At 72.7% G+C, this 219,686-nt stretch carries 190 protein-coding genes, 1 tRNA gene and 7 pseudogenes (1 of these 198 cut by a window edge); 96 read left to right on the top strand and 102 right to left on the bottom strand.

Annotated features, from left to right (window positions below; translation table 11 throughout):
- A protein-coding gene (locus ACZ6B1_RS27835) for a phosphatase PAP2 family protein (protein WP_468783103.1) crosses the window boundary here: on the bottom strand, positions 1 to 1,021 show its 5' portion. 263 nt of this gene lie to the left of the window's left edge; only the first 1,021 of its 1,284 coding nucleotides appear in the window; the start codon lies at positions 1,019 to 1,021; its stop codon lies beyond the left edge, outside the window.
- A gap of 679 nt (positions 1,022 to 1,700) precedes the next feature.
- On the opposite strand from ACZ6B1_RS27835, the gene ACZ6B1_RS27840 reads away from it, so the two are divergent.
- The 5 genes and pseudogenes from ACZ6B1_RS27840 to ACZ6B1_RS27860 all read left to right on the top strand — a co-directional run bounded on the left by ACZ6B1_RS27840 (position 1,701) and on the right by ACZ6B1_RS27860 (position 6,589).
- Positions 1,701 to 2,261, top strand: a complete 561-nt coding sequence (locus tag ACZ6B1_RS27840) for a toxin (protein WP_468782771.1) — start codon at positions 1,701 to 1,703, stop codon at positions 2,259 to 2,261.
- Positions 2,258 to 3,433, top strand: a complete 1,176-nt coding sequence (locus ACZ6B1_RS27845) for an MAB_1171c family putative transporter (protein WP_468782773.1) — start codon at positions 2,258 to 2,260, stop codon at positions 3,431 to 3,433. Before ACZ6B1_RS27840 ends, ACZ6B1_RS27845 begins: the two co-directional genes overlap by 4 nt.
- Before the next feature lie 76 nt (positions 3,434 to 3,509).
- The gene (locus ACZ6B1_RS27850) at positions 3,510 to 4,664 is read left to right on the top strand and encodes an MAB_1171c family putative transporter (RefSeq protein WP_468782775.1); all 1,155 of its coding nucleotides are present in this window, start codon (positions 3,510 to 3,512) and stop codon (positions 4,662 to 4,664) included.
- A 32-nt stretch (positions 4,665 to 4,696) separates the two neighbouring features.
- The gene (locus ACZ6B1_RS27855; RefSeq protein WP_468782777.1) at positions 4,697 to 6,151 is read left to right on the top strand and encodes an NAD(P)/FAD-dependent oxidoreductase; all 1,455 of its coding nucleotides are present in this window, start codon (positions 4,697 to 4,699) and stop codon (positions 6,149 to 6,151) included.
- A 43-nt stretch (positions 6,152 to 6,194) separates the two neighbouring features.
- Positions 6,195 to 6,589: pseudogene (locus ACZ6B1_RS27860) on the top strand (GNAT family N-acetyltransferase).
- Between the two features lie 54 nt (positions 6,590 to 6,643).
- Here the strand turns inward: ACZ6B1_RS27860 and ACZ6B1_RS27865 are convergent.
- Together ACZ6B1_RS27865 and ctaD are read right to left on the bottom strand one after the other, a co-directional pair.
- Positions 6,644 to 7,021, bottom strand: coding sequence for a hypothetical protein (locus ACZ6B1_RS27865; RefSeq protein WP_468782779.1), 378 nt, complete (start codon positions 7,019 to 7,021; stop codon positions 6,644 to 6,646).
- Positions 7,018 to 8,748, bottom strand: coding sequence for an aa3-type cytochrome oxidase subunit I (gene ctaD / locus ACZ6B1_RS27870; protein ID WP_468782781.1), 1,731 nt, complete (start codon positions 8,746 to 8,748; stop codon positions 7,018 to 7,020). Before ctaD ends, ACZ6B1_RS27865 begins: the two co-directional genes overlap by 4 nt.
- Before the next feature lie 335 nt (positions 8,749 to 9,083).
- On the opposite strand from ctaD, the gene ACZ6B1_RS27875 reads away from it, so the two are divergent.
- The gene (locus ACZ6B1_RS27875) at positions 9,084 to 10,007 is read left to right on the top strand and encodes a YihY/virulence factor BrkB family protein (protein ID WP_468782782.1); all 924 of its coding nucleotides are present in this window, start codon (positions 9,084 to 9,086) and stop codon (positions 10,005 to 10,007) included.
- Positions 10,008 to 10,181: 174 nt separating this feature from the next.
- Here ACZ6B1_RS27875 and ACZ6B1_RS27880 read toward each other — a convergent pair whose 3' ends face one another.
- Positions 10,182 to 10,709: a GNAT family N-acetyltransferase gene (locus ACZ6B1_RS27880; protein ID WP_468782784.1), complete on the bottom strand. Its 528-nt coding sequence runs from the start codon at positions 10,707 to 10,709 to the stop codon at positions 10,182 to 10,184.
- 251 nt (positions 10,710 to 10,960) lie between these two features.
- Positions 10,961 to 12,388, bottom strand: a complete 1,428-nt coding sequence (rox, locus tag ACZ6B1_RS27885; protein ID WP_468782786.1) for a rifampin monooxygenase — start codon at positions 12,386 to 12,388, stop codon at positions 10,961 to 10,963.
- A 295-nt stretch (positions 12,389 to 12,683) separates the two neighbouring features.
- On the opposite strand from rox, the gene ACZ6B1_RS27890 reads away from it, so the two are divergent.
- On the top strand, positions 12,684 to 15,032 hold the full coding sequence (locus ACZ6B1_RS27890) for a GH92 family glycosyl hydrolase (RefSeq protein ID WP_468782788.1): 2,349 nt from the start codon (positions 12,684 to 12,686) through the stop codon (positions 15,030 to 15,032).
- 86 nt (positions 15,033 to 15,118) lie between these two features.
- Here ACZ6B1_RS27890 and lpdA read toward each other — a convergent pair whose 3' ends face one another.
- Together lpdA and ACZ6B1_RS27900 are read right to left on the bottom strand one after the other, a co-directional pair.
- Positions 15,119 to 16,531 carry a dihydrolipoyl dehydrogenase gene (lpdA, locus tag ACZ6B1_RS27895; RefSeq protein WP_468782789.1) on the bottom strand — a complete coding sequence of 471 codons (1,413 nt, stop codon included), beginning with the start codon at positions 16,529 to 16,531 and terminating at the stop codon, positions 15,119 to 15,121.
- A 143-nt stretch (positions 16,532 to 16,674) separates the two neighbouring features.
- Positions 16,675 to 18,885 (bottom strand): FUSC family protein, encoded by a 2,211-nt coding sequence (locus ACZ6B1_RS27900; protein WP_468782790.1) that lies wholly within the window; start codon positions 18,883 to 18,885, stop codon positions 16,675 to 16,677.
- 347 nt (positions 18,886 to 19,232) lie between these two features.
- Here ACZ6B1_RS27900 and helR point away from each other — a divergent pair, with 347 nt between their 5' ends.
- Complete coding sequence (gene helR, locus ACZ6B1_RS27905; RefSeq protein ID WP_468783104.1) at positions 19,233 to 21,380, top strand: RNA polymerase recycling motor ATPase HelR; 2,148 nt, start codon at positions 19,233 to 19,235, stop codon at positions 21,378 to 21,380.
- A gap of 563 nt (positions 21,381 to 21,943) precedes the next feature.
- Positions 21,944 to 22,159, top strand: a complete 216-nt coding sequence (locus tag ACZ6B1_RS27910; RefSeq protein ID WP_468782791.1) for a hypothetical protein — start codon at positions 21,944 to 21,946, stop codon at positions 22,157 to 22,159.
- Between the two features lie 39 nt (positions 22,160 to 22,198).
- Here ACZ6B1_RS27910 and ACZ6B1_RS27915 read toward each other — a convergent pair whose 3' ends face one another.
- Positions 22,199 to 23,086 carry a restriction endonuclease gene (locus tag ACZ6B1_RS27915; RefSeq protein ID WP_468782792.1) on the bottom strand — a complete coding sequence of 296 codons (888 nt, stop codon included), beginning with the start codon at positions 23,084 to 23,086 and terminating at the stop codon, positions 22,199 to 22,201.
- A gap of 173 nt (positions 23,087 to 23,259) precedes the next feature.
- Entirely contained in the window at positions 23,260 to 23,991 is a 732-nt protein-coding gene (locus tag ACZ6B1_RS27920; RefSeq protein ID WP_468782793.1) for a DUF4352 domain-containing protein, read from the bottom strand.
- 321 nt (positions 23,992 to 24,312) lie between these two features.
- On the opposite strand from ACZ6B1_RS27920, the gene ACZ6B1_RS27925 reads away from it, so the two are divergent.
- Positions 24,313 to 25,467, top strand: coding sequence for a glutathione-independent formaldehyde dehydrogenase (locus ACZ6B1_RS27925; RefSeq protein ID WP_468782794.1), 1,155 nt, complete (start codon positions 24,313 to 24,315; stop codon positions 25,465 to 25,467).
- Between the two features lie 536 nt (positions 25,468 to 26,003).
- Here ACZ6B1_RS27925 and ACZ6B1_RS27930 read toward each other — a convergent pair.
- The 3 genes from ACZ6B1_RS27930 to ACZ6B1_RS27940 form a co-directional block, all read right to left on the bottom strand.
- Positions 26,004 to 26,606, bottom strand: coding sequence for a lamin tail domain-containing protein (locus ACZ6B1_RS27930; protein ID WP_468782795.1), 603 nt, complete (start codon positions 26,604 to 26,606; stop codon positions 26,004 to 26,006).
- Positions 26,607 to 26,901: 295 nt separating this feature from the next.
- Positions 26,902 to 28,032 (bottom strand): S8 family peptidase, encoded by a 1,131-nt coding sequence (locus tag ACZ6B1_RS27935; protein WP_468783105.1) that lies wholly within the window; start codon positions 28,030 to 28,032, stop codon positions 26,902 to 26,904.
- Between the two features lie 342 nt (positions 28,033 to 28,374).
- Positions 28,375 to 30,189: an arabinofuranosidase catalytic domain-containing protein gene (locus ACZ6B1_RS27940; RefSeq protein WP_468782796.1), complete on the bottom strand. Its 1,815-nt coding sequence runs from the start codon at positions 30,187 to 30,189 to the stop codon at positions 28,375 to 28,377.
- 348 nt (positions 30,190 to 30,537) lie between these two features.
- Between ACZ6B1_RS27940 and ACZ6B1_RS27945 the strand changes: the two genes are divergently transcribed.
- The 3 genes from ACZ6B1_RS27945 to gap all read left to right on the top strand — a co-directional run bounded on the left by ACZ6B1_RS27945 (position 30,538) and on the right by gap (position 32,847).
- Positions 30,538 to 30,693 (top strand): DUF6131 family protein, encoded by a 156-nt coding sequence (locus ACZ6B1_RS27945; RefSeq protein ID WP_250402800.1) that lies wholly within the window; start codon positions 30,538 to 30,540, stop codon positions 30,691 to 30,693.
- Between the two features lie 89 nt (positions 30,694 to 30,782).
- Positions 30,783 to 31,745: a GlxA family transcriptional regulator gene (locus ACZ6B1_RS27950; protein ID WP_468782798.1), complete on the top strand. Its 963-nt coding sequence runs from the start codon at positions 30,783 to 30,785 to the stop codon at positions 31,743 to 31,745.
- A 103-nt stretch (positions 31,746 to 31,848) separates the two neighbouring features.
- Positions 31,849 to 32,847: a type I glyceraldehyde-3-phosphate dehydrogenase gene (gap, locus tag ACZ6B1_RS27955; RefSeq protein ID WP_468782800.1), complete on the top strand. Its 999-nt coding sequence runs from the start codon at positions 31,849 to 31,851 to the stop codon at positions 32,845 to 32,847.
- A gap of 28 nt (positions 32,848 to 32,875) precedes the next feature.
- Here gap and ACZ6B1_RS27960 read toward each other — a convergent pair whose 3' ends face one another.
- Positions 32,876 to 33,859 carry an ArsR/SmtB family transcription factor gene (locus ACZ6B1_RS27960; protein ID WP_468782802.1) on the bottom strand — a complete coding sequence of 328 codons (984 nt, stop codon included), beginning with the start codon at positions 33,857 to 33,859 and terminating at the stop codon, positions 32,876 to 32,878.
- Positions 33,860 to 33,916: 57 nt separating this feature from the next.
- Between ACZ6B1_RS27960 and ACZ6B1_RS27965 the strand changes: the two genes are divergently transcribed.
- The 4 genes from ACZ6B1_RS27965 to ACZ6B1_RS27980 all read left to right on the top strand — a co-directional run bounded on the left by ACZ6B1_RS27965 (position 33,917) and on the right by ACZ6B1_RS27980 (position 37,736).
- Complete coding sequence (locus ACZ6B1_RS27965; RefSeq protein ID WP_468782804.1) at positions 33,917 to 35,221, top strand: MFS transporter; 1,305 nt, start codon at positions 33,917 to 33,919, stop codon at positions 35,219 to 35,221.
- A gap of 86 nt (positions 35,222 to 35,307) precedes the next feature.
- Positions 35,308 to 35,595 carry a DUF1905 domain-containing protein gene (locus ACZ6B1_RS27970; protein WP_468782806.1) on the top strand — a complete coding sequence of 96 codons (288 nt, stop codon included), beginning with the start codon at positions 35,308 to 35,310 and terminating at the stop codon, positions 35,593 to 35,595.
- Positions 35,596 to 36,060: 465 nt separating this feature from the next.
- Positions 36,061 to 36,963 (top strand): CAP domain-containing protein, encoded by a 903-nt coding sequence (locus tag ACZ6B1_RS27975; RefSeq protein ID WP_468782807.1) that lies wholly within the window; start codon positions 36,061 to 36,063, stop codon positions 36,961 to 36,963.
- A gap of 125 nt (positions 36,964 to 37,088) precedes the next feature.
- Positions 37,089 to 37,736 (top strand): ATP-binding protein, encoded by a 648-nt coding sequence (locus tag ACZ6B1_RS27980; RefSeq protein ID WP_468782809.1) that lies wholly within the window; start codon positions 37,089 to 37,091, stop codon positions 37,734 to 37,736.
- Here ACZ6B1_RS27980 and ACZ6B1_RS27985 read toward each other — a convergent pair.
- Together ACZ6B1_RS27985 and ACZ6B1_RS27990 are read right to left on the bottom strand one after the other, a co-directional pair.
- On the bottom strand, positions 37,681 to 38,373 hold the full coding sequence (locus ACZ6B1_RS27985; RefSeq protein ID WP_468782811.1) for a GAF and ANTAR domain-containing protein: 693 nt from the start codon (positions 38,371 to 38,373) through the stop codon (positions 37,681 to 37,683). The two genes, ACZ6B1_RS27980 and ACZ6B1_RS27985, sit on opposite strands and share 56 nt — an antisense overlap.
- A 103-nt stretch (positions 38,374 to 38,476) precedes the next feature.
- Positions 38,477 to 40,198, bottom strand: coding sequence for an LCP family protein (locus ACZ6B1_RS27990; RefSeq protein ID WP_468782813.1), 1,722 nt, complete (start codon positions 40,196 to 40,198; stop codon positions 38,477 to 38,479).
- 256 nt (positions 40,199 to 40,454) lie between these two features.
- Here ACZ6B1_RS27990 and ACZ6B1_RS27995 point away from each other — a divergent pair.
- From ACZ6B1_RS27995 to ACZ6B1_RS28005, 3 genes and pseudogenes are all read left to right on the top strand, one after another.
- A pseudogene (locus ACZ6B1_RS27995) lies at positions 40,455 to 40,868 on the top strand (SRPBCC family protein).
- A 226-nt stretch (positions 40,869 to 41,094) separates the two neighbouring features.
- Positions 41,095 to 42,231 (top strand): phospholipase D-like domain-containing protein, encoded by a 1,137-nt coding sequence (locus ACZ6B1_RS28000; protein WP_468783106.1) that lies wholly within the window; start codon positions 41,095 to 41,097, stop codon positions 42,229 to 42,231.
- 112 nt (positions 42,232 to 42,343) lie between these two features.
- On the top strand, positions 42,344 to 43,189 hold the full coding sequence (locus ACZ6B1_RS28005) for a DUF1206 domain-containing protein (protein WP_468782814.1): 846 nt from the start codon (positions 42,344 to 42,346) through the stop codon (positions 43,187 to 43,189).
- Between the two features lie 19 nt (positions 43,190 to 43,208).
- Here ACZ6B1_RS28005 and ACZ6B1_RS28010 read toward each other — a convergent pair whose 3' ends face one another.
- The 12 genes from ACZ6B1_RS28010 to ACZ6B1_RS28065 all read right to left on the bottom strand — a co-directional run bounded on the left by ACZ6B1_RS28010 (position 43,209) and on the right by ACZ6B1_RS28065 (position 53,207).
- On the bottom strand, positions 43,209 to 43,694 hold the full coding sequence (locus tag ACZ6B1_RS28010) for an ATP-binding protein (RefSeq protein ID WP_468782816.1): 486 nt from the start codon (positions 43,692 to 43,694) through the stop codon (positions 43,209 to 43,211).
- A gap of 58 nt (positions 43,695 to 43,752) precedes the next feature.
- Positions 43,753 to 44,112 carry an STAS domain-containing protein gene (locus tag ACZ6B1_RS28015; protein ID WP_468782818.1) on the bottom strand — a complete coding sequence of 120 codons (360 nt, stop codon included), beginning with the start codon at positions 44,110 to 44,112 and terminating at the stop codon, positions 43,753 to 43,755.
- A 44-nt stretch (positions 44,113 to 44,156) separates the two neighbouring features.
- On the bottom strand, positions 44,157 to 44,549 hold the full coding sequence (locus ACZ6B1_RS28020) for an STAS domain-containing protein (protein ID WP_468782820.1): 393 nt from the start codon (positions 44,547 to 44,549) through the stop codon (positions 44,157 to 44,159).
- Entirely contained in the window at positions 44,546 to 45,640 is a 1,095-nt protein-coding gene (locus tag ACZ6B1_RS28025; RefSeq protein ID WP_468782822.1) for a cobalamin B12-binding domain-containing protein, read from the bottom strand. Before ACZ6B1_RS28025 ends, ACZ6B1_RS28020 begins: the two co-directional genes overlap by 4 nt.
- On the bottom strand, positions 45,637 to 47,331 hold the full coding sequence (locus ACZ6B1_RS28030; protein WP_468782824.1) for a PP2C family protein-serine/threonine phosphatase: 1,695 nt from the start codon (positions 47,329 to 47,331) through the stop codon (positions 45,637 to 45,639). Before ACZ6B1_RS28030 ends, ACZ6B1_RS28025 begins: the two co-directional genes overlap by 4 nt.
- A gap of 107 nt (positions 47,332 to 47,438) precedes the next feature.
- Entirely contained in the window at positions 47,439 to 48,260 is an 822-nt protein-coding gene (locus tag ACZ6B1_RS28035) for an oxygenase MpaB family protein (RefSeq protein WP_468783107.1), read from the bottom strand.
- A gap of 64 nt (positions 48,261 to 48,324) precedes the next feature.
- Positions 48,325 to 48,813: an MSMEG_6728 family protein gene (locus tag ACZ6B1_RS28040; RefSeq protein WP_468782826.1), complete on the bottom strand. Its 489-nt coding sequence runs from the start codon at positions 48,811 to 48,813 to the stop codon at positions 48,325 to 48,327.
- Positions 48,814 to 48,847: 34 nt separating this feature from the next.
- Positions 48,848 to 49,081 (bottom strand): hypervirulence associated TUDOR domain-containing protein, encoded by a 234-nt coding sequence (locus tag ACZ6B1_RS28045; protein WP_468783108.1) that lies wholly within the window; start codon positions 49,079 to 49,081, stop codon positions 48,848 to 48,850.
- Positions 49,082 to 49,697: 616 nt separating this feature from the next.
- Positions 49,698 to 50,600: an SDR family oxidoreductase gene (locus ACZ6B1_RS28050; RefSeq protein WP_468782828.1), complete on the bottom strand. Its 903-nt coding sequence runs from the start codon at positions 50,598 to 50,600 to the stop codon at positions 49,698 to 49,700.
- Positions 50,597 to 51,049 (bottom strand): hypothetical protein, encoded by a 453-nt coding sequence (locus ACZ6B1_RS28055; protein ID WP_468782830.1) that lies wholly within the window; start codon positions 51,047 to 51,049, stop codon positions 50,597 to 50,599. The genes ACZ6B1_RS28050 and ACZ6B1_RS28055 overlap by 4 nt, the downstream gene beginning before the upstream one ends.
- A 36-nt stretch (positions 51,050 to 51,085) precedes the next feature.
- Entirely contained in the window at positions 51,086 to 52,705 is a 1,620-nt protein-coding gene (locus ACZ6B1_RS28060) for a phytoene desaturase family protein (RefSeq protein WP_468782831.1), read from the bottom strand.
- On the bottom strand, positions 52,698 to 53,207 hold the full coding sequence (locus ACZ6B1_RS28065; RefSeq protein WP_468782833.1) for an SRPBCC family protein: 510 nt from the start codon (positions 53,205 to 53,207) through the stop codon (positions 52,698 to 52,700). The genes ACZ6B1_RS28060 and ACZ6B1_RS28065 overlap by 8 nt, the downstream gene beginning before the upstream one ends.
- Positions 53,208 to 53,325: 118 nt before the next feature.
- Between ACZ6B1_RS28065 and ACZ6B1_RS28070 the strand changes: the two genes are divergently transcribed.
- Both ACZ6B1_RS28070 and ACZ6B1_RS28075 read left to right on the top strand, forming a co-directional pair.
- On the top strand, positions 53,326 to 53,550 hold the full coding sequence (locus ACZ6B1_RS28070) for a hypothetical protein (protein ID WP_468782835.1): 225 nt from the start codon (positions 53,326 to 53,328) through the stop codon (positions 53,548 to 53,550).
- Between the two features lie 137 nt (positions 53,551 to 53,687).
- On the top strand, positions 53,688 to 54,098 hold the full coding sequence (locus tag ACZ6B1_RS28075) for an ATP-binding protein (protein ID WP_468782837.1): 411 nt from the start codon (positions 53,688 to 53,690) through the stop codon (positions 54,096 to 54,098).
- A 40-nt stretch (positions 54,099 to 54,138) separates the two neighbouring features.
- On the opposite strand, the gene ACZ6B1_RS28080 is transcribed toward ACZ6B1_RS28075, so the two are convergent.
- Both ACZ6B1_RS28080 and ACZ6B1_RS28085 read right to left on the bottom strand, forming a co-directional pair.
- Positions 54,139 to 55,041: a YegS/Rv2252/BmrU family lipid kinase gene (locus ACZ6B1_RS28080; protein ID WP_468782838.1), complete on the bottom strand. Its 903-nt coding sequence runs from the start codon at positions 55,039 to 55,041 to the stop codon at positions 54,139 to 54,141.
- Between the two features lie 50 nt (positions 55,042 to 55,091).
- On the bottom strand, positions 55,092 to 56,684 hold the full coding sequence (locus tag ACZ6B1_RS28085) for an FAD-binding oxidoreductase (RefSeq protein WP_468782840.1): 1,593 nt from the start codon (positions 56,682 to 56,684) through the stop codon (positions 55,092 to 55,094).
- A gap of 83 nt (positions 56,685 to 56,767) precedes the next feature.
- Here ACZ6B1_RS28085 and ACZ6B1_RS28090 point away from each other — a divergent pair, with 83 nt between their 5' ends.
- Positions 56,768 to 57,367, top strand: a complete 600-nt coding sequence (locus ACZ6B1_RS28090; protein WP_468782842.1) for a TetR/AcrR family transcriptional regulator — start codon at positions 56,768 to 56,770, stop codon at positions 57,365 to 57,367.
- Positions 57,364 to 58,947 carry a glycerol-3-phosphate dehydrogenase/oxidase gene (locus tag ACZ6B1_RS28095; protein WP_468782843.1) on the top strand — a complete coding sequence of 528 codons (1,584 nt, stop codon included), beginning with the start codon at positions 57,364 to 57,366 and terminating at the stop codon, positions 58,945 to 58,947. Before ACZ6B1_RS28090 ends, ACZ6B1_RS28095 begins: the two co-directional genes overlap by 4 nt.
- A gap of 42 nt (positions 58,948 to 58,989) precedes the next feature.
- Here ACZ6B1_RS28095 and ACZ6B1_RS28100 read toward each other — a convergent pair whose 3' ends face one another.
- Entirely contained in the window at positions 58,990 to 60,363 is a 1,374-nt protein-coding gene (locus ACZ6B1_RS28100) for a tannase/feruloyl esterase family alpha/beta hydrolase (RefSeq protein ID WP_468782845.1), read from the bottom strand.
- Positions 60,364 to 60,871: 508 nt separating this feature from the next.
- Here ACZ6B1_RS28100 and ACZ6B1_RS28105 point away from each other — a divergent pair.
- Positions 60,872 to 62,098, top strand: a complete 1,227-nt coding sequence (locus tag ACZ6B1_RS28105; RefSeq protein WP_468782847.1) for a cytochrome P450 — start codon at positions 60,872 to 60,874, stop codon at positions 62,096 to 62,098.
- An 11-nt stretch (positions 62,099 to 62,109) separates the two neighbouring features.
- On the opposite strand, the gene ACZ6B1_RS28110 is transcribed toward ACZ6B1_RS28105, so the two are convergent.
- The 7 genes from ACZ6B1_RS28110 to ACZ6B1_RS28140 form a co-directional block, all read right to left on the bottom strand.
- Positions 62,110 to 62,904 (bottom strand): SDR family NAD(P)-dependent oxidoreductase, encoded by a 795-nt coding sequence (locus ACZ6B1_RS28110; RefSeq protein WP_468782849.1) that lies wholly within the window; start codon positions 62,902 to 62,904, stop codon positions 62,110 to 62,112.
- Positions 62,905 to 62,959: 55 nt separating this feature from the next.
- Positions 62,960 to 64,024, bottom strand: a complete 1,065-nt coding sequence (locus tag ACZ6B1_RS28115) for a YihY/virulence factor BrkB family protein (protein ID WP_468782851.1) — start codon at positions 64,022 to 64,024, stop codon at positions 62,960 to 62,962.
- 64 nt (positions 64,025 to 64,088) lie between these two features.
- Positions 64,089 to 64,676 (bottom strand): sigma-70 family RNA polymerase sigma factor, encoded by a 588-nt coding sequence (locus ACZ6B1_RS28120; RefSeq protein WP_468782853.1) that lies wholly within the window; start codon positions 64,674 to 64,676, stop codon positions 64,089 to 64,091.
- Between the two features lie 164 nt (positions 64,677 to 64,840).
- A complete protein-coding gene (locus ACZ6B1_RS28125) occupies positions 64,841 to 65,554 on the bottom strand; it encodes a hypothetical protein (RefSeq protein ID WP_468782855.1) in 714 nt (237 codons plus the stop codon).
- Positions 65,555 to 65,642: 88 nt separating this feature from the next.
- The gene (locus ACZ6B1_RS28130) at positions 65,643 to 66,299 is read right to left on the bottom strand and encodes a ScbR family autoregulator-binding transcription factor (protein ID WP_468782857.1); all 657 of its coding nucleotides are present in this window, start codon (positions 66,297 to 66,299) and stop codon (positions 65,643 to 65,645) included.
- Positions 66,300 to 66,581: 282 nt separating this feature from the next.
- On the bottom strand, positions 66,582 to 67,820 hold the full coding sequence (locus ACZ6B1_RS28135; protein WP_468782859.1) for a cytochrome P450 family protein: 1,239 nt from the start codon (positions 67,818 to 67,820) through the stop codon (positions 66,582 to 66,584).
- Positions 67,821 to 67,941: 121 nt separating this feature from the next.
- Positions 67,942 to 68,625, bottom strand: a complete 684-nt coding sequence (locus ACZ6B1_RS28140; RefSeq protein ID WP_359551275.1) for a ScbR family autoregulator-binding transcription factor — start codon at positions 68,623 to 68,625, stop codon at positions 67,942 to 67,944.
- A 385-nt stretch (positions 68,626 to 69,010) separates the two neighbouring features.
- Here ACZ6B1_RS28140 and ACZ6B1_RS28145 point away from each other — a divergent pair, with 385 nt between their 5' ends.
- From ACZ6B1_RS28145 to ACZ6B1_RS28155, 3 genes are all read left to right on the top strand, one after another.
- Positions 69,011 to 70,888 (top strand): acyl-CoA dehydrogenase family protein, encoded by a 1,878-nt coding sequence (locus ACZ6B1_RS28145; protein WP_468782861.1) that lies wholly within the window; start codon positions 69,011 to 69,013, stop codon positions 70,886 to 70,888.
- Positions 70,889 to 71,542: 654 nt separating this feature from the next.
- Positions 71,543 to 73,606 carry a SpoIIE family protein phosphatase gene (locus ACZ6B1_RS28150; protein WP_468782863.1) on the top strand — a complete coding sequence of 688 codons (2,064 nt, stop codon included), beginning with the start codon at positions 71,543 to 71,545 and terminating at the stop codon, positions 73,604 to 73,606.
- Positions 73,607 to 73,734: 128 nt separating this feature from the next.
- Complete coding sequence (locus tag ACZ6B1_RS28155) at positions 73,735 to 75,213, top strand: glutamate-cysteine ligase family protein (RefSeq protein WP_468782865.1); 1,479 nt, start codon at positions 73,735 to 73,737, stop codon at positions 75,211 to 75,213.
- Positions 75,214 to 75,304: 91 nt separating this feature from the next.
- Here the strand turns inward: ACZ6B1_RS28155 and ACZ6B1_RS28160 are convergent, their stop codons facing one another.
- The 3 genes from ACZ6B1_RS28160 to ACZ6B1_RS28170 form a co-directional block, all read right to left on the bottom strand.
- Complete coding sequence (locus ACZ6B1_RS28160; protein ID WP_468782867.1) at positions 75,305 to 76,066, bottom strand: beta-glucanase; 762 nt, start codon at positions 76,064 to 76,066, stop codon at positions 75,305 to 75,307.
- Between the two features lie 106 nt (positions 76,067 to 76,172).
- Positions 76,173 to 76,955: a PDC sensor domain-containing protein gene (locus ACZ6B1_RS28165; RefSeq protein ID WP_468782869.1), complete on the bottom strand. Its 783-nt coding sequence runs from the start codon at positions 76,953 to 76,955 to the stop codon at positions 76,173 to 76,175.
- 37 nt (positions 76,956 to 76,992) lie between these two features.
- Complete coding sequence (locus ACZ6B1_RS28170; RefSeq protein ID WP_468782871.1) at positions 76,993 to 77,733, bottom strand: FadR/GntR family transcriptional regulator; 741 nt, start codon at positions 77,731 to 77,733, stop codon at positions 76,993 to 76,995.
- A gap of 110 nt (positions 77,734 to 77,843) precedes the next feature.
- Here ACZ6B1_RS28170 and ACZ6B1_RS28175 point away from each other — a divergent pair, with 110 nt between their 5' ends.
- The 13 genes from ACZ6B1_RS28175 to ACZ6B1_RS28235 all read left to right on the top strand — a co-directional run bounded on the left by ACZ6B1_RS28175 (position 77,844) and on the right by ACZ6B1_RS28235 (position 89,874).
- Positions 77,844 to 78,875 (top strand): ABC transporter ATP-binding protein, encoded by a 1,032-nt coding sequence (locus tag ACZ6B1_RS28175; protein ID WP_468782873.1) that lies wholly within the window; start codon positions 77,844 to 77,846, stop codon positions 78,873 to 78,875.
- Between the two features lie 100 nt (positions 78,876 to 78,975).
- On the top strand, positions 78,976 to 80,172 hold the full coding sequence (locus tag ACZ6B1_RS28180; RefSeq protein WP_468782875.1) for an ABC transporter substrate-binding protein: 1,197 nt from the start codon (positions 78,976 to 78,978) through the stop codon (positions 80,170 to 80,172).
- 3 nt (positions 80,173 to 80,175) lie between these two features.
- On the top strand, positions 80,176 to 81,069 hold the full coding sequence (locus ACZ6B1_RS28185; protein WP_468782877.1) for an ABC transporter permease: 894 nt from the start codon (positions 80,176 to 80,178) through the stop codon (positions 81,067 to 81,069).
- A gap of 12 nt (positions 81,070 to 81,081) precedes the next feature.
- Positions 81,082 to 81,897, top strand: coding sequence for an ABC transporter permease (locus ACZ6B1_RS28190; RefSeq protein ID WP_468782879.1), 816 nt, complete (start codon positions 81,082 to 81,084; stop codon positions 81,895 to 81,897).
- A gap of 135 nt (positions 81,898 to 82,032) precedes the next feature.
- Positions 82,033 to 82,290 (top strand): hypothetical protein, encoded by a 258-nt coding sequence (locus ACZ6B1_RS28195; protein ID WP_468782881.1) that lies wholly within the window; start codon positions 82,033 to 82,035, stop codon positions 82,288 to 82,290.
- A 15-nt stretch (positions 82,291 to 82,305) separates the two neighbouring features.
- Entirely contained in the window at positions 82,306 to 82,857 is a 552-nt protein-coding gene (locus ACZ6B1_RS28200; RefSeq protein WP_468782883.1) for a hypothetical protein, read from the top strand.
- Between the two features lie 537 nt (positions 82,858 to 83,394).
- Positions 83,395 to 84,576: an ATP-binding protein gene (locus ACZ6B1_RS28205; RefSeq protein WP_468782885.1), complete on the top strand. Its 1,182-nt coding sequence runs from the start codon at positions 83,395 to 83,397 to the stop codon at positions 84,574 to 84,576.
- Positions 84,573 to 85,412 carry a roadblock/LC7 domain-containing protein gene (locus ACZ6B1_RS28210; RefSeq protein ID WP_468782887.1) on the top strand — a complete coding sequence of 280 codons (840 nt, stop codon included), beginning with the start codon at positions 84,573 to 84,575 and terminating at the stop codon, positions 85,410 to 85,412. The genes ACZ6B1_RS28205 and ACZ6B1_RS28210 overlap by 4 nt, the downstream gene beginning before the upstream one ends.
- Positions 85,409 to 85,792: a DUF742 domain-containing protein gene (locus ACZ6B1_RS28215; RefSeq protein WP_199209304.1), complete on the top strand. Its 384-nt coding sequence runs from the start codon at positions 85,409 to 85,411 to the stop codon at positions 85,790 to 85,792. The genes ACZ6B1_RS28210 and ACZ6B1_RS28215 overlap by 4 nt, the downstream gene beginning before the upstream one ends.
- Positions 85,793 to 85,795: 3 nt before the next feature.
- Entirely contained in the window at positions 85,796 to 86,356 is a 561-nt protein-coding gene (locus tag ACZ6B1_RS28220; RefSeq protein ID WP_468782888.1) for a GTP-binding protein, read from the top strand.
- Between the two features lie 13 nt (positions 86,357 to 86,369).
- Positions 86,370 to 87,728 (top strand): cytochrome P450 family protein, encoded by a 1,359-nt coding sequence (locus tag ACZ6B1_RS28225; RefSeq protein WP_468782890.1) that lies wholly within the window; start codon positions 86,370 to 86,372, stop codon positions 87,726 to 87,728.
- A gap of 98 nt (positions 87,729 to 87,826) precedes the next feature.
- Entirely contained in the window at positions 87,827 to 89,074 is a 1,248-nt protein-coding gene (locus ACZ6B1_RS28230) for a cytochrome P450 (protein WP_468782892.1), read from the top strand.
- On the top strand, positions 89,071 to 89,874 hold the full coding sequence (locus ACZ6B1_RS28235) for an enoyl-CoA hydratase/isomerase family protein (RefSeq protein ID WP_468782894.1): 804 nt from the start codon (positions 89,071 to 89,073) through the stop codon (positions 89,872 to 89,874). Before ACZ6B1_RS28230 ends, ACZ6B1_RS28235 begins: the two co-directional genes overlap by 4 nt.
- Positions 89,875 to 89,978: 104 nt before the next feature.
- On the opposite strand, the gene snpA is transcribed toward ACZ6B1_RS28235, so the two are convergent.
- The gene (snpA, locus tag ACZ6B1_RS28240; protein WP_468782896.1) at positions 89,979 to 90,662 is read right to left on the bottom strand and encodes a snapalysin; all 684 of its coding nucleotides are present in this window, start codon (positions 90,660 to 90,662) and stop codon (positions 89,979 to 89,981) included.
- 185 nt (positions 90,663 to 90,847) lie between these two features.
- On the opposite strand from snpA, the gene ACZ6B1_RS28245 reads away from it, so the two are divergent.
- The 3 genes from ACZ6B1_RS28245 to ACZ6B1_RS28255 all read left to right on the top strand — a co-directional run bounded on the left by ACZ6B1_RS28245 (position 90,848) and on the right by ACZ6B1_RS28255 (position 94,134).
- Positions 90,848 to 91,819 carry a LysR family transcriptional regulator gene (locus ACZ6B1_RS28245; protein ID WP_468782898.1) on the top strand — a complete coding sequence of 324 codons (972 nt, stop codon included), beginning with the start codon at positions 90,848 to 90,850 and terminating at the stop codon, positions 91,817 to 91,819.
- Positions 91,820 to 91,896: 77 nt separating this feature from the next.
- Positions 91,897 to 92,745, top strand: a complete 849-nt coding sequence (locus tag ACZ6B1_RS28250) for an alpha/beta fold hydrolase (protein WP_468782900.1) — start codon at positions 91,897 to 91,899, stop codon at positions 92,743 to 92,745.
- Between the two features lie 132 nt (positions 92,746 to 92,877).
- Positions 92,878 to 94,134 carry a hypothetical protein gene (locus ACZ6B1_RS28255; protein ID WP_468782902.1) on the top strand — a complete coding sequence of 419 codons (1,257 nt, stop codon included), beginning with the start codon at positions 92,878 to 92,880 and terminating at the stop codon, positions 94,132 to 94,134.
- Positions 94,135 to 94,178: 44 nt separating this feature from the next.
- On the opposite strand, the gene ACZ6B1_RS28260 is transcribed toward ACZ6B1_RS28255, so the two are convergent.
- From ACZ6B1_RS28260 to ACZ6B1_RS28340, 17 genes are all read right to left on the bottom strand, one after another.
- A complete protein-coding gene (locus tag ACZ6B1_RS28260) occupies positions 94,179 to 95,696 on the bottom strand; it encodes a hypothetical protein (RefSeq protein WP_468782904.1) in 1,518 nt (505 codons plus the stop codon).
- A gap of 203 nt (positions 95,697 to 95,899) precedes the next feature.
- Complete coding sequence (locus tag ACZ6B1_RS28265) at positions 95,900 to 97,039, bottom strand: sugar phosphate isomerase/epimerase family protein (protein WP_468782906.1); 1,140 nt, start codon at positions 97,037 to 97,039, stop codon at positions 95,900 to 95,902.
- A gap of 11 nt (positions 97,040 to 97,050) precedes the next feature.
- Positions 97,051 to 98,454, bottom strand: a complete 1,404-nt coding sequence (locus tag ACZ6B1_RS28270) for a nucleotide pyrophosphatase/phosphodiesterase family protein (protein WP_468782908.1) — start codon at positions 98,452 to 98,454, stop codon at positions 97,051 to 97,053.
- Entirely contained in the window at positions 98,451 to 99,620 is a 1,170-nt protein-coding gene (gene eboE, locus ACZ6B1_RS28275; RefSeq protein WP_468782910.1) for a metabolite traffic protein EboE, read from the bottom strand. Before eboE ends, ACZ6B1_RS28270 begins: the two co-directional genes overlap by 4 nt.
- 6 nt (positions 99,621 to 99,626) lie before the next feature.
- The gene (locus ACZ6B1_RS28280; RefSeq protein ID WP_468782912.1) at positions 99,627 to 100,475 is read right to left on the bottom strand and encodes a TatD family hydrolase; all 849 of its coding nucleotides are present in this window, start codon (positions 100,473 to 100,475) and stop codon (positions 99,627 to 99,629) included.
- On the bottom strand, positions 100,475 to 101,110 hold the full coding sequence (locus ACZ6B1_RS28285; RefSeq protein WP_468782914.1) for an EboA domain-containing protein: 636 nt from the start codon (positions 101,108 to 101,110) through the stop codon (positions 100,475 to 100,477). The genes ACZ6B1_RS28280 and ACZ6B1_RS28285 overlap by 1 nt, the downstream gene beginning before the upstream one ends.
- Positions 101,107 to 102,003, bottom strand: a complete 897-nt coding sequence (locus ACZ6B1_RS28290) for a sugar phosphate isomerase/epimerase family protein (RefSeq protein ID WP_468782916.1) — start codon at positions 102,001 to 102,003, stop codon at positions 101,107 to 101,109. The genes ACZ6B1_RS28285 and ACZ6B1_RS28290 overlap by 4 nt, the downstream gene beginning before the upstream one ends.
- A gap of 67 nt (positions 102,004 to 102,070) precedes the next feature.
- A complete protein-coding gene (locus ACZ6B1_RS28295) occupies positions 102,071 to 103,060 on the bottom strand; it encodes an SCO3242 family prenyltransferase (RefSeq protein ID WP_468782918.1) in 990 nt (329 codons plus the stop codon).
- Complete coding sequence (locus ACZ6B1_RS28300; RefSeq protein ID WP_468782920.1) at positions 103,057 to 104,181, bottom strand: inositol-3-phosphate synthase; 1,125 nt, start codon at positions 104,179 to 104,181, stop codon at positions 103,057 to 103,059. Before ACZ6B1_RS28300 ends, ACZ6B1_RS28295 begins: the two co-directional genes overlap by 4 nt.
- A 90-nt stretch (positions 104,182 to 104,271) precedes the next feature.
- Positions 104,272 to 105,606 (bottom strand): ThuA domain-containing protein, encoded by a 1,335-nt coding sequence (locus ACZ6B1_RS28305; RefSeq protein WP_468782922.1) that lies wholly within the window; start codon positions 105,604 to 105,606, stop codon positions 104,272 to 104,274.
- Positions 105,607 to 105,620: 14 nt separating this feature from the next.
- Complete coding sequence (locus tag ACZ6B1_RS28310) at positions 105,621 to 108,107, bottom strand: PQQ-dependent sugar dehydrogenase (protein ID WP_468782924.1); 2,487 nt, start codon at positions 108,105 to 108,107, stop codon at positions 105,621 to 105,623.
- Between the two features lie 93 nt (positions 108,108 to 108,200).
- On the bottom strand, positions 108,201 to 109,199 hold the full coding sequence (locus ACZ6B1_RS28315) for a sugar phosphate isomerase/epimerase family protein (protein ID WP_468782926.1): 999 nt from the start codon (positions 109,197 to 109,199) through the stop codon (positions 108,201 to 108,203).
- 12 nt (positions 109,200 to 109,211) lie between these two features.
- Positions 109,212 to 110,441: a Gfo/Idh/MocA family protein gene (locus ACZ6B1_RS28320; protein ID WP_468782928.1), complete on the bottom strand. Its 1,230-nt coding sequence runs from the start codon at positions 110,439 to 110,441 to the stop codon at positions 109,212 to 109,214.
- Positions 110,442 to 110,506: 65 nt separating this feature from the next.
- Positions 110,507 to 111,571: a substrate-binding domain-containing protein gene (locus ACZ6B1_RS28325; protein WP_468782930.1), complete on the bottom strand. Its 1,065-nt coding sequence runs from the start codon at positions 111,569 to 111,571 to the stop codon at positions 110,507 to 110,509.
- A gap of 16 nt (positions 111,572 to 111,587) precedes the next feature.
- Positions 111,588 to 112,607 (bottom strand): ABC transporter permease, encoded by a 1,020-nt coding sequence (locus ACZ6B1_RS28330; protein WP_468782932.1) that lies wholly within the window; start codon positions 112,605 to 112,607, stop codon positions 111,588 to 111,590.
- Positions 112,604 to 114,121 (bottom strand): sugar ABC transporter ATP-binding protein, encoded by a 1,518-nt coding sequence (locus ACZ6B1_RS28335; protein WP_468782934.1) that lies wholly within the window; start codon positions 114,119 to 114,121, stop codon positions 112,604 to 112,606. Before ACZ6B1_RS28335 ends, ACZ6B1_RS28330 begins: the two co-directional genes overlap by 4 nt.
- Before the next feature lie 304 nt (positions 114,122 to 114,425).
- Positions 114,426 to 115,607, bottom strand: a complete 1,182-nt coding sequence (locus tag ACZ6B1_RS28340; RefSeq protein WP_468782936.1) for an ROK family transcriptional regulator — start codon at positions 115,605 to 115,607, stop codon at positions 114,426 to 114,428.
- A gap of 253 nt (positions 115,608 to 115,860) precedes the next feature.
- Between ACZ6B1_RS28340 and ACZ6B1_RS28345 the strand changes: the two genes are divergently transcribed.
- Positions 115,861 to 116,511 (top strand): DedA family protein, encoded by a 651-nt coding sequence (locus ACZ6B1_RS28345; protein ID WP_468783109.1) that lies wholly within the window; start codon positions 115,861 to 115,863, stop codon positions 116,509 to 116,511.
- A gap of 106 nt (positions 116,512 to 116,617) precedes the next feature.
- On the opposite strand, the pseudogene ACZ6B1_RS28350 reads toward ACZ6B1_RS28345, so the two are convergent.
- Both ACZ6B1_RS28350 and ACZ6B1_RS28355 read right to left on the bottom strand, forming a co-directional pair.
- A pseudogene (locus ACZ6B1_RS28350) lies at positions 116,618 to 117,328 on the bottom strand (polysaccharide deacetylase family protein); the annotation flags it as partial.
- A 42-nt stretch (positions 117,329 to 117,370) separates the two neighbouring features.
- Positions 117,371 to 118,366 carry a glycoside hydrolase family 11 protein gene (locus ACZ6B1_RS28355; RefSeq protein WP_468782938.1) on the bottom strand — a complete coding sequence of 332 codons (996 nt, stop codon included), beginning with the start codon at positions 118,364 to 118,366 and terminating at the stop codon, positions 117,371 to 117,373.
- A 353-nt stretch (positions 118,367 to 118,719) separates the two neighbouring features.
- On the opposite strand from ACZ6B1_RS28355, the gene ACZ6B1_RS28360 reads away from it, so the two are divergent.
- The 8 genes from ACZ6B1_RS28360 to hypA all read left to right on the top strand — a co-directional run bounded on the left by ACZ6B1_RS28360 (position 118,720) and on the right by hypA (position 125,219).
- The gene (locus ACZ6B1_RS28360; RefSeq protein ID WP_468782940.1) at positions 118,720 to 120,327 is read left to right on the top strand and encodes a hypothetical protein; all 1,608 of its coding nucleotides are present in this window, start codon (positions 118,720 to 118,722) and stop codon (positions 120,325 to 120,327) included.
- On the top strand, positions 120,324 to 121,412 hold the full coding sequence (locus tag ACZ6B1_RS28365) for an NADH-quinone oxidoreductase subunit B family protein (protein WP_468782942.1): 1,089 nt from the start codon (positions 120,324 to 120,326) through the stop codon (positions 121,410 to 121,412). Before ACZ6B1_RS28360 ends, ACZ6B1_RS28365 begins: the two co-directional genes overlap by 4 nt.
- A 64-nt stretch (positions 121,413 to 121,476) precedes the next feature.
- Positions 121,477 to 123,270: a nickel-dependent hydrogenase large subunit gene (locus ACZ6B1_RS28370; protein ID WP_468782944.1), complete on the top strand. Its 1,794-nt coding sequence runs from the start codon at positions 121,477 to 121,479 to the stop codon at positions 123,268 to 123,270.
- Positions 123,263 to 123,829 carry a NifU family protein gene (locus ACZ6B1_RS28375; RefSeq protein ID WP_468782946.1) on the top strand — a complete coding sequence of 189 codons (567 nt, stop codon included), beginning with the start codon at positions 123,263 to 123,265 and terminating at the stop codon, positions 123,827 to 123,829. Before ACZ6B1_RS28370 ends, ACZ6B1_RS28375 begins: the two co-directional genes overlap by 8 nt.
- Positions 123,826 to 124,419 (top strand): DUF5947 family protein, encoded by a 594-nt coding sequence (locus ACZ6B1_RS28380; protein WP_468782948.1) that lies wholly within the window; start codon positions 123,826 to 123,828, stop codon positions 124,417 to 124,419. Before ACZ6B1_RS28375 ends, ACZ6B1_RS28380 begins: the two co-directional genes overlap by 4 nt.
- 21 nt (positions 124,420 to 124,440) lie before the next feature.
- Positions 124,441 to 124,647 (top strand): hypothetical protein, encoded by a 207-nt coding sequence (locus ACZ6B1_RS28385; RefSeq protein WP_468782950.1) that lies wholly within the window; start codon positions 124,441 to 124,443, stop codon positions 124,645 to 124,647.
- A 53-nt stretch (positions 124,648 to 124,700) separates the two neighbouring features.
- A complete protein-coding gene (locus ACZ6B1_RS28390) occupies positions 124,701 to 124,853 on the top strand; it encodes a hypothetical protein (RefSeq protein WP_468782951.1) in 153 nt (50 codons plus the stop codon).
- A 9-nt stretch (positions 124,854 to 124,862) separates the two neighbouring features.
- Complete coding sequence (gene hypA / locus ACZ6B1_RS28395) at positions 124,863 to 125,219, top strand: hydrogenase maturation nickel metallochaperone HypA (protein WP_468782953.1); 357 nt, start codon at positions 124,863 to 124,865, stop codon at positions 125,217 to 125,219.
- Between the two features lie 30 nt (positions 125,220 to 125,249).
- On the opposite strand, the gene hypE is transcribed toward hypA, so the two are convergent.
- The 8 genes from hypE to ACZ6B1_RS28435 all read right to left on the bottom strand — a co-directional run bounded on the left by hypE (position 125,250) and on the right by ACZ6B1_RS28435 (position 133,922).
- Entirely contained in the window at positions 125,250 to 126,365 is a 1,116-nt protein-coding gene (gene hypE / locus ACZ6B1_RS28400) for a hydrogenase expression/formation protein HypE (protein ID WP_468782955.1), read from the bottom strand.
- Positions 126,358 to 127,503 carry a hydrogenase formation protein HypD gene (gene hypD / locus ACZ6B1_RS28405; protein ID WP_468782957.1) on the bottom strand — a complete coding sequence of 382 codons (1,146 nt, stop codon included), beginning with the start codon at positions 127,501 to 127,503 and terminating at the stop codon, positions 126,358 to 126,360. The genes hypE and hypD overlap by 8 nt, the downstream gene beginning before the upstream one ends.
- Entirely contained in the window at positions 127,500 to 127,790 is a 291-nt protein-coding gene (locus ACZ6B1_RS28410; RefSeq protein WP_359555742.1) for a HypC/HybG/HupF family hydrogenase formation chaperone, read from the bottom strand. Before ACZ6B1_RS28410 ends, hypD begins: the two co-directional genes overlap by 4 nt.
- Positions 127,791 to 127,793: 3 nt before the next feature.
- Positions 127,794 to 130,142, bottom strand: a complete 2,349-nt coding sequence (gene hypF, locus ACZ6B1_RS28415) for a carbamoyltransferase HypF (protein WP_468782959.1) — start codon at positions 130,140 to 130,142, stop codon at positions 127,794 to 127,796.
- Positions 130,139 to 130,864: a hydrogenase nickel incorporation protein HypB gene (gene hypB, locus ACZ6B1_RS28420; protein ID WP_468782961.1), complete on the bottom strand. Its 726-nt coding sequence runs from the start codon at positions 130,862 to 130,864 to the stop codon at positions 130,139 to 130,141. The genes hypF and hypB overlap by 4 nt, the downstream gene beginning before the upstream one ends.
- A 64-nt stretch (positions 130,865 to 130,928) precedes the next feature.
- On the bottom strand, positions 130,929 to 131,519 hold the full coding sequence (locus ACZ6B1_RS28425) for a hydrogenase maturation protease (RefSeq protein ID WP_468782963.1): 591 nt from the start codon (positions 131,517 to 131,519) through the stop codon (positions 130,929 to 130,931).
- Positions 131,516 to 133,234, bottom strand: coding sequence for an enoyl-CoA hydratase-related protein (locus ACZ6B1_RS28430; RefSeq protein ID WP_468782965.1), 1,719 nt, complete (start codon positions 133,232 to 133,234; stop codon positions 131,516 to 131,518). Before ACZ6B1_RS28430 ends, ACZ6B1_RS28425 begins: the two co-directional genes overlap by 4 nt.
- A 160-nt stretch (positions 133,235 to 133,394) precedes the next feature.
- On the bottom strand, positions 133,395 to 133,922 hold the full coding sequence (locus ACZ6B1_RS28435) for a hypothetical protein (protein WP_468782967.1): 528 nt from the start codon (positions 133,920 to 133,922) through the stop codon (positions 133,395 to 133,397).
- Between the two features lie 197 nt (positions 133,923 to 134,119).
- Here ACZ6B1_RS28435 and ACZ6B1_RS28440 point away from each other — a divergent pair, with 197 nt between their 5' ends.
- A complete protein-coding gene (locus ACZ6B1_RS28440) occupies positions 134,120 to 134,611 on the top strand; it encodes a DUF1360 domain-containing protein (RefSeq protein WP_468782969.1) in 492 nt (163 codons plus the stop codon).
- A gap of 55 nt (positions 134,612 to 134,666) precedes the next feature.
- The gene (locus tag ACZ6B1_RS28445; RefSeq protein ID WP_468782971.1) at positions 134,667 to 135,104 is read left to right on the top strand and encodes a DUF2267 domain-containing protein; all 438 of its coding nucleotides are present in this window, start codon (positions 134,667 to 134,669) and stop codon (positions 135,102 to 135,104) included.
- A gap of 20 nt (positions 135,105 to 135,124) precedes the next feature.
- On the opposite strand, the gene ACZ6B1_RS28450 is transcribed toward ACZ6B1_RS28445, so the two are convergent.
- A complete protein-coding gene (locus ACZ6B1_RS28450) occupies positions 135,125 to 135,286 on the bottom strand; it encodes a hypothetical protein (RefSeq protein ID WP_468782973.1) in 162 nt (53 codons plus the stop codon).
- Between the two features lie 210 nt (positions 135,287 to 135,496).
- Here ACZ6B1_RS28450 and ACZ6B1_RS28455 point away from each other — a divergent pair, with 210 nt between their 5' ends.
- A complete protein-coding gene (locus ACZ6B1_RS28455; protein WP_468782974.1) occupies positions 135,497 to 136,672 on the top strand; it encodes an AI-2E family transporter in 1,176 nt (391 codons plus the stop codon).
- Positions 136,673 to 136,764: 92 nt separating this feature from the next.
- Positions 136,765 to 137,865, top strand: coding sequence for an FUSC family protein (locus ACZ6B1_RS28460; RefSeq protein WP_468782976.1), 1,101 nt, complete (start codon positions 136,765 to 136,767; stop codon positions 137,863 to 137,865).
- Between the two features lie 37 nt (positions 137,866 to 137,902).
- Here the strand turns inward: ACZ6B1_RS28460 and ACZ6B1_RS28465 are convergent, their stop codons facing one another.
- A complete protein-coding gene (locus ACZ6B1_RS28465) occupies positions 137,903 to 138,754 on the bottom strand; it encodes a lysozyme (RefSeq protein ID WP_468782978.1) in 852 nt (283 codons plus the stop codon).
- A gap of 86 nt (positions 138,755 to 138,840) precedes the next feature.
- Positions 138,841 to 139,494 carry a maltokinase N-terminal cap-like domain-containing protein gene (locus tag ACZ6B1_RS28470; protein WP_468782979.1) on the bottom strand — a complete coding sequence of 218 codons (654 nt, stop codon included), beginning with the start codon at positions 139,492 to 139,494 and terminating at the stop codon, positions 138,841 to 138,843.
- 179 nt (positions 139,495 to 139,673) lie between these two features.
- Here ACZ6B1_RS28470 and ACZ6B1_RS28475 point away from each other — a divergent pair, with 179 nt between their 5' ends.
- Together ACZ6B1_RS28475 and ACZ6B1_RS28480 are read left to right on the top strand one after the other, a co-directional pair.
- Positions 139,674 to 140,003 carry a DUF5133 domain-containing protein gene (locus ACZ6B1_RS28475; protein WP_468782981.1) on the top strand — a complete coding sequence of 110 codons (330 nt, stop codon included), beginning with the start codon at positions 139,674 to 139,676 and terminating at the stop codon, positions 140,001 to 140,003.
- 173 nt (positions 140,004 to 140,176) lie between these two features.
- Positions 140,177 to 141,094 carry an SGNH/GDSL hydrolase family protein gene (locus ACZ6B1_RS28480; protein WP_468782983.1) on the top strand — a complete coding sequence of 306 codons (918 nt, stop codon included), beginning with the start codon at positions 140,177 to 140,179 and terminating at the stop codon, positions 141,092 to 141,094.
- Positions 141,095 to 141,154: 60 nt separating this feature from the next.
- On the opposite strand, the gene pgm is transcribed toward ACZ6B1_RS28480, so the two are convergent.
- Positions 141,155 to 142,795, bottom strand: coding sequence for a phosphoglucomutase (alpha-D-glucose-1,6-bisphosphate-dependent) (pgm, locus tag ACZ6B1_RS28485; RefSeq protein ID WP_468782985.1), 1,641 nt, complete (start codon positions 142,793 to 142,795; stop codon positions 141,155 to 141,157).
- A 187-nt stretch (positions 142,796 to 142,982) separates the two neighbouring features.
- Here pgm and ACZ6B1_RS28490 point away from each other — a divergent pair, with 187 nt between their 5' ends.
- Positions 142,983 to 143,600, top strand: coding sequence for a DUF4328 domain-containing protein (locus tag ACZ6B1_RS28490; protein WP_468782987.1), 618 nt, complete (start codon positions 142,983 to 142,985; stop codon positions 143,598 to 143,600).
- A gap of 18 nt (positions 143,601 to 143,618) precedes the next feature.
- Here the strand turns inward: ACZ6B1_RS28490 and ACZ6B1_RS28495 are convergent, their stop codons facing one another.
- Together ACZ6B1_RS28495 and ACZ6B1_RS28500 are read right to left on the bottom strand one after the other, a co-directional pair.
- Positions 143,619 to 144,455 (bottom strand): chitosanase, encoded by an 837-nt coding sequence (locus ACZ6B1_RS28495; RefSeq protein WP_468782989.1) that lies wholly within the window; start codon positions 144,453 to 144,455, stop codon positions 143,619 to 143,621.
- Between the two features lie 150 nt (positions 144,456 to 144,605).
- Positions 144,606 to 146,150, bottom strand: coding sequence for an MFS transporter (locus tag ACZ6B1_RS28500; RefSeq protein WP_468782991.1), 1,545 nt, complete (start codon positions 146,148 to 146,150; stop codon positions 144,606 to 144,608).
- Positions 146,151 to 146,424: 274 nt separating this feature from the next.
- Between ACZ6B1_RS28500 and mgrA the strand changes: the two genes are divergently transcribed.
- From mgrA to ACZ6B1_RS28530, 6 genes and pseudogenes are all read left to right on the top strand, one after another.
- Positions 146,425 to 147,468, top strand: coding sequence for an L-glyceraldehyde 3-phosphate reductase (mgrA, locus tag ACZ6B1_RS28505; RefSeq protein WP_468782993.1), 1,044 nt, complete (start codon positions 146,425 to 146,427; stop codon positions 147,466 to 147,468).
- A 100-nt stretch (positions 147,469 to 147,568) separates the two neighbouring features.
- Positions 147,569 to 147,751, top strand: coding sequence for a hypothetical protein (locus ACZ6B1_RS28510; protein ID WP_468782995.1), 183 nt, complete (start codon positions 147,569 to 147,571; stop codon positions 147,749 to 147,751).
- A gap of 110 nt (positions 147,752 to 147,861) precedes the next feature.
- Entirely contained in the window at positions 147,862 to 148,347 is a 486-nt protein-coding gene (locus ACZ6B1_RS28515) for a cation:proton antiporter regulatory subunit (protein ID WP_468782996.1), read from the top strand.
- 5 nt (positions 148,348 to 148,352) lie between these two features.
- Positions 148,353 to 149,644, top strand: a pseudogene (locus ACZ6B1_RS28520) (cation:proton antiporter).
- 261 nt (positions 149,645 to 149,905) lie between these two features.
- Positions 149,906 to 150,079: a CsbD family protein gene (locus ACZ6B1_RS28525; protein WP_468782998.1), complete on the top strand. Its 174-nt coding sequence runs from the start codon at positions 149,906 to 149,908 to the stop codon at positions 150,077 to 150,079.
- Between the two features lie 182 nt (positions 150,080 to 150,261).
- Positions 150,262 to 150,711 carry an ATP-binding protein gene (locus ACZ6B1_RS28530; RefSeq protein ID WP_468783000.1) on the top strand — a complete coding sequence of 150 codons (450 nt, stop codon included), beginning with the start codon at positions 150,262 to 150,264 and terminating at the stop codon, positions 150,709 to 150,711.
- Positions 150,712 to 150,732: 21 nt separating this feature from the next.
- On the opposite strand, the gene ACZ6B1_RS28535 is transcribed toward ACZ6B1_RS28530, so the two are convergent.
- Positions 150,733 to 153,066 carry a PP2C family protein-serine/threonine phosphatase gene (locus ACZ6B1_RS28535; protein ID WP_468783110.1) on the bottom strand — a complete coding sequence of 778 codons (2,334 nt, stop codon included), beginning with the start codon at positions 153,064 to 153,066 and terminating at the stop codon, positions 150,733 to 150,735.
- A gap of 298 nt (positions 153,067 to 153,364) precedes the next feature.
- Complete coding sequence (locus ACZ6B1_RS28540; RefSeq protein WP_468783002.1) at positions 153,365 to 157,615, bottom strand: HAMP domain-containing protein; 4,251 nt, start codon at positions 157,613 to 157,615, stop codon at positions 153,365 to 153,367.
- A 441-nt stretch (positions 157,616 to 158,056) separates the two neighbouring features.
- On the opposite strand from ACZ6B1_RS28540, the gene ACZ6B1_RS28545 reads away from it, so the two are divergent.
- The 3 genes from ACZ6B1_RS28545 (at position 158,057) to fdh (ending at position 163,534) form a co-directional block, all read left to right on the top strand.
- Positions 158,057 to 159,094, top strand: coding sequence for a 4Fe-4S dicluster domain-containing protein (locus tag ACZ6B1_RS28545; protein WP_468783004.1), 1,038 nt, complete (start codon positions 158,057 to 158,059; stop codon positions 159,092 to 159,094).
- Positions 159,091 to 160,110 (top strand): NrfD/PsrC family molybdoenzyme membrane anchor subunit, encoded by a 1,020-nt coding sequence (nrfD, locus tag ACZ6B1_RS28550; RefSeq protein ID WP_468783006.1) that lies wholly within the window; start codon positions 159,091 to 159,093, stop codon positions 160,108 to 160,110. Before ACZ6B1_RS28545 ends, nrfD begins: the two co-directional genes overlap by 4 nt.
- Positions 160,111 to 160,252: 142 nt before the next feature.
- Positions 160,253 to 163,534, top strand: a complete 3,282-nt coding sequence (fdh, locus tag ACZ6B1_RS28555) for a formate dehydrogenase (RefSeq protein ID WP_468783008.1) — start codon at positions 160,253 to 160,255, stop codon at positions 163,532 to 163,534.
- A 54-nt stretch (positions 163,535 to 163,588) separates the two neighbouring features.
- Here the strand turns inward: fdh and selD are convergent, their stop codons facing one another.
- On the bottom strand, positions 163,589 to 164,599 hold the full coding sequence (gene selD, locus ACZ6B1_RS28560) for a selenide, water dikinase SelD (RefSeq protein ID WP_468783010.1): 1,011 nt from the start codon (positions 164,597 to 164,599) through the stop codon (positions 163,589 to 163,591).
- A 34-nt stretch (positions 164,600 to 164,633) separates the two neighbouring features.
- Here selD and ACZ6B1_RS28565 point away from each other — a divergent pair.
- Positions 164,634 to 164,726, top strand: a tRNA-Sec gene (locus tag ACZ6B1_RS28565).
- Between the two features lie 35 nt (positions 164,727 to 164,761).
- Here ACZ6B1_RS28565 and ACZ6B1_RS28570 read toward each other — a convergent pair.
- From ACZ6B1_RS28570 to ACZ6B1_RS28600, 7 genes and pseudogenes are all read right to left on the bottom strand, one after another.
- A pseudogene (locus tag ACZ6B1_RS28570) lies at positions 164,762 to 166,501 on the bottom strand (SelB domain-containing protein); the annotation flags it as partial.
- Positions 166,502 to 166,506: 5 nt separating this feature from the next.
- Entirely contained in the window at positions 166,507 to 167,847 is a 1,341-nt protein-coding gene (gene selA / locus ACZ6B1_RS28575) for an L-seryl-tRNA(Sec) selenium transferase (protein WP_468783111.1), read from the bottom strand.
- 556 nt (positions 167,848 to 168,403) lie between these two features.
- Positions 168,404 to 169,420 carry an MASE1 domain-containing protein gene (locus ACZ6B1_RS28580; protein WP_468783112.1) on the bottom strand — a complete coding sequence of 339 codons (1,017 nt, stop codon included), beginning with the start codon at positions 169,418 to 169,420 and terminating at the stop codon, positions 168,404 to 168,406.
- 50 nt (positions 169,421 to 169,470) lie between these two features.
- Positions 169,471 to 170,349 carry a PP2C family protein-serine/threonine phosphatase gene (locus tag ACZ6B1_RS28585; protein ID WP_468783012.1) on the bottom strand — a complete coding sequence of 293 codons (879 nt, stop codon included), beginning with the start codon at positions 170,347 to 170,349 and terminating at the stop codon, positions 169,471 to 169,473.
- 120 nt (positions 170,350 to 170,469) lie between these two features.
- Positions 170,470 to 170,790, bottom strand: coding sequence for a hypothetical protein (locus tag ACZ6B1_RS28590; RefSeq protein ID WP_468783014.1), 321 nt, complete (start codon positions 170,788 to 170,790; stop codon positions 170,470 to 170,472).
- 76 nt (positions 170,791 to 170,866) lie between these two features.
- A complete protein-coding gene (locus tag ACZ6B1_RS28595; protein ID WP_468783016.1) occupies positions 170,867 to 171,559 on the bottom strand; it encodes an alpha/beta fold hydrolase in 693 nt (230 codons plus the stop codon).
- A 140-nt stretch (positions 171,560 to 171,699) separates the two neighbouring features.
- Positions 171,700 to 172,908, bottom strand: a complete 1,209-nt coding sequence (locus ACZ6B1_RS28600; RefSeq protein ID WP_468783018.1) for a hypothetical protein — start codon at positions 172,906 to 172,908, stop codon at positions 171,700 to 171,702.
- Positions 172,909 to 173,076: 168 nt separating this feature from the next.
- Between ACZ6B1_RS28600 and ACZ6B1_RS28605 the strand changes: the two genes are divergently transcribed.
- On the top strand, positions 173,077 to 174,525 hold the full coding sequence (locus ACZ6B1_RS28605) for a glyceraldehyde-3-phosphate dehydrogenase (protein WP_468783020.1): 1,449 nt from the start codon (positions 173,077 to 173,079) through the stop codon (positions 174,523 to 174,525).
- 75 nt (positions 174,526 to 174,600) lie between these two features.
- Here ACZ6B1_RS28605 and ACZ6B1_RS28610 read toward each other — a convergent pair whose 3' ends face one another.
- Positions 174,601 to 176,538, bottom strand: coding sequence for a collagenase (locus ACZ6B1_RS28610; RefSeq protein ID WP_468783022.1), 1,938 nt, complete (start codon positions 176,536 to 176,538; stop codon positions 174,601 to 174,603).
- Between the two features lie 161 nt (positions 176,539 to 176,699).
- The gene (locus tag ACZ6B1_RS28615) at positions 176,700 to 177,653 is read right to left on the bottom strand and encodes a LysR family transcriptional regulator (protein WP_468783024.1); all 954 of its coding nucleotides are present in this window, start codon (positions 177,651 to 177,653) and stop codon (positions 176,700 to 176,702) included.
- Positions 177,654 to 177,809: 156 nt separating this feature from the next.
- On the opposite strand from ACZ6B1_RS28615, the gene ACZ6B1_RS28620 reads away from it, so the two are divergent.
- Both ACZ6B1_RS28620 and ACZ6B1_RS28625 read left to right on the top strand, forming a co-directional pair.
- Entirely contained in the window at positions 177,810 to 178,379 is a 570-nt protein-coding gene (locus ACZ6B1_RS28620) for a TetR/AcrR family transcriptional regulator (RefSeq protein WP_468783026.1), read from the top strand.
- 34 nt (positions 178,380 to 178,413) lie between these two features.
- A complete protein-coding gene (locus tag ACZ6B1_RS28625) occupies positions 178,414 to 179,601 on the top strand; it encodes a GDSL-type esterase/lipase family protein (RefSeq protein WP_468783028.1) in 1,188 nt (395 codons plus the stop codon).
- A 22-nt stretch (positions 179,602 to 179,623) separates the two neighbouring features.
- On the opposite strand, the gene ACZ6B1_RS28630 is transcribed toward ACZ6B1_RS28625, so the two are convergent.
- Together ACZ6B1_RS28630 and ACZ6B1_RS28635 are read right to left on the bottom strand one after the other, a co-directional pair.
- Positions 179,624 to 180,337, bottom strand: a complete 714-nt coding sequence (locus tag ACZ6B1_RS28630) for a class F sortase (protein ID WP_468783030.1) — start codon at positions 180,335 to 180,337, stop codon at positions 179,624 to 179,626.
- A gap of 113 nt (positions 180,338 to 180,450) precedes the next feature.
- Positions 180,451 to 181,101, bottom strand: a complete 651-nt coding sequence (locus tag ACZ6B1_RS28635) for a hypothetical protein (RefSeq protein ID WP_468783032.1) — start codon at positions 181,099 to 181,101, stop codon at positions 180,451 to 180,453.
- A 342-nt stretch (positions 181,102 to 181,443) separates the two neighbouring features.
- Between ACZ6B1_RS28635 and ACZ6B1_RS28640 the strand changes: the two genes are divergently transcribed.
- The 7 genes from ACZ6B1_RS28640 (at position 181,444) to ACZ6B1_RS28670 (ending at position 188,013) form a co-directional block, all read left to right on the top strand.
- Positions 181,444 to 182,445 (top strand): Vgb family protein, encoded by a 1,002-nt coding sequence (locus tag ACZ6B1_RS28640; protein ID WP_468783034.1) that lies wholly within the window; start codon positions 181,444 to 181,446, stop codon positions 182,443 to 182,445.
- A 142-nt stretch (positions 182,446 to 182,587) separates the two neighbouring features.
- Positions 182,588 to 183,460: an SCO6745 family protein gene (locus ACZ6B1_RS28645; RefSeq protein WP_468783036.1), complete on the top strand. Its 873-nt coding sequence runs from the start codon at positions 182,588 to 182,590 to the stop codon at positions 183,458 to 183,460.
- Positions 183,461 to 183,615: 155 nt separating this feature from the next.
- On the top strand, positions 183,616 to 184,422 hold the full coding sequence (locus ACZ6B1_RS28650) for a fructosamine kinase family protein (RefSeq protein ID WP_468783113.1): 807 nt from the start codon (positions 183,616 to 183,618) through the stop codon (positions 184,420 to 184,422).
- Positions 184,423 to 184,579: 157 nt separating this feature from the next.
- Positions 184,580 to 184,771 carry a putative ATP-grasp-modified RiPP gene (gene tgmA, locus ACZ6B1_RS28655; RefSeq protein ID WP_146468184.1) on the top strand — a complete coding sequence of 64 codons (192 nt, stop codon included), beginning with the start codon at positions 184,580 to 184,582 and terminating at the stop codon, positions 184,769 to 184,771.
- Between the two features lie 17 nt (positions 184,772 to 184,788).
- Positions 184,789 to 185,772, top strand: a complete 984-nt coding sequence (gene tgmB / locus ACZ6B1_RS28660; protein ID WP_468783037.1) for an ATP-grasp ribosomal peptide maturase — start codon at positions 184,789 to 184,791, stop codon at positions 185,770 to 185,772.
- Between the two features lie 35 nt (positions 185,773 to 185,807).
- Positions 185,808 to 186,698, top strand: a complete 891-nt coding sequence (locus ACZ6B1_RS28665; protein ID WP_468783039.1) for a Gfo/Idh/MocA family protein — start codon at positions 185,808 to 185,810, stop codon at positions 186,696 to 186,698.
- Between the two features lie 244 nt (positions 186,699 to 186,942).
- Complete coding sequence (locus ACZ6B1_RS28670) at positions 186,943 to 188,013, top strand: PP2C family protein-serine/threonine phosphatase (protein WP_468783040.1); 1,071 nt, start codon at positions 186,943 to 186,945, stop codon at positions 188,011 to 188,013.
- Between the two features lie 35 nt (positions 188,014 to 188,048).
- Here the strand turns inward: ACZ6B1_RS28670 and ACZ6B1_RS28675 are convergent, their stop codons facing one another.
- A complete protein-coding gene (locus tag ACZ6B1_RS28675) occupies positions 188,049 to 188,489 on the bottom strand; it encodes an Lrp/AsnC family transcriptional regulator (protein WP_468783042.1) in 441 nt (146 codons plus the stop codon).
- Between the two features lie 345 nt (positions 188,490 to 188,834).
- Here ACZ6B1_RS28675 and ACZ6B1_RS28680 point away from each other — a divergent pair, with 345 nt between their 5' ends.
- Together ACZ6B1_RS28680 and ACZ6B1_RS28685 are read left to right on the top strand one after the other, a co-directional pair.
- Positions 188,835 to 189,302, top strand: a complete 468-nt coding sequence (locus tag ACZ6B1_RS28680; protein WP_468783044.1) for a hypothetical protein — start codon at positions 188,835 to 188,837, stop codon at positions 189,300 to 189,302.
- Between the two features lie 167 nt (positions 189,303 to 189,469).
- A complete protein-coding gene (locus tag ACZ6B1_RS28685; protein WP_468783046.1) occupies positions 189,470 to 190,723 on the top strand; it encodes a serine hydrolase domain-containing protein in 1,254 nt (417 codons plus the stop codon).
- 141 nt (positions 190,724 to 190,864) lie between these two features.
- Here the strand turns inward: ACZ6B1_RS28685 and ACZ6B1_RS28690 are convergent, their stop codons facing one another.
- Positions 190,865 to 192,394, bottom strand: a complete 1,530-nt coding sequence (locus ACZ6B1_RS28690; RefSeq protein WP_468783048.1) for a helix-turn-helix domain-containing protein — start codon at positions 192,392 to 192,394, stop codon at positions 190,865 to 190,867.
- Between the two features lie 514 nt (positions 192,395 to 192,908).
- On the opposite strand from ACZ6B1_RS28690, the gene ACZ6B1_RS28695 reads away from it, so the two are divergent.
- From ACZ6B1_RS28695 to ACZ6B1_RS28705, 3 genes are all read left to right on the top strand, one after another.
- Positions 192,909 to 193,529 carry an L-threonylcarbamoyladenylate synthase gene (locus ACZ6B1_RS28695; protein WP_390060673.1) on the top strand — a complete coding sequence of 207 codons (621 nt, stop codon included), beginning with the start codon at positions 192,909 to 192,911 and terminating at the stop codon, positions 193,527 to 193,529.
- Positions 193,530 to 193,640: 111 nt separating this feature from the next.
- A complete protein-coding gene (locus tag ACZ6B1_RS28700; RefSeq protein ID WP_468783050.1) occupies positions 193,641 to 194,396 on the top strand; it encodes a dienelactone hydrolase family protein in 756 nt (251 codons plus the stop codon).
- Positions 194,397 to 194,546: 150 nt separating this feature from the next.
- A complete protein-coding gene (locus tag ACZ6B1_RS28705; RefSeq protein ID WP_468783051.1) occupies positions 194,547 to 195,746 on the top strand; it encodes a glycoside hydrolase family 64 protein in 1,200 nt (399 codons plus the stop codon).
- 69 nt (positions 195,747 to 195,815) lie between these two features.
- Here ACZ6B1_RS28705 and ACZ6B1_RS28710 read toward each other — a convergent pair whose 3' ends face one another.
- The gene (locus tag ACZ6B1_RS28710) at positions 195,816 to 198,209 is read right to left on the bottom strand and encodes a M4 family metallopeptidase (protein WP_468783053.1); all 2,394 of its coding nucleotides are present in this window, start codon (positions 198,207 to 198,209) and stop codon (positions 195,816 to 195,818) included.
- A 381-nt stretch (positions 198,210 to 198,590) separates the two neighbouring features.
- On the opposite strand from ACZ6B1_RS28710, the gene ACZ6B1_RS28715 reads away from it, so the two are divergent.
- Positions 198,591 to 200,093, top strand: coding sequence for a metallophosphoesterase family protein (locus tag ACZ6B1_RS28715; protein WP_468783054.1), 1,503 nt, complete (start codon positions 198,591 to 198,593; stop codon positions 200,091 to 200,093).
- 37 nt (positions 200,094 to 200,130) lie between these two features.
- Here the strand turns inward: ACZ6B1_RS28715 and ACZ6B1_RS28720 are convergent, their stop codons facing one another.
- A complete protein-coding gene (locus tag ACZ6B1_RS28720; RefSeq protein ID WP_468783056.1) occupies positions 200,131 to 201,114 on the bottom strand; it encodes a TauD/TfdA dioxygenase family protein in 984 nt (327 codons plus the stop codon).
- A 138-nt stretch (positions 201,115 to 201,252) separates the two neighbouring features.
- Positions 201,253 to 202,125 (bottom strand): helix-turn-helix domain-containing protein, encoded by an 873-nt coding sequence (locus ACZ6B1_RS28725; RefSeq protein ID WP_468783058.1) that lies wholly within the window; start codon positions 202,123 to 202,125, stop codon positions 201,253 to 201,255.
- Between the two features lie 146 nt (positions 202,126 to 202,271).
- Between ACZ6B1_RS28725 and ACZ6B1_RS28730 the strand changes: the two genes are divergently transcribed.
- The 3 genes from ACZ6B1_RS28730 (at position 202,272) to ACZ6B1_RS28740 (ending at position 204,458) form a co-directional block, all read left to right on the top strand.
- Entirely contained in the window at positions 202,272 to 203,135 is an 864-nt protein-coding gene (locus tag ACZ6B1_RS28730; RefSeq protein WP_468783060.1) for an oxidoreductase, read from the top strand.
- A 60-nt stretch (positions 203,136 to 203,195) separates the two neighbouring features.
- Positions 203,196 to 203,804 (top strand): DNA polymerase ligase N-terminal domain-containing protein, encoded by a 609-nt coding sequence (locus ACZ6B1_RS28735; protein WP_468783062.1) that lies wholly within the window; start codon positions 203,196 to 203,198, stop codon positions 203,802 to 203,804.
- 219 nt (positions 203,805 to 204,023) lie between these two features.
- Complete coding sequence (locus ACZ6B1_RS28740; RefSeq protein ID WP_468783063.1) at positions 204,024 to 204,458, top strand: cupin domain-containing protein; 435 nt, start codon at positions 204,024 to 204,026, stop codon at positions 204,456 to 204,458.
- Here the strand turns inward: ACZ6B1_RS28740 and ACZ6B1_RS28745 are convergent, their stop codons facing one another.
- From ACZ6B1_RS28745 to ACZ6B1_RS28765, 5 genes and pseudogenes are all read right to left on the bottom strand, one after another.
- On the bottom strand, positions 204,459 to 206,789 hold the full coding sequence (locus tag ACZ6B1_RS28745; RefSeq protein WP_468783064.1) for a SpoIIE family protein phosphatase: 2,331 nt from the start codon (positions 206,787 to 206,789) through the stop codon (positions 204,459 to 204,461).
- 54 nt (positions 206,790 to 206,843) lie between these two features.
- A complete protein-coding gene (locus ACZ6B1_RS28750) occupies positions 206,844 to 207,311 on the bottom strand; it encodes a peroxiredoxin (RefSeq protein WP_468783066.1) in 468 nt (155 codons plus the stop codon).
- Entirely contained in the window at positions 207,308 to 207,688 is a 381-nt protein-coding gene (locus ACZ6B1_RS28755) for a DoxX family protein (RefSeq protein ID WP_468783068.1), read from the bottom strand. Before ACZ6B1_RS28755 ends, ACZ6B1_RS28750 begins: the two co-directional genes overlap by 4 nt.
- A 112-nt stretch (positions 207,689 to 207,800) precedes the next feature.
- Positions 207,801 to 208,453 (bottom strand): annotated as a pseudogene (locus ACZ6B1_RS28760) (TetR/AcrR family transcriptional regulator).
- Between the two features lie 235 nt (positions 208,454 to 208,688).
- Positions 208,689 to 210,242 (bottom strand): alpha/beta hydrolase, encoded by a 1,554-nt coding sequence (locus ACZ6B1_RS28765; protein ID WP_468783070.1) that lies wholly within the window; start codon positions 210,240 to 210,242, stop codon positions 208,689 to 208,691.
- A 197-nt stretch (positions 210,243 to 210,439) separates the two neighbouring features.
- Between ACZ6B1_RS28765 and ACZ6B1_RS28770 the strand changes: the two genes are divergently transcribed.
- The 5 genes and pseudogenes from ACZ6B1_RS28770 (at position 210,440) to hemC (ending at position 214,652) form a co-directional block, all read left to right on the top strand.
- Positions 210,440 to 211,291, top strand: coding sequence for an SCO6745 family protein (locus ACZ6B1_RS28770; protein WP_468783072.1), 852 nt, complete (start codon positions 210,440 to 210,442; stop codon positions 211,289 to 211,291).
- Between the two features lies 1 nt (position 211,292).
- A pseudogene (locus tag ACZ6B1_RS28775) lies at positions 211,293 to 211,661 on the top strand (MFS transporter); the annotation flags it as partial.
- 110 nt (positions 211,662 to 211,771) lie between these two features.
- Positions 211,772 to 212,749, top strand: coding sequence for an ATP-dependent DNA ligase (locus tag ACZ6B1_RS28780; protein ID WP_468783114.1), 978 nt, complete (start codon positions 211,772 to 211,774; stop codon positions 212,747 to 212,749).
- 112 nt (positions 212,750 to 212,861) lie between these two features.
- A complete protein-coding gene (locus ACZ6B1_RS28785) occupies positions 212,862 to 213,632 on the top strand; it encodes an NPP1 family protein (RefSeq protein ID WP_468783074.1) in 771 nt (256 codons plus the stop codon).
- Between the two features lie 84 nt (positions 213,633 to 213,716).
- The gene (hemC, locus tag ACZ6B1_RS28790) at positions 213,717 to 214,652 is read left to right on the top strand and encodes a hydroxymethylbilane synthase (RefSeq protein ID WP_468783076.1); all 936 of its coding nucleotides are present in this window, start codon (positions 213,717 to 213,719) and stop codon (positions 214,650 to 214,652) included.
- Between the two features lie 6 nt (positions 214,653 to 214,658).
- On the opposite strand, the gene ACZ6B1_RS28795 is transcribed toward hemC, so the two are convergent.
- The 4 genes from ACZ6B1_RS28795 to ACZ6B1_RS28810 form a co-directional block, all read right to left on the bottom strand.
- Positions 214,659 to 215,183, bottom strand: coding sequence for a hypothetical protein (locus ACZ6B1_RS28795; protein WP_468783078.1), 525 nt, complete (start codon positions 215,181 to 215,183; stop codon positions 214,659 to 214,661).
- A gap of 225 nt (positions 215,184 to 215,408) precedes the next feature.
- Entirely contained in the window at positions 215,409 to 216,254 is an 846-nt protein-coding gene (locus tag ACZ6B1_RS28800; protein ID WP_468783080.1) for an ABC transporter permease, read from the bottom strand.
- A complete protein-coding gene (locus tag ACZ6B1_RS28805) occupies positions 216,214 to 217,059 on the bottom strand; it encodes an ABC transporter ATP-binding protein (protein WP_468783082.1) in 846 nt (281 codons plus the stop codon). The genes ACZ6B1_RS28800 and ACZ6B1_RS28805 overlap by 41 nt, the downstream gene beginning before the upstream one ends.
- Positions 217,056 to 217,508, bottom strand: a complete 453-nt coding sequence (locus ACZ6B1_RS28810) for a MarR family winged helix-turn-helix transcriptional regulator (RefSeq protein WP_468783084.1) — start codon at positions 217,506 to 217,508, stop codon at positions 217,056 to 217,058. The genes ACZ6B1_RS28805 and ACZ6B1_RS28810 overlap by 4 nt, the downstream gene beginning before the upstream one ends.
- 249 nt (positions 217,509 to 217,757) lie before the next feature.
- On the opposite strand from ACZ6B1_RS28810, the gene ACZ6B1_RS28815 reads away from it, so the two are divergent.
- A complete protein-coding gene (locus ACZ6B1_RS28815) occupies positions 217,758 to 218,549 on the top strand; it encodes an RNA polymerase sigma factor SigF (protein WP_468783086.1) in 792 nt (263 codons plus the stop codon).
- A gap of 208 nt (positions 218,550 to 218,757) precedes the next feature.
- Positions 218,758 to 219,570 carry a VOC family protein gene (locus tag ACZ6B1_RS28820; protein WP_468783088.1) on the top strand — a complete coding sequence of 271 codons (813 nt, stop codon included), beginning with the start codon at positions 218,758 to 218,760 and terminating at the stop codon, positions 219,568 to 219,570.
- Positions 219,571 to 219,686 lie beyond the last annotated feature (116 nt).

A 219,686-nucleotide genomic window follows, 5' to 3' on the forward strand; every position in this document is an offset into this window, starting at 1 on the left:
TGGTGAGAGTGAAGACGACGCCGGCGACGAGATCCGCGCCGTAGTGGTAGCCGAATCCCAGGGTCGCGGTCAGCGTGGCGATCAGCCAGAAGGTGCCCGCGAAGCGCAGCACGCGGGGGCCCTTGCGGGAGTGCAGGAAAATGGCGGTGGCCCAGGCGGTGTGCAGGCTGGGCATGCAGTTGCGGGGGGTGATCCCGTCGAACGTCATGTGGCGCGGGCCGGTGATCGGCGTCGCGGTGTCCGGCCACAGGTCGGCCACCGCCCAGTGCCCGCCGTCGGCGCCGTAGGCGAAGACCGGTCCGACCACCGGGAAGATCATGTAGATGGCGGGACCGAGGAGGCCGATGACCAGGAAGGTGCGCACCAGATGGTGGCGCGGGAAGCGGCGCTCGGCGGCCACGTTGCGGAGCTGGTACATCGTGACGACGACGGCGGCGACCGCGAGCTGTGCGTAGACGTAGTCGAGCGCGTGGGCGCCGATCGGTCCCGTGGCCCGGACGAGCCGGCCCACCAGCCAGGACGGGTCGCCCAGCGCGTGGTCGGCGGTGGCCACGTACTGGTCGAGCACCGTGGGACGGGTCTTCGACGTGATGACCAGCCAGGTGTCGCCCGTCTTGCGGCCGGCCACGAGCAGCAGGCCCAGCCCGACGCCCTTCAGCAGCAGGACGCGTTCCGGGCCGGTGCGGCGCGTGACGGCGAGGACCGCACAGCCGAGAAGTACCCACAGCGCGCCGTTGCCGAAGGGGTGCCCTTCGGTCAGGTCGGCGCCCGCCGCCCACCGCACCAGCAGGATGACGGCGTCGATGCCGATCGCGGTGCACAGGGCGATGATCCGTTGCCGCCAGGTGAGCACGACCATCATCAGCGCCATGCTGGCGTACAGCAGGAAGCCTGATTTGGGCGGGAACATCACCTCTCGCGCTTGATTGGTGATCGGTCCCGCCAGCCCGTAGTGGCGCGCGGCGATCTCGAGCGCGACGAGGAATCCGAGGGTCACCACAACCGCCGCGACCCACAGGATCGTCCGCGGTTCGCGCCACGGGACGGATCTGACTCTGCTGTTTATTCGCGAAAACACCCGCGATGATATAGGTATCAACTTTTCGGCCGATTTGTTGGATTTCAGGTAAATGAGTCGCTATTCGTGCCGGATGGCATGTTCTTCCGCTGCGGAACGGGCGTTGAGGGCGCTCGTCTTGGGCCGGATCATGCTATCGGAGCGGTGCGGGTGGATTTGAGCGATAAGTGGCCGAGCTGGGGCCGGGCTGCGACGTGGCCCGGCGGGTCACTGCGCGTGGCGCTCTAGGCGGCCGACGTCACGGAGTGTCAACCGCGCTTGTGGAAATGGGCAGTCGGGCCGGCGGATGACGCGGGAGATGCTGACACTGGCGAGCAGCGGAGGGACCTTATGGATACCCTCACGTCAGGCACGTTCCCTGATCCAAAGCTACGCGCCCGGGAGAAGACTCGGTGGCAGCAGACGATGCCGGCGCCCGACTGGCCGGAGCCCCGGAGTTCCTCCAGCATGCCCGTGGGCGTCGCGAGTTGGGCGGCATGCGCGCCGCACCCCTGATCCCCGCCGCGCCGTACGGCCCCGCCGCGGCCCGGGGCCCGGCATCGTCGCCGACCGCCGTGGACCGCCCATGAGTCCTCCGGACCGGCTTCGCCGGTGGCACAGGCTGCGCAGACGTGACAGGGAGATGCGTCAGCTCGCCGCGGCACTCATCGACCCCATCCGGGAGAGGCTGAGGGCCGCCACCGGAGCGGGCGAGGGCACGCCCGGTGACGGGGCGATCCTGAATGCCGAGGACCTGTTCGAGGCCCTGGTCGAGTCCGCCAGGCAGTGGCGCGGCGACCGCAGGCTGGAGGTGCACCGTGTCCCCATCCCCCGCGAGTTCAAGGCGACGGGGATGTGGCTGGAGCGTACGGACAGGGACGACGTCATCATCGAGCAGGGCGCCGAGATCTGGCACCAGGCGCAGATACTCGGTCACGAGTTGTGGCACATGCGGCAGCGGGAGGGCTTCGCCGCGGAGCAGCCGGCCGCCGGGGGCTGCGGCCCCCTGGAAGCGGGGCATGAGCACGGTGCCCAGCCGGCTGCCGCGCGTACTCGTTTCGACGACGATCCCGAGAAAGAGGCCGAGTTGTTCGGGATCCGGGTCGGCCAGCAGATGCGGGCGCTGATGGAGCGGGACGTGATCACCGGTGAGACGGCCCGCCGTATCGCCGACGCTCTCAACTATCGGGGAAACCGGAAATGAGCGGGGCGATAAACTACATCAGCTGCGGTCTGCTGTGGGTCGGGCTCCTGGCCAAACTGCCGGATCTGATCCGGCATCGCAGCGAACTCTCCCAGCGTGCGATCAACGGGGTGCTGGCGTTCGCGTCGCTGTGCTTCCTCTTCGGGGCGCCTCCTTCGGTCGGGGTGATCAACCGGGTCAGCGGCGTGCCCAACCTGGCCGCCCCGCTCACCTACGTCTCGATCACCGCGTACAGCGCGTCGCTGCTGATCCTGATCGCCTGCTGGCGCGGCGGCCCGACGGTGCGGCGGACGACGCGGCGCTGGATGTGCGGCTACGCGGCCGTCCTCGCCGGTATCGCGGCCCTGTTCGCGCTGGGGTCGACGCCGCGGGAACGGCGAACCGACTTCGACACGTACTACGCGACGACGCCGTGGATCGCCGAGATGGTCGTCCTGTACCTGGTGGCGCACCTGACCGCCGTGACGGTCAGTGCCCTGTGGTCGCTGCGCTGGGGCTTCGAGGCGGAGGTGCGCAAGCGCCCCTGGCTGCGGGCCAGTCTGCTGACGATCGGCACCGGCACGGTGATCACCGCCGGGTACAGCGTCTCGAAGCTGATCGCCGTCGTCGCGCGCTGGTCGGGCCGGGACTGGTCGGTGCTCGCGACGTCCGTGCCGTCCGTCTGCGCCGGTCTCGGGGCGCTGCTCACGGTGGCCGGGGTTCTGCTGCCGATGGCGGGCTACCACCTGTCGGCGTGGCGCGACTTCTTCCGGCTGGCGTCCCTGGACGCCGCGCTGGATCCGGTCCTGCGCGACCGTGCCCTGCGGGTGGAGCGGCCGTACTCCCCCTTCCTGTGGGGCACCTGGCGTCGGAGCACCATCCTCAACGGCCTCCACGCGCTCGAGACGCTCTTCGACACACGGCTCTTCGACGAGGTCCACGACGCGGAGCTCACCAGGACGGGCGACCGGGAGAGGGCCGTCTCCGCGGCGTGGGCCGCCACCATAGCGGCGGCCGCGCAGCGAAGTACCCAGCCCGTGCTCGAACCCGTCGGCGCGCCCACCCGGCTGTCGCACCCCCGCGACTCGGAGGCCCTGGTCCTGATCGCCGACGCTCTGAAGAGATCCGCGCGTGTGACGCGGGCGACCGCCCAGGTCGCCCCCGGGGCCGGCGCGGCCCGGCCAGGCGTATGACGACGCCCCCGCCCTTCCCCCCACCGTCACCCATCCCCCCACACAGCAAGAGGACCTGAACGGAGTCCCCCACGATATGAGTCTTGTCGTGTATACGGCGGCTTTCCTTCTGGCCCTGGCCGCCATGCTGCTTCGCCGACCACGCACGACTCCCCGCTCACCCCTGACCGTCGCCACCCGGGCCACGACGTTCCTCGCCGCCGTCTGTTTCGTCTGGTCGGCGCCGGTGACCCTCGCGGCCGTCAACCACGCAACCGGCATCCCCAACGTCGGCGCCCCGCTCACCTACGGCTCGATCTCCGCCTTCAGCTGCTCGCTGATCATCCTGCTGATCCACTGGAGGGGCGGGCCGCAGGAGCGGATACGGCGCATGGTCCGGATGGCGGTCGCGGTCTACGGGACGCTCGTCGTCGCCATCGTGGTGCTGTTCGCCCTCGCGGACGCGCGCACCGAGCGGCTCACCGACCTCGACACCTATTACGCGAACACCCCGTACATGAGGGAGATGATCACTCTCTACCTCGTGGGGCACCTGACGAGCACCATCGTGCTGAGTGCCGTGTGCCTGAAGTGGGCGCGCGACGAGGTCACCGGCCTGCTCCGGATCGGTCTCAGGCTGATCCTCGCGGGTCTCCTGGTCGACACCCTGGGTTTCACCCTCACCAAGGTCACCGCCGTGGCCGCGCGCTGGCTCGGGTACGACCTGGACGTCCTGTCGACCACGGTGGCGCCCCCCGCCGCCGCCCTGGGTGCCCTGATCTACTCGGCCGGCTTCGTCCTGCCGCGCCTCGCGTCCGCCGCCGCGGTGGAGCGGCAGAGCCTGGCCACCTACCGCGCGCTGAAGCCCCTGTGGCCGGCGGTGAAGGACGTGGCGACGGCGCCGAGGACGGAGCCGACCTGGTGGCAGTTGTGGTGGCAACTGCCGAGCAACCGCCTCTACTTGCTCGAGGCGAACATCCGCGACGCCCTGCTGCAGCTCACGGCGCACTTCGACCAGCGGGTCGGCCACACCGCGTACGCGGCGGCCGTCCAGCGCGGCGAGCGGCAGGACCGGGCACGTGCCGCATCGGAGGAGGCGATGATCATGGACGGGTTACGCCGCGCGTCGGGCAAGGGCGCCGGCCCCGCCGATCCGCCGGAGAAATTCCGTATCACCATCGATCTGGTCGAGCTGGCGAACACCGTGCACCGCCTCCACAAGGCGGCGCCGGAGCGAATAGGCACCCAGTGACACCGTCCCACGACCATTACGAGGAGAGCCCGTTGCCGCACAAAGCTGTCGTGATCGGAGCCGGCACGGCCGGACTGGTGGCCGCAGCAGCCCTGTCCCTGGCGGAGCCCACGCTGCGGGTCCACGTGCTCGACCGGGACGAGTTGCCCCAAGGGCCCGAGAACCGGCGTGGTGTGCCCCAGGGACGGCACGCCCATCTGCTCATGGCCGGCGGCCTGTCCGCGATGGAGGCGCTGTTCCCCGTCGGCGTGCGCGACCGCCTGCTGAAGGCGGGGGCGCACGAGATCGCGCTCGGCAACGGGATGCTGGCCCTCACTCCGGACGGCGGCTGGTTCCACCGCTGGAAGCGCAGCGGCCCGCACATGATCACCTGTACCCGCGCGCTGACCGACTGGGTCCTGCGGCAGATCCTCCTCGAGACCCGGGCCAACGTGTCCGTCCATCAGGCGACCGTCGAGGGGTTCCTCGGCGACGCCCGGCAGGTCCGCGGGGTCCGTCTCGGCCGGGAGCCGGACCACGGGCTGGGCCGCGAGCTGGCAGCGGACATCGTCGTCGACGCGAGCGGCCGCGGCTCGGGCAGCCTCGCCTGGCTGGCCGGCATCGGCATCACCGGTGTCGAGGAGAGGAAGATCGACTCCGGTCTCACCAACGCCACCCGGATCTACCGGACCCCGCCGGGTGCCGAATCGTTCCCGCTGACCCTGGTGCAGGCGAACCCGTACTCGGGCCGGCCCGGCCGCAGCGCCATGGTCCTGCCCGTGGAAGGCGACCGGTGGATGGTCAGCGCGGCCGGCACCCGCGGCGGTGAACCGCCTCGCGACCCCGAGGGCTTCCTGCGCTACGCCCTCGACCTGCCGCATCCCATCATCGGCCACCTCATCTCCGGTGCCGAGCCCCTCACCGACGTGGCGGTCAGCCGGGGCCACAGCACCGACAACAACCGCCGGTACTTCGAGAAGGCCGGCCAGTGGCCCGAGCGGCTGATCGTCCTCGGTGACGCGCTGGCGACCTTCAACCCGGCCTACGGACAGGGCATGTCGGTGGCGGCGCTCGGCGCCGAGGTCCTGGCCCGGGAACTCCAGCGGCACGGCGTCACCGGTACCGGCCTGTCCCGGCGCGTCCTGCGCGGTGCGGCCCGCCATGTCGACACGGCCTGGTCGACCGCCGTCGGGGTGGACGTCCTCTACCCGGGCGTCGTCGGCGCGCAGCCGGGAGCCGCCGACCGGGTCGCCGCCTGGTACACGAACCGGCTGACCCGGGCCGCGACCGGGACCTACGAGGCGGCCTCGGCACTGTGGGACGTCACCAGCCTCACCGCACCGGCCACCCGCGCGCTGCGGCCCAGGGCCCTGCTCGCGGCCCTGACCGGGCCGGCCCTCCCCCGGACGCCCGAGCCCCCGCTTCAGCCCTCGGAGCAGCGGATACTCGACCAGCTCACCAGCGCCGCACACCGGTCGCCCGCACCCCGGCCCAGTCACACCTCATGACGCGACGCCACCTCGAGTGCCCGCCCGGCCATGCGATCGGGGCATGGCGGTCTTGTACGAGTGGCGCGGCGACCTGGACAGCGATGCCCTCGACGCACTGCACGCCGACGGCTTCGGCCACCCGGTGGCCCGCACCGGCTGGGAGGCCAGGCTCGAGCGTCACGGTCTCGGCTGGGTCTGCGCGCGGGAGGACGGCGGACTGATCGGATTCGTCAACGTCGTCTGGGACGGAGGCGCCCACGCCTTCTCCTCGACACCGTGGTGGCTCGGCGCTGCCGGGGCAGAGGGGTCGGCACCGAGCTCGTCGCGATCGCGGCCCAGGAGGCCCGGGCCGCGAAGTGCGCGTGGCTTCACGTCGACTTCGAGGACCGGCTGCGCCCGTCCTACCTCAGCGCCTGTGGCTTCAGGGAGACGGCGGCGGACCTGATCGCCCTGTAGCCCGGTGGACGGCGAGGCCTGCCCGCGACGATCCGTTGACCTCGGTGCGGGCGGTCAGCGGGTCGCGTACCAGGCCAGGGTGTTCGCCGTGCCGGTGCAGGTGAGAATGAAGCAGGCGGTCATGGCGTGGCGTCGGATCAGGGTTCGGCGCAGTTCGCGGTAGCGGGCCTCGTATTCGCCGCGCAGGCGTTTGGCGCGGTCGGCCGTGGCCTGGAGTGCCTGGCGTGTCAGGGTGAGGCGTTGCTCGGTGTAGTGCTGGGTGAGGTCCTCGGCCTGGCCGGTGGTGAGCCAGGGCAGCCGGGCGCAGAGCGCCTCGGCCTCACGCTGGGCCTGCTCGAGTTCCGCGTGCAGGAGCAGGTAGCCCTCGACCTCGTTGGCGAGCGAGCCGTCCTGGCCGCCCCGGGGGGCGCCAGGACGGTTCGGCGATGTCACCTCTGGCCGCCCTCTGGCTCGACCGCGTCACGCCGGCCGACGTTGGCCTCGTGTTCGAGCTGGGCCACCTCGGGGTGGTGCAGGTCGAACGCCGGGGACTCGCTGCGGATCCGCGGCAGGGTGTAGAAGTTGTGCCGCGGCGGCGGGCACGACGTCGCCCACTCCAGCGAGCGGCCGTAGCCCCACGGGTCGTCCACGCCTACCGGCTTGCCGTACCTGGCCGTCTTCCAGACGTTGTAGAGGAACGGCAGCATCGACAGGCCCAACAGGAACGAGCCGATGGTCGAGATCGTGTTCAGGGCGGTGAAACCGTCGGCCGCCAGGTAGTCGGCGTAACGACGCGGCATGCCCTCGGCACCCAGCCAGTGCTGGACCAGGAAGGTGCCGTGGAAGCCGACGAACAGCGTCCAGAAGGTGATCTTCCCCAGGCGCTCGTCCAGCATCTTGCCCGTGAACTTCGGCCACCAGAAATGGAATCCCGCGAACATCGCGAAGACGACCGTTCCGAAGACCACGTAGTGGAAGTGGGCCACCACGAAATAGGAGTCGGAGACGTGGAAGTCCATCGGCGGCGAGGCCAGGATGACACCGGTCAGACCACCGAAGAGGAAGGTGACGAGAAAGCCCACCGCCCACAGCATCGGCGTCTCGAAGGACAATGAGCCCTGCCACATGGTGCCGATCCAGTTGAAGAACTTCACTCCGGTCGGCACGGCGATCAGGAACGTCATGAAGGAGAAGAACGGGAGCAGCACCGCCCCCGTGACGTACATGTGGTGCGCCCACACCGTCACCGACAGACCGGCGATCGCGATGGTCGCGGCCACCAGACCCATGTAGCCGAAGACCGGCTTGCGGGAGAACACCGGGAGGATCTCGGTGACGATGCCGAAGAACGGCAGGGCGATGATGTACACCTCCGGATGGCCGAAGAACCAGAAGAGGTGCTGCCACAGGATCGGACCGCCGTTGGCCGAGTCGTACACATGGGCGCCGAAAATGCGGTCCGCGGCCAGGGCGAACAGCGCGGCCGCCAGCACCGGGAAGGCGAACAGGACCAGGACGGCGGTCAGCAGCACGTTCCACGTGAAGATCGGCATGCGGAACATGGTCATGCCCGGAGCGCGCATGCAGATGATCGTGGTGATGAAGTTGACCGCGCCGAGGATGGTGCCGAAGCCGGAGAAGGCCAGCCCCAGAATCCACAGGTTCGAACCGAGGCCCGGGCTGCGGACCGCGTCCGACAGCGGGCTGTAGGCGAACCAGCCGAAGTCGGCCGCGCCCTGCGGGGTGAGGAATCCGCCCACCGCGATGAGCGAGCCGAACAGGTACAGCCAGTAGGCGAACATGTTCAGCCGCGGGAACGCCACATCCGGGGCGCCGATCTGCAGCGGCATGATCCAGTTGGTGAACCCGGCGAACAGCGGCGTGGCGAACATCAGCAGCATCACGGTGCCGTGCATCGTGAAGAGCTGGTTGTACTGCTCGTTGGAGACGATCTGCAGGCCGGGCCGGGCCAGCTCGGCCCGGATGACCAGCGCCATCACCCCGCCGAACAGGAAGAACAGGAACGACGTCGTCAGATACAGCGTGCCGATCGTCTTGTGGTCGGTGGTCGTCAGCCATCTGACCACCACGTTGCCGGGCTGCTTGCGCCTGACCGGCAGCTCGTTCTCGTACGAGTCCTCGGCTGCCGCTGCTCCGGGAGGTTCGTTGAGGATGCTCACAGGTTGGATGTCTCCCGATGTCGCGGTTCGCGTTGCCAGTCGGCCACCATCCTCGCCGCGACAAAGGGGGGAATTCGCCTCGACCGGCCGAATACACGGCCAATGGAATGACATTCGCCCTCTAAGGGAGTATGTCCCCCGTACGCGCGTTGCCGTGCGAACGCGGTGGCCGCCCGGATGTCCGGGCATCGGACCAGGTCACCGCGGGCCTGCTGATAGCCTTCGGCGACCGTGACCGAACAGGACAGGTCAGCGCACCCGAACCCTGGAAGAGATGTTGACCCCGCGCACAGCAGTCATCCTGCGCCTCGGCCGCCGTGTCCACCGGATGCCGCATGTCGGCTGACCTGCGCCCGGCCCGGCGACCACGCGGCTTCCGCGGCGGACTGAGCAGGCCGGCCCGCGACTGGTGGCCGGCCCTGCGCCGGACACCGGTGACGATGTGGAACGACGACCTCACCGACTACGCCGCCGCGCTCACCTACTACGCGATCCTGGCGGTGCTGCCGTCCCTGCTGGTCACCGTCCTCGCCTTCGGCCTGGTCAGTCCCAGCACCGCCGCGGAGTTCATCGCCCACGTCACGCACTACGCGCCCGGCCAGTCGGGCGACGAGCTGCACGGCGTGCTCGCCGGTGTGCTCAGGCGGCACTCGGCGACCTGGACGCTGATGGCGGCGGGCGCCGTCAGCGCACTGTGGTCGGCGTGCAGTTATCTGGCCGTCTTCCGCCGTGCTCTGCACGGCATGTACCGCATCCCCGACCGCCGCTCCCCCTGGCGCAAGGCCCACCGCATCGTGGCGACCGCCCTGGTCCTGCTGGCTCTGCTCGTCGTCACTGCCCTGGTGCTGATGCTGTCCGGACCCGTCGCCGACCTCCTCGGCCGCCTGCTGCGCCTGGGCGGCACCGCGCAGCTCATCTGGGGCGTCACACGCTGGCCACTGCTGCTGTGCCTGGTGGCGGTGCTGGTCGTCGTGGTCTTCCACACCGGGCCCGCACCGGCACGCCGAAGCCGCCACAGCCTGCCCGGCGGAGCACTGGCCGCCGCGCTGTGGCTGACCGCCTCGGCCGGCTTCGCCCTGTACGCCGATGTGCTGGGCACCTACAGCCGGCTGTACGGGTCCCTCGCCGGCATCGTCGTGTTCCTCATCTGGCTCTGGCTGTCCAACCTCGCGCTGCTCGCCGGCGCGCAGTTCACCGCCGAACTCCACAAGGCGCAGGCCACCGGCCCGGTCCCGGGCGGCGACGCCTCCCACGCCTGAACGCCGCACCGGTGCGGGCACTCGCGGGCGCGGTCCTCGGAGTGGTCCGGGTGGTGCTGCGCGACCAGGCGCAGTCAAAGGAGGCGGCGCAGGAAGTCCTGGTGGAGGGGTGACGCACCGCACGGGCGATCACGGGCGGAGCCAGATGAGGGGCGATGCGGCTCATGCACCTGGTCATACCCCGGACCGCTCCGCGCGGAGCATGGAGAAGATCACCTGGTCGTGCCACCGACCGCCGCGCCACTGAGCGGAGCGCAGCACGCCCTCCCTGACGAAGCCCGCCTTCTCCAGCGCACGCTGCTCGGCGAGATTGGCGCAGTCCGTCCAGGCCTGGAGCCGTTCGGCCCTGGTGTGGTCGAAGAGGTACTCGGCCAGCAGTCGCTGGGCCCGGGTGCCTATGCCGCGGCCGTGCGCGGCGGGTACCAGGCCGGTCGCCAGGGACCAGCAGGTGGAGGTGGCGGGCCGTCCCCATGTGCTGGGGAACCACTCGACCCGGCCCACCGTCCGGCCCGCCTCCGCGACGGAGAGCACACCGCCGTCGGGACTGAGCAGGCCGGTCTCCGCGAACCGCCGGCGCAGGCCGGCCGGTGAACCGAAGCCGAACCACTGGTACTGGCCGGTCCCCTCGGGCCCGCTGAACTCGCGCTCGAACAGGTCGAGATCGTCGGCGGTCACCGGGCGCAGCGTGATCTCATCGGACATGGAACGGCTCCTGATCCTCTCGACCACCCGGTCCGACCTCGAATGGCCGGTGTGGGCAACGGTGTTCGACTCTTCCACACGTCGAGCCGCGCCCCAGCAGGAGCCCGCCGGTCAGGCCCTCGGGCCGGCTGCCCGTCTCCGTGTCCTGTCGGGCGGAGACCGCCCTCGGGCAGCGAAACGGCCCGCCGGTCCCCTCCCGGGGCCGGCGGGAGGGGCGGGCCCCAGCTCTCGGGCGGGAGAATCTCCCACCGTCAGTTGACGGCGGCGCCGAACCACTCGGGCAGTCGGGCGGCCAGATCCCGCTGGTCCTCGCCCACCCAGGCCACGTGACCATCCGGCCGCAGCAGCACGGCGGGTACGTCCAGCTCCTCGCTGACGTCGACGACATGGTCGACCCGGTCCGCCCACCCGGCGACCGACAGCCGGCCGGTCTGGTCGAGCAGCAGCCCGCGCCCCGCGTGCATCAGCGCGTACAGACGCCCCCGCTTCAGCCGCACGTCCCGCAGTCGCCGGCCGAGCAGCGGATGTCCCTCGCCGAAGTCGTAGCGGATCCCGATCGCGGTGATCTTCTCGATCAGGTGGCGGTTGACCTCCTCGAAGTCCATCAGTTCCGACATCAGCCGGCGCACCGCCCGGGCACCGGGTTCGGTGGACATCAGCTCCATCTGCGCGCGGGTGTTGTCCAGCACCGCGGCCGCCACCGGGTGCCGTTCGGCGTGGTAGCTGTCCAGAAGCCCTTCCGGTGCCCAGCCGTTCACCTCGGCGGCGAGTTTCCAGCCGAGGTTGAAGGCGTCCTGGATGCCGAGGTTGAGGCCCTGTCCGCCGGTCGGCGGGTGGATGTGCGCCGCGTCGCCCGCCAGCAGCACGCGGCCGGTGCGGTACCGCTCGGCAAGCCGGGTGGCATCGCCGAAGCGGGAAAGCCGGCGCGGTGAGTGCACGCCGAAGTCGGTGCCGGCGAACACGCGCAGCTGCCGTCTGAAGTCCTCCAGGGTCGGCGGGACCGAGCGGTCCTCGGCCACCCCGTCGGCGGGTACGACGACGCGGTACGCCCCGTCCCCGAGGGGCATCGCACCGAACCGCGTCTGTGTCCTGCGGACCTCGGCCACCACGGCGGCAAGCGTCTTCGGAGGTACCGCTACCTCCATCTCGCCCAACAGGGTCTCGACCCTGGCGGGCTCGCCCGGGAAGCCGACGCCGAGCAGCTTGCGCACCGTACTGCGGCCGCCGTCGCAGCCGACCAGATAGCGCGAGCGCAGCCTTGTGCCGTCGGCCAGTTCGGCGGTCACCCCGTCGTCGTCCTGGGTCAGCCCGACCAGTTCGCAGGCGCGCCGGATCTCGGCGCCCACCTCGACGGCGCGCGCGCTCAGCAGGCGCTCGGTGACGGTCTGCGGGATGCCCAGGACGTAGGAGTGGGCGGTGTCCAGCCGGTCGGGCCAGGACGTGCCCAGGCCGGCGAAGAAGCCGCCGGTTACGAACTTCTGGCCGAGCGCGAGGAATTGCTCCAGCAGGCCGCGCTGGTCCATCACCTCGATGCTGCGCACGTGCAGACCGAGCGCGCGGACGAACGCGGCCGGCTCCGGTTCCTTCTCCAGCACGAGCACCCGCACGCCGTGCAGGCGTAGTTCGGCGGCCAGCATCAGGCCGGTCGGGCCGCCACCGGCGACGATCACGTCGGTCATCGAATCCCCCATGTCCTGGCGGCTTTCGCCTTCGGCCGCGAATTCTGCGGCACGGCAGGGGTCTTGCCGCAAGGCCCCCTGTGCGCTATACGTTGAGAGTGGCAAGGAGCGGCATTCATGACCTCCTTGCCTTTCCTTTTGCCGGCCGCTGTGGACCGGCGGGCCGTCCCCGTCGCGGGGTACGGGCCGGCATCCGGCCTTCGTCGACACTCTTGACGCGTACACGTACAACACAAAGAATGGGCGCGCTGTGTGATCTGACAACGTTGTCTAGCCTCGGGAGGCGTACGCGCCCATGAGTGGGACTCATCCGCGCACGAGTTGGAGCCGGCGCCTACGCGTCGCGGGCACGGTGGTCGCGACGGCGGCGCTGATCGGCGCCGCCGTCGCCGCGCCCACGGCCCAGGCGGCCGCCGCACCGGACGGCCGGCTGACCGCCCTCGTTAATCCGTTCATCGGCACCCAGAACGAGGGCAACACCTACCCGGGTGCGGCCGTGCCCTTCGGGATGGTGCAACTGTCGCCGGACACCGGGCACAACACCGGTTACGACTACGCCCAGAACCACATCCGGGGCTTCTCGCTCGTCCATCTCTCGGGCGTGGGCTGCGGGCTGGGCGGTGACCTGCCCGTCCTGCCGACCACAGGCGACATCACATCGACCGACTACGCCAAGTACCAGGCCGAGTTCAGCCACGACACGGAGCAGGCGAGCCCCGGCTACTACAAGGTGGGGCTGAAGACCGGCATCGACGCCGAGCTGACAGCGACCGCGCGCACCGGTGTACAGCGCTACACCTTCCCCGCCACCGACAAGGCCAACGTGCTGCTCAACGCCGGTCAGTCGCTGCACCGGACGCAGTCCACCAGGGTCGAGGTCCTGGACGACCACACCGTGCGCACCGCGATCACCGGCAGCGGGTTCTGCCAGGACACCAAGCCGTACACGGTGTACACGATCACCCGGTTCGACCGCCCGTTCACCGCGTTCGGCACCTGGAACGGCTCCATCGTCAGCGACGGTTCGAAGAGCGGCCGGGACGGCGCGTACGTCCGCTTCGACACGAGCAAGGACCGGACCGTCGAGGCCACGACCGCCCTGTCGTACGTGGACGCCCACGGCGCCGCGCTCAACCTCCGCGCCGAGGGCGGCCGTTCGTTCCAGCAGGTGCACGCCGTCGCACAGCGCGCCTGGGAGGACCGGCTCGACGACGTACGCGTGCGGGGCGGGAGCGAGACGCTGCGGCGCACGTTCTACTCGTCACTGTACCGGTCCTTCCTCGCCCCCAACATCGGCAGCGACACCGACGGCCGGTACACCGGCTGGGACCAGAGGATCCACCGCGCCCGGGACTTCACGTACTACCAGAACTGGTCGCTGTGGGACACCTACCGCACCCAGTCACAGCTGCTGTCCCTGCTCGCCCCGCGTGAGGCACGGGACATGGCGATATCGGTGATCCGGATCGACGAGGAGAGCGGCTGGCTGCCCAAGTGGGGCTACGGCACGGTCGAGACGAACATCATGACCGGCGACCCGGTCACCCCGTTCCTCACCAACGCCTACCAGCAGGGCCTGCTCAAGGGCTACGAGGACCGGGCCTACCGCGCCCTCAGGAAGAACGCCGACGGGGTACCGCCGGCCGACTCACCGGCGGTGGGCCGCGAGGCCAACAAGGAGTACGTCGCGGACGGTTTCGCGCCCTACGTCAAGGGCCGCCCGCACGTGAAGCCGGGCGACTCGGACTACGACCACGGTGCCTCGGCGACGCTGGAGTACGCCCTGTCGGACGCGATGCTCGCCGAGATGGCCCGCGACCTCGGTCATGACGCGGACGCCGCGCGCTACGCGGCCCGGGCCCAGAACTACCGCCGGATCTTCGACTCCTCGACCGGCTTCTTCCGTGCGCGCGACGCCTCCGGCGCCTTCACCGGTCCGGCCGATCCGGCGCAGAGCGAGGGGTTCCACGAGGGCACTTCCTGGCAGTACCAGTGGCTCGTGCCGCAGGATCTGCCGGGCATGGTCGGCCTGATCGGCGGCAAGCAGGCGGCCAACGAGCGGCTGGACTCCTTCTTCGCCTACGACAAACTGGTCAAGGACCCCGCGGAGACCGCCCGCGAGGTGTGGGTGAACGGCCCGTACGACTACTACAACGCGGACAAGTACAACCCGCAGAACGAGCCTGACCTCATCGCCCCGTACACCTACCTCTCGACCGGCCAGCCCTGGAAGACCACCGATGTGGTGCATGCCGCGCTGACCCTCTTCACGGACACCCCGACCGGCATGACCGGCAACGACGACCTCGGCACCATGTCCGCGTGGAACGTGCTGTCGTCGATCGGTGTCTTCCCCGTACAGCCCGGCTACGACACCTGGGGCCTGTCCACGCCCGTCTTCGAACGGGTCGACCTCACGCTGGACCGCCGCTACTACCCGCACGGGTCGCTCACCGTGACAGCGCCCGGTACCTCCGACGGCAGCCGCTACATCCAGTCGGCGCGCGTCGACGGCGCCCCGTACGGCCGCACCTACGTGACGACGAGTGAGCTGCGTGGCATGCGGTCGCTGGCGTTCACGGTCGGCGCCGAGCCGTCAGAGTGGGGGACCAACGCCCAGGAACGACCGCCGGCGCTCAACTGACCCGACGGGAACCGGGCGTTCAACCGACCCATGAGGGACGGGCCGGGCCGCGGTCACGATCTCCGGATCGTGGCCGCGGCCCGCTCTCACATGTTGATCATGTGGCCGGCCAGGCCGTGCACGGCCTCCTTGACGGCCTCGCCCAGGGTCGGATGGGCGTGCACATTGCGCGCCACCTCATGGACCGTCAGATCCCACTGCTGGGCCAGGGTCAGCTCGGGCAGCAGCTCGGTGACGTCCGGGCCGATCAGGTGGCCGCCGAGGAGCTCGCCGTACTTGGCGTCGCTGATCAGTTTCACGAAGCCCGTGGCGTCGCCGAGACCGTGCGACTTGCCGTTCGCGGTGAAGGGGAACTTGGCGACCTTGACGTCGTGCCCGAGCTCGCGGGCCTGGGCCTCGGTGTAGCCGAAGCTGGCGACCTGGGGCTGGCAGTAGGTCGCGCGCGGGATCATCGCGTAGTCGAGCTCCATGGTCTCCGCGTCGGCGAGGGTCTCGGCGGCGACGATGCCCATCGCCTCGGCGGCGTGCGCGAGCATCAGCTTGGCGGTGACGTCACCGATGGCGAAGATGTGCGGCACTGAGGTGCGGCAGCGGCCGTCGACGTCGATCGCGCCGCGCTCGGTGACCCGTACGCCGGCCTTGTCCAGGCCGTAGCCCTCGACGTTCGGGGCGAATCCGATCGCCTGCAGGACCTTGTCGGCCTCCAGGACCTGCTGTGATCCGTCCTTGGCGGTGACGGTGACCCGCACCTGCGGACCCGACTCGTCGATGGCGTCGACCCGGGCGGAGGTCAGCACGTCGATGCCCAGCCTGCGGTACTGGCGGGCGAGCTCCGCGGACACCTCGGCGTCCTCGAGCGGGGTCATGCGGTCCAGGAACTCGACGATGGTGACCTTGACGCCGTAGTTGTGCAGGACGTACGCGAACTCCACGCCGATGGCCCCGGCGCCCGCGATGACGATGGACTGCGGCAGTTCCTCGGCGAGGATCTGCTCCTCGTAGGTCACCACCCGGGAGGTGCGGCGGGTGCCGGGGAGCAGCTTGGGGGTGGCGCCGGTGGCGATGACGCAGTGGTCGAAGCCGATGGTGCTCGTCGAGCCGTCGTAACCCGCGACCTCCAGTGTGTGCGGGTCGAGGAAGGTGCCGCGGCCGTCGAACTCCGTGATCCCGTTCTTCTTCATCAGGTAGTGGACGCCCTTGACGCGGCCGTCGGCGACCTTGCGGCTGCGGCGGAAGGCCTCGCCGAAGTCGAAGGAGACCTTTCCGTCGACCTTGATGCCGAAGGTCTTCGCCTCGCGCGTGAAGATGTGCGCCAGCTCGGCGTTGCGCAGCAGCGCCTTGCTCGGGATGCATCCCACGTTCAGGCAGACACCGCCCCAGTACTTCTCCTCGACGACGGCGACGCGCTTGCCCAGCTGCGCGGCGCGGACGGCGGCGACATAGCCGCCGGGTCCCGCTCCGAGGACCACGACGTCGAAGCGTTCGTCCAGCTCGGGCATGGGGGTTTCCCTTCCTGTGGAACGGTTCTGGCGACCGGATGTGGGTGACCGGCCTCGAATGGATCATCCACGCGCCCGGACGGCTCACGCAACCGCTTCTTTCCTGACCGGCCGCCGCCGTGGCGCAAGGCGGGCGGATTTCGCTAGTCGCGGGCCCGTGCCGCGGTCTTCGTCGCGGGCTCGGGTGCGGGGCCGGTGCGTGGGATGCGGGCCAGGTCGGTCATCAGCGCGCTCAGCCACGAGAGGGTCGCGTAGTACAGCCGGGGGGCGCCGGGCGGCTCCGCGGTGAGTCCCGCGAGGGCGGGGTCGAGACGGGGCACCGGGGCGGCCGGGGTGTCGCACCCGGGGTCGAGCGCCGCCGAGACGAGCAGCATCCGCCCGGCCACCCGGTCCCCGAGTCCGGCGGCCGACTCGGCGGCGGCCGGGCCCAGCGCGGCGGCCGGCGGCTCCAGCAGCCGTTCGGACCCCCACAGGGTGTGGTGCCCGGCGATGAGTGCGGCCTGCCAGTCCACCGTCGGCAGCGCCGCCCCTCTCCCCCGCCCCCCGAAGAGCGTCGGCTCACTCTGGAACTGGGCGTAGGCGGACTCGGCGAGGATGACCGCCCGGTGCAGCGAGCGGTGGCCGGACACCGCGAGCGGCGCGGCGGCCACCGGGCCCCCGGCCGCCACGTCGGCGCTTGTCGCCACCACGATCTCGGCCGCCCTGCGCAGGAGTTCCGCCGCCGCGTGGCGCAGCTCGTCGTGAGCGCCGCGGGGCCACGCGAGCAGGCCGAACACCGCCCCGATCGCGCTGCCGACCAGCACGTCCAGCAGGCGGACCTCGGCCAGCCGCCAGGTCGGCGGCGCGAGCTGGGCGAAGACCAGGGCCACGAGCACCGTGAACAGGCCCTGGGCCCAGCCGACGCCCTTGACCGGGCCGAGGGTGAAGGCGAGGAGCATCCACAGCGGGAGTACGGCGGCGTAGATCTCGGTGTGGGCACCCACCAGGGTCAGCAGTCCGGCGGTCAGCAACGCTCCGGCCAGGGTGCCCCCGAGCGCCCGGCGGATGGTGCTCCAGGTCTCGTCCATGGTGGTCCGGGTGAGGGTGAGCGTGGCCAGCATCGCCCAGAATCCATGGGGCAGCGTGTCCACACCGGCGATGAGCCGGGCGGCGGTCAGGGCCAGGGCGATGCGCACCGCGTTCTGGAAGAACACCGACCGGCGCCCCGCATGGCCGCGCACCCGGTGCCACCACAGCGTCGGAGCCCGGCTCGTGGCGTACCAGAAGCGGGCCGGTGGCACCGGCACCGACGCCCGCCGGCCCCGTACCGCGAGGTCGGCCGCCGTGGCCATGGCCAGCGCGGCGTCGGCGATCTCCAGTACGGCCGCGTGCCGGCGCAGTACGGCGGGCGGGAAGACCGGCGGGTGCGCGCCGCCCGTGGCAGCGGCCTCGGCGGGCGCGGGGCCGGCGGACGTGGCCGCCAGGTGGGCACGGGCCGCGGCCAGTTCCTCGTAGGCGGCAACGGGCGCCGGCCCCGATCCGAGGCTGTTCGCGGTCCCGGTGGACAGGCCCGCCACCGCGCGCAGGACGGCGGTCACCCGGGGGCCCTGGTCGTCGCCGGGCAGGGTGGTCAGTTGTGCCAGCCGGCTGAGCAGGGTCCGGGTGGCCAGGCCGGTGTGGGCGAGGGCGCGGTCGCGCAGCCCCGGTCCGGCGGGGCGTTCCGCCTCCGGCACGGTCAGGGGCCGCAGCGCCGCACCGGCCTCCCGGGCGGCCCCGCAGTCCGCTCCGGTCAGGGCGTACGGGGGCGCGGCCAGCAGGGTCGCGCAGTGGGCCGCGGTCCGTGCGGCGTGGGCGGCCCGCTCCCGGTACGACGGCGGTGAGGGCTCGGGGAGGAGCAGCGCCTCGGCGGCGATGAGCAGGGCCAGCCCCGTCGTCGTACCGAGCAGACGTTCGCCGAGCGAGCCGGGATCGTACGGCGGGAAGGAGGGCAGGATGTACAGCAGTTGCAGGCCTGGAGCCGCGCCGGCCGGGCGGGGACCGCCCACGGCCGTGAAGGCGAGGACGAAGCCCACGATCAGCATGCCGGCGACGGCGCTCCAGGTCCGCACCGACAGACAGGTGCCGACGATCACCAGCAGCCAGCACACCGGCAGCGCGCGCAGTCCGGTCGCGGCCCGCTGCCGTCCGGTGCCGGGGATCCTGGACAACCCGCCCAGCGCCACGGCGGAGAACAGGGCGTACGTCGCCGCGACGGGGAGGCCCAGGCCGTAGCGGTAGACGAAGAATCCTGCCGCGGCGACCAGCGTCACCCGTACCGCTCGGCGGCCCGAGGCGGCGTAGGCCGCGGGGATGCGGCCGGCTGGGGCACCACACACGCTTACAGAATCCCGCACCGTCCGGTGCCCGGCACGCGCAGCGGTCAGGGTGCCCGCGAGGAGGCGGACCGAGGAGGCGGACCGCGCGCCGACCGGGAAAAGGAAGCGGGCAAAAAGAAAGGGAAAGGAGGTTTCCCAGTCCTTTCCACTCTCAACTTATAGCGCACCAGGGGGCTTGCGGCAAGGCCCCCGCCGTACCGCACAATTGCCGGCCGAAGCCACAACCTGCGGAAACACAGGAATCGCGAAGCCCGGCCGGTGTGGCCGGCATCGGTGCGTGTGAGCACGCCCAACCGGTGCCGGCGCGCTCGGTGCGGCCGCGGTCCGGAAATGCGGAGCTGATCATCCTGAACCCCCTGACCACCAGTGCGTTCGACCTCCCCGACCGCCTTTCCGCGAAGGCCGATCCGCGGCTGATCGCCGACGACGAGCGGCATTTCTCGGCCGTCTCCGAGGCGCTCGCGCAGTCGATCGCCGAGGTCTCCGAACGCCTCGACGCCGAGCGCAGGGCGCCCGGTGGCGCGGGCCGGCAGGCGATGGACCGGGACGCGGAGATCCACCGGCTGACCGCTCGGCTGCGCGCGCTGCGGCGCTTCGGACTCGACCTCTGCCTCGGCCGCATGGTCGGTACGGACAGCCCCGAGCCGGTGTACGTCGGCCGGCTGGGCCTGACGGACAGCGAGGGGCGCCGGCTGCTGGTGGACTGGCGCTCCCCCGCGGCCGAGCCGTTCTTCGGAGCCACCCACGCCAACCCGATGGGGCTGGCGAGCCGCCGCAGGTACCGCTGGTCCCGCGGCCGGATCGGCGACTACTGGGACGAGGTGTTCGCGGCGGACGGTTTCGCCGGGCACGCCGCGCTCGACGACCAGTCCGCCTTCGTCGCGAGCCTCGGCGGCAACCGGTCGGCGCGGATGCGGGACGTGCTCGGCACCATCCAGGCCGACCAGGACGCCGTCATCCGTGCGGGATCGCGGGGTGCTCTCGTGGTCGACGGTGGTCCGGGAACGGGGAAGACGGTCGTCGCCCTGCACCGGTCCGCCTATCTGCTGTACTCCGACCCCCGCCTGGGGCACCGCCGGGGAGGCGTGCTGTTCGTCGGCCCGCACCGGCCCTACCTCGCCTACGTCTCGGACGTCCTGCCCAGCCTCGGTGAGGAGGGGGTGCAGACCTGCACCCTGCGGGACCTCGTCGCCGAGGGGGCGGAGGCGGGGACCGAGGCCGATCCGGACGTGGCCCGCCTGAAGTCGTCGGCGGACATGGTGAGGGCGATCGAGACGGCCGTCAGGTTCTACGAGGAGCCGCCGGCCGAGGAGATGACGATCACGACCCCCTGGTCCGACGTCCGGGTGGGCGCCGGCGACTGGGCCGTGGCGTTCGAGTCGGCGGATCCCGGCACCCCGCACAACGAGGCCCGCGACCAGGTCTGGGCGGAGCTGCTCACGATCCTGGTGGACAAGCACGGCGGCGGCGCCCCGGCCGAGGCGCTGCGCACCGCACTGGGCCGCGACAGGGACCTGCTCACCGCCTTCGGCCGCGCGTGGCCGCTGCTCGAGGCGGCCGACCTCGTCGCGGACCTGTGGTCGGTCCCCGCCTACCTGCGACTGTGCGCGCCCTGGCTGAGCCGCGAGGAGGTCCGCAGGCTGCAGCGCGCGGACGCACGGGCCTGGACGGTGTCCGACCTGCCGCTCCTGGACGCGGCTCGGCAGCGGCTCGGCGATCCGGAGGCCTCGCGGCGCAGGCGCAGGCAGGAGGCCGCTCTGGCCGCCCAGAGCGCACGCATGGCGCAGGTCGTCGACAGCCTGGTCGAGGCCGATGACGACGGCGAGGGCCTGGTGACACAGCTGCGCCGGGCGGACCTGCGGCGGAACCTGGTCGACGAGTCCGAGCTGCCCGCCACCGAACCCGACCTGCTCGCGGGCCCGTTCGCGCACATCGTGGTGGACGAGGCCCAGGAACTGACCGACGCGCAGTGGCAGATGCTGCTGCTGCGCTGCCCTTCCCGGAGTTTCACCATCGTCGGGGACCGCGCCCAGGCCCGGCAGGGGTTCAGCGAGTCGTGGCGGGAACGGCTCGAGCGGATCGGGTTCGACCGGATCGAGCAGGCCTCGTTGAGCATCAACTACCGCACCCCGCGGGAAATCATGGCCGTGGCCGAGCCGGTCATCCGGGCCGTGCTGCCGGACGCCAACGTGCCGGTCTCCGTCCGCGGCACCGGGGTCCCGGTCATGCACGGGCCGAGGGCGGACCTGGGCGCGGTCCTGGACGCCTGGCTCGCCGCCCACGCCGACGGCATCGCCTGTGTCATCGGGGATCCCGCCTTCCGGGCGACGTCCCGTGTGCGGTCACTGACCCCGGAGCTGGCGAAGGGGCTCGAGTTCGACCTGGTCGTCCTGGTCGATCCGGCGGAGTTCGGCGACGGGGTCGAGGGTGCGGTGGACCGCTATGTCGCCATGACCCGGGCGACCGGGCAGCTCGTGGTCCTCACGGGCCCCTGAGCCGGGCTGCCGCCGGGGGGGCTCCGTGCGGGGCCCGCTAGTGAGGGCGGCTCGGTGCGGGGCGGGCGAGTGCGGCGGCCTGGTGGGGCGGCTCCATGCGGGGCGGGCTGGTGCGGCGGCCTGGCGGAGCGGTCTGGTGGGGCGGCTCCATGCGGGGCGGGCTGGTGCGGCGGCCTGGCGGAGCGGCTCCATGCGGAGCGGGCCGGTGGGCACGCATCCGCGGCGAGGACGGCCGGCGGCGACATGGGCCGGCGGCGGGGGCCGGCGGCCACCGGTCGGGGCGAGCCGGGTGGCCCTGTCGGGCTGGTGGGCGCGGTCGGTGCGGGTGGTCCGGTGGATTCGGGTGGCTCGGGCGATGAGCCCCCGGGTGCCGCGGCAGCGGATCCAGCCGGGCGCCGGTGAGCTGCGGCGGGTGCCGGAGGAGCGGCGGCGGGGCTCCGTGCCAGGGCGGGACGGCGGCGGGGCCATCAGGGTGGTCGCAGGCCGTGTCGGGCGGCCGGCGTGGGACCCGTTGGCCATGCTGGAGCGCGAGCTGCCCCTTCCCGGCGAACAAGGAGCACGGTATGCCGACGGACCCGGTGGGACGTTTCCTCGTGGCCCTGGACCCGGAGCACCGGGAGGCCGTGGCCGCCAGGCCCCGCGAGGAGCAGGAGCGGCTCGCGGCGGCCTGGGAACGGGAGCTGGAGGCGGACACCGAACTCGACACCCTCGACGAGCTGTCCCCGCCGGCCGCGGAGGCCGAGGCTGCCCGTCGCGTCCTGGAGTCCGAAAGCGACTAGCGGAGGCGTCCTCGGCACCGCGGCGTGCTCCACCGCCCGTCAGACGCCGGGTTCCGCGAGCTCCCAGGGGCAGGGTCCGGTGCCGTCGGTCCAGGCACTCAGCTCCGCGCCGTTGACGCACAGGATCCCGCACTGCTGGGCGTACTCGAGGGCCGGTGCCGTGAAGTCGCTCGTCGTGACCACCACCGCTATGTCGGCCTCGTGGACGGTGAAGCAGGTACCGCCGAAGCGCTGCATGTCCTGCGAGCCGACCTTGTTGGTGTCGCAGTAGCGCTTGCACTGGATGACCACCCGCCGGCCGTCCGGGGTGACCGCTGTGACGTCCGCGCCCAAGTCGCCCGCGCCGCCGACCACTTCCACCTGCCGGCAGTCGTCACGGGCGCACAGATCGGCTATGGCCTGTTCGAAGGCGTCGGGGTCGAGCTCGGCGTGATCGACCACGTCGTCGAGGGGGACGGTCGCCTCCTCGCCACCGGGCCCGAGCGGCCCGGTGCCGGGGTACATGACCTCCGCACCCGGGCTGTCGGCCTCGCTCGGTACGCCGAACGGCGGGGCCGGCGCCGCTACCGCGGCTCGCCCCTCGATCGACTCGGCCGGAGCCGGAATCCGGGCCGGGGCGGGGGCGCGCAGCGTGTCGGACGCCTTCTCGGCCGCCGCCTCCAGGGTCTCGGTGGCGCGGCGCGCACATCTCGCGACGGACAGACGCCGCCACCGTGAGCGGCCCATCAGCGCCGCCGCGAGGCTCACCAGGGCCAGTGAACAGGCCCAGAACGGACGGCGCTCGACGATATCGACCGCGGTACGGGCCACGAAGCTCATGACGCACAGAATGATCGCGAGCAGGACGAAGAACATGGCGGTCGTCCGCAGATCGAAGCGCCGCCGGTCACGGTCGACGGGACGGAAAGGGCGCGCGGGGACGGTCATGCTGGGCTTCCCTCCGGGAAACGACGACGAAGATCACCCGGCTACGCGTGCCCAAGATCGTCGACTTCAACGGTGGTTGTGGACCACCCGGCGGGAACGCCCTGTCCCCCCCGTCGCGAGAGCCGCATCCACGGCGGGCCGCGTCGCGCGTCGCCGTGGATGGGGTCGCCGGGTCAGGAGACGTCGGCCCGGATCGGGTCGCCGATGAGGTTCTCCGTGTACGTCACGTACTTCGCGGTGAAGCCGCCCTTGCCGGTGACGGTGCCGGAGATGTTCTCGCCCGGGGCCAGGTCGACCGTGTCGATCTGGTTGTCGTCCACGCCGAGTTCGGCCGTGTGCTTGGTGCCGTGGGTGTCGGTGACGGAGAAGTAGAGCGGGTTGACGCTGAGCTTCTCGTCGCCGTTGTTGGCGATGGTGATCGACACGCTGGTGTAGTCGCTGCCGTCGGCGAGGATGCTCTTGGCGAAGGCGGCCTTCTTGGCCGTGATCTTCACGGGCGCGGCCTTCGCGGCCGGCTCGGAGTCCTTCGAGGCGCCCTCCCTGGAGGTGCCTGCCTTCTCGGACGCCGAGGCGGCCGGGGCGCCGCCCTTGCCGGAGCCGGCCTTGTCGTCGCCACCGCCGAGGATCGCCCCGATGATGCCGATCACGACGAAGAGAGCGACGACGCCTAGGCAGCCGAGCCCGATGATCTTGCCCGCGCCGGACTTCTTCGGCGGCTGGGGCGGGGGCGTGCCCCAGCCCTGCTGCGGGCCGCCCCAGCCGGGCTGGCCCTGCGGGGGGCCGTAGCCGGGCTGGCCCCGCGGGGCGCCGTAGCCGGGCTGGCCCCGCGGGGCGCCGTAGCCGGGCTGGCCCTGCGGGGCGCCGTGGCCCGGCTGCTCGGGCTGGGGGTACTGCTGCTGGCTCATGGTCTGTCCTGGTGGTTCGTGCTGTGTGACTTGCACGTGTGTGACTGGTGAAGGGTGTGCACAGTTGCTTCAGAACGGTGAAAGTCGCTCTTTCGTGATCAATGTTGTCTCCGGGGCAATGGAGTTGGCGCGCACCGGTCCCTCGGTCGGCCGGACGCGTGCCTTTGCGGATCGGGCCGAGCGGGCGTTTGCTGGAAGTGTTCAGCAGCGCGGCGAGTACTCCGCGGGGCCCGCGGGGCGCGGCCACAGGCTCGTCTGTGATGCCCTCCGGAGCGGCCCGTCGCCGCCGCCGTCCGGCGTTCCACGCGGAGGTGACCGAAGGTGAAAGCCGTCGTCTATGAGAAGCCGTTCAACGTGACGGTGAGGGACGTCGACGATCCGCAGATACAGCACCCGAACGACGTGATCGTACGGGTCACGTCGACCGCGATCTGCGGGTCCGACCTGCACATGTACGAGGGCCGTACGGCCGCCGAAGCCGGCATCGTCTTCGGCCACGAGAATCTCGGCATCGTCGAGGAGGTCGGAAGCGGCGTGGCCTCCCTGTCCAAGGGCGACCGTGTCGTGATGCCGTTCAACGTGGCCTGCGGGTTCTGCAAGAACTGTCTTGCCGGGAAGACGGGGTTCTGCCTGACGGTGAATCCCGGGTTCGCGGGCGGAGCGTACGGCTATGTCGCGATGGGCCCCTACGTCGGTGGCCAGGCGGAGCGGCTGCGGGTCCCGTTCGCCGACTTCAACTGCCTGAAGCTGCCGCCGGGTGAGGAGTTCGAGACGGACTTCGTGCTGCTCGCCGACATCTTCCCGACCGGGTATCACGGCTGTGAGCTGGCACAGGTGTCGCCCGGTGAGTCCGTGGCCGTGTTCGGTGCCGGTCCGGTCGGCCTGATGGCCGCCTACTCGGCACTGCTGCGCGGTGCGTCCAAGGTCTTCTCGGTGGACCGGGTGCCCGAGCGGCTCGCCAAGGCGGCGGAGATCGGTGCCATACCCATCGACTTCACCAAGGGCGACCCGGCCGAGCAGATCAAGGAACAGACCGGGGGCGAGGGCACCGACAAGGGCGTGGACGCCGTCGGCTACCAGGCCACGTCCCACAAGGACGTCAGCCACGAGGAGCCCGCCGTCGTCCTCAACACCCTTGTCGAGACGGTACGGCCCACCGGCATGCTCGGCGTGCCCGGCCTGTATGTGCCGTCCGACCCGGGCGGTCCCGACGAGCACGCCAAGCACGGCCAGTTGCTGGTCTCCATCGGCCGGATGTTCGAGAAGGGCCAGCAGATGGGCACCGGCCAGTGCAACGTCAAGCGGTACAACCGCCAGTTGCGCGACATGATCATCGCCGGGCGCGCCAAGCCCAGTTTCGTGGTCTCGCACGAGCTGCCGCTCGAGGACGCGCCTGGGGCGTACGAGAAGTTCGACAAGCGGATCGAGGGCTACACGAAGGTCGTGCTGCATCCGGGCCACGCGCTCGCGGCATGACGTGACTCAGGGTCCGGGCGCCGGAGGCGGGCGCCCGGGCCCCGCGGGTCGGGCTCACGGGCCGCCTACGCCGGGAACAGATCCCTCAGGTCTTTCGCGGTCGGCAGCAGAAGGGCCGCTATCGAGGTCCCAACCGTCGAAAAAGCTGCGGTGAAGGGTCCGCCGGAGCCGCTGGAGACCAGAGCGATGGCAGTGGTGGTGGCCACGTGCGGGATGAGCGCCCGCGACACTCTCACAGCCCCCTGGATGCGGAGCCTCCAGTATCCGGGCGCCTTTCGGCCAGCGCCCCTTCGGCTTCCTTCCCGACGAGGCCGATGATGTCGTCCAGACAACGCAGTGCTTCGGCTCTGGCCTGCTCGGTCCTCGGGTTGCGGAGGGTGTCGCGGGCCTCGGCACCCCTGGTCACCACGCAGTGTGCTGGAACGGGGCCTGTGGGGGCAATAAGGCGATTCGCCGGGCATTCGACGAAAACCCGCCTGCGGCGCGTCACTTCGAGTGAGTGACGCGCCGCAGGTCGGTCGCCGCCGAGTACCGGATCAGCGGTGGTTGCCGTGCCAGCCGCCGTGGCGGCGGTCACCGCGGTGGTCGCGGTCGCCGTCGCGACGGTCACCACGGTGGTCGCGGTCGTCGTAACGACGGTCGTCCCAGCGGCCGCGACGGTCGTCGCCGCGGTGGTCACGGTAGCCGCCGCCCCAGCGGCCGTGGCGGTCGTTGCCCCAGGAGGCGGAGTCGATGTAGCGACCGCGGCTGTCGCGCAGGGTCGCGGTGTCGTTGTTGTCCCACACCTGGCGGCCGCGGTCCTGGTAGACGTCACCGACGCGGTCCCGGCCGTTACCGGTGTGGACGCGGACGGTCTCGCGGCCCTCGAGCCGGTAGTAGCGGAAGACGTAGGTGTGACCGTCCGCGTCGGACAGCGTCCAGCCGTTCAGGTTGACGTCGCGGCGGCCCTCGTTGGTGATCTCGACCCACTCCCTGTTCAAGGCGCGGGCGTCGCGGACGTGGGAGCCGTGCTGCACGGCGCTGATGACGACCTGTGCGCGCTGCGAGCGGCCGTTGTCGGCAGCCGAGGCCGGCAGTGCCGCCGCGCCCACGACGGCCGCCGCGGCGACGGTGGCGGCAGCGACACGACGTGTGGTCACGAAGACAGAAGCGGACAAGGTGTCCCCCTTCTCAGGGTTGTGCGGGTGGCGGCCGGGCGGCCGCACAGCCACACCGTGCAGTCCCCGGGCCGCACCGCCGACGGACACACGAGCTCCGTTACGGTTCACGCACATTTCCGTGACTCTCGGGTGTAATGTCCATTAATGCGGTGAATGAGTCATGTGAGGATGTCGTCCGGTGGGTCGCGCCGGGGCCCCTCGTGCCCGCCTCACCCGAAAGTGAGTAACAGTCAGCGGCCCGGCGAGTGGGGTCGCCGGGCCGCTGACTGTGTCGTTACTCGGTCACCTTCAGCAGCTTGTTGGGTGTTCCGCCGCCGGCATTGGTGATCTTGTCGGCGGTCGCCCCGCCGGTCAGGGCCGTGGCGACCTGAGCCGGTGTGGCGTCCGGGTGGCCGGCGAGGTAGACGGCGGCGGCACCGGTGACGTGCGGGGTCGCCATGGAGGTGCCGGAGATCGTCTTGGTCCCCTCGTCACTGTCGTTCCAGTCCGAGGTGATGTCCGATCCGGGCGCGTAAAGGTCGACGATGGAACCGAAGTTGGAGAAGTCGGACTGCGCGTCGGCGTTGGTGCTGGAGGCGACGGTGAGGGCCTCGGGCACCCGGGCGGGCGAGCTGTTCTTGGCGTCGGTGGACTCGTTGCCGGCCGCGACCGCGAAGCTGACACCGGCGGCGATGGCCTTGCCGACCGCCGCGTCGAGTGCCGGGTCGGCGCCGCCGCCGAGGCTCATGTTGGCGACGGAGGGGCCCTTGTGATTCTTGGTCACCCAGTCGATGCCGGCCACGACCTGCTCGGTGGTGCCGGAGCCGTTGTTGTCGAGGACTCTGACGGCGACGATCTTGGCCTTCTTGGCGACACCGTGGGCGGTACCGGCGATGGTCCCGGCGACATGCGTGCCGTGGCCGTTGCCGTCGTCGGCGCTGTCGTCGTTGTCGACGGCGTCGAAGCCGTAGGAGGCGCGGCCCGCGAAGTCCTTGTGGCTGATGCGTACGCCGGTGTCGATGACGTACGCGGTCACCCCTTCGCCGGCCTTGTCGGGGTAGGTGTACTTGTGGTCGCCGGCCGTGTCGGCCTGGTCGATCCGGTCCAGACCCCAGGACGGCGGGTTGTCCTGAGCGGCGGTTATGTGGAACTTCTTGTTCTGGACCACGGTCGAGACCTCGGGATCGGCGGCCAGCCGCTTGGCCTCGGTCTCGGTGAGGCTCGTGGCCGAGAAACCGTTGACCGCCGATCCGTAGCTGCGGCCGAGCCGGCCGCCGTACTGTTCCGCCAGGTCCGCCTTCCGCGCCTGTGACGCCTTCTGGTCCAGCAGGACGATGTAGCTGCCGGCGACCGCTCCCCGGGCGTGCATCCCGTAGACCGTGCCCTCGGCGGGGAGTTCGGCGTGGGCGGTGGGCGATACGGCCATGGCGGTGCCGACGACGGCCGTCACGGAGGCGATCGCGGTGGCGATCCTTGCCTTCCCCATGCGGTGCTGATGGGTCGTCAAGAGGGATCTCCTCGTCGTGTGTGGGGGGTTGAGTGGGGGGACGCACCGGCGACGAAGACCGGTGCGTCTCGGAGCGTGCCCAGTTGTCACGCACAGATCAACCCCGTGCGTGCGGGAGGGAGGCCACTCCCGCACACACCTCCACCAGATCCCCTCGCCCTCGACGGAACGCGTGGGTATAACCGCAGCTCCCGGCAGTGATTGAAAGCAAAAAACAACACCGGAGGAGCCTTTGTGACTCTTCCTGCACATGATGTGCACTCAGTTGAGCCGGAACTTCTGTGCCTCCGATCCATTGCAATCCCAGATCTGCAGCCGGGTGCCGTTGGCGGTGGCGCCGCTGGGCGAGTCGAGGCAGCGGCCCGACTGCGGGTTCAGGAGCGAACCGTTGGACTGCTGCACCCACTTCTGGCCGCCGGCGCCGTCGCAGTCCCACAGCTCGGCCTTCGCGCCGTTCGCCGTTCCGTTGCCCTCGATGTCGAGGCAACGCCCCAGTGTGCTCAGGGAGTTGTCGGTGCGGTGGAACCAGTGCTGGTCGACCGCCCAGGACTGGCAGTCCCAGAGCTGTACGGCGGCGCCGTTGACGCCGGTGTCGTCCGCCGCGACGTCGACGCACTTGCCGCCGGGGCCGGCGACCGGCGCGCCGCCGTTGACGGAGAACTTCTGGGCCGAGGCGCCGTTGCAGTCCCAGATCTGCAGCCGGGTGCCGTTGGCGGTGGCGCCGCTGGGTGAGTCGAGGCAGCGGCCCGACTGCGGGTTGAGCAGCGAACCGTCCGCCTGCTGCACCCACTTCTGGCCGCCGGCGCCGTCGCAGTCCCACAGTTCGAGCTTCGTGCCGTTCGCCGTTCCGTTGCCGTTGATGTCCAGGCACCGGCCGAGCGTGCCGAGTGACCCGTCGGGGTTGTGGGTCCAGAACTGGTCCTCGGCGTACGACTGGCAGTCCCAGAGCTGTACGGCGGTGCCGTTGACGCCGGTGTCGTCCGCCGCGACGTCGACGCACTTGCCACCGGGGCCGGTGACCGTGCCCTGGGGGCCGCTGGGCACGTCCGTGCGGCCGGAGTAGCCGACCGAGACGATGTTGGCCTGCACGGCGTTCTCGGCCGCGTCGGTCGGATAGCCGGAGACCATCACGCCCTCGAAGAACGTGCCCATGTTCCAGTTGCTGTTGTCGCCGCCCGTGCCGAGGATGATGCCGCCCTCCTGGTGCATCGGCTGGTAGCCGCCCCGGGTCGGCAGCGCTCCGTCCCACCACGTGGTCAGCGCGCCGGACTGGGAGTTGCCGCCCTTCAGGGCGTATCTCGTCCGGCCGTCGTTCTTGAGCACCGCAGTGACGTACGCGCTGTTGTTGCCGCGGTTGGCGGTGTTGGAGCCGTTGTCGCCCTGGAACATGCCGTTCTCCAGGTCCGCCTCGACCCAGGGCCCCGAACCGGCGCACGGCGCGAAGTAGCACGTGGTCGCGATGCTGACCGCGTCCATGTGGCCGTTGCCGGTGTCGGCGGGTGTGCTCTCGGCGTTGCCGTAGTCGAAGCAGCAGGCCGAGCCGACGTGGGTGCCGCTGGCCACCATGTAGGCGCCCTCGGGCTGTCCGTCCGCCGCGACGCCCGAGGCCACGCCGGTGTAGCGGTAACCGACGCCGGGCGAGATCCACACGCCGTAGACCTTGTGACCGCCCGCGGTGACCGCGATCTCGCCGGCGTCCGCCCCGCGGTCCGCGCCCATGCCGGCGGTTCCGGCGGGTCCCGGGGTCAGGTCGTTGTGGCGTGCGGTCTGGTCGTAGATCTTGGTGATGCGGCAGGTCGTTCCGCCGCAGAAGGTGTCCTGGCGGCCCGCGTCCGCGTAGCCGCCCGCCGACAGCAGTCCGATGTCGGTGGCGGCGCCGTCCGAGGCCCTGGTGACCCGGTACAGGGGGCCGTTGTAGGCGCCGTAGAGGGCGCGCACCGTGCTGTGCGCGGCGACGCACGGGGTGCCGGCCCCGCCGTAGATGTCGCAGGGCTGCGAGCCGGCGGCCTCGGCCGGGCCGCTCAGGCCGGCCAGGGCGCCGAGCACGAGCGCCAGGACGGCCAGCAGGGATCGCACGCGTGCGAGGGGGCGCCGCGGCGGCCTGGGCCCGGCGCCGGTGGTGGCTTCGGTTCCGGGTCCGTGTCCCGCTACGGGCCAGGGTCCGGTGACTGCAGATCTCACTCCGCGCATCGTCTGCTCCTCGAAGGACGGGACGTGCTGCCGACAGGGTGGGGTGCCAGCCGAGTTCGTCTTCGTTGCGGCCGTTGCGGAACGTACGAAGCGCGATCGATGACGTCAAGATTTGTTGCTTCAGACTTATTTAAAGTTTTGGATCTGTCCTGAATTGTTGCTTCGGTGAGTGGCTTGACACCTCGCTTCGGGGCACACGGACATATGGAGTGTTACTTCGACAGGAGGCACGTCATGATCGCCCTCGGAGTCATCCTGCTCATCATCGGCTTCCTCACAGGGATCTCCATCCTGTGGACCATCGGCATCATCCTCGTGGTGATCGGCGCGGTGCTGTGGATCCTCGGCTCCATGGGGCACGCGGTCGCGGGGCGCCGGCACTACTGGTAGGGCTCGGGGCAGGGACGCGGACCGGCTGCCCGGCCGCAGGGCCGGGCACCCGGTCCGCGCTGTGTCGGGGCCCGCGTAACCTGCTGTTCGTGTCAGCCTCAGCTCCGCATCCGCACCGTGTCGCCGTGCTCGTCCTGGAGGGTGCGAAGCCGCTGGACGTCGGCATTCCGGCGCAGGTGTTCACGACCCGGGCGAGCATGCCGTACGAGGTGCGGGTGTGTGGCGCCGCACCCGGTCTGGTGACGGGTGGTGACGGTCTGTCGTACCACGTCGCGCACGGTCTGGAAGCGCTCGCGTGGGCCGAGACCGTCTTCATCCCCGGGTACCGGTTCCCCGACCGCGACGACCCGCCGCGGGCCGTCGCCGACGCGCTGCTCGCCGCCCACGGCCGGGGCGCGCGGCTGGCCGCGATCTCGACGGGCGCCTTCGCACTCGCGGCGACGGGTCTGCTGGACGGCCGGCGTGCCACGACGCACTGGCACTACACCCGGGCGCTGGCGGCGCGGCACCCGCTCGTCCGGGTCGACGAGAACGTGCTCTTCGTCGACGAGGGCAGCGTGCTGACGTCTGCCGGTGCCGCCTCCGGCATCGACCTGTGCCTGCACATCCTGCGCCGTGATCTCGGGGTGGCCCCGGCGAACCACGCGGCCCGGCGCCTGGTCGCGGCGCCCTATCGCAGCGGAGGCCAGGCGCAGTACGTGCCGCGCAGCGTGCCCGAGCCGCTCGGCGAGCGGTTCGCGGCGACCCGCGAGTGGGCGCTGCACCGGCTCGGCCGGCCGCTCACCCTGGATGTGCTCGCCCGGCACGCGGCGGTGTCTCCGCGTACCTTCTCGCGCCGTTTCGTCGAGGAGACCGGGTACACGCCGATGCAGTGGGTGATGCGGGCCCGCGTCGACGTGGCACGCGAGCTGCTGGAGCGTTCGGAGCTGAGCGTCGAGCAGATCGCCGCCGACGTCGGCCTCGGCACGGGCGCGAATCTGCGGCTGCACTTCCAGCAGGTCCTCGGGACCACGCCGACCGAGTACCGGCGCACCTTCACGCGCGGCGAGTAGCCCGCCGCACGCTGGCGCGATCCTTGCGAACTGTGGCGATCCCGCCTCTGTCAGCGGCCGCCGCCGCCCGCGAACCTGGTGGGCGAGCGAAGGGACACCACTCATGACTCGTATCGCCATCAACGGTTTCGGCCGCATCGGCCGCAATGTGCTGCGCGCCCTGCTGGAGCGCGGCAGCGACCTGGAGGTCGTGGCCGTCAACGACCTCACGGAGCCCGCCACACTGGCGCGGCTGCTCGCCTACGACACCACGGCAGGCCGGCTCGGCCGCCCGGTGACCGCCGACGGTGACGCCCTCGTCGTCGACGGCCGCCGCATCAGGGTGCTGGCCGAGCGTGAGCCGGAGCGGCTGCCGTGGGGGGAACTCGGCGTCGACATCGTGCTGGAGGCGACCGGCCGTTTCACGTCGGCCAAGGCGGCGCACGCCCATGTGGCCGCGGGAGCGCGCAAGGTGCTCGTCAGCGCGCCGTCGGACGGCGCGGACGTCACGCTCGCGTTCGGGGTGAACACCGGTGCCTACGACCCGGCCCGGCACACGATCGTCTCGAACGCCTCCTGCACGACCAACGCGCTCGCCCCGCTGGCCGCGGTGCTCGACGAACTCGCGGGGATCGAGCACGGCTTCATGACGACGGTGCACGCCTACACGCAGGAGCAGAACCTGCAGGACGGTCCGCACCGCGACGCCCGCCGGGCCCGCGCCGCCGCCGTCAACATCGTGCCCACCACGACGGGCGCCGCCAAGGCGATCGGTCTGGTGCTGCCGAACCTCGACGGCAGGCTGTCGGGCGACTCGATCCGGGTGCCGGTTCCGGTGGGCTCGATCGTCGAGCTGAACACGACCGTCGCGCGTGACGTGACGCGCGACGACGTGCTGGCGGCGTACCGGGCGGCTGCCGAGGGGCCGCTGGCCGGCGTCCTGGAGTACTCCGAGGACCCGCTGGTGTCCTCCGACATCACGGGCAACCCCGCCTCGTCGGTCTTCGACTCGGCCCTCACCCGGGTCGACGGGCGCCACGTGAAGGTGGTCGCCTGGTACGACAACGAGTGGGGCTTCTCGAACCGTGTGATCGACACGCTCGAGCTGCTCGCCGCCGGCTGACCGGACGCCCCGGCGGCGCGGCCGGGCGCTACCGGCACAGTGCGTCGCCCAGGGGTGTGCGCAGGTAGCGCACGGTGCGGCCGCTGCGGGTGCGGCTGAGCAGGCCCGCGTCGTAGAGGACGGCCAGGTGCTGGCTGACGGCGCCCGGCGTGACATCCAGACGGTGGGCGAGTTCGGTCGTGGAGGCCGGTTCGGCGAGCAGGCACAGCAGCCGGGCGCGGGGCCGGCCGAGGAGCCGGACCAGGGCACGGTCGGTGACCGGGGGCGGTGTCTCGGAGAGGGTGGCGCGGCCGCGGGCCGGATAGACGAGGAGCGGCGGGCGGGACGCGTCGATCATCGTCTGGGCGCCGCGCGCGAAGAGCGTCGGCATCAGCACCATGCCGCGTCCCGCGATGCGGATGTCGGCCGACGGCCAGGCGGCGGTGGCGCCCTCGCGGTTCAGGCGGAGCCGGCCGCCGGTCCACGCGAGCCGTGGGTCGAGCCCGGTGAACAGGGCGGTCGCGCCCTGTTCCGCCAGCACCCGCGCCCGGTGGGCGAGATCGGCCTCCATGATGCTCTGCACGCGCGGCCACCACGCGTCGGCGAGGCAGGTGCGCCAGTACGCGTCGAGGGCGTCGGTGAGCCGGACGAGAAAGGCGGCCGGGTCGGCCAGGCCCCGTGCGACGAGCGGGGGAAGGGTGTCCGCGGCGCGGTAGGTGGCCCGGAAGTCGGCGGCGACGACGTCCGGTGGGGTACGGCGCACCTCGTCGAGTTCGTGTGCGAAGGCCGGCCGGGCCCGCGCCGGGCGCGGGGTGAGGAAGTCGGGGACCCACAGCCAGGGGGTGACCAGGACGGTGAGCAGTTCGTGGTCCAGGTGCTCCAGGCGCGGGCGGATACGGCGCAGCCACGGCCGGTGGTGCGGGTACCGCGCGGGGTCGTGCAGACAGCGCAGCGAGAACACCGCCTCCTGCAGCGGGGAGTAGGCGAAGGAGGTGGTGGCCAGGTCGCCGACGGCGAAGCGGAACTCGATCATTGAGCGTCACGCTAAATCATTGTCGGACCGGGACGCGGAGGGGGTTGGCTGTCGGGCATGACCACCACACCACTTCCGAAGGCCGCCCGCGAGGACGGCGGTTCGCGGGCGGGGCGGGCGACCCGGGCGGGCGGGCTGCTGCCGGCCGACCCGGTGCTGCGCCTCGCCACCGTGCTGACCGCCGTCAACTCCCTGGGCAACGGGCTGTACTTCCCTCTGGGCGTCCTGTACTTCACGCGTATCGTCGGCCTGGAGGCGACCGCCGTCGGACTCGGGATGACGGTCGCGGGGCTGGTGGGTGTGGCCGCGGGGGTGCCCGCCGGACGGGCGGCGGACCGGTGGGGCGCCCGGCGGGTCGGCTCTCTGCTGTGGGGCGGCACGGGGATCGCCACGGCCTCGTACGTCCTCGTGGGTTCCTACGCCGCGTTCCTCGTCGCGGTGATCTGCGCGACGGGACTGCAGATGGCGAGCCGCGGGGTGCAGGGCGCGCTGTACGCGGAGGTGCTGCCGCCGGCGACGCGGGTGGAGGCGCGGGCGTACCTGCGGATGGTGACGAACGTCGGTATGGGCGTTGGCGGTGCCCTGGGCGCGGTCGCTCTGCAGGTGGACACGCGGGGCGCCTATCTGACGGTGATCGCGTTGAACGCGCTGTCCTTCGCGGGCCCCGCGCTGCTGCTGCCCCGGCTGCCGCCGGCGTCGCACGCCCGTGAACGTGCGGCCCTGGCGGCCGGCGCTCCGGCGGGCGAGCGCTGGCGGGCGGTGCGCGACCTGCCCTTCCTGACGGTGACGGTGCTCAACGCGGTTCTGGTGGTGCAGTACACGCTTGCCGAGGTGGGGCTGCCGCTGTGGATCGTGCAGCGCACCACGGCTCCGCGCTGGACCGCGGCCCTGCTGATGATCGTCAACTGTGTCCTGGTGGCCCTGCTTCAGGTGCGGGTCGCCCGGCGTGCCTCGCAAGTTCCCACGGCGGTACGGGCGATGGGCTGGTCGGGGCTGCTGCTGGCAGCGGCCTGCGCGGTGTACGCCCTGTCCGCGGGCCTCTCCCCCGTGTGGGCGGTGCTGTCGCTGACGGTGGGGGCGGTGGTGCAGGTGTTCGCCGAGGTGCTGTCGGCGGCGGGCGGCTGGACCCTCGGCTACGAACTCGCCGACGCCCGTGCGCACGGCGTCTACCAGGGCGTGTTCGGCACGGGCGCGTCGGCGGGAATGATGGCGGGACCGGCCCTGGTCACCGTCACCGCGATCGCCCACGGCACCTTCGGCTGGGCGGTGCTGGGCGCGGCGTTCGCCCTCGCCGGGCTCTGCGTGGCACCGGCCGTGCGCTGGGCCCGGCGGGACGGCGCCTGGCGGGGCGAACCGGCCTGACGCCCGGGCCGGCACCGGCGGTGGCGAGGTCCCCGGCGGGTACGCTGAGCGTGATCCGCCCTCATCGGTCAACTGGAGCCGCGCGCATGGAACTTGTCTTCGACGGCCGGGTGATCGAGTGGCGTGGGCCGTCCCCGTTCTACTTCGTCGCCGTGCCCGAGGAGGAGTCCGCCGACATCCGGCAGATCGCCTCGGCGGCCACGTACGGCTGGGGCGTCATCCCGGTCGACGCCCGGATCGGCGGCAGCGACTTCTCCACATCGCTCTTCCCGAAGGACGGCGGCTATCTGCTGCCGCTGAAGAAGGCCGTGCGTGCACCGCTGGGTCTGGCGGAGGGCGACGACGTGACCGTGACGATGACCGTCCGCCTCTGACCGGCCCGGACCGGCCGCCGCCCTGGCTTCAGGCACCCCGGGCAGCAACCGGAATCCATGGTTCCGTGACATCCGTCACAGCACACCCGCGACATGAGCGGGTCGGTTAGTAGATTCCTCCCTGGCGACATATGGGATTTGTCCGTCTTGGTGCGGGGGTGGACCAGGCCCGGCCGGACGGCGTTGCGTCCGGCCGGCCGCGCATCCCGTCCGCGCGACGCGGGACGGTTTCTGACGGAGCGGCAGCGGTGGGCGCACCCCGCTCCGGCCGGACCTGCACGGCCCGCCGCCCTTGGCAAGGGCCGGCCCCGACTACTAGGCACGGTAGTACGACGGCCTCTTTGCATGCCATGTGAAGGCTTCCTAAGAATGACGATCCGCAAGGCGTTCCCGCAGGTCGGGAGCGGAGTCCGCGGCGCGTCGGCGACACCGGGGCGCGCAACGACCAGCGAGTGAGGTCACGCAATGGGAGAGCATCGCAAGAAGCAGCATTACCGGCGGGTGGTCATCGCTGCGTTGGCCGTGAGCGCCGTCGGAGTGCCGTCCATAGCCATGGCCTGCGGCGAGTGGCCGGACGGCGGAGCGGACAGCCCCGCGGCCGTCCAGGCCGCCGCCGCTCAGAGCCGGTACGACGACTACGGCCAGCGCTACTGGCACGGTGACGGTGGCATCGCGCCCAGCTGGCTGCCGTCGCAGACGCCGAGCGCGACCGCACCGAGCACCCCCGCCGCCACTCCGCAGAAGCCGAAGCACAAGCACAAGCACCGGCACGCGCACAAGCACACCGTGAGGGTGTCCCCCAGCGCTCCCCGGCCCACCGCCACCACGCCGCAGCCCGCCGCGAAGCCCGCCACCACGGCTCCTCGGCCCACGCCCGCCACCACGGCTCCTCGGCCCACGCCCACCGCCACGACTCCTCGGCCCACGCCCACCGCCACGGCCCCCGCGGCCACCACCGCGCCGAGCACGCCGAAGCCCACCGCCACGGCCTCCGGCGTCACCGCCAAGATCGTGGAACTGGTCAACGCCGAGCGCGGCAAGGTCGGCTGCTCCGCCCTGACCCTGAACGCGACCCTCACCAAGGCCGCTCAGGAGCACAGCCAGGACATGGCCGACCACCAGAACATGTCGCACACCGGATCCGACGGCTCCTCACCCGGCGACCGGATCACCCGCGCCGGCTACACCTGGAGCTCCTACGGCGAGAACGTCGCCTACGGCTACTCCACGGCGGCACAGGTCATGGCCGGCTGGATGTCCAGCCCAGGTCACCGGGCCAACATCCTCAACTGCGCGTTCAAGGAGATCGGCGTCGGTCTCGCACAGCCCAACAGCTACTGGACCCAGGACTTCGGAACCGCCCGCTAGGGACTGCCCGGACGTGTGACCTCCTCGTCTGACACTGGTGTGCCGAAAGATGGCTACTGATCCGGCTTCGGGGTAGCCGACTGATTCAGATCAGCTACGTACCCAGTGACAACCGAGGCATTTTCATGGCCATCCCGCTTAGGGCATCGGATGAGCCGGAACGGAACGGGGACGCCTCGCTGCGGTGGAGCACCACCTGGGACCGCGGTGCCGTCAGCGCCGCCCAGGCCCGCGCAGCGGCGGAGCGCTTCCTCGACCGTGTCCGGGCCACCGGCCGTATCCCCGTCCCCGACCGCGTGGTGCAGGACACGCAGCTGGTGGTCAGCGAGCTGATCACCAACGTCGTACTGCACACGTCGGGACCCTGTGGGCTCGGTCTGGAGGTGTCACCCGACGGCGACCGCCTGCGGATCTCGGTGTGGGACTCCTCCCGCCGGATGCCCGAGGTACGGTCCCCCGACGGGCAGCGGATCGGCGGCCACGGGCTCGAGATCGTCAAGGCGATCAGCCACACGCTTTCCGTGACGGCCCAGGACGAGGGCAAGCACGTCGATGTGTCGCTCCTGCTGCCCGGCGCGCGCGGCCCCGCGGCGCAGGAGGACCAGGATCCGCTGGGCCGGGCGCCGCGTGAGCGGACCCGTGCTGATCCGCCCAACGCACCGCCACCGAGACGGACCGGATCGCCACCGGGCCGGACGGCGGCCCGCGAGCGACCGGTCAGGCCGGCCCGGAACGGTCGTCGCGGACCCGCTCGGCGATGTCACGCAGCTTGACGTTGTGCTCCTGCGAGATGCGCCGCATCACGTTGAAGGCGTCCTCCTCGCTCAGCTTGTGGCGCTCGCGCAGAATGCCCATGGCCTCCCCGATCGCGTGCCGGCTCTGCAGCCCGTGCTCGAGCTGGTCGATGGTGCGCGCGCTGGCCAGCGCCACGGCGGCGTGCGAGGCCAGCAGCCAGCCGGCCGTCTCGATCTCCTCGCCGAAGGCCCCGGGACGGGAGCTGTACAGGTTCAGCGCCCCGAAGTCCTCCTGGTCCGTGTACAGCAGCACTCCCGTCATGCTGCGAACGCCCAGTCCGCGGGCCGCCGCCGCGAAACTCTCCCAGTCGGGCTGGGGCGCCTTCATGTCGGGGATGCGGTAGACGCGGTCGCCGCCCTTGCGCCGGGCCAGGTCGAAGCACGGCCCCTCCCCCAGCTCGCCCTGGAGCCGGTCGCACTCACGGACCAGGTCGCGGGTGGCGGACAGGGTGACCGCCTTGCCCTTGCGCACCGCGAGGATGCCCGCGGACTCACAGCCCTCGACGAGTTCCACCGCCGCGGCGGAGATCGCGTCCAGCGTCGCCTGTACCGAGTCCTGCTCCAGCAGGTCCCTGGCGAGCCGGGCCATCGCCTCCGCGTACTCCCGCCACTCCATCCGTCACCACCCGTCTCGCTCACCGGTTCGATCAACACTATCGCCGCCACGGCGGGCTCCGCGCCCCGGCTCCGGCCCGGGCGCGGCGGTCCGCGGCGACGGCTCAGTCGTCGGAGTCCGGTTTGCCGCGCGCCGCCGCGTACGCCTGGGCCGGTGTCATGGGTACGCCGTTGAGGCTGACCGTCTTGTAGGGGCTGACCTTGGCGCAGGTCTTGGCCTGGTCGGCGGTCTGGGCGTGGGCGTTGGAGACGGCGGCCGCGGTGTCGCCCGGTGCCGCCGAAGCCGAGGACGAGGTGGCGGGCCAGGTGGTGCCGCTCGGCCAGTCGGTGCCGACGACCAGGGTGAGGCCGGTGCCGGTGCCCTGCTTCAGATGCGAGGCGGGCAGGCCCAGGGCCTTGGCGGCGGTCCGGGCCTCGGCCTTCTGGCCGGCGCCGTAGGTGAGCGTGGTGGTGGCGGCGGGGCTGGGGGCGTTGGCCGTGGTCGTACCGGTGCTGAAGCCCTTGCCGGTGAGGGCGGCAGCGACGGCGGAGGCGCGGCCGGTGATCCCGGTGCCGTTCTTGACCGTGACGGCGATGTCGGATGCGGGCACGGCCGAGGCGGTGGCCTTCGCCTTGGCGGTCGCCGAAGCCGCCCCGGACTTCTTTCCCGAGCCGGTGGTCAGTGAGCGGTCGTCGGCGATGGCGGAGAAGAGTGCCTTGGCGCCGGAACCCACCACGACCCGGTTGCTGTCGCCGGGGTCGGCGCCCGTCTGCATGGTGGTGAAGGTCATCCGCCTGGTGGGGACCTTGTTCACGTCGGTTGCGAGACCGATCAGCTTCTTCACGGTGCCGAGGCCGTCGTCCACGGTCAGCGCCTTGGTGGCGGCGTCCGCGAGATCGTAGACCGCGCTCGGGTCGGTGAGCGTGCCCGCGCTCTTGAACTTGCGGATCATCGCGCCGAGGAAGATGTGCTGGGAGATGGTGCGTCCGAGGTCGCTGCCGTCGCCGAAGCCGTGCCGGGAGCGGACGAACTCCAGGGCCGCGACGCCCTTGAGGGTGTGGCTGCCCTCGGACAGCTTCAGATGCGAGTAGGTGTCGTAGACGTCGTCGGTGACGCAGACGGAGACTCCGCCGACCGCGTCGGACATCTTGACCACGCCGGAGAAGTCGAGCTTGACGAAGTGGTCGATGGGGATGCCGGTGAGCTGGTGCACGGTGGCCACCTGGCAGGCGGGACCGTACCGCAGCGCGCTGTTGATCTGACCGTAGTAGCCGGCCGTGGACCGGCCGGTCGCACTGTCCTTGCAGGCCGGGACCTTGGTCATGGTGTCGCGGGGGATGCTCATCACGGTGGCGTTGGAACGGTCGGCGGATATGTGCACCACCATCTGCACGTCCGCGTTGCTGCCGTCCTGGACGCCGGTGCGCGAGCAGCCGCCGCCGAGTTTGCAGTCCGTCTTGCTGGTGCGGCCGTCCGAGCCCATCACCAGGATGTTGATCGGGGTGCGGCCGAAGGCGTCGGCCTTCTCGGTGCCGCCCTTGCCGTCGAGCGAGACACTGTGGATGTTGCCGTTCAGATGCTCGTAGAACCACCAGCCAGCGCCGGCCGTGACCAGGACCGCGAGCGACAGGCCTATCCCGGCGATCCGCAGCGCGCGCCTGCCGCGCCGGACCGGCCGGGCCCGCGCGCCGCGGCGGGGGTGAGCGGCTTCCCGCGCCGCCTGCCGGGCGGCACTCCGGCCGCCCGAGGGGTGCGGCGCGCCGGACTCGTCGGTGCGCTGTGCGGGCACCCGGGCGGTGCCGCTGCGCGTGGCCTGCCCGCCCGGGCCGTCCCACGGGTCGCTCATCTTCCACTCCCCTGAACGGTCGGGCCCGGCAGGCCGGACCGTTCGGGTGCACGGCCGGGCTCCACCTGGGCTTCGGCTGCGAAATGTAACAAACCCAAGCCGCGAACAGCACAGATCCTGGGGCGATTCACAGGTGAGAGATCGGCAAGACGGACCGCCGGGGGTGTCCGGCACCGGGACGAACCGGGGCTTTTCGCTCGACGCAGAAGGGGCACGCGTCGGGGGTACGTGTTCCGACCGGAGGGGCGGTGTCCCGATGTCCGAGTACGAGCGTTCGCGCACGATGCCCGCACAGCCCGAGCACGTCTTCGACCAGGCGGCCAACGTCCGTCAGCTCGACGCCTGGCTGCCGCGGGAGCTGCACGTGCGCGCCGAGGATCCACCGGCCGTCACGGTCCACGAGGACGGCACCGGCCAGGACACGGCGGCCCTCATGCGCGCCGAGCACGACCAGATGCGCATCGAGTGGGGCACCCGCGGGCAGGGCGGTTAGGCGGGCTGGCTCCAGGTCGCCGGCATCGGCAGCGGTGCCAGCGAGGTGACCGTGCACCTGTCCTTCTTCGACGAGAGCCACGACCCGGGCGAGCGGCAGGTGCGCGACGCCCTCGACCACAGCCTGCGGCGCCTGGAGGAACAGGTACGGCTGCGCGTCGACAACACGGCGGGGTGAGACCGCCGCGGGCATGTGTCCGGTGACCGGACGCCGCTCGAAGGCATGTGACACGCCCCGCGGGTAATACGTACGCCCGGCGGATCCGGCGCTCGCCCCCGAAGCCATGACGAGGGGCGGGCCACGACAGGGGAGGCAGGGCGTGTTGCGGCGGTCGGCGCAGGAGGACGGGCACCCGGACACGGGTGTCACCACGGCGGAGGACACGGAGGCCCGCAAGCAGCGGCTGCGAAGACGGCTGGAGCGTCTGCTGGGCATCGCCGCGACGGAGGGCAACCGGGTCACGCGGCTGCGCAACGGCGACGCGATCTTCCCCGCCATGCTCGAGGCGATCCGTTCGGCACGGCACACCATCGACATGATGACCTTCGTCTACTGGCGTGGCGAGATCGCCCACGAGTTCGCCGACGCGCTGGCGGAGCGGGCCAGGGCGGGGCTGCGGGTCCGCCTGCTCCTGGACGGTTTCGGGGCGAAGGAGATCGAGCCGAGCCTCCTGGACGCCATGGACGAGGCCGGGGTTCAGGTCGCCTGGTTCCGCAAGCCGGTGCGGCTGTCCCCGCTGAAGCAGAACCACCGCTGTCACCGCAAGGCGCTCGTCGTCGACGAGAGCCTCGCCTTCACCGGAGGCGTCGGCATCGCGGAGGAGTGGTGCGGGGACGCCCGTGGGCCCGGAGAGTGGCGGGACACCCATGTGGAGGTGCGCGGACCGGCCGTGGACGGCATAGCCGCCGCCTTCGCGCAGAACTGGGCCGAGTGCCACGACACGCTCTACGACGAGCGGGACCGTTTCATCGAGCACGAGCAGCCGGGCCGCGCGGTCGTGCAGGTGGTCCGGGGCTCGGCCAGCTTCGGCTGGCAGGACATGCAGACGCTCATACGGGCCGTCCTGACGTCGGCACAGGAGCGCTTCCGGCTCTCCACGGCGTACTTCGCGCCCGACGACTACTTCGTCGACCTGCTGGCCGCCACCGCCCGGCGCGGCGTGCAGGTGCAGATCATGCTGCCCGGGCAGCACACCGACCAGCGAGCCTGCCGCCTGGCCGGGCAGCACCACTACCAGCGGCTGCTGGACGAGGGCGTCGAGATCCGCGAGTACCAGCCGACGATGCTGCACACCAAGATCATCACGGTGGACTCGATCGCCTCGCTGATCGGCTCCACGAACTTCAACCGGCGCTCCATGGAGCACGACGAGGAAGTCATGCTCGCCGTTCTCGACGAGGAGTTCACGGCCGGCCTGGACCGTGATTTCGACGAGGACCTCAAGCACAGCGAGCCGATCGACCCCGTGCGCTGGCGGCGCCGGCCTCTGCTCCAGCGGGCCCGTGAACTGTCGGTCGCCCCGATCCGCAGGTTCCTGTGATGGGTTTCGTTCCGGCGGGACAGGGGGGTTCGTCCTGTCCCAGCGGACGCGGTGGGACAGGCAGCCGCGGCCAGACAGGTGTCGAAGCCGAGTCCGGGGGCATCGGCGCAGTATGAATGCACAGTCATGGGCCCTGCGTGGACGGGGCCGCGCCCGCCGCGCGGCCGACAGCACGGCGATGGCCGCGGCGGCCCGCTCGGGATTCGCCGCCCGGGGACTGATCTACGTGCTGGTGGGCGTGATAGCCCTGCAGATCGCGTTCGGCGGCGACAGCGGCGGCAAGCAGGCCGACCGCGGTGGTGCGCTGGGTGAACTCGCGTCCAAACCGTTCGGCTCGGCGATGCTGTGGATCGTCGGCGTCGCCCTCGCCGGCATGGCGCTGTGGCGACTGTCGGAGGCGGTGTTCGGCGGGGCCGGCACGGACGGGGGCAAGGCGTCCAAGCGGGCCATGGCCGCCGGCCGGGCGGTGTTCTACACCTTCCTGTCCTTCTCGGTTTTGTCGTACGCGGCCGGGGACAAGGGCAGCGGAAGCGGCTCCTCCGACCGGAACACCGACGACGTCACCGCCGCCGTGCTGAAGTGGCCGGGCGGACAGTGGATCGTCGGTCTCGTCGGGGCCGCCGTGGTGGTCGCCGGACTGTGGATCGCCGTCCGGGCCGTGATGAAGAAGTTCCGCAAGCACCTGCGGACCGGGGAGATGTCCCGGAAGGCCGAGCGGTTCACCGACTTCTTCGGGGTCGCCGGCGGCACGGCCCGAGGCCTCGTCTTCGCCGTCGCCGGGGTCTTCGCGCTGGTCGCGGCGGTGCAGCACCAGCCCGGCAAGGCCAAGGGCATGGACGACACGCTGCGTTCGTTCCGCGATCTGCCGGCCGGTCCGTGGCTGCTCGCCCTCATCGCCCTGGGCCTGGCCGCGTTCGGTGTCTTCTCCTGGTGCAGCGCCCGCTGGCGCGAGGTCTGAACCGGCGTCGTCCCCGGCCTCAGGGCAGCGGCACCGTGGCCGTGACCCGTTTGCCCCGGGCGTGCCGGGTGACGCGCAGCCGGCCGCAGATCCGCAGCACGAGGTGCAGGCCGCGGCCGCCCAGGCGCTCGGCGTCCACGGGACGGACGACCGGCGGTCGCTGGGAGGTGTCCGAGACGGTGACGCGCAGTTCGTGCCGGTCGGGGGCGATCTCCAGCAGCATTCCGCAGGGGCCGGGGGCGTGGCGCAGGGCGTTGGTGATGAGTTCGCTGACCACCAGTTGCGCGTCCTGGCTGGCACGCTGGGCGGGAGGGTGCGCGGCCCGGGCGAGGAGGGTACGGACGGCGCCCCGCGCGTCGGCGATGCGCAGGGCGCCTTCGTCCCAGGTCGCGCTGAAGAGGAGCGCGTCCGCCGGCTCGAGTGGCCCGGTACCGTCCAGGCCGTCGCGTGGGCCCGCCGTCGTGTGCGGCCCCGGGCCGCCCTCGGTCTCATGCGTCACGGACATTCCGTCCCCCTCGGTGTTCCCGGCATCCTTCCCGTCTTTCCAGGTGGTGCACCGCGGTTCAGGACGTGTCGCTGCGCAGCGCGCTGTCGCGGGAGTCGGTGATCGTGAAGTGTTCGAGGGTGCCGCTGATGGTCAGCAGCCGGACCAGGCCCTCCTGCAGCGGGCCGAGGATGACGAACTCGCGGCCCCGCGCGCGGTGGCGCCGCTGTGCGTCGAGGAGGGCACTGAGCAACTGGCTGTCGCCGAAGGTGACCCCGGAGAGGTCCACCACGGTGGTGGGCAGATCGGACTCGTCGGCCTCGGCCCAGGCGGCGCGCAGCAGGTCGCACTCGTCGAAGTCGATCTCACCGCGCACCCTGATCTCCAGGACGCGCGCATGCCGCGCGACCTGCACTGTTGTCTCGGATCCCCACCGCATGCCGTTATCCTGCCATCCGCGGTCGGGGGAAGGCGAGGCCGGTGTCACGAGAGCACCGCCCCGGTGACGCCGCCCTCTTTCGGCGAGCCCGGTTCGCCCGTCACTACGGGTGCCGTGAGGTGTCCGAGCACGTTCGTGTGGCGCAGCACGCGCTCCAGGACCTCGGGCCGGTTGTCCAGGTGCAGCACGGCGCCGGCCGCCCGGGTGTGCCGGTGAATCATCAGCAGCGCGGACAGTCCCATGGAGTCGATGTACGTGAGTGCGGCGAAGTCCAGGCGCACGTGGCGGGGGGCCGGCGGGCCGGCGAGGCGGGCGACGACGGTTTCCACCAGCTCGTCGCTGGTGTCGTAGTCGAGTTCCCCGGCGACGCGCACCGTCAGGGTGGACGGCGCGCTGACCGTGGCGAGGCTGAATTCGGTGACATGGTGCTGGGTCATACGCGCAGGTCGGGTCCGGGTCCGTGAGCGGGCGAGTGGGCACGCTCGAGCAGGGCGGTGGCGCCCTCACGGAGCATTTTCAGGGTACGCGGGAAGTCATGCAGCCGGTCGGGCAGCGCGTCGAGACCGCTGAGCAGGGAGACCGCCGGGACGTTTCGGGCATCGAGGATCTCGGCGGTCCACAGGAGGAAGCCGGTGAACACCTCCGCGTCGTCGACGTAGAGCGCCGTGCCCAGGAAGTCGACGATGTGCGCGACGTCCTCGGCGGTCCGCTCCCGCTGCTCGTCACTGTACCGACGCAGCGCGGGGAAACGGTCCTCCAGATCCTGCAGCGTCTGTTTGACGAGTGTGCCGCGGGACTGGACGACCATCGTGTACTCCTGGTCGGCCAGGTGCGGCAGGTCGTCCACGACCTGCCGGGCGGAGGCGGGGTCCGGGTGCGGCAGCTCGGCCTCCAGTGCCGCCGCGGCGCCGCGGGCGTCGGCCGCCCACCGGTCCGCTCCGAGCGCGAACGCGTAGCGGCCCTGCGGGCCGAACGCGCGGCCCCCGGCCAGCACCGGGACGCCGAGGGCCTGGCAGGCCGTGATGGCCGCGTGCGCGGTGGGCAGGTGGGTGGGGGTGGACCCGGACAGCAGCACCGCCCGCGGGTTGGTGTGGTGCAGGTGGGCGACGAGGTGGGGGGTGGGTGTCTGCGCGCCGAGGTAGTCGACCTGCCAGCCGCGCAGGCGCAGTATCTCCGCCACCAGCCGGGCGGGGAAGGCGTGCCACTCCCCGTCCACACAGCCGACCGTGACACGTCCGCGGTACTCACGCCGGTACGGGCCGGCGTCCTGGCGATGGGCGAGGGCGGCGACCACCCGCTCGTTGACGGCGGTGGCGGCGTGTTCCTGGGCCACGCTGATGCGGTTGGCGGCCCATTCGGTGCCGATCTTCTCCTGGACCCGGGCGATGACGTCCAGCAGCAGGGTCTCCTCGTCGACGCCCTCGGCGAGCGCGCCGTGCACGATGCCGACCGCGCTGTACTCGTCGCCGTCCACGACGGCCCGCCAGAGCCGGTCCTCGATCCGGCTCACCTGTAGGGGACGGCTCACCTGTGCCTCCCGCCGCGCTCGCCCGCGCCGTGGCCGGAAGTGCCCGGCGAGACCATCGCCGGGGCGCCCTTGGCGGGGGCACTGACGGCGACGGTCGCCATGTCGTCGTGGCGGCCCGTGCCGATCCACTGGGCGGCGAGCATCTGCACCCGCTCCACGACGGCCTCGGCCGGCAGCCCGGCGCACTCGGCCAGGGTCCTCCGGAGCCGCCGTTCGCCGAACATCTCGTCGCCGAGCGGCCCGCCGCGTGCCTCGGTGATGCCGTCCGTGTACAGCAGGCAGGTCTCTCCGGGGCCGAGCACCGCCTCGGCGCCGACCGTGCTGATCTCCGGCAGCGCGCCGACCAGGGTGCCCCGGGTGGGCACCTCCTCCACGCTGCCGTTGCGCCGCACGATCAGCGGCGGCAGGTGTCCGGCGCTGGTCAGCCGTACGTGCACCCGGTCCTCGCGACGGCGCACGGAGGCCAGCACCAGGGTGGCGAACCGGGTGTGCTGGGTGGTCAGCAGGGCGCCGTTCAGCAGTTTCAGCACCTCGTCGTGGTTTCCGGCCAGGGGCAGCAGGGCGTGCAGGGTGTTGCGGATCTTGCCGGTCAGCACGGCCGCGTCCAGGCCCTTGCCCGCGACGTCTCCGAGTACGACGAGGGTCTCCTGCGAAGTCTCGGCACCGGGGTGGAAGTCGTAGAAGTCACCGCCCACCCGCTCCTCGTCCCCGGCGGGGCGGTACTCCCCGGCGTACTCGACCCCGTCCACCGTGTGCAGGGCGGGCGGCAGGAGTTCGCGCATCAGCGTGGCCGTGATGGCGGTCTGCTCGGTGTAGAGGCGGGCCGCGGAGAGGGCGGCTCCGGCCCGGGCGGCGAACAGCCGCGCGAAGACCTCCTCGCCCTCGCTGAAGGCCCGCTCGCTGCAGGAGCGGAGCAGGATGAGGGCCCCGGCCGGGACGCCGTGCCCCGGCAGCGGGGTGACGATCACCGAGCCCACGGGCCCGGCGAAGCCTTCCGGGACCACCCACTCGGGGAGGCCGTCCGGGTCGATCCACCGGGCCGGGACCGGGGGGAATCCCTGCAGGGCCTCCGCCAGGCCGTGCACGGCGCGCGGGTCGATCTTCCGCACGGTCCGCTGGGCGGGGTGGCCCCGGTGGGCGTAGGTCAGGGTGTGCCGGCGCCCCTGCGGGGGCAGCACGAGCACGGCGGCCTCGGCGAGGTGCTCCGCGGCCATGCCCACGGTCGCCTCCGCGCAGCGCGGCACGTTGAGGGTGGACAGCAGTCTGCTGGACACGGCCGACAGGATGGCCACCCGTTCCTGCGAGCTGTGCAGGGCGGTCTCGGCCACCCGCCGGTCGGTGTCGTCGATGAGCCACCAGACCACGGCCCCGTCCTCCGACGGGGTGGCATGCGCCTCGTAACGGCGTTCGTCGATCTCTCCGGTCAGGGGGCCGGCGAAGGCGCCGGCCGGTCCCTCGGTGAGGCGCCGGTGGGCCGCGGACAGCCAGGACGGCACGAGATGCTCCCGCGCGCCGTCGCCGTTCCCGTACGGCAGGAGCCGGCGGGCGGCGGCGTTCGAGCCCAGGAGGCCGCCGTTCCGGTCGATGACGAGGACCGGATAGGGGGCATCACCCCAGGTCTCGCCGACGTTGACGCCGGCGTCCCGCGGGTCGGCAAAAAAGCTGGGGGAAGCGCACACAAGCGGGGGCACGCACGCCGCGCACCCCACCACCTTCCTGCGTGAGGGGATGTTGTCGTTTGGCAACCGTCCCGCATCCACCGCCTGGAAGCAAGCCGCCCCCAGGCATTCGCGCACCGTCAGGGCGACGGCGGGGGCGGCGCCATGGCCCAGCGGATCGTGCGGGTCAGCAGGTGACCGGCCGGGCGCACCGTGAGGTCCTCGACCAGCGGGACCCGAGGCAGCCGCAGCAGACCCCGGGCCCAGTCCGGCAGGAGGTTCACGGCGTTCGCCGCCAGGGCGCCGTACAGGGGGCGGGCCGCGAGCGGCACGGGCGGTTCGAGGAGCAGGAAGCGCGCCACGGCGCGGGTCTCGGGGGTGGCCCTGAGTTCGGGCCGGTAGCGCTCCAGCCGCTCGGACAGGGCGTGGCGGTCGCGTGGCGGGTCGGTCACCCCGAGGGCCTCGGCGACCGTCGCGGTGTCGGCGGCGTAGCCGTCGTAGCCGGCCGGGTCGAGACGGTGGGCGCCGTAGCGTTCGTGGGCGCGCAGGAAGCACTCCGTCTCGGCGGTGTGCACCCAGCCGAGGAGGTGGGGGTCGGCGGCGTGGTACGGCTCACCCTGCCGGGTGTGCCCGCGTACGTTCTCGTGGATGCCGCGGACCTGGTCGACGGCCGCCTGCGCGTCGGCCGCCGTGCCGTAGGTGGTGACGGCGAGGAAGGCACTGGTCCGCTGCAGCCGCCCCCAGGGGTCGCCGCGGTAGCCGGAGTGGGCGTCGACGGCCGCCATGGCGAGTGGGTGCAGGGACTGGAGCAGGAGGGCGCTCACCCCGCCGATGAACATCGAGGCGTCGCCGTGCACGGTCCGGATGGGCCGGTCGGGCCCGAACCAGCGGGGGCCGGGGGTGCCATGGATCCGGGCGCGGATCTCCCGTCCGTCGGGGCCCGCCACCCGGCGGAAGAGCATCGCGCCGAACTGGGCGCGCAGGTCCGGCAGCACGGCTTCTCCCGTCTCCCGTAGGCCGCCCGCGTCACTCGCCGGCGGACACCCCGTCTCGTTCCCGGTCGGACCGCGGCCACACATACGGCAGGTCGTCGGGTACGCCGGGAAAGGTGGGGCCATAGGCGTGGGGGTCCTTGCGGACGAGCGCCGAGCGGTGGCTGCGGTGGAAGTCCTCGTCGCCGAGCCAGGGCGGCAGTTCGCCGGCGGCCGCGAGAGCCGGCTGGTCGCGTACGGGGGCACCGGGTCGCTCTGCGGCGAGGCCGGCGACCAGCGAGGCGGCGCAGCTGTCCTGATGGCCCTGGTCGCGCCAGACCCGGCAGATCTCCAGGCCGTAGCGCACCAGGGCCTCCTCGTATCCGGTCCACATGCGCACGGCGGGGTGCCGGCGCCATCCGTATCCCGGGACGGTCAGGCCGCGCAGGACCTGCAGCGCCTCCACGCGCTGTTTGCCGAGGCGCCGGCGGTCCAGGAGCAGGGCGGAGCGGTGGAAGTCGGGGTCGGGCAGGAATGTCTGCATGACGGCCGTCCTCGCCTCCCGCGGTGGCCCGCGGTCACTTCTTGCGCAGCGCGGAAGGCTTGTGCACCGCCCGCTTGCCGGACTTGGCGCTGCGGACCTCGTACTGCGGCTCGCCGGACGAGGCGTCCACCGTGCGTCCGGCGGCCTCGGTGCGCTTGGTGAGCTTCCGCTCGACCTCGCCCTCGACGGTGCTTCCGTGGCTCTTCCAGGCCACGGTGTCGCCCTTGGAGAGATCCTTGCCGGAACCCTCGCGCTTGTTCCTCGCCATGGTCATCGGTCCTTCCGTCGCACCCCCCGTGGCGTGGTCATCCCCCCTGTCGTGGCCGTCGGTCCTCTCGTCCCCCCGTCCCGCGCAGCCCCCGCGATCCCGTGTACCCGCACCGGAGCGGCGGACGCGGCGGCAGGGCCCCGGCCACGCCACGTCCTCCTTCTCCGCCCGTCCCATGAAGCCCACCAGAGCGACGACCAGCAGGTCGAACGCCACGAGGACCGTCAAGGAGACGCTGAACGCGTGGGCGGCCGTGGCCGGGCCGGTGTGGTCCGAGACCAGGCCGAAGAAGATGCCGCCGGTCAGGGCCGTTCCCACGGTCGCGAGAGGGCCGCGATGGTCAGGCCCATACCGACCGCCGGCCACAGCAGCGGCAGGGCGAGCAGGGCGACCTCGCCGCCCGCGCCGATCTGCCGTACCAGCAGGGCGAGTCCGGCGTAGCGGAGGGCGACCAGGAAGGAACCGACTGCCGGGGCCCACCGGCCCAGCCGGCTGACGGCCCTGCCGGCTGACGGCCCTGCCGGCTGACGGCCCTGCCGCCGAGGGCGGTGGCGCCGAAGAACCCGGCACCCGTCGGGAGGTACATGAGACCTTCCCGTCCCGCCCCTTGTCGTGATCACCGGTCGTCGCGTCCGCCGGTCCCGGCCGCGGCGCGGTCGGCGTCGCCGCCGGCGCCGAGCAGCCCGGTGTGCACAAGGGGTTCCCGCGCCTCCAGACGGGGCAGTTCACGGCGGGACAGCCGCAGGACCACCGGGGGCAGGGCGGCCCGCACCGGCTGGACGAGCCTCAGCCAGGCCGGTGCGTAGATCGCCGTCCGGCGGCGTTCCAGGCCGCGGACGACCCGTTCGGCGACGTCGTCGGCGCTGTACTTCCGGCGGGCGGGCGGCGGCATGTGGCCCCGCAGTTCCCGCAGCACGGCGTACCGGTCGGCGTCGCGGATCATCTCCGTGTCCATCCAGTTGAGGTAGGCGATGCCCACGCCGACGCCGCGGTGGGCCACCTCGGCCCGCAGCGAATGCGTGAAGGCCTCCACCCCTGCCTTGGAGGCGCAGTAGGCGCTCATCATGGGCGCGGCACCCATCGACGCCAGGGAGGCGATCTGCAGGTGGTAGCCGGCCGTGGCCACGAGGTCCGGCAGGAAGGCCCGGGCCGTCTGGGCGCTGCCGACGAGGTTCACTTCGATCACACGGCGCCACTCGGCCGGGTCCGAGGAGACGAACGGGCCGCCCTCGGCGACACCGGCGTTCGCGATCACGGCGGACGGGCGCCCGAGACGGCGGCGCACCTCCTCGGCGGCGGCCCGCAGCGCGGGGGCGTCGGTGATGTCGACCTCGTGGGCCAGGGCCCGCCCCGGCAGCCGGGCGGCGACCTCCGCCAGCAGGGCCGGCTCGTGGCCCAGCAGCGCCGGCACACCGCCGCGGCGGGCGACCGCGTACGAGAGTGCTGCGCCCAGGCCGCGTGCCGCGCCGGTCACCACGACCACCCGGTCCCGCAGGGGGCTGCTGTCCGAGCCCGTCATGTCCCGTCCGTTCCGGGGCGGGCCGTGTGGTCGGGGTGCCCGGCGGTGCGGCGGGCCTCCTTCATCTCCGCCTCGTACATGTGGTCGCGTCCCTGGGCGAGTTCGTCGACCGCGCTGCGTTCGAGGTCCCGGAACGGCTGGTAGTAGGACTGGTCGTAGGCCTCGACGATCTGGAACGTCCAGTGGCCGGGGATGACGTTGCGGCCCAGGATCTCCGTCTCGATCTTGTCGGCCCACTCCGGGTGCCCGGCCTCCCGCAACAGGCTGACCGCACGGTCCAGTTCGAGGTCGGCGCCACCGGTGAGCTGGTGGAAGTCGTAGAGGCTTCCGCGTGCCCGTTCCGTCGTCTCCAGGGCCTTGGACAGTGATCCGAGGGCCTCGACCGTCTTGTCGTCGACACCCTCCGGGCGCCGGTGCCGGCGGTCGGGGCCGTCCTGGTGTTCGTTCATGCCGCTCCCTGCTGTTTCGTTGCTGCCGACCGGCCGTCAGTGCCGGCGGCCGGTCCGGTCGCGCCGGGCGAGCATCCGCTGGGCGCCGGCCAGGCCCCTGGTCCGGTGGCCGCGGAGCACGGCCCGGGCCGCGTTCGCCCCGCACGCTCCGTGTACGCCGCCCCCGGGGTGGGCGCCGGCGGAGGCCAGGTAGAGACCCGGCACAGGGGTCTCCGGCCGTCCGGTGCCGGGCAGCGGACGGAAGACGAGCTGCTGGTGCATGGCGGTCGTGCCGCCGTTGATGGCACCGCCGAAGAGGTTGGCGTCGAGGGCCCCGAGTGCGGGCGGGGCCAGGATGCGCCGGGCGCGGATGCGGGACCGGAAGCCGGGCGCGAAGCGTTCGACCTGGCGCTCGACCCGATCCGCCATGCGCTCCTGGTCGTCGGGACCCCACTTCCCGGTGATGCCCTCGTCGCCGGCGTCCCCGCGGATGTCGTGCGGGATGTGCGTGTAGGCCCATGCCGCCTCGGTGCCTTCGGGGGAACGGGAGGCGTCGGCCGTGGTCATCTGGCCGAACAGAGCGAAGGGGCGGTCGGGCACCTGGCGCATGGCGATCTGCGCGGCGAAGCGGGTCAGTTCGTCCATGCCGTCGGCCAGGTGGACGGTCCCGGCGCCGGCGGCCCGCTCGTCCCGCCACGGCACCGGACCGTCGAGCGCCCAGTCGACCTTGAAGGTGGCGAAGTCCCACTGGAAGCGCCGCAGATCCTCCAGCACCTGCTCGGGCAGGTGTGCGGAGCCGACCAGCTCCTGGTACAGGGCGGGCACGGCGACGTCGGCGAGCACGGCGCGCCGGGCGGACAGCGCCTGTCCGTCGGCCGTGCGCACTCCCACCGCCCGGCCGCCGCGCACGACGACCCGCTCGACGCGCCGCCCGCAGCGCAGCTCTCCGCCACGGCTGAGCAGACGACGTACGAGCGCGCCGGTGAGCTCCCCGGCTCCGCCCACCGGCGCGGGGAAGCCGTAGGTCTGTCCCAGCATGGACATCAGCCAGCCGAAGCCCCCGCTGCCGGCGGACTCGGGGGCGAGGTCGGCGTGCAGCGCGTTGCCGGCCAGCAGCAGCCGGCCGCCTTCGCCGCGGAACTCCTCCTCGCCCATGCGGCGTACCGGCAGGATCAGGGAGCGTGCCACCCGCAGGCCGCCCGAGGCGCGCAGGTCGAGGGCCAGTTTCGCCATGGACTTGACCGGCGGGAACGGGGTGAACAGGGCGCCCAGCACACCGGGGCGCAGCTTCTGCCACAGCTCGACCAGCCGGTGCCAGGCGGCTCCGTCGCCCTCGGCGAAGGACTCGAGGGATGCCGCCGTGTCCTCGGTTCGCCGGTGGAGCACCGCGCATCTGCCGTCGGTGAGCGGGTGGGCGAGCACGCTCGGCGCGTGGCTCCAGCGCAGTCCGTGCTCCTCCAGGCGCAGGGCGGAGAGCACGGGCGACGCGGCCGCCAGGGGGTAGAAAGAACTGAACATGTCGCTGACGAAGTCGGGGTCCACACCCCGGTCGTGCCGTACGGCGCCGCCCGGTTCCGGCTGCTCCTCCAGCACGGTCACGCTCCACCCGGCGTCCAGCAGCAGATTGGCGGCGACCAGGCCGTTGGGGCCCGCTCCGATCACCACGGCGTCAGGCATGACCGGCTCCGCTCCCGCCCGGGGCGTACCGCCCGCCCGGCCGCGAGTGCCGGTCCCGCACCCCGGCGGTGCCGTCGTCCTCGCAGGTCTTCGCCAGGCGCGCGAGCATGGCCCGGTGGCGGAGCTGGATCAGTGCCTCGAAACCGAGGTTGTGCAGGGTCCCGCCAGCGCCCTGGAGCGGGTGCTCGTCGACGATGACCAGGCAGTACTCCCCCCATCTGCGCAGCTCGATGCAGATGCGGGCGGTGCCGAGCGGTCCCGCCTTGGCCTCGAGTTCCAGGACGGACCCCTCCACGCAGCGCCGTACGACCGTCTCGTTGCCGACCTCGAAGGGGCCCAGCCGGACCTGGTAGCTGATCGACGCCGACTCCTGCGGCCACTCGCCGTCCTTCGGCCGGGACGCGGCGGTTCCCACCACCCACTGCGCGTACCGGCTGCCGTCGGCGAGGACCTCCCACACCCTGTCCGGACTGGCCTTGATCAGACGATGCCGAACCGCCACGTGCGCCTCCTGGTGTATATGTCCGTTTTACCGTGCTCACCGAGTGCCCTTCCGGCCCCGCCCGACACGTGTCCTCGTCCCGGGTGCGGGGTCGGCCGAACCGGCCGATGCTGGAGCCATGCCCGGCAAGCGCCCAGTGATCGTGCAGTTGCCGTCCCCGACCGGCGGACGTCGGGTGCGGGTCGGCGGCGAGATCCTCGGCCTCGCGCACAGCGTGCGCGACCTGGTCGAGTTCCTGCGCCGGGCGGGTCTGGAGATCGAGCCGGAGGAAGTGGCGGACTCGCCGCTGATCGACTGGCGCGGCATGGGCCCGGACCGGTGGGAGGCCGAGACCCGGACCTGAGCGCGGGGGGCGCGCGGTCCTTCCCGAGGGCATCGAGGCGTTCGGCCCGATGTCCGGTGTGCCCGGTGGGGTACTGGTCGCGTCGATACCCACCGAGCGGGTATCCGCGTGGCACGGCCACTGCAGGAAGGCACACCTTGAGCGAATCATCACTGCGGGCGGTGGGCTGGGCGCGCTCACTGCCGCTGAACTCGAGCGTCAAGACCGCGCGTGACTGGGCGCGCGAGCATCTTCGGTCACTGGGCTGGACCGAGTCCGCGCCGGAGACCGTGGACGACGTGCTGCTGACCATCTCGGAGCTGGTCACCAACGCCCACCTGCACGCGCACAGCGCGGCCGACCTGGTGCTGACCTGGGACAGCACCTGTCTGCACGTGGCCGTCCACGACCGTTCCCGGCAACTGCCGGTCCCCCGGCCCGCCGACACCGAGCGTCCGGGCGGGCGGGGCATGCTGCTCGTCGACGCACTGGCCGACACCTGGCACACCCGCCCCTGCCCGGACGGCAAGGTGGTGCACGCCTGTTTCCGGCCGCCGGACACCGGCTGACGCCGGGACTCCCAGCGGCCGCGTGGTGGCCGGGGGCCCGTCAGTCGCCGGCGGTGCCCCGCCGGTACAGCACGGGCAGGTCGGCGGGGCGCACCCGGAGCGTCACCGGCAGGGTGGCCTCCACCTCGCCGTCGGCGCCGTAGGGAACGGGCCGGGAGGCCTCGATGCGCAGTTCGCGTCCGCGCAGGATCCGTACCTCGGGGCGCTTGACATGGGCGCCGGTCTTCAGTTCGTTCATCAGCGTGAAGAACAGCAGGCGCGGTGCCTCGCGGATCAGTACGACGTCGAGCAGTCCGTCGTCGACCCGCGCTCCGGGGGCGATGAGGCGGCCGAAGCCGTAGTAGGGGGAGTTGGCGGCCACGACGGTGTAGCCGCGGTGGTGGTGCTCCTCGCCGTCGACGGTGACGCGGTAGTCGGCGGGCCGCCAGGTGGTGACGGCCCGCAGCCCGCCCGCGTAGTACGAGGCGGCGCCGCGCAGCAGCCGGCTTTGGTTCGCGTGCCGGTTGGCGAGCGCGTCGACTCCGGCGTAGACGCTGCCGAGGACCACGGTGCGCGGGTGGGCGGCCGATTCGACCTCGATGGTGTCGACCCGTCCGGGCTCCGCGTTCAGCAGGATGTCGGTGAGTGCGGCGGGGTCCCGGGGCAGGCCGAGGGCGCGCGCGAAGTCGTTGCCCCGCCCGGCGGGTACGAGGCCCAGGACGGTGCCGGTGCCACTGAGCGCGCCGCCGATGCCGCCGGCCATGCCGTCGCCGCCGACCGCCAGGACCACCCGGCCGCGTGCTCCGGCCTGCCGGGCGATGTCCTGGGCGTGGGCGAGGCTGTGGCTGTACTCCGTCTCCAGCTCGGCTCCGGCCTCGCGGAGCAGGCGGGCCACCTGGAGCAGTGACGCCGCCCCGGTCGAGTCACCCGCGGTCGGGTTGACGACGGCGGTGAACTGTCGCATCGGTGTGCCTCCGGGCGGTGACGGTGGGAGCGGAAGGGGCCGGGGGTGGGTCAGTCGGTGGGCAGCAGGACGCCCGGGTTGAGGAGCCCGTCCGGGTCCAGGCAGTGCTTGACGGCGCGCAGCGCGGCCACGCCGAGGGCGCCCGCCTCCCGGACGTACCAGTCGCGGTGGTCGGTGCCCACGCCGTGGTGGTGGCTGATGGTGCCGCCGGCGGCGAGGACGGCGTCGTTGGCGGCGTGCTTGGCGGGTGCCCAGTGTTCCACCGGTTCCTCGCCCTGGGCGCTGACGACGGTGAAGTAGAGGGAGGCGCCGTTCTCGTACACGTGGGAAATGTGGCACATCACCAGCGGCGGGGTGCCGGCCCGGGTGAGGGTGTCGGTGAGGGCCGTGCGCACCGCGTCGTACAGCTCGGGGATCCGGGACCAGAAGGCGGCGGTCTCCAGGGTCTCGGCGAAGGCGCCCGCGTCGAGCAGGGCGTCGCGCAGGTAAGGGGCGGAGTAGCGGCCGTGGGCCCAGCGCTCGCCCGGTTCGGCTCCGATCGGGGTGCCGCCGCAGGCACGCAGGACGGCCGCCGCCCGCTCGCGTCGCCGGCCGGTGTCCTCGGCGGTGCCCTCGTAGCCGGTGATCGCCACGCATCCGGCGTCGCCCCGCTCGAGCTGGGAGCCGATGTCGTCCGGCTGGGCGAGGCCGATGAGCGTCTCGGTCTCGTCGGACAGGCGCAGCACGGTGGGCCGCGGTCCGTCCTGGGCGAGCCGGCGCAGGGCGGCGGCGCCCTCCTCGAAGGAGGCGAACCGCCAGCCCTCGTAGACGCGCACCTGCGGCAGCGGGCGGATCCGGACGAGGACGGAGGTGATGACGCCGAAGGCGCCCTCCGAGCCGAGGACGAGCTGGCGCAGGTCGGGTCCTGCGGCGGAGCGCGGGGCGCGGCCGGTCTCGATGGTGCCCTCGGGGGTGGCGAGGGTGAGGCCGAGCACCATGTCGTCGAAGCGGCCGTAGCCGGCGGAGGCCTGTCCGCTGGAGCGGGCGGCGGCGAAGCCTCCGATGGTCGCCCACTCGTAGGACTGCGGGAAGTGGCCGAGGGTGAAGCCCTGTTCGGCGAGCAGCGCCTCGGCCTCGGGAGCGCGCAGGCCGGGCTGGAGCACAGCGGTACGGGAGACCGGGTCGAGGTCGAGCAGGCCGTTCATCCGGCGCAGGTCCAGGGCGACGAAGGCACGCCGTTCGGGGGCGAGTCCGCCCACGACCGAGGTGCCGCCGCCGAACGGGACGACGGCGAGGGCGTGCTCGGCGCAGGCCCGCAGCACGGCGAGGACCTCGTCGTGGGAGGCGGGCAGGACCACCGCCTGCGGGACGTCGGTGACGTCACCGGCGCGCAGCCGGAGCAGATCGGGGGTGGACTTGCCACGGGTGTGCCGGATGCGGCTCTCGGCGTCCGTGAGGACGTGCTCGTCGCCGCCGGCGGCCTCGGCGAGCGCCTTCAGGGCGGTCGGTCCGGCGGTGGGCTCGGGCAGCCGGATGTCCTCAAGGGCGAGTGCCGGCGCGGTGCGCGGCGCGACGCCCAGCAGATCGCGCAGGAGTCCGGTCACCGTGCCGGGCAGCGGTGCGGCCTTCGCCGGGTCGCCCCAGCCGTTCCACAGCATGTCCATCGAAGGGTCGTCCTCACAGGTCGGTGTGCTCGGTTCGCGCGGCGGCGGCTCCGCCCGGCCCCCGGGGCGTTACACTGTGACACATGACGCCTATTCGTCACAACGGTTCGGACAGCGATCCCGTGCTCGACGCGGTGCGCGACTGTGTGCTGGCCGTGGGGGTGCGCCGCACGACGCTGGCCGACGTGGCCCGCCGCGCCGGCGTCTCGCGGATGACGCTGTACCGGCGCTGGCCCGATCTGCGCACCCTGGTCGGCGATCTGATGACCCGTGAGTGGATCGACGTGGCCACCCGCGCGATACCGGAGCCCACGCCGGACACCTGCACCCGCGCCCGGATCGTGGACGGGCTGGTGGCGGGGGTGGAGGCCTTCCGCGCGCACCCGCTCTTCCGGAAGATCGTCGACGTCGATCCCGAACTGCTGCTCCCCTACGTCCTGGACCGGCGCGGCACCAGCCAGGAGGCGCTGCTGGCGCTGCTGGCCGAGGCGCTGCGCGAGGGCCACGCGGACGGTTCGGTGCGCACCGCCCACACCGAGCGGCAGGCGCGCGCCCTGCTGCTGGTGGTGCAGTCCTTCGCCCTGTCCCTGCGCACGATGACCGACGAGGACGACCCCGACCTCGACTCCGCCGCCCTGCTCGGTGAGCTGCGCGCCCTTCTGGAGAGGACCCTGACGCCATGAGCCACCCCGAGGCCGTACCCGGATCGTCCCTCAGCGCGGGCCGGCGCACCCGTGAACTCGCCGAGGCGGCGGACGGCCGGATCTGCGACGTCCTGGTCGTCGGGCTCGGCGCCACCGGGGCCGGAGCGGCCCTGGACGCAGCCGCCCGCGGGCTGGACGTCGTCGCGGTCGACGCCCATGACCTGGCGTTCGGCACCTCGCGCTGGAGCTCGAAGCTGATCCACGGCGGACTGCGCTATCTCGCCTCCGCGCAGTTCGACGTCGCGCACGAGAGCGCCGTCGAGCGCGGGGTGCTGATGACCCGCACCGCCCCGCACCTCGTGTCCGCCCAGCCGTTCGTGCTGCCGCTGACCCCGCTGGTGTCGCGGGCCCAGGCCTCGCTGGCCTGGGCCGGGTTCCGGGCCGGTGACATGCTGCGGCTGGCCGCGCGGACGCCCCGGCAGGTGCTGCCCGCGCCGCGTCGGCTGTCGGCGACGGAGGCCCGGCACCTGGCGCCCGCGGTGCGCGCCGACGGGCTGCGCGGCGGGCTGCTGTCCTGGGACGGCCGGGTGACCGACGACGCCCGGCTGGTGACGGCCCTGGCCCGCACCGCCGCCGCGCGCGGCGCCCGGGTGCTGACCCGGGTGCGGGTGCTGGAGCTGACCGGGACCGGCGCCCGCGTCCGGGACGAACTGACCGGCGAGGAGGGCGAGATCCGCGCCCGCTCGGTGATCAACGCCACCGGCGTGTGGGCGGGCGAGCTGGTCGACGGCATCCGGATCCGCCCCTCCCGCGGCACCCACCTGGTCCTGCGCTCGGAGCGGCTCGGCACGCTGCCGGCCGGCCTGCACATCCCGATCCCCGGCGAGACCAACCGCTTCGTGCTGGTCCTGCCGCAGGGCGACGGCCGGGTCTACGTCGGCCTCACCGACGAGCCGGTCGACGGTCCCCTGCCGGACGTGCCGGAGGTCCCCGAGACCGACATCGGCTTCCTGCTGGACGTGCTCGGGTCCGTCCTGGACGTTCCGGTGCGCCGGGACGAGGTCGTCGGGGCCTTCGCCGGGCTGCGCCCGCTGCTGGACACGGGCGGGTCCGGGGGCGAGGGTGACGCACCGGCCCGGACCTCCGACATCTCCCGCCGGCACGCGGTACTGACCTCGGCGGACGGGGTGACCACCGTCGTCGGCGGCAAGCTGACCACCTACCGGCGGATGGCGCAGGACGCGGTGGACGCCGCCCTCGAGGCCCGCGGCCTGCCCGCCCGGCCCTCCCCCACCATGGATCTCCCGCTGGTCGGCGCCGCCCCGCCCGCAACTCTGCGGGCCCTGCCCGCACCCCGCCGCCTGGTCCGCCGACACGGCACCGAGGCGCCGGCCGTCCAGGCCCTGGCGACAAGCGATCCGGCGCTGGCCGGACCGGTCCTGCCGGGCCATCCGGTCACCCGGGCCGAGCTCGTCTGGGCCGCCCTGCACGAGGGCGCCCTGGAGGCGTCGGACCTGCTGGACCGCTGCACCCGGATCGGCCTGGTCCCCGAGGACCGCAGCGAGGCGCTCACCACCGCCCGGGAGGCACTGGAACGGGCGACCGCGGGGCAGCGCTGAGTCGGGGGCGGGCCCGGGGCCCGGCGAAGGGCAGCAGTAAGGTCAGGTCAGCGACCCCGTGTTGACCAGGTCGCCGGTGGCCGGCCGGGCCACCGTGCCGCTCGCCGGGGGTTCCTCGTGGTGTTCCACCCAGTCCGTCAGGGCGGTGAAGGCGGCCCGGTAGCAGGGCAGGATCGGGCGGAGCCGGTCCGGGTAGGTGTCGTAGAGGCTGTCGACGTGGGTGCCGCCCTCGATCCGGTAGTAGCGGTGCAGCCGCGAGCGGCCCTGCTCGGCGATCATCCGCGCGTACAGGTCGGACTGGACCCGGATGGGTATCAGCGCGTCCAGGGTGCCGTGCACGGTGATCATGGGCTTGCCGATCCGGCCGGTGAGCGAGACCCGGGCGACCGCGTCGTGGACGGCGCGGGGCCGGGCCGCGTAGTCGTACTCGGCGTCGGAGGGGCAGGGGGCGAGGATCTCCTCGACCGTCGAACCGGCCGAGGCGCCGGGGTGGTCGGGGTCGTAGCCGGGGTCGAACTCGGCGCGGTAGGTCTTCTGGGTCAGTCCCCAGTAGACCTTCTCGTGGTACGGCCACAGGAACTCCGAGCCGCGGGCGAACCCGGCCGCGTACATGTCCTCGTCACCGGCCCGGCCGAGCTGGCGGGCGACGGCGGTGGGCAGGAACGTGAAGAGGTTCGGGCCCTCCGGGCGCCACAGCGGCCCCTCCCAGTCCACCCCGCCGTCGTACAGCTCGGGGTGGTTCTCCAGCTGCCACCGGGTGAGGTAGCCGCTGTTGGAGATCCCGGTCATGTAGGTGCGGCGCGGGGCGTGTCCGTAGTGCTGGGCGACGACCGCCCTGGCGGCGCGGGTGAGCTGGGTGGTGCGCCGGTTCCACTCGACGAGGGCGTCGCCGGGACGCTTGCCGTCGGTGTAGAAGTCGGGCCCGCTGTTGCCCTTGTCGGTGGCGGCGAACGCGTACCCCTGGGCCAGCACCCAGTCGGAGACGAGGGTGTCCATCGCGTACTGCTTGCGGACGCCGGGGGCGCCGGTGACGACGAGCTTGCCGTTCCAGTCCTCGGGCAGCCGGATCACGAACTGGGCGTCGTGGTTCCAGCCGTGCAGCGTGTTCAGCCGCGAGGAGCCCGGGAAGTAGCCGTCGATCTGCAGGCCGGGCACGCCGGTGGGGTTGCGGGTGCCCTTGGCTGCGAGTCCGGCCCAGTCGGCGGTGTCGGTGTAGGCCGTGCCGGCGAGGGCGCTGGTCGTCAGGTCGTCGTGGCGGGAGATCTGCTGCAGCTCGGCGCCCGGAACCGTGATCCGGCGCCGGCCGCCGCCCCGGCCGGGCGAGCCGTCGTCGGCCCGGGCCGAGGCCGCGGGGGTGACGGACGCCGCCGCGAGCAGGGCGGCGGACAGGAGGGTGCGTCGACGGCTGGGGTGCATGGTGCGGCCTTCCGGGTCCGGTGGTGCGGGTACGGAGGGAGCTGGAGCGTGCCGTGCACATGGTTGGCCTCCCGCGTCCGCCCGACCATGGTCGACAGCCACACATCGAAAGCGTCAGTGATGGCATGAGCGCACATGTCGGCGAGGTCCGGCGCACCCGGCCGCCGAGGGGCGCTCACCGCTCCCGGCGTGCGGGCCGTCCGCGGCTGCGGCACGCTACAGACAGGTTCGGCGAAGGGACGCAGCGTGGCCGACGGTGGCAGACCGCCCCGGCCGTCCGGGCGAGGCAGCGCGGACGGTGCCGGGCGAGCACACGAGCCGGCCCCGCGACCGGGCGGGGAGCCCCGCACGCCTCGGCCGGCCCGGGTGGTCGTACGGCGGCCACCTCGTCCGCACCGCGACGGCCCCTCCCCCGGGTACTCCGGTGTGGAGCACGGGACCTGCTGACGCGCGGCCGCCCACCGGCGGACCCGCACTTCGGAATCGGGACAGTCAGGAGTAATGCGACATGAGCTTCGACACCGAACCCGCGGCACCTGCCCCGCAGGTGCGGCACTGGCCCGTCGACGACCTGCCCGCCCTGGAGCCCGACCCGTTCCTGGACGAGGTGCTCCGCGACGAACCGGTCACCCGGATCACCCTGCCGTACGGCTCCGGGGACGCCTGGCTGGTCACCCGCTACGAGGACGTCCGCTTCGTGACCTCCGACCCGCGCTTCTCCCGGGCGGAGCTCGTCGGGCGCGCGGTGACCAGCATGGCGCCGCAGGCGGTGGCGTCGCAGACGGCGGGGCTGCAGTACATCGACCCGCCGCGGCACACCCGGCTGCGCCGGGTTGTGGCCCGGGCGTTCACCGCCAGGGGCATGGACCGGCTGCGCCCGCTGGCTGAGCGCACCGCGGACCGGATGCTGGACGCCATGGAGCAGGCCGGACCGCCGGCCGATCTGATGGAACACCTGCACACCCCGTTCCCGATCGCCGTCGTGTGCTTCTTCCTCGGCGCGGACGAGGACGACTGGCGCGACTGGGCCGGGAACTCCGAGGCGCTGCTGTCCAAGGACCCGGACGGCGGCGACCGCAACCGGGCGGCGCGCGAGGCGACCCGCGGCCGGGTCGTCGACCTGCTCGCGCGGCGTCGTGAGGAGCCCCGGGAGGATCTCGCCAGTGTGCTGGCCCAGGCCGCCGCGACGGGCGAGATCAGCGACGACGAGGCGGTCTCGCTCGCGATGGCCGTCTACGTCAGCGGCGGACACGCGGTCCGCAACAACAGCGGCTCCATGATGTACGCGCTGCTGACCCATCCGGCCCACCGCGACCGGCTGCGGCGCGATCCGGCGCTGGTGCCGAAGGCGGTGGAAGAGCTGTACCGGTTCGTGCCCCACCGCAACGGCGTCGGGATCCCCCGGATCGCCACCGAGGACGTGGAGGTCGGCGGCCGCCTCATCCGCAAGGGCGATGTCGTCTACAACGCCTACGTCGCCGCCAACCGTGACCCCGCGGTCTTCCCCGACCCGGACGCCCTCGACTTCACCCGGGACGGTGCCGGGCACCTAGCCTTCGGACACGGCCCGCACTTCTGCCTGGCGGCCCTGATGGCTCGGATGGAGGCCGAGGTCATGATCAGGGCCGTGCTCGGCCGCTTCCCGCGGATCCGGCTCGCCGTGGCGGCCGAGGACGTCGAGTTCCAGCGCGAGGGGCTGATCCGCGGGCCGCGTGTCCTGCCGGTGACCTGGTAGCGCGGGGCCGGTCAGGGCAGGATCGCGTCCACGTACCCGCCGTCCACGCGCAGCGCTCCCCCGGTGGTCGCCGAGGCCTGCTCGGAGCTGAGGTAGACGACCATGTTGGCGATCTCCTCCGGCTCGATCAGGCGCTGCAGCAGGGACTGCGGGCGGTGCTCGCGCATGAAGGCCCGCTGGGCCTCGTCCCAGGGCAGGGACCGGTCGACGAGTTCGTACACGAAGTCCTCGACCCCGCCGGTGTGGGTGGGCCCGGCGATGACGGAGTTCACCGTCACGCCGGTGCCCGCCGCCTTCTTGGCGAATCCGCGGCTCACCGCGAGCAGCGCGGTCTTGGACATCCCGTAGTGGATCATCTCGGCGGGGATGACGACCGCGGAGTCGCTGGCGACGTACTGGATGCGCCCCCAGCCGCGCTCGGTCATGCCGGGCAGGTACAGCCGGGTCAGCCTTACCGCGGCCAGGACGTTGACCTCGAAGTACCGCCGCCACTCGGCGTCGCTGATCTCCAGCGGGTCGGCGGAGCCGAAGATGCCGAGATTGTTGACGAGGATGTCCACCCGCGGCAGCAGCCGGGCCACCCGGTCGGCCCCCTCCTCGCCCGCCACGTCCGCGGCCACCGGGACCAGTTGGGCGCCGGGGACCTCCCGGGCCAGCGTGGCGACCGCGGCCGACACGCTCTCCTCGCTGCGCCCGTTCACCGCCACCCGGGCCCCGGCACGGGCCAGACCGGCGGCGATGGCGGCACCGATGCCCTGCGTCGAACCGGTGACGAGGGCGGTGCGTCCAGTCAGATCGATATGCATGCGACGACTGGTTCCCCGCGCGCGGGCCGTCCTACCGGGTCGCGGCCCGGCAGGCTCACGCCTCGTCCACCCGGCGTACGTCCTCCTCGTCCCACGCGCGCGTGTCGCGCGGTTCGACGTACGGCTCCGCGTCCGCCGGGTTCCCGCCGGCGATCGCCCGCTGCCGTGCGGTCTCCGCGTCGAACTCCAGGCCCAGCAGGATCGCCAGGTTGCCGATCCACAGCCAGACGAGGAAGACGATGACACCGGCCATGGTCCCGTAGGTCTTGTTGTACGAGGCGAACCCGGCGACGTACACGGCGAACCCGGCCGACGCGATCAGCCACAGGAGCAGGGCGAGGAAGCTGCCGGGGGTGATCCACCGGAACCCCCTGACCTTGGCGTTCGGGGTCGCCCAGAACAGGATCGCGATCATCACGGTGACCAGGACGACCAGGACCGGCCATTTGGCGATCGCCCAGGCCGTCAGCGCCGCGTCCCCCATGCCGAGGGCCTCCCCGGCGCGCCGGGCGAGGCCGCCGGTGAACACCACGATGAGGGCGCTGATCACGGCGAGCACCATCAGGACGACCGTCACGCCGAGGCGGACCGGGAGGATCTTCCAGATCGGCCGGCCCTCGGGGACGTCGTAGACGGCGTTCGCCGTACGGATGAAGGCGGCGACGTAGCCGGAGGCCGACCAGACGGCCAGCACCACGCCGACGACGGCGAGGACGGAGCCGGTGCCCGCGCTGCCCTGCAGCTGCTCCACCGCGCGCGTGAGGATGTCGCGGGCCGGGCCGGGGGCGAGGTGCTTGAGGTTGGTCAGCACCTTGTCCGTGGCGGACTTGCCCGTGATGCCCAGCAGGGAGATCAGCACCAGCAGCGCCGGAAAGAGGGACAGCACGCCGTAGTAGGTCAGCGCCGCGGCCCGGTCGGTCAGCTCGTCCCTCTTGAACTCGTGCAGCGAGCCCTTGAGGACCCGGCCCCACGCCGCCTTCGGCAGCTTCGTCGGCGCGTCCGGGGCGCGCCGCTCGACCTCCGGGCCGGGCCCGGCGTCCTCCGGTGACGGCGGCTCGGGCTCCCTGGCCTCGTCGCCGTCGTGACGGTCCTTGTTCCCTGGAAGATGCAGTCGCGCCATGTCCCCCCGGGTACCCCCGGAGGCGCGGATACGCAGCCGGGGGCAGGACACGGGCGGTTCTGTGTCAGGCGGCCTCGTCCAGCAGGCCGGTCAGCGTCGCCCGGGCCCGCGCCACGCGGGAGCGGACCGTACCGACCGGACAGCCGCCGGCCCGCGCCGCCTCCGCGTACGGCAGCCCGGCCAGCTGGGTCAGCACGAAGGCCTCGCGGCGCTCGTCCGGGAGCGCGGCCAGCAGGTCCAGCAGGGCGACGCCCTCGTCGAATCCGGGCAGGCCGCGCGGCTGGGCGCGTTCCACGGCGGTCTGCCAGTCGGGGGCGTCGGAGAGCCGGGGCCGGGCGGCGGCGTGCCGGTGGCTGTCGGCGACCGCCCGGCGCGCGATGGACAGCAGCCAGGTGCGCGCCGAGGAACGGCCCTCGAAGCGGTGGAGGCTGCCGAGCGCGCGCAGGAACGTGTCCTGGGCCAGGTCGTCGACGGCCTGGGGATCGGCGCACAGATGGGCGACGTAGCGCCTCACGTCGCGGTGCAGCGCGCGGACGAAGTGCTCCAGCGCGCGGGGATCACCGGCCCGGGCCGCGAGGGCCCACGCGGTGACCGGCTCGTCGGCGGGCGCGGGATCTTCGGCAGCGGTGGGCAGGAGGGCAGGAGTGATCACCTGGTGTCCTTCTCGGATCGTCCGGATCCGGGCCGCGGGCACGGTTCGGCGCCGGCGGTCCGGTGAGAGGGGCCGGCCGCCGCGGCACGCGCGCGAAGGTGCGGTGCGTGCGCGGGTACGGCCGGGGCCCGGGGCGCGGGGCGGCCCCGGGGTTCCTGCTGCCGTCAGACGGCAGCGGCCCCGGCCGGCGGGCCCCGGGAGACGATCGAGTGGACGAGGAGCAGCAGCCGCGGTGCCCGCGCCGAACCACGGCGGCGGATCCGCGGGCGCGGCCGCTCCGGGGTGGCGGGCAGGGCCAGCAGCAGCAGTGGCGCCGCCAGCCGGGCCGCCGCGGCCCGCAGGATGCGGAACGCGGCCTTCTCGCCGTACGCCAGCCACAGGCCGCACAGCAGCGCGGCGAGCAGGTGGGCGGCGAGCATGCCGGACGAGGAGCCGCTGCCGTCCGGGGAGTGCATGTGCCCCGTACCGGCCATGTGTGCCATGTGGCTCATGAGGCCCGTACCGGTGCCCGCCGTGCCCATGGAGCCCATGTCCATGGCGCCCATGTCGGCGGAACCCATGTCGAGGGAGCCCATGGAGCCCGTCCGCGTCGGGGCCGGATCCATGGACGTGGTGGCGGTGGAGGCCGGTTCGGCCAGCGAGAAGGCCTCGTGGAGCACCGTCTGCGCGGCGACCACGACCGTCACGACCAGCGGCAGGCCGCGCTCACGTCCCGTCAGCGACCAGCCGGCGGCGCCGGTCACGGCCAGCCCCGCGGCGAGCGCCCAGGCGGGGACGTGCCGGCCGGACATCAGGACGTGGCCCAGGGCAGCGAGCAGCACGCAGACGGCCGCGAACACCGCGGCACGCGCCGCGCGCGACCCCCACCCTGCCGTCATGACGCCTCATCCTCGCATCCGGGCGTTCCTCGTCATGCCCCGGTACGTGCCGGCCCCACTCGTGACTCAACCGGCGCGGGACGGCGGCCTACAGACCGGCCATGCTGTTCTCGGCGCTCCGGCCGACGACCGGCTCGCCGGCCGCCAGCCGTGCGGGGCCGGCGGCGGGCGCGGCGGTCAGCCGGGGCAGCAGGCAGGTCCAGAACTCCACCATGCGGTCCTCCGACTCCAAGTCCCGGTCCGGACCGCCGAGCCGCTCGAAGCCGACCGTCGCCGCCGCCACGACCGTGGCCACTCCTTCGGGCGAGACGCCGTCCCTCAACTCCCCCGCCTCGTGGGCCTGCCGGGCCGTGTCGCGCACCCAGTCGTGCCAGGTGTCGAGCACCGCTGTCGCGCTGTGCCGCGCGGGGTCGGCGCCGAGTACGAACCCGGCGCGCACCACGGGGTCGGCGGCCAGGGCCACCACCAGCCGGCGGATCGCGGTGACCAGCGTCCCCGCCGCCCCGGTCTCGGTGGACCGGGCGCGCTCGGCCAGCTCCCGCACCGAGTGGGCGGCGGCGCCCTCGATCTCGCGGGCGAGGGCGTCCTTGCTGGGGAAGTGGAAGTGCAGCGCGCCGGCGCTGACTCCGGCCCTCGCGCTGATCGCGGGCAGGGAGGCGCGGGCGTAGCCGTCGTGGGCGAAGGCCTCCGCCGCCGCGTGGATGAGGGCCTGCCGGGTGCGTGCCGCCCGTACCTGCTTGACCATGACGCCCTCCTCCTGGGCCGGCGCGGAGGCAGGCCACTCCTCAGCCCCGTAAACCGCATGTTCAGTATGTTTATGCGGGACGGGCACGGCAAGGCCTGACGTCACGCCGGGTGCGAAAACCCGTAAGGGCTGTCAAATGCCCTTGTCACCCGGGGAGTCGGCCGCGTTCGCCCACCGGGAAACCGCACGTGGGGTCGGCGGCGGGAAGCAGGCGGAGTCCGCCGCCCGGGCCGGACGGCGGACTTCGGGGCGGACCGGCTCTGCGGGCGGCCGCCCGCGCGTTCAGGAGGCCGGCGAGCGCAGCAGGACGGGCAGCGACCGGTAGCCGTTCAGCATGAACGTCGGCAGCGGCGCCAACTCCGTCGGCGCGCAGGCGAGTTCCACGGCCGGGAACATCTCGAAGAGCCGGGACAGCGCGGAGGCCGCCTCGATCTCACCTAGCGGGGCGCCGAGGCAGCGATGCGGTCCGTGGCCGAAGCCGAGGATGTCCCGGTCGCGGTCGCGCAGCAGGTCGAAGCGGTCCGCGTCGGGCCCGTGCCGCTCGGTCTCGTGGCCGCCGGCCGCGAAGTTGACGAGGATGCAGTCGCCCTTGCGGATCAGCACCCCGTCGAGGTCGATGTCCTCCACGGCGAACCGCATCGGCGCGTACGCGCCGGGCGTGTGGACGCGCATGGTCTCGGCGACCACGTCCGCCCAGGTGGCCCTGCCCTCCCGCACGTGCGCGAGCTGTTCGGGGTGGGTGAGCAGGGCGCCGGCGGCGTTGGTGATGAGGGTGGCGGTGGTGTCCTGGCCGGCGGCGATGAACATGAAGAGGGAGCCGAGCAGTTCGTCCTCGGTGAGCCGGTCGCCGTGGTCCCGGGCCGCGATCAGCGAGCTGGTGAGGTCGTCGCCCGGCCGTTCCCGCTTGTCCTTGACCAGTGCGGCCAGCCGCCCGAAGGCCTCCAGCCGGGCGGCCTCCATCTCCGCGCCCGGGACGGTGGAGCTGAACACGGTGCTCAGCGCGGCGGAGAGGGCGTCCGTCTCGGCACCTCGCGGCACACCGAACAATTCGCAGATGACCCTGAGCGGCAGCACCTCCGCGTAGGCGGTGCGCAGGTCGACCGGGGTGCCGGGCGGCAGGGCGGCGAGTTCGCCGAGCAGTTCGGCCGACAGTTCCCGGACGCGGGGCCGCAGCGCCTCGGAGCGCCGCGCGGTGAACGCGCCTGCCACCAGGCGGCGCAGCCTGGTGTGGTGCTCCCCGTAGGCGAACAGCATGTTCTCGTTCGCCACCCACGGGTAGAGCGGCCACTCCTCGGTGATCTTCCCCGCTATGAACGGCGGCCAGTGCAGCCGCGCGCTGCGCGAGACGCGCGGGTCGGTCAGCAGCCGCTCCACGTACGTCTGTCCCACGACGGCCCAGGCGAGGACCCCGCCGGGCAACTCGACCTGTACCGCGGGCCCCTGGGCGCGCAGCGTGGCGGCCTCGCCCATGTGGTCCCGGCCCATGAGGTCCAAGGCGTAGGGGCAGGCGGTCTGTTCCATCGGTGTGCTCCCTGGGTCGGTCCTGCATCACGTTGTGGCGTGGCGACGTGCCCATGGCAGCGGTGTCCGCTCCCCCGCTGCGGGAGAGGGCCTGCGGCCGTGCTCCGCGGAAGGCTCCCGTTCAGCCGGCGGCCGGTGCCTCCTGCGGTTCCCCGCGCAGCTCCATGGCCTCCTCGTGGACGCGTCTGCCCCGGTCGAGCGACATGTCCAGGCGCACCAGGACCGCGGGGACGGCGATGCTGGTCATCAGGTGCCGGTAGAGATCGACCACCCGCTCCATGAGGTCGGAGTGATCGTTCATGATCTTGGAGAGCACCTGTGCCCCGGTGAACGCGGCCACGAACGCCTTCGCCGCGGCCCGGACGTCGACCTGGGGCAGCAGTTCCCCGTTCGCCTTCGCCCGTTCCAGCAGCATGGCGTTGTAGTCGACCCAGGAGGCCATCGGCACCCGGCGGTCCAGCCCGTCGTGCGGTGAGCCCTGGTCCACGGTGAGGCGGATGCTGCCGCGCACCATGGGATCTCCCGAGCCGAGCAGATGGGCGAGGAGGAAGCCCGCGTCCAGCCCCTCCTGGAGCACCAGTTCCCGTGGCGGCGATTCCGGCACCGACTTCAACTGGTCGGTCAGCACCGCCTGGGCGAGCTGCTCCTTGGAGGCGAAGTGGAAGTAGAGGGCACCCTTGGTGACGTTCGCCCGCTGGAGGATCTCCGAGATGGTCGCGGCCTCGTAGCCGACGTCGGCGAACACGTCGGCGGCTGCCACCAAAATGTTGCGCCTCGTCCTGATCGCTCGTTCCTGCAGGGCCACGGCACATCCTCCGCACTGGCTTCACGGACCGGTCGGCCACGAAAAGAAACCGACAGGTACGTATCGTGCCACCTCGGAAGATGCCCTTTCAACCATATGGATGCCTCCCCTTCCCCGGGTGCACGGGCTCCCCGGGCCGTCGCCGACGCCACGATAAAACCTGTCGCCCGGTATCTCAATGCCCCGCCGGGCCCGTCCGTACGGGGAAGAGCGCCCGCCGCGGGGGAGTTGGGCATTCCGCTCTTGGCCGAGTCCGCCGGGTTCACAAGGCGCCCATGTTCGGCCACCGTTGGCAAAAATTTGGCTTGATAAGCAAACCGGGAGGTCCGTATCTTCTGACTCTGCGCAACCCACCCTGCCGGATCTGCGACCACGGGAGAGGGCCATGACCCTTTTGACGTCCCAGGTACATCTCCCCCCTTCGCCGGAGATCGAGGACCACGGCGAGTTGACGCGGCTCCTCTTCGACGGCGACGACCGGGAGCGCGTCCATGGGATGTGGCGCGACCTCATCGCCAAGGACACCTTCCGCCACCGCCCCGGACTCGGCGCAGCCGAGCGCGCCGCGCTCTCCTACGAGTGGCTGCGCCTGGTGAACGACACGGCCGGAGGGGCCGAACGGCTCGCGAACGACCCCCAGTTGCTGGCTTCACTGCACGAGTGGGCGGCGATCGTGGACGGCGGCGGGGGCCTGTGCACGGTGGCGAGCATCCACTACAACCTCTTCCTCGGCAGCCTGCTCGACCACGGGGGCGCCGGGCGCCGGGACCTGTCCGACTTCACGGCCCTGCGGCGCACCGGAACGTTCCTGTGCACCGAACTGGACCACGGCAACGACGCCTCGGCGCTGGAGACCACCGCCGAACTGGACCCGGTGACCGGCGGTTTCGTGCTCGACACCCCGCACGCGGGCGCGCAGAAGTTCATGCCCAACACCAGCATGACCGGCGGCCCGAAGAGCGCCGTGGTCGCCGCCCGCCTCCTGGTCGAGGGCCGGGACGAGGGTGTCTTCCTGTTCCTGACCCCGCTGAGCGACGAGCGGGGACTGCTGCCTGGCGTCCGGGTCCGCCGGCTGCCCCTGCGCACCGGCGCCCCGGTGGACCACTGCCTGACGGGGTTCGACCGGGTGGCGCTGCCGCGCGAGGCCCTGCTGGAGTCCGAGCACGGCCGGCTGGACGCCGAGGGCCGGCTGCACAGCGCTCTCGGCAACCGGCGCAAGCGGTTCCTGCACTCCATCGGCCGGGTCACCATGGGGAAGCTGTGCATGAGCGGTGCCGCCGTCGGCGCGACCCGGGCCGCGCTCGCGATAGCCGTGCGCCACGGCGGCCACCGGCTGGTCAGCGGGCCGCGGGCGGGTGAGCGCATCCCGGTCAACGCGCACCGCTCGCACCACGGACGGCTGCTGAAGGGCATCGCCACGGCCTACGCCATGACCTTCCTGCACCGCGCGGCGCTCGCCCGCTGGGCCTTCGGGCACACCGCAGCGGACGCCGGGGTACGGGCGGACGCCGAGCGGCTGATCGCCGTGGCCAAGGGCTGGATCACCTGGCAGGCGCGGGACATCACGGTCGAGTGCCGGGAACGCTGCGGCGCCCAGGGCCTGTTCGCCGCCAACGGTCTGTCGGAGTTCCCGCAGTACATCGAGGGCACCATCACCGCCGAGGGCGACAACCTGGTGATCTGGGTGAAGGCGGCCGCCGAGATGCTGTTCGAGCATCAGCCGCCCCGTCAGGATCCCGAACCCCCGGGCGGCGTCGAGCGGTTGGCGGACGTCCGGCATCTGCGGGGGCTGCTGGCCCGGGCCGAGACCGTCTGGCAGGACCGGGCGCGGGCGGCGCTGCGCCGGGGGCCCTCCGGTGATCCGGTCGAGCGGTGGAACGGCGCCTCCTCCGCCGCCCTGGAGATGGTCTCGGTGCACGCCCGGCTGCAGGCGGCCGACGCCTTCCTGGCCGCGGTGGCCCGGGCGCGGCACCCCGAGACGGGCGAACTGCTGGAGAAACTGTGCCGGTTGTTCCTGCTGCAGCAGCTCGGCGAGTTCACCGGTGACCTGCTGGCCGACGGCCACCTGTCCGGCGACCAGGTACGTGCCCTTCCCCAGCTCCTCGACGACGTCCTGCGCGACCTCGCGCCGCACATGAGCGAGCTGGTCGAGGCGTTCGACCTGCCCAGGGAGTACCTGGACGGCATCCCGATGGCCGGCGGCGGCCCCCTCTCGCTCGCCGGCCACTGCGTCGACCACGCCTCCGACGGGTCAGAGGACTGACCAGCCTCGCGGAACGTCCTGCTCGGCCCGGATGATCTCTCCGTCGGCCGTGCGGCGAGCTCCCAGTGGTGGGCGAGCCCGGCCATCGGGAACAGCGTCCGCCTGCGGGCCGGGCAGCGACTCGCTCAGCCGCCGCCCGAGCCGCTGGTCCCTGACCGCGGATAGGGAAGGCCGCCGGGACCCCAACGACGAGATCGAGGTCGCTGCCGTCCCGGTGCCGCAGCGGGATCCGGCCGATCCATTCCCTTCCGGCGCGGCGGTGCCGCGCGACAGCGGCCCACCGCGCCGGCACCTCGGGGCCGGCCGGCAGGCGGGCCGCGGGGAGGCCGACGACGCACGGCGCGCGGTGTCCGAGCAGCGCTTCGGCGCCCCTGGTCCAGCCGGCCACGACGCCGCCCGCCGACAGCACCGCCACCGCGTCGGTGGAGACGCCGGGAAGATCACACGACGGCGCGGACATGGACGCGCCGTGTCCCTTTCCGGCAGGTTCCGCGGTCCCGTCCTCCGCCCTCCCCACGGTGCTGCCGGTCCGCCCTAAGTGCACCGGCCGTTCTGCGGTTGGGGCGGGCCCGGCGCCGGGGGCAGCATGGGAGATACCGGTCCTCAGCGCTCGGAGCACGCCCCCGACGAACGGCCGGTGGAGGTGGATCCGGTATGGCAGTGGACTCCTTCCGCGCCGACGACGAGCACAGCCCCGAGCGGCCCCGCCCGACCGGCCTGCTGGACGTGCTCAGCGTGGCCGCCGTGGCGCTCGACACCAGGGGGCGCATCGTCTTCTGGACCCCGCAGGCCGAAGATCTGTTCGGTTACGCCGCCGAGGAGGTCCTCGGCCAGTACGCGGCGCAGATGCTGGTCCGTCCCGAGCACCTGCAGGCCGTGGTGAGCCTGTTCTCCGAGGTCCTGCAGACCGGCCGGGGGTGGGCCGGCGCCTTCCCCATCCGGCACAAGGACGGCAGCAGCCGTCTGACGGAGTTCCGCACCATGCGGCTGCTGGACGACGTCGGAGAGGTGTACGCCCTGGGCATCGCCGCCGACCACACACTGCTGCAGCGGGTGGAGACCGATCTGGCCCTGTGCGAGAGGCTGATCAACCAGTCCCCGATCGGCCTGGCCCTGCTGGACCCGGATCTGCGCTACCTGCTGGTCAACCCGGCGCTGGAGCGGATCGACGGTGTTCCAGCCGAGGACCACATCGGGCGCCGGCTGCGGGAGATGCTGCCCTTCCTCGACGTGGGCACCGTCGAGTCCTGTCTGCGGCAGGTACTCGCCACCGGCCTGCCCCTGCTCGACCAGTACCACGTGGGTCTGCCGCCCTCCGACCCGGAGCACGAGCACGCCTGGTCGCTGTCCTTCTACCGCCTCGAGGACCCCGGTGGGCGGGTGCTGGGCGCGGCCGCCTCGGTCGTCGACGTCACCGAGCGGCACCACGCGGCCGCCGAGGCCGACCGGGCCAGGCGGCGGCTGGCGCTCATCGCGGACTCCTCTACCCGGGTCGGCACCTCGCTCGAGGTGGAGCAGACCGCGCGTGAGCTGGCCGAGATCGCCACTCCGGTGCTCGCCGACGTGGTCGCCGTCGACGTCCTCGACTCGGCCCTGGCCTGCCGCCGCGTCCGCCGCCCGGACAACGGCCCGGAGCTGTTCCGCGCCCTCGCCCTCAGGGCGGCCCACCCCACGGTGGCGCTCCGGGCCGCCGACCCGCCCGGTGACCTCGCCTCCTACGACGGTGACCGGCTGGTGACCCTGTGCGTCCACACCGGCCGTCCGGTCCTGGTCCGGCACGTCGGCGAGCGGGACCTGTCGCGCATCGCGCGCAACGAGGAGGCCGGCGCCTATCTGGCCCGGGCGGGCGTGCACTCGTATCTCGCCGTGCCGCTGATCGCGCACGGCGAGGTGCTCGGCGCGCTCGACCTCAAACGCACCCGCAACCCGCTGCCCTTCGACGACGACGACGTCGTGCTGGCCGGTGAGCTGGCCGGCCGCGCCGCGATCGCCATCGACAACGCCCGCTGGTTCCAGAGCGTGCGCAACACCGCGCTCACCCTCCAGCGCAGCCTGCTTCCCGACCACTCGGCGCACCACACCGGTCTGGAGCTGGCCTCCCGGTACCAGCCCGCGCAGGCCACCAGCGAGGTGGGGGGCGACTGGTACGACGTCATCCCGCTCGCCGACGACAAGACCGCGCTGGTGGTGGGCGACGTCATGGGCAACGGCATCGACGCGGCCGCAACCATGGGCCGGCTGCGTACCGCGACCTGCGCCTACGCCGACCTGGACCTCGCCCCCGACGCGGTGCTCCAGCATCTGGACCGGATCACCTGCGACCTGGAGCACTACATCGTCACCTGCCTGTACGCCGTGTTCGACCCCCGCACCCGGCGGTGCACCATCGCCAACGCGGGACACATGCCGCCCGCCCTCGCGCGGCCCGGCCGGGCGCCCGAGCTGCTCGACCTGCCCGCCGGCGCACCGCTCGGCGTCGGGGGCGTCGAGTTCGAGACGGCCACCGTGGAGCTGGGGCCCGGCGATCTGCTGGTGTTGTACACCGACGGTCTCGTGGAGACGCGGCAGCACCCCATCGACGACCGTCTCAACGTGCTCCTCGGTTTTCTCGACAAGCCGGAGAGACCGCTCGAGGAGACCTGCGACCTGCTGCTGTACGGCCTGCGGCATCCCGAGGACCACGACGACGTGGCGCTGCTCGTCGCCCGGGCGCTGTGAGGCCGGCAACGCCGGGTGGGGCCCGCACCGCCCGGTCCCGGGCAATCCCCGCCCCGCATGGTGCGGTTCGCCCGACAATGCCACCCTGGGACGGGAGGTCTTTCGAGGAGCGCGATCCAGGAGGGCCTATGGGACGGGACGTCCCGGCGCTCGTCTTCACCCGTGAGGACCGGCGCCGGTACCGGATCAAGATGCAGGAGTGTCTCGACGTCTTCGCGCAGATGCTGCGCGAACAGCTCTTCGAGGCGGAGCGGCCCCAGGTGGGGCTGGAGATCGAGCTGAACCTGGTCGACGACGCGGCCGAGCCCGCGATGCGCAACACCGCTGTGCTGGAGGCGATCGCGGACCCCGCATGGTCCACCGAGCTGGGCCGGTTCAACCTGGAGATCAACGTGCCGCCCCGCGCGCTGACGCAGGGCGGACCCGACGCCTGGGAGTCCGAGATCCGCGCGGCGCTGAACCACGCGGACGAGCGGGCCAGGTCGGTGGGGGCGCGCCTGGTCGTGATCGGCATCCTGCCCACGCTGCGGCAGGACGACATCGGCGAGGGGACCCTGTCGGAGAACCCGCGCTACCGGCTGCTGAACGACCAGGTCTTCGCGGCGCGCGGCGAGGACCTGCGGATCGAGGTGGACGGCGTCGACCGGCTGCGGACGTACGCCGACACGATCACCCCGGAGGCGGCGTGCACCAGCACCCAGTTCCATCTGCAGGTGTCCCCGGAGAACTTCGCCGGCTACTGGAACGCGGCGCAGGCCATCGCCGGGGTACAGGTGGCGCTGGCGGCCAACTCGCCGTTCCTGTTCGGCAAGGAGCTGTGGCACGAGACCCGGGTGCCGCTGTTCGAGCAGGCGACCGACACCCGTCCCGAGGAGATCAAGGTGCAGGGGGTGCGGCCCCGGGTGTGGTTCGGCGAGCGGTGGATCAACAGCGTCTTCGACCTGTTCGAGGAGAACCTGCGCTACTTCCCGGCCCTGCTGCCCCTGTGCGACGAACAGGATCCCGGCGAGACGCTGGACCGCGGGGACATCCCCGGGCTGTCCGAACTGTCCCTGCACAACGGCACCATCTACCGCTGGAACCGGCCGGTCTACGCCGTCTCCCACGACAAGCCGCATGTGCGGGTCGAGAACCGGGTGCTGCCCGCCGGGCCGACGGTCGCCGATACCCTGGCCAACGGCGCCTTCTACTACGGGCTGACGCGCGCACTGGTGGAGGAGGACCGGCCGGTGTGGTCGCGGATGTCCTTCGCCGCGGCAGAGGAGAACCTCCACACGGCGGCCCGGCAGGGGATCGACGCCCTGCTGTACTGGCCCGGCATGGGCGAGGTGCCGGTACCCGAACTGGTGCTGCGCCGGCTGCTGCCGCTGGCGCACCGCGGTCTCGAGCAGTCCGGCATGGACGCGGCCTGGCGGGAGCCGCTGCTCGGCATCATCGAGCAGCGCTGCGTCACCGCCCGCAACGGCGCGGTGTGGCAGAAGGAGATGTTCCACCGCATCGAGTCCGGCACCCAGGCCGGCCGCCATGAGGCGCTGCGCCGGATGACCGAGCTGTACATCGACTACATGCACCTCAACGCCCCGGTCCACACCTGGCCGGTGGACTGACGGGGCGGCTCGCGGGACGCGGCCGCCGGCGGTGAGGGTCACTGGGCGGGCCCCTGGCGGTGCCCGTCCGGGCCGGCGGCCGGGGCGTGCCTCAGGCGGGTTGCTCCTCGCCGCCCTCCACCACCGCCTCCTCCTCCCGTGCGGAGGCGGTCCGCGGCCGCCGCACGACGAGGTCTCTCACCTCGAACGACATCGCGGTCGTCGACCGGTCCGGCGCGGGGTGGTAACGCCCGGCGCACACGGACAGGTTGACGATGAGGTGGGCGTGCCAGGTGGAACCCACCCCGCGCCGGTCCGCGAAGGCCCTGGTGCCGTTCACCCACCAGACGACGGACCGGGCGCCGAAGTCGGTCCGCAGGTCGACCCAGGCGCCGGGGCGGACGGCGTCGTCACGGAAGTAACTCCCGCTGCCGCGCACATGGTTGGAGAGCTCCAGCAGATCCGGGTTGTCGGGGTGGTACTCGAAGACGTCGATCTCCTGGTCGCCGTCGCGCCAGGTCCAGATGGCGGGCCAGGCGCCGGTCTCCCGGGGCAGCCGCACCCGGGCCGTGAGGACGTCTCCCGTCCGGACCAGGAAGGCCTCCTCGCTGCCCTCGGTGGTAAGCAGTCCGGTGTTCCACCGGCCGTCCGGCCTCCGCCTGGCCCGGAAGACGCCCGAGCGGCTGTAGGCGGGGTCGGCCACCAGGTGGTCGAGTTTGTCGTCGCCGGGGTTGTCCGGGCCGCCGTCGGGATAAGCCCATGACCGGCCGGCGACCCACTGGCGTTCGGAGGTGAAGTCCGCGGTGAACACCACGTCGGACCGGGACGGAGTGCGCGGAGCCGGAACCGGGCCGCTCGGTGTCGGTTGTTCCATGACCGATGTCTCACCTGCTGGGGCCCGGCCATGCGCCGGGGCGGCCGGAACGCCGTGGGAATGACCCGTCCGGGTGAAGGGCGCCCGCGCACGCGCCGGAGCGTGCTCAGTCCTCGCGCTGGACGAGGACCAGCGGGACGCCGTGACAGGGCACCAGCCGCAGGCCGGCGTGCTCGGCGGGCGCGGACCCGGCGAGCAGGTCGCCGAAGCCGGGGCCCTTGGTCAGGGAGCCCGCGAGGTGCGCGGGGTCCGCCGAGGCGGCGACCCGGCCGCGGGCGTTCACCAGGTGGGCGGGGCGGGGCAGCCGGCGCAACAGGGGCAGTACGGCGGCCTCGAAGTGCCGCAGGTACACGTCGGCGGCGGCGACTCCGGCGAAGCGCCCGCCCGTCTCGACCGGCGCGGACAGGGTGAGGCTGTACTCGTCGGAGCAGAGGTAGTCGACGTAGGGGCCCGCCACGGCACGGCGGCCGGTGTCGCGGGGCAGGGTGAACCAGTCCCAGTGCGTGTAGTCGGAGTAGGCCGAGTGGTCGGGGTCGAGGTCGAGCAGCAGGGGCCGCAGGTCCCCTTCGGTGCCCTTCTGCCACCACTCCAGCCACGCCGGTACGTCGGACAGCAGGCCGGGGGCCGCCACGAAGCCGGCGCCGGAGACCAGTTCCTGGCCGGTCAGGCGGTGGTGCAGTGCGGGGCGCAGGGCGGCGAGGTCGGCGCTCGCGGGGTGTCCGCCGCGCGCGGACACCCTGGCGAGCAGGGCCGCGGTGTCGGCGCGGGTGGCGGCGACGGCCTCGAAGACCGTCTCCAGCGCGCCGCCCACCTGCGAGGCCACCCAGGCCTCGACGTCCGTGTCGAGCGTGGCGGCCGCCGAGGCGGCCTGCCCGGGGCTCCAGCCCATGGTCTCCTCCAGCGGACGGGAACCGGACGCGGCGCGTTCAGAGGGCGAGGCGTACGGCGACGAGCCGTTCCGTGGCGTCCCTGACGCACCGCTCGGCCAGCGTGCCGGCCGTTTGGTCGGCCCCATCCTGCACGGCGGAGATTACGGAGCGGTGACGCTCCGCCACTTCTTCACGATATTCGTCGCTGCCGAGGACCAGGCACAGCAGAGCGCCCACCTCGCTCTGGAGGGCCACCTGTTCGCGGGTGAGCCGGGCGGACTGGGCGGCGGCCGCGAGTTCGACGTGGAAGCGGCCGTACAGACGGCTGCGCGCCGCCGTCTCCCCGGCCCGCGCAAGCTCCTCGGCTGTGCGGCGCAGCGGGTCCAGGTCGCCGGGTTCGGTGCGCTGGGCGGCGAGGCGGGCGGCGGCGCCGGACAGCGCGGCCCAGTGGTCGCCGAGGTCCCGCAGTTCGTCGGTGCTCCAGCCGCGCAGCCGGGCCTCCAGCCGGTCGGCGGCGGGGACCTCGGGCAGGGAGACGAAGCTGCCGCCGCCGCGGCCCCGGCGGGTGGTGACCAGGCCCTGCTGCCGCAGCGCCATGAGGGCCTCGCGCAGGGTCACGGTGGAGACGCCGAGCTGCCCGGCCAGATCGCTCTCGCCGGGCAGTTGCTCGCCGTCGGCGAGCAGGCCGAGCTCGATCGCGTCGCCTATGCGGCGGACGACGGCTTCCACCCGCGCCCGGCTGTCCACCGGGGTGAAGACGGCCAGGCGAGCGCCGCCCGCCCTCTCGTGCTGCCTCACGGCCACCACCTCATGCGTTGACTCAAGCTTTACCCTAAGGGTCTCTTGAGATTAGAACTATGACTTCATATGTTTGCGGTCAACGTTGAGCGCGCCAGAAAGGTTCCCGCATGGAGGGAATTGCGATCCGGCTGCAGGATCTGCGGAAGTCGTTCGGTGAGACGACCGCCGTGGCCGGAGTCGACCTGGAGGTCCGGGACGGGGAGTTCTTCTCGATGCTCGGCCCGTCCGGATCCGGGAAGACGACGGTCCTCCGGCTCATCGCCGGGTTCGAGACCCCCACCGGGGGCGGCATCGAACTCGCCGGTCAGGACGTCACTGGCCTCGCCCCCTTCGAACGGGACGTGCACACCGTCTTCCAGGACTACGCCCTGTTCCCGCACATGACGGTCGAGCAGAACGTCGCCTACGGGCTGAGGATCCGCAAGGTGCCCAGGGCCGAACGCCTGGTCCGCGCCCGCAAGGCCCTGGCGGAGGTCCGCCTGGAGGGCTACGGCCGGCGCCGCCCGGCCCAGTTGTCCGGCGGCCAGCGCCAGCGCGTCGCCCTCGCCCGCGCCCTCGTCGGCCGCCCCCGGGTCCTGCTGCTCGACGAGCCGCTCGGCGCCCTCGACCTGAAGCTGCGCGAGCAGATGCAGGTCGAACTCAAGGCGCTGCAGCGGGAGGTGGGCATCACCTTCGTCTTCGTCACCCACGACCAGGAGGAGGCCCTGACGATGAGCGACCGCATCGCCGTCTTCGACCAGGGCCGCATCGCCCAGGTCGGTACTCCGGCGGAGATATACGAACGGCCCGCCACCCCGTTCGTCGCCTCCTTCGTCGGCACCTCGAACCTGCTGGAGGGCGAGGCGGCCCGGCGGATCGTCGGCGCGCCCGGCACGTACAACATCCGCCCGGAGAAGATCCGCGTGCTGAAGGAGTCAGCCGAGGCGGACGAGCCCGGGCACGCCACCGCGACCGGCACCGTGGCCGAGGTCGTCTACCTCGGTGACGCCACCCGGTTCCTGGTCGACCTCGACGGCGGCGGCCGGCTCACCGCCCTGCAGCAGAACCTGGAGACCTCCTCCGAGGACGTCGCCGCCTACCGCGACACCCGGGTCAGGCTTCGCTGGCACCGCGGCCACGCCGTCCGACTGCCCACCTGACCCGCCCGTCCCGTCCCGTCCCCGATCCCCCACTCCCCCCTTTCCCCACGCCCTCCGCCCTCCCGCTCCGCGCAAGGCTCCCTCACTCCTGGAGAACGTCGTGCGTCTCACCCGTACCCTGAAGACCGCCGCCGGCGCCGCCGCGCTGCTGCTCGCCGCCGCCTGCGACTCCTCCGGCTCCGGCGGATCCGCCGCCACCGGTCTCAACCCGCCCGACCTCAAGGCGCCCACGAAACTGGGCCGGACCGAGGGCCAGGTCAATCTGATCGCCTGGGCCGGATACGTCGAGGACGGCTCCAACGACCCCAAGGTCGACTGGGTCAGCGGCTTCGAGAAGCAGACCGGCTGCCAGGTCCACTCCAAGGTGGCCGCCAGCTCCGACGAGATGGTCAAGCTGATGAAGACCGGGGAGTACGACGCCGTCTCCGCGTCCGGTGACGCCTCTCTGCGCCTGATCGCCTCCGGTGACGCCGCCCCGGTCAACACCGCGCTCGTCCCCAACTACAGGGACGTCTTCGGCGGGTTGAAGAACGGCTCCTGGAACTCCGTGAACGGGAAGATGTACGGCATCCCGCACGGCCGGGGCGCCAACCTGCTGATGTACAACACCGAGAAGGTGAGCCCGGCGCCCACCTCCTGGTCGGCCGTCTTCGACGACGCCGCGCGGTACAAGGGGCACGTCACCGCGTACGACTCACCGATCTACATCGCCGACGCGGCCCTCTATCTCAAGGCCGCCAAACCCGAGTTGAAGATCAAGGACCCCTACGCGCTCGACCAGAAGCAGTTCGACGCCGCCGTGTCGCTGCTGAAGAAGCAGAACGGCGACATCGGCGAGTACTGGAGCGACTACCTCAAGGAGGTCTCGGCCTTCAAGAGCGGGGACTCCGTGGTCGGCACCACCTGGCAGGTCATCGCCGGCCTCGCCGCCGACGAGGGCGCCAAGGTCAAGGCGGTCGTCCCCAAGGAGGGTTCGACGGGCTGGTCCGACACCTGGATGGTCTCCGCGAAGGCCAAGCACCCCAACTGCGCCTACAAGTGGCTCGACTGGATCGTCTCCCCCAAGGTCAACGCCCAGGTCGCCGAGTACTTCGGGGAGGCCCCGGCCAACGCCAAGGCCTGCTCCGAGACCGGTGACAAGACCTTCTGCGCGACCTACCACGCCTCCGACGAGGGCTACTGGAAGAACATCGCCTTCTGGAACACACCCATCGAGCAGTGCCTCGACGGCCGTACCGACGTCCGCTGCGTGCCGTACGCCAAGTGGGTGCAGGCCTGGACCGAGATCAAGGGCTGAGCGGTGACGACCGATGTTACTCCGGCCGCCGGACGGGGCACCGTCCGGCGGCTCGCCGGGACACTGCACCGACGGCCCCGGCTGCGCCTGACGCTGCTGCTCACCGCCCCGCTGCTGTGGCTCGCCGTCCTCTACCTCGGCTCGCTGACGGTCCTGTTCGTCTCGGCCTTCTGGACGACGGACTCCTTCACCTCCCAGGTGGTGAAGGTCTGGTCGACGGACAACTTCCACGCCCTGTTCACCACACCGGTGTTCCGGCAGGTGGTCCTGCGCAGTGTCGGTGTCGCCCTGGCGGTGACCGTGCTGTGCGCCGTGATCGCCTTCCCGGTCGCCTTCTGCACCGCGCGAGTGGCAAGGCCCAGGTGGCGCCCGCTGCTGGTGGTCGCCATCCTCACCCCGCTCTGGGCGAGCTATCTGGTCAAGGTGTACGCGTGGCGCCTCATACTCGCCGAGGGCGGCCTGGCCGACTGGATGCTCCGGCCGTTCGGGCTGAGCGGTCCGGGCTTCGGCCTGCCCGCCACCGTGCTCACCCTGACCTACCTGTGGCTGCCGTACATGATCCTGCCGGTCCACACGGCGCTCGAGCAGCTCCCGGACAACCTGCTCGACGCCTCGGCCGACCTCGGCGCGCGGGCCGGCCGCACCTTCCGCTCGGTGGTCCTGCCCATGGTGCTGCCCTCGGTCGCCGCCGGATCGGTCTTTACCTTCTCGCTCAGCCTCGGCGACTACATCACCGTGCAGATCGTCGGCGGCAAGACCCAGCTGATCGGCAACCTCGTGTACTCCAACATCGAACTGAACCTGCCCATGGCCGCCGCGCTCGGCACCGTCCCCGTGGTCGTGATCGTCCTGTACCTCCTGGCGATCCGCCGTACGGGCGCCCTGAACAACCTGTAGAGGAGGAGCGCCATGCATCTCGGCCGCACCGCGCGGATCGCCCTGCGCCTGGGCGCCGCACTCGGCTTCGCGATGATCTACGTCCCGCTGCTGCTCGTCCTCGTCAACTCCCTCAGCCCGGACCGCAGTGCGAGCTGGCCGCCACCCGGACTCACCCTGCACTGGTGGTCCGTGGCCGCCGGCAACTCCGGTGCGCGGGCCGCGGTGTGGGTGTCGGTGAAGGCGGGACTCGGCGCCACGGCCATCGCACTGGTCCTCGGCACGCTGATCGCGTTCGCGGTGGCCCGGTACCGCTTCTTCGGCCGCGGCACGGTGTCCTTCGTCGTGGTGCTGCCGATCGCGCTGCCCGGCATCGTCACGGGCATCGCGCTCAACTCCGCGTTCGGCACCGTCCTGGAGCCGCTCGGCGTGGGCCTCGGCCTGTTCACCGTGATCGTCGGCCACGCCACCTTCTGCATCGTCGTGGTCTTCAACAACGTCGTGGCCCGGCTGCGGCGTACGGCCGCGTCGTACGAGGAGGCGGCGATGGACCTCGGCGCGAGCTCCTTCCGCGCCTTCGCCGACGTCACCTTCCCGCTGGTCCGCTCCGCCCTGCTGGCCGGGGGCCTGCTCGCCTTCGCCCTGTCCTTCGACGAGATCGTCGTCACGACCTTCACCGCGGGCCCCGGCATCGAGACCCTGCCCATCTGGATCTTCAACAACATGACCCGGCCGCAACAGGCACCCGTGGTGAACGTAGTGGCCGCCGTCCTCGTCCTGATCTCGGTCGTGCCGATCTACGCCGCCCAGCGGCTGTCCGCGGACACGGCCACGTCGAGCAGGGTGTGAGGGGCCGGGCGACCGGGCGGCGGAACCTCGAACCGGATCACCAACTTCCGTATTGGGTACGGCATTTGACGACATGCTCCCGCCGCGGCGGGGTACGCGACAGGCCTCGGACGCCGAAACGGGAGGAGACCGGTCGTGACGTCGCGCGGCACATCGCCGGACCAGGGGCTCGGTGACCTCGAACCGGGCACCGCGCAGCGCGCGCAGCTGCGCGCCCGGATCGCCGACATCGCGTGGACGGCGGGCTGCGCCGTCCTCGCCCTCTGGGCGGTGTGGAGCGTGGTCGGCGCGGTGCGCGGGACGACGGCCTGGGTGTACAGCGCGGTGGCCTGGGTCCTGCTCGCCGTGGCGCTGACCGCCCGGGTGGCCGGTCGCCGCCGGCCACGCCGCTGAGGCCGGGAGGCGACCGTGGAACGCCTGAACGACTTCCTGAGCCGGCACCTGTGGGTCCAGATCCTGCTGTCCGTTCTCCTCGCGAGCGCCCTGATCCTGCTTCTGTACCCGTCGCGTTCGGTCGCCTCGGTCCTGACGCGGACGGCGCTGTGCTCGCTGGGCGGCATCGCCGTGGTGGTGACGGCGCGCCGCAGGGAGAAGCGTGCGGCCGGCGGTTCCACGGACCGGCTCGCCGGCCTCGACGGCAGGCTGCGCAGGGGCGAGGTCCCCACCGATCCCGCGGAGCGCGAAAGCATGCGCGCCCTGCTGGAGCAGCGCCTGCACCGCACCCGGCACCGCGTCGCCGCTCAGGTCGTACTCGCCCTGCTGTTCTGCTCGGTGACGGCGCTGACCGCGCTGACCGCCGGGCCGCGCCAGACCCTGGGCTTCGCGCTGCTCACCGTGGTCTTCCTCGGCTGGTTCATTCCCTACGGCAACCTCCAGCACAAGAGGCTGTGCCGGATGCGAGCGGCGCTGGCCGACCGGAACGGCTCCGGCGCCGGCGATGCCGGGCCGCGTGACCGGTGACCGGTGACCGGGCCTCAGACCCTGTACTGAAGCCGCGTACGGCCTGCGCGTACGAGACCGCCTCGCGCAGGGCTCGGACCTGGGACGGGCCCGGACGGGCATGGACCGGCGCCTGATGCGTACGACGGCAGCGAGTCCGCGACGGTCGTAGTCGTATACGGGCGCGCGCCATCCCAAGTCCGACAAAGACCAATGAGTCCGGCGGAGATGTCGGGAAAATGACGGCCGCCGCGCATTCAATAGGCGGACCGGCGAACAACCGGCGGTTACCGGGCCCGCGCACGGCAACCGGTACGCCCACAGAACAGGCGCGACCAGTGCTCCGGACCGGCCCGATACAGCCACTAGGCGTGCAATCGATTCCCCAAGGCAGTGATAGCATCCCCGCGTCTGCGACCTTGGTCCACTCGGCTCGAGCGCTGCACTGGGACCGGCTTCTCGACCCGAAGTCGGCCGAGTCGTTCCGAGCGGTTGTGTCACGGATTCCCCCGATGTCCGTCCACCGATGGTTGCGGGCTACACATAGGAAAGGTATCCATGTTTCGAGACGCACTCGTTTGGTGCCTGGTCGCTGTGGCGGTCATAGCCGTTGCCGCGGCACTCGCGCTCAGTCGCCGCAACAAGGCCATAGCCGCGAAGAAGCGCCTGGCCGAGGCCGAGCTCTCCCGGCAACTGAGCGCGGCCGACAGCCAACTGGCCGCTTTAAGCGCAGAGTTGCAGCGGCACAGAGCCGAGCACGACAAGACCATCGCGGACGCCGAGGAAGCGGCCGAGGAAAGCACCAAGGCCGTCCTCAAGGGATCGGCGCGCTTTCTGCAGAGCCTTGCCGCGGAACAGCTCGCGCTGCTCGAGGAAATTCAGCGCAAATATGGCGGCCATTCCGTACTGAGCGATCTGCTCGAAGTCAGTCACGCCAATGCGCAGATGGCGCGCAAGGCGCAGGGTATTGCCGTGATGTGCGGTGCACCGCTGGGCCGCCGAAATAAGCCCGCGAGCGTTTATGACGTGGTGCGCAGCGCCCAGGGTCAGATTCGAAACTTCCGGCGCGTCGAAATCATGCAGCAGACCGGTCTCGCATTGAAGGCGGCAGCCGTTTCCCCGGTCGCCCTCGCGGTCGCCGAACTTCTTGACAACGCTGCCAGTTTCTCCCAGCAGGGTTCGCCGATCGAGGTCAATTTCCAGCGGGTGCAGAAGAACCTGTGCATCGTCATCGACGACGCCGGTGTCGGTATGAACGACGAGGACCGCCAGAAGGCCTCCGCGCTGCTCTCCGGTGACTTCAGCCCCCGGCTCTCGCACCTCGGCAACCAGCCGAAGTTCGGTTTCCCGGTGATCGGCCTGCTCGCGCGGCAGTACGGATTCCGGGTGGACGTGACCGGCGTCTCCCGCTACGGCGGCGTGCGGGCGGTCGTCCTGCTGCCGGAGGAGCTGTGGACCGAGGAGGAGCCGGCGGTGCCCGAGGAGCCCCAGGTCAGCGGTATCCGTGGCAGCGTGGGCCGGCCCGAAACGGTGGCCCGCACCGCGCACGGCCTGCCCCGGCGGGGCGCCCGTCAGGTGCCCATCGCCAGCGTTCCCGACGAGGACGCCACCACGTCGCCCGCCCCGGCGCCGGAGGACGCCGGCCGGGCCGTCGGCCGGAGCCTGGGAGCCTTCCAGCGCGGCACGCTCTCGGGCCGCAATCTCGCCTCCGCGCCGTCCGAAGGGTCCGATGACGCATGACCACAGACCTGTCGTGGATGCTCGAGGACATCGTGAACAACGTGCCGAAGGCGCGCCACGCCGTCCTGCTGTCCGCGGACGGCCTGCCCCGTGGCGCGACCGACGGCATGGAACAGAAGGACGTGCGGACGATCTCCGCCGCCATGGCGGGCATGCAGTCGCTCAGCCGGGCGACCTCCCACTTCGCCGGGCCCGGGGCGGACAGGCAGTGGAACCAGACGATCATCGAGTTCTCGCACGGCTGGATCTTCCTGATCGGCGCCGGCCAGGGCGCCTATCTCGCCGCGGCCGCGGCGCCCGACGTCGACATGCAGCAGATCTCCTTCCGCATGCACCGGCTCGTCGCCCGGCTCGGAAACAACCTCACCTCGCCGCCGCGCGTGCACGCGGAGAGCGCCGACGGACCTTCCGGCGGAGCCCCTCATGTGGCGGTGGGCGGCACGGGGATCCCGATCGCGGACCTCGACGCGGCGATCGGTGAGGTGCGAGGCGCCCGTCACGCCGTCCTGTTGGGGCACGACGGCCTGCCCCGCGGCGCCACCACGGGCATGAGCCAGGACCTGGCGGACACCATCTCGGCGGCGATGACGGGCATCCACGCCTACAGCAGGGCCACCTCTCAGTTCGCCGGGCCGGATCCGGCTGCCCAGTGGCGGCAGACGGTCATCGAGTTCCAGCACGGCTGGATCTTCCTGATCTCGGCCGGGCACGGCGCCTTCCTGGCCGCGGCCGCCGAACACGAGGCCGATATCGAGGAGTTCACCACCCGTCTGCATCAGGCGGTGCCGCGGCTGAACGGATATCTGGCACCACGCGGGGAGGCGAGCCGTACGTGAATGACGAGCCGCACGAGGAACTCGAGCTGACCTCGGCATTAGTCCCGCTCTTCGTGATCACGAACGGGCGGGCCCTGCCACCGGACAATACCTACGAGCGCACCACGCTGGTGTCCGCGCAAGAGGGTGCCGCCGCTTCGGTGCGCACCCTTTCACCGGAGGCGCGCCGGGTTCTGGAACTGGTGGCGGAGGGCTTTCTCTCCGTGGCCGAAGTGGCCGCCCACACCCATCTGCCCCTGGGGATCGTACGGATTCTCCTGGCGCAGATGGAGGAGAGCGGTCACATCATCGCGCGTAAGCCGGTTCCACCCGCCGAACGCGTCGACCGGGAAGTGCTCAACGCCGTACTCGACGGCCTCAAAGCCCGATTCGGAGCGTGATTCGTGTACCTGGATTCAGGTGTTCTCACCGCGGTCAAGATCCTCGTGGTGGGGCACTTCGGGGTCGGGAAGACCACGTGCATCGGGAGCATCTCCGAGATCGAGCCCTTGCGCACCGAGGAGGAGATCACCGAGGCCAGTGTGGGATTTGACGACCTGTCGGGAAACCCGGACAAGACCACCACGACGGTCGCCATGGACTTCGGCCGCCTGACCATCAGCGACGAGGTGGTGCTCTACCTCTTCGGCACGCCCGGTCAGGAGCGCTTCAAGGAGATGTGGGAGGAGCTGTCCCGGGGCGCGCTCGGCGCGCTGGTCCTCGTCGACCCCGAGCGGCTGTCGGACTCCTTCCCCGTCCTCGACCTGGTCGAGCGGTTCGGCCTCACGTACGCCATCGGCGTCAACCACTTCGACGGCACGACCGACTACCCGCTCGCGGAGATCCGCGAGGCGCTGAACCTGTCCGAGCGGACCCCCGTGGTCGCCTGCGACGTACGCGACCAGCAGTCGTCGGCACAGGCTCTGATCACGCTCGTCCACCATCTTCTGTCCCTTCTCGACTAGGAGCCACCCCCACATGCAGCAGCCTCCCGGCATCCAGGGGCCACCGCCCGGCTGCCCCGCGCACGGCAACGTCCCGCTCTACGGGCCCGAGTTCGGCTCCGATCCGGACGCCCACTACGAACAGCTGCGCCGCCTCGGCCCGAGCGCACCGGTGGACATCGCCCCGGGGGTGGAGGTCGAGCTGGTCACCAGCTACGACGCCGCCCTGTACATCCTGCAGAACCCGGCCTCGTTCGTCCGGGACTCACGGCGCTGGCGGGCGCTGAACGAGGGACGCGTGCCCGCGGACAGCCCGGCCCTGCCCATGATGGGGTACCGGCCCAACGCGCTGTTCAGCGACGGGGCGGCGCACGCCCGGCTGCGCCAGGCGGTCACCGACAGTCTGGCCGGCGTCAACGAACTCCAGCTGGTGCGGCAGACCCAGCAGTCGGCCGACTACCTGATCAGCCGGTTCAGTTCGGACCGGCTCGGACAGGCCGAGCTGATGGCCGAGTACGCCCAGCCGCTGCCGCTGCTGGTCTTCAGCGACCTGTTCGGCTGCCCGCCCGAGATCGGCGACCGTGTCATCGTCGGCATCAGCGGCATCTTCGACGGCACGGCGGGCGCGGACCAGGTGCTCGGCGAGGCACTCGGCGAGCTGATCGCGCTGAAGCGGCGCCGGCCCGGCAACGACCTGACGACCCGTCTGATGGAGCACTCGGCGCAGCTCACCGACGAGGAGGTGCTGCACCAGCTGGTGACCCTGCTCTCCGGTGGCACCGCTCCCCTGTCGGCGACCATAGGCAGCGCCGGCGCCCTGATCCTCGGTGAGGACTGGCAGACCGGCCTGCCGGTCGAGGACGCCGTCACCCAGGTGCTGTGGAACTACGCGCCGATCGCCAACTACGCCGCCCACTACCCCACCCACGACGTGGAGTTGGGTGCCAGGACGGTGCGGGCCAACGACCCGGTGCTCATCTCCTTCGCCGCGGCCAACACCGACCCCCGGCTGGCCAAGCATCGCGAACAGCTCAGCGCCAAGGCCCATCTGGCCTTCGGGGCGGGGCCGCACGCCTGCCCGGCCAAGGACCCGGCGTTCGTGATCGCGGTCACCGCCGTCGAGTCGCTGCTCAACCGGCTGCCCGATGTCGAGGTCCGGGTTCCCTTCAAGGACCTGAACTGGGTGCCGGCCCCTTGGAGCCGGTCCCTGGTGAACCTCCCGGTCCGGTTCACGCCCCGCAGCCTGACGCCCGCGGGGCCGCCGGAGCCCCAGCCGGCGGCGAGCACCGCGCACCGGGTCCCGAGCCCCTCTCCGCAGGCGGCGGCGCCCGCCGCGCCCAAGGCGAGGCCCGGTCTGTTCAGCCGGTTCATGGCATGGACCAGGGGAGAGTGACGTAGGCAACTCGCGCCGCGCATAGTCATCTTGTATGTATCAGCCATCGGTTGGGTATGCATGGCGCGCCCGGTGCTGACGATCAAGAAGGGACCGTCGTGGAGATCGCGACAACTCCGCCCGCCGACAGACGCTTCGCCGTCTCGCTGTTCTCCCGGCTGCGGACGGCGAAAGGGCAGGCGAACCCCTTCCCGATCTATGCGGAGCTTCGGTCGAGGGGCGGAGTGGTCGCGGCACCGTGGGGAGGTCACCTCGTCACCGGTTTCGAGCTGTGCGACCAGGTCCTGCGCGGCCGCGAGTGGCTGGAACCCGACACGCGCTGGCGGGAGCAGCAGGGAGACGGAACACGCTGGACAGCGCCCTCCTCACGCGAGATGAGCAGGACGCTGCCCGCGCTGAACCCTCCGGACCACACCTGGGTGCGCCGGTCGGCCGGCATATTCGACCGCACCTCCCTGGAGGGCCTGCGCGGGGCGGTCGAGCAGATCACCGGCGGACTCCTCGACACGTTCGCCGAGCGGCTGCGCGACGGCGAGGCGGACTTCAACGCCCTGGTCGCCGAGGAGCTGCCGGTGGCCACCATCGGTCACTGGATGGGGCTGCCCCCAGCCGACTTCCCCAGGCTGCGGGAGCTGACCCACGACCAGGTCTTCACCCAGGAACTGCTGCCCTCGGCCAGCCAGTTGGCCCTGTCCGACGCTGCCACGGCCGAGCTGCGCGGCTACTTCACCGCGCTGGTCCGCGACCGGCGGGCGCATCCCGGTGGCGACCCCGTGTCCCGCTGGATCGCGGTGTGGGACGGCATGGAGAGCGACCGCGACAAGGCCGACGAAGCGGTCTACCACCTGGCCCTGTTCTTCCTGCTGGCCGCGCTGGAGACCACGTCCACGCTGCTGTCGACGACGGTCCTGCTGCTGCTGGAACACCCCCGGCAGTGGGACCGGCTCGCCGTCAGTCCCGACCTCGTCCCCGCGGCCGTCGAGGAGTCGCTGCGCTACGACCCGCCCACGCACGTCATCAGCCGCGTCGCCTCCCGGGACTGCGTGCTCGGCGGCACCGAGGTGCGCGAGGACGACATGGTCCACCTCATGGTGGGCGCGGCCAACCGCGACCCGGCCCGGCACGCCGACCCGGAGCTGTTCAACCTGCACCGCAAACCGGGGCACCTGTCCTTCAGCGGCGGCATCCACTACTGCCTCGGCGCGCCGCTGGCCCGCCTCGAGGCCCAGACCCTGCTCCACCAACTGGTCCGGCGCTTCCCCGGCCTGACCCTCGTGCGCCGGCCGTCGTGGGCGCCGCGTGTGGCCTTCCGGCGCCTGCTGAACCTGGACGTCGCCCTCTCATGACCGAGATCATCACCCCCTCCCCCGCCGCCGCGTTCCACGGCAAGGCGCTGGACGCCGAGCAGGACGGGCCGGTCCTGCGGGTAAGGCTCAACCCGTCGGGGCGGGACAGCACGCTGACCGTGGCCGCCCTCGACGACCTCGCCGACCTCCTCCACGGCCTGCACGACCGCCCCGACGTCCGGGTGCTGGTGCTGTCCGCCGCCGGCGACGACTTCTGTCTGGGCGCCGACCGCGACGAGTACCGGGTCGCGCTGGAGGAGGACCCGACCGGGGCTCTCATGCGCCGGATCGCGGACAAGGCCCACCGGGTGTGCGACGCCCTGGAGAACACCCACGCCGTCACCATCGCCCGGCTGCACGGCCGGGTCATCGGCGCCGGCCTCGCGCTCGCCTCTTTCTGCGATCTGCGCGCGGGCGCCGACACCTGCCGGTTCCGCATGCCCGAGATCGGCGTGGGGCTGCCGCCGGCCTGGGGAGGCGCGATGGGCCGGCTCATCGTGGAGGGCGGTGCCGCCCGGATCCGTGAACTCATGCTCACCTGCGACATCTTCGACGCTGCCACCGCGCACCGGCTCGGCCTTCTGCACAAGGTCACGCCGCCCGGCGAGCTGGACGCCGCCGTCCAGGCATGGGTGAGGCCGCTCGTCCGGCGTTCGCCGGAGGCCGTCACGCTCACCAAGCGCATGCTCGCGGGCCACTCCCGGGCCGCCCGCACCGCTGACGTCGCGCTGCTCGACGCGCACTTGTTGACCGCGGAACTCAACCGGCCGCGCCCGCGGCGGGCGGGAGAACACGCCTAGTACCGTCACCGGCGACCGGAAGGCGGCGGGGCGGCACGGCGAAGCGGGCCGTGCCGCCGGTGGCACGGCCCGCTTCCAGCGGGGGCGGAGGATTCCCCTGGGTGTCAGCGCACCTTGCTGAGCTTGTCGAGGGCCTTGGCCAGACCGTTGGCCCACAGCTGGTTGACGCGCGCCCGCTCGGTGGAGTTGGGGTAGCGGTTGGTGCAGGAGGTGCCGGGTCCGCCGCCCGACATCAGCTCGCTGCACGGGCCGCTGTAGTGGTCCGGCAGCCCCAGCACGTGACCGGTCTCGTGCGCGGCGACCCGGATGGAGTCGTACTGCCGGTTCTGCGCGTAGTCGAGGAAGATGTAGCCGCTGCCGTGGCCGTTGGTGGAGGCGTAACTGCCGCGGGAGTCGTTGCCCTCGTAGTACGAGAAGTCGGCGCCGCCCGTGGTGGACTGCAGCTTGACGTTGCTCACGGAGCTGTTCCAGATCGAGGCGGCGCTCGATATCTGGGAGCGGAAGGTCGGCGCCTGGGAGGCGTTGTAGTACACGGTCACCGACTGCAGGTTCGGGTGCGCCGCCTGCTTCTTGGCGACCGAGTCGAGCACGGCCTCGAAGAACGCCTTGTTGTTCGCCGCCTCGTGGGCCGAACCGGTGTAGCCGGCGCGGACGGTGGCGGTGGAGCCGGTGGTCTGGGCGCTCGCCGGGATCGCGCCGCCCAGGGCCGCGAACGTCACGCCCAGGCCGAGCGCCAGCAGTCTCCTGGAGGCCTTCGCGGACGTGGAGGACGTACGGGTGGACGTCATGTGGGGGGCTCCTACTCGTTCGTGTGGGGTGGTGAACGATCGGTCGCCCAAGAGTCTGGGTCAGCCCGGAGGTCGCGCGGATGATGGCAACTGGGGATAGCGCACGGCTATCAGGGCGACTCGTGCTGTTCCGTTGGCGTTTGAACATCTGGCGCCTCATCAGACCCAGCCCTTACGCTCCGCGCATGGAGCTCGAGGTGAGGCACTTACGCGTGCTGTGCGCCATCGCCGACACCGGCAGCCTGCACAAGGCGGCCCGTGAACTGGGTATGGCCCAGCCCTCGTTGAGCACCCAGCTGCGCCGTATCGAGCAGTTGCTGGGCGGCCGGCTCTTCACCCGCGACCGTACGGGCAGCCGCCCCACGCCGCTGGGACGCATCGTGGTGAGCCGCGCCCGGCCACTGGTCGCCGAACTCACCGCGATCGTGACCGAGACACGGGCCGCGGCAGCACGCGCGGCGAGCGGCCGCCGGCTGCGCATCGGTGCCACGGCCAGCCGGGCGATTCCGGGCTGGCTCAGCCGGCTGCGGGCCCGCGTCCCGGCCGTCGAGCCCAGCCTGCAGATGGACGTGTCCGCGAACGCCCTGCTTCGGCAGGTCGCCGAGGGCAGGCTCGACCTGGCGTTCGTGCACGAGGTCGAGGGCAGCCCGCTGCGCGTCCCGGACGGGCTGTGTCTGCGGGTCCTGGTGGAGCGCGAGCCCCAGTTCGTCACCATGGCCGCCGACCACCCCGCGGCGGCCCGGAGCGAGGTGCGTCTCGCGGACCTGGCGCACGACCGCTGGATGGTGGACGCCACGGTCGACGGCGAGTGGGACGGGGTGTGCCGGGTGCTGCGTGCCGCCGGGATCGAGCCCGACCTGCTGCACGGCGACTACCTCACCGCCTACTTCCTGGCCGCCATCGGCGAGGTGGTCACGGTCAGCCAGCCGACCGCGCTCCCGCCCCGCTCCGACCTGGTCATCCGGCCCCTGCACGGTGACCCGATAGGAGTACGGCTGCTGCTCGCGGCCCGCACGGCGGACGAACTCAGCTCCGGCTGCGTGGAGTTGGAGGAGGCGTACTGGGAGGCGGCCCGTCAGGCCCCGGTGTACCAGGAGTGGCTGGCACGTGGAGCCGCCGGGCGGCCCGCGCAGGCGCTGCGTGCGGTGGGCGCCTGAGGAGCGATGAGTTCCGGGGGGCCGCGGGGTCAGTACGGCAGTGTCCGCGTCCGCGCCCCTCCGGGAGGAGCCGCACCATGGAGAACGTTCGAGTCGGTGAGTCCTGCGTGGATTCGCCGGACGGCCGCAGGCTGCACGTCTACGACACCGGGACCGGTGGTATCCCCGTCCTGTGGCAGCACGGCACCCCCAACGTGGGCCTGCCGCCCGAGCCGCTCTTCGCCGTCTCCGCCCGGCTCGGGATCCGCTGGGTGTCGTACGACCGGCCCGGGTACGGCGGATCGACCCCGGTCCCCGGCCGTACCGTCGCGTCGGCCGCCGACGACGCCCGCCGGGTCGCCGACGCGCTCGGCCTCGGCCGGTTCGCGGTCATGGGCCACTCCGGCGGCGCCTCGCACGCCCTGGCCTGTGCCGCGGTGCTGCGCGAGCGTGTGCTCGGCGTGGTCGCCGTGTCGGGCCCGGCCCCGTTCGGCGCCGGGGGGCTGGACTGGTTCGCGGGCATGGCCCCGTCCTGCCGTGCCTCGCTCACCGCGGCCGCGGCGGGCCGCGAGGCCAAGGAACGGCACGAGGCGGACGCGGAGTACGACCCCGAGATGTTCACGCCGGCCGACCACGCGGCGCTCGCCGGGGACTGGTCCTGGTTCGACAAGGTCGTCCGGCCGGCCGTCGCCGCGGGTCCCGGCGGGCTCATCGACGACGATCTCGCCTACGTCCGTCCGTGGGGATGCGATCCGGCGTCGGTCACCGCTCCGGTGCTTCTCCTGCACGGTGGGCGGGACCGGGTCGTCCCCTTCGCCCACGGACAGTGGCTGGCGAGCCGCTGTCCCTCCGCCGAACTCCGGCCGCGGCCTGCCGACGGGCACATCTCGGTGCTGGCCGGAGCGGCCGGCGCCCTGGAGTGGCTGGTCCACCAGGCCGGGGACTGACGGCACCCGGCGTGCCGTAACCGTCCGGTTCCGTGTGCAACCCTCGGCCGGTCATGGAGGTCTTCCTTCCGGGAACGCGCGTTCCCTCCAGGTTCACCTGTCCGCAACAGCCGCTCCACCCACGAGGACTCCATGCCCCCCACGCTCTCCGGCCCCCGTGCGACGCGCCGAACCGCCGGTGCCGTCGGCGCCGTCGCCCTGATCGCCCTCGGTGCCGCCCCCGCCGGTGCCGCGGACCCGGAACCCGCCCTGGTCCTGGGGAAGATCGCCCCGATCGACGGGTTGCGGCCCGGCAGCGAGTTCACGGTTCCCACCTCCTTCACCAACACAGGTACCGCGGCGCTCGGCAAGGTCTGGATGTCGTACTCCGTCACCCGCGGGCTCGCCCACACCGAGGTGCCCTCCAACTGTTCCCGCTACGAGATCACCGCCTTCGACGAGGAGCCGAGCCACTCGGTGGTGGTCTGCGAGTTCGACCAGACGGTCGAGCCGGGCGTCGTCTACGCCCCCGAGCGGCCCCTGCCCCTGAAGGCGCTCGACCACGCCCTCTACGACGAGTTGCGGGTGACGGTCGACAGCGCCGAGACCGGGCCGGGCGACGGCGCCTCCGAGCCGGTGCAGGGCACCGGGCCCGCGCTGAAGCTGGTGGAGCGGCCCGACGAGACGCCGGCCGCCCCGGGCAGCGCCCGGCACCCCGGCTGGGACGCCTCGACCGTGAAGGTGACCGCGAGGAACACGGCCGACTTCCAGGTGAGCGGAGCCCGGCTGAAGGGCCGGGCCGGAGACACGGTGCAGTTGGTGGTGAAGTTCACCAACGCCGGGCCCGGCTGGGTGCTGCGTGAGATCGGCGCCGGGGCGACCCGGGTCCGCGTGAAGATGCCGGCCGGCACGTCGGTCACCAAGACCGACGGATTCTGCGAGAGCCTGGGGTCGGGCACGTACGAGTGCGGCACCAGCCAGGCCTGGATCAACGAGGGCGGCGGCGAGACCTACCGGTTCAAGCTGAGGATCGACAAGTCGGTGCCGGGGGCCAAGGGCTCGGTGGCGCTCGCCGGGCAGCCGAGGCCGTTCGACACCCACAAGGCGAACGACACCGCGGACATCCTGCTCGACGTCACCGGCGCCGGCTCCACGACGGGCGGCGGCTCGGCGTCCTCCACCGGGGGTTCCGGCACGGGAACCACCGGCGGCTCGGCCTCCGGTTCCGGGGCGAGTGGCACCGGCGGCACCGCCACGACCGGCACCACGGGGTCGGCCGCCACCGGCGGCGGGCTGGCGAACACCGGCGCAGGGTCCGCCCTGCCGCTGGCGGGGGCGGCGGCCGGGGCCGTGGTCCTCGGCGCGGGCACTGTTCTGGCGGTCCGCCGCCGCGCCGCCCGGCAGCGCTGACGGTACCGGCCGGACGCGGGGCGGGCCCGGCCCGCCCCGCGCGGTCAGTAACTGGACCCCAGGGTCCGGGTCGTGTAGGCGCATTCCGTGTAGATGTACCCGGGCCGGAGCGTGGCGGTGTCGGAGGCGGGCGTGGCGGTGCCGGCGCCGTTCGGCTTGTGCACGAAGTAGGTGGTGCCGACCGGCAGGCTGAGCGTGCGCTGCGGGTAGTGCCGGCCGCTGTCGTGGCAGGGTTTGAAGCCGGTCATGATCGTGTCGGTGAGCGAGTACGCCTTGCAGCCGCCGCATCCCTTGAGGGTGAAGCTGCCGGTGACCGGTCCCGTGTACAGGACGGTGACGTCGTCGGGGCTGTCGTTCTTGACCGTGACGGAGATGCTGCCGCCGGAGGCGGTGGTGGGGAGCTTCCTCCCCGCGGCCGGCAGCGTCCGGGCCACCTCGGCGCCGATGGCTATCTTCTTGGCGCGCTCCAGGTTCCCGCCGTGCTTGTTGCCGTCGGCGTAGTCCTCCATCGTCTTCTGCGCCTCTTCGAAGTCGCCGTCCTTGAACTGGTCGACGCCGCAGGAGTACTGCCCCGCGTTCCCGCTGCGGCCCGCCCGGCCGGCGGTTTCGGTGAGGTCGTCCGCCGCGTCGGCCGCGCTGCGTGCCAGGTCGGTGATCCTGCTGTTCAGGCTGTTCAACTGCTCGACGGCCGCGCAGGGTTCCCCGCCGCGGACGCCCTTCTCGGCCTTCCGTACCGCCGCGTCCACCGCGGGCGCCACCCTGGCCGCCGGGGCGGACCGCGGGAAGGTGGTCAGCAGGTCGCCGAAGCGCGTCACCCAGTCCGCCTCACCGTCCGTCAGGCTTGCCGAGCCGCACTCGTACAGCGAGGTGGCGAGGCGGTCGTCCGGCCATCGTGCCAGCGAGCCGAGCTGCCGCTTCGGCATGGTGCGGGGCACCGTGCGCAGGTAGGTGAGCGGCTCGACGGCCGCGCAGTAGTCCTGGTGACCGTAGGCCGCGCCGACCGTCGTGTAGTAGGTCCGCATGCGGTCGGGGACCAGGCCGGCCGCGCGGGAGCCGGGGTGGTCCACGGCGAGGTCGCGGTAGACCTCCAGGGCGGTCCGGTAGTCGGACCGGGAGGTGGCGAAGGAGTGCCGGCCGGCCGCCGTCACCAGGTGGTCGGCCCGTTCGAGACGGTCCAGGAGCGCCTGCTGCACGGCCTCCTCGCGCGCGTCCTGATACCAGAGGGCGCTGCCCGCCGGGACGGCGAGCAGCAGCACGGCGAGCAACAGGGCCAGGGGCGCGCCGGCCGGTCCGGTGAGCCGGGTGCGCAGTCCGACGACCGCGCCGTGCACGGCAGCGAGCAGCAGCAGTACGCCGTAGAGGGCGAGGGCGATTCCGGGGACGCCGTCGGCGTCGGCGGGCAGGGCGACGAACAGCAGCACCGCGGTCGCCACCCAGCAGGCGGCCATCGGCAGCCATTTGCGGACCAGGGCGTAACCGAGGCCGAGGCCGCTCAGGTTGAGCACCGCGACGGCGGCCGCCCGAAGGCCGTCGGGTGGTGCGGGCGGTGGTGCCTGGGGCATGGGTGGTACGGCGAATCCCGGTCCCGGGCCGTACGGATTTCCGGACATGGCGGCTCCCCCCGTCAACTGTCCCCACATGTCTGCGGATGGGCAGTGTAAGGCCGGTGGGTCGGGCCCGACAGAGGGGGGCCGGGACGGTGTCCGCCGGGGGGCGGTGGAGGACCGTGCCGGGCTTCGGCACGCCCCTCCACCGTGGCCCGCCGCTAGCGGCGCAGGGCGGCCAGGTTGCGGTAGCCGATCGCGGCGTGTGCCAGGGACTGGCCCGGGTCGGTGCCGCTCGGGGCGTTGTCCTGCTCGACCATCGGGTTGTGGTAATCCCGGTGGCCGACACGGGAGAAGAACGTCGTGTAGTCGATGACACCGGTGCCGAACGGGACCATGTCGTAGCCCATCCCGTTGGTGTTGTTGACGACGCCGTCCTTGGCGTGGAACAGGGGGTAGCGCTTGTCGTGGCGTTCGACCAGGCCGGCCGGGTCGAAGACGTCGGTCAGGGTGGAGCCGTCGTGGGCGGTGCAGGTGCGGAACTTGTACTGGGCCACGTGCGCCCAGAAGATGTCCATCTCCAGCCAGACCAGCTTGGGGTCGGTGATGGACAGGAAGTACTCCAGCTTGCGGATGCCGGAGCTGCGGGTCGGGCGGCCCTGGCCGTCGAGCGGGCCGCCGTCGAGCAGGAAGCCGTAGGCCGCGTCGTGGTTGTGGGTGTACAGCTTGAGTCCCTCGCGGCGGGCGAGCGCGCCGAGGGCGTGCCACTTGTCGGCGGCCACGTCCCAGTCGGCCTTGTAGGAGCTGCTGGTGGGGTCACCACCGGTGCCGACGTGGGCCATGCCGAGGATGTTGGCGATCTCCAGGTGCTTCTTGAAGGTGTCCAGGTCGGTGCTGCCGAGCGGCCAGGAGCCGGGGATGAAGCCGTGGTTGCCCTGGGCGCGCAGCCCGTTGTCGTCCAGCCAGCGGCGCAGCAGCCTGGCGCCCTCGACGGACTCCAGGTTCGCGCCGCCGGGCGCGTTGGCGTGCTGGCCGTAGCCGGCGAACTCGACCTGGCGGTAGCCGAACCGGGCCAGTTGCTCGAACACGGCACGGAAGCCGGACGGGAGGGAGGTGGTCAGCGGGTCGCGGCCGATCGCGTCGCGCACGGTGTAGAGGATGATGCCGCGCTTGTCCGCGGGCACCAGCGTGTGACCGCGGCCGGAGGACGCCGTCCTGGGCGCGGCGTGCACCGGAGCGGCGCCGAGGACGGGCGCGGCGATCGCGCCCGCCGCGACGGCGGTGCAGGTGCTCAGGAAGCCGCGGCGGCCGATGCCGAGGCTGCGGCGCAACTGGTCGTCGGTGTCATGGGTGTTGTTCACGGATGCCTTCCTCAGGACGGGGCGTCGGCGCCGGGACCGGCGAGACGGAGCAGGAGTGACTTCACGTCGGTGGCCGCGATGCGGTCGCCGACGGCGCGGGGGGTGGAGCACAGGAGGAGCGGACCGTCGTCGTCGCTCGTGGGCAGCCGGCCGTGGCTGCCGCGGATGGGTGAGGGGTCCAGGGGGACGACCGCCATGCGGTAGCGCAGCCCGAGCTTCTTGCGGGCGAGGGCGGCGGCGGCCCGGAGCTTCACGTAGGGGTCGAGCGGGTCCATGAACAGCTCGACCGGGTCGTAGCCGGGTTTGCGGTGGATCTCGACGAGCCGCGCGAAGTCGGGCGCGCGGTCGTCGTCCAGCCAGTAGTAGTACGTGAACCAGGAGTCCGGTTCCGCGACGGCGACGAGCTCGCCGGCGCGTGGATGGTCCAGGTGGTGGGCCTTCTTGCCCTCGTCGTCGAGGAGTTCGCCGATGCCGGGGAGTCCGTCGAGCGCGGCCCGGGTGGCGGCGAGGTCCTCGGGGCGGCGGACGTAGACGTGGGCGATCTGGTGGTCGGCGACGGCGAAGGCGCGTGACGCCATCGGGTCGAGGTACTCCATGCCGTCCTGGGTGTGCACCTCCAGCAGGCCGGCGCGGCGCAGGGCCCGGTTGATGTCCACGGGCCGGCTCACCGGGGTGATGCCGTACTCGGACAGGGCGACGACCGTACGGCCCTCGGCCCGGGCGTCGTCCAGCAGCGGGGCCACGGCCGCGTCGAGGTCGGCGGCCGCCCGCAGGGCGCGGGCGTCGTCGGGGCCGTGGCGCTGGAGGTCGTAGTCGAGATGAGGGAGATAACAGAGCGTCAGGTCCGGTCGCCGGGTGCGGATGACGTGCCGGGTGGCGTCGATGATCCATTGACTGGAGACCAGGTCGGCGCCGGGGCCCCAGAAGCGGAAGAGCGGGAACGTGCCGAACTTCTCGGTGAGTTCGTCGTGGAGGGCGGGCGGCCGGGTGTAGCAGTCGGGTTCCTTGCGGCCGTCGGCGTAGTAGACGGGGCGCGGGGTGACGGTGATGTCGGTGTCGGCGCCCATCGCGTACCACCAGCAGATGTTGGCGACGGTGTAGCCGGGGTGGGCGCGGCGGGCGGCGTCCCACAGTTTGTCCCCGGCGACCAGCCCGTTGTGCTGGCGCCACAGCAGGACGTCGCCCAGTTCGCGGAAGTACCAGCCGTTGCCGACGATGCCGTGCTCGGCGGGCGGGACGCCGGTGAGGAAGGTGGACTGGGCGGCGCAGGTGACGGCGGGCAGTACGGTGCCCAGGTGGGCCCGGGAGCCGGCCGCGGCGAGCGCCTCGAGGTGCGGCATGTGGCGGAGCAGTTTCGGGGTGAGACCGACGACGTCGAGGACGAGCAGCGGGGTTGGCCGGCCGGTCGCGGTCATGGCAGCTCCTTCAGGCCGAGGTCGGTCAGCAGGTCGCGGGCGAGGGCGAGTTCGGCGGCGATGCCGTCGGTGAGCCGGTCGCGCGCGCGGGGGCGCAGCTCGGGCGGGAGCGCCTGCCAGGTGTAGGTCTCGACCTCCAGGTGCCGGGTGAGCGGGCGGGGGCCGCCCACGAGCCGGGCGAGCGCGGTCCCGAGCACGGGGAGAGTGGCGGTGAGGGGTGCTGCGGGGGCCGCGTGCAGCGGGACGTGGAAGTGGGCCCGCCAGGGGGTGCCGGAGGGCAGGGTGTCCCCGCCGAGGGCCTCGTGGAGGTCGTCGGTGCCGTGCAGTCCGGTCTCGGTGACGGTGCGGGTCTGGTGCAGGAAACGGGGCTCGGCGAAGGCGGCGAGGGCGGTGCGGACCTCCGGCCGGGCCGGGTGTTCGGCGTGCAGGGCCGCGGAGAGCTGGGACTTGACGACGGGTACGCCGGCGGCGGCGAGGGCGTCCAGCGCGGCGCGCGGCTCCTCGAAGGACGTGGCGAGGTGGCACGTGTCCACGCAGACGCCGATGCGGGGGTGTCCCACGGCGGTGAGCGGGGCGAGGGCGTCGCCGGTGGTCTCCACGGTGCAGCCGGGCTCGGGCTCCAGGCCCACCCGGATGGAACGGCCGGTCAGCTCCGCCAGGGCGTCCAGGCGCTCGGCGAGGGTCAGCAGGGCCCGGTGCCCGGCGCGGGCCCGGTCGGCGGTCCAGGCGGTGCGCCAGCCCAGCGGCAGGGTGGAGATGCTGCCCTCGGTGACGTCGTCGGGGAGCAGCGCGGCGAGGATCCGGGCGAGGGCGGTGGTGTGGGCGAGGCGCTCCGGGTCGGCCCAGTCGGGCCGGTACACGCGGTACTTGACCTCGGCGGCGCCGAACCCCTCGTACGGGAAGCCGTTGAGGGTGACGACCTCCAGGCCGCGCCGCCGCAGTTCGCGGCGCAGGGTGCGCAGGGCGGAGGGATCACCGTCCAGTGTGCGGGCGGCGTCGCGGGCGAGCCAGAGGCCGATGCCGAGGCGGTCGCGGCCGAGACGGCGGCGCACGGGCTCGCAGTGGTCGCGGAGCTGGGCGAGGACGCCGTCCAGGGTCTCGGCGGGGTGGACGTTGGTGCAGTAGACGAGGTGGACGGTGGTGCCGTCGGGGTGTCGCAGCCGCATGGCCCGTCACTCCCCGCCGCGTAGCAGGGAGTTGCCCTCGTGGGTGGCCTCCGGTGGTCCGGTCTCGAGGTCCAGCCGGCCGCTGAGGCCGTAGAAGGCGACGGGGTTGCGCCACAGCACCCGGTCGACGTCGTCCGCGGTGAAGCCCTCGGTGAGCATCAGGTCTGCGACCCGGCGGGTCTTCAGCGGATCGCTCCTGCCCCAGTCGGCGGCGGAGTTCACCAGGACCCGGTCGGGGCCGTACGTCCGCAGGATCGCCACCATCCGGCGCTCGTCCATCTTGGTGTCGGGGTAGACCGAGAAACCCAGCCAGCAACCGCTGTCCTTCGCCTCCTCGACGGTCGTCTCGTTGAGGTGGTCGACCAGCACGCGGTCGAGGGCGAGGGCGGACTCGCGGACGGCGTCGAGGGTGCGACGCAGCCCGGCGGCCTTGTCGCGGTGCGGGGTGTGCACCAGGGCGGGCAGTCCGTGGTCGGCGGCGAGTTGGAGCTGTGCCGCCAGGGCCTTGTCCTCGGCCGGGGTCATGGAGTCGTAGCCGATCTCACCGACGGCGACGACGTGGTCCTTGACGAGGTAGCGGGGCAGTTCGTCCAGGACGGGCAGACAGCGGGGATCGTTCGCCTCCTTGGGGTTGAGGGCGAGCGTGCAGTGGTGGGCGATGCCGTACTGGGCGGCGCGGAACGGCTCCCAGCCGAGCAGCGAGTCGAAGTAGTCGAGGAAGGAGGCGGGCGAGGTGCGGGGCTGGCCGAGCCAGAACGAGGGCTCCACGACGGCGCGGACGCCCGCGTCGCGCATGGCCTCGTAGTCGTCGGTGGTGCGTGAGGTCATGTGGATGTGGGGGTCGAACAGGCGCATCAGGACTCCTCGCGGGGCTGCGCGGCCAGGGTCAGTACGTGGTGGAGGCCGCTGGGCACGGGCCGGCCCGCGGCGGTGCGCTCGGCCGCGAAGCCGGCGAGCATGCGGGCGAGTTCGGCGTCGCCGCGGGCCCGATCGGTGAGACCGGCGACCAGCTCGACGGGGACGCCGGTGAACAGGCACTTGAGGACGGCCTGCCGCCAGGTGTGGGGGTCGAGGTGGCGGGCCCCGTAGGGGCCGAGGGCGGCGGCGACCAGCCGGGTGTCGTTGGTGCGCAGGGCGTCCTCGACCAGCGCCACGGCGTCGGGGCCGGGGACGAGATGGGGCAGGGCGTGCAGGACGGCCCGCCGTTCGGCGGCGGTGCCCTGGTGGTAGACGCGGCTGAGCACCATCGTGTCGGCGCGGGCGGCGTGCAGGATGACGACGCGGACGGCGTCGGCGTGCCTGGTGCCGCAGCGGCGGCCCGCTTCCGCGAGCCGCAGCTCCCACACGGAGATCGGGCCGCGCCCGCCGGAGTGGGCGGCGGCCTCCTCGATGGCCTGGTGGAACCAGGCGCGGGCGTCAGGGTCGAGGTGGGTGTCGAGGTGGTCGCGGAGGGCCTCGGGGCCGGTCTCCGCGACGGGGTGGGTGTTCATGCGGTGCTCCCTTCTGGTAGGGCCGCGGTGTCCGGGTCCCCGGTGGCGGCGGCGCGCAGGAACGGCAGGGACACCTCCGCGTACCGGGGGCCGGCGTGGGAGTGGCGGGGCAGTTCCACGACCGTCAGTCCGCGGTAGCCGGTCGATTCGAGGGCGGCGAGGACGGGCGGGAAGTCGATCTCTCCCTCGCCGAACGGGAGGTGCTCGTGGACCGAGCGCCGCATGTCCTCGATCTGGACGTGCCGCAGCCAGGGCGCGGCGGCGCGCACGCAGTCCTCGGGCGGCAGGGGTTCCAGGCACTGGCAGTGGCCGATGTCGAGGGTGAGGCCGAGGGCGGGCGGGTCGCCGAGCAGGCCGCGCAGGTGGTGGAAGTCGGCGAGGGTGGCCAGCAGATGGCCGGGCTCGGGTTCGACGGCGAGCGGGACGCCCGCGTCGGTGGCAGCCTCCACGACGGGTGCGAGGGCGGCGGCGAGCCGGGGCCAGGCCGTGGCGGGGTCACTGCCCGGCGGAACGATTCCGCTGAAGCAGTGCACCGCGTGCGCGTTGAGGTCGGCCGCCACCCGCACCGCGCGCAGCAGCAGGTCCACGCGCCGGACGCGCGCCCTCGGGTCCGGGTCCAGGAGCGAGGGGCCGTGCTTGCGGCGCGGGTCGAGGACGTAGCGGGCGCCGGTCTCCACGGTGACCGTGAGCCCCAGTTCGGCGAGGCGGCGGGCGACCTGCCGGGTGCGGCCTGCGAGGCTCGGGGTGAGCGGGTCGAGGTGCATGTGGTCGAGGGTCAGTCCGACGCCGTCATAGCCGAGATCGGCGAGGAGTGCGAGGGCGTCGCCGAGCCGGAGGTCGGTGAGGCCGTTGGTGCCGTAGCCGAAGCGGAGGGCTGATGGCTGAGGGGTCATGCGGGTCTCACCTTCCTGCCGGCCGGGCCACGGGGACGCGCGGGGCGGGGGCGCGGTCGCCCGGGCGTCATGTGAGGCTCACCCGCCTCGCGAAATGGCGGGCCGGTGGGCCGAGGGCCGCCGTGGCGAGGGCGGTCGCGGTGGCCCCGGTGCGGGCTGCCAGGGCGGCCTGCAGCGGGATGGTGGCGCGGATCCCCGCGCCCACGGCGCGCTGGGTGAGCGGCGGCGAGGGGTTGAGCGCGGCGTGCAGGTAGGGGCGGGCGGCGGTCGCGGCGTACCCGGCGGCGAGGGCGGTGCCGAGGAGGCCCGGCGGGCGCGGTGGCAATGCCCGGGCCAGCAGCACCGTCGCGGTCAGGGCCGCGAGCGGGATGAGCGGGGAGCCGGTGCGGGTCTCCTGGCGAGAGAGGGCGGTGACGGCGAGGGTGTGGGTGCCGAGCAGCGCGGCCGGGGCCAGTGCCGGGCGGACGCGGCCGCTGGTGGCCGCGGCCCCGAGCAGCAGGTCGAGGCCGCGGGCGGCGGCCATCGCGCCCGGGCCGGCGGGCGTGCGCTTCAGGCCGAGGTCGTACGACCAGACGGTGGCGGCGAGCGGTACGGCGACCGTCAGCGCGGGGCGGCCCGCGCGGGCGGCCAGCGCGAGACCGGCGGCCGTGAGCGCGCAGGCCGCGGTGAGGGCGGCGGCGGGGCGGACCCGGCCCGACGGAAGGGGCCGGTGCGGGCGGTCGACGGCGTCCTCCGCCCGGTCCGCCCAGTCGTTGAGCGCCATCCCGGCCTCGTACAGGCACAGCGAGCAGCCGACGGCGAGCAGCGCCCGCCGGCCGGGCCGCCCGGCACCGGCGGCGGCGACTCCGGCGAGCGCGTCCCCAGGAACGGTGAACAGCGCGGGCAGCCGCAGCAGTTCGGCCCAGGCCTTCAGCCGGGCGGAGGGGGGTGAGGTGGCGGAGGCGGAAGGGGAGCCGGCGCGATCCCCCGGCACTGCGACCGGGCGGGCCGCGCCGGTGCGGGTGGCGGCCGGCACCGGCGACCCTGGTGCCGCGGCCGATCTCCGCAACCGGATCATTCCCCCTCCCCCAGTCGCGAGGCGAACCGAACCAGTTCCGCGTACTGCTGCGACAGTGCCGCCGGGGCGTCGCCGACCGGGTCCTTGAAGAAGAAGGCCAGGTCGGTGAGAGGGCCGGTCAGGCCGCGCTCGTGGGCACGGGCCGTGAGGCGGGCGAGATCGAGGACGAGGGGGGCTGCGAGGGCCGAGTCGCAGCCCTGCCAGATCGTCTGCAGGATCATGCGGGTGCCGAGGAAGCCGTCGAAGGCGATGTGGTCCCAGGCGGTCTTCCAGTCGCCGAGTGCCGGCACGTCGTCGATGTGGACCTCGCCCTCGGGGGTGCCGCCCAGGGTGTCGGTGAGGACGCGTTCCTTGCCCGCGTTCTTGGCAGCGGCGGCCGCCGGGGCGGCCAGCGAGGCGCCGTCGCCGCCGCCGAGCAGGTTGGTGCCGGACCAGGCCCGGACGTCCAGCGCCCGCTGGGCGAACATGGGGCCGAGGACGGAGCGCAGCAGGGTCTGGCCGGTCTTGCCGTCACGGCCCGCGTACGGCACCGGGCTCGACGCGGCGAGCGCGGTGAGGGACGGGTGGTGCAGGCCGGCCGACGGGGTGAAGTTGACGTACGGGCAGCCGGCGCGCAGGGCCGCCGCCGCGTACAGGGAGCTGGGCGGCAGGTCCGGTCCGGCCGGGGCCGGTTCCGTGGAGGCGACGTTGACGACGACCGCGCGGGCCAGCCCGTGGCGCCGTACGAAGTCCTGGATGTCGGCGGCGAACGCGGCGATCAGCCCGTCCTCGTCCCGGGTGTCGCCGGGCAGCGGGCCACCGGGCCTGATCTCCCCTTCGGCCCGGCTGAGTTCGGCCTCGACGGCGGCCGGCAGTCCGGGCGGCAGGACGCCGCCCGCGGCCAGTTCCTCGGCGCGTTTGGGCAGCGGGCAGTCCGTGGTGTCGTGGCCGCCGAAGACCAGGGACGACAATGCGGGCAGGCCGCTGCCGGCGAAAGCGGGCGTCTCGGTGACCAGGCCGGTGGGCGGGCGCAGGCCGGCGGTGACGGCGGCGCAGCCGGCGACGACGGTGGTGGCGACCGAGCCACGGGCTCCGACGAGCCAGACGCCGGTTCGAGGGAGACGGGAGAGGGACGCGGACATGAGCAGCCTCCTTGTCCAGGGCATGAACTCCCCGAGGGGGAAGGGAAGGTGACGGCGGGCGGGAGTCCGGCGTCTCCCGCCCGCCGCCGTTCAGTGGCCCTTGCCGGGCAGTTCCTTGATCCGGACGTCACGGAAGGACACCTGGTCGCCGGCCCCGTGGTTCTGCAGGCCGATGTGTCCGTCGGTGAGGCTCCGGGCCGGGTCCGTGTTGGTGAAATCGTTGATCTTCACGCCGTTGAGCCAGATCCGCAGGCGCTCGCCCTGGACCCGGATCTCATACGTGTTCCACTCCCCCGGCGGGTTCAGCGCGCGGTCGCGTTTCTTCAGGTCGGCGGACCGGAAGCCGTAGACGGACCCGGTGGTCTTCTCGGGCACGTCGGTGGCGTCGATCTGGATCTCGTAACCGTTGTTCACGGCCGACCACGGGTCGTCCGAGGGCGGGAAGCCCACGAACACACCGGAGTTGTCGTCGCCGGCCACCTTCCAGTCGAGCTTCAGCGAGTAGGAACCGAAGCTCCTGTCCGCGTACCAGAGCAGGCCCATCCCACCGGACGAGGTGAGCGTGCCGTCGGCGGAGAGGGCGAAGGAGCCGGGGCCGGCCTGCTGCCAGCCGTCCAGGGAGGCGGAGGTCCCGTCGAACAGCCGGCTGTATCCGTTCTCCGGGCGGCAGTCCGCCCGCACGTCACCGATCGCGTACCGCAGGCCGCCCAGCAGGTGGGCGCGGAAGGCCGGTTCGGTGTACGACTCCTTCGTGTGGCCGCCCCCGGTGTAGAAGGCGCGGCCGCCCTGGTACTCCTGGCACCAGGCGATGGGGTGGTCCCCGGCCATGGCCCCGCCGGAGTACGAGGCCTCGTCGAGCGAGGCGAGGACGTGCGCTCGCTCGCGGGGGTTGGAGCGGTAGTTGTACCACTCGTCGGTGCGCTCCCAGGTCCGCCCGAGGTGCGCCGTGGCCGGGTTGGCGCGGTCCTCGACGTTGACCGCGGCGGGCTGGATCGCCGGGTGGTTCTGGAACCAGGCGCCCGCGAGCCCGCCGTAGAACGCCCAGTCGTACTCGGTGTCGGCGGCGGCGTGGACGCCGACGTAGCCTCCGCCGTGGCGGATGTACCCCTCGAACGCTGCCTGCTGGGCGGTGTCGAGCACGTCACCGGTGGTCGACATGAACACCACGGCGTCGTAGCGGCTCAGGTTCTCGCCGGTGAAGGCGCCGGCGTCCTCGGTGGCGTCGACGGTGAAGCCGTTCGCCTCACCGAGCTGCCTGACGGCCGTGATGCCCTCGGGGATCGAGTCGTGCCGGAAGCCGGCGGTCTTGGAGAAGACCAGGACACGCTTGGTGTGGGCCGGGTCCGACACGGCGGGTGCGGTCACGCAGCCGAGGAGCAGGGCGGCGCCGAGCGCCGTGGTGGTGATCCTGCCTGTTGGTCGCATGGTGGGTCCTCCTCTCAGCCGGTGGTGAAGGTGAAGTCGTCGACGTCGAACAGCGCGCCGTCGCCGCCCTTGAAGACGAGGTAGAGCGTGGTGCTGCCGCGGGGTGCGCGGGACAGGGCGGCGGTGACGTCCTGGTAGGCGTCCCAGCCCCCGGTCACGGGGACGGTGGCCTTGCCGAGCAGGGTGCCGGTGGCCGATCCGGCGCGGACCTCGAGGGTGCCGCCGGCACCGGCGGACGCGATGCGCGCGGTGATCTTCGTGGCGTCGCTCAGGACGTACGGTGTGAAGGCGATCCAGTCACCGTTGCCGATGTCCCCGACGGCCTTGCCGCCGTGCGCGGTGTCGTGTGCGACGACCGACACGCCGGAGCTGTCGCCGAAGTGCTCGGCCTGGCGGTGCCGGGGCTGGAGGACGCTGCGGGCGTGCGTGGTGAGCGCGTCCTGGCCGCCGCCTCCGCCGTCGGTGTACTGGGCGTCGAGGACGCCGAAGATGTTCGCGTCCTCGTCGTGTCCGCCGTCGGCGCTGGTCTGGATGGTGCCGGAGCAGCCCTGTGCGGAGGTCAGCGGGTGGCCGTGAGTGTCGTGGCCGAGGATGAAGTTGACGGTGACCTTGGAGCAGTCGATCGCCCTGCCGTCCTCGGGGTCGGTGACCCTCACCTTGAACGGCACGGCGTCACCGAAGCTGAACAGCTGTCCGTCCTGCGGGAGTTCCAGGGTGACCTTGGGCGCGGTGTTGCCGACGACCACCTGGACGCTCGCGCTGCCGGTGCGGCCGGTGGCGTCCTTGGCGGTCAGTGTGGCCGTGTAGGTGCCGTTCTTCTTGTACTTGTGCGTGGGGCCGGCCGCTGTCGAGGTCGCCCCGTCGCCGAAGTCCCAGCTGTAGGTGAGCGCGTCGCCGTCCTGGTCGCTGGTGCCGGCCGAGGAGAAGGCCACCTTGAGCGGCGCCTGTCCCGAGGTCCGGTCGGCCGCGGCCTGGGCCACCGGGGAGTGCCCGTCGGTGGCGTTCTCGATGCGGAACAGGCCCGAGTTGTCGTCGCCGCCGAACCAGGAGGTGCCGTAGTCCAGCACGTAGAGGGCGCCGTCGGGCCCGAAGGCCATGTCCATCACCTGGGTGCCGCTCCAGGGAATGTCGTTGATCGACTGGACCTTGCCGTCGGCGTCGCTGGTGACACGCTTGATCCAGCGTCGGCCGAACTCACCGGCGAAGAAGTCCCCGTCGTAGGCCTCGGGGAACTTCACGGGCGAGTCGAGGGCGGGGTCGTAGTGGTAGACGGGGCCGCCCATCGGGGACTCGGAGCCGTCGCCGAACTCCGGTACGGACGGGCCGTTGTACGGGATCCAGGCGGGCTGGGCCGGGGGCAGTTCGGTGAGGCCGGTGTTGTGCGGCGAGGTGTTCTTCGGCGCCGAGCAGTCGAAGGAGGCGCCGGAGGTCTTCGTCGCGAAGTCGTAGTCGACGTAGGCGTCGTTGGCGCCGGTGCAGTACGGCCAGCCGAAGTTGCCGGGGCCGGTGACCCGGGCGAACTCCACCTGTCCGGCGGGCCCGCGGGCGGGATCGGCGGAACCGGCGTCGGGGCCGTAGTCGCCGACGTAGAGGATGCCGGTCTTCCTGTCGACGCTGAACCGGAACGGGTTGCGGAAGCCCATCGCGTAGATCTCGGGCCGCGTCTTCTCCGTGCCGGGCGCGAAGAGGTTGCCGTCGGGGATGGAGTAGGAGCCGTCGGCGTTGACCTTGATGCGCAGGATCTTGCCGCGCAGGTCGTTGGTGTTGCCGGAGGTGCGCTGGGCGTCGAAGCCGGGGTTGCGGTCCGCCCGCTCGTCGATCGGGGCGTAGCCGTCGGACTGGAAGGGGTTGGAGTCGTCACCGGTCGACAGGTACAGGTTGCCGGCCGCGTCGAAGTCGATGTCACCACCGACGTGGCAGCACAGGCCACGGGTGGTCTTGACGTCGAGGATCTCCTTCTCGCTGGCCGTGTCGAGGGTGCCGTCGCTCTTCAGCACGAAGCGGGAGAGACGGTTGACGCCGTCGAAGGGCGCGAAGTCGGCGGCCGTTCCGGTCTCGGGGGCGTCGCCGGCCGGGGTGTCCAGCGGGGGCGCGTAGTAGAGGTAGATGAAGCGGTTGTCGGCGAAGTCCGGGTCCACGCCGACGCCTTGGAGGCCCTCCTCGTCGTGCGAGTACACGTCCAGCTTCCCGGCGAGCTTGGTGTTGCCGGCCGCGTCGGTGAGGCGGAGTTCGCCGTCCCGGGAGGTGTGCAGGACCGAACGGTCGGGGAGGACGGCGAGCGACATCGGCTCGCCGACCTCGGCCTCGCCCTTGGCGAGGGTGACCTGCTGGAAGTCCTCGGCCGCCGCGGCCGTGTCCTGGCCGGCGACGGCTGCGCCGGCCTGGGGGGTGGTCAGGGTCAGGGTGGCGCCGGCGAGCAGGGCGCCGCTCAGCAGCGCGACCGCCTTGCGCAGACGTGATCTGTGGGTTGCGGTGCGGTTGGTGCGATCGTTCCCGTGCACGAAATGCCTCCAGAAGGGGCTGGTTGTACGGGCGGGTGCGAGCGCCGGGATGCGCCGTCATCCCGGGGTTGCGAACTGATCAGCGATCGCCGATCAGTTGGAGAAGGCCGCGTCGAAGGAGGCCGACGGCGGCTCGAAGTCATGGGCCCTGAGGCGGGCCAGGGCCTCGGGGGCGCCCTGCAGCCGGTCCATGCCGGCGTCCTCCCACTCGACGGAGACGGGACCCCGGTAGTCGATGGAGCGCAGCATCCGGAAGACGTCCTCCCAGGGCACGTCGCCGTGCCCGGCGGACACGAAGTCCCAGCCGCGGCGCGGGTCGCCCCAGGGCAGGTGGGAGCCGAGCCGGCCGTTGCGGCCGTCGAGCCGCTTGCGGGCCTCCTTGCAGTCCACGTGGTAGATGCGGTCGCGGAAGTCCCACAGGAAGCCGACCGGGTCGAGGTCCTGCCAGACGAAGTGGGAGGGGTCGAAGTTCAGTCCGAAGGCGGGGCGGTGGCCGATCGCCTCCAGCGCGCGATGGGTGGTCCAGTAGTCGTAGGCGATCTCGCTCGGGTGGACCTCGTGGGCGAACCGCACCCCCTCGGCATCGAAGACGTCGAGGATCGGGTTCCAGCGCATCGCGAAGTCCTCGTAGCCCCGTTCGATCATCGCCTCGGGGGCGGGCGGGAACATCGCGACGAGGTGCCAGATCGCGGAGCCGGTGAAGCCGACGACAGTGTCGACTCCGAAGGCGGCCGCGGCACGCGCGGTGTCCCTCATCCGGTCGGCCGCCCGCCGCCGCACCCCCTCGGGGTCGCCGTCGCCCCACACCCCGGCGGGCAGGATGGCCCGGTGGCGTTCGTCGATGATGGCGTCGCACACGGCCTGGCCGACGAGGTGGTTGGAGACGGCCCAGCACTTCAGGCCGTACTTGTCGAGGAGCTGGTGGCGGGAGGCGAGGTAGGCGGGGTCGGACAGGGCCTTGTCCACCTCGAAGTGGTCTCCCCAGCAGGCTAGTTCGAGGCCGTCGTAGCCGAAGTCGCGGGCGAGCCGGCAGACCTCCTCCAGTGGCAGGTCGGCCCACTGGCCGGTGAACAGGGTGAACGGGCGTGGCATGGGCGGGCCTCCTCAGTCCGCGACGGACGTGTAGACGGAGTTCTTCTCGGCGCTCTCCTCGACCGCGGCCAGCACGCGCTGCACCTGCAGTCCGTCGGCGAAGGAGGGCTCGGGCCGGCGGCCCTCGGCGATGGCGTGGACGAGGTCGCGGACCTGGTGGACGAAGGTGTGGTCGTACCCGAGTCCGTGGCCCGGCGGCCACCAGGCCTCCAGGTAGGGGTGTTCGGGTTCGGTGACGAGGATGCGGCGGAAGCCGGCCTCGGTGCCCGGTTCGGTGGCGTCGTGAAACCACAGCTCGTTGAGGCGTTCCAGGTCGAAGGACAACGAGCCGCGCTCACCGTTGAGTTCGATGCGCAGGGCGTTCTTCCGGCCGGTGGCGTAGCGGGTGGCCTCGAAGGAGGCCAGGGCGCCGGAGGTGAACCGGCCGGTGAACAGGGCGGCGTCGTCGACGGTGACTGTGCCGGTGCCGGCCGCCGGCATCGCCGTCAGACCGCTGCCCGCGCCGCCGGGCAGCGGCCGCTCCCGTACGAACGTCTCGGTCAGGGCGGACACCCCGGCGAGCCGCTCGCCCGCGAGGTACTGGGCGAGGTCCACGATGTGCGCGCCGAGGTCGCCGAGCGAGCCGGAGCCGGCCAGCTCCCTGCGCAGCCGCCAGGTCAGCGGGAACCGTGGGTCCACCAGCCAGTCCTGGAGATAGGTCACCCGCACATGGCGCAGGGCGCCGATCCTGCCGTCGGCGACCATGCGCCGGGCGAGCGCGGTGGCCGGCACCCGGCGGTAGTTGAAGCCGACCATCGCCACCCGGCCCCGGGCCTGGGCCTCCTCGGCGGCGGCCGTCATGGTCTCGGCCTCCGCCACGGTGTTGGCGAGGGGTTTCTCGCACAGCACGTGCTTGCCGGCGGCGAGCGCGGCCAGCGCGATCTCGGCGTGGCTGTCGCCGGGAGTGCAGATGTCGACCAGGTCGATGTCGTCCCGGGCGATCAGGGCGCGCCAGTCGGTCTCCACCGCCGCCCAGCCGTGCCGGCCGGCCGCCGCGCGGGCCGCGGCCCCGTCGCGGCCGCAGATCACGGCCTGGACGGGCCGCAGGGGCAGGTCGAAGACCCGGCCCGCGGTGCGCCAGCCCTGGGAGTGGGCGGCGCCCATGAAGGCGTAGCCGACCATGCCGACGCGCAGCGGGGGTTTGCCCTCCGGCGGGTCCCCGGCCGGGGCCGCCGGATCCGTCGACTGCTGCGGCTGTTCCATGCGCTCGTCCTCCTCTTCGTCGTGGCGCGGTGGGGGGTGCGGTCGAGGTCCGGGAGGCCCCGGGCTCACCGGAAGCCGGTGGGCATGTACTGGTCGACGTTGTCCTTGTCCACGACGGCCGAGTAGAGCGTGATCGACGCGGGGATCTCGTACTCGGCGAGGCCGCCGACGCCCTTGCCCTGGCCGAGGGCGCGGGCGAGGTCGATCGCGGAGGCGGCCATGGTCGGCGGGTAGAGGACGGTGGCCTTCAGTACGCCGTTGTCCTGCTTGATGGCCTGGAAGGCGGAGAGCGCGCCGGCCCCGCCGACCATCAGGAAGTCGTCCCGGCCGGCCTGCTCGATGGCGCGCAGCGCGCCCACGCCCTGGTCGTCGTCGTGGTTCCACAGCGCGTCGAACTTCGGCTGGGCCTGCAGCAGCTGGGCCATCTTGGCCTGTCCGGACTCGACGGTGAAGTCGGCCGCCTGCCGGGCCACCTTCTTGATGTCGGGGTAGTTCTTCAGGGCGTCGTCGAACCCCTGGGTGCGCTGCTTGGTCAGCTCCAGGTTGTCCAGGCCGGCCAGCTCGATCACCCGGGCGTTCGGCTTGTCCTTGAGTTTCTCGCCGATGTAGTGCCCGGCGCTCAGGCCCATGCCGTAGTTGTCGCCGCCGATCCAGCAGCGGTACGCCTGGGCGGAGTTGAAGATGCGGTCGAGATTGACGACGGGGATGCCGGCGCGCATCGCCTTCAGGCCGACCTGGGTGAGGGCCTTGCCGTCGGCGGGCAGCACGACCAGGACGTCGACCTTCTTGTTGATGAGGGTCTCGATCTGGCCGATCTGCTGCGCGGTGTCGTTGGAGCCCTCGGTGATCTCCAGGGTGACGTCGGAGTACTTCTTCGCCCGGCTCTTGGCGTTGTCGTTGATGGCGTTGAGCCAGCCGTGGTCGGCCTGGGGGCCGGCGAAGCCGATGGTGACGTGCTTGCCGGGCTTGTCGTCGGCGGCCGGGCGGGTGTCGGCGGCGGGGGACTCGTCCTTGGTGTCGTTGCTGGTGCAGGCCGTGAGGAAGGCGCCGGCGGAGACCGCCGCGGTCCCGAAGAGGAGTCCTCTGCGGCTGGTGCGGCCGTTCGTGGTGGGGCTGGTGTGCTCTGGCATGGCGGTGGACCCTTCCTCAGCTCGTTCTCGCGGTGCGGCGCTGGACCAGGACGGCGGCGACGATGATCGCGCCCTTCGCGATCTGCTGGACGTCGCTCTGGAGGTTGTTCAGGGCGAAGATGTTGGTGATCGTGGTGAAGATCAGGACGCCGAGCACGGAGCCGGTGATGGTGCCGCGGCCGCCGCTGAGCAGGGTGCCGCCGATGATCGCGGCGGCGATGGCGTCGAGTTCGTAGAGGTTGCCGTTGGTGTTCTGGCCGGAGCCGGAGAGCACGATCAGCAGGAAGGCGGCGATGCCGCAGCACAGCCCGGACAGCAGGTACAGGTAGAGCCGCTGGCGGCGGACGTCGATGCCGGCGAGCCGGGCGGCCTCGGCGTTGCCGCCGACGGCGACGGTGCGGCGGCCGAAGGTGGTGCGGTTCAGCAGCAGCCATCCGGCGAGCGTCACCAGCGCGAAGACCAGCACGAGCGGCGGGACGCCCAGGACGTAGGAGTCGCGCTCGCCGAGGCCCAGGACGCCGTCGACGGTGACGATCTGGGTGCGGCCGTCGGTGATCTGCAGGGCGAGACCGCGCGCCGAGGCGAGCATGGCCAGGGTGGCGATGAACGGGACCATGCCGCCGTAGGCGATCAGCAGCCCGTTGACCAGTCCGCAGCCCATGCCGACGACCAGCGCGGTGAAGAGGATGCCGGTGAAGCCGTACTCCTGGGTGGCGACGGTGGTGGCCCACACGGAGGCCAGGGCGACGATCGCGCCGACGGAGAGGTCGATGCCGCCGGCGGTGATGACGAAGGTCATGCCGACGGTGACCACGCCGATCACCGAGGCCTGGGTGAGGACGAGTTGGAGGTTGCGGGTGTCCAGGAACTCCTCGGGTCTGGTGACGCCTCCGATGACGACGAGGGCGGCCAGCACACCGAGCAGGGACAGGGTGCGCACGTCGGCGCGGGCCGGCAGGCCGCGCCAGACGGGGAGCCGGCCTGCCGACGGCGGCTTGCCGGTGGTGTCCCGGGGCGGGGAGACGGGCTGCGTCATGACGCCGGGCTTCCTTCCATGACGAGGTCGAGGACTCGGTGTTCGTCGAGTTCCTGGGCGGGTGCCGTGTGCACGACCCGGCCCTCGCGGAGCACCAGGACGCGGTCGGCGAGGCCGAGGACCTCGGGCACCTCGCTGGAGACGAGGAGCACGGCGAGGCCTTCGTCGGCCAAGCGGCGTACGACGGCGTACAGTTCGGCGCGGGCGCCCACGTCGACGCCGCGGGTGGGTTCGTCCAGCAGCAGCACCCGACAGCCGCGCAGCAGCCAGCGGGCGAGGACCGCCTTCTGCTGGTTGCCGCCGGAGAGGGTGCGCACGGGCACGTCGGGGTTGTCGGGCCGCAGCGACAGCTCGCGGGTGGCGGCGTGTGCGGCGCCCCGCTCGGCTGCCCGGTCGACCCAGCCGGCCCGGGAGAAGCGGGAGAGGGTGGAGACGGACACGTTGCGGGTGACGGACTCCAGCATCAGCAGGGCCTGCGCCTTGCGTTCCTCGGGAGCGAGCCCGAGTCCGGCCCGCACGGCGGCGCGCACGCTGCCGGTCCGCAACGGCTTGCCGTCGACCAGGACTTGGCCCGCGCTGGGTCTGCGCGCCCCGTAGACCGTCTCCAGGATCTCGGAGCGCCCGGATCCCACGAGCCCGGCCAGGCCGACGATCTCCCCGGGCCGTACGTCGAGGTCGAACGGGGCGAACTCACCGTCCCGAGCCAGCCGGCGGATCCGCAGCACGGGTTCGCCGGCGGGTGGCTCCGCGGGCCGGGCGGGGAACACGTACTCGACGTCCCGTCCGGTCATCAGGGCGACGACGTCCCGGGTCGGGGTGGTCCTGGCGGGCAGCCCCCGGGCGACGGCCCGGCCGTCCTTGAGTACGGTCACCCGGTCACCGATGCGCCGGATCTCCTCCAGCCGGTGCGAGATGTAGACGACGGCGACGCCTTCGGCGGTGAGGTTCCCGACGATCCGGAAGAGGTTGTCGACCTCGTCGGGGTCGAGGGCGGCGGACGGTTCGTCCATCACGATGAGGCGCACGTCGTGGGAGAGCGCCCGGGCCATGGAGACGATCTGCTGCTGGGCCGCCGACAGATCCCCGACCAGGCGGCCCGGATCGATCTCGGGATGCCCGAGCCGCCTCAGCAGCAGTCCCGTCGAGGTGCGGGCCGACCTCCCCCGTACCACGAACCCGGCGGCCGTGGGCTCGTGGCCGAGGTGGACGTTCTCGGCCACCGACATGTGCTCCACCAGGTCGAGTTCCTGGTAGATGGTGGCGATACCGAGGCGCATGGCGGCGATCGGCGAGCGCAGGGTGACGGGTTCGCCCCGCCAGTGGATGGTGCCGCCGTCCGGCTGGTGGGCGCCGGCCAGGACCTTGATGAGGGTGGACTTCCCGGCGCCGTTCTGGCCGAGGAGGCAGTGCACTTCTCCCGCCTGGACGTCGAGGTCGACGCCGTCCAGGGCGCGGACGCCGGGGAACGACTTGGTGATGCCGGTCATGCTGAGCAGCGGTGCTTCTGGTGCCATCGGATTCCCCTCGGCGGACGTGCGGGCCGGTGTCAGGGCGTGCCGCGCCTGCTGCCGGGCGTGGTGCCGGGCAGACGCCGTTCGGGCAGGGCTGAGCGCTGTCGGTGTGGGTGTGGGCGGAGAGGGCGGGACGGAGCGGGCCCGGTGCGGGGCCGGCCGCCGGGGCTGCCGGGCGGTGAAGCGGTGGGGTGTGCCGGGGGTGGAGCGTGCGGGATGGGCCCAGGGGTGCGGGGCGGTGGCGCTGTCTACACGAGTCAGTGCGGGCGGTGCGGGCGGGGCGGACGGGTGGGTGGGTGGTCGCTCGTTACGCGGGTGAGAACAGGTGGTCGCTGATCAGCCGGGCCGCGCCGGTCACACCGGCGGTGGGTCCCAGTTCCCCCAGGACGATGGGCAGGTTGCCGGTCGCCAGGGGCAGCGACTGGCGGTAGACCTGGGTGCGGATCGCGGCGAGCAGGGTGTGGCCGAGGCCGGTCACCCCGCCGCCGATCACCACCAGGCCGGGGTTGAAGAAGGAGACGAGGCCGGCGATGACCTGGCCGACGTGGGTGCCGCCCTCGCGGATCAGGTCGAGCGCGGTGGCGTCGCCCGCCGCGGCAGCGGCGGCCACGTCGACGGCGGAGAGGGTGCCGTTCGCCGCCAGCCGGGCCGCCAGTTCGGCGGACAGGCCCTGGCCGGCCGCCTGCGTCGCGTCCCGGGCCAGCGCGGCGCCGCTGAAGTGGGCCTCCAGGCAGCCCCGGTTGCCGCAGGCGCAGGGACGGCCGTCGGGCACGGCCTGGATGTGGCCGATGTCGCCCGCACTGCCGGTGGTACCGCGGTGCACATGACCCCCGACGACGATGCCGCAGCCGATGCCGGTGCCGATCTTGACGCAGAGGAAGTCCGCGACGGTGCGGGCGACCCCGGCGTGCTGCTCGCCCATGGCCATGAGGTTCACGTCGTTGTCGACCATGACCGGGCAGCCGAGCTCCTGGCTGAGCGCCTCCCGCACCGGGAAGCCGTCCCAGCCCGGCATGATCGGCGGGGCGACCGGGACGCCCTCGGGGAACCGGACCGGCCCGGGGACGCCGATGCCGGCACCGTCGAAACCCTCGGCGAGCCCGGTGGCCTTCAACTTCCCGGCCATGTCCAGGACTTGCTCGAAGACTGCGACGGGGCCCTCCCGGACGTCCATCGGCTGGTTGAGATGTCCGAGGATCTCCAGCTCGGCGTTGGTGACGGCGACGTCGACCGAGGTCGCGCCGATGTCGACGCCGAGGAACCTGAGGCCCGGGTTGAGCCGGACGTTGTGGGAGCGGCGGCCACCGCGCGAGGCGGCGAGTCCGTCGGCCACCACCAGGCCGGTCTCCAGCAGCCGGTCCACCTCCACCGCCAGCTTGGACCGGGACAGGTCGACCTGGTCGCCGAGCTGGGCGCGGGAGTTGGGGCCGCCGTCACGCAGCAGCTTCAGCAGGCGGGCCTGGTGCGTGTTCGCCGGTCGTGCCGTCATGCGTCTCACGTGCCCCTCCCCGCCAGTATTCGGCCGCCAGTGGCTGGCTTTCACAGGGAACGTAGCAGCGGCTGCCGAACCTGGGAAGAAGTCGTGCAGGGATTACCGCACTCTTTTTCCTCTCTCAGGACAAAGGTGTTCGGTTGCGGGCGGCGGAGGGTCTGGCCGGGCGGGTTGTCGTACCGGCGTACGACTCCGGGCACGGGACACTGGGGGGAAGCGGCCGGCGAGCGGGTGCAGGGAGGCGAGCGTGGTGATCGCCGTCAATCCGACGGACAGTGCCTCGCTGCTCGCTGCTTTCGGGGCGCTGGGGGTCCTGGCGGTGATCTTCGCCGAGTCGGGTCTGCTCGTCGTGGGGTTCTTCCTGCCCGGTGACACGCTGCTGTTCCCCGCCGGGGTGCTGTGCGCGGCGGGCGGCGGGCAGGCGCCGCGGCTGGAGCTGTGGCAGGTGATGCTGTGCGCGGCCGTGGGTTCCGTGGTGGGCGGCCAGGTGGGCTATCTGCTCGGGCGGCACGGCGGGCGGCCGCTGCTGGAGCGTTCGTCGAGCCGGCGGGTGAAGGAGGGCACGGCGCGGGCGGAGCGGCTCCTGGCCCGGTACGGGTACGGCAAGGCGCTGGTGATCGGCCGCTTCGTCCCGATGCTGCGCACCGTGCTGCATCCGGCGGCCGGCGCGCTGGGGGTGCCGGTGCGGGCGTTCACGTTCTGGCAGGCGGTCGGCGGGCTGCTCTGGTCCCAGAGCCTGGTGCTCGCCGGATACCTCCTGGGTTCGTCGGTCTCCCACGTCGACAACTACCTGCTGCCCCTGGTCGCCGTCATCGTCGCGCTCTCGCTGCTGCCGCTGCTGGCGGAGGTCCGCCGGACGCGTCGTGACCGGCGGGAGCGGGATCGTCAGCGGGACGGCTGACCGTCGGCCGAGGCCGGCCGGCCCGGGCCCGCGAGTGGGCCACGATCGCCCACCGGAGACCAGGGCGCCCCCGGTGGTGCGGCGATCGTGGCCGGTGTACTCAGCGTCCGCCGACGACGGCGCTGCCGGGCGCGACCGCGCGGCCGGTCTGCGGGGAGATCATCCCCGCGCACAGACCGCGGGAGGCCAGCACCTGGGCGATGCGCGGGATGGCGGCGAGCGTGTTGGCCGGCCACTCGTGCATCAGGATGACCTGGCCATTGGCCAGCCGTGAGACCGCCTGGACGATCGCGTCGGTGCTCGCGCCGTTCCAGTCCTGCGAATCGACGTCCCAGATGACCTGCCGCAGGCCGTACTTGGCCTCCACCGCCTGCATCGTGCCGTTGGTCTCACCGTACGGCGGGCGGAACAGCCGCGGAGTGCCACCACCGGCGCCCGCGATCGCCTGCTGGGTGCGGGAGACCTCCGAGTCCATCTGCGCCTGGCTGAGCTGGGTCAGGTGCGGATGGGTGTAGCTGTGGTTGCCGATCCACATGCCGGCGTCGGCCTCGGCCCGCACCTGCGCCGGGTAGGCGGCGGCGTACTGGCCCTCGTTGAACATGGTGGCCCTGAGCCCGTTCTGCCGCAGGGCGCCCAGCAGGGCGGGGGTGTGGGCGCTGGAGGGGCCGTCGTCGAAGGTGAGCCCGACGTATCCGGCGCAGCCGGCGGCGCGCGGGGTGGTGGCGCCGGCGGCGGTGACGGTGCTCGCCACGGCCGTCACGGCGACGGCCAGTGTCGTGACGATGGCCCGTAAGGGCAGGCGCGGGCTGGTTCGCATGGGGGTTCGCTCCTTCTCGGCTCCGCTGGTCCGCTCGCCACTTCAGCTCGCACTGCATGTCACCGTGGGCCAGGTCCAGGTGCCGTTGGTCTGCAGGGTCACGCCCCAGTTGTTGCCGTTGCCGTTGGGTTTCGCGACCAGCGTCTGCGCGTCGGGATAGCTGGTGCCGGCGTTCCAGGTGGAGAGGACCTTCTCCGGCAACGGCACCTTCATCGTGACGGTCCAGTTGGCGGCCCCGCTCACCGACACGTTCAGGTTGTAGCGGTCGCTCCACTGCTGCCCCGCGGACAGGGTCGCCGTGCAGCCGCCACTGCCGCCACCGGTGCCACCACCGCCGGAGGAGCCGGGGTCGGACACCGTGATGCTGGAGCTGCCGCTGCTCTGGTAGCCCTCGGTGGCGAGGATCTGGTAGTTGAAGGTGCCCAGGTTCATACCGTTGCGCGCCCAGGCGTCGAAGTGGTTGCCTGCGGTGATGGTTCCGCCGGTCCGCTTGGACTGCCGGACGCTCCAGTACTGGTTGAAGGTCCTGGTGCCCTCGATGGAGGGGGCGTTGACCCGGGTGGTCTCGTAGATGTCGTACGTACCGCCGTCGCTGGTGACGGTGCCCTTGTAGGTTCCCGTGGGCCGGTACGTGCCCCAGTTGTCGACGACGTAGTACTCGACGAGCGGGTTGGTGGTCCATCCGTACAGGGCGAGATAGGCGTTACCCGACGGGTTGAAGCTGCCCGAGTAGGTCACGTTCCGGCGGGCCCCGGTGCTCCAGCCCTTGCCCGCGACGAAGTTCCCGCTGTCGCTCCACGAGGTGCTGTAGGCACCGCCCGAGCCCAGGTTCATGGAGACCGAGCCGCCGCCGTCGGTCCAGAAGGAGTAGTAGTACCCGTTGTTGGTGCCGGTCTGGCTGGACGTGATCACGGTGTCCGCGTGTGCGGTGCCGGGCAGGAGCAGCGCCGCCATGGCCACCAGCACCATGGCGCAGGCGCTCCTGACGAGCGGCATGAGGCGATCGCCTCGGCGGCCGTTCAGATAAGTCGCGTGCATGTCAATGCAGCCTCCTCATGTCTCCCGCCGACGTCGAAGAGTGTTGGATCGGCTGCAGGCCCTGTCAACAGTTTCGGTAGATGTTTCGAAACATTCGCACCCGCCACATGGGCGAGTTGAACAAAACTTCACAGCTCAGGTGATAGATCCGAGACGCCTACCGAAGCAAGACTTCACCTCTCGACCCGACATGATCGACTCGTCGTCAGGGAATTGCGAAAGTTTCGAAGCATCCTCTGAATTCAGCCATCGCCTGACCGGCCCAACGTGGCTCCGCCGGAGGGGCGAGGTCCGGTGAGGGGTGTTTCCGTGGTGGAAGAGATGGGCCGGTGCACCTGTGACAAGGAGGCGGTATGCCGGAGTCGGGCGGCGTTGGTGGCGAGGCGGGTGTCGCCCTGATGGGTGGCGACACGCCGGACGGCGGGTCCGGCGACGCCTTCGAGCGGGTGAGCGGTGTCGCCGACGCCGTCCTCTACGAGGGCTACCTGCTCTACCCGTACCGCCGTTCCTCGGCCAAGAACCGCGTCCGGTGGCAGTTCGGGGTGCTGCTGCCCCGCGACTGGGTGGAGGCCGACGGCCCCGTCGTCCCGGGCATCTCCGGCTCCGCCGACTCCTGGTACCAGCGCACCGAGTGCCTGGTCCGCGTGCGGCGTCCCGGTGCGGTCGTACGGGTGCGCGTGAGGTACCTGCAGATGCAGCACAAGCAGGTGCGGGCGGCCGGCGCGGACGGCCGGGACCTTCCGGTCGAGTCGCTGCGGACGGACGACGGGCGGGACCACCTCACCTTCGACGAGGCGGTGCCGCACGAGGTCGATCTCGCGTGGCCGCTGGCGGATCTGCTGCGGGGCGAGTGCGGTGCCGCGGCCGGGGCGCCGGCCGGTGAGGAGACCGCGCCGCTGCCCGGGGGTGCCGGGCGGGTGGTGCGACGGCGCGAGGAGATCCGGGCCCGCACCACGGTGGTGGCCGAGCGGCTCACCGAGGACGTGTACCGGCTGCGCGTGCGCACCGAGAACACCGGGCGGGCACCGGATGTCCGGGCCGTGCGCGGCGAGGCGATGCGGCACGCGCTGCTCGCGGCGCACACGCTGATCGGCGGCGAGGACCTGGAGTTCGTGTCGCTCGTCGACCCACCGGCCGCTCTGGTGGAGCAGGCCCGCGGCTGTGTCAACGAGTTCACGTACCCGGTGCTGGGCGGCGCGCCCGAGGACACCGGTCCCGCCGGTCCGGTCGTGCTGTCCTGCCCGATCATCCTCCCGGACCGTCCGCAGGTGGCGCCGGAGAGTCCGGGCGATCTGCACGACGCGGCGGAGATCGACGAGATCCTGACGCTGCGCACGATGCTGCTGACCGACGAGGAGAAGGCCGAGGCCCGGGCCACCGACCCGCGTGCCGCCCGGATCCTGGACCGCGTCGACAGCATGCCCCCCGAAGTCCTCGCCCGGCTGCACGGCGCCATCCGCTCGCTCACTCCGGCGCGGCCCGCCTCCGCCGGCCGGCCCGCCTGGTGGCAGGAGGGCGCCGACGACGGGCTGTCCCCGTCCACCGACACGGTCGTGGTCGACGGTGTCGACGTCGGCGGTGGCAGCCCGGTGCGGTTGCGGCCGCGCGGCCGGGGCGCCGACGCCCAGGACATGTTCCTGGCCGGCCGGACCGCGCGGGTGGCGGCGGTCTTCCACGACGTGGACGGCAGCACGCATCTCGCGGTGACCGTGGACGACGATCCCGCGGCCGAACTCCACGGCTGGTACGGCCGTTTCCACTACTTCCGGCCCGACGAGGTCGAACCACTCGCCTCCGTGGACCCGGTTGCCCCACCCGGCCGCGGTCCCCGCGGCTCCGACGCCCGGCCGTCAGGCCGGAGGAGGGACGGCTCGATGGACGGCGCGACGGACGCCTCCGAGACGCCGGCGCAGTCCGCCGGCCTACTCCCCGACCGACTGCAGCAAAGGCCGACGACATGAGCAGCCAGAGCGGTACCACCCAAGTCAGCCGCGAGCCCGGCGGGGCCGGAGCGAGCGAGGGGATCGACGAGATCCACATCCTCTGGATCTCGGAGGGGATGAGCTGTGACGGCGACACCGTCTCCCTGACGGCCGCCGACCAGCCCTCGATCGAGGACGTCGTCCTTGGCCTCATCCCGGGCCTGCCCAAGGTCAACCTGGTCAACAAGGTGCTCTCGCCCAGCCTGGGCGGCGAGGACTTCCTGGCGCCCTACCGGGCGGCGGCCCGCGGCGAACTGGCCCCGTTCATCCTGGTGATCGAGGGCTCCATCCCGAACCAGAACATCATCGACGGCGACGGCTACTGGACGTCGTTCGGCAACGACCCGGAGACCGGGGAACCGCAGACCCTCAACTGGTGGATCGACCAACTGGCGCCCAAGGCCTGGGCGGTGGTGGCCGCCGGTACCTGCGCGACCTACGGCGGCATCCACGCCATGGCCGGCAACCCGACCGGCTGCATGGGCCTCGCGGACTACCTGGGCTGGGAGTTCAAGTCGCAGGCCGGTCTGCCGGTGGTCAACGTGCCCGGCTGCCCCATCCAGCCGGAGAACTTCATGGAGACCCTGATCTGGGTGCTCCAGCACGCGGCCGGTTCCGCTCCCCCGCCCCCGCTGGACCACATGCTGCGTCCGCAGTGGCTGTTCGGCAAGACCGTGCACGAGGGCTGCGACCGGGGTTCCTACTACGAGCAGGCCGATTTCGGGCTCGACTACAACTCCCCCAAGTGCCTGGTGAAGACGGGCTGCTGGGGGCCGGTGGTCAACTGCAACGTGCCCAAGCGCGGCTGGATGGCGGGGATCGGCGGCTGCCCCAACGTCGGCGGTATCTGCATCGGGTGCACGATGCCCGGCTTCCCCGACGCCTTCATGCCGTTCATGGACGAGCCGCCCGGCGGCACGCTGTCGTCCATGGTCATCAAGCCCTACGGGGCGATCATCCGCCGGCTGCGCGGCCTGACCAACGACATGGTGAACCACGAGCCCAGGTGGCGCCACAACAAGCGGAAGCTGACCAGCGGTTACGACCCCCGCTACCGCCCGTGACCGCGTCCGTCCCGCAACCCACCACCGAACCGTCGATCCCGAACAGCGAGGGGCAGTACCGCAGATGACGACCACCGAGTCCCGGCAGACACAGCGCAAACCCGCCCAGATCGTGGACATGTCCTGGGATCCGATCACCCGGATCATCGGCAACCTGGGTATCTACACGAAGATCGACTTCGCGAACCAGGAAGTCGTGGAATGTCACAGCACCTCGTCGCTGTTCCGCGGCTACTCGGTGTTCATGAAGGGCAAGGACCCGCGTGACGCAGGCTTCATCACCTCCCGCATCTGCGGTATCTGCGGCGACAACCACACCACGTGCTCCAACTACGCCCAGCAGATGGCGTACGGCGTGAAGCCGCCGAAGCTGGCCGAGCACATCACCAACCTCGGCGAGGCCGCCGAGTACATGTTCGACCACACGATCTTCCAGGACAACCTGGTGTTCGTGGACTTCTGCGAGGCGATGGTCAAGGCCACCAACCCCGGCGTCCTGGCCCGTGCCGAGCGGACCGACGCGCCCCGCGGCGACATCCACGGCTACCGGACCATCGCCGACATCATGAAGGCCTTCAACCCCTTCGAGGGCGAGGTCTACAAGGAGGCGCTGAAGGTCAGCCGGGTCACCCGGGAGATGTTCTGCCTGATGGAGGGACGCCATGTGCACCCCTCCACGCTCTACCCGGGCGGCGTCGGCACGATGCCGCAGCCGAACACCTTCACCGACTACCTCAGCCGGCTGATGCACGTCATCGACTTCGTGAAGAAGGCGGTGGCGATGAACGACGACGTCTTCGACTTCTTCTACGAGGCGCTGCCCGGCTACGAGGAGGTCGGCAAGCGCCGCATCATGCTCGGCTGCTGGGGCGCCTGGCAGAACCCGGACGTCGTCGACTACCGGTACGAGAACATGGACCGGTGGGGCAAGGCGATGTACGTCACCCCCGGCATCGTCGTGGACGGCAAGCTCGTCACCAACAACCTGGTCGACATCAACCTGGGCCTGCGCATCATGCTGGGCAGCTCCTTCTACGAGGACTGGGTCAACGAGCAGCCGTTCGTCACCCACGACCCGCTCGGCAACCCCGTCGACATGCGCCACCCGTGGAACCAGACCACGGTCCCGGTGCCGCAGAAGCGGGACTTCGACGGCAACTACAGCTGGGTGATGAGCCCGCGCTGGTACCACCGGGAGAGCGGCGAGCACCTCGCCCTCGACACCGGCGGCGGACCCCTGGCGCGCCTGTGGACGACCGCGCTGAGCGGACTGGTCGACACGCCCTACGTCAAGGCCACCGGCAACAGCGTGCGGATCTCGCTGCCCAAGGGCGAGTCGCTGCCGGAGACCACGCTGGAGTGGCACATCCCGAAGTGGAGCAACACCATCGAACGGGACCGCGCCCGGCCGTACTTCGTGGCGTACGCCGCCGCCATGGCCCTGCAGTTCCTGGAGGAGGCCATGGGCATGCTGCGCAGCGGCGACACCAAGGTCTTCGAGAACTTCGAGGTGCCGGACGACGCGATCGGCTGCGGCTTCCACGAGGCGGTCCGCGGGGTCCTCTCGCACCACCTGGTGATCCGCGACAAGAAGATCGCCAACTACCACCCCTACCCGCCCACCCCGTGGAACGCCAGCCCGCGCGACATCTACGGCACCCCCGGGCCGTACGAGGACGCCGTGCAGGGCCAGCCCATCTTCGAGGAGAACGGGCCGGACGACTTCAAGGGCGTCGACATCATGCGCACCGTGCGCAGCTTCGACCCCTGTCTGCCGTGCGGTGTCCACATGTACATGGGCAAGGGCAAGACCCTGACCACCGTGCACTCCCCGACGTACGGGGCCAACCATGGCTGAGGCCGCCGTCCGGCTCCCGGACCCGGCCGTGGAGGCGCGGCTCGCCCGGCTCGACGAGGTGCTGGCGGGACTGGAGTCCGCGCCCGGTCCGGCCGCCCGCGAGGCGCTGGAGTCGGTGCGGCTGCTGACCGAGGTGTACGGCGAGGCGCTGGCCCGGGTCGTGGACGTGGCGGACGAGCGGCTGAGCGAACGGCTGGCCGAGGACGAGCTGCTGGGACACCTGCTGGTGCTGCACTCCGTCCACCCCGAGCCGGCCGCGCGCCGGGCCGCCCGCGCGGTCGAGAAGCTGCGCCCGGCGGTACGCGAGCGCGGCGGTGACCTCGAGTGGGCCGGCATCGAGGGCCAGGTGGCCCGGGTGCGGGTGAGCGGCGGCGGCGGATGCGGTTCCGGGTGCGGCGGCGGTTCCGCCGACGTCACCGAGGTGGTCCGGGCGGCGGTGCTGGCCGCCGCCCCGGAGCTGACGGCGGTGGAACCGGTCGCCGAGGAGCGGCGGGCCGCGCCCGCGTTCGTACCGCTGGACTCGATCAGGCGCCGGGCCGCGGCACAGGAGGCCCGGTGACCGCCGAGGGAGCGCTGGCCCGTGTCATCCGCTCGGCCGGGGGCCGGGCGGCAGCCGAGGCCGAGGTGTGCGAGCTGTGCGCCGCTCCGGTGGCCGAGGCACACCCGCATCTGTACGACACCGCGGACGCGGACGTGCGGTGTGTGTGCGGTCCGTGCTCGGTGCTGTTCGCCGGGGACGGGGCGGGCGAGGGCCGCTACCGCCTGGTGCCGCGGCGCAGGCTGCGGCTTCCGCCGGTCGACACGGCGGTGCTGGGCGTGCCGGTGGGCCTGGTGTTCTTCGTGCCGCGCTCCGACGGCACGGTCACCGCGCAGGGCCCGAGCCCGGCCGGGGCCATGCGGTGGGAGGTGGACGCGGCCGCCTGGCAGCGGCTGGCCGGCACCTGTGCGCCGCTCGCCGGGATGGAACCCGATGTGGAGGCGCTGTTGGTGAACACGGCGCGCGGTTCCGAGCAACACTGGATCGTGCCGGTCGACGACTGTTTCCGGATGGTCGCCCTGGTCCGCCGCGAGTGGCGGGGCCTGTCCGGTGGCGGCCGGGTCTGGCCGGCCGTGGAACGGTTCTTCGCGGAGCTCACCGAGCGGCGCTGAGGACCTGGAAGGAGAGACACGATGGGCAGCATCCGAGTGGGCCGCGCCCAGGCGAAGCCCGACACACCCAGCCATGTGCCCGGTCTGCACCAGGGCAACAGCGGCCCGCGCGACCGGCAGACCGGATTCCACAAGGACGGCACGTCCGACGCCCGCCGCTCCACCGGGATCCACTGGAAGCGGCATGACGCCCTGATCGACGCCATGCCGAACATCTCACCGGGATGAGAGGGCGGAAAGTGAACAGACGCTGTGGAACGGCAAGGAAGACGACGAGGTCGGTGACGACCGGACGGCAGGTGCTGCTCGCGCAGGCCGCCCTGGTGGGCGGCGTGGTGACGGCCCTGTTCCTGAAGGAGCTGCCCGGCCTGGTGCGGGAGGTGCGGATCTACCGGATGACCGGTGGGCTCCGCGCGCACCGCCGGTACCCCTGAGTCCGCCGCATGCACGAGCTGTCGATCGCGACCGCGATCGTGGAGCAGGCGGAGGAGATCGCCCGGGCGGACGGCGCCGACGGTGTGTCGGCGGTGACCGTCCGGGTCGGGGAGCTGGCGGGTGTGGTGCCGGACGCGCTCCAGTTCGCCTTCGAGGTGGCCCGGGACGGTACGGCACTGGCCGGGGCCCGGCTCGTCGTCGAAGAGGTGACGGCACAGGCCTGGTGCGGCGGGTGCGCCGAGGAGTTCGCGGTGGGCATGCCACCGTTCTTCTGGTGCCCGCGCTGCGACCGTCCCTCGCAGGAGCTGCGCAGCGGACGGGAGCTGGAGATCACGGATGTGGAAGCGGTACCGGCCCCGCGCTGAGCGCGGGGCCGTTCCCGTTCCTGGGCCGCTTCAGCAGATGCGCGGCAGTTGCTCGCCCAGCGGCAGGTCGAGCACCCGGGTGCCGCCGAGTCCGGTGGCCACGACGACCATGCCGGGGTGCTCCTCCACGCAACTGCCGATGACGGTCGCCCCGGTGCCGTGCGGGTGGGCGCGCATCGCCTCCAGCACGGCCTCGGCCCGGTCCTGGGGCACGAAGGCGACGAGCCGCCCCTCGTTGGCGACGTAGAGCGGGTCGAGGCCGAGGAACCCGCAGGCGTTCGCGACCTCGTCGGGGACGGGGAGGGCGCGCTCCCGCAGCCGTACACCGGTGCCGGAGGCGCGGGCGATCTCGTTGAGCGAGGCGCCGAGCCCGCCCCGGGTGGGGTCGCGCAGGACGTGGATGTCCTTGGTGACCGCCAGCATGGACGCCACCAGACCGGCCAGCGGCGCGGTGTCGGAGGCGATCTCCACGCCGAACTCCAGACCTTCCCGCACGCTCATGATCGCCACGCCGTGCAGCCCGATCGGCCCGCTGACAATGACCGCGTCGCCGGGCCGGGCGCGCTGCGGGCGGATGTCGACGCCGTCGGGTACCAGGCCGACGCCGGCGGTTGTGACGTAGACGCCGTCGCCGTGTCCGGACTCCACGACCTTGGTGTCGCCGGTGGCGACGGTGACCCCGGCCGCCTCGGCCGCCGAGCCGATGGCGCGGGCGATCCGTCCGACGACGGCCAGTTCCACGCCCTCCTCCAGGACGAAGGCCGTGGAGAGGTAGGCGGGCCGGGCGCCGCTCATCGCCAGGTCGTTGACGGTGCCGTTGACGGCGAGGTCGCCGAGGCAGCCGCCGGGGAAGAACAGCGGCCGTACGACGTAGGAGTCGGTGGAGAAGGCGAGGCGTGCGCCGCCCAGCTCGAACACGGCGGAGTCGGCCATCGTGGCGAGCGTGGGGTTGCCGTAGGCGGGGGCGAAGACCTGGTCGATCAGCTCGGCGGACAGCGCGCCGCCCCCGCCGTGGCCCATGACCACGACCGGCTGGTCGCGCAGGGGGGCGGGACAGGTCCAGTTCGCGGGGTCGACGGGCGCTTCGGCGGCGTCGGCGGACGCCTTCGGGGCGCCGGGGGCCGCTTCGGTTGCGAGGTCAGCCAACGGGGTTCATCTCCTCCTGCGGAATGCGGGATCCCCGGGGTGCCGGGCCGCCGCTCATCCGCCGGTACAGGTAGTAGGCCGCGCAGGCACCCTCGCTGGAGACCATGGTGGCGCCGAGTGGGGTGCGCGGGGTGCAGGCCTTGCCGAACGCCTCGCACTCGGTCGGCTTGATCAGGCCCTGCAGGACCTCGCCGGCGCGGCACACGGCGGGTTCCTCGGTGCGGATGTCCGTGACGTCGAAGCGGTGCTCGGCGTCGTGGTCGCGGAAGGCCTCGCTGAGCCGCCAGCCGCTGGCCGGGATGAGGCCGATGCCGCGCCAGTTGCGGTCGGTGACCTCGAAGACCTCCTCGATCATCCGCCGGGCCGCCGGGTTGCCCTGGTCGCGCACGGCCCGGGCGTAGGCGTTGTCGACGCGGTGCTCGCCGCGTTCGAGCTGGTGGACGGTGCGGCGGATGCCCTCGAGGATGTCCAGCGGTTCGAAGCCGGTGACGACGATCGGCACCCGGTGCTTCTCGGCCAGCCCCGGGTATTCGGCGGTGCCCATGACGCTGCACACGTGTCCGGCGGCGAGGAAGCCCTGCACCCGGCAGGCGGGGGCGGTCATGATGGCCTCGATCGCCGGGGGGACCCGGACGTGGGAGACCAGCAGGCTGAAGTTGGTCAGGCCCAGCCGGCGGGCCTGGTGGACGGCCATGGCGTTGGCGGGGGCGGTGGTCTCGAAGCCGATCGCGAAGAACACCACCTGCCGGCCGGGGTTCCTGCGGGCGAGTTCCAGGGCGTCGAGCGGCGAGTACACCACCCGTACGTCACCGCCCTCGCTCTTGACCCGGAACAGGTCCCGGTCGGTGCCGGGCACCCGCAGCATGTCGCCGAAGGAGCAGAAGACGACGTCGGGGCGGGCGGCGATCGCCAGTGCCTTGTCGATGACGTCGAGCGGCGTGACGCACACGGGGCAGCCGGGCCCGTGGATCAACTCCACCTGCTCCGGCAGGAGCTGGTCGATGCCGTGCCGGATGATGGAGTGCGTCTGGCCGCCGCACACCTCCATCAGCGCCCAGGGGCGGGTGGCCGTGGCGCGGATCTCGTCCAGCAACCGGCGTGCCAGGTCGGGGTCGTTGAACTCGTCGATGTACTTCACTGGACCTCGCTCCCGCTCTCCTGCCGGGCCGCCTGCTCCCAGGCGTCGCCGAACTCCTCCTCCAGCAGACCCAGTTGCTCGAAGAGCTCCAGGGAGGCCCGGGCGGACTCCTCGTCCAGGCGCTGCAGGGCGAAGCCGACGTGGACGATGACGTACTCCCCCACCCGCACATCGGGCAGGTACTCCAGACACGCCTGTTTCTGCACTCCACCGAAGTCGATCAGCCCGGTGAGCGGGTCGGCGCGATGGTCGATGGACACGACCTTGCCGGGCACTGCCAGACACATGGGTCACTCCGTCTCGTGGTGGTTTGCCGTTCCCGCGACCATGAGCTGGCCGAGCGCCAGCCCGCCGTCGTTGGGGGGCACTTCGTGGTGCCGCAGGACGGTGAAGCCGTCCGCGTCCAGCAGGGCGGCGCACTCCGCCTCCAGCAGTGCGTTGGCGAAGACACCGCCGGTGAGGGCCACGGTGGTCGGGCCGGCGGACCGGCGGGCCCGCCGGCAGACCTCCGCGACGGCCCGCGCGACCCCACGGTGGAAGCGGGCCGCGAGCACCGGCGCGGGGGTGCCGCGGCGCTGGTCGGCGAGGAGCGACTCCAGCAGGGGCCCGGGTTCCATCCGGTGGCCGGCGCCGAAGCGGAAGGGGTAGGCGCCGGTGTCCGTGCCCCAGGCCTCGGTCGCCGCGGCCTCCAGCTCCAGCGCGGCCTGCGCCTCGTACCCGGTGCGGTGGCAGACCCCGGCCAGTGAGGACACGGCGTCGAAGAGTCGGCCCATGCTGGAGGTGGGCACGCAGGCGACGTCACGCTCCAACTGCTGTCGTAGCACGAAGAGTTCGGCGTCGGTGCAGGCGAGGAGGCTCGGCAGGTCCGGCTCCCACGGCAGCCCGGCGGCCCACAGCCGGGCCAGCGCCAGCCGGCACGGGTTGGCCACGCCCGCGTCGCCGCCGGGCAGCGGGGCCGTGGCCAGGTGGGCGAAGCGGCGGAAGCCGGAGTAGTGGGCCAGCAGTACCTCGCCGCCCCACACGGTGCCGTCGTCGCCGTATCCGGTGCCGTCGAAGGCGACGCCGATCACCGGTGTGGAGCCGTCGAGGCCGTGTTCGGCCATCACGGCGGCGATGTGGGCGTGGTGGTGCTGGACCAGGGCGGGCGGTGGCAGGCCGCGTTCCCCGGACAGGCGCCGCGCCCAGCCGGTCGAGTGGTAGCGGGGGTGCCGGTCGGCGGCGATCAGCCCGGGGGTGACGCCGGTGAGGCCGGTGACGTGGCGTTCGGCCCGCGCGGCGGCGTCGAGGGTGGCGAGGTCGCCCATGTCGCCGATGTGCGGACCGAACCAGGCCTGGTCGCCGTCGCCTAGGCACAGGGCGTTCTTCAGGTCTCCGCCGACGGCGAGCACGGGGCGCACCGGGACCGGCAGGCGCAGCGGGCGGGGGACGTAGCCGCGGGAGCGGCGCAGCACCTGTTCGGTGCCGTCGGGGCGCACCCGCAGCAGGGAGTCGTCGCACGGGGAGGCGATGGGCCGGTCGTGGGCGAGCCAGGCGTCGGCGAGGCCGGCGAGACGGTCCCGTGCTTCGGCGTCGTCGGTGACGATGGGTTCGCCGGAGCGGTTTCCGCTGGTCATGACCAGCACGCGGGGTCCGGGAGGATCGCCGGGCAGTCCGAGGAGCAGGGTGTGCAGGGGGGTGTAGGGCAGCATGACGCCGATGTACGGGCTGCCCGGGCAGACCTGGTCGGCGAGCCGGGGTCCCGCCGTGGTCCGGCGGCGGCGCAGCAGGACGACGGGGCGGCGGGCGCTGGTGAGGGCGGCGCGTTCGGCGGTGGTGATGTCCGCGATGTCCTGCGCGGTGCCCAGGTCGGCGCACATCACGGCGAAGGCCTTGCCGCCGCGCTCCTTGCGGTCCCGCAGGGTGGCGACCGCCCGTGCGTCCGTGGCGTCGCAGGCCAGGTGGTAGCCGCCGACGCCCTTGACGGCGACGATCCGGCCGGCGGCCAGCAGCGCCCGCGCCGTGGCCAGGGCGTCGGCGTCCCGGGCCGGGCGGACGCGGGTGCCGGCGGCCGGGGTCAGGGTGAGCCGCGGGCCGCAGTCGGGGCAGGCGACGGGCTGGGCGTGGAAGCGCCGGTCGGCCGGGTCGCCGTACTCGTGGGCGCAGGGGGGACACAGCGGGAAGCCGGCCATGGTCGTGGCCGCGCGGTCGTAGGGCATCGCGGTGGCGATGGTGTAGCGGGGGCCGCAGTGGGTGCAGGTGATGAACGGGTGGCGGTGTCTGCGGTCGGCCGGATCGGCCAGCTCGCGCAGGCAGTCCGGGCAGGTCGCGGTGTCGGGCGGGAGCTGGGTGCGGCCCGTGGACAAACCGGTGGGGCGAATGGTGAAGGGTTCGGCGGCTCCGGTGGCGGGGAGTTCCTCGCACCCGACGCCGGTCACGACGGCCAGCGGGGGCGGCTCCTTCACCAGCCGGTCGTGGAAGAGGGCCACGTCCTCCGCCGGGCCCTCGACCTCGATGAGCACGCCGCTCGCGGTGTTGCCGACGAACCCGGCCAGGGCCAGTTCGGCGGCCAGGCGGTGCACGTACGGCCGGAAGCCGACTCCCTGCACCGTGCCGCGCACGGTGATCCGGCGGCGCACCCGGCCGGTCGCGGGCGCGGTCACGAGGCGGGGGCGGAGGCGGGATGGTGGTGGCCGTGGGGGTGCGGGGCGAGCGGCGGCCGGTGCGGCGGGGCCGTGTCGCGGGCGGCGAGCGCGTGCTCCAGGAGGGTGTCGGAGCCGTCGCCGGTGCGGGCGCAGGACCGTACGATCTCCACGCCCGGGTTGACTCGCTGGACGTTGGCCCGGAAGGCGGCCTCGTCGAAGCCGGCCGCCTCTGCCAGGTCGGTCTTGGTGATGACGACCAGGTGGGCGGAGCCGAACGCGGTCGGGTACTTCAGCGGTTTGTCCTCGCCCTCGGTGACCGCCATGAGCACGATCCGCAGGGTCTCGCCGAGGTCGTAGGAGGCCGGGCAGACGAGGTTGCCGACGTTCTCCACGAAGAGCACCGCGGTGTCCTCCGGCAGCCAGCCGTCGAGGTGCCCGCGTACCTGCCGGGCCTCCAGATGGCACAGTCCGTCGGTCAGCAGCTGCCGGACCGGCGCGCCCGAGCGGGCCAGCCGGACGGCGTCGTTCTCGGTGGCGAGGTCGGCGGTGAGCGCGGCGACGGGCACACCCCGGTCCACCGCCCGCGCCAGGACCCGGCCGAGGAGCTCCGTCTTGCCGCTGCCGGGGCTGGACAGCAGGTTGACCACCGCCACGCCCTTCAGGGCCAGGTCCTCGCGCAGACTCGCGGCCAGGTCGTCGTTCTTCGCCAGGACGGCCTGCTTGACGTCGGACCGGCACATGGGCGCAGCTCCTCGCGGTCGTGGGACGGAAGGCCCCGGCCACGCCCTGTGCGGCCCGGGGGTCTCACCGATCTTCGGCCGCGCCGGCCGTGAGGCGGGGCAGCGCAGCCGTGAGCGGGGGCCCGGATTCCATCGGGCGGCCCAACGGGGGCGCGGGTGCGGCGGGGTCGGCCAGCAGGACGGGGACGAGCGTGTGCAGCGCGTCGACGGCCCGGCCGACGGCCTCCCGCACCGGTGCGCTCAGTCCCGGCGCGATGTCCTCGTCGCCCGTCGGCAGGACGGCGGGCTCGCAGGCGAGCACGAGGACGCGGGGCAGCGGCTCCTCGCCCAGGTGGGTGGCGAGGGCCAGCACCTTCTCCGGGTCGAGGCCGTGCGCCTCGGGCACGACGCTCCCGTCGGGCGGTTCGGCCTCGAGCAGGGTGAGGGTGCCGGGCCGGTGTCCGCGCGGGGCGGCGTCGATCAGGAGGGCGGTGGCGCAGCCGCCGAGCAGGGCGTAGGCGAGGTCCATGCCGCGGATGCCGAAGTCCCGAACCGTGGCGCCGGGCGGCAGCGGGCGCCGGCCGAGGGCGCTGATCACCTCGGGGCCGAAGGCGTCGTCGCCGAGGAAGATGTTGCCGACGCCCGCCACGAGCAGCCGGCCGGGCGGGGCGCTCATCCGAGGTCTCCCGCGACCGGTGCCAGTGGCCGGACGGAACCGGCCGTCTTCTTGCGCACGAAGGCGGAGCGCAGGGCGTGGTACGGGGCCCCGGGGTCGAAGAAGACGGCGTGCATACGGTCGAGTTCGTCGCGTCGGTACTCCGCGAGCGGCCGGCGTGCCTCGTCCAGACGGCGGGCCGTGTCCTTGGCGGCGATCCGCCGGGCGAGGTCCGGAGCGGCCGCGAGGTCCGCGGCCAGCCGCTCGACCTGGGCGCGGAACTCCCCCGGCGCGGCGGGCACCAGCCGGTCCACCAGTCCGATCCGGCCGGCCGAGGCGGCACTGAGCGGCAGCGCCTCGCCGGTCAGCCGGTGGGCCAGGCCGTCTCCCACCCGGCGCGGCAGGGTGTAGGTCCAGAACTCGGAGCCGTACAGGCCCATGCGCCGGTAGTGCGGGTTGAGGACGGTGCCGGTCCGGCACCACACCTCGTCGGCGGCGAGGGCGAGCATGGCGCCGCCCGCGGCCGCGTTGCCGGGGAGTGCGGTCACCACCAGCCGGTCGGTGGTGCGCAGCACCGCCTCCACCAGGTCGTCCATGGCGTTGAGGTTGATCCAGGACTCCTCGGCCGGGTCGGCGGCCGCCTCGATGACGTTCAGGTGGATGCCGTTGGAGAAGAAGTCCCGGTCCGAGCCGAGTACCAGTACGGGGGTGGGGCGGGCGAGCGCGTACCGGTAGGCGGTGAGCAGCCTGCGGCACTGCTCCGTGCTCATCGCGCCGCCGGGGAAGGCGAAGGTCAGGAAGCCCGCGTCGCCGCGCCGGCGGTAGCGGATGTCGCTCCAGGTGCGCCGGTCCGGGGGCGGTTCCAGGGGGACGGTGTCCTCGGGCAGGCGGGGGGCGTCCGGGAAGGAGGCCAGTACGGAGGCGGCCGGGCGCCGGAAGGGCGCGGGGTCGCCGGAGTTCTTGCGCGGGCGCAGTTCCGGGATCCACACGGCGCCGTCGCGGGTGGCGCGGCAGACCGCGCCGGACCGGGTGGCGAGCAGTTCGCCGGGGCGGCCGCGGAGCAGGTCCTCGTGGTGCCCGCCGTGCAGGAACACCTCCCGGCCGAGGAGCTCGTCGAGGACGCCCGGCTGTGAGTCGGCGCCGCGCAGCTTGCGCAGCACGGCCTCGGTGCCGTCGTTCTCCCAGTCGATGCGGCGCCGCTCCTGCCGATGGAAGTCACGCCACACGATCCGCGGCGCGGTGTCCGGGTCGCCGGTCTGCGGGCGGGGTTTGTACGAGGCGTCGGCGTACCGGCGCACGGCGAGCAGGACGGCGGCCACGGCGGCGTCGGAGGCCTCGTTGCGGTACAGGTCGCTCTTGCCGACGGGCGGTACCGGGAAGGGCTGCGCAGCCCAGATGTCGCCGGCGTCCATGGCCGCCTCGGCCTGGAGGACGGTGACGCCCCAGTGCGGGGCCTGTTCGGCGATCGCCCAGTCCAGGGCGGACGGGCCGCGGTCACCGGGTGGTCCCGGGTGCACGATCAGGCAGGTGTGGTCGCGCCAGACGTCCTCGGGCAGGGCCGACTTCAGCATCGGCGCGACGACCAGGTCGGGGCGCAGTTCGCGGACGGCGGCCCGGACCGGGTCCGTGCCCTGCGTGGCGAGCACGACGTCCACCCGGTGGCCCAGGTCCGAGAGCTCGGCGTACACCCGTTGGGAGAGGCTGTTGAACGCGCTTGCGACGAGCAAAATGTCCATGACGCGGCATGTTCGTCCTTTCACGGGGTGCCGTGAAGAACCGGTGCGGCGTTTCGTCAGGCTCGGTCGGATACCTTCCGCCAACCGGCTCGCATGGGGCGCTTTCCGAACGTTCGGCGTCGTTCGGTGTCCGCCGGGAGCGGCGCGCGGCAGCCGGCCGTCAGGCGGCGAGCGCCGGTCCGGCCGCGAGGCGGTCCAGGAGCTGATCGTGGTGGAGCGCGGCCACGGGGGCGAGCAGGTCGGGGTGGCGCAGCAGCGCGGCGGCGCTCCGGTCGCCCTCGTCGGGGGCGAGAAGCCGCCGGAACTCCTCCGCCGGGCCGGAGGTGTGCTCCGAGCCGGCGAGAGCGCCGACGGCCAGCCGGGCCAGATCGGGATCGGCCAGCAGGCTCGCGGCCCAGCTCGCCACGACCTCGTCGACCCAGGTGCGCCACGCCCACTCCTCGGCCGTGCCGTCGCCGCCCGGGTCCGCGCCGCTCATCCAGTCCAGGCGCGCCGCGCCACCGGGGCCGGCCATGGTGACCAGGGCCGCGTCGGTCTCGGTCGGGTACCGCAGCCACGCGGCGGCCGTCACGGCCTGCCGGGCCTGCGCCTCGCAGCGGGCGGTGGCCAGCGCGCCGCCGCTCGCCGGGTAGGAGCCCGTCAGCCAGCGGGCCGTCGCGGCGATGAGGGGAGAGAGGTCTGTGAGCACTGCCGGGCCGTCCGGGACGCGTCGGGGAACAGGGGCTCCGCGCCACGGTAGCCCCGGACCCGGCGCCCGTGGGACGGCTGGGAACTTCGTCATATGTGGCTTCGGCCACGTCACCGCGGCGGTGACGTGTGGCCCGGTACGCGCAGGGAACTCGGGGCGGGCCCGCCCCCGGGCGGGGCGGCGCACCGGGAGGCCCCATGACGACGGACGACGCACGGTACGACGACCGTGGCGAGGTGCCCCTGGCGGGCTACGCCGCTCTCGCCTCCGTGTTCGGCACGGGCGTGAGCACCTACGCGGTGGTGGCCCGGCGACGGGGCGTGACGCTGCCGCGGGAGCTGCCGCCGTGGGACGTCGCCCTGCTGGGCACGGCGACGTACAAGGTGTCCCGGCTGCTGACCAGGGACCGGATCACGAGTTTTCTGCGTGCCCCGTTCTCCCGCCGCGCCGACGAGGGCGAGGCGGGCGAGGTCATGGACGAGCCGCGGGGCACCGGCATGCGCAGGGCGGTGGGCGACCTGCTGGCGTGCCCGTTCTGCACCTCGGCCTGGGTGGCGACGGCACTGATGTGCTCCTACGCCGCGTCGCCGCGGCTGACCCGGCTGGTCGGCGGGGGTTTCAGCGCGCTGACGGTGGCGGACTGGCTGCAGTACGCGTGGACGTGGACCCAGCGGACGGCCGACGGCTGAGCCGGCCGCCGGACCGGACGGCCGGGCCGCCGCCGATGAGGAAGGAACCGGCCTGATGCATCACGACGAGATGATCGGAAAGGTACGGACCCTGGCCCGGCTGCCCGACAGCGGCACGGCGGAGCGGGCGACGCGGGCGGTGGTGTGCACGCTCTCGGAACGGCTGCCGTCCGGGCTGGCCCGCCATGTGGCCGCGCAGCTGCCGCCGGACCTCGCGGCCTCCATGCGGGAAGCGGCCGCCGAGGCCGGTGCCGACTCGGGTCACGCGGGTGAGCGTTTCGGTCTCACGGTGTTCGCGGGCCGGATCGCCGACCGGGCGGGTACGGACGAGGACACGGCCCTCAGGGAGGCCGCGGCCGTCCTGGAGGTGCTCGACGCGGCCCTCGCCCCGGAGCTGACCGAACGGATGGCCGGTGCGCTTCCCTCGGACATCCGGGAGCTGCTCCCGGTGGAGCGCGCCGCGGGAGAGGGCGGGGAGCAGGGACGGCGGTGACGGCGGCGGGCGGCCGTGCGTCACCGTTGGTGCGGCACCCGTCCCCAGGGGCGCCGGAAGAAGGGCCGCCTGCGGGCGTGCCGCGCCCCGCTGGGCCGGGTGACCCAGCGGCCCTCGACCTGGTCGAGGCCGAAGAGCAGCACGCTGAGGGCGGGAAGCAGCAGAAGTGCGACGAAGACCACTGGAGGAGCTCCTCCCTGCGAGTACGGCGGGCGAGTGCCCGTGCCGGCGCCGCCCCAACGTCCACGGCGTGTGAAGGTCCTGTGACGCCCCCCGCGTCGGTGGAATCGGACGGCGCCGGGCGGGACGGGCGCGTTGTGCGGGTACGGCGCCCACCTGCCCGTAACGTTGCCGACAGTGACCGAAAGTCACACCATCGACACGGTGAGCGCATGGGAGGCCGGGTGGGCGGTCCGGGACGGCGGGCGGGCCGGGGACGCCGGACGCGTGGGACGGTGCTGGGCAGCCGGCCCGCGCACTCCGTGCGGCTCCCGGCGGGCGCCCGTCCCGGTCCCGACGCCGCGGTGGCGGCGCGGATCATGCCCTGGCTGCGGATCACCGCGGCCTACGCCTGGCGGCTCATCCTGGTCGGCGCCGTGGTGTACGGCGTCTTCACCGTGCTCGGCCGCTTCCAGCTCATCGCCGTGGCGCTGTTCCTCGCTCTCATCATCACCTCGGTCCTGCGTCCGCTCGCCGATCTGCTCGGCCGCGTCCTGCCGCGGCCGATGAGCGTCGCCGTCGCCCTGGTCGGCAGCCTGTTGCTGCTGCTCTCCCTGCTCGCGCTCGTGGGCAACGCGGTGGCGAGCGAGTCGGCCACGCTGGCGGGTGAGCTCCGCGGCGGGGTGCACCGGATCGAACTGTGGCTGCAGCGCCCACCGCTCCGGCTCAGCGCGGGCCGGCTCTCCGCCCTGGAGAACCAGGTGACGAACTACATCGACGCCCACCGCTCCAAGCTGCTCAGCAGCGCGGTGACCCAGCTCGGCAGGGTGGTGGAACTGGTCACGGGCGGCGCGCTCGCGCTCTTCGCCTCGGTGTTCTTCATCCACTCCGGTGAGCGCCTGTGGGCCTGGGCGCGCGACCAGCTGCTGCCGAGCGGAGCGCGTGCGGCCTGGGACCGGGCGGGGAGCACGGCCTGGCGGACGTTCGCCGGATACACCCGGGGGATCATCATCGTCGCCGCCACCAACGCCGTACTCGTCGGCATCGCCCTGCTCGTGCTGCGGGTGCCGCTGGCGCTGCCCCTGACGCTGCTGGAGTTCTTCGCCGCGTTCGTACCCCTGGTCGGCTCGCCGGTGGCGCTCGGGGTGGCCACCGTGGTGGCCCTGGCCGGGCGCGGGCCGCTGACGGCCCTGGCCGTGCTCGCGCTCATCGTCGTCATCGGCCAGTTCGAGGGGCATGTGCTGCACCCGCTGGTCCTGAGCTGGGCGGTCCGGCTGCACCCGCTCGTCGTCGCCGTGTCCGTCATCGCGGGCAGCATCGTGGGGGGAGTGATCGGGGCGGTCGTGGCCGTCCCGTTCGTCTCGGTGGTCTGGGCGGTGATGCGCGCGCTGCGCCCCGCTCCGCCCTGAGCGTAACGGCCCCCGCATGGGGACCCGCTCCTCGTGGCACCCGGTGCGTCGTGCGTGGAATGCGATTGATGTGGCAAGCGGTACGACGGGATATGTCGGAGGCGGTGGCGGCGGTGCGCCGGGCCGCCGCGGGGCCCGGCCGGGAGCGGGATCTGGCCGTGCAGGCGCTGAAGGCCGCGCTGGCCGCCTGGGTGGCCTGGGCGGTGGCGGGCTGGTGGCTGAAGGCGCCGGTGGCGTTCGTCGCGCCCTGGGTGGCGGTGGTGCTGGTGGAGTCGACCGTGTACCGGTCCATCGCGCGCGGGCTGCAGCAGCTCGCCGCGATCGCGGCCGGTACGGTCGTCGCCACCGCCGTCGGACTGCTGCTGAGCGACACGATGACCGCGATGGCCATCGTCCTGCCCTCGGCGATGCTGCTGGGGTGCTGGCGGCGCCTGGGCAGTCAGGGGATCTACGCGGCCACCGGCGCCCTGTTCGTCCTGACCGGAGGTGCCGTGTCGGTCGGCACCTCGGCGGCACGGCTCGGCGAGGCCCTCTTCGGCGCCCTGGTCGGCATCGCCGTCAACGCGCTGATCCGGCCCCCCGTGTACCTGCGCGACACCAGTGCGGTGCTGCGAGACGCCACCGACGAGGCCCACGACATCCTGCGCGACGTGGCCGACGGGCTGGCCGAGGGACGCTGGGACGCCGAGGAGGCCGGCGCCCGGCACGAGCGCGCCCTGCGTCTGCGCTCCCGGGTGGAGCAGGCCCATGCCGCGGTGGACCTCGGCCGGGAGAGCCTGCGGGCCAACCCGCGCCGCCGGAACGGAGCCGCGGCGCTGCCCGGCAAGGGGTACGACGACGCCGTCCTGGTGCTGGACTACGCGGCCGTGCACACCGCGGGTGTGACCCGTACGGTGCTCGAGGCCGCGGCACAGGACCGCCCCGCGCCCCGGCCGCACCCGGAACTCGCCCGCCGCTACGCGGCGTTCCTGTACCAGACCGCTCACGCCCTGCGGCTCTACAGCCACAGCCGGTTCGGTCATTCGAGCGAGGACGGACTGCGCGAGGCGGTGGCGGAACTGCGCGGCACGCTCCAGGAACTGCGCCGGGACCTGGTCCGCTCGACGACGGACGACCCGGACGACATCGCGACCTACGGGGCGCTGCTCGCCCAGGCCCACCGGCTGGCGGACCATCTGGTCGTCCCGACCTGACGCGGGCGGCGGCGGGCGCGGTGCCGCCCGCGGCACGTCAGCCCTTGGCGAGCGCGACGACCTTGTCCACCGAGCCGTCGAACCTGTCGTGATCGCCGACCGTCGGGCCGGTCGAGGTGTACTGCCACATGGTGTACGCCGACCAGCCCGAGGGCAGCGTCCCCGCCGAGGAGGCGTAACGGGCGATCCAGAGCGGGTTGTTCGCGCCGAAGCCGCCGTAGTTTCCGGTGCACTGGGTCCACCAGCTGGTCGCCGTGTAGATGACGGCGTGGCGGCCGGTGCGCGTCTTGTAGCGGTTCAGGAAGTCGCGGATCCAGGTGACCATCCCGCTCTGCGACTTGCCGTAGCAGTCGGCGCCGTACGGGTTCCACTCGATGTCGAGCACACCGGGCAGGGTCTTGCCGTCCTTGGACCAGCCGCCGCCGTGGTCGACGAAGTAGTCGGCCTGGGTGGCGCCGTTGGTGGTGTCGGGGGTCGCGAAGTGGTAGGCGCCGCGGATCATGCCGGCGTCACGCGACCCGGTGTACTGCTGCGTGAAGTAGGGGTTCGTGTAGTACGTCCCTTCCGAGGCCTTGGTATAGGCCCAGCGGACGCCGCTGCTCCACAGCGTCGGCCAGGCGACGTTGCCCTGGTAGCTGGCGACGTCCACGCCTTCGGTCTGGGTCGCCCGGGGAACCGACGGCGTGGCCTCGTCCGTGGGGCCGGTGCCGTCGTGGGTCAGTACTCCGATGCCCATGTAGGCGCTGCCGCGCTCGGGCGTGGACCCGCCGGCCGGCGAGGGCACGGCCGCGGGTGTCGTCAGGGACAGCAGGAGGCCGGTCAGAGCGCCGGTGACGGACCAGCGTGAGCGGCGGCGGTGAAGGGTTATATGGCTTCGCACGGAATCCATCTGACCCGGGGTCGGACCGCACCGCACTCCGGATACGGCCGTGCGGTGTCACTCCGGCCGGACGTTGGGCCATGCGGATGTGGCGGTCAGCGGGAGCCCAGGGTCATGAGGACGGCGCCGAGACGGGTGCCGTCCGGCCCCGGCCAGCCGCCCGCGACATGACCGAGCGGGTCGCCGTCGGGCAGCGGCGCGGTCCCGGCGACGGGGACGGGGACGCGGTGGACATGGAGGGTCGTGCCGTGCGGCGCGGGCAGGCGGGTGCCGTGTTCGTCGTCGGTGGGGCGCGGGGTGAGTTCTCCCCGGGGGAACGGCTCGCCGGTGTAGGCGCGGGTCACCTCCCGGTCCGGTGTGTCGGTGATGCTCTGCGCCATGGCCCCGGCCCGGCCCTCGATCAGCGAGAGCAGCTCGGTGAGCAGCACCGGGTCGTGGCAGCCGTCGTAGACCCAGCGCTTGCCCAGCACACCGTGCTCCGACGTGCCGATCAGCGCGTGCTCGGCACCGGCCAGCGGGGCACCCCGGTAGGTGAGCGGAACCAGGTAGGCGACCGGCTCGGGGCCGGAGGTGTCCGTGGTCACCATGAACTCGATCCCGACCTCGCCCGCCGGATCGTCCAGCCGGAAGCCGCCGGACTTCTCCAGTTCGGGGGACGGTCCCCCGCGGTACCACGGGCGGCCGGGCAGCCATTCGGCGAGGAGTTCCAGTTTGGTCGGAGTGAGGGTGGTGCGGTGGATGACGGCCATGCGGCAACTCCTCCTGCGTCGCGGGGACATGGGTGCCCCCAGCTTTTCACATCCGCGCGAGGGCATGATCGGATCCGCCGGGGACCAGCCCGGCGGACCGGGTGACATGCCGGGCCGCGGCGCGGGTAGTCGGCTCTCGACTTGATCGACCTCGGCTTCGCACCAGGAAGGCGGATCTCATGCTGATGGCTCACCCCGCGGTACTGAAGGACCTGATCGCACAGTACGAGACCCTCACGCTGCTCGGCGCCGAGGAGAGCACGCCGCAGGCCCGGCAGCGGCTGGCGGACATCGCCTACTCGCTGTGCGTGGCCACGGGCACCAAGGACGTCGACATGGCGCTGATAGCCGCCCGGCACCGGCTGTCCGGGGCGCGCCCCGAGGACGACTCCCTGCTGGGGCCGACCGCCGTGCTGGACTCCGCTCCGATGATGGACCCTGCTCCCGTGATGGAGCCGGCCGCCACGACGGACTCGGCCGCCGTGGCGGGACCTGCGCCCGGGGTCTGACGGTACGGCTGCCCGGGGCGGCGCGCGCGGTCGTGCCCGCCCCGGCCCCGGCGGCCGCGAATGTTCCTTCCCGCTTATGGCCCGCGTGACCTACTGGGCGGTATACAGGCCCAGTTGAAACGCGGACCGCCGCTCGGGGCGGGCCCGTGTGCCCGGCCTCTGGGGGAGGAACCATGGCGAACGACACGCGCGCGGCCGACGGGGCGAGAGGCCGGTGGCGGACCACCGTACTGGGGACGGCACTCGGGGGCTGCGCCCTCGTCGCCGCCGCCACGGTGCCCGCCGCCGCCCACCCCGCCGGACACGGCCACGAGCTCACCTATGTCTCCCTCGGGGACTCCTACACCTCGGGCCCGCTCATCCCGCGGCAGGTGAACGCCGAGTGCGCCCGCTCCGACCACAACTACCCCTCGTTGCTGGCGTCGTGGCGCGGGGTGAGCACGTTCAAGGACGTGAGCTGCGCCGGGGCCACGACGAACGAGATGTGGCAGGCGCAGGGGAGCAACGCGGCACAGCTCGACGCGCTGGACCGGAACACCGACCTGGTGACGGTCCAGATCGGCGGCAACGACGTCGGGTTCGGCTCGATCATCAGCACCTGCGCCCGCCTCGGTGCCCAGGAGCCGGCCGGCAACCCCTGCGAGCGCTCGTACAAGTCCGGCGGATACGACCAGTTGGCCCTCGCCGTCCTGCGCACCGCGCCGAAGATCGACCAGGTGCTGCGGGCCGTGCACCGGCGCGCACCGCACGCGCGGGTCGTCCTCGTCGGTTACCCGGACCTGCTCCCCGACGACGGCGTCGGCTGTTTCCCGGCGGTGCCGTTCGCGGCGAAGGACTTCCCCTATCTCCGGGACACCGAGAAGCGGCTGAACCTGATGCTGCGCACGGTCGCCGCGTGGAACCGGGTCGAGTACGCCGACACCTACGGGCCCACGGTGGGCCATGACATGTGCAAGGCACCCGCCGACCGCTGGATCGAGCCGCTGAGGCCGGCCGCGCCCGCGGCCCCCGCGCATCCCAACGCGCGGGGCGAGGACGCCATGGCGCGGGCCGTGCTGGACCGGCTGGACCACGGGCGCGGGCGCGGCTGAGCACCGCGCGGCGACGGCCCCGGCGCAGGCGCGCCGGGGCCGTCGTACGGTCCGCGGGGCTCAGCCGCCGAGCGCGGCCTGGACCACGCCCTTGGCCTCCTCCTGCACCCGGGCGAGGTGGCCGGGGCCGAGGAAGGACTCGGCGTAGACCTTGTAGACGTCCTCGGTGCCCGAAGGGCGGGCGGCGAACCAGGCGTTGGCGGTGGTGACCTTGATCCCGCCGATGGCGGCGCCGTTGCCGGGCGCCTCGGTGAGGACGCCGGTGACCGCCTCGCCCGCCAGGGTGTCGGCGGTGACCTGGGCCGGGGACAGCTTGGCGAGCAATGCCTTCTGCTCACGGGTCGCCGGGGCGTCGATGCGGGCGTAGGCGGGTTCGCCGAAGCGGGCGGTCAGGCCGGCGTAGTGCTCCGAGGGGGTCCGGTCGGTGACGGCCGTGATCTCGGAGGCGAGCAGGGCCAGCAGGATGCCGTCCTTGTCGGTGGTCCACACCGAGCCGTCCCGGCGCAGGAAGGACGCCCCGGCCGACTCCTCGCCGCCGAAGCCGAGGGTGCCGCCGGCCAGCCCGTCCACGAACCACTTGAACCCGACCGGCACCTCGACCAGTTGCCGGTCCAGGTCGGCGGCGACCCGGTCGATCATCGTGGAGGAGACCAGGGTCTTGCCGATGCCGGTGCCGGCGGGCCACTGCTCGCGGTGCCGGTAGAGGTAGGAGATGGCGACGGCGAGGTAGTGGTTGGGGTTCATCAGGCCCCCGTCCGGGGTGACGATTCCGTGCCGGTCGGCGTCGGCGTCGTTTCCGGTGGCGATGCGGAACCGGTCGCTCTGCTCGATCAGCGAGGCCATCGCGTAGGGAGACGAGCAGTCCATGCGGATCTTGCCGTCCCAGTCCAGCGTCATGAAACGCCAGGTGGGGTCGGTGTGCGGGTTGACCACGGTCAGGTCGAGGCGGTGCTGTTCGGCGATCCGACCCCAGTAGGCGACGGACGCACCGCCGAGCGGGTCGGCGCCGATACGCACCCCGGCCGCGCGGATCGCGTCGAGGTCCAGGACGCTCGGCAGGTCGCCGACGTAGGCGCCGAGGAAGTCGTAGCGCCGGGTGGTGCCGGCGGCGAGGGCGCGGGCGTACGGCAGCCGCCGTACCTCCTTCAGGCCACCCGTGATGATCTGGTTGGCGCGGTCCTGGATCCAGGACGTCGCGTCCGAGGCAGCCGGGCCGCCGCTGGGCGGGTTGTACTTGAATCCGCCGTCGGCGGGCGGGTTGTGCGACGGGGTGACGACGACGCCGTCGGCGAGACCGGTGTCACGGCCCCGGTTGTGGGTGAGGATGGCGTGCGACACGGCCGGGGTCGGGGTGTAGCCGTCCGCGCTGTCGATGAGCACGGTCACGTCGTTGGCCGCGAACACCTCCAGCGCGGTGACCCTGGCGGGCTCGGACAGGGCGTGCGTGTCGGTGCCGAGGAACAGCGGGCCGTCCACCCCCTGCGCCGAGCGGTACTCGCAGATGGCCTGGCTGGTGGCGGCGATGTGGTCCTCGTTGAAGGCGCTCGCCAGGGACGAACCCCGGTGTCCCGACGTGCCGAACGCCACCCGCTGACCGGGGTCCGCCGGGTCCGGACGCAGCGCGTAGTACGCCGTGACCAGCCGGGCCACGTCGATGAGGTCCTCGGGACCGGCCGGCCGTCCCGCTCGCTCGTGCGGCATGAGTCCGCTCCTCCGCATCGGTGTGATCGATCGCTCGGGGTCCATCTTTCCCCGTCGGGGCCCCGACGTGCGAGTGCGCCCGTACCGAGCACGGCGCACCGGCCCCGGACTGTCCTATGATCCGCTCCTCCGACGATCATCTTCAGCCACGCTCCCGTGCGCCCTCACGACAGGCAGGTAACCGCCCGTGTCCGGACCCACCGTCAAGGCCCCCTGGCTGCTCGCCCGTTTCGCTCAGGCCGCCGTGGCCGCGGCGGCCGCGGCGGAGGTCGCCCGGGCCGTGACCGTGCGCGCGCACGCGCTCCATCCGCTGGACACGTCCGAGAGCACGTCGGGGCGGGTGTCCCAGGTGTACGTGAACCTGATGATCGTCGCGGCGGTGCTGTTCCTGGTCTGGTTCACCCGCTGCCGGCGCATCGCCCGGTCGCTGTCCCCGAGCCCCCTCCCGGGCTCGGCCCCATGGGCCGTGTTCTCCTGGCTGATCCCGGTGATCAACATGTGGGTGCCGCGAGGGCTGGTCCTCGACGTCCTCCGGGCGAACGGTCCCGAAGCGGCGGTGCTGCGCGACCGGGTGCTGGTGAACGTCTGGTGGGCGACGTGGATCGGACACGCACTGGTCGCGGCCGTGAGCGGCGGGCCGGGGCAGGGGACGTCACTGGGCCTGCTCCTGGTGGCCGAGGGTCTCGAACTGGCCGCGGGCGCCCTGGCGATCGCCGTGATCCAGCGGGTCACGGGGCGGCAGGCCGCCGCGCTGGAATCGACGCTCCCGGTCCCGGGCGCCGCGAGCCTGCCGCGTCTGTCATAGCGATCCGGCCGTGGGGCCTCAGCCGATGTGGTAGCTGTCGCCGTACACCTTCCAGTCCAGCGGCGTGTTCAGGTCGAGGTTGCCCTTGCGCAGGAAGACCCGCTGTGCGGTGTCGACCCTGCTGGTGTCGCTGTGGGCCTCTTCCTGCTTCATGGCCCACACCCGCGCGTCCAGGAAGGCGTTCAGGTACGCCGTCTCGCCGCCGCCCTGCGCCGGCGGCCTGGCGCTGCGCAGGGCCCGGCTCCTGATGCTGCGGAAGCTGGTGGGATCGTCGCCGTCGCCGTGCATGACGATGGCGTCGTAGTACGCGAACTGGCCGAGTGCGCGCAGCCCGTCCGCCTTGCCCCGGGCGACGGCGGGGTCGAAGTAGACCCGGTCGCGTTCGTCGTTCTGCGCCTGCTGGAAGGCCGGGTCCTGGGCGGCCCTGCGCCAGTCCCGGGGGTAGTCGGGGTCCAGGCCGTCGTGCGAGTCGGTGCCGTCGACCCGGCGCAGGGCGGGCAGGTACCTGGCCAGGACGTTGCCTGGCGCGCGGTCGGTGTAGAGCTGGACGAGGTCGAGCATGTCGCCGGTGCCGGAGCAGAAGCCGATGATGCCGGCGGTGTAGCCGCGTCCGTCGCCGATGTCCTCGATGTACTTGTACTGGGCCTTCCAGTCGAGTGAGGAGTTCTCCGCGCTGGAGACGAGCCGCATGGCGATATCCTTTTTCGCCGGGTCGTCGAGGCCGGGCGCGGCAGCCGAGGCGCGCGGGACGCCGGCGAGCAGGGTGCCGGTGGCGGCGGCGCCCAGCAGCGCGACGGCGGTGCGGCGGGAGAGAGCGGTGCGGGCGGCTGCCGGCCGGCGGTCTGTGTAGGCCACAGGGGCTCCAAAGGGGGGTGGGGGGGCTGGGAGTTGGTCCGTGCCGAACTGATAGGAAAGTTTCCTATCGTGTATGGCGAGGGCCTGTAACCCATCCGGCGCGAAGTTCGTAGGATCGAACAGTGCGCTCCCCGGGGCCGTCGGGCCGGCTCACCCGTGCGGCGTGCCGGCCCGCTCCCGCGCGAAGGCGTACAGCTCCTTCGAAGTGGTGATCAGCTCCCCACGTTCCTCCTGCGAACCGACCATCGGCTGCGAGCCGTTGAGCGGCACCTGGGCGCTCTCCGGCAGGAACTTCACCGTCAGCAGGCCGATCGCGCCGGCCAGCATCAGGTAGTAGGCCGGCATCAGGTCGTCGCCGGTGGCATCGACCAGCGCGGCGGTGACCAGCGGTGTGGTGCCGCCGAACGCGGCGACGGCGATGTTGAAGCCGATGCCCATGGCCGCGTAGCGGACGGCGGTCGGGAAGAGCGCGGGCAGGGTGGCCGCGCTGGGCGCGGCGAAGCACGCCAGCAGGGTGGACAGCAGCAGGACGCCGAGGATCGGCGGCCAGGTCCCCTCCGCCTTGATCAGCAGGAACGCGGGAACGGCCAGCACGATCATGGCGGCCGCGGCGACGGCGTACAGCGGGCGCCGGCCGACGCGGTCGCTGAGCCGGCCGAGGAAGGTGATCAGCAGGACGATCCACACCATGCCGATCAGCACCAGGACGTCGGCGGAGCCGCTGGAGCGGTGCAGCGTCTCGGTCTGGTAGGTCGGCAGATAGCCGGTGACCATGTAGTTGGTGACGTTGTAGAGCAGCACCAGGCCCATGCAGATGAGCAGGGCGGGCCAGTGGTTCTTCACGATGTCCTTGAACTCGCTGCCCGCCGACTCCTGCGCCAGGCTCTTCTCGTGCTCGTCCAGCTGCTGCTGGAAGGCCGGGGACTCCTCGAGCTTGAGCCGCATGTAGAGGCCGATCACGCCGAGCGGCCCGGCGATCAGGAAGGGGACCCGCCAGCCCCAGGAGAGCATCTGGGCGTCGGTCAGCATCAGGTTCAGCGCGGTCACCAGGGCCGAGCCGAGGGCGTAGCCGACGAAGGTGCCGAAGTCGAGCCAGCTGGAGAGGAATCCGCGCCTGCGGTCCGGCGAGTACTCGGCGACGAACGTGGTGGCGCCGCCGTACTCGCCGCCGGTGGAGAACCCCTGCACCATACGGGCCAGCAGGAGCAGCACCGGAGCGGCGATGCCGATGGTGGCGTAGCCGGGGATGATTCCGATGGCGAAGGTTCCGATCGCCATCATGATCATGGTGGTGGCCAGCACCTTCTGCCGGCCGATCCGGTCGCCGAGCGGCCCGAAGACCAGGCCGCCCAGGGGCCGTACGACGAAGGCGGCGGCGAAGGTCGCGAAGGAGGAGATCACCTGGGCCGCCGGGGAGGCGCCGGGGAAGAACACCTTGCCGATGGTGGCGGCGAGGTAGCTGTAGACGCCGAAGTCGAACCACTCCATGCAGTTGCCGAGCGCGGAGGCGCCGACCGCGCGCCTGAGCAGTGGCGGTTCGACGACCTGGACGTCGTCCTTGCGGAAGGCCCGCCGGTTGCGGCGGAGCCTGCGGGTCAACTCCTCGCGAACCTGGCGCGGCAGCTCCGCGACGGCCCTCGCGCTCCCCGGCCCCGCCCCGGCCCGGTGTTCACCCTCCGGCGTCACCTCGCTCATGGGCGCCTCCCTTCCCACTGACCGCCGGCCCGGCCCCCGACCGGCCGGCTCTTCTCGCACGTGCCGTCCGTCTGCCCCGCTTCGCACCCGCCACACAGCAAAGTGATCACGCCCCCACCGGTCACCGGGTGCCGCACCGCGCCACGATTCAGAAGACGGACCGCTCAATGCCATGAAAGGCGGCGGTTGGACTTACGAATCTTGGAGGCGCAGGGTGGACGTGCCCCCTCGCACACGACGGGCACCCCCTACGGCACCACCCGGAGACGACCCGATGAACCACGTCGCGGACCCCGCTCGCTACGACGGCACCATGCGCTACCGGCGCACCGGCCGCTCGGGCCTGGACCTCCCGCTCCTGTCCCTGGGTTACTGGCACAACTTCGGCGACGACCGCCCCTTCGAGACCCAGCGCGAGATCGCGCTGCGCGCCTTCGACCTCGGGATCACCCACCACGACCTGGCCAACAACTACGGCCCGCCGTACGGCGCCGCCGAGATCAACTTCGGCCGGCTGCTGCAACGGGACCTCGCGCCGTACCGGGACGAGCTGGTGATCTCCACCAAGGCGGGCTGGGACATGTGGCCCGGGCCCTACGGGCAGGGGGGCGGCTCCCGCAAGTACGTGCTGGCCTCGCTGGACCAGTCGCTGAGGCGCATGGGCGTGGACTACGTGGACATCTTCTACTCCCACCGGCTGGACGCGACCACGCCGCTGGAGGAGACGATGGGCGCGCTGGACACGGCCGTCCGCCAGGGCAAGGCCCTCTACGTCGGCATCTCCTCCTACGACGCCGAGCGCACCCGGCAGGCCGCCGCGATCCTGCGCGAGCTGGGCACGCCGCTGCTGATCCACCAGCCGTCGTACAGCATGCTCAACCGCTGGATCGAGACCGACGGCCTGCTGGACACGGCCGAGGAGGAGGGTTTCGGCGTCATCGGGTTCACGGCGCTCGCCCAGGGGCTGCTCACCGGCCGCTACCTGGACGGCGTGCCCCAGGACTCGCGGGCCGCGGCGGGCAAGTCCTTCGACCCGTCCTGGCTGACCGAGGACATGCGGAACCGACTGCGGGCCCTGAACGACATCGCCGCGCGCCGCGGGCAGAGCCTCGCGCAGCTGGCGCTGGCCTGGGCGTTGCGCGACGAGCGGGTCACCTCGCTGGTCATCGGGGCCTCGCGCACCGAGCAGCTCGAGCAGAACGTCGCCGCACTGGAGAACCTCGAGTTCAGCGCCGAGGAACTGGCCGAGATCGACAAGCTGGCCACCGACGGCGGAGTGGACCTGTGGCGGGAGGCGCGCCAGGGAGCCCTCGGGTGATGTCTGGCACTGAGTGACACAGGCCATAGACATAAAGGAAAAGTCGGACATAATGGAAGTCATTCGGACCGCGACCGCGACTCGAGGAGCCGCTCCCCGTATGGCTTACGGAGCCCACCACAGCCCCTTCCCGCCGCCCCACCCCGACCTCGGCCTCGCCCGCCACTGCGAGCACTGCCTCGGCTGGGGAACCGTCGTCACCCGCGACGGTGAGCACGAACTGTGCCGCACCTGTCAGCCAGGCCCGTACGACGGCGACAGCGACCCCGGCTCCCCCTCCTAGCCGCCGCCCGCCCCCTGCTCGGACCGGGCCCCGCACGGCCGTGCGCCACCAAGGGTTAAGCTCCCGGTAATGGTTTCCCCAAGAAATCTTCAAATCGAGCAGGGGCGGTCATGGGCGCAGCGCGCACCAGCAGTACACCGTTGCCGGGAATCGGTGTGCGGTACGACCTGACGACGCGGGAGCGGCAGCGCCTGTCGGTGGTGGCCCACCGCGACGGCGCGAGAACCCTCAGCGCGTACCAGGGCGGTGATCCCGACGCCTGCGCCCTGTCCGCGCGGCTCACCGGCGGAGAGGCACAGGCTCTGGCCGAGGCGCTCCAACCGACGCATCACAGCCCGAACCTGCTCTCCACCACGGAGCTGGGCCTGGTGGCCGAGCGGATCGAGCTGTCCGCGGCCTCCCACTGGAACGGCCGGCTGCTCGGCGACACCCGGATGCGCACCGAGACCGGGGTCTCCATCGTGGCCGTGCTGCGGCGCGCCGAGGCGATACCCTCACCCGGCCCCGGCTTCCGGCTGGCCGGCGGGGACACCCTGATCGTGATCGGCACCCGCGAGGGCGTCGACGCGGCCGCCGTCATCCTCGGCCGGGAGTGACGCGGATGCATTCCTCCGCGGTCTTCCTCATCGAATTCGGTGCGATCATCCTCGGCCTCGGGCTGCTGGGCCGGCTCGCCGCGCGCCTGAGTTTCTCCCCCATCCCCCCATCCCCCTGTACCTGCTGGCCGGGCTGGCCTTCGGCGAGGGCGGGCTGCTGCCGCTCGGCGCCAGCGAGGAGTTCGTGGCGATCGGCGCCGAGATCGGCGTCGTCCTGCTGCTGCTGATGCTGGGCCTGAAGTACACCGCCAGCGACCTGGTCTCCAACCTCAGAACCCAGTACCCGGCCGGGATCGTCGACGCCACCCTCAACGCCCTGCCCGGTGCCGTCATGGCACTGCTGCTCGGCTGGGGCCCGATCGCCGCCGTCGTCCTCGCCGGCATCACCTGGATCTCCTCCTCCGGTGTCATCGCCAAGGTCCTCGGCGACCTCGGCCGGCTAGGCAACCGCGAGACCCCGGTGATCCTCAGCATCCTGGTGCTGGAGGATCTGTCCATGGCGGTCTACCTGCCGGTCGTCACCGCGCTGCTGGCCGGGACCGGAGTCGCGGCCGGCAGCGTGACACTCGCCTTGGCCCTCGGCGTCGCCGGGCTGGTCCTGCTGGTGGCGGTGCGGTTCGGGCGGCACATCTCGCGCTTCGTCTCCAGTGACGATCCGGAGAAGCTGCTGCTCGTCGTGCTGGGACTGACCCTGCTGGTGGCCGGTGTGGCCCAGCAGCTCCAGGTCTCGGCGGCGGTCGGCGCGTTCCTGGTCGGCATCGCGCTCTCCGGCGAGGTCGCCGAGGGTGCGCACAATCTGCTCGCGCCGTTGCGGGACCTCTTCGCGGCGGTGTTCTTCGTCTTCTTCGGCCTGCACACCGACCCGGCGAGCATTCCGCCGGTACTGCTGTCCGCCCTCGCCCTGGCGGTCGTCACGACGCTCACGAAGATCGCGACGGGCTACTGGGCGGCGCGCCGGGCGGGCATCTCGGCGAAGGGCAGATGGCGGGCCGGCGGCACCCTGGTGGCCCGCGGCGAGTTCTCCATCGTCATCGCCGGTCTCGCGGTGACCGCGGGCATCGAGTCCGACCTCGGCCCGCTGGCCACGGCGTACGTCCTCATCCTGGTGGTCCTCGGCCCCCTCACCGCCCGCTACACGGAACCGGTCGGCCGCCGGCTGGCCGCCCTTGGCGGCCGCCGTCCGGCACCGGCCGCGGGCCCGGCCGCGGACGCCACGTCGCTCACCGAGGACGCCATGTCGCTCACCGATGACGCCGGGGCCGCGCCGCGAAACCAGGACACGGTCGGCCGTCCCTGACCCGGACACCGGGGGGAACGAGAGCCCGCACGCCCTCAGCCGCCGCCCCACTCACCGCCCCGGCCCGGACCTCACCGCTCATCCGGCTGACGCCCGGGACGTCCAGGCCGGGCAGGGCGGGCCGGGACGGCGACACGTGCCGTGACCTGCGGACGGACGAACTGGACCGGCGCGGCGGAAGGAGAACGGGTTTGGACCGGGGCAGAACGGCAAACCGGATGTCGACCGCACATCGGAACGACGTTGGGATGTGACTACTCCATGGCTGGCAACGAGAAGGCAAAGGCCAAAGCGGAGCAGGCCAAGGGCAAGGCCAAGGAGGCCGTGGGCCGCGCCGTCGGCAACGAGCGCATGGAGGCGGAGGGCCGCATGGAGGGCGCGAGGGGCGACGCCCGGCAGGCCAAGGAGAAGGGCAAGGACGCCTTCAAGCGCTGACGCGCACTGAGCCGGAGCAGCATGCCGGGGCGGGCCGCGGTAGTCGATCGAAATCGATTTCCGCGGCCTGCCCCGGTTCGCGTGTACTTGATCGACCCTCCAGCGGGTATCCGCGAGAAGGACGGCACGATCCCCCTAGATCAGGAAGGGACCCCGACCCCGGAGGAAGAGGGCATCGAGGTATGGACATCGATCTGTCGACTCACACGGCCACGCGGGCCCGCCCCGGACCCCTGCGGCACAGCCGCACCTGGGATTCCGGCGCGCCCCGCATCGCCGAGGCGAGGGATGCGGTCGGCGCCCTCCTGGCGCGGGCGCGTCCCGCACCGGGCCGGCGCGCGGTCCAGGATGCCCAGCTCGTCGCCAGCGAACTCGTCACCAACGCCGTCAAACACGCTCCCGGCCCGTGTGCCCTCCGGCTGGAGCTGGCGCCCGACGCCACCGCGCTGAGCATCACGGTCGTGGACACGTCCCCGGACCTGCCCCGGCAGCCGCCGCCCGACCCGCGTCGGGTGGGCGGCTACGGGCTGCTCCTGGTGAACATGCTCAGCGGGGGCCTGGAGGTCACCCCGCTGCCGCGCGGCAAGCGCGTCACCGCCACCGTCGCCCTGCACGCCGCCGCCGGCGGCTGACGCGCGGCGGCGGCGCCCGGCTCAGGCCAGCCTGATCCCCACGATGCAGGTGTCGTCGTCGGTGTCCGACCTGCTGTGCGTGAGCAGCCGGTCCAGGTGCTGGTCCAGGCCGCCGGGTGCCGAGCGCGCCATGGACAGCAGGTGCGACACGGACTCCTGGACGGAACGGTCCCGGCGCTCGATCAGACCGTCGGTGTACATCAACAGGGTGTCCCCGGCCGCCAGTTGAACCTCCGTCTCCTCGTACACGGCGTCCGGTACGGCGCCCAGGAGCAGCCCCTGGAGCGTGGGCATGGCCGTGGCCTCCGCGTCCCGCACCAGGACCGGCGGGAGATGGCCCGCGCGGGCCCAGCGCAGGGTGCGCCGCTCCCCGTCGTACAGACCGCACACCGCGGTGGCGGTGACGGCCCCGGTCAGATGGTGGGCGACGATGTTCAGCCAGGACAGCAGCTGCGCCGGACCGGCACCGGTGACGGCCAGGCCGCGCAGGGCGTTGCGCAGCACGACCATGCTGGTAGCCGCCTCTATGCCGTGTCCTGCGACATCCCCCACGCACAGCAGCACCAGGCCCGAGGGCAGCACCACAGCGTCGTACCAGTCGCCGCCGACGAGCTGCTCCGTCTCGGCCGGCCGGTACCGCACGGCCACCTGGAGGTCGGGCACCTCCAGGGGGGCCTGCGTCGGGGGCATGATGGCGTGCTGGAGCTGCAGGGCCAGACGGTTGCGCTCGTCGGCCTGCTGCTCGGTGTGGGCGAGCTGGTCACGGGTGGCGGCCAGGGCGACCTCCGTCCAGTGCTGGGCGGAGATGTCCTGGTAGGCACCGCGGACGACGAGGAGCTGGCCGTCGGTGTCGAGGACGGGTTCGGCCACCACCCGCACGTGCCGGGTCACCCCTTCCGGCCGCTGCAGCCGGAAGGCGACGGAGGCCGGGCGCCGGTGGTGCACCAGGGTGCGCAGGAACCGGCCGATGCCGACGGCGTCGTCGGGGTGCGCGTGCGCGGCCAGGTCCTCGAGCCGGACCGGAGGGCTGGTGGGCGGCCGGCCGTACAGGTCGAAGAGCTGCCCGTTCCAGGTGATCTCGGCGGTCAGCAGGTTCTCCTCGAAGCCGCCGATACGGCCGAGCCGCTGGGCGTGCTGGAGCAGGCTGGCCAGGCGGGCCGCCTCGTCCTCGATCCGCCAGATCAGCAGCACGCTGGAGCCGTGCCGGCTGATGCTGATGTCCGCGACGGCCGACAGCGGCACCTGGTCGACCAGGGCGGTGAGCCGCATGCGGTGGGCACGGAACGGCTCGCCGGTGGCGTAGACCCGCTCCACCCGCTGGAACAGCTCGTTGGCCCCGGCGGCCATCGGGTAGGCCTCCAGCAGCAGGGCGCCGCCGACGACGGCCCGCGGCCGGCCCGCGGGATCGAGGAAGCGGCTGTTGACGTGCTGGATGCGGAAGTCGACAAGCTGTCCGGTGTCGTCGAGGTGCGGCACCAGGACCAGGGCCGGGTCGTGCAGCCCGTCCGCCAGGTCCATCAGTTCCACGACGTCCGGCAGCACCCGGTCCTCCCGGGCCCCGGGCAGCAGCGGATGGGACTCCAGGGTGTGCGCGCACAGTTCGGCGAGCGCCTCGAGCTGACGGACCACCTGGGGCGGCCTCGGGCCCTCGGGGCCCGGCCAGGCGATCTCCAGGACGCCGTGGATGCGGCCGCCCACGCCGGCGGGCACGGCGGCCCGGGCGCCCTCCGCGAAGTCCCGGCGGCCGATGGTGGGCAGCCCGGACTCGGCGAGGGACGTCAGCCACTGGCCGTCCCGTTCGGTCAGGCCGCGCCGGGCCACGGTGGCCACGTCCGGCGGGACGTAGCGCCAGCGGTCCGCCTCGGCCTGTGGGAACCCCGCGCTGCCCGCGAGGGTCAGCGAGCCGTCGGAGCCGGCGGCCCAGACGGCGACCGCCACCGCGCCGAGCGGCCGCAGGGCGTGCTGGAGCAGCGATTCGGCCACCGCCTGGGTGTCGTGGGCGGCGAGGACGCCGCTCTCGGCGGCGCGCAGCCGCACGGCGGCGGAGTCCTCGACCTGCTCGGCCGGGTCCGCGGTGGCGGCCAGGAAGGCCTTGGCGACCTCGGAGACCCGGTCCCGGGCGGCCTGGTTGATGACCTCGACGGCGAACTCCAGCGGGGTCACCCGGGCCTGCTCGGTCAGTTCGGCGAGCTGGCGGGCGGCCTGGGCCGGGCCGCAGCCGAGGCGCTCGACCAGGATGCCCTTGGCCAGTTCCAGCAGTGCCCGGCCCTCGGCCTCGGCCTGCGCCGCCCGCACCTCCCCGCGCAGCCGCTCGACGGTGGCGGCCAGCCTGCCCACGGGCGAGGTGGCCGGCACCCCGGACGGGCCGGCGGGGCCGCCCTCCTCCGGCGGACCGGAGAGCTGTGCGGCCTCCGTCACCGTCAGGCCGAAGGGGGCGAAGTCCCCCGGCAGACCCGACGGCTCCCCGGCTCCGTGCGTGCCGGACGGTTCCACCGTGCCGGGCGTGCCGGACGGTTCCACGGCCCCGGGCGTGCCGGGGTCGGCGGGCGTCCCGGCGCCGGGAGCGCCCGTATGCAGGGTGGCCGCCTCGGACAGCGGTTCGTAGTCGTTCACCGGTCACCTGCTCCTCGGGCGGCGGTCATGCGTCGCGTCCTCATGCGGGCAGCCAGCGCCGGACGCAGGCGATGAGGTCCTGGGTGTCCACCGGCTTGGTGACGTAGTCGCTGGCGCCGGACGCGAGGCTCTTCTCCCGGTCGCCCTGCATGGCCTTGGCGGTCACGGCGATGACCGGCAGGTCGGCGTACCGGGGCATCCTGCGGATCTCGGCCGTGGCGGTGTAGCCGTCCATCTCGGGCATCATCACGTCCATCAGGACGAGTTCGACGTCCGGGTTGTTCACCAGCGTGTCGATGCCCTTGCGGCCGTTCTCCGCGTGCAGCACGCGGAAACCGTGCAGTTCGAGGATGCCGCTGAGCGCGAACAGGTTCCGGGCGTCGTCGTCGACGACGAGGACCGTCCGGCCGCGGGTCCGCTCGTCGACCGGCTGGGGCGCCGTGAGCTGCGGCTCCTCGCCGCGGACCAGGGTGAGCACCTCGCCGGGCTCCTCGGCCGACAGGTGCAGGGCGATCCGCTCGCGCAGCTCGTCCAGGCTGTACAGGTACTCCAGCGAGCCGCCCGCCGTGTCCTCGGCGAGGTGCTCGGTGCGGTGCGAGCTGTGCACCAGGACCGGGACGCTCGCCAGGGCGGAGTCGCCGCGCAGCGCCCGCAGGAAGCGTGCCGACTCCCCGTCCGGCGCGCCGAGTTCGACGACGACGCAGTGGCAGGGTTCGGCGGCGAGCGCACCGGCCGCCTCGTGCGCGCCGACCGCGGCGATGATGTCGACGGTGGCGCCCTCGGCGCGGCCGTGCCCGAGATCCCCGACGACGCTCTCTGCGACGAGCGTGAGCAGGCCGCGCGGCCGCTCCTCCACCACCAGCAGGCGGCGCGGGCGTTCCCGTCTGACGGACGCCGGGGGCGCGCCCTCCGGGACCGCGGTTCCGGGCGCCGTGCCGGCCGGCGACAGCTCGGGCGGCTTCGGCGCGCTGCGCAGCAGCTCCTCGAAGTCCACCCGGGCGACGGGCAGGAAGAGGGTGAAGGTGCTGCCCTTGCCGGGTGTGCTGGTCACGGTGACGGCGCCGCCGAGGAGATGGGCGATCTCCCGGGTGATGGACAGGCCGAGGCCGGTGCCGCCGTACTTGCGGCTGGTGGTGCCGTCCGCCTGCTGGAAGGCACCGAAGATGGTCTCCCGCTGCTGTTCGGGGATGCCGATGCCGGTGTCCTTGACCCGGAACGCCACGATGGTTCCACCCCGCACCACGCCCTGGGGCACCTCGTCGTCGGGGGCGGGTTCGATGCGCAGCTCGACGCTGCCCTGCTCGGTGAACTTCACCGCGTTGGAGAGCAGGTTGCGCAGGATCTGCCGCAGCCGGGAGTCGTCGGTGAGCAGGTCGGCGGGGGCCCCGGGCGCGGTGGAGACGGTGAAGTCCAGGCTCTTCTGCGAGGTCATCGGGCGGAAGGTGGCCTCGACGTACTCGATGAGCTGCCGCAGCGGGACCCGCTCGGGACTGACGTCCATCTTTCCGGCCTCGACCTTGGACAGGTCGAGGATGTCGTTGATGAGCTGCAGCAGGTCGGAACCCGCGGAGTGGATGATGCCGGCGTACTCGACCTGCTTCGGGGTGAGGTTGCGGGAGGGGTTCTGGGCCAGGAGCTGGGCGAGGATGAGCAGGCTGTTGAGCGGGGTGCGCAGCTCATGGCTCATGTTCGCGAGGAACTCGGACTTGTAGCGGGAGGCGAGCGACAACTGCTGGGCGCGGGCCTCCAGTTCCTGCCGCGCCTGCTCGATCTGCAGGTTCTTCGCCTCGATGTCCCGGTTCTGGTCGGCCAGCAGGGAGGCCTTGTCCTCCAGTTCGGCGTTGGACTGCTGCAGTTCCTCCTGGCGTGCCTGCAACTCGGCCGAACGGGAGCGCAGTTCGCTGGTGAGGCGCTGGGACTCCTCCAGCAGTTCGTCGGTGCGGGCGTTGGCGACGATCGTGTTGACGTTGACGCCGATGGTGTCGACGAGCTGCTGCAGGAAGTCCCGCTGGACGGGCGTGAACGCGGTGACCGAGGCGAGCTCGATGACACCGAGGACCTGCTCCTCGAACAGGATGGGGAGCAGCAGCAGGGCGGTGGGCTCGACCTGCCCGAGCCCGGAAGAGATGGTGACGTAGCCGGGCGGCAGCTCGTCCACGGCGATGGTGCGGCGGCTGCGCGCGGCCTGGCCGACCAGGGAGCGGCCGAACTGGATGCGGGCGGGCCGGTTGTCCTCCTCCGGCCTGCCGTAGGCGCCGACGAGCCGCAGTTCGGGCCCGGCCTCGCCGTCCTCGGCGAGGTAGAAGGCGCCGTACTGGGCGGAGACCTGGGGCACCAGCTCGTCCATGATCAGCTCCGCGACGACGGGCAGGTCGCGGTGGCCCTGCATGAGGGCGGAGATACGGGCGAGGTTGGTCTTGAGCCAGTCCTGTTCCTGGTTGGCCAGGGTGGTCTCGCGCAGGGACTCCACCATGGAGTTGATGTTGTCCTTGAGGTCGGCGACCTCGCCGGAGGCGTCGACGGTGATCGACCGGGTCAGGTCGCCCTCGGCGACGGCGCTGGCCACGTCGGCGATGGCGCGCACCTGCCGGGTGAGGTTGCCGGCGAGTTCGTTGACGTTCTCCGTCAGGCGCTTCCAGGTGCCGGAGACGCCCTCGACCTCCGCCTGTCCGCCGAGCCGGCCCTCGGTGCCGACCTCGCGGGCCACCCGGGTCACCTCGTCGGCGAACGCCGAGAGCTGGTCCACCATCGTGTTGATGGTCGTCTTCAGTTCGAGGATCTCGCCGCGCGCGTCGACGTCGATCTTCTTGGAGAGGTCACCCCGGGCCACGGCGGTGGTCACCAGCGCGATGTTGCGCACCTGGCCGGTGAGGTTGTTGGCCATGGAGTTGACGTTGTCGGTGAGGTCCTTCCAGGTGCCGGCCACGTTGGGCACGTGGGCCTGTCCGCCGAGCCGGCCCTCGGTGCCGACCTCGCGGGCCACGCGGGTGACCTCGTCCGCGAACGCGGATAGCGTGTCGACCATGGTGTTGATGACGTCGGCGAGCGCGGCGACCTCGCCCTTGGCCTCGACGGTGATCTTCTGCGACAGGTCGCCCTTGGCGACGGCCGTGGCGACCTGGGCGATGGAGCGGACCTGACCGGTGAGGTTGGACGCCATCACGTTGACGTTGTCGGTGAGGTCCTTCCAGGTGCCCGAGACCCCGCGCACGGTGGCCTGTCCGCCGAGGTTGCCGGCGGTGCCGACCTCGCGGGCCACGCGGGTCACCTCGTCGGCGAACGCCGAGAGCTGGTCCACCATCGTGTTGATGGTGTTCTTCAGCTCGAGGATCTCGCCGCGCGCGTCCACGGTGATCTTCTGCGACAGGTCGCCCTGCGCCACCGCGGTGGCCACCTGGGCGACGTTGCGCACCTGGGCGGTGAGGTTGCCGCCCATGAAGTTGACCGAGTCCGTGAGGTCCCGCCAGGTGCCCTTGACCCCCTTGACGTCGGCCTGACCGCCCAGCCGGCCCTCGGTGCCCACCTCGCGGGCCACCCGGGTCACCTCGTCCGCGAACGCCGAGAGCTGGTCCACCATCGTGTTGATGGTGCTCTTCAGCTCCAGGATCTCGCCCCGGGCGTCCACCGTGATCTTCTGCGACAGGTCGCCCTGCGCCACCGCCGTCGTCACCTGGGCGACGTTGCGCACCTGGGCGGTGAGATTTCCGGCCATGAAATTGACCGAATCCGTGAGGTCCCGCCAGACACCGGCGACCCCGGGCACCTGCGCCTGCCCCCCGAGGCGCCCCTCGGTGCCCACCTCGCGCGCCACCCGGGTCACCTCGTCGGCGAACGCGGAGAGCTGGTCGACCATCGTGTTGACGGTCTCCTTGAGCTGCAGGATCTCGCCGCGCGCGGGCACGTCGATCTTCTGCGACAGGTCGCCCTTGGCGACGGCCGTGGCGACCTGGGCGATGTCGCGCACCTGGGTGGTGAGGTTGCCCGCCATCGCGTTCACGGAGTCGGTGAGGTCGGCCCAGGTGCCGGAGACGCCCGGCACCTCCGCCTGGCCGCCGAGGGTGCCCTCGGTGCCCACCTCGCGGGCCACCCTGGTCACTTCGGAGGTGAACACGGACAACTGGTCGACCATGCCGTTGAAGACGGTGGCGATGTCGCCCATCAGGCCGCTGGAGTCGTCCGGCAGACGTGTGCCGAAGTCGCCGTCGCGGACCGCCGTCAGCCCCGCGAGGAGCCGTCTCAGTTCCTGTTCGCCCGGGACCGCGTCGCTCGTCCCAGTCGCCTTGCCGGCCATGTGCACCCTCGTTCCGCTCCCCAGGAGCCCTCGGGCAGAGGGCTCGGAACCACCGCAGGGCACGCGGCCTGACCCGGCCCTTGGTGTGTGCATTTCCGCAGTTCACGGATTTGCCTGATGAGAAAAATACGTCGCAGGCTAACCCACTTTCACGACCCCTCACAAAGCAGGCGCCGGGCCGACAGGACTTCGCGAGACGATCCGCCGCCAGGGGTGTACGGCCCGTCGTCCCGGGTACTGGATTGCGTTCGGTGTCTCCCGGCGCGGCACCTCCCGGTGGCGCGTCCCGCGAGCCGGTGGAGGCTGCCACGGAGGCCGTTTCGGGCGCGCGGGGCGAGGGCACCCGTGCCAGGCTCGAGACAGGGCACCAGGACCCGGACCCCGGACGTTGCCGCACCTCGGCCGTCGGCGGGGTCGAGGGCCGAGCGAGGAGGGTGCGGCATGACCCCGGACGACGACGGCACGGCGGGCGCCGGACCGGCGCGCGGGCATCTGCTGTACGGACCCCAGCCGGACGTCGCGGGTGCCGCCGGCTACCCGGACGCCCCGCCCAGGATGGGCTTCTTCACCGACACCTCCGTGTGCATCGGCTGCAAGGCGTGCGAGGTGGCCTGCAAGGAGTGGAACGCCGTCCCGGAGGACGGGCTCGAACTGACCGGCATGTCGTACGACAACACGCAGGGCCTCGGCGCCGACAGCTGGCGGCACGTGGCCTTCATCGAGCAGCGCAAACCGTTCGGCGGGCAGGAGCCCGGGGTCGTCCACGAGGACGTCGACGTGTTCGCCGCGGCGGCCGGCCTCGGTACCGACACAGGCTCGCCGGGACCGGGAGCCACCGCACCCCCGCCCGGCGCGGCCCCCGCGGGCGCCCCGGCCGGGGAGATCTCCCCGGTGTCGCCCGACGGCCGCACCGAGCTGCGCTGGCTGATGGCCTCCGACGTGTGCAAGCACTGCACCCACGCGGCCTGCCTCGACGTCTGTCCCACGGGTGCGTTGTTCCGTACCGAGTTCGGCACGGTCGTCGTCCAGGAGGACATCTGCAACGGCTGCGGTTACTGCGTGCCCGCCTGCCCCTACGGCGTCATCGACCAGCGCCGGGACGACGGCCGGGTGTGGAAGTGCACCCTGTGCTACGACCGGCTGGGCGTCGGCATGGAACCGGCCTGCGCCAAGGCCTGCCCGACCGACTCGATCCAGTTCGGTCCGCTGGAGGAGCTGCGCGAGCGGGCCGCGTCCCGGGTGGCCCGGCTGCGGGAGGCCGGGGTGACCGACGCCCGGCTGTACGGCGAGAGCCCGGACGACGGGGTCGGCGGGGACGGCGCGTTCTTCCTGCTGCTGGACGAGCCGGAGGTGTACGGCCTGCCCCCGGACCCGGTGGTCACCACCCGGGACCTGCCCGACATGTGGCGGCACGCCGCGCTGGCCGCCGTCTCGCTCGCCGCGCTCGCCGTCACCAGTTTCGTGAGGAGGCCGCGATGAGCGGTTCGGACGTGACCCGGGACGGCGTGGAGGGCGGCCGGCCGGGTCGCGAGGCCCCGACGGGCGCGCGCGACGGGCGCCACCGGCGCCGGCGCGGCCGGGGCGAGCAGCCGATGGTCCCGGAGGCGGAGTTCTCGTCGTACTACGGCAGACCGGTGCTGAACAAGCCGACGTGGAAGGCGCTCGACATCGCGGGCTATCTGTACCTCGGCGGTCTGGCCGGGGCGTCGTCGCTGCTCGCGGCCGGGGCCGCTCTCGGCGGGCGGCCGGCGCTGGCCCGCCCGGCGAAGCTGGGGGCGGCCGGGGCGATCTCGCTGTCGCTGGTCGCGCTCGTGCACGACCTGGGCCGCCCGGCCCGCTTCCTCAACATGCTCCGGGTGTTCAAGCCGACCTCGCCGATGAGCGTGGGTTCGTGGCTGCTGGTGGGGTACGCCCCGCTCACACTGGCCGCGGCGGCGACCGAGGTCGCGGGCCGCTACCGTCTCGCCGGCTCGGCCGCCACGGCGGGCGCCGCCGTCCTCGGTCCGGCGGTGGCGACCTACACCGCGGTGCTCCTCTCGGACACGGCGGTGCCGTCCTGGCACGAGGGCTACCGGCAGCTCCCGTATGTCTTCGCGGGATCGGCGGCCACCGCGGCGTCCGGTCTGGCGCTGGCCGCCGCCCCGGCCGGCCAGGCGGGGCCGGCCCGCCGGATGGCGGCCCTCGGTGCCGCGCTGGAGCTGGGCGCCCTCCGGCTGATGAAGGGGCGTCTCGGACTGGCCGCCGAGCCCTACGAGCAGGGCCGGCCGCGCCGGCTGCTGCGTGCCGCCGAGGCGCTGACGGCGGGCGGCGCCGCCCTGGCGCTGCTGTCCGGACGGGTGCGCGACCGGCGCCTGGCTCTGACGGCCGGTGCCGGACTGCTCTCGGGCTCGGCGGCACTGCGCTTCGGCGTGTTCCAGGCCGGGGTGGACTCCGCCGAGGACCCGAAGTACACGGTCGTACCGCAGCGCGAGCGGCTGGCGGCGCGCGGCGGCTGAACCGGTCCCCGGGCCTATGCGACCAGCGGCGAGGCCGGTTTGGCCGTTCGGGCCGGGGGGTACCCCGCCGCTCACCGGGCCCGGGATGCCGCGGTCGCGCGGGCGCGTGAGAATCGAGTAGCGCGGACGGGAGGAGCGAGTCGTGGGCGTACGCACCTGGATCGACTCCTGGCCGGTCTACCGCCAGCTCACGGGAACGGACCCGCTGGGCAGGGGGGCCGCCGCCAAGAGCGGGCGCAGCGCGCGGCTGGAGCCCCGGGTGGCCTCGGCGGACCGGGTGGTGAAGTCCGTCTGCCCGTACTGCGCGGTGGGCTGCGGGCAGAACGTGTACGTCCAGGACGGGAAGGTCACCCAGATCGAGGGCGACCCGGACTCCCCCATCTCGCGCGGCCGGCTGTGCCCCAAGGGCTCCGCCAGTCTGCAGCTGACCACCGGGAGCGCCCGCGAGCACCAGGTGCTGTACCGGCGGCCGCACGGCACGCGGTGGGAGCGGCTGGACCTGGACACGGCGATGGACATGATCGCCGACCGGGTCGTCGAGGCGCGGCGGGCGGGCTGGCAGTGGGAGGCCGACGGGAATCGCACCCGGCGCACCCTCGGCATCGCGAGCCTCGGCGGGGCGACGCTCGACAACGAAGAGAACTACCTGATCAAGAAGCTGTTCACCGCGCTGGGCGCCATCCAGATCGAGAACCAGGCGCGTGTTTGACACTCCTCCACCGTTCCCAGTCTGGGGACCTCGTTCGGACGCGGCGGCGCGACCACCTTCCAGCAGGACCTGCAGAACTCCGACTGCATCGTCATCCAGGGCTCGAACATGGCCGAGTGCCACCCGGTCGGGTTCCAGTGGGTGATGGAGGCGAAGGCGCGCGGCGCGAAGGTGATCCATGTGGACCCGCGGTTCACCCGGACCAGCGCGCTGGCCGACGTCCACGTGCCGCTGCGCGCGGGCTCGGACATCGCGTTCCTCGGCGGGATCATCAACCACGTGCTGCGGGAGGAGAAGTACTTCCGGGACTACGTGCTGGCGTACAGCAACGCCTCGGTGATCCTGCGGGAGGACTTCCGGGACACCGAGGACCTGGACGGCGTCTTCTCGGGCCTGGACACCGACAGCCGCTCCTACGACAACAGCAGCTGGCAGTACGAGGGCACCGAGATGCAGGCGGCCTCGGGCGAACGCGATCTGGAGTACGACAGGCGCACCGGCGGCGAGGGCTCCGACGACAGCTCGGTCACCGAGGCGGCGCGCGGGGAGGCGCACGGCGCCGGCGGGGCCGTGATCGGAGAGGGAGAGCCCGAGCGGGACGAGACGCTCACCCATCCGCGGTGTGTCCTGCAGGTGCTCAGGCGGCACTACGCCCGCTACACGCCGGAGGTGGTCGAGGAGGTCTGCGGGGTGCCGCGGGAGCTGTTCCGGCAGGTGTGCGAACTCGTCACGGAGAACTCCGGACGGGACCAGACCACGGCGTTCGCCTACGCGGTCGGCTGGACACAGCACACGGTCGGCGTGCAGTACATCCGCGCGGCCGCCGTGCTGCAGACGCTGCTGGGCAACATCGGCCGCCCCGGCGGCGGCATCCTGGCGCTGCGCGGTCACGCCTCCATCCAGGGCTCCACGGACATCCCGACCCTGTTCAACCTGCTGCCCGGCTACATCCCGATGCCGCACGCCCACCAGAACCAGGACCTCGACGCGTTCGTGGAGGCCGAGGCGGCGCACAAGGGGTACTGGGGCAACATGCGGGCCTATCTGGTGAGCCTGCTCAAGGCGTACTGGGGCGACGCGGCGACGCCGGAGAACGACTTCTGCTTCGACTACCTGCCGCGGCTGACCGGCTCCCACTCCGCCTACGAGACGGCCATGGCGCAGCTCGAGGGGAGGTGCAAGGGCTACTTCCTGCTCGGGGAGAACCCGGCGGTCGGCAACGCCAACGCCAAGCTGATGCGCATGGGCATGGCCAACCTGGACTGGCTGGTGGTGCGGGACTTCTCCCTCATCGAGTCGGCGACCTGGTGGAAGGACGGCCCGGAGATCGAGACCGGGGAGCTGCGCACCGAGGACATCGGCACCGAGGTGTTCTTCCTGCCGGCCGCCGCGCACACCGAGAAGGACGGCAGCTTCACCAACACCCAGCGGCTGCTGCAGTGGCACCACCAGGCCGTGGAGCCGCCCGGCGAGGCACGCAGCGACCTCTGGTTCACGTACCACCTGGGACGGCTCATCAGGCAGCGGCTGGCCGGGTCCGCAGACGAGATGGACCGTCCGGTGCTCGACCTGGTCTGGGACTACCCGACCAAGGGCGAGATCGCCGAGCCGGACGCGGAGGCCGTGCTGGCCGAGATCAACGGCCATGACGCCAAGGGCGATCCGCTCTCCTCCTACGAGCAGCTCGAGTCCGACGGGTCCACCGCCTGCGGCTGCTGGATCTACTGCGGGGTGTACGCCGACGGCGTCAACCAGGCCGCGCGCCGCAAGCCGGGCCGGGAGCAGGACTGGGTGGCGGCCGAGTGGGCGTGGGCCTGGCCGGCCAACCGGCGCATCCTGTACAACCGTGCCTCGGCGGACCCGGAGGGCAGGCCGTGGAGCGAGCGGAAGGCGCTGGTGTGGTGGGACCCGGACCGGGGTGAGCGGGGCGAGTGGTCCGGGCACGACGTGCCCGACTTCAAGAAGGACAAGGCGCCCGACCACGAGCCGCCCGAGGGCGCGACCGGCCCCGCGGCGCTGTCCGGCCGGGACCCGTTCATCATGCAGGCCGACGGCAAGGCGTGGCTGTACGTGCCGTCGGGACTCACCGACGGCCCGCTGCCGACGCACTACGAACCGCAGGACTCCCCGTTCCCGAACCTGCTCTACGGGCAGCAGCGCAATCCGGTACGGCAGTTGATGCCGGCGCTGCCGGACAACCGCTACCAGCCGAGCGGCACCGAACCCGGCTCGGAGGTGTTCCCGTACGTGGCCACCACCTACCGGCTCACCGAGCACCACACGGCGGGCGGCATGTCCCGCTGGCAGCCGTATCTCGCGGAACTCCAGCCGGAGTTCTTCTGCGAGGTGTCCCCGGAGCTGGCCGCCGAGCGGGGCCTCGCGCACACCGGCTGGGCGACGATCGTCAGCGCGCGCGGGGTGATCGAGGCCCGGGTGCTGGTGACCGACCGGATGGCGCCGCTGCGGGTGCAGGGCCGCACCCTGCACCAGGTGGGCCTGCCCTACCACTGGGGCCCGAACGGCTACAGCACCGGGGACGCGGCCAACGAGCTGCTGCACCTGTCCCTGGACCCGAACTCCCACATCCAGGAGGCGAAGGCGTTCGCCGTCGACATCCGTCCGGGGCGCCGTCCGCGGGGTCCGGCGTCGGTGGAGCTGGTGCGGTCCTACCGGGCCCGGGCGGGCATCGACGAGCACACCGGGACCGAGCCGTAGCGGCGGCTCGTCCGGGGCGGTGGCACCGGCTCGGACGGGGCCGCGGAAGGCGGCTCACCGGAGCACGATCGAGTGGTCCCCGCGGGGCACCAGCTCCCCCACCACCGGGGCTCCGGGCACCTCGCCGGCGACGAGCAGACCGCCCGAGGTCTGCGCGTCCGCCAGAAGCAGCCGGGTGCCCGCGTCCGTGGTGCCGAAGTCGGTGTACGGCGCGACCCAGTCCAGGTTGCGCCGCGTGCCGCCGCTGACGTAGCCGTCCCGGACGGCCTCCCGGGCGCCGTCCAGGTACGGCACCGCGGCCGTGTCGAGCACGGCGGTCACTCCCGAGGCCCGGGCGAGCTTGTGCAGATGGCCGAGGAGCCCGAAGCCGGTGACATCGGTGGCGCAGGTGGCGCCGGCGGCCAGGGCGGCGGCGGACGCGTCCCGGTTGAGGGCCGTCATCGTGGCGATCGCCTGCTCGAACCGCACCCCCGTCGCCTTGTGCCGGTTGTTCAGCACGCCCAGGCCGAGCGGCTTGGTCAGCGACAGCGGCAGACCGGCGCGGCCCGCGTCGTTGCGGAGCAGGTGGGCGGGGTCGGCGAGTCCCGTGACGGCCATGCCGTACTTGGGTTCCGGGTCGTCCACGCTGTGCCCGCCGCCGACGTGGCAGCCCGCCTCGGTGGCGATGTCCAGGCCGCCGCGCAGCACCTCGCGGGCCAGCTCGAAGGGCAGCCGGTCGCGGGGCCAGGCGAGCAGGTTGACGGCGAGGACGGGCCGGCCGCCCATGGCGTAGACGTCGGACAGCGCGTTGGCGGCGGCGACGCGCCCCCAGTCGTAGGGGTCGTCGACGACCGGGGTGAAGAAGTCGGCGGTGCACACCATGGCCGTGCCCTGCCCGGGGAGCATGACGACGGCCGCGTCGTCCCCGGTGGCGAGGCCGACCAGCAGCGGGCTGTCGCCGCCGGGCAGCGGTGCGCCGAGTCCGCTGACCACCTCCTCCAGCTCGCCGGGCGGGATCTTGCAGGCGCAGCCGCCGCCGTGGGCGAACTGCGTGAGGCGTACGGACGCTTGGCGGGTCGGTGTCATGCGTGTCTCCCGGGGCACTAGCCTGGTCGGCGGTGGAGGCGTGTGGGTGCCTGGTGGCCCTCCCGGTCTTCAAAACCGAGGTGCCCGAGGATCTCGGGCAGGCGGGTTCGATTCCCGTCCGCCTCCGCTCCCCGGCCCGGGCCGGCAGCGCCGTCGCTGGTCGTCGACGCGTTCCGTGTACCCCTGGGTGTCCAGGTACTCCAGCAGCGGTACGGCCACCCGGCGCGTGGTGTCCAGGGCCCGCCGGGCCTCGCTCAGCGTGAACGGCTGCGGCAGCCGGCGCAGTACGGCCGCGGCGGCGGCGTCCGCCCCGGGCAGCAGCACGATGCCGTCGGCGATCCGCAGCAGGGCGCCCGCGGCCACGGCGGCGGCCAACGGCTTTCTGGTCAGGCCGAGTCGCGTCAGCCGGTCGGCCTCGGGCGCGCGGAAGGCCGCCCGGGCCAGATCCCCGCGCACGGCGTCCACGGCCGCCCGCACGGTTGGCGGCAGGACGGGCCGCGTGGCGTCGGCGTCGTACAACCGGCCCTGGTGGTCGCGGAGTCGGGGTGCGGCCCGGGCGAGGGCGTCCACCAGGGCGCGGTCGGGCAGACGCAGCAGACGACGGGCCGCCTCGGCGGGGAGACCGGGTTCCAGCGGGTGCGTGTCGGCGTACCGGCCGACCTCGGCGGTCAGCCGGGCCCCGAGGTCCGCCCAGTGCGCCTCGTCGGCCAGCCAGTCCCCGGCGACGGGTCCGGCCGGCGGCGGAGCACCCATGGCGAGCAGGTCGCGGCGCCGGATCAGACCCCGGCGGCGCAGTTCGGCGGCACCGTCGGGGTGCCCGGTCATCCCGGCCAGTTCGGCCGCGCGGGTGCGGCCGGCGCCGCGCCGGGTCAGCCGGGGCGGGCGTACGTCGAGGACGGTGACCCCGCGGGGGGTGCGGCTGCCGCCGGGTTCGCGGAGCACCGCCCGGTCGCCGATCCGCAGGGGCAGTTCACGGTGCAGGGTGAGCCGGGCGGTGTCCTCGCCCAGCGGGCGGACGGTCACCGGGACGGCGGCCGTGCCGATGTGCAGGGTGACCGAGCGGGGCAGGTCGCGGACGGGCTCGCCGGTGACCCGGACGTCGGCGGTGCCGGTCGTCAGCCAGCGGTCCGGGGTCAGCAGCGCCTGGCCGCGCCGCAGTCCGCCGGCCCCCGGCCCGTGCACGTTGACGGCGACCCGGGCCACCGCACCGGCCTCCGTCCGCTCCTCCTGCAGGGTCTGCAGGCCGCGCACCCGCAGTACGTCCCCGTCCCCGGTGACGAGCCGGTCGCCGGCGCGCAGGGTGCCCGCGCCGAGCGTGCCGGTGACCACGGTGCCGTGGCCACGCACGGTGAACGCCCGGTCCAGCCACAGGCGTACGTCCGCCTCGGTGTCGGGGGCGGGCAACTCGGCTGTCAGCCGGGTCAGTTCGGCGCGCAGGCCGTCCAGTCCGGCGCCGGTGACGGCACTGACCGCCACGGACGGCACCTTGCCGAGGGAGGTGGCGGACAGCCGCTCGACGGCGTCCGCGCGCACCGGTTCGGGGTCGGCGAGGTCACTGCGGGTCACCGCCAGGAGGGCATGCCGGACGCCGAGCGCGTCGAGGATCGCCAGGTGCTCCTGCGACTGCGCCTGCCAGCCCTGGTCGGCGGCGACGACGAACAGCACGGCGGGCACGGGGCCGGCACCGGCGAGCATGGTCGCGACGAAGCGCTCGTGCCCGGGTACGTCGACGAACGCGAGGTGCTCCCCGTCGGGTTCGAGCCGCGTCCACACGAAGCCGAGGTCGAGGGTCAGGCCCCGGCGGCGCTCCTCCTCGTAGCGGTCCGGTTCCATGCCGGTGAGCGCCCGCAGGAGGGTGGACTTGCCGTGGTCGACGTGGCCGGCGGTGGCGAGGACGTGCATGCCGCCTACCTCTCCGCGGCCGGGCGGGCCGCCCGTACGGCCCCGGCCAGCACTTCGTCGTCCTCCGGCGGCACGGCCCGCAGGTCGAGCAGGCAGCGCCCGGCCTCCAGCCGGCCGACCACCGGGGCCCGTCCGGTGCGCAGTGCCACGGCGTACGGCTCGGGCAGCGACAGCGCGGCGCTGGGCAGGGTGACGCCGGGCGCCCCTCCCCCGCCGACCGTGGCGGCGCCGGCGACGGCCCGGGCGTCGATCCCGTCTGCGCCCAGGGCGGCGGCGAGCCGGTCGGCGCGGTCCCGCAGGCGGGCCGGGTCGATGGTGAGGGCGGTGGCGGTCGGGGTGGGCGGTCCGGTGAGTGTGGCCTCCAGGGCGGCCAGGGTGAGCTTGTCGACCCGCAGGGCGCGGGCCAGCGGGTGCCTGGCCAGGGCGCGCACGAGGTCGGCGTGGCCCAGCAGCAGCCCGCACTGCGGCCCGCCGAGCAGCTTGTCGCCGCTCGCCGTGACCAGCGCGGCTCCGGCTCGCAGGGCCGTGGCCGCGTCCGGTTCCTCGGGCAGGTCCGGGTGCGGGGCGAGCAGTCCGGAGCCGATGTCGACGACGACGGGCACGGCGAGCGCGGCCAGTTCACCGACCTCGGCGCCCCGGGTGAACCCGGTGATGCGGAAGTTGGAGGGGTGCACCTTGAGGACGAACCCGGTCTCCGGTCCGATGGCGGCGGCGTAGTCGGCGACGGTGGTGCGGTTGGTGGTGCCGACCTCGCGGAGCCGGGCGCCGGTGGAGACCAGCAGGTCGGGCAGGCGGAAGCCGTCCCCGATCTCCACCATCTCGCCCCGGCTGATGACGATCTCCCGGCCGGCCGCGAGGGCGGTGGCGGCCAGCACGAGCGCGGCGGCCCCGTTGTTGACGACGTGCACACCGCCGGCGGCGGGCACGCGGTCGGCGAGCGCGGCCAGGGCGGAGCGGCCGCGCCGGGCCCGTGCTCCGGTCACCAGGTCGAGTTCGACGTCCGTGGGTCCGGCGGCCGCCGCCACCGCCTGACGGGCCGCCGCCGACAGCGGTGCCCGGCCGAGGTTGGTGTGCAGCAGGACTCCGGTCGCGTTGATCACCGGCCGTAGCCCGCCCGCCGTGCCGGGGAGCAGGGCGACGGCGGTGTCCAGGACCTGTTCCGGGGCGATGCCTCCCGCGCGCGCCCGGCCCTGCGCCCGCCGGACCGCCCCCTTGACCACGTCCTCCCCGAGCCGCCGCACGGCCTCGGCCAGCCGCGCGTCGCGCAGCAGCGCATCGGTCCGCGGAATCCGGCGCCGGGCGTCGCCACCGTCGCCGGGATGCGCAGCCGGCTCCGGTTCGGGCACGCCGGCGTCGCTCGGGGGGCTCACCGGATCACCGGCGCCTGCTCCCGCCGGGTCGCCCGGGCCGCGTCCGGCCGGCGTACCGGGTCCGGGTCCGTCGCCGTGCCGCCGCTCGCCCGTCCCGCCTGCCCCGGCCCTGTGTCCGCCCGTGTCGTCCGGGGAGCCTTCGGAGACGTCGCGGCCTGGCCCGTCGGCGTCCGGCCGGGTGGATTCCCGGCCCGACGCGGGCCGGGGTGAACCGGGGTGCTCCGGGAGGCCGGCCGAAGCATCGGAGCCCGGTCGGTCGCCGGCCGGCCGCCTGCCTGTCCGGCCCGCTCCGAGCCGGGGCGCTCCGGCGCCGTCCCGGGGACTCACCGGAGTGCCGGAGCCGGGGCCGGGGCCCGCCGCGCTGCCGGGGCCGGTTCCGGTGGTTCCCGGGTTCCGGTCGTCCCTGCCGGGTGCCGCCCGCTGCTTCATGCCGCCCCTGTTCCTCCGGCCCTGCCGTGCCCGTACGGGCATCGCTCATCGTCTCCCAGTGCCCTTGCCCGGCCGTTCGACACGCCGGGCGGGACGGGCCGCGTCACGGGCCGGCGTCGGGCTCCCGCGGCCGGTCGCCGGGCCCCGGGGGCGGCCGGGGCGGGGGGGCCTCGCCCGCGGTGAGGTGCGCCAGGACCTCCACCAGTTCCTTGCAGGCCTGTTCGACGGAGCGCCGGGTGTTGCGCTGCTCGGTGATCACGGCGGACAGCAACAGCGCGGTGAGCGCCATCGCCCCGTTGAAGGCCTGGAGTTTCGCCATCACCTCGATCCGGCTCAGCCCCGCGAAGGCGCCGACGGCGTCCGTCGCGGCGACCGTGGCCAGCACGGACGTCAGCAGGGCGCAGAACATGCTGCCCGCGAGCTGGAAGCGCAGCGCGGCCCAGATGATCAGCGGATAGACGAGGAAGAGCAGGCTGATCGAGCTGTAGGCGGCCAGCGGCACGAGGGCGCAGGCGACGACGGCCAGCGCGGCGGCCTCCTTCCAGCGCCCCAGCGGCGGCGGCCAGCGGGTGCGGCGCAGCAGCAGCAGGACCGGGGTGACGAGCAGGACGCCCATGGCGTCACCCACCCACCAGGCCAGCCAGACGGTCCAGAAGGCTTGTGGCGCCAGCTTGTCGGACAGGACGAGGACCCCGACGCCGAAGGTCGCGCTGATCGTCGTGGCCGCCAGGGCGCCGAGGAACACCAGGGCGAGCCCGTCGCGCAGCCGGCTGATCTCGGGGCGGAAGCCGGAGCGGCGCAGCAGCAGCACCGCGGCCACCGGTGCCACCGTCTGCCCGAAGAGGATGCCGACCACGTCCGGGCCGGGGGTGCCGAGGGACCAGGTGGCGAGCAGCGCGCCGACCGTGATGGCGGGCCAGCAGCCGAAGCCGAAGAAGAGCAGGGCGGCCACGGCCACTCCGGTGGGTGGCCAGATCGGGGTGACGACGGCGCCCTCGACAGCCAGATGGCGCAGGAGCCCGAGGCGCGCCGACCCGTAGTAGCAGGCGGCGACCGCCAGAAGCTGGACGGCGTAGCCGCCCGGCCGGCGCAGATCCTGGTAAGGCACCACAGCAGCAATCTCACACCGGTGGCCCTCCCTCTGCGAGGCGAGAGGCGTCCGGTCCCGCTCTATGGCTGAACCCCGGGCCGCTGCCGGGACCCCCCGGCCACCGCGTCCCGCCAGTGCGTGCCCGGCCCGTCGAGGCCCACGACCAGTACGGCGGCGTCGTCCTCGTGCCCCACGCTCTCGGCGCCCTTGATCACCGCGGCGGCCAGCGCGTACGCCTCGAGGCCGGCGACGGCGGCGATGCCGGCGAGCCGGACCACCTGGTCGAGGCCGTCCTCGATGTTCAGCGAGGGGCCCTCCACCACGCCGTCGGTGAGCAGTACGAACACCCCGCCGGTGGTGAGCCGGTGCCGGGTCACGGGGTACGTCGCACCGTGCTGGATGCCGAGCGGCGGGCCTCCCTCGTCGTCCGCGACGCCGGATCTGCCGTCCGCGGTGGCCCAGACGAAGGGGATGTGCCCGGCCCGCGCGCTCTCCATGACGCCCGTGGCCGGGTCGAGCCGCATGAAGGTGCAGGTGGCGAACAGCTCGATGCCCAGCGAGAGCAGCAGCTCGTTGGTCCGGGCGAGGACCTCGCCCGGCTCGGTGCTGACGGAGGCGAGGGCCCGCAGCGCGGTCCGCACCTGGCCCATGAAGGCGGCGGCCTCGGTGTTGTGGCCCTGGACGTCCCCGATGGACATCCCGATGCGGCCGTCGGGGAGGGTGAAGGCGTCGTACCAGTCGCCGCCCACATTGAGGCCGTGGCAGGCGGGTGCGTAGCGCACCGCCAGGTGCAGGCCGGGTGCGGTGGGCAGGTCCGGGGGGAGCATGCCGCGCTGCAGGGCGATGGCCAGTTCGACCTGGGTGCGTTGCAGTTCCGCGCGCTCGCGTGCCTGGGCGGTGAGCATCCCGAGCCGGACCAGCAGCTCGTCGCCATCGTCCGTGGAGCGCTTGCGGGGCATCGATCACATCCGGCTGGGCGGCGGCCTTGCGGCAGCCTTTCAGGGCAAACGCCTAGATTTTACCCATTCGAGGCGATTCCCCCCAGAGGAAGGGCCGCACGCTCCGTGCCGTCCGCCCGGTCAGCGGACCTCCGAGTCGATGCCCGTGACGGCTGCGGGCCCCAGCGGCGCCGTCCGCTCGTCCAGCCCGGCGCCGCGCAGAGCGGAGTCCGCGAGCCGGCGGGCCTCCTGCTCGGCGTGCGGGCCGGTGTCCGCCTCGACGGTCAGACGGAGGGTGAAGGTGTTGTCCTCGTTGACGTTGAGTACGTCCAGGTCCTCGGTGCTGCCCATCCGCGTGGTGTGCGGATCGGCCGGTCGGAGGGCCCGGCTCAGCCGCGCACGGGCCTCGTCCCCGACTGCCGTCGTGAAGGTACCGGGCACGGTGATGACGTAGGTCGTCATGACGATCCTTTCCTCGGACGCTCCCCGCCTACCCCGATTCACGGCCTTCGCACGGGGACACCGCGACGCTCCCGGGTCAGACCCAGCCGTCCAGCGCGGTCATGAACCCCTCGAAGTCGTCCCGGTAGAGGGTGTGACCGGCGGCCGGCACCCTGCGCACCTCGAAGCCCCGCCGCGCCAGCTCGTCGGCCATCGCGGGCGGGACGAGACTGTTCGCGCCGGCCAGCACCACCAGTGACGGCACCACCGGGCGCGCCGGGGTCCGGCTGACCGCGTAGGCGTCGGGGAGGGCCTGGACGGTCGCCGCGTCCCAGTCGGCGATGGTCGCCAGTTCCACGTCCACGTCGGCGTCCTCCCAGCGCGGGTTGAAGCCCCGGATCACGGTACGGGTGACGTGCTTGAAGTCAGCGAAGTAGGCGGCGGCCGTCACCGCGTGCTCGGCGAGCTCCCACGCCGGGTCGCAGTAGACGGCCCGCTTCGGTGCCAGCCGCTCCACGGCGAGGGCGAGGGCCATGCCGCCGAGCGAGTGGCCGATCGCCAGCTCAGGGCCGTCCGGCAGGGTGTCCACGAGATCGTCCGCCCAGGCGGCGGCGCCGTACTCGCCCCGCCCGCTCGCGCCGTGGCCGCGCAGGTCGACGGCGATGACCCGGTAGCCCCGGTCCGCGAGCTCCGGCGCGACCCGGCGCCAGGTCCGGTGGTCGGACATGATCCCGTGGATCAGGACCGCGACCCGCTCTCCGGTCCCCCACTCTCGGGTGTGCAGTTTCATCGACTCGCCTCTCTCGTCCGGGCGCCGCAGGATCCTGCCACCGAACCGGCGGCCGATCCACCGGGCCCCCACCGGGGGGAGCGTCCGCGGCCGTCACCCGTCCGGCGGGCGGCCGGGACGCACGGCACGGCCGGCACGGCTCACAGCGGGGAGTGCGCCACCACCGTCACATAGGCGCCGTAGAGCAGGGACACGACGGCCAGGGCACCGCCGACGAGCAGGGCCTGGGCCGGCCGCACCCGCCAGGTGCGGGCGAGTGCGCGGGCCGGCGGGATCAGCAGCGGGAAGACCGGCAGCAGGAAGCGGGGCTTGGACGAGAAGGATCCAGAGCCACCCAGCACCAGCAGCACGAGGACCCCCGCGAACACCACCAGGGCCAGCGGGCTGCGGTCCAGGCAGAGCAGCCCGAACAGGACGACACCGACGAGGACGATGATCAGCGCGGCGGGGTAGACGACACCGCCGCCGTACAGGAACAGCACCCGGAGGAAGCGCACCGCGCCGGCACCGAAGTCGAAGCGCGACTCCCAGGCGCTCTGGACCGTGAAGTAGCCCCGGAACGGGTCGCCGGTCCGGGCGCCCACCCACAGCACGTAGCCGAGCCAGCCCAGCGGGGCGAGGAGGACACCGGCCCACAGGGTGACCGGCATCCGGCCGCGCAGGCGCAGCAGTTCGCGCGCGGCGGCGACCCCGAGGGCCGCGGCCACGGCGAACCCGGTCGGCCGGGACAGCCCGGCCAGCGCGGCGAGCGAACCGGCCCACAGCCAGCGGCCCTTGAGCAGGCAGTACAGGGACCAGACCGCGAGCGCGGCGAACAGGGACTCGGTGTAGGCGACGGTCAGCTCGACGGAGTGCGGCAGGACGGCCCACAGGGCGACCAGGGCGGTGGCGGCGGCCCGGCCGTACAGGTGGTGGCCGATGAGGAAGAGGCCGTACGCGGCCGCACCGGCGGCGGCCCAGGCGACCAGCAGCCCGGCCTGCCCGGCGGTGCACGGCAGTACCGTGAGCACGGCCCGGACGAGCCCCGGATACAGGGGGAAGAAGGCCCAGTCGGTCTGCACCGCCCCGGACGGGGTGACCCAGATGAGGTGGCCGTAGCCGTGGGTGGCGATGTGCAGGTACCAGCGGGAGTCCCAGGAGTGGGCCAGGCTCCTGGTCGGGGAGTGTCCGGCGAGGTGATCGGCGGTGACCACGACGAGGATCCCGGCGAGCCGCACCGCCGCGAACAGCGCGAGGGCCACCAGGGCGCCCTCGGGCATCCGGTGCCGGGCCACCAGGGGCGGTCCAGGGCCGCGGAGGAGACCGGACTGGGCGGCAGGCTCGGGCCGAGGTACGGAAGACGTGCTCACGCCCCCGACCTTGGTCAGACCGGTACGGGGGTGCAATGCGCGACCCGCGTTTCCCGGCCTCTTCCACCCTGATTCAGGAACGGTGGAGGCCCCCCGCCGGGGGCCCCGAAAAGATCGAAGTAGGGTGTGGTTACCATATGAGCGCTGCCTAGCTCGAAAGATAGATCTGTGACTGTCAACGACGACTCGTTCACCAACTGGATGCACCGCGAGGAAATCGCGGAGTCCATGATCCCGATCATCGGAAAGCTGCACCGCGAGCGGGACGTGACCGTCCTGCTGCACAGCCGCTCGCTGGTGAACAAGTCGGTGGTCAGCATCCTGAAGACGCACCGCTTCGCCCGGCAGATCGCCGGTGAGGAGCTGTCGGTCACCGAGACCATGCCGTTTCTCCAGGCCCTGACCGCCCTCGACCTCGGGCCCTCCCAGATCGACCTCGGCATGCTGGCCGCCACCTACAAGGCCGACGACCGCGGTCTGAGCGTGGCGGAGTTCACCGCGGAGGCCGTCGCCGGCGCCACCGGCGCCGACAAGATCGAACGCCGCGAGCCGCGCGACGTCGTCCTGTACGGCTTCGGCCGCATCGGCCGCCTCGTCGCCCGGCTGCTGATCGAGAAGGCCGGCTCGGGCAACGGCCTGCGGCTGCGCGCCATCGTCGTCCGCGGCGGCGGCGCCCAGGACATCGTCAAGCGTGCCTCGCTGCTGCGACGCGACTCCATCCACGGCCAGTTCCAGGGCACCATCACGGTGGACGAGGACAGCAGCACGATCGTGGCCAACGGCAACGCGATCAAGGTCATCTACGCCGACGACCCGTCGCACATCGACTACACCGAGTACGGCATCCGGGACGCCATCCTCATCGACAACACAGGCAAGTGGCGCGACCGCGAGGGCCTGTCCGAGCACCTGCGCCCGGGCATCGACAAGGTCGTGCTGACCGCGCCCGGCAAGGGCGACGTCCCGAACATCGTGCACGGCGTCAACCACGACACGATCAAGCCGGACGAGCGGATCCTGTCCTGCGCGTCCTGCACCACGAACGCGATCGTCCCGCCGCTGAAGGCCATGGACGACGAGTACGGCGTGCTGCGCGGCCACGTGGAGACCGTCCACTCGTTCACCAACGACCAGAACCTGCTGGACAACTACCACAAGGCCGAGCGCCGCGGCCGCTCCGCGCCGCTCAACATGGTGATCACCGAGACCGGTGCCGCCTCGGCCGTGGCGAAGGCGCTGCCCGACCTCAAGGCGCCGATCACCGGCAGCTCGATCCGCGTTCCGGTGCCGGACGTCTCGATCGCGATCCTCAACCTCCAGCTCGCCCGCGAGACCACCCGCGAGGACGTCCACGACTACCTGCGGAACGTGTCGCTGACCTCGCCGCTCAAGCGCCAGATCGACTTCACCACGGCGCCCGACGCGGTCTCCAGCGACTTCATCGGCTCGCGCCACGCCTCGATCGTGGACGCCGGCGCCCTCAAGGTGGAGGGGGACAACGCGATCCTCTACCTCTGGTACGACAACGAGTTCGGCTACTCCTGCCAGGTCGTCCGGGTCGTCCAGCACGTCTCGGGCGTGGAGTACCCGACCTACCCGGCGGCGACGGCGGTCTGACGCCGCAGCGCTCGCGCACATGACGGCCGCCGACCGGGCCTTCCGGTCGGCGGCCTTCGTGCACGGCGCTCGCGGTCAGGCCTGCCGAGGTCTGGCGCACGCGCCCGCGGCGCACGCGGTGAGCCACTGGTCGAAGTCGGCGTCGTAGCGGGTGCCGATGCCGTCGTGGTAGACGGCGTATCCGCCGGCGTAGTCACCGGCCCGGAAGCGGGCGAGCACGCGCTGGATGTCGTCGGGGTGCCGCTCGGCCATGTAGCGCACGGCGAGGTAGCCCCACGGGTAGGTGCGGGTCACGTCGCTGTTGCCGTAGGTGCTCTCGAAGAGGGTGCTCAGGCGGTACGTGTGCCTGGCCGCCTCCTGGATCGCCTGGTCGTAGGCCAGCCCCCGGTAGCCGTAGGAGACGTACTCGGCGAGGCCCTCGATCCACCACACGTCCGGCACCGAGGTCTGCTCGGTGAAGTCGCCCGGCATGTCGTCGCGGGCGTCGAGGAAGTGCGTGTACTCGTGGTTCAGGTTCCAGACCCGGGCCGCGAAACCGTCGTCCACGTCCTTCTGGTACATGATCGAGGTCGGCCGGTTGGCCGGGTCGGACGGGTCTCCGTCGAGGGTGATGCCGCCGTTGTCGGTGCTGACGCCGTAGATCGCGCCCGCGTAGGTCTGGTAGTCGGCGCGGCTCGCGAAGATCACGAGCTGGATGGTCGAGACGTACTGGCCGGGTATGGGGCCGTCGGCCCTGACGATGCCGCGGAAGTAGGCGCCCTGGTTCAGCACGCTCGCGCACACCGCGTCCAGCTCCTGCGCGGTGAGGGCCTGGGCGCGCACGGTGTGGGCCGCGTCGCAGCTGTGCGCGATCGGCAGTGCGGCCTCGGTCAGCCGGCCGGGCAGGTCGCAGACGCCGTAGTAGGAGCAGCCGGCGCCGTCGTAGGAGCCGGCCTGGGTGGCGACGGCCACCCAGAGTCCGGCCGTCGGGCCGGTGATCCGCGACCGGTCCAGCAGGTCCCTGGTCAACGGCCGGACGGTGGCGCGCAGTTCCGGGTGTTCGACGTAACGGGCGAGGTTCATACCGGCGTTGGTGTCGAGGAACGCCAGACCGGTGCCGAGCAGGTCCATGTGGTCCAGCGCGAAGTCGTGCAGGGCGGCGGTGACACGCGGGTCGGCGGCGACCGCCGCCACGTAGCGGGGGTTCCAGTTGCCGCGCCACAGCGGTGTGTGGACGTCGTTGACGGCCCTGACCATGCTGCCGATCGCGTCGTACGAGCCGTCGTAGGCGTCCAGCAGCCGCCGGTACACGTACAGATAGCGGTCCTGCTGGTCGGCGCTGTCGGTGAGGATCACGCTCTCGCCGAGGATGTCGCCGTTGACCGCCGTGACGTCCCGCGCGTGGCGGCGCGCGAAGAAGGCGTCCAGGCCGCCGGTGGTGGCGGCGGTGAGGCGGGAGGTGTACGGGCCCACGTCGCCGGCGTGGTTGAACTGCACGTAGTAGCCGGCGCGCAGGAAGAGGACGAGCTGCAGCAGTCCCGCGGAGTTGTCGCCCTGGTACCGACCCGCCGCGCGCGTGAAGGCCTGGGCGACGCTCAGCATCTGCGGCTGGCGGAAGACGTCGCGGGCGTCGGTGCCGGTGACGGAGAAGAGGGTGTTGACGCAGTCCGCGGTGGAGGCCGTCACGAACGCGACGAGTGCCGCTCCGGTGCGGCCGCCGAAGTCACCGGGTGCGCAGGAGGCGCCCTTCGCCCCGGGGCGCGGCAGGGTGTCCCTGTCACGGGTGAACGGCGTCGTCTGCGGCGGCAGTTGGGCGGGGCTGAGCGGCCGGGCCCGGCCGGGGGCGGGGCGTTCGGTGGCGCTGGTGGCCGGTCCGGTGGGCGGCGGCGCGGTGACGGGTCCGGCGGGAGCGGCCGCCGGACCGGCCTGACGTCCGGGCAGGGCCAGGGCCGGGGCCGACAGCAGGCCGGCCACGGTGGCGCAGACGGCGGCGGCGCAGGCCAGCCGTCCGGGCAGCGCGAAGCGATGGCGCATCGGGGATTCCTCCACGAGGGGGGTGCGCCTCTGTGGGGTGCGAGGCGTGGGAGGAATGTCTCAGCGCGCCGCCCCGGCAACAATGGCGTGTGACATAGCACATGGCACCGCCCGCTCATAACATCCCGGCCCCTCACCGGGACAGCTCACCCGGTGGCCCGCTACGTCCCGGCGATGCTCCAGGTGCGCGCGGCCCACGCCCTCAAGTGAGGCGCCGCGGCGACCAGTTCGCGGTAGGCGCCGGTGGCCGACTGCATCAGCGCCTCCACGATGTCGTCGCCGACCGTGTCGGGCCGCCAGGCCAGCACGTACCGGCACCACAGCGGCGATCCGGCCAGGGGCTTCACCGTGACGTGCGGGATCGGGCGCAGGGTGGGCTGGACCAGGGACACGCCGAGCCCGTCGGCGATCATGCTCTGGAGCTGCGTCTGGTCGCCGAGGAACTCGTGCACGGTGACGGGCGTGAACCCGGCCGCGGCGCAGGCGTCGTAGAACACCCCGGGCCAGCCGGCCCCGTCGTCCGGGGTGACGAACCACGGGTCCTCGGCCAGGTCGGCGAGCTGCACCTGGGCGCTCTGGCGCAGACGGTGCCGGGCGGGCAGGGCGACGAACGTGGGCTCGGTGACGATGCCGCGGTGGCGCACGGCGGGCGAGTGCGCCAGTTCCCGGCCCGGGTAGTCGGCGGCTATGGCCGCGTCCACCGCCCCCTCCTCCAGCAGCTCCACGATCCTCGAGGAGGCGTAGACGCTGGTCACGGCCACGGACAGGTCCGGCAGCCGGGTGCGGACGCGCGACACGGTCCCGGAGAGCATGGGCGAGTTCGTCGCGGCCACGCGCAGGGTGCGGGCCGGGCGGGCGGCGGGCGGCCGGTGGCCGATGGCGTCGGCGCGGGCCAGGACGTCCCGGGCCTGGGCGACGACCTCGGCGCCGTACGGGGTGGGCCGCACCCCGCCCGCACCGCGCTCGAAGAGCGGCTCGCCGAGGTGACGCTCGATGCGCCGGAGCTGGGTGCTGACGGCGGGCTGCGAGTAGCCGAGCTGCGCGGCGGCGCGGCCCACGCTGCCCGCGTCCGCGATCGCGCACAGCACCCGCAGGTGCCGAAGCTCCATCTCCATCGATCCACCACCCGTCCCGTCGGTCCGGCTCGTGCGAGCCCCGCACGATTGTCCCCCTTGCGCCGGAGGGCGACGCCATCGGCTATATTGATTTGCCGTTTGCCTAAGCCTATTAGGCAACTGCGTAATCGATTCAGGCCAAGGAGGAGGAAGCTGATGGTGCGCGCCGGTCTGACCACGGAGCGTCTGGTCCGGGCGGGGGCGGAGCTCGCCGACGAGGCGGGCTTCGACCAGGTGACGGTGTCGGCGCTGGCCCGGCGCTTCGACGTCAGGGTGGCCAGCCTGTACTCGCATCTGATGAACTCCCAGGACCTGAAGACGCGTATCGCCCTGCTCGCGCTGGAGGAACTCGCCGACCGCGCCGCCGAGGCGCTGGCCGGCCGGGCCGGCAAGGACGCCCTTCGCGCCTTCGCGGACGCCTACCGCGACTACGCCCGGGAACACCCCGGCCGTTACCAGGCGGCACGGTTGCGCCTCGACCCGGAGACGGCCGCCGCGAGCGCCGGCGGCCGGCACGCGCAGATGACCCGGGCGATCCTGCGCGGCTACGACCTGGCCGAGCCCGGCCAGACCCACGCCGTCCGGCTGCTCGGCAGCGTGTTCCACGGCTACGTCGATCTGGAGGCGGCCGGCGGCTTCAGCCACAGCGCCCCCGACTCCCAGGAGTCGTGGACCCGGATCCTGGACGCGCTCGACACGCTGCTGCGCGAGTGGCCGACCCCCTGAACCCCTGAACTCCCTAGCAGGACAGGCGCATACGATGCCCTCCACCCCGTCCGACTGGATCACCACCCCGCTGACCCCCGGCCTCGTGCGCGGCGCCCTCGACCTGGAGCGCACCGAGCACGGACTGCTGCCGCACCGGCTGCCCGCCCGGGCCCGCGCCCAGTGCGCGGATCCGCAGCTGCGGATGGCGGAGTCCCAGCCCTCCGGCGTACGGCTGGCGCTGCGCACCCGCGCCACCGCCGTCGAACTCGACACGCTGCCCACCAAGCGCGTCTACACCGGCGCGCCACCGCGCCCGGACGGTGTGTACGACCTGCTCGTGGACGGGCGCCCGGCCGGCCGTGCCGTCGCCGCCGGCGGGAACACCCTGACGATCGACATGGCCACCGGCACCGCCGAGCAGCGGCCCGGTCCGGTCGCCACCGTGCGCTTCACCGGCCTTCCGGACCAGGTCAAGGACGTCGAGATCTGGCTGCCGCACAACGAGACCACCGAACTGGTCGGCTTGCGCACCGACGCGCCCGTCGAACCGGTGCCCGACCGGGGCCGCGCGGTGTGGCTCCATCACGGCAGCTCGATCAGCCACGGCTCCGACGCCGCGAGCCCCACCACCACGTGGCCGGCGCTGGCCGCCTCGCTGGGCGGGGTGGAGCTGATCAACCTGGGCCTCGGCGGCAGCGCCCTGCTCGACCCCTTCACCGCACGCGCGCTGCGCGACACGCCCGCCGACCTGATCAGCGTCAAGCTCGGCATCAACCTGGTCAACACGGACCTGATGCGGCTGCGCGCCCTCGGGCCCGCCGTCCACGGCTTCCTCGACACCGTCCGGGAGGGTCACCCCGGCACACCGCTGCTCGTGGTCTCGCCGATCCTGTGCCCCATCCACGAGGACACGCCGGGCCCGAGCGCGCCGGACCTGTCCGCCCTGAGCTCCGGGCGGCTCCGGTTCCGGGCCGCCGGGGACCCGGCGGAGGTCGCGCAGGGCAAGCTCACCCTGGGCGTCGTCCGGGCGGAGCTGGCCCGGATCGTGCGGGAACGGGCCGCCGAGGACCCATGGCTGCACCATCTCGACGGCCGTGAACTCTACGGAGAGGCCGACTTCGCCGAACTGCCGCTGCCCGACCAGCTCCACCCGGACGCCGCCGCGCACCGCCGGATCGGCGAACGCTTCGCCTCGCTCGCCCTCGCCCCGGGCGGCCCGCTCGGGCGCCGGACCGGCTGACCGGCACCGCCGGCCCGGTCCCTCACACCAGGTGGGCGAAGACGACCAGGTTGTCGGTGTAGTCCCGCACCGTGTGGTCGTAGTCCCCCGCGCAGGTGATGAGCCGGACCTCGGGGCGGTCGGTGTCGGCGTAGACACGGTCGCTGGGGAAGGCGTCCTTGGCGAAGGTCTCCGTGTCGTCCACGACGAACTCCGCCTTCTGCCCGTCGGCCCGGTCCACGGTGAACCGGTCACCGGCCGCGAGCTCATAGAGGTTGGCGAAGACGGCGGCCGACGTCACGGTGTCCACGTGGCCGGCGATGATCGCGGTGCCCTTCTCGCCGGGCGTGACGCCGTCGACGTACCAGCCGACGAGGTTGGTGTCGGCCGCCGGCGGTGGCTGGAGCTGCCCGGTGGAGGCGAGGGAGAGGGGAGTGAAGGGAGCGTCCACCGAGATCTTCGGGATGACCAGACGGGTCGGAGTGGCTCGGGGCAGCGACCGCTCCGCCCGATCCGTACCGGGCTGTTCGGTACCGGCCGGTGTGCCGGCGCTCACCGTCGTGCCACCGGGTGTCTGCGGGACGTCACCGTCACCGCCGTGGCCGCCGAACACGCTGACGGCGATGAAGACGATCGCGACGCCCCACAGGGTCAGCCGCCCGCCGCGGCCGGCGCTCTGCGCGGTCTGGGCCTGCCCGGCGGCCGGGGTCGAGGGGTCCGGGGAGGAGGGGTCCGGGGAAGAGGGGTCTGCTGCCATCGGACATCACCTCACTCGGGCACGGCAGCACAGGCGTCGGGCTCTCGCGGGGCGCGGGCCGCCGGCGCGGGGGCGCCGGCGGCGTACACGGCCCTGAGCGGAGAAGGGGCCGGTCAGGAGGCCGGCTCGGCGGCCTTCTTGCGGCGCAGCGCGTACACGCCGGTGGCGCCTACGGCGAGAACGGCCAGACCGCCCGCGGTGACACCCGGAGAGGCGAGGGCACCGCCTCCGGTGTGCATGCCGCCGCGCGGCTTGCCGTGCTCGCCGCCGCCCCAGTCGTCCTTGCCCCCTCCGTCTTCCTTGCCGCCCCAGTCGTCCTTCCCGCCGCCGTCCTCCTTGCCGCCGCCCTCCTTGCCGCCGCCGCCCTCCTTGCCGCCGCCCTTGTCCTTGTCCCGGTAGGTCTCCGGGTCGAACCTGCTGTCGTCGCCCGAGCCCCAGTCGTCACCACCGCGGACCGTGGCGAGCGCACCGCCGCCCGTGTGCATTCCGCCGCGCGGCCCGTCGTGGCTGCGGCCGCCGTCGTCCTCGCTGCTGTAGTCGTTGTCGTAGTCCTTGCCGGAACCCTTGCCGGAGCCCTTGTCGTGGTCCCGGCCGGAACCCTTGTCGTAACCGCTGTCGGAGTCGCTGTCGTGCTCCTTGCTGTACGAGGAGTCGTCCCGGCCTCCGCCGTCCGCGGCCGGCGCGGCGAAAGCCGCACCGGGCGTGGCGAAGGCCAGGGCGGCGGAGGCGGCCGCCGTGGCGAGAAGAATGCGGGCAGAGCGCATATCGGTGTCCTTCCGCCGTGGCCGGGCAGCGGATACGTCATCAGCTGAATGGACCCGGTCTCGACATGAACCACCGTCAGCCAGGCCGTGAGCGCGCACCATCCGGGCGGCCCAGCCGGGTCATCGCGCCACCCGTCTGTCCCAGCGACACGCCGGAGCACCCTCCGTCCGGGGCACCGCGCGTCACCCGGCCGCGCCGTTCGGCCCGCGGCGCCCGGCACGTGGTCCCCCTACCGGGCCGATCCGGCGTACGGCGGCGGTGGCATGCATGACGGGAACCGACGATGCATCACATGACGGCGGCGCACCCGATCCCCGGGCCGCCGAGAAGGGGGGCGCTCCATGCCCCGCGTCACCCAGGCCGGCCGGCACCCGGCCCGCCGCCTCCTCGCGGTCTCGCTGGGCGCGCTGATCGGGGCCGCCTCGGTCACGGCTCCGGCCCGGGCGGACGTGGGCGATGTGACGGTGCATCCGATCACCACCACCGCCGGCACGCTTCCCGCCGGCATCACCACCGGGCCTGACGGGGCACTGTGGTTCGCGGGGTCGGGGGCCGGCCGCATCGGGCGGATCAGCGCCGGTGGCGACGTCACCGACTTCCCCGCCTCCGGCCCGGACAGCCTCCCCCTCGACATCACGGCCGGACCCGACCGGGCGCTGTGGTTCACCGAGGCGAAGGCGAACCGGATCGGCCGGATCACCACCTCCGGGCGGCTCACGGAGTTCCGGGTGCCGACGCCGGGCGGCTTCCCGGCCGGCATCGCGACCGGGCCGGACGGCGCCCTGTGGTTCACCGAGCAGAACGGCAACAGGATCGGCCGGATCACCACCTCCGGCCGCGTCACCGAGTACCCGGTGCCGACCCCGGACGCCGCCGTCCGTTCCATCGCGGCGGGCGCCGACGGCGCTTTGTGGTTCACGGAACCGGCCGGCGGCAGGATCGGGCGGATCGGCGTCACCGGGGGGATCACCGAGTTCCCGCTGCCCCGCGACGGGGCTTTCCCGGACGCGATCGTCGCCGGGCCGGGTGGCATGTGGTTCACCATGTCGGGCCCGGACCCGGTCGGCCGGATCGACTCCTCCGGCCGTGTCACCGGTTTCCGGCCGCCCGATCCGGACAGCGTCCCGGCCGGGATCACACGCGGGCCCGACGGCCGGGTGTGGTACGCCGACCAGGCCGGCCGGATCGGGCGGATCGACGCGGGCGGCGTGATCACCTCCTTCCCGGTGCCGGGCGGCGCCGAGGGGGTGCCGTTCCGCGTCACGGCGGGCCCCGACGGGGGCGTGTGGTTCACCGAGCTGCTCGGCAACGCCGTGGGCCGGGTCCGGGCAGTGCCGCACTGAGCCCGCGACGCCGTGCCCCCGTCCGTGCGGGCGCCCGGGCGCCTCTTGTTATGACCGGCGTCATAGAGCAGGCTGTTCGACGGTTCGGAGGCGGTTCGGACCGGCGGTGGCCGGCAGGGCGACGTGGTGGGAGGAAGCGGTGATGGACGCGACGGCGCGGGACATGTGGGAGCGGTTCGAGCCGGTGCACGATCTGGTGTACTTCGCGCCCGAGGCACGGCAGGCGGCGGACGGGCTCGGGATGCGCGGGTACTGGATGGGGTACTTCGCGCTGCGCGCCGCCCCGTTGGGCCCGGTGGCCCCGTGCGTGGTGACGAGTTCCTTCTACGTCTTCCACCCCGCCCGGGTCGCCCGCGCGCTGCCCGACGCCTGGAAGTACGCCGCTCCGGCGCAGGTGCTGGCGGCCCGTGAGGAGGCCATGGACGCGGCGATGACCCGCCTGTTCGGGACGGAGGTGGCGCGGTCCGCGGAGTTCGCGGAGGCGGCCGACCTCGCGTGGCAGGCGGCCTCGGCGGCGGACACCACGGGCCGGGTGCTGGCCGCCGCCAACCAGGCTCTGGAGCGGCCCGGGCGGGCGACCGCGCGGCTGTGGCAGGCGGTGACGACACTGCGGGAGCACCGGGGTGACGGGCATGTCGCGGTGCTGGTGAGCCTGGGGATCGGTCCGCTGGAGGCCATGGCGCTCAAGGCGGCCGCCGGTGAGTCGGACGGGCCGTTCCTGCGGGAGACCCGGAGGTGGGGGCCGGAGGACTGGACGGGGGCCGAGGACGCCCTGCGCGAGCGCGGGTTCCTCGCCGCGGACGGTTCACTGACCCGCGCCGGCGTCGCGGGCCGGGCACTCGTCGAGCGGCGGACCGACGAGGCGGCCGGGCGTCCGTGGCGCGCGCTGGGCGCGGAGCGCACCGGACGCCTGGCCCGGCTGCTGGAGCCGCTGGCCCGCGCCGTCGGGGAGTCGGGGCTGCTGCCGCCCGGCAACCCGGTGGGGCTGCCCCAGTGGCAGACCGCGGGGCGGTGACAGCCGCCGAACTGCCCGAATCCGGCTGAAACCGGCCGGGACAATGGCCGAAGCGTCCTCGGATAGGGCTCGTTCACGGGTCGTACGCTGAGGCCGTGGTCAACCGAGACGAGGAACCAGGTCGGGTGGCGTCCCGGCTCACCGGGCGCCGGGCCATGGCTTCGCCGGCGCCGTCCGGGTCGCCGGCCGAAGTGACGCTCGAAGGCGGCACGGTGGTGATGGTCAAGCGCGGCGACGCCCCGGGCGCGGTGCGCGCCGAGGTGGCCGGGCTGCGCTGGCTGGGCGAGGCGGACGCGGTGCGGGTGCCGGCGGTGCTCGGCCATGACCAGCGGTGGCTGGTCAGCGAGCGCGTGCCGACCGGGCAGCCGGACGACACGGCGGCGCTGCGTTTCGGCCGCGCCCTGGCCGCCCTGCACGCCGCCGGAGCGCCCGCGTTCGGCGCGCCGCCGCCCGGCGGCCCCACCGAGGCGTACATCGGCGCCGCGCCCATGCGCAACGCCCCGGCGGCCGACTGGCCCACGTGGTACTCCGAACACCGCGTGCTGCCGTACCTGAGGGCCGCGGTCGACGGCGGCACCCTGCGGCACGAGGAAGCCGCCCTGGTCGAGCGGGTCTGCGCGCGGCTGCCGGAGCTCGCCGGGCCGGCCGAGCCGCCCGCCCGGCTGCACGGCGACCTGTGGAACGGCAATGTGCTGTGGGGCGCCGACGGGGAGGTACGGATCATCGACCCGGCCGCGCACGGCGGGCACCGCGAGACCGACCTGGCGATGCTCCAACTCTTCGGCTGCCCACGGCTGGACCGGGTGCTGGCCGGCTATGCGGAGACCGCGCCCCTGGCGGACGGCTGGCCGGGCCGGGTCGGTCTGCACCAGCTCTTTCCGCTGATGGTGCACGTGGTGCTGTTCGGACGCGGATACGCGGAACAGGCCGTCGCCGCGGCACGCGGGGCCCTGGCCGGATGAATCCCCTGCGACCACGCGCAGCGTCGCGGCCCCTGCCGGCGTCCTAGTACCTGACGTCTTCAACGGCCCTGCTTCCGACCATGGTTACGGAGCGTAAGGAAACCAATCACCCGTTCGACTCGTATAAGGACGTGAAGGCCGAATCAGGGAGAGACCAATGCAACCGTTCACGCTCAACTACGCGCGCCCCGCTGTGCAGTTGGACGTCACCGTTCCGTACGCGTACGACTCCGGACTGCAGTTGAACGTCCTCCCGGACGGGCGGATCGCCGCCACCGACCACGCCACGCTGAGAGCATTGGGGACAACGACCTCCACGGCCGGGTCCAAGACGCACTTCGACGACTGACCGCGGGCCCACGGAAGATGACCGTGCTCATCCTGACCAGTGAAGAGGACGTGACGGCGGACATGGTGGTGCTCCGGCTGCGCCAGACCGGTGTGCCCGTGGTCCGGCTGGATCCCGCCGATCTCACCAACGGTGTCGCCCTGTCGGGCGAGTTCGTGCACGGCGCCTGTCGCGGGCATCTGTCCGTCGGCGGGCGCCTGGTGAGCATGAGCGGACTGCGCTCCGTCTGGGTGCGCAGGCCGGGGGAAGCGGCCGCCCGCGCCGTCCAGCCGTCCGCCTGGCTGACGGAGGAGTCCGCCCAGGCGCTGTACGGCATGCTGCGCTCCACCGGGGCACGCTGGATGAACCATCCGGACGCTGCCCGCCGCGCCCGGCACAAGCCCTGGCAGTTGCGGCTGGCGCAGGACAGCGGCCTCCCCGTGCCGGCGACGCTGATCACGACCTTCCCGCAGGCGGCCCGGGAGTTCGCCGAGCGCTTCCCGGACCTGGTGGTCAAGCCGGTCTCCGGCGCGCATCCGCAGGAGCCGCCGCGTGCGGTGCCCACCAGCCGGGTCGCGCCGGACACGGACTTCGCCGCCGTCGCCTTCGGCCCCACCCTGCTGCAGCGGCGGATACCGAAGCTGGCCGACATCCGGCTCACGGTCGTCGGCGACCGGCTGCTGGCCGCGCGCAAGCCGGCCGATCCGGACGGCGACCCCGACGACGTGGACGTGCGCTTCGCGCCGTCGGTCTCGCCCTGGCTCCCGGCGGAGGTGCCGCCACGCGTCGCCGAGGCCGTCCACCGCTATATGAAGGACGCCGAACTCGCCTATGGCGCCTTCGACTTCGCGGAGGACACGGACGGGATCTGGTGGTTCCTGGAGTGCAACCAGTCGGGCCAGTTCGGCTTCGTGGAGATGGACACCGGCCAGCCGATCGCCGAGACCATCGCGCGGTGGCTGGCGGGCGACGGCGAGCCGGCGGCGCCGGACGCGGGCGGCGACCGGGACGCGGCGTCGTGACGCCGTCGGGTCCGGTCCGGAGAAAGGAAGACGACATGCGCATCGGACTGCTGGGAACGGGCCCGTGGGCCCAGGCGGCCCACGCCCCCGCCCTCGCCGGGCACCCCGGTCTGGACTTCACCGGGGTGTGGGGCCGCCGCCCGGAGGCGGCCGCCGAGCTGGCGGAGCGGTACGGGGTGCGCGCGTACGACGACGTGGACGCCCTGCTCGCCGACGTGGACGCGGTCGCGATGGCGTTGCCGCCTTCCGTACAGGCGGAGCTGGCGGTGCGGGCCGCCCGGGCGGGCCGTCATCTGCTGCTGGACAAGCCGCTGGCGGCGGGGGTGGCCGAGGGGCGGGCTGTCGTCGAGGCGGTGGAACGGGCCCAGGTGGCCTCCGTGGTCTTCTTCACCACCCGCTTCCAGAAGGAGCCGGAGGCGTGGATCGAGGAACAGGCCGCCACGGCGGGCTGGTTCACGGCTCGGGCACAGTGGCTGGGGGCGGTGTTCACCGGTGACAGCCCGTTCGCGCACTCCCCCTGGCGGCGGGAGAAGGGCGCGCTGTGGGACGTGGGTCCGCACGCGCTCTCCCTGCTGCTGCCGGTGCTCGGCGATGTCCGGCAGGTGGCGGCCGCGGCGCACGGCCCCGCCGACACCGTGCACCTGGTCCTCGACCACGCCACCGGCGCGTCGAGCACGCTCACCCTGAGCCTCACGGCCCCGCCGGCGGCGGCCGGGGCCGACCTGGAGCTGCGCGGGGAGGCGGGGACGGCGGTGCTGCCGAGGAGCTCCGAGGGCGCGGTCCCCGCTCTCACCCGCGCCGCCGACGCCCTCCTTGCCGCGGCCCGCACCGGCCGCCCGCACCCCTGTGACACCGTCTTCGGCCTCCGCGTCACCGAGATCCTCTCCATGGCCGAGGGCCGCCTGGCCGACCGCACGACCGACTAGTCCGGCCAGGCACGCTCCGCGCCCGGCGGCCCGCCCCTCGCATGGCGGGCCCGTCGTGCACCGGCCGGCGGACCCCTTGGCGGCCGGGCGCACGACGACCGCCTGACGGACACCGGCCGCACGGGGAGCCCTCGGGCGAGGGACCCGGTCGGTCCGGCCGGGTCCGCGGAGGGAGGTGAGGGGCCCGGGGGCGGCGTAGCGTGGGAGTGTGACTTCGGTGCGCGGCGGGGCGTCGCGTAGGGATGTGGAGGATCGCGGCTGGCTGCGGGGTGCGCCACCGCCGCGGTGGGTGCGGGTGCTGCCGGTGCTGCTGCTCGTGGCGGTGACCGTGGCCACGCTCACCACCCCGCAGGCGAGTGATCTCGGGTTCCTGCTGGGCGCGATCCCACCGCTCGCGGTGCTTTCGTACGGGCCCTGGGGGACAGCCGCTCTCGGCGGCGCGGTCGTCGTGGTGCTCCACCTGCCGGCCACGCATCTCAACCGCCCCGGCAACACCGACCTGCTCACCATCGTGTTCGTCGCTGTGCTGAGCGTGTTCGTGTCCTACGTGCGCAGTCACCGGGACGCCCAGCTGATGGTGGAGCGGGCGATCGGGGAGGCCGTGCAGCGGGCCGTGATGCCACCGCTGCCGGAGCGGGTCGGGCGGATCGGCTGCGCCGGCTTCTACCGGGCCGCTCAGGACGGGACGCTGGTGGGCGGCGACTTCTTCGACGTGCGCGACGGGCCCTGCGGTGTCCGCGCGGTGATGGGTGACGTGCGGGGACACGGCCTGGCGGCTATGGCGACGGTGGTGTCGCTGCTGGGCGCGTTCCGCGAGGCGGCCCTCGACCAGCCGGACCTGGAGGCGGTCGCGGCCAGGATGGACCGAAGACTCGGGATGGACGCCGCGGGCGACGGGCAGACGGAGCTGTTCGCCACCGCCGTACTGCTGGAGTTCGCCGGCGACGCCGGCGCGGTGCGGGTCGTGGCCTGCGGTCATCCGCCGCCCGTGCTGCTGCACGAGGGGCAGGCCCGGGAGGCGACCGTGACCCCGGGTCCGCCGCTGGGCATCGGGCTGGTCGGCCTCGATCCGCCGAAGGAGGTCACGCTCGCCCTCGCCGCGGGCGACCGGCTGCTGCTGGCCTCGGACGGGGTCTGGGAGGCGCGGAACGGCGCCGGCGCCTTCTATCCGCTGCCCGAGCGGCTCGCCCACCTGGCCACCGCCGGCCCCGCCGAGCTGCCCGGGGCGGTGTGGGAGGACCTGGCCCGGCTCGGCTTCGAGGTCCGCGACGACGCGACCATGCTGGTGCTCGCCCCCCGGCCGCAGGCCACCTGACCGGCGCACCGGTGCCTGGCGACGTGCCGCACCGGTCAGCCCACGGCCCAGAGGAACCGGTGGGTGTGGATCCCGAAGTACGGGAAGGACTGGATTTCGCGGACGCCCTCGACGGGCCGGACCACGTCGTTGACGAAGTCCAGCAGATCCCTGGGGCCCGGCGCGACCACCTCCACGAACAGGTCGAAGCCGCCGGCGGTGAACACCGAGTAGACCACCTCGGGGCGTGTGGCGAGCGCGTCGGCGACGGTCCGCGGGTCACCGTCGACGCCGATGCCGAGCAGGGCCATCGCCTGGCCGCCCATGGCCATCGGGTCGGTGACGCCGACGACCTGGACGGCCCTCGAATCCAGCAGGCGCTGCAGTCGCTGCCTGGCCGCCGAGGCGGACAGGCCGACCCTGGGGCCGAGGTCGGCGTAGGCGATGCGGCCGTCGGCCTGCAGCTCGCGCAGGATGGCGCGGTCGATCTCGTCCATGTGGGCCGGCCGTCCTTTCTCACTGCGCCGGTCCGGCCCGGGGTCCATGCTGTGCCTCGGTCCGTACTGGGCGACGGAACAGCGGGAGCGTACGACTGGAATCACGCCATGAACAATTCACGGCGCTCGAATCGACTGTCACCGCGACCGTTTCCGCCGCCCTCGACGACTGGACGCGGGGACGTCGAACGCACCCCTCAAACGCCAGGCTGCGCCACCCCTTCCGCCAGATAGAAATATCTACCAGCATGCATATGCCGGGTTGGCGTGCGCGCGCACCGAGTGCCCGGTCATGACCGTTTCCCGCGCCGCGGGCGGACGAGCGAACATCACCCGGAGCAGTGCATGACGAACGCGATGTGGATGCGGGGCGTGGAGTGGCTCGCCGCGGCGGCGGCCGATCCGCGGGCCTGCAAATGGGAGTGGGATCACGACGACGGCATCTCGGTCCTGGAGGCGGGCCGTTTCTGGGACGTGCTGAGCGTGCCCGACCGGCTCGGTCTGCTCACCCTGGACCTGCTGTGGCGGCCCGCGCTGCCCGTGCCCGGCCCGACCCTGGTGGACACCACCGCGGGGCGGGTCGGGTTCTTCCTGCCCCCCGACCCCGCCGGCGGCTGGGTCGGCGCCGGCCTGCGGTACGCGACCAAGGGGTCCTGGGTCGCCGTGCCGCCGCCGTACCGGCCCGCCCGCTCCCTGGAGTGGCTGGTCCCGCCGGACGGCACCGGCGCGCTGCACACGCCCGGCACCCTGGAGACGGCGCTGCGGCAGGCCAACGGCATGCTGGCGGTCACGGCTCCCCTGTGCGGCCGTTAGCGCACCGCCCCGAAGGCCGTCGTCCCGCCACGAGTTGGGCGGGTTACGGGCGACCGCGCCGCCACCCTGCCGACGGGCGGGGTGCGGTCGGCACCCCTATGCTGAGCAGGCAGGGCTCCGACGTCTCGCCCACCGCACGTCCGGCTCTTACGTGGTTGGAGTCGCCCATGTCGCACCCGCTCGCACGCCTGCGCAGGGGGGCCACGGTCGCCGTCGTGGTGGGGACACTGACGGTACCGCTCACCGGCGCTTCCGCCGGGGCGGCACAGGCCGCCGTACCCGCCGCGTCCGCCACCGGCTCGCCGAGCCCCTCCCCCTCCGGACCGGACGCCGTCCGCGCCCTCACCCCCGATGTGACCCGGCAACTCGACGCCGCCGTACGGCAGGTGATGCGCACCGCGAACGTGCCCGGGGTGACCGTCGGTGTCTGGACGCCGGACCGCGGCAGTCACGTCCGTTCCTTCGGCGTGGCCGACAAGAGCGACGGCCGGAAGATGACGCCGGACATGTACGTCCGGATCGGCAGCGAGACCAAGACGTTCACCGTGACGGCGCTGCTCCAGTTGGTGGACGAGGGGAAGGCCGGCCTGGACGACCCGATCGGCAAGTACGTCGACGGCGTGCCGAACGGGGACCGGATCACCCTGCGCGAGCTGGCCGGGATGCGCAGCGGGCTGTTCAACTACTCCGAGGACGACGGCTTCTTCAAGGCACTCACCTCAGATCCGCAACGCCCCTTCACACCCCGGCAGTTGCTCGGCTACGCCTTCAAGCACCCGGTGATGTTCCCGCCGGGGCGGAAGTTCTACTACAGCAACACCAATCTCATCCTGCTCGGCCTGGTCGTCGAGAAGCAGAGCGGTCAGGACCTCGGGGACTACATCCGCCGGCACATCCTCGTCCCGGCCGGGATGAAGGACACCTCGTTCCCGTCCGGCGCGCAGTTCCCCTCCCCGCACCCGCAGGGCTACACGGACCAGACGGCCGACGGCAAGGTGCAGGACACGGCCGACTGGAACCCGTCGTGGGGGTGGGCGGCCGGCGCCATGATCTCCACCCTGGGGGATCTGCGGACCTGGGCGCCCACGGTGGCGACCGGCCGCTTCCCGGACGGCCGGCGGATGATCAGCCCGGCCGCGCAGGCGCAGCGGCTCGTCACACCGCCCACACCGATCCCGGGCGCCGGGTACGGGCTGGGGATCTTCGATGTGCAGGGGTGGATCGGCCACAACGGCTCGCTGCCGGGCTACGAGACCCTGACCATCTATCTGCCCGAGGCACGGACGACCCTCGTGGTGGCCCTCAACACCGACATCGACCATGACAACGAGGAGCCGAGCACCCTGGTCGGGCAGGCGATCACGAAGGTCATCTCCCCCGGTCACGTGTTCAACCTGCCGGCCGAACCCGCCGCGCGGTGAGACCGGCCGGGCCGGGCCGCAGAGCTGGGGGCGGGGCCCCGACCGGTCCCCCGTGCCGGTCGTGCCCCGCGGACCGCCGACGTTACGCGCGGGACACGGCGACGGGTACCGCGCCCGTGCCCTTCCGGCGGCGCCGGGGGCTCACTCGTGCACAGTCGAGTCCGGTACGCCCTGGTTCGCCCCGCCGAGGCCGGGGACGGTGAGGGCGCCGGTGGCGAGGTGGGCGAGGACCACCTCGTACAGGTCGCTCCCGCCGGCCAGCAACTGGCGCTCGAGCACGGGTTCGGCGGCCCGCACGTGCTCGCGCACGGTCTGGGCGTGGACGCCCAGTTCCCGAGCCGCGCGTTCGGCGTTGGCGTCGGCGGCGAGCCAGGCGCGCAGGGTGCGGCGCAGATCGCGGCCGTCGCCGTCCAGGCGGCCGAGGAGGTCCCCGGCCCAGCCGCGCAGCGCGGGCGGGGCGAGGAGGTCGCCGAGCCGGACGCCGGACGACGGGCCGGGTGCCGTGCCGCCGGGATCGTACGGGCCGCGCGCCGCCTCGGAGTTGAGCGCGAGCCGGACGGCGGCTCGGGTGGTGAGGCCGGAGAAGTCCGTGCCGATCAGCGTCTCGACGCGGTCCATGCGGGCGCGGACGGTGTTGCGGCTGACGCCGAGCACCTTGGCCGCGCTCACGGCGGTGAACTCCAGGCCGAGACGGGTGGTGGCGAGGAGTTCGGCGCGGGTGTGGTGGGGCAGGGTGTCGAGGGGGCGCAGCACTCCGGCGGACCAGGTGTGCAGCACCGCCGGGTCCATGAGGCGCTCGGGTTGGGTGCGTTCGGCGTAGACGGCCGTCCGGTCCGGGCGGAAGCGGGCGACGGCGAGCGCGCTGACGGCCTGGCCGTAGGCGGTGGCGGTGCGGGCGAGGTGCTGGCGCAGGCTGCCGCCGAGGAAGATGCCGGACCGGCCGTCGATCAGGGACCGCAGCCGCTGCCCCGCCGTGGGCTCGGGGCTGACGACGATGACATGGCCGTCCACGGCGGGGCAGCGTACGACGAGTGCCTGGCCGTCGGTGGCGTCGGCGCAGGCGCCGGCGAGCGCGTCCCGCTCGGCGGGCGCGCTCTCGACCACGTACACCCGGGCGGTGTCACCCTCGAGCGCGCCCGGCCACAGGCCCGCGGCGACCCGTCGGGCGGAGACGATGTCCTCCACCATCAGTAGCTGCAGGATGGCGAGCCGCAGGTCGGCCGTGGCCCGGTGCAGCCGGCGCCCGGCGTGTGTCAGCTCCCGGTGGCGCAGCAGGAGTTCGAGCACGCCGGCGGCGCGGGTCACGAGCTCGGCGGCGCGCCGGTCGAAGGGGTCGCCGCGGACCACGGCCAGCACGGCGCCCGGTCCCTGCTCGCGGTGCCGTACCGCGACCATGCGGACGTGGCGCTCGCCGTCGTCCAGGGCGGCGGAGGAGATCCGACCCCCGCCCATGTCGGCGAGCACGGCGGCGTCGAGCGGCAGCGGCTCGCCCGCGAGGAGACCGCCGTGCGCGTCCCGGAGGCACACGGTCGCCCGCAGTACCTGTCCCAGCCAGGTGGCGACCCGGTGCGGGTCGCGGGCGGCCGGGCGCAGGTGGTCGAGCAACTGCTCGGCCCAGTCGGTGGCGTACGGCTCCTCGGCGTGGGGGCCATCGTCGGCTCGGCCGGCCACGTCGTGCCCCTCCTCGTCCTCGCGTTGACCTCGGGTTTCGGACGTGGACGTTACCCGAAGCGCCGCTTCGCGCCGCCGGCCGTGCCCGCGGACATGGCTCCGCCGGCGGTCCGGGGGGGAATGGACCGCCGGCGGAGGCGCCGCAGCCCGGTGGCGGGGGGAGGCCCCGGGCGGCTCTTCCTTCGGATGCCCCCTGATTCTCGTCCTACACCACACGAATTCACGGGGACTTCCGGTGCCGGCCCGTCAGTCGCTTCCGGAGCTCCGGTCACCGGTTTCCGCGCCCGGCGAGCGCCGCGTTCCGGCCACCGCGCGGAGCGCGCCAGCAGGCAGAGCACACCGGTGACCACGGCGGACGCGTGCGGCCCGTCCATGAACGCCCGCTCGCTGCCCGCCACCACGGCCGCCCGCAACGAGTCCGGCATGCCGCCGAAGGGGCGGGGAGGGACGTCCGTGACGGCGCCGCGGCCCGGCCGTGCCCGCGGCGCCCCGGGAAGGGCATTAAGCTCGGCGGATGGCGAAGTACTTCGACGTGCACCCCGAGAACCCGCAGCCGCGCAGCATGGGCCAGATCGTCGACGCGGTGCGCTCGGGAGCGCTCATCGCATACCCGACCGACTCCTGCTACGCGCTGGGCTGCCAGATCGGCAGCCGGGACGGCATGGACCGGATCCGTTCGATCCGCCACCTGGACGACCGGCACCACTTCACGCTGATGTGCCGGGACTTCGCGCAGCTCGGCCAGTTCGTGCGCGTCGACAACGACGTGTTCCGGGCCATCAAGGCGTCGACCCCGGGCAGCTACACCTTCATCCTCCCGGCCACCCGCGAGGTGCCGCGCAAGCTGCTGCACCCGAAGAAGAAGACGGTGGGCGTGCGCATCCCCGACCATGTGGTCACCCAGACCCTGCTGGCCGAACTGGGTGAGCCGCTGCTGTCCAGCACCCTGCTGCTGCCGGACGAGGAGGAGCCGATGACCCAGGGCTGGGAGATCAAGGACCGGCTCGACCACGTGGTGGACGCGGTGGTCGACTCCGGGGACTGCGGCACCGAGCCGACGACGGTGGTGGACTTCTCCGGCGGGGAGGCCGAGATCGTCCGGCGGGGCGCCGGGGACACCGCACGCTTCGAGTGACGGGCGGGCCGTTCGGGCCGGATGGATCTTGCGTGGCAGCATGAGGCGCGCACGCGAGGCCGGCGGGCACCTGTGCCCGCCTCGGCCGATCCACCCGGGAGGCTCCACATCATGACGGACGTACAGGGCACCGACGTCGACATTCCGACCGCGGACGGCGTCGCCGGCGCCTATCTCGCCCATCCGGCCGACGGGCGGCCGCGACCGGGAGTCCTCCTCTACCAGGACGCGTACGGGCTGCGCCCGCAGCTGCGCTCGATGGCGGACCGGCTCGCGGCGGCCGGCTACACCGTGCTGGTGCCCAACGTCTTCTACCGGCACGGCCGCACCCCGATCGGGGAGGTGCCGGAGTTCATCGACACGTCGGCCGACCCGACCATCTGGGAGCGGATCGCCCCGGTCATGGCCTCCCTCACCCCTGACCAGACCCGGCGGGACGCGGACGCCTACCTGGACTGGCTCGCCGGCAGTCCCCTGGTCGCCGACGGCCCGGTGGCGCTGACGGGGTACTGCATGGGCGCCCGGCTGGTCCTGCGGACGGCGGCCACCCACCCGGACCGGGTCGCGGCCGCGGCCGGCTTCCACGGCGGACGGCTCGCCACCGACGCCCCCGACAGCCCGCACCTGGGGGCCGGGCACATCACCGCCGAGCTGTACTTCGGCCACGCCGACCAGGACCGGTCCATGCCCGAGGAGCAGATCCGGCGCCTGACGGACGCACTCACCGCCGCCGGTGTGCGGCACACCTCCGAGGTCTATCCGGGGGCCGGGCACGGTTACACGCAGGCGGACACCACCGCCTACGACCGGGAGGCCGACGAACGGCACTGGGCCGCCCTGCTCGCTCTGCTGGAACGCGCCTTCTGACGCTCGCCGTGGCGTCCGCCCGGCCGCGGACGCCACCCGGATCCTGTCCAAATCATTGACATGCACGTGATCGGCCGTAACGCTGAGAGCGCTCTCAGAACAGGTACGGACCAACAGTCGTACCACCCCGACCCCACACGGAGGTGGAGAGTGCTCCCCAGTCATACGCGTCCCGTGCTGCCCCTGGCGGCCGCGGCGGCCCTGGTGGGCGGCGTGCTCGCGCTCGGCACGCCGGACCGCGCCGGCGCCGCCGTCGCGGACACCATCCCCCTGAAGATCACCAACAACTCGGGCCGCTCCGAGCCGGTGTACGTATACGACCTCGGCACCCAGCTGTCCTCGGGACGGCAGGGCTGGGCCGACGAGAGCGGCACCTTCCACGCCTGGCCCGCGGGCGGCAATCCGCCGACCCCGGCGCCGGACGCGGCGATCGCCGGCCCGGCGCCCGGACAGTCGAAGACGATCCGGATACCCAAGTTCTCCGGCCGGATCTACTTCTCGTACGGCCAGAAGCTCGACTTCCGGCTGACCACCGGCGGCCTGGTGCAGCCGGCCGTGCAGAACCCCTCCGACCCCAACAGGAACATCCTGTTCAACTGGTCGGAGTACACGCTGAACGACTCGGGTCTGTGGCTCAACAGCACCCAGGTGGACATGTTCTCGGCGCCGTACGCGGTCGGGGTGCAGCGCGCGGACGGCAGCGTGAGCACCACCGGGCACCTGAAGTCCGGTGGCTACAACGCGGTGTTCAACACCCTGCGCAGCCAGTCGGGCGGCTGGTCCGGCCTGGTCCAGACCCGTTCCGACGGCACCGTGCTGCGTGCGCTCTCCCCGCTCTACGGGGTGGAGACCGGGGCCCTGCCGGCGAACGTCATGGACGACTACGTCAACCGGGTGTGGCAGAAGTACTCGACGTCGACCCTGACCGTCACCCCCTTCACCGCCCAGCCGAACACCAAGTACTTCGGCCGGGTGTCGGGGAACGTCATGAACTTCACCAACTCCTCCGGCTCGGTGGTCACCAGCTTCCAGAAGCCGGACGCCTCCAGCGTCTTCGGTTGCCACAAGCTGCTGGACGCGCCCAACGACCAGGTACGCGGCCCCATATCCCGTACGCTGTGCGCCGGTTTCAACCGCTCCACGCTGCTGAGCAACCCCAACCAGCCCGACACCTCGGCGGCCGGCTTCTACCAGGACGGCGTGACCAACCACTACGCGCGTGCCGTCCACTCCCAGATGGCCGACGGCAAGGCGTACGCCTTCGCCTTCGACGACGTCGGCAACCAGGAGTCGCTGGTGCACGACGGCGGCCCGCAGCAGGCGTATCTGACGCTGGATCCGCTGAGCTGAGACATGGAACGGTCCCGCACCCCGGAGGAGCTCCGGGGTGCGGGACCGCTTCATGCGGTGATGCCGTGATCAGCCGGTCGTCAGGGCGGTGTCGTCCACGACGAAGCTGGTCTGCAGGGAGGAGTCCTCCACGCCGTTGAACTTCAGCGTGACCGTCTGGCCCGCCAGCGAGGAGAGGTCGAAGGACTTCTGGGAGTAACCCGAGGCCTTGTTGAGGTTCGAGTAGGTCGCCAGGGTCTTCGAACCGGCGGTCACCGTCAGCTTGTCGTACTGCGAGCTGGTGGTGGTCTCGTCGGAGTCGACGTGCAGGTAGAAGGTCAGGGTCGCCTTGCAGCCCGCGGGGATGGTCACCGACTGGGACAGGGTGTCGGTGTGGGTGCTGCCGTAGCCGTTCATCCAGGCCTTGTAGGAGCCGCCGTGCGACGCCTCACCGGTGTCGGTGGTGATGACACCGCTCGTCGCCGTCCAGCCGGTGCTGCCCGACTCGAAGCCCGGGTTGGCCAGCAGCTGGGACGAGGAGCAGCCACCGCCGGTGGTGCTGACCGTCCAGCCGAAGGTCGCGGTGCCGGTCGCGCCGGTGGAGTCCTTCACCGTCACCGTGGTGCTGGAGGAGCCGGCGGTGGTGGGCGTACCGGAGATCAGGCCGGTCGAGCTGTTGATCGACAGGCCGGCCGGAAGACCGGTGGCGCTGTAGGTGAGGGCGCCGCTGTTGGTGCTGCTCGCCTGGACCTGCAGGCTGACCGCGGTACCGACGGTGGCGCTCTGGCTGCCCGGGTTGGTGACCGTCACGCCGCTGCTCGGCGGGTTGATGTGGCTGCCGACGTTGATACCGGCGAAGGCGTTGCCCACCCCGGCGTACTCGACGGAGTTGGTGCCGTACAGCGAGGCGGCCGCGTTCAGGGCGGCGGTGCGGGCACCGGCGTAGTTGGTGCTCGACGTCATGTAGGTCGTCAGCGCCTTGTACCAGATCTGCAGCGCCTTGGCGCGGCCGATGCCGGCGACGGCGACGCCGTCCGAGGTCGGGCTGTTGTAGGTGACCCCGTTGATGACCTTGCTGCCGCTGCCCTCGGACAGCAGGTAGAACATGTGGTTCGCGGGGCCCGAGGAGTAGTGGACGTCCAGGTTGCCCACGCCGGAGTACCAGCTGTCGGCGGAGCCGCCGTCCTTGCTGGGCTTGTCCATGTAGCGCAGCGGGGTGCCGTCGCCGTTGATGTTGATCTTCTCGCCGATGAGGTAGTCGCCGACGTCGGTGGAGTTGTTGGCGTAGAACTCAACGCCGGTGCCGAAGATGTCGGAGGTGGCCTCGTTCAGGCCGCCGGACTCGCCGCTGTAGTCGAGGCCCGCGGTGTTCGAGGTGACGCCGTGGCTCATCTCGTGGCCGGCCACGTCCAGCGACGTCAGCGCGTGGGTGTTGGACGTGCCGTCACCGTAGGTCATGCAGAAGCAGCTGTCGTCCCAGAACGCGTTGACGTAGCCGCTGCTGTAGTGGACCCGGCTGTAGGCGGCGACACCGTCGTTCTTGATGCCGCTGCGGCCGAAGGTGTTCTTGTAGAAGTCCCAGGTCTCCTGGGCGCCGTAGGCCGCGTCGGCGCCGGCGGTCTGGGTGTTGGAGCCGGCCCCGGTGCCCCAGACGTCGTCCGAGTCGGTCATCAGCGTGCCGGTGCCGGAGGTTCCCCCGTTGAGGGAGTACGTCTTGTGGCCGCCGCGCGTGGTGTCGTAGAGCTGGTACGTCGAGCCGGACAGCGTGGTGCTGAGGCTGACCGAGCCGCTGTACTGGGTGTTGCCGGTACCGGTCTGGATGGCCTGGTAGCGGTGCAGCTCCTTGCCGGTGGTGGCGTCGGTGATGACGTGCAGCGCGCTGGGCGTGCCGTCGTCCTGGAGGCCGCCGATCACCGTCTCCCAGGCGAGCTTCGGGGTGCCGTCGCCGGCCCAGATCACCTTGCGGGCGCTGTCGGTGGTGGCCTTCTTCGCGTCGAGGGCCTTCGCGGCCTTCAGGGCCTTGGTCGCGGCGGCACCCTTGCTGAAGGTCGCGGTGGTGGAGGCGACCTTCATGGTGTGCTTGTTGTTGAAGGTCGCGCTCACCGTGCCCTTGGCCACGGAGGCCGGCGGGGTGTGCACCACGATGTCGCCGCCGAGGACGGGGAGCCCGGCGTAGGTGCGCTCGTAACGGGTGTGCAGGGTGCCGTCGTTGTCCTTGACGACGTCCTTGACGACCAGCTTCTCCTTGGCGCCGAGACCGAGAGAGCGGGCGGTGGTGGCGGTCTTCTGCTGGGCGCTCTTGACCAGCTTGGCGTGCTGGGCCGGGGAGAGCTTGGCCTCCAGGCCGCCGGTGCGCAGGTGGCCGGCGTGGGGAGCGGAGGGCTTTGCGGCGGCCGGCACCGACTGGATGCCGACGGCGAGGAAGGCCGCGGTGGAGACCAGTGCGGCTCCGGCCAGGGCCCGTCTGTGGGGAAGACGACTCACTCGATTTCCTCCTGCTGCGGCCGCCGGGTAGCGGCCGGTGAAGACCCGGGCAGACGGGTGTGCTGTCCGGGACGAGCTGAACTGTGTGGGGAGCGCGTGGTGCTTGCACGCGAAACCGACTGCGTGCTGGGGGAGAATGACAGTTTTGACTCGCGCATGTCAGCAGCGTCAGAGGCAATTCAAGGGTTTTCCCTACCCTGCCCCGGCGACGGCCGGGCGGGCCCGGATGCTCTCGCCGCGCCGGGCCGGCGCATCGTGCGGCGCAGGGCCCGGTGAAGACGGTGTCGGCAGCGCCGAACCGCGAAGTCGCCTGATTTTACCAGCACTTGACGCCGGGTCCCACCCTGCGGGCGTTCACAGGGGCGTTGTTACCGTGCTCGCGTGTCTGAATCCTCACGCGATACCGCCCGGGGCGCCGGCTGGGGCCCCTCCGAACCCGGCCTCTACCAGCGGCTGATGCCCGTCCACGTGGAAAAGCTGTCCTGGCTGGATCCGAGGGTCCTGTGGGCCGCCCGCAACGGGGTGCTCGCGTCATGGTTCGGCGACCCGACCGGCCGTACCCGCAGCCGCCTGGTGGCCGGGCGGGAGGCGGCCGGGGCGCCGGCGGACAAGGTGGTGCGGCGGGACGTGCCGGACCGCTTCTCCTTCATGGTCGTCGGGGACACCGGCGAGGGCGGCGCCTCCCAGTACGCCACCGTGCCCGGCTTCCTGAAGGCGGGCCGGGACACGGAGTTCGCGGTGATCGCGAGCGATGTCATCTACCCCGTCGGCAGCGCGGACGACTACGGCGCCAAGTTCTTCCGGCCGTACCAGGACTATCCCGCGCCCATATACGCGGTGCCGGGCAACCACGACTGGTACGAGGACCTCGGCGCGTTCATGCGGGTCTTCTGCGCCGACGCTCCCCCGGCCGCCCCTGAACCGCGGCCCCGCCCGCTGACGCGAGCCTGGTGGCGCACCCTGCTGTGGCACCGGGCACGCCCGTCGGACGGCCAACACCTGGCCGTGGCAAGGGCGTTGCGCTCGGCGCCGGAGCAGCGGGCCGTGCAGCCGGGACCCTACTGGGCGATCGACGCCGGACCGGTGCGGATCGTCGGCATCGACACCGGACTGCTCGGCACGGTCGACGCCGAGCAGGGCGCGTGGCTGCGGGAGGTGTCCCGGGGACCGAAGCCCAAGATCCTCATCACCGGCTCCCCGCTGTACGTGGACGGCGAGCACCACCCCTGCGCCGTCGAGGGCGGCGGCACGGTCGACGACATCGTGCGCGACCCCGAGCACCACTACGTGGCCGCGATCGGCGGCGACATCCACAACTACCAGCGCTATCCGGTCGACGTGGACGGCCGCACCGTGCAGTACGTGGTCTCGGGCGGTGGTGGCGCGTTCATGCACGCCACGCACACCATCCCCCGGGTGTCCGTCGCCGGTGTCACCGAGCGGGAGTTCCGCTGCTACCCGCTGCGCGGCGACTCGCTGGCCTTCTACAGCCGGGTGTACGCAAGGCGGCTGCGGCTGCGCCGCTTCTTCACCCTCACCGAGGACGAGGCGACGGCGGTGGTGGCGGAACGTCTCGGCATCGAGCCCCGCCGGGCGCCGGGTCCGGACGCCCGGATCACCCGGCGGGTCCGGCTGGTCGCGAGCCTGCTGGGGGCGGGCCGCAAGCCCGACCGGGCCCCCCGGTTCCGGCTGCCCGTCCGCAAGCTCTACACCCAGCTCTTCTCGCCGGGTTCGGTCACGTACAGCCCGCCGTTCTTCAAGTCCTTCCTGCGCCTGGACGTCACCGCGGAGGCGGTGCGGCTGCGCTGCTTCGCCGCGACCGGCAACCGCGCCCAGGAACTGGATCCGCCGGTCGAGGACGAGGTCACGATCCCGCTGACATGAGCCACGAGGGCGGGCGCGGGGCCGGTGGCCCCCCGGCTCACCAGCGGCCCGCCTCCGTACCGGTGACCGGTTCGGACGGCCTGCCGTCCACGCCCACCGGGACGTCGCCCGCGAGCATCACCCGGTGCATGATCCGGGGGAACCCGAGGTGGGTGTTGTCGCTCGGAGCCAGGTGGATGGTGGCCCGGTTGTCCCAGAAGGCGACGCTCCCCGGCTCCCAGCGGAAGCGGACCGTGTACTCGGGGCGTACCGCCTGCTCGAGCAGCATCTCCAGCAGGGCCGCGCTCTCGGGGCGGGAGACCTCGGTGATCTGCTCCAGGTAGTAGCCGTTGACGTACAGCACGCGCTCGCCCGTCTCCGGGTGCACCCGCACCAGGGGGTGCACGGAGGCGACCTGATGGTCCAGCAGGTGGCGTAGGTAGGCGTCGTCGCCGGGCCGTGGCTGGTAGCCGACGCCGAGCCGGTGCTCGGCGCGCAGCCCGTCCACGAAGGCGCGGACCGGCGCCGAGAGCCCGGCGTAGGCGGCTGCGAGATTGGCCCAGGTGGTGTCGCCGCCGTACGGCGGCACGGTCTCGGCGCGCAGGATGGTGGCGGCCGGCGGGTCGACGCGGGCGCCGTGGTCGCAGTGCCAGCCGCGCAGCAGGGTGTGCCGGCGCCGCCGTAGCCACTCCTCGTGCTCCATGCCGAAGCGTCCGCCAAGCTCCAGCCGGTCGGCGGTGGTCTCCACCTCGGGGAAGCCCTCCGGTGAGGCGCTGCCCCGCCGGCCGAGGACGACCGGCTCGCCGAACCGGCGGGCGAAGGCGACGTGCCCGGCGTGGTCCAGCTCCTGCCCCCGGAAGAACACCACCTTCCAGCGCAGCAGCGCGTCCCTGATCAGGGCGGCCACCGCGTCGTCCAGCGGGCCGGCGAGATCGACGCCGGTGATCTCGGCGCCGATGTGCCCGGCTACCGGGCGAACCTCGACGCCCCCGGCACCTGCCGCCTGTCCGGTGTGCTTCGCCGTGGCCCTGTGCGTCGTCATGCGCGCTCCGTTGGTCGTCCGAACCGGCTCCACGACCGATCGTGACACCAGGGCCCCGTGCGCCGCGACCTTCCCGCGACCGTGCTCCGCGCGCCCGCACCCCGGCGCCCTCCGCGACGGCCTTCCGGCCTTCCTCCGCTACGGCTCCTCGGCGGGTTCCCGGGCGGCCGAGCGGGGCGCGGCGAGGCTGCCGAGGATGTCCAGGAGATCGGCACTGCGGCTGCCGGGCTCGGCGTGGAAGACCACCAGGGTGAGTCCGCCGGTGCCGTCCGCGGTCAGCTTCTCCGAGTACAGGTCCAGGTCGCCCACCTGAGGGTGGCTCAGTCTGCTGAGCCGGCCGCGCCGGGGCCGCACCTCGTGCCGGGCCCAGAGCGTCCGGAAGCGGTCGCTGCGCAGCGAGAGATCACCGACCAGGTCGCGCAGCCGCGGGTCGTCGGACTCGGGCCCCGCGTAAGCGCGCAGCGCGGCCACGCCCTCCTCGGTGAGGGCGTCCCAGTCCCGGCGCAGCGTGCGCTCGGCGGGGTCGAGGAAGACGGCCCGCAGCAGGTTGACGCCGGGGCGGTAGTTGGGGGTGAGCGCCGCGGCCAGGGCGTTGGCGGCCAGGCAGTCGGTGTAGCGGTTCTGGATGTAGGCGGGGTTGCGCGGCCAGCCGTCGATGAGGTGCAGCAGGCCCTGCGGCACCTGCTCCCGGTGGCGCGCCGGCGTGGTGCGTGCCCCCCGCCGGGTGTCGCGGGGCCGGTCCTGGGCGAGGCCGAGGAGGTAGGAGGTGGCGTCGGAGTCCAGCCGCAGCACCCGGGCGATGGCCTCGAGTACCTGCACGGAGGGATTGCGGTCGCGGCCCTGCTCCAGGCGCAGGTAGTAGTCGGAGCTGATGCCGGAGAGCATCGCGACCTCCTCGCGGCGCAGCCCCGGCACGCGGCGCAGTCCCGAGCCGGGCAGCCCCACGTCCTCCGGCCGGACCTGGCCCCGGCGGGCGCGCAGGAACTCGCCGAGCGCGTTCGTACCGTCCATGACACCACCGTACGGCGGCACCCGCGGCGGTGACTGGTCCTGTCACTCCCAGGAACGCGGGGACACTGCCGTGCCGGGCGCACCGGGCGCAGGGTGGAGACGAGCCGCCGGCCCGGCGGCTCGTCGAACGGCACGAGAGGCACGACATGACCGCACGACTCGGCGGCACCGTCACCCCCGCGGACGGTCTGACCCTGACCCGCATGGGCTACGGCGCCATGCAGCTCGCCGGACCGCACGTCTTCGGCCCGCCGAAGGACCGGGCCCGGGCCGTGGCGGTGCTGCGCGCCGCGGTGGAGGCGGGCATCACCCACATCGACACGGCCGACTTCTACGGCCCCGTCGTCGTCAACGAGCTCATCCGGGAGGCGCTGCACCCGTACCCGGAGGGCCTGCGCATCGTGACCAAGGTCGGTGCCCGGCGCGGGGCGGACGGCGGCTGGATCATGTCCCGGCATCCGGCGGACCTGAAGGCGCAGGTGTACGACAACCTGCGGCACCTGGGCCTGGAGACACTGGACGTGGTCAATCTGCGGCTCGGTGACGTGGACGCCCCGAACGAGGAGCCGGTGGCCGAGATGTTCGGCGCCCTGGCCGAACTGCGGCAGCAGGGCCTGATCCGGCATCTCGGACTGAGCGCCGCGTCCCTGGCACAACTGGAGGAGGCGCGGGGAATCGCGCCCGTGGTCACCGTGCAGAACCTGTACAACCTGGCCGACCGGCGGGACGACGCCCTGGTGGAGCGCACGGCGGCGGAGAACATCGCCTTCGTGCCGTACTTCCCGCTCGGCGGGTTCACCCCGCTGCAGTCCGACACGCTGTCGAAGGTGGCCGCGCGGCTCGGGGCCTCGCCGCAGCAGGTGGCCCTCGCCTGGCTGCTCGGCCGCTCGCCGAACATCGCGCTCATCCCCGGCACCTCCTCCCCGGACCACCTGCGTGAGAACATCGCCGCCGCCGCGTTGGTCCTGCCCGAGGACGCGGTGGCCGAGCTGGACGGCGTGGCGGGCTGAGCCGGCCCGCGCCTGGGTACCCGGGGTGTGAGGCGGACGGACGGAGGGAGGGAGCCGCACGTGGCGACGGAGGACCGGCTGCGGACCTACCGCGGCAGGCGCGACTTCGAACGGACCGGCGAGCCGTCCGGCGCGGCGGCGGCCGCGGACGAGCGGCCGCGGTTCGTGGTGCAGATCCACGACGCCCGCCGGATGCACTTCGACTTCCGGCTCCAGGTGGGCGACGTGCTCAAGTCCTGGTCCGTCCCCAAGGGGCCGTCGACGGACCCCGGGGACAAACGACTGGCCGTGCCCACCGAGGACCATCCGCTGGAGTACGAGGACTTCGAGGGCGTGATCCCGAGGGGCGAGTACGGCGGGGGCACGGTGATCGTGTGGGAGCACGGGACGTACGAGCCGCTCAGCCACGACCGCCGGGGCCGTCCGCTGGACTTCGCCGAGTCGCTGGAGCACGGGCACGCCACGTTCCGGCTGCACGGGGCCAAGCTGCACGGGGAGTGGGCCCTGACCCGGTTCCGCGGCGGCCCGGACGAGGAGGAGTCCTGGCTGCTGGTGCGCAAGGGACCCGCGCGGGCGGAGGGGCACGGCACCCCGGACCCGCGCCGGGCCCGTTCGGTGCGCACCGGGCGCACCCTGGCCCAGGTCGCCGCCGACGCCGGCGAGGAGTGACCGGCCCGGCCCCGCACACGGCTCAGGGCCGCGGGCCGGTGACGCCGTGCGGGGGCCACCGGGCGCCGCATCCGGAACACCCCGTGACGCAACCGGAACACCGGGTGTCACAACCGGACCATCGGGCGCCGTAACCGGATCACCTGGTTCTGCCCCCAACACCCGCCTTGTGCCTCTATGTTCGCGGCGGTAACCGCTCGCGACCCTGGAGGCTCCCGCATGCGCACCGCACTCCGCACCGCCCTCATCGGCGTGGTGACCGCCACCGCGTTCCTCACCTGCGGCACCGCGGGGGCCACCCCGCCGGGCTCCGGGGTCACGGCCCGGACCATCGCGCAGAGGACGGTCGGCGGCACCGACTACACCCTGCGCGAGATCACCATCCCGCCCGGCCAGGGCACCGGCTGGCACTATCACGACGGTCCGCTGTACGCCGTGGTGAAGCAGGGCACCCTCAGCCACTTCGACTCCGGCTGCGCCTCCGACGGCGTGTACCGCGCGGGCGCGACGATCCAGGAGCCGTCCGGTCCGGACCGTGTGCACATAGGCCGCAACCTCGGCGGCACCCCGGTCGTCCTGGAGGTCCTCTACGTGCTCCCGCACGGCGCCCCGTTCTCGAAGGACGCGCCGAATCCGGGGTGCTCCTTCGAGTGATCAGGCGCCGGGCAGCGGCTGCTGCGCCCAGATGGTCTTGCCGCTGCCCGTCTGCCGGCTGCCCCAGCGCTGGGTGAGCTGGGCGACCAGCAGCAGTCCGCGGCCGCCCTCGTCGTAGGCGTGCGCCCGGCGCAGGTGCGGTGAGGTGGAACTGGCGTCGGACACCTCGCAGATGAGCGCGCCGTCGCGGATCAGGCGGAGCTGGACGGGTGGTTCGCCGTAGCGGATGGCGTTGGTGACCAGCTCGCTGACGACGAGTTCGGTGACGAACGCGATCTCCTCCAGGCCCCAGGCGGTCAGCCGCTCGGTGGCCGCCTGCCGGAAGGTGGCCACCGCGGCCGGGTCGGGCGGCACGTCCCAGGTGGCCACCCGGTCGGCGCCCAGGGCGCGGGTGCGGACCAGCAGCAGGGCGATGTCGTCGGTGGGCTGATCGGGCATGACGGCCTTGAGGACGTCGTCGCTGAGGGCGTCGAGGGAGGTGGCGGGTGTGCCGAGGGCGCGGCGCAGTTCCTCGGTGGCGCGGTCGACGTCCCGCTCGCGGTCCTCGACCAGGCCGTCGGTGTAGAGGGCGACGACCGAGCCCTCGGGCAGTTCGACTTCCGTCGCCTCGAAGGGCAGCCCGCCGACGCCGAGGGGCGGCCCGGCACTCATCGGGACGAACTCCGCGGTGCCGCCCGGCAGTACGACGGCAGGGGCCGGGTGGCCGGCCGCGGCCAGGCTGAGCCGGCGGGAGACGGGGTCGTAGACGGCGTAGAGGCAGGTGGCGCCCAGTTCGGCGACGTCCTCGCCGGTGCCGCCGGAGGCCAGGTGGACGACCAGGTCGTCCAGGTGGGTGAGGAGCTCGTCCGGGGGCAGGTCGACGTCGGCCAGGGTCCGCACCGCCGTGCGCAGCCGGCCCATGGTCGCGGAGGACTGGATGCCGTGGCCGACGACGTCCCCCACGACCAGCCCGACCCGGCTGCCGGAGAGCGGGATCACGTCGAACCAGTCGCCGCCGATGCCGGCCAGCGAGCCGCACGGCAGATACCGGTGGGCCACCTCGACCGCGGCCTGCCCCGGCAGACCGCTCGGCAGCAGGCTGTGCTGCAGGGCGTGCGCGGTGTCGCGCTCGCGGGCGAACCGGCGGGCGTTGTCGACGCAGACCGCGGCACGGCTGGCGAGTTCCTCGGCGAAGACGGCGTCGTCGGGGCCGTAGGCGTCCGAGTGGTACTTGCGCACGCACACCGCGGCACCGAGGGTGATGCCCCGGGCGCGCAGCGGCACCGCGATCATCGAGTGGACGCCCTCGCGGTAGGGCCGGCCCTCCGGGGAGCGCGCGTTGCGGTCCGCGAGCCACACGTCGAACGCCGGTTCGCCGGCCTGGGCCAGCACCGCACGGCCCTCGTGGAGGGCGACGGCCGGCGGGGTCGACGGCCGGTACTCCTCCGACTCCCCCGGCTTCAGCGCCGCGCCCCGGTTACCCGCCACGACGGAGCGGTGGGCGACACGCCGCAGCTCGGTGCCGCTCCCGGGGGCCGCCGGCGGCTCGTCCGCGCCTAGGACCCAGTCCAGCAGGTCGACGGTGGCGAAGTCGGCGTACTGCGGGACCAGGAGTTCGATCAGCTCCTCGGCCGTGCGCGCCACGTCCAGGGTGGTGCCGATGCGGGTGGCGGCCTCGTTCAGCAGGGCGAGGCGGCGCCGGGCCCAGTACTGCTCGCTGCTGTCGAAGGCGGCCAGGGCCACCGCGGCGGGCTCCCCGGAGCCGTCGCACAGGGGCCACATCTCGATGCTCCAGGCGTGTGCCCGGTGCAGCGCGGGGGCGTCGGTGAAGCTCTCGTAGCGTACGGGCCGGCCGGTCTCGGCCACCTCGCGCAGATGGCGCACGAAACCCCGGCTGTGCTCGCCCTCCTCCACGGTGTCCGCGTAGAAGCGGCCGACCAGCGCCTCCTCGGGCACCCCCATCAGCCGGCAGGCGACGCCGTTGACGTACAGGTAGCGCTGTTCGAGGTCGAGGACCGACATGGCCATGGAGGCCTGCTGGAAGGCCTCGCCGACCAGCACCGGGCCGGTCGGGTCGGCGGTGATCACGTGTCCGGCCGGTGCGCCGTCGGCGCCGAGCACCGGGCAGACACTCACCGCCACCTCGACCGGATGTCCCTCGCGGTGGCGCAGGGTGAGGACGCCGGTCCCGGCGGCCAGGACGCCGCCGGGCGGTTCCCCGTCGAGGAGCTCGGCCGCCGGCCGGCCGACGACCTCGTCCGCCGCACGGCCCGTGAGCAGCCGCGCGCCCTGGCTCCACCCGGTCACCCTGCCCTGGGCGTCGATGACCACAGCGGCCGCGACTCGCTCCATATGCCCCAGGATGATCCGAATGCTCCGGTCCATCAAGCGCGGCAGCGGGCCGGATCAGTCCCGGGGGGCGCGCAGCACGGCCAGGGCACGGTCGGCGTGGGTGTTCATCCGCAGTTCGCTGCGCACCACCTCCAGGACCGTGCGGTCCTGGCCGATCACGAAGGTGACCCGCTTGGTCGGGGCGAGGGTGAAGCCCCGCCTGACCCCGAACCGGTCCCGCACCGCACCGTCGGCGTCCGACAGCAGCGGCATGCCTAGGGTGTGCCGTCCGGCGAACTCCTGCTGCCGTTCGACGCTGTCGCCGCTGATCCCGACCGGGCGGGCGCCGACGGCGGCGAACTCCGCGGCGAGGTCGCGGAAGTGGCAGGCCTCGGCGGTGCAGCCGGGCGTCAGGGCGGCGGGGTAGAAGAACAGCACGACCGGGCCGTCGGCCAGCAGCTCGGTGAGGCTGCGGACCGTGCCGGTCTCGTCCGGCAGCGCGAAGTCCTCGACCTTGTCGCCCACTTCCGCGCGTCCGGTCATGACCGTCCCTCCCCGTTCCGGGCCACGCCGCGGGCCCACAGCACCAGGGGCACCTGGAGCGGCAGCCGGGCCAGGGCGGCGTTGCGCTGGGGCGCGGGCCGGTGGCGCCAGTCGACGGCCATCTTCACGTTGGCGGGGAACACCCCGACGAAGAAGGCGGCGGCCGCCCTGGCGGCCGCCGGGCGCGTCCGGCGCGCGGCGACACCGGCCGCCAGGGCCAGCTCCACGGCTCCGCTGCCGTACGTCCAGGCGCGGGGCGAACCCGGCAGTGCTCGCGGAACGAGGTGGTCGAACTGGCGGGGTGCGGCGAAATGGGCGACCCCCGCGGCGGCCAGCAGGCCGGCGAGCAGCAGGGGTGAGCGTTCGGACCGGGGCACGGTTCCTCCTCTGGTGACCTGCCGCCGGATATTACTCGACAGTAGTCGCGGCCAGGGCCGCTTCGGGCGGGCGGGGGGAACGCGCTGAGCCGCACCCGGGCGCGGGTGCGGCTCAGCGGACCCGTGTGACCGGGGCGAGCCAGAGGCCGACGATGGCGTCGGCGAGGCCGGTGGCGACCTCGCTCCAGGTGGCGCGGGGGGGGTCGGGGCACCCTCGGCGACGGCGCGTTCCTGTTCGGCGCAGGTGTGCAGGAGCAGGATGCGGACCATCTGGCCGCGTTCGGCGCGGACCTAGGCCGGCAGCTCGGGCAGGGTGCGGTTCAGCCCGTCCACGGCCTGGCGCAGCGCGGGCGAGGTCAGGGACTCCTCGACCATGATTTCGTGCAGCGCCGGGTCGGTCATCACCTGGGCGCAGAACCGGGCGTACCAGGTGGGGCTGCCCAGTTCGGCCAGGTGCTCGGTCACCGGGCGCACCAGGCAGTCGACCCAGTCGCGCACGTCGGTGGAGCCGGCGGCCGCGGACAGGGCCCGCTCCTGCAGCGACTCGATGCGTTCGGCGTGCCGGCGGGCGACCGCGCGGACCAGGTCGGCCTTGGTGCCGAAGTGGTAGCCGACCGCCGCGTTGTTGCCCTGCCCCGCGGCCTCGCTGACCTGGCGGTTGGAGACGGCGTAGACGCCGTGCTCGGCGAACAGCCGTTCCGCCGCGGCCAGGATCGCCTCCCGGGTCGCGTTCACCTGCTCCGCCCGGGCCGTCCTGCGCGCCATGCTCACCACCGCCCCGGGACTGCGCACCGCCCTGGGGCGGCCAGTCCCGCGCACCGCCCCAGGCCCTCGACCGGGGCGGCGAGGTCCAGCCAGGGAAGCCTACGGGGCGCAACGACGTCACCCGGCTCCTGCCTCTGCTCGACGCCGTCCCGCTCGGGCGGTGTGGTGGTGCACGCCCGCGGCCCCTGCGAGCGAACCGGTGTGCTGACGGCCGCCCGGCGGATCCGGACGGGCCTCAGGACATGCTGCCCCGGCACACCGTCCCCAGGGCCGGGGTGCGGCCCGTGCGGAGGTAGTGGTCGACGGTCTCGGTGACGCATCGGTTCTGCGGGTATGTGCCGTGGCCCTCCTCCTCGGCCGTCAGGAGGACGCCGACACCGTCGCCCAGGGCGCGGGCCATGTGGCGGGCGCCCGGGTAGGGGGTGGTCGGGTCGCCGGTGCCGCCGACCACCAGGACGGGGGCCGCGCCGTCGGCGTTCACCTGGAGCGTGGCGCGCTCGCCGTCGAACGGCCAGTCGTAGCAGAGGTAGACGCCGGTGGACCATGCCGCGCCGAAGACGGGTGAGGCGGCTTTGACGCGGGCCTTGTCCCGGTCGAGGCGTTCGAAGCCGGGGCGCAGGCTGGAGTCCGCGCAGGTGATCGCGGTCAGGGCGACGCGGCTGTTGTCGCGCGGGGCCGCCGCGCGGTCGGCGGAGCCGATGTCGTCCGCGCCCTTGCTCAGCGGGCGGCCGTCGTTGTGGTCGATCAGCGTGGTGAGGGCCCTGGCGAGCGGCGCCCAGCCGTCCGTGCCGCGGTCGAGATGGTCGGCGATGGCGTACGCGAGGTCGTCTGCGTCGAGTTTCCTCCCGCCGCCGGCCGGGGCGGGCTGCTTCTTGAGGCGGTCGGCCAGGCGCGCGATGCGTCGCGCGGCCTCCTCGGGCCCGTCGCCGGTCGGGCAGTGGCGGATACGGGCCGCGCAGTGCGCGGCGAACCGGTCGAACGCCCCCTGGACCGCCTTGACCTGCGACACCTGCTGCTCGTCGAGGTCCTCGGTCGGATCGACGGACGCTTCGAGGACGAGCCGTCCGACGTGCGACGGGTACAGGTGGGCGTAGACCGCGCCGAGCGCCGTTCCGTACGAGACGCCGAAGTAGTGCAGCCGCTGGTCGCCGAGCAGGTAGCGCATCAGGTCCAGGTCGCGCGCGGTGTGCGAGGTGCCGATGTACCGAAGGAGCGCCCCGGAGTGCTCGGCGCAGGCGTCGGCCCCGGCGTAGCCGGTGTCGTCCGCGGTCTTCCCGCAGCGCACAGGGATGGTCGCGCCAACGCCGCGCGGGTCGAAGGAGACCAGGTCGTAGCGGTCGAGGAGCGGGCCGTACTGGTTGAGACGTTCGGGCAGTCCGCTCACGCCGGACACCCCAGGGCCGCCGAAGTTGAGGACGAGCGAGCCGATGCGCCGGGCGTTCGGGCCGGTGGCCTTGCGGCGGATCAAGGCCACGTCGATCGTCCTGCCGTCCGGTTTCCGGTAGTCGAGGGGGGCCTTCATGACTGCGCAGTCGTAGCCCGTGCGCGCGGTGGACGGCGAGGTGCAGCGGGACCAGTGGAGGTGCTGGCCGGTGGTGAGCGCGGTGGGCAGACCGGCGGGCGGGTTGTTCGCGGTGAACTCCGTACGCGGCTCCGCACTCCGGCCGGAAGCGTCGTGCTGGAGCCAGGCGCCCACGGCCCCGATCACGGCGAGGACCACCCCGGCGATGATGCGCGCACCGACCGAGAGGCCCGGTCCCCGGCTTCGTATCGGATGTGCGTCACTCATTGAAATCCCCGCGCTCCCGCCCCTGGACACCCGCCCCGTGCCCGCATGCCCGTACCCGTGATCGTCCGATCGTGAATGAGTGCAGGGTACAAGCCGCCTCCGACGGCTCGGCTCGCGAAAGTGCCCAGAAAGTGTCGCCGATGAGTTTCGGTGTGCCGGACGGTCCAAGTCGGCACATCTGACAAAGGGAGAACCCGATGGGCAAGACGCGCGTGCATCCGAGGACTCACATCGCCCGTCGCATGTTCGAGCTCCTGGAGCCGATCTGCCTGGTCACCTTCTTCGCCGACGAGTGCAACGAGGAATTGGCCGCACTCGGCCACCGCACCTACTGGGACGGCTACTTCGCCAGCCGCGCCGCACCACTGGGACGGGTGTCGGCCCAGGTCGTGCACGCAGCCTTCTACAACTTCGCCGACGGGGAAGCCGCACGGCACATCCCGCGCGCCTGGGAGACGATCCCGCCCGAGGCCTCCGTCGCCGCGCGGGAGCGGGGCAGCGCGGCCTCCCTGAGGCGCATCCTCGGCGACGAGCTGGCCGACTCCCCGGGCCTGGTGCGCGCCGCAGACCTCACCACCAAGGCGGCGACGAACGCCCCCACCGAAGGCCGGGTGATGTACGCCGGCATGCGCACCCTCGAGGTTCCCAGCGACCCCGTCGCCCGGCTGTGGCATTCCGCGACCATGCTGCGCGAGCACCGCGGCGACGGTCACATCGCCGCTCTCGTCGGCGCGCGCATCGGGGGCACGGAGGCCCACGTGCTCTCCGCTCTGGAACAGGGCATCCACCCCCCAGAGTCGTTCGGGCGCATCCACCACCTGCCGAAAGAGCGCCTGGCCGCGGTCATGGACGGCATGCGCGACCGCGGACTCATCGACACCGCGGGCCACTTCACCGACGCCGGCCGCGCGACCAAACAACGCATCGAAACCCTCACCGACGAACTCGCCACCCCGCCCTATGACGCCCTCTCCTCCGCCGAACTCGACGAACTGATCACCGAGCTCGCACCCGTCACCGCGACCCTGGTGGCCACAGGCTCGCAGTGACACGCGGGTCTGGCACCTGGTCCTGGTGTCCTGCGTCATCGGCGCCGGTGTCGGGTTCGCCTACGGCGCCATGCCCGCGCTGATCATGGGCGCCGTGCCGCCGTCGGAGACGGCCGCCGCCAACAGCCTCAACACCCTGATGCGGTCCATCGGCACCTCGGTGGCCAGCGCGGGCGCCGGCGTGGTCCTCGCCCACATGACGACCAGCCTGGGCGGCCACGCGCTGCCGTCCGAGAACGGCTTCAAGGTCGTCCTGGCGCTCGGCGCGGGCTCCGCCGTCCTCGCCTTCCTGCTCGCCTCCTTCCTGCCCCGCCACCGCCCGGCGGACCCGGTGGCGGCCCCGGCGACCGCTGGTGAGCCGTCGGCCGAGCCGGGTGGGCTGAGGACGGCCGGACCGGCCCCGGGACCCGTTCAGGGGAACCGGGGCCGAAAGGCGCGTGAGGGCGGCGGGAGCGGTCGACACCTTCAGCCGTGAACGCCCTGACCCTGCCGCTCGTCGCGCCCATGCTCGCCACCCCCGGCCCGCTGCCCCCCGCCGCCCAGGACGAGCGGTGGGCGTACGAGACCAAGCAGGACGGCCAGCGGGTGATGGTCTATCTGCCCGGCGACGGCAGTGTCCTGCTGCGCGCCCGCTCCGGTGAGGACATCACCGGCGCCTACCCCGAACTCCGGCCGCTCGGCACCGCCCTGGGCGCGACCCCCGCCGTCCTGGACGGCGAGGTGCTGGCCCTGGACGAACTGGGCCGCTCCGACTTCCAGTTGCTGCAGAGCCGGATGGGTCTCGCGCACTCGCCCGCCCGGGCGGCCCGTCGCGCCGCCCAGGTGCCGGTCCACCTGGTGCTGTTCGACGTCCCGTACCTGGAACGGCCCCTGCTCCGGCTCCCCTACACGCGGCGGCGGGCGCGGCTGACGGAGCTGGGCCTGACCGGACCGCACTGGTCGACGCCGGCCGCGGTGACCGGACACGGCGCCCAGGCCCTGCGGGCGACCCGGGAGCACGGCCTCGAGGGCCTGGTGTGCAAGCGGCTCGACTCGGTGTACGAGCCAGGAGTGCGCTCCCGCTCCTGGATCAAGATCCGGAACATGCGCAGCGAGGACGTGATCGTCGGCGGCTGGCTGCCCGGCAAGGGGAGGCTGACCGGGCTGCCCGGCGCCGTATTGGTCGGCCAGCGCGCCGGTGGCCGGCTGCGCTACGTCGGCGGGGTGGGCACCGGCTGGAGCGAGGCGGAACGGACGGAACTGGCCCGGCTGCTGCGGGCCGCGGCGAGCAGCCGGTGCCCCTTCGACCCCGTACCGCGCGTCACGGGTGCCCACTGGGTGCTGCCCCGGCTGGTCGGCGAGGTCAGCTACAGCACCCGCACCCGGGCCGGGATGCTGCGCCAGCCCTCGTGGCAGCGGCTGCGGCCCGACCTGGCCGCCGAGGATTCGGCGGCGGACCTGCCGGAGGACTTCGGTTAGGCGCGGCTGTTCCACGGCCCTTCACTTCTGTGACGCCTGTGACCCCTTGGCAGCGGGGCGCGCGGCCGGGATGCTGAACTGCCTTGCCTTCCATCGCAGTTGGAGGTCCCCCATGCCCTCGCCGCGTATCCGTCCCCGTAGCTGGCTCGCCGCGCTGGCCGGTGCCGCCGCTCTCGTCGTGGCCTTTCCCTCCGCCGCCTTCGCCGCGCCGCCCGGCGCGCTGCCCCGCAACGCCGAGTCCGCCGAGCTGGCGTACCAGCCGGCCTTCGACTACGACACCGACGGCTGCTACCCGACGCCCGCCATCGGGCCGGACGGCACGGTCAACGGCGGTCTGAACCCGACGGGCGCGCTGAACGGCAACTGCCACGACGCCTCCGACCTGGACAACACCAACAGCTACTCGCGCTACAAGTGCAACAACGGCTGGTGCGGCTACCTCTACGGCCTGTACTTCGAGAAGGACCAGGCGCTGGCCGGCAGCAGCATCGGCGGCCACCGGCACGACTGGGAGCACGTGGTGGTGTGGGTGCAGGACGGGCAGGTGCGGTACGTGTCGACCTCCAACCACGGCTCGTTCACCGTGCACCCGGTCTCCGAGGTCCGCTTCGACGGCGGCCACCCGAAGGTCGTCTACCACAAGGACGGCATCGGCACGCACTGCTTCCGGCTGGCCAACGCCAATGACGAGCCGCCGGAGAACCACGAGCACACCTGGCAGTACCCGCCGCTGGTCGGCTGGAACGGCTATCCGGCGGGGCTGCGCGACAAACTGAGCGCCTATGACTTCGGCAGCGCCAACTTCGGCCTGAAGGACGCGAGTTTCGCCTCCCACCTGGCCTCGGCGAAGCCCTCGGGCATTCCCTTCGACCCGAACGCCTGACGCCTCACCCGCCCCCGCCACCGACTTGCGACAGTCGAGGGGGAGCGTGAGAGCGGGCGCCCGTGAGGGTCTATGGTGTCCACCATGTCCGTGCCCGAGTTGATCCGTATCGTCTCCCGCGACTCGCCGATGGCCCTCGCCCAGGTGGAGCGCGTGCGCGCCGAGCTCGGCGCACTGCATCCGGGGGTGCGCACCGAGGTCGTCCCCGTGAAGACCACCGGGGACAAGTGGCTCGGCGATCTGTCCCAGGTCGAGGGCAAGGGCGCGTTCACCAAGGAGGTGGACGCGGCCCTGCTGGCCGGGGAGGCGGACCTCGCGGTGCACTGCGTCAAGGACGTGCCCGCGGACCGGCCGCTGCCCGCCGGCACGGTGTTCGCCGCGTTCCTGAAGCGGGACGACGTGCGGGACGCGCTGGTCCACCCGGGCGGACTCACCCTGGACGAGCTGCCGGCGGGCACCCGGATCGGCACCTCCGCGGTGCGCCGGGTGGCCCAGCTCGCCGCCTCGCACCCGCACCTGGAGTGCGTGCCGTTCCGCGGCAACGCCAACCGGCGGCTGGCCAAGCTGGCCGACGGCGAGGCGGACGCGCTGCTGCTCGCGGTGTCCGGTCTGGAGCGGATCGGCCGCGAGGACGTGATCAGCGAGGTGCTGTCAACGGAGACGATGATGCCGCCGATCGGCGCGGGCATCCTCGCCCTGCAGTGCCGGGAGGGCGACGCCGAGCTGATCGACGCGGTCAGCGGTCTCGGCCATCCGGACACGCACCGGGAGGCCATTGCCGAGCGGATGTTCCTGCATGTGCTGCAGGGCCACTGCAACAGCCCGATCGCCGGCTACGCGCGCGTGGACCGCGGCGGCGAACTCTCCTTGCGGGCCTGTGTGTTCACCCCGGACGGCAAGACCCGGCTGAACGCCCACGAGTGGGCGGGCCGGCTGGACGCGGCCACGCTCGGCACCTCGGTCGCGGTGTCGCTGCTGCGGCAGGGGGCGCGGGAGATCATCGACGGCATCCCGCACTGACCCGGCTCAGGCGCCGCCCGGCTCCGTCTGCTCCTTGAGGAAGGCGCTCACCTGGTGGGCCAGGCTGCACTGCGCGCCGGCCGCCGGGGCGGCGGGCGCGGTGGCCTCCAGCACACCGACGCCGCCCGCCCACATCCGGCGGTCGGTCCACTCCTCGTCCACCCGGAGCTGCACCTGGACGTCCACGTGTGTCAGGGAGGCCTCGGGAGCGGCCGCATAGAGCACGGCGGTGGCCCGGCGCAGCGGGTAGACGTCGAAGCCCTCGATGAACTGGGAGTTGCGCCAGTCGATGAAGGCGCCCTCCCCGTCCGGGCCGACCCGGACGTCGAGCTGGCCGTCCTCGAGATGGATGCCGTAGTGCCGCGAGCCGCGGTTCTCGATCGTCACCCGGACACTGAAGTACGTCAGACCCGCGGCGGCGTCGTCGCGTCCGCGCGGCGGCTCGGCCGCTTCCAGGCGGTGGACGCGGATCCGCAGACCGGCATGCTCGTCGTACTCCTGCCAGTCCCCGACCACGTTCGGCTCGTACACAATGCCCCTCTCCACCTTTCGAGAGCTGCTGTCTATCTGTGCGCCGAGCGCACTGTCAAATGAGCAGAATGCGCTGTGGCCAGCGGGTTCGCCCGCTTTGATCGGTGATCAAGCGCTGCCCAGGAGAAATCCCTCCGGCGGACTCCCGGCGGGGGTCCGGTGCGTGCCGCACATCACGTCCGCGGCTGACCGGCGGGCCGGGGCACCGGCTGGTCCCCGGCCGGGTCAGCGGGCCAGCCGGCCGAGCAGTGAGGAGGCCGCGGTGACGCCGAGCGCGGCGGCCACGGCGAGGACGCCGAAGTCGGCGGCGAGGTGGTCGGGCGTGCCGAGCAGCAGACCGCGCAGCGCGTCGACCTGGTAGCTGAGCGGGTTGACCTTGCTGACGGCCTGGAGCCAGCCCGGCATCAGGGAGACCGGGTACAGGGCGTTGGAGCCGAAGAACAGCGGCATGGTGATCGCCTGCCCGATGCCCATCAGCCGGTCGCGGCTGAGGACGACGCCCGCGATGGTCATCGAGAGGCAGGAGAAGAAGACGGAGGCGAGGACCACGGTGCCGGCCACGCCGAGCAGCTTCAGCGGGTTCCAGGTGAGCGCGACACCGAGGACGGCCGCGATGACTATGACGACGACGGCCTGGACGAGCGACTTCACCCCGGCCGCGAACGCCTTGCCGGTGATCAGCGCCGACCGCGGGGTCGGGGTGACGAGCAGCTTGTTGAGGATGCCCGCGTCCCGCTCCCAGATGATCTGGATGCCGTAGAAGATTGCGATGAACATCGCCGACTGGGCGATGATGCCCGGCGCCAGGTAGTCGATGTAGGGGATGCCGCCGGTCGGGATCGCCCGGATCCGGGTGAAGGTCTGGCCGAAGATCAGCAGCCACAGCGCCGGCTGGACCGCGCGGGTGTACAGCTCGGTGCGATCGTGCCGCAGCTTCTGCAGCTCCACGGCGCACATCGCGCCGACCCGGGCGGGCAGCAGCAGCCGGCCCGGGCGCGGCCGGGGCGGGGTCAGCAGCGGGTCCGTGCCGTCAGCCGACGCGGCGCGCGGTACGGCGGGTGCTTCGGACATCGCGGAATCCTCCTCCGGAGTGGTCGCCGAGGCCACTGCCGGCGACGTCCCGGAAGACGTCCTCCAGCGTGGGCAGGGTGTCCGTGCCCTCGCGTTCGGCGAGGCCCCGGCGCAGCTCGGCCGGGGTGCCCAGGGCGCGGACGCGGCCGCGGTGCATCAAGCCGACCCGGTCGCAGTACTGGTCGGCCTCGTCCATGTAGTGGGTGGTGACCAGGACGGTCATACCGGTGGCGGCGCGAACGGCGTTGATGTGCTCCCAGACATCGGTACGGGCGATCGGGTCCAGGCCGATGGTGGGCTCGTCCAGGATCAGCAGCCGGGGTGCGCTGACCAGGGCCTGGGCCAGTTCGAGACGGCGGACCATGCCGCCGGAGTAGGTGCCGGCGAGCCGGTCGGCGGCGTCGGCGAGGCCGACGGCTGCCAGCGCCCGGCCGACGCGTTCGGCGCGCTCGCGGCGCGGCACGTCGAAGACCCGGGCGAACAGGGCGACGTTCTCCCGTCCGGTGAGCCCGCTGTCCGCGGAGAGCTGCTGCGGGACGTAGCCGAGCAGGCGGCGTACCGCCATGCGCTCGCGGGCGGCGTCACGCCCGAACACCCGGACCGTACCGGCCGGGACCGGCAGCAGCGTGGTGACGCAGCGGATGGCGGTGGTCTTACCGGCGCCGTTGGGGCCGAGCAGCCCGAACACCTCGCCCGGGTGGACGGTCAGGTCCAGTCCGTCGACGGCCCGGTTGTCGCCGAAGGCGTAGCCGAGACCGGTGCAGGTGACCGCCTCGGCGGGCGCGGCGGGGGTGTCGGTCGTCATGTCTCCTCGGCCTCCTCGTGCAGGGTGGCGGCGAGCGCGCGCAGCGCCGGGAGCGCCGCACGCAGGGCCTCGCGGTCGGCCTCGCCGAGCCGGGCCACGTGCCGTTCGACCAGCTCGGCCCGGCGGTGCCGCCAGTCCCGCAGCCGCCGCAGGGCGGCGTCGGTGAGCAGCAGGCGGGCGGCCCGCCGGTCGACCGGGTCGGTCTCGCGGATCAGCTGGCCGTCGCGTACGAGATGGTTGACCAGGGTGGACACGGAGTTGCCCGCCAGATGCAGGGCCCTCGCGGCGTCCGAGACACCGATGCCGGGCCGGGCCTCGACCAGCCGCAGCAACTCCACCTCGGCGCCCCGCAGGCGGGGGCCGGTCAGGCCGTCGCGCAGCCGGCGCCGGATCAGCCGCTGGATCCGTACGAGCGTGTCGGCCAGCTCTTCGGAGAGTTCCGCATCCACCTTGGGAAGATTACCTCTGTTGCAGAGGTAAATGGGCCAAGGGGCGGTCAAGGACGGACCAGGACATGACCTGAATGGACCGTTTTGTTTTGATATGATCCCCGAAGAGAATACGTATCGAGTGCTTCGGACAGCAGGCACGTCCGTGGGAGCCGGCTCGGGCAGGGCGCCCCGGTGTTCCTTCCGGCCTCCGAGCGCCCCCTCCCACGGTGTTCTGTCGATCAGCACCTGCCGAGAGAGGTGCACACGATGCCTGTCACTGGCAGCACAAAGCCTCATCCCCACGACGACGCCCCCGACACCGGCAGGTCCTTCGAACGGCTCGCGAGCCTGCCCGAAGGCGCCGAACGGCGGACGCTCCGGGACGAGCTGGTCCGGCTCTGGCTTCCCATGGCCGAGCGGATCGCCGTACGGTTCCGCGGCCGCGGGGAATCCCTCGAGGACCTCTACCAGGTGGCCGCGCTCGGCCTCGTCAAGGCCGTGGACCACTACGACCCGGCCCGCGGCCGGGCCTTCGAGGCGTACGCAGTGCCCACCATCACCGGCGAGATCAAGCGCCATTTCCGCGACCACATGTGGACCCTGCACGTGCCGCGCCGGGTGCAGGATCTGCGCAACCGGGTGCGCGGCGCCCTCAAGGAGCTGGCCCAGACCACACCCGGCCGGGCGCCCACGGTCGCCGAGATCGCCGCGCACACGCGGCTGAGCGAGGACGAGGTGCGCACCGGCATGGAGGCGCTGGAGTGCTTCTCCGCGCTGTCCCTGGACGCCGAGGTGGCCGGCACGGAGGGTTACGTGCTCGGGGACTCCCTGGGCTCCCCGGACCCCGGCTTCGATCTGGTCATCGACCGGGCCGCGGTCGCACCGTGTCTGGCGGCGCTGCCCGAGCGCGAGCGCACCATCCTCTACCTGCGGTTCTTCGACGGGATGACGCAGAGCCGGATCGCCGAGCAACTGGGCATCTCGCAGATGCATGTCTCCCGGCTGCTGAGCGGCTGCTTCGACCGGCTGCGCGAGGAACTGCTCGCGGAGGCGGGCTGAGTCCCAGTCCCCCGCCGCTCCCGGCACCCGAGTGGGCCCGCAGCCGGCGGCCCCGGATCACGATCAGCTCCGCCTCGTCATGCCTCCTTCGCGTCACCCGCCTGGACGATCGGCTCCGGGGTACTCGACGAGCACGTCAGGCCCTTCCGGTTGGACACTGGTGCGTGAGCGGTGGCCGCCGGGCCCCGAGACTCAGGACGCGACAGCCATGAACGATGACAAGCCTGCCGGTGGTGGGACGAGGACGCGCGAGCCCGTCTCGACGCACTCCGTCTTCGGCGCCCCGTGCTGGGTGAGCCTGACCAGCCGAGATCTGGAGGCGACCCAGGAGTTCTACTCGGCCCTGCTGGGCTGGCGGTGGCGTGGCGCCAAGCTCGGCGAGCACTTCCGCATCGCCCTGGCGAACGGGGTGCCGGTGGCCGGGATCGCCGCGGTCGCCTCGATGTGGCAGATGGCGGTGGCCTGGACCCCCTACTTCGCGGTGCCGGACGCCGACGTGGCCGTATCCCGGGCCCGGGAGCGCGGCGGTACGACGGCGGTCGGGCCGCTGTCGTTCCCGCCGGGACGGGCGGCGCTGCTCGCCGACCGGGACGGGGCCACCTTCGGCATCTGGCAGGGCGAACTGGTCGGCAACTGGGAGGCCTGGCGCCGGGCGGCCCCGACCTTCATACGGCTGCACACCCGCAACGCCTTCGACTCGGCGATCTTCTACGGCGAGATCCTCGGCTGGGCGACCGGCAAACCAGGCTGCTGCGAGGTCCAGTACGAGGGCGGCGAGGTGGTGCTGCGCAGCAGGGGCGACGTGGTGGCGCGCATCGACTCGGGCGCGGTCGAGGCGGCCCCGGACCCGTCCGTTCGGCCGCACTGGCAGATCCACTTCGCGGTGGACGACGTGACGGCCTGCGCGCGCACCGCCGAGAAGCACGGCGGCAGCGTGCTGAGCGAGGACGAGCAGGAAGCGATCCTGCGCGACCCGGACGGCGCCCAGTTCACGGTCACCTCCCGCAGCAGCCGGCGCTGACCGGTCCGCCCGGCGTGGGTGGGGGGGTCCACCGGGTGGGGGGGGGCCCCCAAGCCGACCGGGGGAAACCCCAGAGGAGTCAAGGGTGCCGACCGCCAAACAGGTGTCCCCGGCCC

The organism is Streptomyces sp. NPDC041129 (assembly GCF_055592265.1).

Coding starts and splice junctions, on each gene's coding strand:
- ACZ6B1_RS28250 (WP_468782900.1), top strand. CDS start 91,897: ATGGAGAACGTTCGAGTCGGTGAGTCCTGCGTGGATTCGCCGGACGGC.
- ACZ6B1_RS28745 (WP_468783064.1), bottom strand. CDS start 206,789: ATGGAGCGAGTCGCGGCCGCTGTGGTCATCGACGCCCAGGGCAGGGTG.
- ACZ6B1_RS28470 (WP_468782979.1), bottom strand. CDS start 139,494: ATGGCCGTCATCCACCGCACCACCCTCACTCCGACCAAACTGGAACTC.
- ACZ6B1_RS28515 (WP_468782996.1), top strand. CDS start 147,862: ATGGGCGCAGCGCGCACCAGCAGTACACCGTTGCCGGGAATCGGTGTG.
- ACZ6B1_RS28740 (WP_468783063.1), top strand. CDS start 204,024: ATGCGCACCGCACTCCGCACCGCCCTCATCGGCGTGGTGACCGCCACC.
- ACZ6B1_RS28225 (WP_468782890.1), top strand. CDS start 86,370: ATGCAGCAGCCTCCCGGCATCCAGGGGCCACCGCCCGGCTGCCCCGCG.
- rox (WP_468782786.1), bottom strand. CDS start 12,388: ATGACCGACGTGATCGTCGCCGGTGGCGGCCCGACCGGCCTGATGCTG.
- ACZ6B1_RS27845 (WP_468782773.1), top strand. CDS start 2,258: ATGAGCGGGGCGATAAACTACATCAGCTGCGGTCTGCTGTGGGTCGGG.
- ACZ6B1_RS28150 (WP_468782863.1), top strand. CDS start 71,543: ATGGCAGTGGACTCCTTCCGCGCCGACGACGAGCACAGCCCCGAGCGG.
- ACZ6B1_RS27880 (WP_468782784.1), bottom strand. CDS start 10,709: ATGTCCGATGAGATCACGCTGCGCCCGGTGACCGCCGACGATCTCGAC.
- ACZ6B1_RS28115 (WP_468782851.1), bottom strand. CDS start 64,024: ATGGCGCGACTGCATCTTCCAGGGAACAAGGACCGTCACGACGGCGAC.
- ACZ6B1_RS28720 (WP_468783056.1), bottom strand. CDS start 201,114: ATGACGACGCACAGGGCCACGGCGAAGCACACCGGACAGGCGGCAGGT.
- ACZ6B1_RS28770 (WP_468783072.1), top strand. CDS start 210,440: ATGGGCAAGACGCGCGTGCATCCGAGGACTCACATCGCCCGTCGCATG.
- ACZ6B1_RS28015 (WP_468782818.1), bottom strand. CDS start 44,112: ATGCGGTGGGGATCCGAGACAACAGTGCAGGTCGCGCGGCATGCGCGC.
- ACZ6B1_RS28245 (WP_468782898.1), top strand. CDS start 90,848: ATGGAGCTCGAGGTGAGGCACTTACGCGTGCTGTGCGCCATCGCCGAC.
- ACZ6B1_RS27910 (WP_468782791.1), top strand. CDS start 21,944: ATGCCGACGGACCCGGTGGGACGTTTCCTCGTGGCCCTGGACCCGGAG.
- ACZ6B1_RS27965 (WP_468782804.1), top strand. CDS start 33,917: ATGACCACCACACCACTTCCGAAGGCCGCCCGCGAGGACGGCGGTTCG.
- ACZ6B1_RS28080 (WP_468782838.1), bottom strand. CDS start 55,041: ATGCGACAGTTCACCGCCGTCGTCAACCCGACCGCGGGTGACTCGACC.
- ACZ6B1_RS28315 (WP_468782926.1), bottom strand. CDS start 109,199: ATGCCACGCCCGTTCACCCTGTTCACCGGCCAGTGGGCCGACCTGCCA.
- ACZ6B1_RS27975 (WP_468782807.1), top strand. CDS start 36,061: ATGGGAGAGCATCGCAAGAAGCAGCATTACCGGCGGGTGGTCATCGCT.
- lpdA (WP_468782789.1), bottom strand. CDS start 16,531: ATGCCCGAGCTGGACGAACGCTTCGACGTCGTGGTCCTCGGAGCGGGA.
- ACZ6B1_RS28305 (WP_468782922.1), bottom strand. CDS start 105,606: ATGCGACCAACAGGCAGGATCACCACCACGGCGCTCGGCGCCGCCCTG.
- ACZ6B1_RS28585 (WP_468783012.1), bottom strand. CDS start 170,349: ATGCCCCGCAAGCGCTCCACGGACGATGGCGACGAGCTGCTGGTCCGG.
- ACZ6B1_RS28610 (WP_468783022.1), bottom strand. CDS start 176,538: ATGCGCCATCGCTTCGCGCTGCCCGGACGGCTGGCCTGCGCCGCCGCC.
- ACZ6B1_RS28460 (WP_468782976.1), top strand. CDS start 136,765: ATGTCGGAGGCGGTGGCGGCGGTGCGCCGGGCCGCCGCGGGGCCCGGC.
- eboE (WP_468782910.1), bottom strand. CDS start 99,620: ATGCGGCTGCGACACCCCGACGGCACCACCGTCCACCTCGTCTACTGC.
- ACZ6B1_RS28805 (WP_468783082.1), bottom strand. CDS start 217,059: ATGACGACCGACACCCCCGCCGCGCCCGCCGAGGCGGTCACCTGCACC.
- ACZ6B1_RS28480 (WP_468782983.1), top strand. CDS start 140,177: ATGGCGAACGACACGCGCGCGGCCGACGGGGCGAGAGGCCGGTGGCGG.
- ACZ6B1_RS28160 (WP_468782867.1), bottom strand. CDS start 76,066: ATGGAACAACCGACACCGAGCGGCCCGGTTCCGGCTCCGCGCACTCCG.
- ACZ6B1_RS28510 (WP_468782995.1), top strand. CDS start 147,569: ATGGCTTACGGAGCCCACCACAGCCCCTTCCCGCCGCCCCACCCCGAC.
- ACZ6B1_RS28455 (WP_468782974.1), top strand. CDS start 135,497: ATGGGAGGCCGGGTGGGCGGTCCGGGACGGCGGGCGGGCCGGGGACGC.
- ACZ6B1_RS28750 (WP_468783066.1), bottom strand. CDS start 207,311: ATGACCGGACGCGCGGAAGTGGGCGACAAGGTCGAGGACTTCGCGCTG.
- ACZ6B1_RS28070 (WP_468782835.1), top strand. CDS start 53,326: ATGCCCGGCAAGCGCCCAGTGATCGTGCAGTTGCCGTCCCCGACCGGC.
- ACZ6B1_RS28545 (WP_468783004.1), top strand. CDS start 158,057: ATGACCCCGGACGACGACGGCACGGCGGGCGCCGGACCGGCGCGCGGG.
- ACZ6B1_RS27985 (WP_468782811.1), bottom strand. CDS start 38,373: ATGGAGTGGCGGGAGTACGCGGAGGCGATGGCCCGGCTCGCCAGGGAC.
- ACZ6B1_RS28595 (WP_468783016.1), bottom strand. CDS start 171,559: ATGAAACTGCACACCCGAGAGTGGGGGACCGGAGAGCGGGTCGCGGTC.
- ACZ6B1_RS28325 (WP_468782930.1), bottom strand. CDS start 111,571: ATGCCAGAGCACACCAGCCCCACCACGAACGGCCGCACCAGCCGCAGA.
- ACZ6B1_RS28175 (WP_468782873.1), top strand. CDS start 77,844: ATGGAGGGAATTGCGATCCGGCTGCAGGATCTGCGGAAGTCGTTCGGT.
- ACZ6B1_RS28290 (WP_468782916.1), bottom strand. CDS start 102,003: ATGACCCCTCAGCCATCAGCCCTCCGCTTCGGCTACGGCACCAACGGC.
- ACZ6B1_RS28205 (WP_468782885.1), top strand. CDS start 83,395: ATGTTTCGAGACGCACTCGTTTGGTGCCTGGTCGCTGTGGCGGTCATA.
- ACZ6B1_RS28370 (WP_468782944.1), top strand. CDS start 121,477: ATGACGACCACCGAGTCCCGGCAGACACAGCGCAAACCCGCCCAGATC.
- ACZ6B1_RS28210 (WP_468782887.1), top strand. CDS start 84,573: ATGACCACAGACCTGTCGTGGATGCTCGAGGACATCGTGAACAACGTG.
- ACZ6B1_RS27850 (WP_468782775.1), top strand. CDS start 3,510: ATGAGTCTTGTCGTGTATACGGCGGCTTTCCTTCTGGCCCTGGCCGCC.
- ACZ6B1_RS28445 (WP_468782971.1), top strand. CDS start 134,667: ATGCATCACGACGAGATGATCGGAAAGGTACGGACCCTGGCCCGGCTG.
- ACZ6B1_RS28785 (WP_468783074.1), top strand. CDS start 212,862: ATGCCCTCGCCGCGTATCCGTCCCCGTAGCTGGCTCGCCGCGCTGGCC.
- ACZ6B1_RS27875 (WP_468782782.1), top strand. CDS start 9,084: ATGTCGGCTGACCTGCGCCCGGCCCGGCGACCACGCGGCTTCCGCGGC.
- gap (WP_468782800.1), top strand. CDS start 31,849: ATGACTCGTATCGCCATCAACGGTTTCGGCCGCATCGGCCGCAATGTG.
- ACZ6B1_RS28330 (WP_468782932.1), bottom strand. CDS start 112,607: ATGACGCAGCCCGTCTCCCCGCCCCGGGACACCACCGGCAAGCCGCCG.
- hemC (WP_468783076.1), top strand. CDS start 213,717: ATGTCCGTGCCCGAGTTGATCCGTATCGTCTCCCGCGACTCGCCGATG.
- ACZ6B1_RS28270 (WP_468782908.1), bottom strand. CDS start 98,454: ATGACCGCGACCGGCCGGCCAACCCCGCTGCTCGTCCTCGACGTCGTC.
- ACZ6B1_RS27970 (WP_468782806.1), top strand. CDS start 35,308: ATGGAACTTGTCTTCGACGGCCGGGTGATCGAGTGGCGTGGGCCGTCC.
- ACZ6B1_RS28010 (WP_468782816.1), bottom strand. CDS start 43,694: ATGTCCGTGACGCATGAGACCGAGGGCGGCCCGGGGCCGCACACGACG.
- ACZ6B1_RS28005 (WP_468782814.1), top strand. CDS start 42,344: ATGAATGCACAGTCATGGGCCCTGCGTGGACGGGGCCGCGCCCGCCGC.
- ACZ6B1_RS28285 (WP_468782914.1), bottom strand. CDS start 101,110: ATGAACACCCACCCCGTCGCGGAGACCGGCCCCGAGGCCCTCCGCGAC.
- ACZ6B1_RS27980 (WP_468782809.1), top strand. CDS start 37,089: ATGGCCATCCCGCTTAGGGCATCGGATGAGCCGGAACGGAACGGGGAC.
- ACZ6B1_RS28295 (WP_468782918.1), bottom strand. CDS start 103,060: ATGATCCGGTTGCGGAGATCGGCCGCGGCACCAGGGTCGCCGGTGCCG.
- ACZ6B1_RS28820 (WP_468783088.1), top strand. CDS start 218,758: ATGAACGATGACAAGCCTGCCGGTGGTGGGACGAGGACGCGCGAGCCC.
- ACZ6B1_RS28695 (WP_390060673.1), top strand. CDS start 192,909: ATGGCGAAGTACTTCGACGTGCACCCCGAGAACCCGCAGCCGCGCAGC.
- ACZ6B1_RS28040 (WP_468782826.1), bottom strand. CDS start 48,813: ATGCAGACATTCCTGCCCGACCCCGACTTCCACCGCTCCGCCCTGCTC.
- ACZ6B1_RS28730 (WP_468783060.1), top strand. CDS start 202,272: ATGACCGCACGACTCGGCGGCACCGTCACCCCCGCGGACGGTCTGACC.
- ACZ6B1_RS28365 (WP_468782942.1), top strand. CDS start 120,324: ATGAGCAGCCAGAGCGGTACCACCCAAGTCAGCCGCGAGCCCGGCGGG.
- ACZ6B1_RS28095 (WP_468782843.1), top strand. CDS start 57,364: ATGAGCCACCCCGAGGCCGTACCCGGATCGTCCCTCAGCGCGGGCCGG.
- ACZ6B1_RS28630 (WP_468783030.1), bottom strand. CDS start 180,337: ATGGCAGCAGACCCCTCTTCCCCGGACCCCTCCTCCCCGGACCCCTCG.
- ACZ6B1_RS27990 (WP_468782813.1), bottom strand. CDS start 40,198: ATGAGCGACCCGTGGGACGGCCCGGGCGGGCAGGCCACGCGCAGCGGC.
- mgrA (WP_468782993.1), top strand. CDS start 146,425: ATGAACCACGTCGCGGACCCCGCTCGCTACGACGGCACCATGCGCTAC.
- ACZ6B1_RS28125 (WP_468782855.1), bottom strand. CDS start 65,554: ATGACGGCAGGGTGGGGGTCGCGCGCGGCGCGTGCCGCGGTGTTCGCG.
- ACZ6B1_RS28320 (WP_468782928.1), bottom strand. CDS start 110,441: ATGGAACAGCCGCAGCAGTCGACGGATCCGGCGGCCCCGGCCGGGGAC.
- ACZ6B1_RS28355 (WP_468782938.1), bottom strand. CDS start 118,366: ATGCACGCGACTTATCTGAACGGCCGCCGAGGCGATCGCCTCATGCCG.
- ACZ6B1_RS28335 (WP_468782934.1), bottom strand. CDS start 114,121: ATGGCACCAGAAGCACCGCTGCTCAGCATGACCGGCATCACCAAGTCG.
- ACZ6B1_RS28475 (WP_468782981.1), top strand. CDS start 139,674: ATGCTGATGGCTCACCCCGCGGTACTGAAGGACCTGATCGCACAGTAC.
- ACZ6B1_RS28360 (WP_468782940.1), top strand. CDS start 118,720: ATGCCGGAGTCGGGCGGCGTTGGTGGCGAGGCGGGTGTCGCCCTGATG.
- ACZ6B1_RS28430 (WP_468782965.1), bottom strand. CDS start 133,234: ATGGACATTTTGCTCGTCGCAAGCGCGTTCAACAGCCTCTCCCAACGG.
- ACZ6B1_RS28190 (WP_468782879.1), top strand. CDS start 81,082: ATGCATCTCGGCCGCACCGCGCGGATCGCCCTGCGCCTGGGCGCCGCA.
- ACZ6B1_RS28800 (WP_468783080.1), bottom strand. CDS start 216,254: ATGTCCGAAGCACCCGCCGTACCGCGCGCCGCGTCGGCTGACGGCACG.
- ACZ6B1_RS28675 (WP_468783042.1), bottom strand. CDS start 188,489: ATGGACGAGATCGACCGCGCCATCCTGCGCGAGCTGCAGGCCGACGGC.
- ACZ6B1_RS28680 (WP_468783044.1), top strand. CDS start 188,835: ATGACGAACGCGATGTGGATGCGGGGCGTGGAGTGGCTCGCCGCGGCG.
- ACZ6B1_RS28165 (WP_468782869.1), bottom strand. CDS start 76,955: ATGGGCTGGAGCCCCGGGCAGGCCGCCTCGGCGGCCGCCACGCTCGAC.
- tgmB (WP_468783037.1), top strand. CDS start 184,789: ATGACCGTGCTCATCCTGACCAGTGAAGAGGACGTGACGGCGGACATG.
- ACZ6B1_RS27920 (WP_468782793.1), bottom strand. CDS start 23,991: ATGAGCCAGCAGCAGTACCCCCAGCCCGAGCAGCCGGGCCACGGCGCC.
- ACZ6B1_RS28050 (WP_468782828.1), bottom strand. CDS start 50,600: ATGACGGGCTCGGACAGCAGCCCCCTGCGGGACCGGGTGGTCGTGGTG.
- selD (WP_468783010.1), bottom strand. CDS start 164,599: ATGACACCGACCCGCCAAGCGTCCGTACGCCTCACGCAGTTCGCCCAC.
- nrfD (WP_468783006.1), top strand. CDS start 159,091: ATGAGCGGTTCGGACGTGACCCGGGACGGCGTGGAGGGCGGCCGGCCG.
- ACZ6B1_RS28465 (WP_468782978.1), bottom strand. CDS start 138,754: ATGGATTCCGTGCGAAGCCATATAACCCTTCACCGCCGCCGCTCACGC.
- ACZ6B1_RS28100 (WP_468782845.1), bottom strand. CDS start 60,363: ATGCACCCCAGCCGTCGACGCACCCTCCTGTCCGCCGCCCTGCTCGCG.
- ACZ6B1_RS27945 (WP_250402800.1), top strand. CDS start 30,538: ATGATCGCCCTCGGAGTCATCCTGCTCATCATCGGCTTCCTCACAGGG.
- ACZ6B1_RS28620 (WP_468783026.1), top strand. CDS start 177,810: ATGGTGCGCGCCGGTCTGACCACGGAGCGTCTGGTCCGGGCGGGGGCG.
- ACZ6B1_RS28725 (WP_468783058.1), bottom strand. CDS start 202,125: ATGGACGGTACGAACGCGCTCGGCGAGTTCCTGCGCGCCCGCCGGGGC.
- ACZ6B1_RS28255 (WP_468782902.1), top strand. CDS start 92,878: ATGCCCCCCACGCTCTCCGGCCCCCGTGCGACGCGCCGAACCGCCGGT.
- ACZ6B1_RS27890 (WP_468782788.1), top strand. CDS start 12,684: ATGAGTGGGACTCATCCGCGCACGAGTTGGAGCCGGCGCCTACGCGTC.
- ACZ6B1_RS28300 (WP_468782920.1), bottom strand. CDS start 104,181: ATGTCCGCGTCCCTCTCCCGTCTCCCTCGAACCGGCGTCTGGCTCGTC.
- ACZ6B1_RS28500 (WP_468782991.1), bottom strand. CDS start 146,150: ATGAGCGAGGTGACGCCGGAGGGTGAACACCGGGCCGGGGCGGGGCCG.
- hypA (WP_468782953.1), top strand. CDS start 124,863: ATGCACGAGCTGTCGATCGCGACCGCGATCGTGGAGCAGGCGGAGGAG.
- ACZ6B1_RS28440 (WP_468782969.1), top strand. CDS start 134,120: ATGACGACGGACGACGCACGGTACGACGACCGTGGCGAGGTGCCCCTG.
- ACZ6B1_RS28090 (WP_468782842.1), top strand. CDS start 56,768: ATGACGCCTATTCGTCACAACGGTTCGGACAGCGATCCCGTGCTCGAC.
- ACZ6B1_RS28645 (WP_468783036.1), top strand. CDS start 182,588: ATGGACGCGACGGCGCGGGACATGTGGGAGCGGTTCGAGCCGGTGCAC.
- pgm (WP_468782985.1), bottom strand. CDS start 142,795: ATGCCGCACGAGCGAGCGGGACGGCCGGCCGGTCCCGAGGACCTCATC.
- ACZ6B1_RS28235 (WP_468782894.1), top strand. CDS start 89,071: ATGACCGAGATCATCACCCCCTCCCCCGCCGCCGCGTTCCACGGCAAG.
- ACZ6B1_RS28045 (WP_468783108.1), bottom strand. CDS start 49,081: ATGGCGAGGAACAAGCGCGAGGGTTCCGGCAAGGATCTCTCCAAGGGC.
- ACZ6B1_RS28525 (WP_468782998.1), top strand. CDS start 149,906: ATGGCTGGCAACGAGAAGGCAAAGGCCAAAGCGGAGCAGGCCAAGGGC.
- ACZ6B1_RS28685 (WP_468783046.1), top strand. CDS start 189,470: ATGTCGCACCCGCTCGCACGCCTGCGCAGGGGGGCCACGGTCGCCGTC.
- ACZ6B1_RS28055 (WP_468782830.1), bottom strand. CDS start 51,049: ATGAACGAACACCAGGACGGCCCCGACCGCCGGCACCGGCGCCCGGAG.
- ACZ6B1_RS28665 (WP_468783039.1), top strand. CDS start 185,808: ATGCGCATCGGACTGCTGGGAACGGGCCCGTGGGCCCAGGCGGCCCAC.
- ACZ6B1_RS28340 (WP_468782936.1), bottom strand. CDS start 115,607: ATGACGGCACGACCGGCGAACACGCACCAGGCCCGCCTGCTGAAGCTG.
- ACZ6B1_RS28280 (WP_468782912.1), bottom strand. CDS start 100,475: ATGCGCCTGTTCGACCCCCACATCCACATGACCTCACGCACCACCGAC.
- ACZ6B1_RS28145 (WP_468782861.1), top strand. CDS start 69,011: ATGACCCTTTTGACGTCCCAGGTACATCTCCCCCCTTCGCCGGAGATC.
- ACZ6B1_RS28765 (WP_468783070.1), bottom strand. CDS start 210,242: ATGAGTGACGCACATCCGATACGAAGCCGGGGACCGGGCCTCTCGGTC.
- ACZ6B1_RS28700 (WP_468783050.1), top strand. CDS start 193,641: ATGACGGACGTACAGGGCACCGACGTCGACATTCCGACCGCGGACGGC.
- ACZ6B1_RS27935 (WP_468783105.1), bottom strand. CDS start 28,032: ATGGCCGTATCGCCCACCGCCCACGCCGAACTCCCCGCCGAGGGCACG.
- ACZ6B1_RS28540 (WP_468783002.1), bottom strand. CDS start 157,615: ATGGCCGGCAAGGCGACTGGGACGAGCGACGCGGTCCCGGGCGAACAG.
- ACZ6B1_RS28155 (WP_468782865.1), top strand. CDS start 73,735: ATGGGACGGGACGTCCCGGCGCTCGTCTTCACCCGTGAGGACCGGCGC.
- ACZ6B1_RS28650 (WP_468783113.1), top strand. CDS start 183,616: ATGGCTTCGCCGGCGCCGTCCGGGTCGCCGGCCGAAGTGACGCTCGAA.
- ACZ6B1_RS28060 (WP_468782831.1), bottom strand. CDS start 52,705: ATGCCTGACGCCGTGGTGATCGGAGCGGGCCCCAACGGCCTGGTCGCC.
- ACZ6B1_RS27960 (WP_468782802.1), bottom strand. CDS start 33,859: ATGATCGAGTTCCGCTTCGCCGTCGGCGACCTGGCCACCACCTCCTTC.
- ACZ6B1_RS28590 (WP_468783014.1), bottom strand. CDS start 170,790: ATGACGACCTACGTCATCACCGTGCCCGGTACCTTCACGACGGCAGTC.
- ACZ6B1_RS28135 (WP_468782859.1), bottom strand. CDS start 67,820: ATGGAACAGACCGCCTGCCCCTACGCCTTGGACCTCATGGGCCGGGAC.
- ACZ6B1_RS28110 (WP_468782849.1), bottom strand. CDS start 62,904: ATGCATATCGATCTGACTGGACGCACCGCCCTCGTCACCGGTTCGACG.
- ACZ6B1_RS28425 (WP_468782963.1), bottom strand. CDS start 131,519: ATGAGCGCCCCGCCCGGCCGGCTGCTCGTGGCGGGCGTCGGCAACATC.
- ACZ6B1_RS28635 (WP_468783032.1), bottom strand. CDS start 181,101: ATGCGCTCTGCCCGCATTCTTCTCGCCACGGCGGCCGCCTCCGCCGCC.
- ACZ6B1_RS28035 (WP_468783107.1), bottom strand. CDS start 48,260: ATGCTCTTCCGCCGGGTGGCGGGCCCCGACGGACGGGAGATCCGCGCC.
- ACZ6B1_RS28105 (WP_468782847.1), top strand. CDS start 60,872: ATGAGCTTCGACACCGAACCCGCGGCACCTGCCCCGCAGGTGCGGCAC.
- ACZ6B1_RS28410 (WP_359555742.1), bottom strand. CDS start 127,790: ATGTGTCTGGCAGTGCCCGGCAAGGTCGTGTCCATCGACCATCGCGCC.
- ACZ6B1_RS28260 (WP_468782904.1), bottom strand. CDS start 95,696: ATGCCCCAGGCACCACCGCCCGCACCACCCGACGGCCTTCGGGCGGCC.
- ACZ6B1_RS28085 (WP_468782840.1), bottom strand. CDS start 56,684: ATGGACATGCTGTGGAACGGCTGGGGCGACCCGGCGAAGGCCGCACCG.
- ACZ6B1_RS28530 (WP_468783000.1), top strand. CDS start 150,262: ATGGACATCGATCTGTCGACTCACACGGCCACGCGGGCCCGCCCCGGA.
- hypB (WP_468782961.1), bottom strand. CDS start 130,864: ATGTGCCGGTCCGACGTCAAGCAGGCCGTCCTGGCGAAGAACGACGAC.
- ACZ6B1_RS27840 (WP_468782771.1), top strand. CDS start 1,701: ATGCGTCAGCTCGCCGCGGCACTCATCGACCCCATCCGGGAGAGGCTG.
- ACZ6B1_RS28640 (WP_468783034.1), top strand. CDS start 181,444: ATGCCCCGCGTCACCCAGGCCGGCCGGCACCCGGCCCGCCGCCTCCTC.
- ACZ6B1_RS27915 (WP_468782792.1), bottom strand. CDS start 23,086: ATGACCGTCCCCGCGCGCCCTTTCCGTCCCGTCGACCGTGACCGGCGG.
- ACZ6B1_RS28020 (WP_468782820.1), bottom strand. CDS start 44,549: ATGACCCAGCACCATGTCACCGAATTCAGCCTCGCCACGGTCAGCGCG.
- ACZ6B1_RS28130 (WP_468782857.1), bottom strand. CDS start 66,299: ATGGTCAAGCAGGTACGGGCGGCACGCACCCGGCAGGCCCTCATCCAC.
- snpA (WP_468782896.1), bottom strand. CDS start 90,662: ATGACGTCCACCCGTACGTCCTCCACGTCCGCGAAGGCCTCCAGGAGA.
- ACZ6B1_RS28615 (WP_468783024.1), bottom strand. CDS start 177,653: ATGGAGATGGAGCTTCGGCACCTGCGGGTGCTGTGCGCGATCGCGGAC.
- ACZ6B1_RS28375 (WP_468782946.1), top strand. CDS start 123,263: ATGGCTGAGGCCGCCGTCCGGCTCCCGGACCCGGCCGTGGAGGCGCGG.
- ACZ6B1_RS28385 (WP_468782950.1), top strand. CDS start 124,441: ATGGGCAGCATCCGAGTGGGCCGCGCCCAGGCGAAGCCCGACACACCC.
- tgmA (WP_146468184.1), top strand. CDS start 184,580: ATGCAACCGTTCACGCTCAACTACGCGCGCCCCGCTGTGCAGTTGGAC.
- ACZ6B1_RS28815 (WP_468783086.1), top strand. CDS start 217,758: ATGCCTGTCACTGGCAGCACAAAGCCTCATCCCCACGACGACGCCCCC.
- ACZ6B1_RS28625 (WP_468783028.1), top strand. CDS start 178,414: ATGCCCTCCACCCCGTCCGACTGGATCACCACCCCGCTGACCCCCGGC.